The organism is Capnocytophaga sp. H2931 (assembly GCF_002302535.1).
GTDB lineage: Bacteria > Bacteroidota > Bacteroidia > Flavobacteriales > Flavobacteriaceae > Capnocytophaga > Capnocytophaga canis.
Genome location: NZ_CP022381.1, coordinates 697501 through 928186, shown reverse-complemented (window position 1 = coordinate 928186; position 230686 = coordinate 697501). Strand labels below are relative to the sequence as shown.

Genomic DNA, 230686 nt, shown 5'->3' with positions numbered 1-230686 from the left:
GTTACCTACACAAATCGATTTTGGGGTGGGCGTAGGCGAATTTCGAAGATGGTTCGTAGGGATTGATTACAGTTATTCCAATATGAAACGTTTCTCAAATCCGTTCTTAACAACAACCCAAGTTGGTTATGAAGATGCGTACAAACTATCAATAGGAGGTTTTTACCTACCTCAATTCAATTCTATATCAAGTTATTGGAAAAGAGTCACTTACCGAGCTGGGTTACGTTTTGAGAATACAGGAATTGTATTAAAAAACGAATCAATTAATGATTTTGGCATATCTTTTGGAGTTAGCCTCCCCGTAAGAGGATTTTCTAATATCACAACAGGATTTGAGTACGGCAGAAAAGGTACGCTAAACCAAAATTTGATCAAAGAAAATTACTTCAACTTAAAAATAGGATTCACCTTGAATGACAAGTGGTTCCAAAAAACGAAATATCAATAATAAAATAAAAACAGACGAAAAGATGAAAAAAAGAGTTTTATTAGCTACTGCATTTGTTGTAAGCGCTTTCTATGTAGCAGATGTTCAAGCACAAGACTGCAAACAAGACCGCGAAATTTTACAAAATCTTTCCATATTTAACGAGGATGTAAAAGCGAAGAGATATGACGATGCTTATCCTGTTTGGAAATCAGTTTATGAAGCATGCCCAAACATAAACGCTGCTGTTTACGTGCGTGGTGAAGCTATTCTAAAACATAAAATCCAAAAATCAACAGGAGCAGAAAAAGATGGTTTCGTGAAACAATTGGTTAAGTTGTACAATGATTACCTTACTCATTTTCCTAATCGCATCACAAAAGCAGATGTTTTAACGAGAGAAGCCTTACTACTTTTTGATGAAAAAATAGGTTCTAACCAACAGATTTACGAATTGCTTCACAAAGCGTTTACTGAAGATAAAGCTAATTTTAAAAATGAAAAAGCATTGTACCTCTATTTCTCATCTTTGGTAACCATGTACGAAAGCAACGAGAAATCATTACAAGATGTATTTAACACCTATGATGATGTGAGCGAAAAAATTCAAGATGAGAAAAACATTTTGTCAGAAACTATCAATAAATTCATAGCTCAAGAAGAGGCGGGAACTATTGACGGAAAAGATAAAAAGATTTTAGAGACTTCACGTCAGCGTATGGATAACTACGAAACCATTGGAGAAAGTGTGGATGCTAAGTTAGGTAAATTAGCGGATTGCGATAACCTAATCCCTCTTTACAACAAAAACTTTGAAGCAAACAAAGAAAACGAAGAGTGGTTACGTCGTGCTGCCGGAAAAATGTCTGATAAAGATTGTACAAGCGATCCTTTATTCGTGAAAATCGTAAGTTCTCTACATACTTTATCTCCTTCAGCAGCATCTGCTTATTACTTAGGAGTATTGAATGACAAGAATAAAAACTCTGCTAAAGCTATTGAATACTATAACGAATCAGTTCGTTTGGAAAGCGACAACCTTAAAAAGGCAAGAATATTAACTAAAATTGCTTTTAAATATTCAAAAGCAAATGCAGTAAGATATGCACAAGAAGCTTTGAAATACAATCCTTCAAATGCTGATGCCTATCGAATAATTGCAAACGCTTATGCGGAAAGTGCTAACGAGTGTGGAAATTCTTCATTTGAGAAAAGAGCTATCTATTGGTTAGCTGCCAATACAGCTCGCAAAGGAGGATTAGAAAGTTTAGCGACTCGCTATGAAGCCTTAGCTCCTTCAAAAGTAGATATTTTCGAGTCTGGAATGGCAGGTAAAACGATTACTTTCAAATGTTGGGTAGGTCAATCAGTGAAAGTGCCTTCTTTGTAAAAAATGATTAACAAACGATTACATAAAATTAAAAGTATTGCCGTACTTGGTTGTATGGCAATACTTTTTTCGTGTACTACCGATTTGCGAACCCTACAAGAACTGAATATTACCCATAAATTTCCTCAGGGTGAAATTTATGATTTCAAATTAATTTATACGGACTCAACTAAAGTGATAGCCGTTTTGAGTAGTCCCTTGAGTAACGATTTCTCTAACCAACAATTCCCTTTCACTGATTTTCCAAGCGGATTGCAGGTTGATTTTTTCGATAAGGATAACAACAAAAATACGGTAGAAGCTAAATACGGAATTATCTACATGAACTCCCAAATGGTTGAGCTTCGAGACAGCGTGGTTCTGACTACCTACGATGGAAAAAAATTAACCACCGAACAATTATTCTGGGATCAAAAAACGGATTGGATTTTCACCGACCAAGAGTTCTCTTTTACCGATCATAAAAAAGGGACGGTTACTAAGGGAGTTGGAATGGACTTTGACAAAGCCTTTTCTACCGTAAAAGCACATAAAACCACCGGAGTTTTAGCTGTGGAAGAAAAGGAATAAATATTTTCTTTGATAACTTCACCGATTTTAGTTGAACATCAAAAAAATCACCTCCTTTGAAGAAAAAACTCAAAATAGATTTGTAATTAATATATAATTAAACAGTTTGTATTAAAATCACTGAAAAACCTGATCAATAAACTCGAAAACTAGTATTTTAAGCTCTTGCTAAAATCAAAATAATCATTTAAAAAAACATGAATACACGAATATTTTTTGAATACGCTTATCTGATTATCAGCATTTACGCTGCTTTTCAAGCATATCGCCTTTGGGATAGTACCGATAGAAAAGACTTTTATATGTACCTCATTTTTGGAGTAGTTGCCTTTGGGATGTTTCTTCTGAGACGATTTACCCGTAAAAAAGGAAACAAATAGTCAAATATTTGTTAAGGATAGGTATATCTTTCGATTATTTTGTATCTTTGCATCTCTAAAAAATAGGCTTTATGGCTACTTATAAATTGTCGAATGATTGGTTCGATGACACATTTAAATTAATTGCCATACATACTACTTTGGAAGATTTTCGGTTAGTTTATTTCTTAAACAACCACCTAAAAATCAATCTTTCAAGAAACAAAAAAAAGAAAATTGTAAATGAACAAAATTCAGTGCCATTTCCATATTTTGAATGGTATGACGAACTGTCGGACGTGAACTGGCATTGCATCTCCAATAAAGTAAATGTAGAAAATAACATAAAAGATAGCGGACTCTTGTTTGATTCCTTGTACACGGCTTCCTACCTATTGAAAGATAAGAAAAAGGTAGATTTTTTTCTAAAAATAGATTGTGACAATCGTTTTAAAACTCAAAATGTTTTGGACAAGGTAAATGAAATCGCACAAGTAACTGCTTATGAGATAGATACATATACATTAAATACAAAAAACAAATTAATACTTCAAGGATGTTAAATATTAAAAAGACAAAAATAGTCGCTACTTTAGGGCCTGCAACGGATTCCTTAGAAACGATTAAAGCGATGGTGGAAGCGGGTGTGAATGTGTTTCGTATTAACTTCTCACACGCTGATTATGAAGAGGTAAAGAAGCGTATCGGACTTATCCGTACGGTAAATGAGGAATATGGGTACAACACAGCGATATTAGCAGATCTTCAAGGTCCTAAACTCCGAGTGGGAGTAATGGAAGAAGGAGTTTTTGTAGCTCCCGACGACAGAATTACTTTCGTTACAGGAGAGCCTTTCGTTGGCACAAAAGAGCGTGTGTATATGAATTACAAAGAGTTTCCGAATGATGTGAATCCAGGTGAGCGCATTTTACTTGACGACGGAAAACTTATCTTTGAAGTAGTTTCTACTAATAACGTCAATGAAGTGGAAGCAAAAGTAATCCAAGGGGGAATCTTAAAATCTAAAAAAGGTGTAAACCTTCCTAATACAAACGTTTCATTACCTGCATTGACCGAAAAAGATGTGAAAGATGCTTTGTTTGCCATTACCCAGGACGTGGATTGGTTCGCCTTATCATTTGTTCGTCACAGCCGAGACATTCAGGATTTGAAAGACTTGATAGCTGAAAATGCAGGATATAAAATTCCGATTATCGCAAAAATTGAGAAGCCAGAGGCTCTGGTAAATATTGATAAAATCATGGCGAACTGCGATGGTATTATGGTGGCTCGTGGTGATTTAGGAGTAGAAATCCCAGCCGAAGAAGTACCTCTAATTCAAAAAGAATTGGTTCGTAAAGCAAAAATCAATCACATTCCTGTGATCATCGCAACGCAGATGATGGAAAGTATGATTTCGAGCTTAACACCAACTCGTGCTGAGGTAAATGACGTAGGAAATTCCGTAATGGATGGAGCTGACGCTGTGATGTTATCGGGGGAAACCTCCGTAGGGGCATATCCCGTACAAGTGATTGAGCAAATGAGCCGTATCATTCACAGTGTAGAACATTCTGATTTAATTAAAGTACCAATGATTACTCCATTTGTACGTTCTAACCGTTATGTAACGAACTCTATCTGTTTCCACGCAGCAACAATGGCTAACGAAATGAACGCCAAAGTAATTTCGACATTAACAAATAGTGGCTACACTGCAGGATTGATTTCTTCATATAGACCCAAATCTCACATATTAGTATTCACATCAAACCGACGTATTTTAACCCGACTAAGCCTATATTGGGGAGTAACTACGTTCTACTACGACCGTTTCGTTTCAACGGATGAAACTATTGAAGATGTGAACCATATCGCTAACGAAAAAGGATATGTAAACATGGGTGACATTATGATAAGCCTTGCAGCAATGCCTATTCAAGGAAAAGGAATGGTAAATACTTTACGGGTATCTGAAATTGACTCATGTGCGATTAGAACGAAATAAAAACTTTTTCGTTAAATGAAAAAATAAGAAATGCTAAATGCTTTAAAAAGGACTTTATACCTTTTTAGTTAGCGTATCTGTAAATATACAATAGGGATTAGTTAAATTAGTTAGCTAATCCCTATTGTACTTGTATGAATTAACTTCCTGAATTATTAAAAAAGTGATTGGGTAAAATTAAAATTTTGTAACTATCTTTGTCGCTGATTTATACAAAAAACGATTATGGCAGCACAAAAACCAAGCATACCAAAGGGTACACGCGATTTCTCGCCTACGGAATTGGCTAAACGATATTTTATTATCGATAAAATAAGAAACGAATTTACCAAATTTGGATTTCAACCCATTGAGACACCAAGTTTTGAAAATTACGACACTCTTATGGGAAAATATGGAGAGGAAGGTGATCGTTTGATTTTCAAAATTTTAAACTCAGGGAATTTCGCCGAAAAAGTAGATCCTTCCGATTGGGAAACCAAAAATGTAACAAAACTCACTCCTCAAATTTCTGAGAAGGCTTTGCGTTATGATTTAACAGTACCTTTTGCTCGGTATGTAGTACAGCACCAAAACGACATCACGTTTCCGTTCAAAAGGTACCAAATTCAACCTGTTTGGCGTGCCGACCGACCTCAAAAGGGACGTTTTCGTGAGTTTTACCAATGCGACGCCGATGTGGTAGGAAGCAACAGTCTTTGGCAAGAAATTGAATTCGTACAGCTTTACGATAGCGTTTTTACACAACTGAATCTCAAAGGGGTTACCATTAAAATGAATAATCGCAAAATTTTGAGTGGATTTGCGGAAGTAATTGGAGAAAGTGAAAAACTCATTGATTTCACTGTTGCTTTAGACAAATTGGATAAGATAGGACAAGAAGGAGTCATCAATGAAATGCTCTCAAAAGGGATTTCGGCACAAGCTATTGAAAAAATAAAACCTATTTTTCATCTTAAAGGAGATTTCTCTCAGAAAATCACAACTCTAAAAACTATCTTACAAACTTCTGAAATAGGAAAAAAAGGCATTGAAGAACTCGAATTTATTGAAAAATCAATCTCGGTTTTGCCGCTACAAACGGCTTTTTTAGATTTGGATGTAACTTTGGCACGTGGGTTAAACTATTATACAGGAGCTATTTTTGAAGTTGCCGCACCGAAAAATGTAAACATAGGTTCCATTGGAGGTGGAGGTCGATATGACGATTTGACAAATATATTTGGACTGAAAGGCATCAGCGGTGTAGGAATTTCATTTGGTTTGGACAGAATTTGTTTAGTCATGGAAGAACTAAATTTATTTCCTTCGGAAATCAGTGAGACAGTGGATGTGCTGTGTGTCAATTTCGGAGAGCAAGAAGCTTTGCAAAGTCTGAAATTAATACAACAGCTTCGAACATTGGGGCTAAAAGCCGAATTATACCCAGACAGTGCGAAAATGAAAAAACAAATGGATTACGCTAATAAACGTAATATTCCTTACGTGGTAATCATAGGAGAATCAGAACTCGAAAAAAAATCATTTGTAGTGAAGAACATGCAAACGGGTGAACAGTTCGAACATGGATTCAACGAAGTTAGCATCTCTACTTTCAAATAAACTTAATTTTTCAGTAGATACCAACTCAAAAAGGCATTTTTGAAACAAATAAAATAGAGGCTGACCCGAAAAAGGTTAGCCTCTATTTATTGATTCAATCATTTGTCATTTAATCATTCTGTTCTCCTCGCTTTGCATTAAAATAAAGCTTATACTCTTTTCCTCCTTCTTCAAAAAGGACGTAAAGTGTATGTCTTCTCGTATAAACATCTCTGTATTCCCAAAAATTTAATTCCCCCGTCATAATAGAGTTAGAACCCTCATAAACAATGAAATTAGTAATCTTTGCATTTTGATATTCAGGGAATACAATAGCTTTAATATTAATTTTGGAAATGTCTCCATTAAATTTCACTCTTAATTGTTTTTTGAAATATTTACTATTTTCGTGATAGACTTCTGCTTCTTGTATTCGCATTGTTGGATGTGTAGGTTTCGGCAACTCTACTTTGATAGTGATTGGTGTCTCCAGGCTCCCAAACGAATCTACGTTACTATCTATAAAGAGTTTATATTCCGTCTCTGCCAAGAAATTAAATGGGACAGTAAGTACCAAATTTCCTTGCGCATCTATCTCTTTTCCAATCATCGAAATCAATTCTTTAGAAGGAGTGCGACTTCTTATAGCTGTATAATGATTGATTTTATCTCGACCTCCGTCCCGTAGATCACCATGTGGATAGAATAAGTTTGATCCTTTAATCACCAAAGTTTCACCTTGTGTAACAGAAGTTTTTGAAACTCCCGTAACCACAGGAGGTTTAGGGATATACACTTTAACTGGCTCATTTTTATTGTTTACTAAAGGATAAGTATATTCTTTTCCTTCGTAGCGGATAACAAACTCAAAATCCTTACCTGTCTCCAATGAAGTATTTGGAAGCTCTAACGGAGCTTCTAGTATAATTGTTGTAGAATTAGTATGAAATCTTGCATTTTCTAATGGGAGATATTCTCCATTTTTCTTAATAAAGAAACTATGCTTTGCAAAGTCTTTTCTGTTTATACTCGCAAAAATTCCAAATTGCTCTGCAAGATAAAGCAAGGAATTAGGTGTTTTTGGCCCTCCGCCATTACTCGTAATATAATGAAAAACGGGGTTCCCGCCATGAAGCACAAAAGTATAGCTCATCGCACTATTGTTCTCTGCAATACGAACATCTAACTTATATATTCCGTTCAGATACGTATCTGGAAGTTTTACGTGTATTTTTTTGTTAGTATCATCTACTTTTTGGATAGTGAGTGGCACACTTGATTTTCCATCTTCGGTAACCAACGAAACCCGAATATCTTCGTGCTTTGGCAAAACATTCACACCAAAAGCAATGGTTCCTCCTGGAGGGACGTTTCGGAATTCTTCTCCATTAATTGATAAACTCAGCTTTGGCAAATCGTCAAAGATTACTGTTACAGTATATTTTAGAACCGTTTTTCCGTCTTCGGATGTAACGGTATATTCCACAGGTTTGGTGTAGTCAAGCGTTTGTCCTGCCTTCGGATGAATCGTTGCTCCCTCTGAAATTTCAAATACAGAGGTCAATTTGGTTACGTCCGTAGTTAAGGGAACTACTATTCTGATATCAGCATTTTTATCATGTTGATTTAAACTAGGATGCGGGTTGTAGTGATCACGTGACTTACCAACTTCTTTAAAATGCAATCGGTAGATATTACTTTCTGAAAGAAGTCGTTTGGTAACGATGACTTTATATTCCGCCTTAGTTCCATCCTCTGCCGTTATGGTGTAGACCACTGGGGTAGTATAGTCTCTTTTTTGCGTTGGATCGGGACTGATGGTAGCCTTGTCAGGAATACGAACTGTGGCTACCAACGCCTTAATATCAAACGGAGTTTCGATAACTGCCGTCACCACATTATCTTTTATTTCTGTGTTACGCCATTTTCCAGTGGCTTCATCAAACAAAGTAAAGTCTCCAAGGATTTTTTGAGAACTCAATTTTTGTTCAGGTTCGTTAGGAATTTCTCCTGTTGGGTTGTCCTTCCCACAGCCAATGACAAGCAATGTCATCAGCACTAAGTACTGTAATTTTTTCATCTCTTTGTTAATGTTTTAAAATAGGAGCAAAAGTAAAAAATCCGTTCTTAAAAAACTGCCATCACTTTCATAAAAAACCTAAAATTACTAATGAACCCCTATTACAAAAACGCTCTTCATCCTCCACTTTCGTAGCCCTGATTTGAGCAACAGTACAAATTAGATTTTTAAAAACAACAATTTTATTGAATATACAATTTGAAAAAATTGAAAATTGGAGTTTAATGGTTGTAGCTTTACTTCACAGAATATTTTTGTAGCAAAAAAGATTGCTTATCAGTTTTGAATACCACAAAAAGAGGCTAAAATTTGAACAAGTCGTGGTTTTATTTTGTAGATTTGTATCCTGTTTGATGTGAAATGAACGCTAAAATAGATAACCACCTAATAAAAATAATGGTATGAAAAAAATATGTTCTATAATGATATTTATCCCATGTTTATTGTTTGGACAAAAAATCAACATTTCCTATATTGATTCTCTTTTTCAGAAAGAATTTAAAAACGGAAAGTTTAGCGGACATGTACTTGTTTCACAAAATGATACCATCGTTTACGATGTTTTTTTTGGAAAAGCCGACTACGAAAAAAATATACCATTTACCCGAAATACGATTTTTCAGTTGGCGTCAGTTTCAAAACAATTCACGGCAACAGCAGTCTTAATTTTGGAACAACAAGGGAAATTGAAATTAGAAGATTACGTTAAGAAATACTTGCCGACTTATCCTTATAAAGATGTTAAAATCATACATTTATTGAATCACACTTCGGGTATGCCCGATTTTTCAAAAACGATGGTTCCCGATTTGAATATGAAAAAAATCAATGGTAACAAAGAGCTGATGAAAATGTTATCATCGGGGAAATATCCACAACAATTGTCGGCGGGCGATAAGTGGGATTACTGTGACATAGCATATTGTACTGCAGCCGTTTTAATCGAAAAAGTTAGCGGAATGCCATTTAAGGAGTTTATGCACAAGTACATTTTCAAACCTGCTCAAATGAATGACACTTCTGCCGAATATTACACCGACAAAAGATTAGTTACAAAGAAAGAAATTTGTCAGGGCTATGAACTTGATGAGCTAACGAAAACCAGAAAAATAGCCTATGAACAGCCTCATAATTCGTATGTTCGTGGTTTGGGTGGTTTTTATGGTGACGGATCGGTTTATTCCACAGCCTATGATTTGCTGAAATGGGATAAAGCTCTACATTCCGATGTTATTTTAAATCAATCAAGTAAACAGAAATTGTTTTCGCCTACGCTTTTAAACGATGGTTCCTACGCAAAAGATTTGGATTACAACTACGGATTGGGTTGGTATATTGGTGAAAATCCTCAATGGGGAACTTTTTATTTTCATCCAGGTGGTCAGGCGGGATATTGCACCAAATTTATTCGTTTTCCTAAGCAAAAAGTTGCCATTGTGATACTTTCAAATCTCACGCATATTGATTTTTACAGTTTTACGAATATTTATCATTATATTTTTGGCATTAGTAAAATTTTCATGCAAAAATAAACAAAAATATCTCGGAATAATCATTTCGTATCTATCACTACCTGAAGTCCAAAAATCCGTTTGAAAGAAAAACTCAAAATTATAGAATGAAATTCTTATTTTTGCACCGCAAAAGTCATTAGTAAATAGTTTAGAGGTGTCTAATTATTTAAAGTGTTTTTGCTCAAAGCCAAATAGAAATATGTTTCAAGAAAAATATGACGTTATCGTAGTGGGTGGCGGACACGCAGGAGCCGAAGCTGCCGCTGCTGCTGCCAATATGGGAGCGAAAACCTTGCTCATCACAATGCAATTGCAAAATATAGCACAGATGTCGTGCAACCCAGCGGTGGGAGGCATCGCTAAGGGGCAAATCGTTCGTGAGATTGACGCTTTGGGTGGGTATACAGGCATCATCACTGACAAAACTGCCATTCAGTTCAAAATGCTCAACCAGTCGAAAGGTCCTGCAATGTGGAGTCCCCGAGCTCAAAGCGACCGAATGCGATTTGCCGAAGAATGGCGTTTGCAACTCGAAAGATTGCCTAATCTCGACTTCTACCAAGATATGGTTTCCGACTTAATTATCGAAAATCATCAGGTGAAAGGCGTAAAAACCTCTTTAGGAATTCCTATTTATTCCAAATCGGTGATTCTTACTAATGGAACTTTCTTAAATGGAGTTATTCATATCGGAATGAAGCAGTTAGGAGGCGGAAGAGCCGGTGAAAAGGCTTCCAAAGGGATTACCGAATGCTTGGTTTCTCACGGATTTGAGTCAGGAAGAATGAAAACAGGAACACCTCCGCGAGTGGATAGCCGTTCGCTTGATTATTCCAAAATGATTCCGCAACCCGGCGATGAAAATCCGGAGAAATTTTCCTTTTCGGAAGAAACACAACCGCTTCAAATTCAGAAAGATTGCCATATGACCTACACCAGCGAGGAAGTACACGACTTGCTCCGCACAGGATTTGATCGCTCACCGATGTTCAATGGGGCGATTCAAGGTGTGGGACCGCGTTATTGCCCATCAATTGAGGATAAAATCAACCGATTTGCCGACAAAGACCGCCATCAGATTTTCGTAGAACCCGAAGGTTGGAACACGGTGGAAGTGTACGTAAACGGATTTTCAACATCGCTTCCAGAAGAAGTTCAGTTTGAAGCAATGCGAAAAATAGAAGGCTTTGAAAATGTGAAGTTTTTCCGCCCAGGGTACGCCATTGAATACGATTATTTTCCGCCGACACAACTCAAACACACGTTAGAGACAAAACTTGTTGAAAATCTGTATTTTGCAGGTCAAATCAACGGAACAACAGGTTACGAAGAGGCTGCCGCACAAGGAATTATGGCAGGAATAAATGCCGTACAGAAAATTCGTGAGCAAGAGCCTTTCATTCTGAAACGAAATGAGGCTTACATCGGTGTTTTGATTGATGATTTGATTACCAAAGGAACGGAAGAACCTTATCGAATGTTCACTTCCCGAGCAGAATATCGTACTCTTTTGCGACAAGACAACGCCGATGCACGACTTACGCCACTTGGTTTTTCATTAGGATTGGCATCGCAAAAGCGAATGGACGTTTTGGAAAGAAAACAAGCAAAAACCAATGCTTTTGTTGAGTTTTTTAAGGAAACGAGTATCAAACCCGAAGAAGCGAACCCAATTTTGGAAAAATACGACTCGTCTCCAATGAAACAAGGCGACAAGATGTTCAAAGTACTTTCGCGTCCGAACATTACCATTGCTGATTTGCAACAATTGGAGAGCGTAAAATCATTCGTGGAAGCCAATGAAATTGATAAAGAAATCATTGAACAAACGGAAATTGAGGTAAAATACGCAGGGTACATTGAAAAAGAAAAAAACAATGCCGACAAACTCAACCGGTTGGAAGACATTCGCATACCTGAAAACTTCAATTACGATAAACTAACTTCCATTTCGTTTGAATCTCGCGAAAAACTGAAAAAAATCCGTCCGACCACGCTCTCACAAGCCTCACGTATCAGCGGCGTTTCCCCCGCAGATATCAGCATTTTGTTGGTGTATATGGGGAGGTAAGTGTGAGCCGTAGGGTAATGATTTTTTAGGAAAAATAGAATTATAAACTTTAAAACACAATGCAAAAATATTCCGTAAATCAATATCTTATAGAGGTTATATTAGCATCTGTAAAGGCAGGTGAAATTGCGATTCCTGAAATTCAGCGTCCTTTTGTTTGGGATAGCTCAAAGGTTCGTGATTTGATGGATAGTTTGTATCAAGGTTATCCTATCGGATATGTGATTGCTTGGAGAAATCCAAATGTAAAACTCAAAGACGGAAGTTTAAGTGAGGGAAAGAAAGTTTTAATTGATGGACAACAACGAATAACGGCTTTAACGGCGGCTCTATTAGGGCAATCCGTTGTTAATAAAAATTATCAACGAGTAAAAATCAAAATTGCCTTCAATCCTATTGAGGAAAAATTTGAAGTTCAAAACCCTGCTATTTTAAAGGATAAAACTTGGTTACCTGATATATCACAAGCTATTAACGGAGATCTTTTTGAGATTGTTGATAACTATTTTGAGCTCAATCCAGAAGTTGATAAAAAGCAAGTTCGTAACGCTTTCTCTAATCTGATAAATATTCCTAAAAAGCAAATAGGACTTATTGAACTTGCCCCTGAATTGGATATTGAAACCGTAACCGAAATTTTTATCCGAATTAATTCAAAAGGCGTGGTATTGAGCCAAGCCGATTTTGCAATGAGTAAAATCGCCTCTGATACTGAAAACGGAGGAAATGAATTGCGAAAAGTGATTGATTATTTCTGCCATTTGGCGGTAGCTCCTGAATTTTATCAGCATATTTTGGAGAATGATAAAGAATTTGCTCAAACGGAATTTTTCAGAAAAATGTCTTGGCTTAAAACCGAAAATGATGATTTGTACGACCCCACTTACAACGATTTAATTCGTGTGGCATTTACTTCGCAATTTGGCAGAGGACGACTTTCCGATTTAGTTAGCTTACTTTCGGGACGAAATTTTGAAACTCGAACTTTTGAAACTGAAATTGCTGAAAAATCGTTTCAAAAATTGAAAAGGGGAGTTGAAAACTTTATCAATGAAACTAATTTTAAAAGATTTTTGATGGTTGTAAAATCGGCAGGATTTATTTCGCCCAAACTCATTCGTTCGCAAAATGCTTTAAACTTCGCTTACATTCTTTATCTGAAATTAAAAGAACTTCAAGTGAATCCCGTTTCTATTGAAAGTTACGTTAAAAGATGGTTGGTTTATTCTATCTTAACGGGAAGATATTCGGGGTCGCCAGAGAGTATGTTTGATTTTGATATTAAGCAAATTTCTCAAAAACCTTTTGAACAATATCTTAGAGAAAAAGAGGAAGCTGAATTGTCCGATGCTTTTTGGAACGCCTCACTACCACAAAGCTTAAATACCTCAGTGGCAAGTAGCCCTTATTTTTTAACTTTTTTAGCTTCACAAGTTAAGGCTAGCGATAAAGGATTTTTATCGAAAGATATTTCTGTCCGAGAATTGATTGAACACAGAGGCGATATACATCACTTATTTCCAAAAGATTACTTGAAAAAGAATGGATTGGAGAAAGGGCAATACAATCAAATAGCCAATTACGTGTATATGCAATCGGAAATAAATATCAAAATTGGGAATAAATCACCAAAAGATTATTTTGAATTGATTAAACAACATTCCATAAGCGGAATTTCAAACGAGCAAGAATTTTTGGGAAATCTAAAAATGAATTGTATTCCTACCGAAATTATACATATGAATATTGAAGATTATCAAGATTTTTTATCTTTGAGAAGAAAGCTAATGGCTCAAAAAATCAAAGAATATTATTTTTCACTATAATTAAACTCCTATCTTATCGGTGGTGCTTTCCCTGCAAAGGTTAGGGTCAATTTTGGTAACGATGTCATTTTTTATGATGACCATTTTTTATTTGAACAATGGAAAAAAGCAGCAAAAGTAGAACTTGATAGAACGAATTATTCAGGATATAGAAGAGCTCATAATCCTCTATATTACAGATTAGTTATGGATTTAGAGTACAGAAAGAAAATATTGGATTTGTGTGATTGATAACTATTTAGTTTTTTGATTATATGAAAACAACAAGCCTTACGTATCAGTAGAGTTTCCTCTTGTATGTATTAATCTTCTACTGGCTGAAGGCATTGGTTTTGATAGGTAGAGCTAACCTATATTGCATAATCATAGGCAAAAAATATAGAAAAACTTATAGAAATATATAATATATGACAAAAAAAATACTACTTTTGTTTGTTGGAATATTTTTCATGAATATTTCAGTAGCTCAGGAACTTCGTTTAGGTATAAAAAGTGTTGTCCCTCCGTTGAACGGAAGTTTAGCAAAGGCAATGGAGGATGAAACAGGCAATACCACTTACAACGGATTCATGAGTCGTATCAATATGGGCGTGTTTATCAATAATGCGTTCAGTAAACATTGGTCTTTACAGATAGAGATGCTCTACCGTCGGCAAGGATTCGAATACAAGAGTAGTGATGCTATCATAGACATTGCTCGGTGGAACGGTTCTTATAGGTTTGATTATGTTGAAGTTCCAATGTTGGTACGTTACAAAAATGGTCGAGATTTCGAGTGGTTTGTACAAGGAGGATTTTCGTCAAAAATTATATTACAAATCTATAATTTCGGCTATGAATGGGATTCTGAAATACATAGATACACGGAGAAATACGTAGGAACATACGCTACCGAGCGAGTTGATGAACATTTTCATCCGTCTTCAATTACAGCATACGGTGGGGTAGGGGTTATCTATAATTTTTCGGATAGTTTTTTTGCTATTGCAGAAACCAATGTCAGTTATGACCTGACACCTTTATCAAATAGGACTAAAATTCTTAATAAAAAATGGTCTTTTGATAAGGCAAAATTGTTTAATATAGCTTATTTTTCAATAGGTTTTGGATTTAAATTATAACCATAAAAAAATAAAAAATGATTGTTGCGCATTTAAACCATAGTGAGCGTTACGAAAAATTGCATCCAGCTTTCACAAAAGTATTTGCTCATATCAAACAAACAAACTTTTTAAATTTGGAACTCGGAAAAATAGAGTTCGATGGTGAAGATGTTTTTTTTATAAACGCGGAGCCTGAATGTCTTAGTAAAGAAAATCAGGTGTTGGAATATCATCAAAAGTATTTGGATATTCACGTGCTTCTAACAGGAGAAGAAACAATTGGATGGAAGAGTTTGACAGACTGTAAACATGAGAAAAAAGCCTTTAACACCGAAGAGGATTATGGTTTATATGAAGATCAACCTACGACCTACGTAACACTACAACCTAAACATTTTGCTATTGTTTATCCAGAAGATGCACACGCTCCCATCATTGGTCAAGGGAAAATACGCAAAATTGTGGTCAAAATTAAGGTTCTGTAAGCCTATACCGCATTCATATTATAGAAAATTCATTCCAGACGAATTTTAAAATTCTAAATAGTGAAAGTAACCACACGAATAAAACAACCCATACGAGAGGAAATGGAACTTTTTGAACAAAAGTTTCAGGAATCGATGTCGTCAAAAGTGGCTCTTTTGAATCGGATTACGTATTATATTGTAAATCGGAAGGGTAAACAAATGCGTCCTATGTTTGTATTCTTAGTGGCAAAAATGGTGTCGGGGACTGTCAATGAACGTACTTACCGTGGAGCCTCCGTCATAGAATTGATTCATACAGCTACTTTAGTACATGATGATGTAGTAGATGATAGTAACAAACGACGAGGCTTCTTTTCACTCAATGCTCTTTGGAAAAATAAAATTGCGGTGTTGGTTGGCGACTATCTTCTTTCAAAAGGATTGTTGCTTTCTATTGATAATGATGATTTTGACCAATTGAAAATCATTTCCGTGGCTGTGCGTGAGATGAGTGAAGGAGAGTTGCTGCAGATTGAAAAAGCACGGCGGTTGGACATTGTTGAATCAGTTTACTACGAAATTATCAGACAAAAAACGGCTACTCTTATTGCGGCCTGTTGTGCAATGGGGGCTTGTTCTGTTAAACCTGATGATCGCGAAACCATCGAAAAAATGCGACAGTTTGGTGAATATATCGGTATGGCTTTCCAAATCAAAGATGATTTATTTGATTACACAGACGATGCCATAGGTAAGCCCACAGGAATCGATATCAAAGAACAAAAAATGACACTTCCCCTTATCTATACATTGAATAATTGCTCCGAAAAAGATAAAAAATGGATAATTAATTCTGTTAAAAATCATAATAAAGATAAAAAACGAGTGCGAGAAATTATTGATTTTGTAAAAAACAACAATGGGTTGTCATACGCAGAGACAAAAATGAAGGAGTTTCAACAAAAAGCATTGCAGATTTTGAATGATTTTCCTGATTCAGACTATAAAGACGCCTTGATAATGATGGTCAATTATGTTATTGATCGGAAAATATAGAATTAGACTGAATTCATATTGCAATAAAAATTTCTAATAAAATACAAGGAAAACGTTTTCTTCTATAAAAAGACTTTTTTTGAGTCATTTGTAATATATTTTTTGTACCTTTGCCGACGGGTTTACCTTTTTCGGAGGGTTTAGTGTTGATAGTAGTAGTTAAAACGTTAATCCTTTGGAAGTTAGTGTGGTAAGCGTTTTCACACTTGGTTCAAATATGACAAAATAAAATAAACGAGATGAAAATAGTAGTAATAGGGACAGGATATGTAGGTTTAGTATCAGGTACTTGTTTTGCCGAAATGGGCAATACGGTTACCTGTGTAGATGTAAATGCGGAAAAGATTGAAAAACTAAAAAAGGGAATAATCCCTATTTATGAGCCAGGACTTGAAACTATGGTTTTGGATAATATTGCTAATAAAAATTTGTTTTTTACTACAGATTTGTCCCAAGCCATTGCCGATGCAGAAATTGCTTTCATAGCGGTAGGAACTCCTATGGGTGATGATGGCTCGGCGGATTTGCAGTATGTTCTTTCGGTGGCAAAATCTATCGGGCAGACCATGCAAGGCGAATTAATCGTTGTAGATAAATCGACTGTGCCTGTGGGAACTGCTGATAAAGTAAAAGCAACCATCGAAACAGAATTGAATAAAAGAGGTGTAAATTTTGAATTTCACGTAGTTTCAAATCCTGAATTTTTGAAAGAAGGCAAAGCTATTCAAGACTTTATGAAACCTGATAGAGTCGTGATTGGCTCTGATAGTCAGTACGCTATGGATAAGATGAAAACGCTGTATACTCCATTTTTTATGCAACATGACAGGTTTATCGGGATGGATATTCGTTCGGCGGAAATGACCAAATATGCAGCCAATGCTATGTTAGCTACCAAAATTTCGTTTATGAATGAAATTGCTAATATTTGCGAACGCGTAGGAGCTGATGTTAACAAAGTGCGTATTGGTATTGGCTCGGACAATCGAATTGGGTATAGCTTCATTTACCCTGGTTGCGGATACGGAGGTTCTTGCTTCCCCAAAGATGTACTAGCTCTTAAAAAATTAGCCGAAGAAGTAGAATACAATGCGGAACTCATTCAGTCGGTTGACAATGTCAATAATCGTCAAAAAGTTGTTGTTGCTGAAAAAATAATAAAAAGATACGGCGAAAATCTCTCTGGCAAAACTTTCGCAATTTGGGGATTAGCATTTAAGCCTGAAACAGATGATATGCGCGAGGCTCCTGCTATTTATATCATCAAAGAATTGGTAAAACGCGGAGCTAAAATACAGGCTTATGACCCTAAAGCCATTCACGAAGCACAAGCCTTTTATCTAAAAGGGATTGATGTTCAATACCTTGAAAGCAAGTACAACGCACTAAAAGGTGCCGATGCTATGATTTTGCTTACTGAATGGAAAGAATTCAGAGTGCCTGATTTTGAAGAAATAGCAAAACTTCTCAAAGAAAAAGTAATTTTCGATGGACGCAATCAGTACAACTCATTCGACTTGCCAAGTAAAGGATTCGAATACATACAAATAGGTGTAAAATAATATTAGTTTAATGAAAATATTAGTTACTGGAGCCGCAGGTTTTATTGGATTTCATACTTGTAAAATTTTATTAGAGAGAGAGCATAAGGTTTTTGGTATTGATAATATTAATGATTATTATGATGTTTCTTTAAAATATGAACGGCTTCTTCAACTAGGGATTGAAAAAAGTCATTGTATTGAAAACAAACAAGTTGTGAGTAGTAAATTTACAAATTTTTGTTTTCAAAAGACGGATATTATCAATAAAAATATTTTAGAGAAAATATTTGAAGTTGAAAAATTTGATATTGTTTGCCACTTGGCAGCTCAGGCAGGGGTACGATATTCTATTGAAAATCCGGAATCTTATATCCAGTCTAATATTGTAGGTTTTCTAAATATTTTGGAATGTTGTCGTCATTTTGATATACCTCATTTGGTATATGCAAGTAGTTCGAGTGTTTATGGAATGAATAGTAAGATACCTTTCCATGAACAAGACCTTACGGATACTCCTGTAAGTTTGTATGCCGCTACTAAAAAAAGCAATGAATTAATGGCTTATACCTACACACACTTATATCATTTTGCCACGACAGGATTGCGTTTTTTTACGGTGTATGGTCCTTGGGGACGACCTGATATGTCTCCCATCTTATTTGCAGATGCGATAATGAATAATCGTCCCATTAAGGTTTTCAATAATGGTGAAATGGAGCGTGATTTTACCTATATTGATGATATTGTTGAGGGAATTGTGCGTGTAATTGAAAAGCCTTTTGGAGATTTTCGTAATAAAAGTAAAGTTTATAATATAGGTAATAATAAATCCGTTAAGCTAGAAAACTTTATTTCGGAGATTGAATGTAATATGGAAAAAGTAGCCGTTAAAGAAATGTATCCAATGCAAAAGGGAGATGTTAAACGTACTTGGGCTGATGTAAGTGAACTTATAAAGGACTATGATTACAAACCTCAAACAAATATCAAACAGGGCGTTAAAAAATTTATAGAGTGGTATAAGAAATATTTGTAAAGTATATTAGACTCGTGGTAACAAGGATCAAGAAAATAATTAAAGGCAATAAAAAGATATTCGAAAATTTTTCATATTTGGCATTGGTACAGGTATTTAATCTAATGATGCCTTTATTAGTTTATCCTTATCTGATTCGTGTATTGGGAGATACATTATATGGAAAAATTGTTTTTGCACAGACCGTTGCTACGTATTTCTCAATTTTTATAAATTTTGGTTTTAATGTTTCAGGAGCCAAAGATGTAGCCATTCATAGGGATAATGCTTATAAAATCAAGGAAATTGTTTCTTCAATATTGATTATTAAGATTGCTTTTTGGTTTTTATCTTTGTTTGTTTTGATATTAGGACTTCTTTTATTTAATGTGAAAGGAAATGACTTTTGGTTATACGTATTTTCTTTTTTCATATGTTTGAATGAAGTGTTGTTCCCTCAGTGGTTTTTCCAAGGAATAGAAAAGATGAAGTACATAACAATTATTAATTTTTGTTTAAAGGTTCTTTTTTTTGTTTTGATTTTCGTTTTTGTTACAGGTAATGAGGATTTTTTATTAGTACCTCTATTGAATAGTGTAGGAGTTTTTACAGGAGGAATGATTTCTTTATATGTGATTTTTCAAAAGGAAAAAGTGATGTTTGGATTTCCGTCCTTTAATATAATAAGAACACATCTAAAAGATAATATAAATCTCTTTATCTCAGATGTTGTCATTTCTGTAAAGGATAGATTTAATATTTTATTCGTTGGAATATTTTTAGGAATGGATATGGTCGCTATTTATGATTTAGGTATAAAAATATTACTTTTAGTGATGCTTCCTATTTCAATTTTAAATAATGCTTTATACCCTAAAATGGCAATAGAAAAAGATAAAAAATTACTCTCAAAAATCATGAAATATTCCTTTATATTTTATATACTCGTTACTACTGTTCTTGAGTTTTTAGTTCCTCAGATTGTATATTTTTTAGGCGGAGATAATCTAATGAATGCTGTTACACCTACAAGAATCTTTTTATTATCAGCAGTAGTATATTCATTAGGTTTTCCTTTGGCACATAATGGATTATTGGTTTTTAATAAATATAAATTACTACTAATCGGAATGGTATTAACAACACTATTTTACCTTTTTTGTATCTTAATAGGTTATACTTTTTCCCTACTCGAAAATGTATCTATTTTTGCTATTATCACAGTGCTAGTTTATACATTTGAATTCATATACAGGTACATCGTATGTAAGAGAGAAAATATTGTTGTAAACAGAACTTTTTAACAATAAAATATATATTTTATGAACAAATATTTAAAAAAAATACAACCTTATACACTAACTTCTCATAAAGTATGGGAAATATCACCAAAAGATGAGAAATTTGCAAATATTTTAAAATTGGATTGGAATGAAGCTACAATTGCTCCAACTCCTTTGGTAAAGGAGTATATTTCAAAATTCTTGAATAATTATCATTTGAATTGGTATCCCGATGTTAGGAGAGAGGAAATTCTTGACAAGTTAGCTAAATATGTTGAACTACCCAAAGATTTTATACAATACTTTTCTAGTTCAGACGCTATTCACGAATATATAGCAACCATGTTATTGTCAACAATGAGTAAAGTGTTGATATTAGGCCCCACATATGATAATTTTCGTTTAACTTGTCAATCTAGAGGAGCAGAAGTAGTATTCTTTCAGTTCGAAAAAGATTTTTCTTTTGATGCCCATTCTTTTAGAAAAAAAATTCAGGAGGAAAAACCTACATTAGTATATATCTGTAACCCAAATAATCCTACGGGATACTTACATAATGTAGAATATATTGAAGCTCTGTTGAAAGAATTCAAAGATTCTATTTTCTTAATCGATGAAGCGTATTTCGAATTTTCAGGGATTTCTTGTAAAGATTTGATACAAAAATATTCTAATATTATAATAACAAGAACTTTCTCTAAGGCTTTTGCTATTGCTAATTTCAGAATTGGCTATATGTTAGCCCCTATAGAAATTATCAAAACTATCAACCTAATAAGAAACCCTAAAAACATTAGTAGTTGTACACAACAAGCCGCCATAGCAGTATTAGATGATATTGGTTATATGCGGTCTTATGTTGAAGAAGTCAATAAGAGTAAATCATTCTTTATTGATCAGTTACAAAGAGTTTTCCAAAATATTGCACAGGTTTATTCAAGCTCAGGTAATTTTATTCTTATTGACTTCCATTCATTGGAAGAGAAAAATAGGTTTTTATTTTTTTTAGAAGAAAATTCTATTTTTGTGAGGAACCTTAGCTTTTCTTACAGACAAGGATACTACGTGAGAGTAACTGTTGGAACAAGAGAACAGATGGATTTTGTCTTAAAGGTAATCAAAAAATTATATGAATGATTAAGGTAGCTCTTTTTGATTTTTGTGAAACATTGGTTAGTTTCCAAACAGCTGATAGGTTTGTAGATTTTGTCAGAAAAAAAACAAAATCAACAAGAATGTTGTTTTGGGAGTATGTCCGTTTTTTATTAGTAAAATTTAGATTTTTCAGAATAATAAGCATTTTTTTTCCTAAAAATAATTGGCACAAAAAGCTAAAAATGTATCAGTTAAAAGGCTTTTCGCAAAAAAAACTGAGAGAATTATCACAAGAATATTATACTTTTGAAATCCGTCCAAACTTGATACTTCCTATACAGCAACAACTGGAAGAAAAACAAACACAAGATATGAATATTTGTGTTGTATCTGGTGGCTTTTCTATATATATAGAGCCCTTTTGTAGAGAATTTGGTGTTTCAAAAATGGTAGCTACCGATATTGGCTTTACTCAAAAAGGAAGATGTACAGGAAGAATGAAAGGTGTTGATTGTATGCACGAAAAGAAAATCACACGTTTAAAAGAGATTTTGGATTTTAGTCAGGTTGACTGGGGTAGTTCTATTGCTTATAGTGATAGCATTACTGATTTGCCTTTACTTACAATAGTCGGAGAAGGAGTTGTAGTTTCTAGAAAAAAATCACAACAATGGGCTAAACAGCATAATTTGAAAGAAATAATTTGGTAATATAATGAAAGCACTTTTAAAAAAAATTTACAAAAGAACTTGGTTAGGTAAAGTTGCCTTACAACCATTTCTTAAAATATATCGTTATTTAGAGTATAAACTAATATCTGATGAGAGTTTTCTCAAACGAAAATTTGAACAAACCCAAGGCTTCCCTCTTGATTTGAAAAACCCCAAAACCCTTAACGCAAAAATGCAGTGGCTAAAAATCAATGATCTAACTCCTTTACATACGCTTTGCGCCGACAAATATGGTGTACGTGAATTTGTACAAAAAGAAGTGGGGGCAGAGTATTTAGTTCCTGTGCTATTTCGGACAAATAATCCTAAGGAACTGACAAAAGAAAATCTGCCACACAACACTAACTTTATTATCAAAACAACGCACGATAGCTCTGGGGGAGTTATTGTTAGAGGAGATAAAGAGCTTGACAAAATTGATTTTCAATTATTACAGAAGAAATTTACACATCTTCTCAAATCCAAACATTATCGAGGAGGAAGAGAAAATCAGTACAGAGATATCAAACCTCAAATCATTGTTGAGCAGTTACTTGAAGATAAAAAGGGGAAAATACCAAATGATTATAAATTTCATTGCTTTAACGGAAAGGCTAAGGTGGTATATGTTTCTGTCGATAGGGAAGGTAAGAATAAACGTAATATCTACGATATTGATTGGAATCCTCTCTATTTTACTTGGTTGGCTCCTGAGAAAGATGCCTCGAACTTGCGAGGAGAAGAGATAGAAAAACCTCAAAATTACGAAAAAATGATTCAAATCGCAGAGAAATTAGCTTCTCATTTTTTGTATGTTCGAGTTGATTTGTACAATGTTGAGGGTAAAATATATGTAGGTGAATTGACGTTTCATCATGGTTCTGGTTTTGAACATATTCGTCCAATAGAATGGGATTATAAGATGGGAGAAATGTTGAAATTACCTTTTGAATAATATCATGCATAGAATATCTGTTATAATGGCTATTTACAATGAAAAGATAGAATGGATGAGACAATCCATTGATTCTATATTGAATCAAACCTTTTCAGATTTTGAATTTATCATTATCAATGATAATCCTCAAAGAAAAGATAATCAATTACTTACTTCTGAATATTCTAAAAGAGACAAACGTATTAAAGTAATGCATAATGAGCAAAATATCGGTTTAACCAAATCACTTAACAAAGGGCTTAAAATAGCCCAAGGTGATTATATAGCTCGCATGGATGCTGACGACATAGCTCTTCCAAAAAGATTTGAAAAACAGGTTCAATTCCTTGATAAAAATAAAGAATGTATCGTTTGTGGAACCAATATTTCATACATAGGTGATAGAAATTTCTTTGTATTTTCTGATTGGATAAAGTACGATGATGCAAGTATAAAAGCTCAATTAATGGTAAATTCCTGCTTCGCTCATCCTTCGGTTATGATTAGAAAAAAAATACTAGTTGAAAATGGTATCGCCTATGATGAAGATTATAAACAGGCACAAGATTATAGACTTTGGGAAATTTTAAGTCATTATGGAGCGTTTGGCAACATTAAAGAAAAATTATTACAATATAGAATTTCTCAAACACAAGTATCTAAAAAACATTCGGGTGGTCAGCAAAGTTTAGCTCAAAATATCAGAAAAAGAATTTTGAATACTTGGTTACAGTCCATAGGAATAAGTGAACAAGAGGATAATATTTACACATATTTATTGCTAAATAAGAGACGTATAATAAAAGAAAAGGTTCAAAAAAAAGGTGTTTCTATGAAGTATTTTGATGCTTTTTTGAAATATATATATTTTTCACCAAGAGAGTCAAAATTAAAATTATTTTTATCATTCTACTTAACAGGAGATTTTTTGAGAATGGACATAATAACAAACATGAGGTTTGTAGCGTTTTTAATTAGGAGTGAAAGGAAAGACAATAACATATTTTTGTTAATTTAAAATTGATGATAATGCATATAAAAAAATATAATATTGTATTTTTTATACTAACGCTATTTTCCTTTTTTTTATATCTATTTGCTCCTAACAAATACGATCATCAATGGTGTTATGTTTGTTTTGGCTTATTTTTAATTTCTTTTCTACTTTTATTGAAGGTAAAGAAAAAAGAAAATTATTTTGATTTTGAAAATATATTTTTGTTTTCCTGTTTATTTGTCTACTTTGTTTATCCTTGTTTTGTATATCCTTTAAATCCAAAGATGTTTTTTATGTTCGATTTTCCATTTAATCACGATGTAATAACAAAAGGTACTTCTTTGGCATTATTAGGTTTACAAAGTTTTATATTAGGTAGTGTATGGAAGGGAAGTTATAAAAAAACTAAAGATTCATTAAAGCAAGACACTCTGAAAATATTTGATACAAAAAAAATAACTTTTGCTCTTTCTTTGTTTTTTGTGCTTTTTTTTGCAGTATCGTACGATTTCTTTTTAAGAAAAGTTTATAGAGGAGGTTTGGAAGGAAATACCGTATATGTATATCTAATTTATCAATCCCTTCTTACCATCGCTTTAGTATTAGAGTTTAGAAATTTATACATAGCAAAAATTCAAGGTATTGATTATAAAATTAACAAATTAGTGTTATTTTTTACTATTTTTACCATTGTAGCTTATTTATATTCTGGTTATAGAAGTGCCGCTATTTATATAATTCTTATATTAGGAATTTGTTATTCTTCCTTTTATAAACCTATAAAACTAAAACTTTTTTTAATATCGGTTTTTGTAGGAGCTTTACTTATGACATTCATCGCTTTGTCACGCTCTTCCTCAATTGAAGAAAATAATGATTTTAGAGGAGATAGTATTATTTTGGGTGCTACGATGGATTTAATTATCAATGCTAGGACATTATATGTTTGTGTTGATTATGTTCAAAACAATGATATTCTATACGGAAAAACAATGATAGCAACGTTCTTTTCGTTTGTGCCATTTTCTCAAAGAATATTATTCGGTTTAAATATTTTAGATATTTCAGAAGCCTCATCAGGTACTTTTTTTACAACATTGGATTTTGGAAAACATTCTACTTTTGGAGTAGGTTCAAATATTATAGCTGATATATTTCTTTCTTTTGGTATGATAGGTGTTATCTTTTTTATGTTTGCATTAGGGAGAATACAAGTAGTTTTTTATAACTTTCGTTTTAAAAATAATATTAAATGGTTTTTTTGTTATGCTGTTATCATGGGTAATGTGCTATATATGTCAAGGGGAGAATACTTTTTTTCAATGAAGAATATTTTTTGGGTAAATTTTATATTTATCCTCATGTACAATATCCAAAATCAATATAAAAGAATAAAATGAAAGAAAAAATTAGGATATGTCTTGTAACCTCATTATTTACAGGAAAAGGTGGTACAGAAAGAGCTTTAATTAATTTGGCAAACAATTTAAGTCGGCATTATGGTGTAGTGGATGTTATAAGTTTATTTACAAATAGCGAAGCAATACCTCAATATCATATCTTTCCTGAAGTTAATGTAAAGCATTTGAATCTTAAAGAACGTAATCTATTGCATCGTACTTGGAAAATGTTTAAAACACTTAGAATACATATAAAAAATTACGACTTTGCAATAGGTCAAGTACCTTTTATAAACTTGTCATTAGGGTTTTATAAATTTTTAAATCTTAATAAAAAGACAAAGGTTCTAGCAATAGAACATACAAGTTATTTTGCTGTTGGCAAAACCTCCAGATATTTAAGTTTCTGGTTGTATAGGTATTTAGATAAAGTAATATGTCTTACAAAAAAAAATGAAAAAGAGTTCAATAAAAAAGGTATAATCAAGACCTGTGTTATTCCCAATGCTGTACCAATGGAATATGAAAAAAAAACACAAGGAGCTGTACGTGAAAATATAATTCTTTCGGTGGGTAGATTATCTCACGAAAAAAATTTTGTTTACCTAATCAATACTCTTCAAAATGTTTTAAAGAACAATCCCTCTTGGAAGCTAGTTATTGTAGGGGATAAAGGTAATGATTCTGACAATATATACCAAACAATACATAAATTGGAATTAAATGAGCAAGTACTAATTAGTCCTTTTACCACAGACATTATTAGTAAATATTTATCTGCTTCAATATATGTTCTTGTTTCCAAATATGAAGGTTTTCCAATGGTACTTGTAGAAGCTAAGTATTTTGGACTTCCTATTGTAGCTCACAATTGTAATACAGGGCCTAGCGAAATAATAAATAACGAAATAGATGGGCTATTAACCCCATATATGGATTCAGAAGCCTTTGCTTTGGCTGTGGAATATCTCATATTAAACCAAGATATAAGATATAAAATGAGCCAACAGACTCTTCAAAGTATTAAAGAGTTTAGCTCAAGAGAAATATTGTCTAAGTGGCAGAATATTTTTAACAATCTAAAATAACAAACAATGCTTTTAATTGATGCAATATACATAAACACAGGCGGAGGCAAAATTCTACTAGACTACCTTGTAGAAGAACTTGAAAAAACACAAATACCTGTTTTTTATCTTTTGGATACTCGCATTCAAGACAATCCATATAGTATCAAATCGACCAATAAGGTTCAATATATGGACTCATCTTTGTTCAAAAGGTACATGTTTTATAGAAAAAACAAAAATTGTTTTTCAAAAGTTTTAGCTTTTGGAAATGTACCGCCTCCAATTAGGTTAAAAGCAGAGGTCTTAACTTATTTTCACGGTGCCTCATATATTTACGTATCATCTACCGATTTTTCTTTAAAAGAAAATTTTATGTATCTTTTGAAAAGAAAATTTATATACTTATCAAAAAGAAATACAGACAAGTGGATTGTTCAATCTCCTTATGTGAAAAATAAAATGATGTCATTATATTCTGAAAAAGAAGAAAAAATAGATATAATTCCTTTCTTTAAAGTATTAAAAGAAAGTTCTTTGTTAGTAGATAATTTTGAAAAAGAAAATCATACATATCTTTTCGTTAGCAACGCATACAAAAATAAAAATCATTTGAGACTAATAAATGCTTTTTGTGAATTCTATAAAAAACACGGAAAAGGTAAGTTAATTTTAACAGTAAGTGATAAATTTCCTGAAATAACTCGTCTTATCAATCGTAGGATAAAACAAGGATTTCCGATACAGAATATTGGATACGTCCCACAAGATGTTTTAATAAAATATTATCAGAAAAGTGAATACATAATATTCCCTTCTACTTCTGAAACTTTTGGTCTAGGTCTTATTGAGGGGAAAGAATTTGACTGTAAGATAATAGCGGCTGATTTACCTTACACATATGAAGTTTGTAAGCCTTCAATCACTTTTAATCCTTTTTTGGAAAATTCCATTCAAAAAGCATTAGAAAAAACAATATCATTAGATATTGTTGAACATGCAGAAATTATAATAGAAAATGAAATACAGAAGATTATAAAAGTTTTACGATGAAAGAAAATTTAGTATCAATAATAACTCCGATGTATAATGGAGCCAAGTATGTAGGGCAGACAATAGAGTCTGTTTTGTTGCAGAGTTACCAAAATTGGGAGATGCTTATTGTTGATGATGGCTCGAAAGATAACTCAGTAGAGATTGTCAGAGAATATACAGAAAAAGACAAGAGAATTAAGCTCATCCAACAGAAAAATGGAGGTTCAGCTTCTGCACGTAACAACGCTTTACGAAATGCACAAGGTCGGTACATTTGCTTTTTAGATTCAGATGATTTACTAGAGTCTTCTTTTTTTGAAAAACAGCTTAGTTTTCTCAAAGAAAAAAATGCAGCTTTGGTGTTTGCTTCTTATAACCGAATAGATGAAAATGGAAATCAAAAATTAAAACCTTTTATTGTTCCCGAAAAAGTTACGTATAATTCTCTTTTAAAAACATGTCCTATATCTTGTTTAACAAGTGTTTACGATAAAAGTGTAACTGGAGAGCAATTTTTTAGAGAAGAATTAAAAAGTTTGAGAGACGATTTTGCTTTTTGGTTAGAAATATTAAAAAAAATAAAAGTTGCCTATGGTAATAAAGAAGTGTTAGCATCTTATAGAGTTTTTTCTTCAAGTACGACAGGAAATAAGAAAAAAGTAATAAAACCCCAATTTCTTGTTTATTATAAAGTTGAAAAGTTAGGGCTTTTCAAGAGTTTATATTATTTAGCACATTGGGCAATTAACGGATTTTTTAAATATAAAAGGTAAAATATGGATTTAATTGTAGGAGCAGGTATTTCTGGAATTGCATACGCAACTTTCACCGACAATGATTATTTGATGATAGATAAAGACCAAGAAATTGGAGGCTATTGTAAAACCATCAAAAGAAATGGGTATGTATGGGATTATTCTGGGCATTTCTTTCATTTTAGAGATGAAAAACTAAAAGAATTAGTTTGTAGGCACATAGCATCCGAAACACTTAAAACAGTAAAAAAAGTAACAAAAATATATTACAAAGGTAAATATATTGATTTTCCTTTTCAAAAAAATATTCATCAGCTTGAAAAACACGAGTTTATAGAGTGTTTATATGACCTGTTTAATACAGAAAGTATTCAGGTAAAAACATTTAAAGATATGGTTTATGCTAATTTGGGTAAAAGTATATCTGACAAGTTTTTAATCCCATATAATGAAAAACTCTATGCTTGTGATTTGAATAACTTAGATGCAGAGGCTATGGGACGTTTTTTTCCAAAAGCAAATAAAGAAGAGATTATTTTGAATTTCAAGAAAGAGAATAATAGTTCATACAATGATAATTTTGTTTATTCATCACAGGGAGCGATAGAATATGTTAATTCCCTATTTAGAAATGTAAAACAAGAAAATGTTTTTTTACAAGAAGAACTACAACGGATAGATATAGTAAATAAGGTTGCATATACAAACAAAAGAGAAATTTCTTATGATAGGCTTATTTCAACAATGCCTTTCCCTAAGTTGCTCAAATTGTGTGATATTGGTTATGATGAGTCCATCTTTACTTGGAACAAAGTAATGGTATTTAACTTAGGGTTTGATAAAAAAGGGAAGGACAAGGAAAGTAGTTGGGTGTATGTTCCCGATAAAGATATTTGTTTTTATCGTTTGGGGTACTATGACAATATCATAAAGTCGGATAGAATGTCTTTATACGTGGAGCTTGGTTTTACAAAGGATGCCGTCATAGGAGATACAGAAAAGGTTTTGGAACGTGTTCTTTCTGACTTAAAGAAAATAGGTGTTGTTACCGATGAACAATTGGTGGATAACCATAGTGTGGTGATGGATCCAGCCTATGTACACATTAATCAAAAGAGTGTACAAATAGTGGAACACTTCAAACAACAGTTGGCTAACCATGATATATATTCCATAGGGCGTTACGGTAGTTGGACTTATTGCTCGATAGAGGATAATATCATAGAGGCGAGAGAATTAGCCTTAGAAAATTCGTTGAAAATAGGGGAATAGTTAATGTTTTGGGATTTATTTCTAATTGAATAGGTTTTTCAGGAGAAATACATTTCGATACTTCAAAACCCGACGGAACAATGAAAAAGTTAACCAATCCTTCAAAGTTACACCAACTAGGTTGGAAACATTCCATAGAGTTAGAGCAAGGAATCGAACTGATGTATGCGTACTATTTGAGATAAAAATCTTAAATTCCTTAGTTTGGAATTTTTAGAAATTATTTATACTTTAGCTACCTTAAAACAGAGTTATACATAATGGACAGAGAATTGAGAATTTCGGTTATCGGCAGTGGAAGTTGGGGAACCGCTCTCACAAAGATATTAACATATAACGTCTCAAAAGTATGCTGGTATGTTCACAACGAAGTTGCTATTGAGCATATTAAAGACACTTCGCGTAATTTGAACTACTTGAGCGATGTGGAATTTGATACCGACAGATTGATTTTAACCAACGACATCAACGAGGCGGTTGCCTACGGAAATTGTTTAGTACTTGTTACACCATCTGCTTTTTTAAGTTCTGAATTAAGTAAACTTACTGTATCCTTGGAAGATAAAACCATCTTCTCGGCTATCAAAGGGATTGAACCCAACAGCGGACTTATCGTAGGGGAATATTTACATAAATTTTATAATGTCCCGTACAGCAATATAGGTGTAATCGCAGGGCCTTGCCACGCAGAGGAAGTGGCTTTAGAACGCTTATCTTACCTAACAATAGCTTGTATTGACAAACAAAAGGCTAAAATCTTTGCCGAAGCAATGACAACATATTTCGTAAAGACGAAAGTTTCTGATGATGTTATTGGTATAGAATACGCTGCAGTGCTGAAAAATATTTACGCTATCGCTGCTGGAATTGCACATGGACTGGGATATGGCGACAATTTTCAAAGTGTACTGATGAGTAATTCCATACGTGAGATGAGACGATACATTAAACGCATCCATAAAATCAAACGAAATATTAACAATTCAGCTTATTTGGGAGATTTGCTTGTAACGGGATATTCGCTTTTCAGTAGAAACCGAACTTTCGGAAGCATGATAGGCAAGGGATACACGGTGAAAAGTACTATGATGGAAATGAATATGGTTGCCGAAGGGTATTATGCCGTGAAAAGTGCATATAAGATTAATAATAGCCACAAAAAGAAAAGTTACACTCCAATTTTAGATGCTGTCTATCAGATTTTATATGAAAATAGACGAGCTAAAAAAGTTTTTGCTGAATTAGTGAATCATTTAGATTAATCTTTTAAACATATATACATATGAAAAAATATTTTTATACGTTCCCTTTGGCACTTGCTTTACTGTTTGGATGCAATCAGTCCCATGAGCCAAAGTCCACTTCAACGGAGGAAACTTCTGTATCAAAAAATAAGGAGTTTACCTTTTCTACATGGATAACCTATAAACCTGAACGTACCGATGAGAGTTACCACGAGGAATTTAAAAAATACAATACACATGGTATTTCCGAAGTACTGGTAAATACCGAAGCCGATGTAGAAGGATTAAAGCGTTTGGTTCCGATAGCCAAAGAAGAAGGAATCAAATTACACGCTTGGATAATGACTGTAAACCGCCCTGGAGACAAAGAAGCTTTGCAACACCCTGAGTGGTACATGGTCAGTCGTGAAGGAAAATCCTGTTTTGACCATCGCCCATACGTGGATTACTATCAATGGCTTTGCCCCACTCGGAAAGAATCACGTGAGCATATTCTGAAACTGGTGAGTAATTTGGCGGATGTTGAAGACATTGCAAGTGTACATTTGGACTATATCCGTTTTCCTGATATTTATCTACCTATCGGATTATTACCTAATTATAACTTAGTTCAAGAAGAAGAATTACCACAGTTCGATTTTTGCTATTGTGATGTTTGTGTGGCAGAGTTTGAGAAAACGCATCACAAAGATCCACGAAAACTTAAAAACCCTGCTCTTGATTTGGAATGGCGACAGTTTCGCTTGAACAAAATCCGCAATTTGGTAAACGATGCCGCTGAAATTGTACACAATAAAGGAAAAAAAATAACCGCAGCTGTGTTCCCTTACCCTGAAATGGCAGGTCAAATGGTACGTCAACGTTGGGATAAATGGAACGTTGATCGTGTTTATCCTATGATTTATCACAATTTCTATAACGAAGAGGTCGACTGGGTTGGTTTTGCTACACAACAAGGAGTTGAAGATATGAAAGGCAAAGAAACAGAACTTCACACAGGGATTTACGTACCTCCTATATCTGCTCAAGAACTAAAACAAGCTATCGAACATGCCAAGGCAAGCGGAGCTACAGGAGTTTCATTCTACGATGGTCCAGATATTTCGGAAGATCAATTAAAAGTAATTCAGGAACTTAGTAGATAAGCTATTCTGAATACAAAAATTATATTCAAAGTTTTACATCATAAACCTCTGAAAAAACAACACTTTCAGAGGTTTTAAATTTATTCTTAATAATTCGATACGAATTTAAGCCCCACGATGGAACCTATCAACGTAGTAATAAAAAACAATCTCCAAAAAGAAGCTGGTTCTTTAAAAATTAAAATACCTAATAAAGCTGTCCCTACAGCTCCAATTCCTGTCCAAACAGCATAGGCCGTACCTAACGGAAGAGTTTGTGTAGCTCTCGTAAGTAAGTACATACTAACAAAAGTACAAGTAGCAAACCCCGCATACCAAGCGTAAGAAACATTCCCTACAGTCATCTTGGCTTTTCCCAAACAAAAAGTGAAAGCCACTTCAAACAACCCCGCAATGACAAGTATTATCCAATTCATTATAAGTATTTTAGGTATTTATCTTTTTAAATTTGGCAAAAAGTACGCTATTAATCCAATCAACGGTAAAAAAGAGCATAAGCCATACACGAAGTAAATATCGGTAAGATCTATGACTTTTCCTAACACAGCCGATGCCAGTCCACCCATTCCGAAAGCAAAACCATAGAAAAACCCTGAAATCATACCGATTTTCTTGGGCAACAATTCTTGTACGTACACTAAAATAGCAGGAAAAGCAGATGAGATAATAATCCCGATAAGTACTATCAAAATAGCTGTCCAAGTTTCATTTGCATACGGAAGCAGAATAGCAAAAGGAGCAGCTCCTAAAATAGAAAACCAAATCACAAATTTACGCCCAACTTTATCACCAAAAATTCCTCCGAGTAAGGTACCCAAAGCGGCAGCACCCAAAAAGTAAAACAAATACATTTGAGCCTGTACTTCGGAGACTCCAAACTTCTGAATGACATAAAATTGGAAATAATTCGTAATCCCAGCGGTATAAAAATATTTTGAAAATATAAGTACCATCAAAATTACTACTGACATATTTATCTGAAAAGGAGTTAAATTAGGTAGAACTACTTCCTTTTTCTTAGTCTTCCGATGTATCTTTAGTACATTACTTCGCCATTTCCCAACAAAAGCTAAAATGATGATGGCAATAAAAGCGAAAACCAAAAACCAAAGGCTATAAATTCTTCCATTGGGAATAATAATCAAAGCTATGAGCAAAGGTGCAATAGCGGTTCCTGAATTCCCTCCTAATTGAAAGATGGACTGTGCTAAACTACGTTTTCCTCCCGAAGCTAAGAAGGCCACTCTCGATGATTCAGGGTGAAATATAGAAGATCCTGTTCCTACCAACAAAACTGCGACCAACACCCAAGCATAGCTAGATGAGTAAGCTAAAGTAATAATTCCCAAGGCAGTGATGAACATTCCGAAAACCTGTGCATAGGGCATAGGGCGTTTGTCAATGTAATTGCCTACTAAGGGTTGAAAAATGGAAGCCGAGATTTGATAACAAAATGTAATGATCCCTATTTGGGTCATTGTCAAACCGAATTCTTGTTTCAATTGCGGATAACTTGCGGTGATAACCGCCTGAAGTAAATCATTGAGCATATGAGCTATTGCAATTGCAAAAAGAATGGAGTAGACAGTTTTAGGTCTTGTTTGTTCCATAAATACATTAAAATAAAAAACCTTAACTTGTTGGTAAGTTAAGGTTTTAGGTTGTGCGGGTGAAGGGACTCGAACCCCCACGCCGTGAAGCACCAGATCCTAAGTCTGGCGTGTCTACCAATTTCACCACACCCGCAAGTGGTGTTTTGCGGTTGCAAATATACGTATTTTTTTTATAACACCAAATTTTATTTAAAAAAGATTTTTAATTTCTAAAAAATTACGCGTTTTACCATCCTCCAACCCCATTCTTAACCAGAATTTTGTTTAATATTTTCCCTTCAATTAGCTTCTCTATTTTTTATTTTTTTTATAAATTTGCGAGTTGATAATATAAAATATGGCTCCAATATACAACCAATTATTAATTCCTTACATAATTGCGATGGCGTTGGCTATTACGATGGGAGGAAGTGGAACAGCTCCTGCATTTTCTGCAAGTTACGGAGCCGATGTGATTCGTAAAAGCTTGATTCCAGGTATATTTGGTATAGCAGTATTTTTGGGAGCTTTCATCGCGGGAAAGAATACGGCAAGTACTATGGGAGGTGGTATTCTTGATGCAAACTATATGACCTTCGTAGTAGTTTCAATCGCTTTATTTTCAGTGGCTATCACATTGTTAGTCTCCAACATTTTAGGAATTCCTCAATCAACAAGTCAAGCTGCCGTTCTTTCAATCGCTGCACCTGCATTCTACTTCGGAAAGTTAGACACCGTTAAATTGTTTGCTGAAATTATTCCATCATGGTTTGTACTTCCCATCATAGCTTATTTCTTGTCGTACTTAGCAGGAAAATACATCTACAAACCTATGCGAAGACGTGGTTTGACCATGCTCAGAGCTCAAAATGAGAATTTAAGACCCGTTTGGAGTACTATTTTAATTTTAATGTCGGTATATGTGTCCTTCGCCATCGGATCAAACAACGTGGCTAATGCTGCAGGGCCTATTTCAACAATGACTATCAACGAATTAGGCCTAAAAACAGAAAGCGACTTTACTGTAATACTGATGTTGTCGGCGTTGATTATTGCACCTTGCTTTGGTATCGGAAGCTCCCTATTCGGTCATAAAATCGTTAAAAACACAGGCAAAGAAATCATCTTATTCGGAAAGTTTGAAGCTGTAATCATTGCATTTATTTCAGGAAGTCTACTCTTATTAGCCTCTTTAGTTAAAGGAATTCCAACTTCCTTAGTTCAAATGAATGTAGCAGCAATTTTAGGTATTGGCGTGGCAAAAATGGGAGCTAAAAATATCTTCCGTAAGTCTCAAGTGAAACGCTTTTTCACTATGTGGATGATTGCCCCCACAATCTGTTTCTTCCTTTCTTTACTTTTAATCTATTTAGCAGATATATATGGATTCATTCTGCTACATTGATAAACTTCATATTCCGAAAGGTTTCAAAGTATGAAAACTTTGATAGCGATTTTAGTAGTTGGTAATAGTTCTAATCACTATACTAGTTACTATCTGTTTAAATAAGATTCTTTTGCTTTTTTGATTTGTACCAAACGATAGTTTTCCGTGGATATTGGAAAGGTTGCCAATTGGTTTTCACCGATTATTTTTTGTAATTCAATGATAACACTGTCGGCTGAATCTCGGTTTTGAAGCCCGTGAATTACGAACCACGTTTCCTTGACGTTATATACATCTTGTGAAATGCTGATTTTATCTGAAATTACTTTCAGTTTTTCGACAAGTTGCGTCTTTATTACTTCTCTTCTACCTTGTGGAATATCCATCAAAACGACTTTCCACGAACTAGCCTTAGCATCATCAACAAACGATTCTTTCTCAACGTCAATTAGATTTTCTAAAAGCTCTTTAGCTTGATTACTTTCGTCCGTCTCAGGGTAGTTCATCTGTATTTTTAAAAGCTCCTCTCGATACGGTAAGATACCTTCCAAACGAGCAACAACATTTGCCCGAAGCATATCCAGCTTTGAAACCATAGCTGTTTCCCTAAATGTGGTACCTTCCTCGTTCAATCGCTGTAAAACCTCGACTATTTTACCGTTATTAAACTCTACGGTAAGCTCTTGTAAATACTGTTGAGCTTCTAAATCACGTTGTTTTCGTGAGGTGTCATTCCCTTGCAGAAGCTGTGCATAATCTGATTGTGGATAACGTCCCAACAAGTGATTTTTCACAGTTTCTGCCTTTGGACTATTCAAATATCGGTAATTCTTATAAAGTTCATAGAGCACTGCAGACTCAACAATTGGTTCTGGGTTAAATCCAAGTACTCGCTCCAATCGATCAATAGCCAACTCGCTATCATTAAATTTAGCTTTGTACAAAATCCCTAATTGAAGTAACGCCTGATTTCTATCTCTTTCCAAACGTTTTATTTCTTCCTCATTTTTAGGTAATTGTGATAAATAAAAATCGGGGGTTATATCTTTTTTAGGTACATTTTCCTCTCGCCCTGTGGTGGCTGGATTTGTTTCTATTTCTGTTTGTTGTTTTGCAGACCAACGCCAATTATCTTCCAATTTTCGATTTCCCCAATACTGCTGAAATTGTTGCTTTCCGTAGGCAACCGCCATAGGATTGTAAAAATAAAATTTTCCTCCTTTTGTCTCAGTCACGTTTTGCAAAGAAAAGCCCATCCCTTGATTAACTGTTGAGGAACTCTTCATTTTTTGTTCTGTTTTTTTCTTTAGAGAATCAATATGTTTTTGAAAAAATGCAACTCTATCGCTATCCGACATTTTAATGATTTTCAGAATACTATCATTTTGTTTTACAGTATATTCTAATTCGGTGATTTTTGCTAAGTTTTCTTTCTTCCGCTCCACATAAAGATGTTCAAACGTATGCTCAGGAATATAAGCTAAGGTACTATCCAAATGGTGATATGCTCCTGTATAATCCTTCTGCTCAAAAAAAATATCTGCTAAACGTTCATGAGTTTTAGCTTTCAACGGATTGTTTTCCTTATTATTTTTTAAAGACCTGCGGTAGTACTCAATAGCCATTCTCCTACTATTCTCTTCAATGAGAAAAGCGTGAGTGAAATAAAGTACGTCCAAATAATCTTTATGTTCGTACCGATTTTCTAATTTAGTCAAATACGTTAGAAATTCCGTTTTCTCCTCGGGAGTAAAATCTCTGTTACGAGCTTTTCCTGCCTGAGCCTCAACCCATAGTTTACGAGGAATTTTCCAATTTAGTTTCACAACCTTTTCAAAAGCTATCGTTGCAGAATCACGTTGCTTTTGGTGCTCATAGAGTTGAGCGGCAATAAAATAATATCTCCCACGGAGTGTTTTGCTGGATGTATATTTACCTGCTAAATAAAGTGATTCGGCTGCCTCGGGATACATTTTTTGATTGATATACGCCTGACCCAAAGTAGCATAGGCTTCAGCTCGATCTTTTTTGCGTAACTTTTCTTTAGGAAGTAGTTCATTCAACTTTTCAATAGCAATTTTATCTTTGCCTAAACGCATATTGGTCTTTTGTGCCCATATCGCAGACTCGTTAATGCGTTCACTCTTCCCATAATTAGTAAGTAGGTGATTAAACGCCTCCAAAGCTGGTAAAAACCGTTCGTTGTAGTAACGAGCCTTACCAAGCAAGATATAGGCATCGTCAATCTTGTAGTTACGTTGTTCGCCTTTAAATACCATCGAGTGAAGTTGAATAGTTTTGATGGCTTTTTCTTCAGCACGTTCAAAATTTGGGTTCTCAACCCCTTCCAACTGAACTTTACCCGTCATACGTATGGGTTCTACTGGCAACAACTGACTGAAATCATCCTGATATTGCTCATGCAACTGTTTCAACCCCGATTCAAAAGCCTCTTCTCCATTGAAAAGCACATTGTATTTGGTTACAATCGGCTGCATCTGTCGATTGTAATAGGTATTTGCTTTGGTTGTACAAGCGTTGATTATCAATAAAATAGATATAAAAAAGACAGTATATATAAGACGATACTTCATTTTGACATTTTTACCAAGTCACGAAGTTACTATTTTTTCGGAAATAAAAAAGCAAAATCAGTCATAATATGTTGTTAAATCGAATTTACATATTGGCTTACAAGCTTTTAAAAAAACAATCCAGATACGTACTTATAATAATTTATCTTTCGATTTTATGATGAAAAAAATAGTTAATCCTCTAATTCACAATATTTTAAAATATTTTTTTACTTTAAACTCAAAAAAATTCTGTACGCTTCTTACTCCGCAGGATTATGTCATGTTTGTACAAAAAAAAGGAGTGCCTGAGGCACTCCTTCCGTATCAAAAAATTTCTTATTATGAAACAAAATCTTATTTGCTTTCTTCTGTACTGTCAACCAACACCTGACCACGATAGTATAATTTTCCTTCGTGCCAATGTGCTCTATGATACAAGTGATTTTCTCCTGTTATAGGATCTTTTGCGATTTGAGGAACAACTGCTTTGTCATGAGTTCTTCTCTTATCTCTTCTCGTTCTCGACTGTCTTCTCTTAGGATGTGCCATTTCTTATTTTTCTTTATCAGTTATTATTATTTTTTTTAAACCTTCCCACCTCGGATCAACGATTTCCCTTTCGTCTACATCCCCTTTGGGACTTAATTCTTCCAATTTATCTAATATATCAAGATGTAACGTACCATTTTGAACATCCGGATGAACGCGTTTGGCAGGAATTGATAATACTACTAATTCATAAATGTATTGAGCTACATTCACTTGATGTTCTCCGTGTGGTAGAATCAACAACTCATCGTCTTCGTCATTAAATTCTTCTCCAAATTTCACAACTAAGAACAACTCACTTGCTACCTCCAAATCAAAAGGTTCATTGGATAAATCGCAATTCACATTGACTGTTCCCTCATTTCTAAAATGGAGTTCCAACAGATTTGACTTTTTGTCTAAATCAACCGTCACCTTTTGATGTACATCATTCACATCGTCGTACGCAAACAAATCCAAAAAACTTTTGTCTAATTCATAAACGAACTGATGTTTTCCCAATTTCAAGCCAGCAAAAGATATGTTGTATTTCTTTAACTTATTCATTTTCTGCAAGTTTGATGAGACAAATAGTTTTTTAGCGTGTGCAAATATACAACTTTATTCTGAATGGCAAATATTTTTAATAAAAAAAGTACACACAAATTTACCTTTTAAGGGTTGATTCTTAAAACACAAGAAATCTACAGACTCAGTGGAATCAGAAAAAACTATCTCCCTTTATACATCTGGTCGTAATATTTTTGGTAGTCGCCACTGGTGATAGTATCTAGCCATTCTTGATTTTGCAGATACCAAGCTACGGTACGCTGAATTCCCTCTTCGAACTGCAAGGAAGGCTCCCAACCAAGCTCTTCCTTAATTTTTGTAGCGTCAATAGCATAACGAAGGTCGTGTCCTGCTCGGTCAGTAACAAACGTAATAAGTTTTTCCGAGCTTCCTTCAGGGCGACCCAACTGCTTATCTACTTCTTTGATGATGACGCGTATCAAGTCGATGTTTTTCCATTCGTTAAAGCCCCCGATGTTGTACGTATCGCCAATTTTACCCTTGTGGAATATTACGTCAATTGCTCTGGCATGGTCTTCAACGTAGAGCCAATCTCGCACATTTTCGCCACGTCCGTAAACGGGTAATGGCTTATTACTGCGAATGTTGTTGATGAATAAAGGGATTAATTTTTCAGGAAACTGATAGCTTCCGTAGTTATTGGAGCAGTTAGAGATAACTGTCGGAAGTCCGTAGGTGTCTTGATAAGCTCGAACGAAGTGGTCGGACGAGGCTTTCGATGCCGAATAGGGCGAATGTGGGTCGTACTTTGTGTTTTCTGTGAAAAGCGTGTTGTCCATCTGCAAAGCACCATACACCTCATCGGTGGAGACGTGGTAGAACAGCTTTCCGTCCCAATTGCCGTTCCAAACCTCACGTGCTGCCTGTAGGAGTGATAGCGTACCCATAACATTGGTCTTCGCGAAGGTAAAAGGGTCTTTAATACTGCGGTCTACGTGGCTTTCTGCTGCCAAATGGATAATTCCGCTGATGTTTTTGCTCTCTATGAGTTGTTTCATAGCCTGAAAGTCGCAGATATCAGCCTTTACGAACTCGTAGTTAGGTGATTTCTCTATATCTTTGAGGTTTTCCAAGTTTCCGGCATACGTTAGTAAATCCAAATTGATGATTCTGTAGTCAGGATATTTGTTTACAAACAACCGAACCACGTGTGAGCCTATAAATCCAGCTCCGCCTGTTATTAAAATGTTTTTTTTCATTTAAAGTGCTTTTTAAGTAACCAAAAACCAATTAACAAGTACCAAGTTAGTTTGATGTGTATTGATTTCTATTTTTTTAATTTCATTTTGTTATAGATTGAAGCTAAAATATTCTTCAATTCGTTACTCTCCTGTTTTAAAGTTTCCCAATCTGTCTTTTCATTATGGTAAATTGCAATGATAATTCGTATCCAATAGTTTGTCTCTCTGATTTCTTTTAGGCATAATCCTATTTTATTAGTAAAATCAGCCTGTGACACTGCTCCTTGTGCTTCCTGATAATTTGCTCCTACTGAGGTTGCTGATTTTATCAGTTGGTACGCAATTACCTTGTATTCTTTTTCATTGGGCAGTTTGCGAACTCCGTTAATTACACGGATAGAAAAATTAAATAATCTGTCTTCTAATTCGTTTGCCATTTGTCGTTTGATTTTCTTTCGGAAAACTTGTTTCTTGTTTCTTGTAACTTACTTTTTCCCTTTTAAAGCCTCTTTCCAATGTGAAATCGTATAATTAAAATCATTTTTTAGTTTTGATTTGTCCAAAACCGAATAACTTGGACGTTTTACCTTACTTGGGAATTCGCTCGACAAGCAGGGTTTAACCAGACAATCATTCCCTGACATACGAACGATTTCGGTAGCGAAATCGAACCACGAGCATACGCCTTCATTTGAGAAATGATACACCTCGCGTTTTTTGTACAAATCTTTCTCAATGATATGGACGATAAATGCAGCTAAGTCACGAGCATTTGTGGGTGTCCCAACTTGGTCGAAAACTACTTTGAGTTCATTGCGTTCAGAACTCAATCGCTGAATGGTTTTGACGAAGTTATTCCCAAAGGAAAGCGAGTACAACCACGAGGTTCTGATGATAAGATAATCAATATCCGCATTCTGAATGGCTTTTTCGCCCTCTAATTTCGTTCGTCCGTAAATTCCCAGCGGTTCCGTAGGGTCTGTTTCTGAGTAAGGTGTGTTTTTAGTACCTCCAAAGACGTAATCCGTTGATATATGAATAAGAGAAGCGTTGTTTTCCCTGCAGACTTCTGCCAAGCAGCCTACTGCGATGTTATTTATCAGGTTGGCGGTCTGTATGTCGTCTTCTGCCTTGTCCACGTTGGTATATGCGGCACAATTAACCACAATCTGAATGTTATTTTTCTTTACGAAATCCGAAATTGCCTGTCGGTCGGTAATGTCTAAGTCCGAAGCATCTGTAAAGAAGTAATTTTTGGTTTTTCCTTGAATATTCTGAATTTCAGAGCCTAATTGTCCGTTAGCTCCTGTAACTAATATGTTTTTCATCGTCTCAAATCGCATTATTCGTATAGGTTTACATCAAAATCGAAATGAAAAGTATCTTTCAGCAAGGGGCTTTCTTTGTCTTTTTGCGAAAGAATAATATTTTGATGAGAGATTTTCCAATCAATTTGCAATGCAGGGTCGTTCCACAGAACGCTTCCTTCCTCTTTTGGATTGTAGTAATTGTCGCACTTATATTGAAAAATGACTTCCTCGCTCAGCACAGCAAATCCGTGAGCAAAACCTCTGGGGACGAACAATTGTCGTTTGTTTTCGGCAGAAAGCTCAACGGCTACGTGTTTGCCAAAAGTAGGCGAACCCTTACGGATATCGACTGCAACGTCCAAAACTTTTCCTACCACTACGCGTACTAATTTTGATTGTGAAAACGGAGGTTTCTGGAAATGCAATCCCCTTACCACACCGTAACGCGATTTTGATTCGTTATCCTGTACGAAAGTTGTTTTACAAACTTGTTCCACAAACTTTTCTTGTGAAAACGACTCAAAAAAGTATCCGCGCTCATCACCAAAAATTTTAGGTTCAATGATGATAACGTCTTTTATTTCTGTTTGGATTATGTTCATATGTTGATTATAATCAGTAATTTAACTTAAAATAATATTTTTTTAGCCATTCTCGATATAGCGGGTCTTGAAAGGTTAGAATCCCCGCCATATCATCTAGAATATCCTTATCTACTAAAGCTCTTTTTAGCTTAACCACATTGGCTGAGGAACCTAATTTATAAGTATCCATCACTTCTTTGGAACTCAAATTCTGCTCTCCGTTAAGTAATGCCTTTAAAAACCCTAATTGAGTATTAGTTAAGGTTTCCGTCAGTGTTATGAAGAGTAAGCTAAGTTGTTGTATCAGGCTTTGATGGGTATTTTCTATAAGCTTTTTATTGCTTTTTTGTGTCGTTCTAAGCCATACTTGTTGAGCTAATTGCTGTACGTAATATGAATGATTATCAACAAGTTCTACAATATTTTTAGCTTGACTATCTGTGATTTGCTTATTGGTTTCTTCAAAACGTTGCTTAATGAAGTTTACCCATTCTTTAGTGTTAATTTTTTCAAGAAAAATAATATTACCAAACTTATAAAAAGGCATTGATGTATCTGTAAAAACTTCTATCAGCATATGTCGTTTACTACCATAAAAGCAGTATGAAACGTTCTGATGTCGCTGAAAATGAGCTCTTAATTTCTTTTGAAATGACAGACTATCTGAAAAAGAGGCTATATTCTGAAATTCATCAAAACAAACCACAATTTTGATACCTTTCTTTTGTGCGATATTCTCTGCTAAGTTCAAAATATCATCCGGATTTTTCTGTAATTCTTTCCACGAGATACCAAACTGTAAGGAAGTTTCATCGTTTGAGGCTAATGAAACTTGTGGTAACAATTGTGAAAGAAATTGCTTTGCATTTGTTACAAAATCATCCCACCGTGAAGAAGTAGCTTTTAAAACTGCGTTAGTGAAAGAGATATAAAACTCCTCTTCTGTACGTATATTAAAAAGGTCTAACTTGCATATTTTTAATGTTTTATCATTCTGAAATGATTCGGAAACTTTTTCTACCAAAGAAGATTTTCCCCATCTACGAGGAGAAATCAGAATTACATTCGTCCCTGACAAAAAACATTGTCTTAATAATTTTATTTCTTTTTGTCGATTGACAAAATCTGTTTTCAGAATAATTGTTCCAAACGTAAATGGCACATTTGTAAATTCCTCGTGCATAACCGATATTTTTGCAAAGGTAATAAGAATTTTACGTCTTACCAAAAGGTAAGTTACCAAAAGGTAAGTTGCTAAAAGATGAAGAAAAATTATTTCAATAAATTAATGAGATATTGCCCGTATTGATTTTTTAGCATTGGTTGGGCTAACTCTCGGATTTTTTCGGCAGAAATCCAACCTCTTCGGTAGGCAATTTCTTCCAAACAAGATATTTTAAGCCCTTGTCTTTTCTCAATAGTTTCCACGAAGTTGGAAGCCTCTGAAAGTGAATCGTGTGTACCTGTGTCAAGCCACGCAAAACCTCGCCCTAATAGCTGTACTTTCAGCTCGTTATCTTTCAAAAACTGTTGGTTTACTGTGGTGATTTCCAATTCTCCTCTTGCCGAAGGTTTTATGTTTTTGGCTACATTTACAACTTTATTCGGATAGAAATACAGTCCCACTACGGCATAATGCGATTTTGGTTTTTCGGGTTTCTCTTCGATGGAAAGCACGTTTCCTTCTGCATCAAATTCGGCAACTCCGTAGCGTTCAGGGTCTTTGACGTAATAACCGAAAACAGTTGCTTTACGCTCTTTTTCAGCGGTTTCAACGGATTGCAGAAGCATTTTGGTGAAACTTTGTCCGTAGAAAATATTATCGCCCAATACGAGGCAAACATCATCATTTCCAATGAATTGCTCTCCGATGATGAAGGCTTGTGCCAGTCCGTCGGGAGAGGGTTGCTCGGCATAACTAATTGAAATTCCGTAGTCGCTACCATCACCTAAAAGTCGTTGAAAACCAGGCAAGTCTTGTGGGGTGGAAATCACCAAAACTTCACGAATACCCGCCAACATTAGCACCGAAAGTGGATAGTAAATCATCGGTTTGTCATATATAGGTAGTAACTGCTTTGAAATACCTTTTGTGATCGGGTAAAGCCTTGTTCCTGAGCCTCCTGCAAGAATAATTCCTTTCATAATACTATTCTATTCCGTGTGAAAAACCTGTTCCATTGTGTGCCACCATTCGCCTTCCTTAAGTTCTAAGGGTTGTTGACAAGGATCGGTTTCCGCCCACCAACGTTGTGTTTCGGGATCGGCAGCCATTTTTTGCATATCTTCTCGAAAATTATCTCCAATATATTCAAAATATGCAAAAAGAAGCTCATCATTCAATAAAAAAATGGAGTAATTTCGGATATTACATTCGTGAATTTTATCCAAAACAGATTGCCACGGATTGGCATGTAATTCTCGATAATAAGCTAATTTTTCAGGTTTTACCTTGATTACTTGTCCGAAGCGTTTCATAATTTTAATTTTTACTATTTTATATTTTTAGCAATTCCTTTGGTAAAAAAATAGAAATGTGATTTCAATCTTTTGTAAAGATATTCATCTTAATTTACATGAAATAAGGGTAGTATGTATTTTCTTAAAATTACAATTATATTTTTTATAAACAGAACATACTACTAAACTCTTGATTATTTGTAAGATGGTATTTTTAAACTTACTCCGTCATTCGAGTTTTTCGTTTTTGTTCGTTGCGTTCAATTTTGTGGGTCGGACGAGTCCATTTTGGATTCTCACCCAAGTCAACATACTGAGAATCTTTAGCTTCAACCGTAACGGGTTGTTTATGTTTTTCAAAAGGTTCTTGGGGTCTAATTCCTAATATTTCAAACATTTGCATATCTTCATTGATATTAGGGTTTGGAGTAGTGAGCAATTTATCCCCCGCAAAGATAGAGTTTGCTCCTGCAAAGAAACACATCGCTTGACCTTCACGACTCATTTGGGTTCTTCCTGCAGAAAGACGCACCTGAGTTGTAGGCATTACGATACGTGTTGTGGCTATCATCCGCACCATATCCCAAATTTCAACCAATTCTTGATCTTCCAAAGGAGTTCCTTCCACAGGAACTAAGGCGTTGATTGGCACCGATTCTGGTTGAGGGTTTAAGGTTGATAAGGCAACCAACATCCCCGCACGATCTTCCAAAGACTCTCCCATTCCGATAATACCTCCACTACAAACAGTGATATTTGTTTTACGCACGTTCTCAATGGTTTGTAACCGGTCGTCATAACTTCGTGTAGAGATAATTTCTTCGTAATATTCCTTAGAAGTATCCAAATTGTGGTTGTAGGCATATAGCCCTGCTTCTGCCAAACGTTTTGCTTGGTTTTCAGTAATCATTCCCAAAGTACAGCATACCTCCATGTTCATCTTATTAATCGTACGCACCATTTCCAACACTTGGTCAAACTCTGGACCATCCTTTACATTTCTCCATGCTGCCCCCATACAAACACGAGAGGCTCCTGATGATTTTGCTCGTAGCGCCTGTGCCTTTACGTGTGAAACGCTCATCAATTGTTCTTCCGTTTCCACATGAGTATGATAACGAGCAGCTTGCGGACAGTAACCACAATCCTCGGAACATCCACCCGTTTTTATTGATAATAAAGTAGATACCTGCACAGTATTAGGGTCGTGGTATTTACGATGAACGGTAGCTGCTTCATAAAGCAAATCCATTAAAGGTTTGTTGTAAATCGCTATGATTTCTTCTTTTGTCCAATTATGTCGAGTTTCGCTCATATACCTAATTATTTATGTTCCGAAAGGCAAAGATAATAATTTATTTTAGATAACTGAATGAATATAGTTGAAACACACGAAAATTTCTAGCCCTACACTATTGGATTTATTAAGTTATTTTTAAGAGTTTCAAAACAATAAACAACCTACAAATAGTAAAAATATTTATTTTTTTTAACTCTTAAACTCTATAACCTTAAAAAACATACGCTCAAAAGTCTCACAAAAAATATTTTATACGAAGAATACGCACCTCCAAAATTCAATCATCTCGGAAATTCTATAACCTGAACATTCTTTATTTCTTCTTTCTCAATCTCAAACCGAATCATAGTACGAACGGTTTGCCAACCGTGTTTACCTACTGCTCCTGGATTTAAATGTAATAGCTGGAATTTCTTGTCATACATCACTTTTAAAATATGCGAATGCCCTGATATAAAAATTTTAGGAGGATTCTTCATAATCTCTTTTCTAGCTAAAGAGGTGTATTTGTCAGGATAACCTCCAATATGAATCATTAAAACTTCTATCCCTTCACAGAAAAAACGGTTCACTTCCGGAAATTGGCTACGAATATCGGCACCATCAATATTACCGTAAACCCCTCGCAGAGGTTTCTGTTGAGCAAGTGCTTTAGCAACTTCTATCGAACCGAAATCACCACAATGCCAAACCTCATCCACTTGTGAGGCGTGTGATAAGATTTTATCATCCATGTAAGAGTGCGTATCGGAAAGTAATAAAATTTTCATAACATCATTTATATCTAAAAACAAATAGAACTCAACAATACAAATTGAGATTGTCGATTATGGTGGCTATGCTACCAAAAGTAGAATTTTAAACAATAGATATGAGCTAAATACGTCGAAAAGTTTTCTTATGTATAAGTTTAAATCAGAATAAAGGTAACAGCATTATCTTAAAACCAAAACCAATACGCCATCGAAGATATAAATATGACACTCAATATGTTAAGTACGAATCCTATTTTGATCATATCATTTTGATTTACCATCCCAGTTCCATAAGCAATGGCATTTGGGGGAGTTGCCACAGGTAACATAAAGGCACACGAAGCTCCCAATCCAATGATGAGAGAAAGCCCTAAAGGATTCATTTCCAATTCTTGAGCTATGGAAATAAAAATTGGAACAAGCAAAGCGGCACTTGCTGTGTTTGATGTGAATTCTGTAAGAAAAATAATAAACACCGCTACCAATAAGCCTATCAGATAGAAATGTTTTCCTTCTATCAAAAAAACAACTCCATCGACCAAAGCTTTACTCGCTCCTGAACTGGTCAATACGGCACTTAAAGTTAATCCTCCTCCAAAAAGCAATAGTACACCCCAATCCGTATTATCTTGAACCTCTTTCCAGCTTGCAACACCTGAAAAACAAACCAATACGGCTGCAATCATAGCAACAAGAGCGTCAAACTCTGCAATTTTTGCAATTCCTAAAATGGAAGATATTGTACTATTTAAAAAATCTCCAAAAATCCAACTAAGTGCTGTGACTATAAAAATAATGATTGTAATATATTGTTTTCGGGTTAATTTGTCGACCAAGTTTTCTGTAGTCACTTTAATTTTAAAATTTGGTTTAAGTACGATATACATAGCCAGTAACATCAGTGGCATCAACCCCATCATTACAGGTATTCCGTATTTAAGCCAATCGGAGAAAGTCAAATGCAACTGCGAAGCTACGATGGCATTCGGAGGAGACCCCACAAGCGATCCCATTCCTCCAACACTCGCACTGTAAGCTACTCCCAAAATGACAAAAACATATGTGTTTCTGTTCGTTTGATAGTCCACATTTTTTAGCATCCCAATGGCTAATGGAATAATCATAGCGGCAGTAGCTGTATTACTTATACCCATTGACAATAAGGATGTTACGGAAAAAAGTAATAGAATAGCGACAACAAAATTACCCCGAGCCAATGAAATTACGCGATTGGCAATATATCGATCCAACTTTTGAACACTCAAAGCGGTAGCGATAACAAATCCTCCAAAAAAAAGGAAAATCGTAGGATTGGCAAAAGCCTGTAAGGCTGGTTTGGTCTGTTCAAGACCCAAAAGTATCGCCAAAATAGGAATCAACAACGCCGTAACAGTAATGTGAACAATTTCGGTAAGCCATAAAATAGCTATGAATACCAACAGAGCTAATCCTTTATTGACTTTATCTTCATAGGGAAGTAAATAATTCAAAAGTAAAGCTATGAGAATTGACAAACCTATGATAAATGCCTTTCGAAGAGTTTTTTGCATGGTCGATTTTTTTACGAATACACCACAAAGTTAAGATAAAATTTAGAAAATAAAAAAAGAGACTATCTAAAATTTAGATAATCTCTTTTTTATTCCTTTACTAATATCCTTCGACTATGCTTCAAATGGAACTATTGAAACATACGATTTATTGTCTCTTTTTTTCTCGAACTTAACGATTCCATCCACTTGAGCGTGTAACGTATGGTCTTTACCGATGTATACGTTTTGCCCTGGATTGTGTTGAGTTCCTCTTTGTCTAACAATAATATTCCCTGCGATGGCAACTTGACCACCATAAATCTTCACTCCTAAACGTTTCGAGTGAGATTCTCTACCGTTTTTCGAACTACCGACACCTTTCTTGTGAGCCATTTTTTTCTTTTTTTAAGTGTTAAAAATTATTTTTGAACGCCACCATTCAGTTCGTCCTGCCATTTTTTCAACTCATCCCATTTTCCGTCAGCTGCCAATTGTGCTTGTGCTGCCCATGTTTGAGGATCTAAGTGTGATAAAGTTGAACTTGCTTCTGTTAATATGGCTTTGATTTCGTCTACTGATTTTTTAGCCAATTTTGCGAAAGTATCCACACCAGCTGCTACGAGAGCCTCAGATGCTTTTGGTCCAATACCTTCAATTTTTTTCAAATCATCAGCCTTTGCAGATTTTGCTTCTTTCTTTTCAGTTTTTTCAGCTTTTACCGTTCCAGACGCTACGATATTTTCGATAACAATCTCTGTCAAATATTGTCTGTGACCGTTTTTAACTTTGAAACCTTTACGTCTTTTCTTTTTGAAAACAACGACTTTGTCTCCTTTTAAATGTTTTAATACTTTTGCTTCTACAGAAGCTCCGCTTATAGCTGGGGCGCCTACAGTGATTGCACCTGCATTGTCTAAGAGAAGAACGTTATTGAACGTAACTTTCTGACCCTCTTCATTTTGCAAACGGTGTACAAACACTTTTTGGTCTTTGCTTACTTTAAATTGTTGCCCTGCTATCTCTACAATTGCATACATAGCTTAATACGTTTTAATTAAAATTGGGTGCAAAATTACTACTTTTATTCCAATCAACCAAATGTTTTGGAATTTATTTTTAGGTCTGCTTCTTTCTTTCATATACCACTTTTTTACTAGTAAGAAAGTTTTTGGATGCGTAAGTCAAAAAAAGTATTTGCGAAATATTACAGATTATTTTTAAAAAAGTACCTTAAAAATTTGTTTGTGTAAAAAATATTACTACATTTGCACCTGAAAAGCATTAAAAATTAAATATCAAAAAGATTAAAATAGGAAATATTTTCTTTTTATTACAAATGAATTAGAAAAGAATTCTAAAACAAACAAAAAATAATAACGAAACAGAAAATAATACTAAATCAATAACTATGAGTAATTTAAAACAAGCAACAAAGGCACTTCACGCAGGACACAACGTAAAAGAACATAACGGAACTCGTGCCATTCCGATTTATCAGACAACGTCTTATGTTTTTGAAAATTCAGACAATGCTGCTGGACGATTCAACCTTACGCAACCGGGCTATATCTATACCCGATTGAATAACCCTACCAACGATATTCTTGAGCAACGATTGGCGGCCTTAGAAGGTGGTATCGGAGCGGTAGTTACTTCTTCAGGAACAGCTGCTATTTCAACTGCTCTTTTGACATTGTTAAGAGCAGGGGAGCATATTGTAGCGTCGAATAGTCTCTATGGAGGAACGTATAATATGCTGAATGTTACGCTTCCACGTTTGGGAATTACTACAACATTTGTTGATCCAAAAGATCCTAAAAACTTTGATGTAGCAGTAAAAGAAAACACCCGTGCGATTTTTATCGAATCGTTAGGAAACCCTAAATTGGATGTGTTGGACATCGAAGCAATAGCTAAAGTAGCTCACGCTCATAACCTTCCTTTGATTGTAGATAATACCGTCGCTTCACCTGCTTTGCTACGTCCCATTGAATATGGAGCGGATATCGTTATCCATTCTCTTACGAAATATATCGGAGGAAACGGAACTTCTTTAGGAGGAGCTATTATCGATGCAGGAAACTTTGACTGGAGTAGTGGGAAGTTCCCCGAATTCACACAGCCTTCAGCTGGATACCATGGGTTAGTACTTCACGAAGTGCTTGGAAATGCGGCATTTATTGCTAAAATCCGAATCGAAGGATTGCGTGATTTGGGAGCTGCACTAAGTCCATTCAATGCCTTCCAAATTTTGCAAAGTTTGGAAACCTTGGAAGTTCGTATCAAAAAACACAGTGAAAACGCATTAGAATTAGCTAAATGGTTACAGACTCAACCTGAGGTGGCATGGGTAAATTACCCTGGTTTAGATGATAGTCCATATAAAGAATTGTCTAACAGGTATTTACCAAAAGGACAAAGCGGTATCGTTACCTTCGGGTTGAAAGGAGGCTATGATGCAGCCAAGAAAACCGTTGATAACGTAAAGATTTTCTCTCTTTTAGCAAATATTGGAGATACTAAATCATTACTTATCCATCCTGCAAGCACTACGCACCAACAGCTTACGGAAGCACAACAGAAAACAACGGGCGTTACTACCGACCTTATTCGTTTGTCTATTGGTTTGGAAGATATCGAAGATTTGAAAAATGATTTGAAACAGGCGTTTTCCAGCGCTCAATAATTTTACAATGTACTGAAAAGGCTTGTTTTAGGGATTAATTACATATACTCTCTAATTCTATAGAAATAGAATTGATCCTTTTCAGTACAGCTTTCATACCTAAAATTGGTTACTAGTTTATATAGAGTATCGGCAGGTGTGAGATATGGAATGTTCATACTACACTCAGCTACAAAATAATTTATTTTGTAATTTTGCGATTAACCTGATTGTCTAAGAAAAACGAACATTCACAGATGGATACAAATTTTGAAAAAGCCTGTTCAGGCTATCGGTATATTGACATTTTAAATTTTTCAACTCTTTCGGGTGAACATTATAAAGAAATACGGTTGCAGTATCAGGTTTTTGGGCAAGAACTTGGCACTGCACCGCTTGTTGTGGTCAATCACGCTCTGACGGGTAATTCACAAGTGATGGGGGAAAATGGTTGGTGGAACGAAGCTATAGGGTACGGAAAGCCTATTGATGCTCAACGATATAGCATTCTGTGCTTTGATGTTCCAGGTAATGGTTATGGAGCTTCCATGTTGATTCAAAATCCCTACAAATGGGTAGCTCGAGATGTGGCTCGTATCTTTCTACAAGGTTTAGAAATATTGAATATTTCAAAGGCTTTTGCATTGGTAGGAAATTCGGTAGGAGGAGGTATTGCGTGGGAAATGATTGCTTTGGCACCAAAACTTTTTTCACATTTCGTTGCTGTTGCAACCGATTGGAAATCATCGGATTGGATTATTGCTAATAGCTTAATTCAAGAACGAATCTTAGAAACTTCATCTCAACCAATGCACGATGCTCGGTTACATGCAATGCTCTGCTATCGTTCGCCACAATCGTTTAAAATTAAGTTCAATCGTACGTTACATCATGAAAATCAGTCTCTTCACAACGTAGAAACATGGCTTTTACACCATGGTGAAAAATTAGAAAAACGTTTTTCTCTTGCAGCGTATAAACTTATGAATCAATTAGTTAAAACAATTGATATTACCAAAGATAGGGGCAATTTTGAACAAGTTATGCAATCGGTTGAAACACAAATACATATCATAGGAACTAACTCTGATTTGTATTTTGTTCCCGAAGAAAATATAGAAACTCATCAATTATTACAAAAAATGGGAAAACAAAGTACCTATCAAGAAATAAAATCTATCCATGGGCATGATGCTTTTCTTATTGAATATCAACAGCTTGATGTATTCTTGAAAAAGATTTTTTGATATATACGTAACCACAGATACCTACAATTGGACGCTAATTTATGGAATAGCATATACAGACCCTATTGTGTATGTCTATTTAGAACGAAAAACAAAGACGTGTGCAGTACGTTTGTAAGTGAAATTATAAATAATTGTATATCAATAGAATAAAAATATACTCATGAAAATATTAAAATTTGGAGGAAAATCCTTAGCTAACGGAAATGGATTGGACACTGTACTTAACATTATCCGTCAGAAAGTACAAAATAAAGAACAAGTAGCGGTTGTAGTTTCAGCACGAGGAAACGCCACCGATGAACTAATCACATTATTGGAGAAAGCTCGTAACGGGGTAGATTATCAATCTGAGTTAAAGTCATTTAAGTCATATCAACTATATAATTTTAATGACAATTATCAACAAGAAATAGCAGAAAATTTTGAGTTACTTGAAAAATTGTTGGAAGGAGTTTCCTTACTTGGTGATTACAGCCTAAAAATCAAAGATTTAGTTATTGCTCAAGGGGAATTAATTGCTGCTAAATTGATCGCTGAATTGTTGCGTGAGCAAGGTGTCAAAAGTTCGTTTGTGGATAGTCGAGATATTTTTGTTACGGATAGTGAGTTTGGTAATGCTCATATTATCAGTGATGTATCTAAAAAGAAAACTCAAGACCTTTTCTTAAGATTTTCCAAGGATGAAGTTCCCGTGGTTACTGGATTTATTGCTTCCACCCAAAAGGGAGAAACCACAACATTAGGCAGAAATGGGAGTAACTATTCCGCAGCTCTATTAGCTAATTTCCTAAATGCAACTGAAATGCAAAACTACACTCATGTGGATGGTATTTTTACAGCCAATCCAGAGTTAGTTCCCGAAGCTAAAATCATTCGTCATCTGTCGTATGAAGAGGCAAATGAATTAGCGAATTTTGGGGCGTCAATTCTACATGCTAAAACTATTATTCCACTGATAGAGAGAAATATACCATTACGTATTAAAAATACATTTAAGAATGAGGATTCAGGAACGCTGATTCACAACGAGAGTTCAGAAGATGGTATTAAGTCAATTTCTGTGATTGAAAATAATGCTTTAATTGTTTTAGAAGGCCGTGGACTATTAGGAAAAGTAGGGGTTGATGCACGTATTTTTCGAGCATTGGCAAACAAAAACATCAGTGTAAGTATTATTTCACAAGGGTCTTCGGAGCGAGGTATTGGTTTTGTGGTACATTCAAATGATGCAAATGCCGCAAAATTGGCTTTGGAAGAAGAATTTTCACAAGATTTTTACACGAATGATGTAAGTAGCGTTTCCGTAATTGATAACGTAGCGGTAATTTCCATCGTAGGACAGAATTTGGCTACGTTTCACTATCCATATAATGCACTGATTCGCAATCAGATAGTTCCACTGCTTATCAATAATGCTATTACAGGTAAAAATGTGAGTTTGGTGCTAAAAACTAATAAATTACACAAGGCATTAAACGTTATCCACGGAGAGATTTTCGGGGTGTCGCGTCGTATTAATCTAGTAGTTTTCGGAAAGGGAACGGTTGGAGCAACGCTTATCGATCAGGTGATAGATGCTCATGATAATATACTGAAACGTAAGAATATAAGTCTACGAATTGTTGCAATTGCCAACTCTTCACGCATTTTAACTGACGCTTCTGGAATTTCAACAAATTGGAAAGAACAATTTGAGCAAGAAGCTGTAAATTATGATTTCTCAATCCTGCAACAATTCATTGAAAAAAATCATTTGGAGAACCTTATCGCAGTGGATGTAACGGCAAGTAAAACTTTTGTAGAAAATTATATTCAGCTCATTAAGAGTGGATTTGATTTGGTTTCAGCTAATAAAATTGCGAATACCATTTCCTTTGATTTCTACCAAGAACTGCGGGAGAACTTGGCAAAATATCAGAAAAGCTATCTTTACGAAACCAACGTGGGAGCAGGATTACCATTGATTGATACTATTCGATTGTTGCACCATTCAGGAGAAAATATCACGCGTATTAAAGGGATTTTCTCTGGAACTCTCAGCTACTTATTTAATACATTCTCAGAGGAAAACAAGCCTTTTAATGAGGTATTGCAATTCGCTATCGATAGTGGCTATACCGAGCCCGACCCACGGGAGGATCTTTGTGGAAATGATGTTGGACGTAAACTGTTGATTCTGGCTCGTGAATTGGATTTAGGTAACGAATTTACGGATGTTAAAATCCAAAATCTTATCCCTGAGCATTTACGTGAAGGGTCTGTATCCGATTTTCTTGAACGTTTGGAGGAGTTCAATGCTCATTACCAAGACATTAAAGACGGACAAGCGGATGACCATGTGTTGCGTTATGTAGGAGATTTGCATGGTGATTTATCAGATACAGCAACCGCTAAGTTAGAAGTTTCTTTGGTATCTGTGCCGAAAAACAGTGCATTGGGACAGGTAAAAGGAGCAGATTCTATCTTTGAAATATACACGGAGTCCTATGGGAATAACCCTATCGTAATCCAAGGAGCAGGGGCTGGAGCTGCAGTTACTGCCCGAGGAGTTTTTGGCGATATTCTAAGATTAGCAGAACGAAATAATTTTTAGAAAAATAAAAAGGTTCAGTGTGAAATTCCGATTACATGCTGAATTTTTAGTTAGTTACTGATAGTAAAAACCGTGATTGAAAAACAAGATTTGCACAATGTTGGTCGTACTGAAACTATGATGTTGTCATGAAAAGGAAGTGATGCAATATGTGAAGTTTAGAAATTTATCACGATATTGAAACTTCCCCAAATAGTAGTATATTTCGTAGACATTTGGATGTTTCATAGAGAAACTGACTGGATAAGATCGTATGATGTACAAAAATTAGCTTCCTTTTTAGATGTTTATCGCTTCTACCTCGGTAAATCTTAAGTAGAAATAATATTTAGACATGAAAAAAGCGTTGTAATGAAGGTAGTTTCATCACAACGCTTATAACTTTAATAACAACAAGTTACGATGTTCTTAAATGTTATTTTTATTACATTTAGTAAAATATAAATTATTTTACAAACTCAATGGCTTTTTCAAGAGCTTGGTCGAGTCCTGCTGGATTTTTACCACCTGCCGTCGCGAAGAAAGGCTGTCCACCTCCGCCTCCTTGTATATGTTTACCCAGTTCGCGAACAATTTTACCAGCGTCTAAACCTTTATCGGCTACCAAATCTTTCGAAATATAGCAAAGCAATAAGGCCTTACTTTCTTCCTGTGTAGCTCCGAAAAGGATAAATGCTTTTTCGACTTCATTTCCTAACTGAAATGCCAAATCTTTCAGCGAAGCAAGGTCTAAATCCAATCGTTTTATTAAAGAGTTGATTCCATTTACAGGTTTAAACTCGGATTTAAGTTCTGATTTGAGATTTTTCGCTTGTTGACGTTTTAACTCTTCAATTTCTTTGGTCAAACGCAGATTTTCATTCTGCAAATGTGATATGGCTTTCAAAGGGTCTTGAGCGTTTTTAAGCCCATGCCTTATTTCTTTGACCAATTTCTCTTGGTCTTTAAAATACTGTAACGCTCCATGCTTGGTAATTGCCTCAATACGACGTATGCCCGAGGCTACGGCTCCCTCTGAAACGATCTTGAAATACCATATATCCGCAGTGTTTTTGCTATGCGTACCTCCGCAGAGTTCCTTGCTATCACCAAACTGAATTACGCGTACGTTATCACCATATTTTTCACCAAACAAAGCCATCGCACCCATGTCCATTGCTTGTTGGATAGGTAAATTTCGGTATTCTTGCAAATTGATTTTCTGTCCGATGAGTTCATTTACGCGGAGTTCGATGCGTTCTAATTCTTCGTCAGTGACTTTCTGAAAATGCGAAAAGTCAAAACGCAATGAGTGCATATCCACACGTGAACCTTTCTGTTCCGTATGCGTACCTAACACCTCACGTAATGCTTGATGCAGTAAGTGAGTTGCTGAGTGATTGGCAGCCGTGAGCGAACGCCCTAACGGATGAACTTCTGCTTTGAAAGGGTCAGTTACGTTTTCGGGAAGCGTTTCGGATATGTGTATAATCAAGTTGTTTTCCTTCTTTGTATCAGTTATATAGGTAACTTCTCCGTTTGCGGATTGTAGCGTACCTTTGTCGCCTATTTGTCCACCTCCTTCAGGATAGAATGGTGTGGTATTGAATACTAACTGGTAGTATGTTCCTTCTTTAGAACTTTCTACCTTTCGATATTTTACTAAGCGTACGAAGGCCTCGAGAGTATCATAACCGATAAATTCTTCTTCATCGTCATCACGAAGTACCACCCAATCACCTGCTTTAACCTGTGCGGCAGCCCGTGAACGTTCCTTTTGCTTACGGAGATTTTCCTCAAAATCTTTTTCGTTTAGTGTGAATCCTTTCTCGCTTAATATCAATGCAGTAAGGTCAATAGGGAAGCCGTAAGTGTCATAAAGTTCAAATGCTTTAGCACCCGAAAGTTCCTTGTCCATGGAATTATTCATCATGGCATCAAGCATCAACAAACCTTGTTCGAGGGTTCTAAGAAAAGAAGCCTCCTCTTCACGGATGACGTTTTCCGCCAAAATTGCATTTTTTTCTATCTCAGGGAAGGTTTTTCCCATCTGTTGAGAAAGAGTCGTAACAAGCTGATGGATAAAAGGTTCTTTTTGATTTAGGAATGTGAATCCGTAGCGTATAGCTCTTCGCAAGATACGGCGGATAACGTAACCAGCTCCGTTGTTAGAAGGTAACTGTCCATCAGCGATGGCGAAAGCCACGGCACGAATGTGGTCAGCAATTACACGAATGGCTATGTTAATCTGCTCTTGTTCATGTGATACATTATTTCCTATCACATATTTACTTTGAGTGATTTCTTCAATCCGATTAATAAGCGGAGTGAAAACATCAGTGTCGTAGTTCGACTGTACTCCTTGCAATACCATACAAAGTCGCTCGAATCCCATACCCGTATCTACGTGTTGTGCAGGAAGTTTTTCAAGAGAGCCGTCAGCCTTACGGTTAAATTCCATAAACACGTTGTTCCATATTTCAATAACTTGTGGATGGTCGTTGTTTACTAATTTCTTACCATCGATTTTTTGTCGTTCATCATCGGAGCGTATGTCAACATGTATTTCGGTACAAGGCCCACAAGGCCCTTGGTCACCCATTTCCCAAAAGTTATCTTTTTTGTTTCCTAAAAGTATTCTATCGGTTTCGATCAGATTTTTCCAAATGTCGTAAGCCTCTTGGTCAAAAGGTACATTATCCTGCTGACTTCCTTCGAAAACGGTTACATAGAGTCGGTCTTTAGGGATTTTATACACTTGGGTAAGAAGCTCCCATGCCCATTCGATAGCTTCTTTTTTGAAGTAATCACCGAAAGACCAGTTGCCGAGCATCTCAAACATAGTGTGGTGATAGGTATCTTTACCTACTTCCTCTAAATCGTTGTGTTTCCCCGAAACACGTAAGCATTTTTGAGTGTCTGCAATACGTTTACTATTTGGTTTTCCATTGCCTAAAAAATATTCTTTGAATTGGTTCATTCCCGCATTTGTAAACAACAAAGTTGGGTCATTTTTGATAACCATAGGGGCAGAAGGCACAATCGTATGTCCTTTGCTTTGGAAAAAATCTAAAAATTTCTGTCTAATTTCTTGTGAAGTCATATGCTTTATAATCAATAAGTTAGGAGGTTTTTGTGAATGAATACACTCTAATTACAGTTATCACTATCATTTAAACATTCCTAAGGTGCAAATATAGAAAATTTTAAAACATAACCAAAGTAGATATGCTATACGCTAATCAGGTATAAGGGTTCAGTACCACTTCAAAATATATAAAAGGTAAATTTTATTTTGTTATAAATGTAACTTTTTGTATGAAATATTTTTTTTATTTCTATATTTGCCTATCAATCAATATGAAATGGAAAGAAAACCAATTTTTAAGATATCTCTTTTTGAGGCTTTTTTACCGATTATCATCCTGATAGTGATGTTAGGATACAATGTTTTTTACGTTTATGGAGACAATGCTTTGGGTGGCTCGAATCAGTTTATTCTACTGTTGGGAGCTGCTATTGCAGTTTTTATTGGTTTTATTAATGGAGTACCGATCCGTACAATGACACATGAAATATACAATAACATCAAGTCCACCAGTGGGGCGATTTTAATCTTACTTTTGGTAGGAGCCCTTTCTGGCACGTGGCTTTTGAGCGGTATTATCCCAACAATGATTTACTACGGCCTTCAAATTCTGACGCCTTCTATCTTTTTACCAGCTAGTGTGATTATTTGTTCTGCCGTTTCGGTAGCCATTGGTAGTAGCTGGACAACCTCTGCCACCATTGGTATAGCTCTGGTTGGTATAGGAACGTCTTTGGGTATTCCTTTAGGACTTATCGGAGGAGCAATCATCTCAGGAAGTTATTTCGGAGATAAGATGTCGCCTATGAGTGATACAACAAACTTGGCACCTGCATTAGCAGGGACGGATATTTTTACTCATATCAAGTATATGACCTACACCACAGTACCTTCTATTATCATTGCTTTGATTATTTTTACTGTAATTGGGTTTACGATTGACACTCATGGGATTTCTGATACACAGGCAATTCAAAATGCTATCTTGGAACGATTCAACGTAACTCCTTGGGTATTTGTAGTTCCTGCGATTATCTTAGTTATGATTTACAAAAAGGCAGAGCCTTTGGTAGCTTTGTTCTGTGGGGTAATACTTGGAGCATTGTTTGCGTTGGTTTTTCAGCACGATTTACTCCTGGAATTGACACAAACCATGAGTATGGAATTTGCCTCTACCTATCGCCTTATGATGGAAACGATTACTACATCCACACAGATCCCTACAGATAATGAAATTTTGAATGAATTATTTTCTTCGTCAGGAATGAGTGGTATGCTTCATACTATATGGTTGATAATCTGTGCTATGGCATTTGGAGGTGTAATGGAAGCTATTGGAGCATTGGAACGGATTACGGATTTTCTTCTCAATTTGTTTTCGTCCGTTTTTGGACTGTTCGCCAGTACAGTCATGAGTTGTATGGCATTAAATATAACGACTTCTGATCAATACCTCTCGTTGGTGGTTCCAGGAAAAATGTTCTCAAAAGCTTATGCTAAAAAAGGGTTAGCTCCTGAAAATCTGAGCCGTACGCTCGAAGACTCTGGAACCGTAACTTCAGTTCTCATCCCATGGAACACCTGTGCAGCATATAATAGCGGTGTGTTAGGAATTCCAACTTTGACCTATCTACCTTATGCATTTTTCAACATCATCAGCCCTTTTATGACATTGATTTTCGTTGCTTTCCGAATAAAAATTAGACGAATTACTAACAAAAATATTTAAAAAAATCCCTCGCATGGATGAATTTTCTGTTGGTGCGAACCATACGTAGACAAATGAACCAAGCGAGGACATTATAAAAAAAGGGAGGTGATGTAAAAAGTATGATGCCTTAAAAAAGAAAGTGTCTTTGTCAGGCTGAGCGTAGTCGAAGCCTTGTAATTATAGGGCTTCGACTACGCTCAGCCTGACAGAAATATCCACTTTATTAAAGATATCATACTTTTTACAACACCTCCAAAAGAGTTTTAAAAATTTAGACAAGGTAGATTTATCTATTTGTGAATTAGTAAGTTGAAAACTATAACGTTATTTTAACTTTTTTAAGGTATTTTAATTGTTTCTAAAACCGAATATTTATGCTATTTTTGTAGTCTGGGATAGTGCGTTACAAAATTGAGTAAAAATGTATCAAATGTCAATTTACAGGCATAAAAAATGTTTTTCTCTCCATATATATTAGGACGATAGATTGAGGTACATTCCCAAATGTTGTTAAGATTTTCATTATACCAATCATACCATAATATATATTTGTATATAAAAATGAAGACTTTCAAAATAATAATAGCTCGTCAGTTGAAGAAATTAGGACACACCCCTCGGTGGTTGGTTCTCGTTATTGATCTACTAATAAACACTATTTCGCTGTGGATTACTGTTTTTCTTTTTGAAAAAATTGGGATTAAGGCTCAGTCATCAGGTTACGAAAGGATGGTGTTAATACTCGCGATAAGCTTTTTATTCTTATGGCTTTTCAAATCACAACGAGGGCTTGTCAGACATTCAACTTTTCGTGATATTTGGAAAATTTTTTTTATAACAATTAGTATTTTATTTGCTTCAAAGGCAGTTAGTTGGCTTTGGCAGAGAGTATATGGCTACCCAATTTTTTTAGACATACATTTGGTTGTAAATTTTGTATTGTCATTTTTCCTATTATCTTTCTTTAGGATAACCGTGAAAGAGTTTTTTAGGAAAATTAATGAGTGGAACAACGGAAAGAAACAGCATTGGAAAATTATAGCCTTAGGGACTGATACTGAAATGGTTTCCGTAGCTAAAGTCATTAGAGACAATCCATATACTCCTTACGATTTGGTAGGTTTTTTGGTAGATGGTAACATAGGGAAAGCTACTTTACTAGGTAAAAAAATAATAAAAAAGCAGAGCTTTCTTGCAAAAAGTAAAGCTCAACTACAAATAGATGGAGTTTTGATTAACCAAAATGCACTTTCACGGTCGGAAATTGCCGAGTGGACAAATATCTTTCTAGACAAAGGGCTGAAAGTACTAAAAACACCAAGACTTCAAAAAGTAAGGTCAAACCAAGATGTAAAACTTAAATCTTTACAAATAGAGGATTTGTTGCATCGAAAACCTATAATTATTGAAAATGAAGAAGTTATACAAAAACATTTTCAAAAAAATATATTAGTAACGGGAGGAGCAGGTTCTATCGGAAGTGAACTTATTCGACAGATAGCTACCTTTGAAACGGCTCAGATAGTGGTTTTAGACCAAGCGGAAACACCTTTGCACGATATTGAATTGGAATTAAAGGAAAAATTCCCTACAGTTTCGTTTAAATTTGTTCTTGCTGATATATCAAATAGAGAACGATTAGAAAGGATTTTTCAAAAGTATCATTTTTCAATCGTTTATCATGCGGCGGCGTATAAACATGTACCATTGATTGAAGAAAATCCTTATGAGGCTATTCTGGTTAACATTCAAGGAACTCGCAATGTGGCTTTATTGTCGAGTAGGTACAAAGTAGAGCGATTTGTGATGATTTCCACAGACAAGGCAGTGAATCCAACCAATGTGATGGGTGCTTCCAAAAGGACAGCCGAACTTTTTGTACAAGCGTTGCAAAAGGAAACTACCAACACAACAAAATTTATCACTACGCGTTTCGGGAATGTTTTGGGGTCGAATGGTTCGGTAATTCCTCATTTCAAACGACAAATAGAAAAAGGAGGCCCTATAACCATCACGCATCCCGACATTGTCCGTTATTTTATGACCATTCCTGAGGCTTGTGAGTTAGTGCTTCAAGCAGGAACGATGGGTGTGGGAGGTGAAATTTTCGTTTTTGATATGGGAGAACCTATCAAAATCTTGAATTTAGCTATTCGTATGATAAAACTATCGGGCTACGAACCTGAAACAGATATCAAGATTGTTTATACAGGACTTCGTCCAGGTGAAAAACTCTATGAGGAACTATTGAGTGATAATACAAAAACGTTACCAACACACCATGAGAAGATTATGATTTCAAAAGATCCTTCGGTGCCCTTTGACCAAATTAATCAATTGTCGGAAAAAATCGTAGCTGTCGCACAGACAGGAGATAAACTTCAAATGGTACGTGTTTTAAAAGAAATCGTGAAAGAATTCAAAAGCAATAATTCCATTTATGAAGAGTTGGATAAGTAATAAAAAGGATACTTATGGGCATAGGAACAAAGATGAAACTTAAACTAAGTAAAATAAATAAATTACTGATAATCATTCTGTTACCGCTATTTTTGCAAATTTTTGCTTCAATGCGACATGCTAATCGGTCAGTGAAAGAAGTCAATGTCAATCATTTAAGTGATGAGCAGTTTGTTACAGATGAATCTATACGGCGGATTTTACTCAAAGATCCACAGGCGCTTACGCCATTGCAATTAGTAGATTTGAAAGACTTAGAAGAAACCTTGAATAATCACCAAATGATTGAAAAAGCTGAAGTATTTTACACCATTGATGGAGTGTTAGAGGCTACGGTAAAACAACGACAGCCCATAGCCCGGATTTACGAAAATGGTGCTTTTTCCTATATGGATAGTCAAGGGAAATTAATGCCTTTATCCAATATTTATTCAGCAAGAGTACCTTTGGTGTACGGAAACGCTCAGAAATTTTGGGAAACTACCTATCAGCTGGTACAATTTATAAAAAAAGATGATTTTCTAACCAAAAACATTACCGAAATCAAAGTCACAAACAAAGGGGATTATCATTTTCGATTAAGAATACCTAATTTCGTAGTTATTTTTGGGAAATATGAGAATATTGAACAAAAAAAGGCAAATCTGAAAGCTTTTTATCGACAGATGGAGAAAGATGATAGGTTAAATGATTATAAAATTGTTAATTTAAAATATGCAAATCAAGTGGTTTGCACAAAATAATTATTTATCTTTGCAAAAAATTATTTTCTTGCGTAAAAAAATATTCCTACATTTGGGGATTAGAAAATAATATGGAAAAGACTTTAAAATAGAGAAAAAGGCTAAAAGACTCATTATCAATATGAAAAATGCTTTGAACGATAAAAAATATTATGTAGGTTTAGATATTGGCACCACCAAGATTGTCGCTATGGTTGGGACAAGAAATGAATATGGAAAAATTCAAATTTTGGGCTATGGACAATCAAAAAGCGATGGAATAACGAAAGGGGTTGTTCAGAATATCATTAAAACCACACAATCCATTTTAGAGGCTATCGCTGATGCTAAAACCAAAACTGGTTTGGAAGATATTCAAGATGTGATGGTTGGTATTGCAGGGCAACATATTTTGAGTCGCTCTCACAGTGATTATATCATCCGTCCAGATGCCGATAAATTGATAGATATTGATGATTTGGAGCAATTAAAACAGCAAGTTTATCGGATTGGACTAACTCCAGGTCAACGTATCATTCATGTGTTACCCCAAGAATATCGGGTAGATGATCAGGAACCAACGTCCGATCCCATCGGAATGATTGGCTCTCGGCTGGACGCTTCCTTTCATTTGGTAATTGGACAGGTAAGCTCCTCTACGAACATAGAACGTTGTGTGACATCTTCAGGACTTAATGTTGTTGATCTTACGTTGGAACCGTTAGCTTCTGCTGAAGCTGTTTTGACGGAAGAAGAAAAAGATGTAGGAGTAGCATTGGTAGACATTGGAGGAGGTACCACAGATGTGGCAATCTTCAAGGACGGAATCATACGCCATACCGCTGTAATACCTCTGGGAGGAAATATCATAACAGAAGATATTAAGGAAGGATGTGCTATCCTTAGTAGACAAGCGGAAAAACTCAAAGTCGAATTTGGTTCTGCTTGGCCAGGGGAGAATAGAGATAATGAGATTGTCGCCATTTCTGGAATTATAGGAAGAGAACCTAAAGAAATATCTCTGAAAAACTTATCCAAAATTATTCATGCGCGTGTAAGCGAAATTATCGGGATGGTTTATAACGTGATTAAAAATTATGGTCACGAAGAAAATAAGAAAAAACTCATCGCAGGGATTGTACTCACAGGAGGAGGAAGCCAGTTAAAGCACATCGTTCAACTAACGGAATACATCACGGGTATGGACGTTCGTATCGGTTATCCAAATCAACATTTGACCAGTAAACCCGATGCTAAAATAAGTTCTCCGGTTTATGCTACATCTATAGGGTTGGTTATGAGTGCTATAGCTCATGAATCCGAAAAATTGATCATGCAACAACTCGAAGAGAAGAAAAAGCAAGAAGCTGAGGAAAAAGAACGAGAGCAAGAGGCCTTAAAAGAACAAGTGAAACAAGCACAATTGAGGGTTGCTCTGGATTCGGAGGAAGTTAGAAAGGAAGAGGAAGCTCCAAAAGAAAAATCTGGAGGATTTTGGGGACGTGTAAGAAATCTCAAAGATAAAATGGATAGTTTTTTTAGTGAAGACTATGACGACGACAAAGATTATAAGTAAAGTGGAAAACGAACAATTATGAATACAAACGATACGGATAAAGATTTAGGATTATTTGATTTACCCAAGGGAAAAAGCAATGTAATCAAAGTGATTGGTGTTGGCGGAGGTGGATGTAATGCCGTGAATCACATGTTCTTAGAAGGAATCAAAGGCGTGGATTATGTGGTTTGCAACACCGATGCTCAGGCTCTTGAAAATAGTCCTGTTACCAATAAAATTCAATTAGGAGTTACTTTAACAGAAGGATTGGGAGCAGGGGCTGACCCAACCATAGGAGAAAAAGCTGCTGAAGAAAGTTTAGAAGAAATAAGCAAGGTGTTGGAAAACAATACTAAAATGGTTTTTATTACCGCAGGAATGGGAGGAGGAACTGGAACAGGAGCGGCTCCCATCATTGCTCGAAAATCCAAAGAATTAGGAATACTCACCGTAGGGATTGTCACTTCTCCTTTCATTTATGAAGGGTTAAAGCGAAGCCGACAAGCCAAAGCAGGAATTGAAAAACTGCGTGAGAATGTTGACTCCTTGATTGTGATTAACAATAACAAACTCACTGAAATCTATGGTGATATGGGAATTACCGAAGGTTTAGCAAAGGCTGATGAGGTATTGATGAAAGGCGCAAAAGGAATGGCAGAGGTAATCAGTAAGCACTACACACTAAATATAGATTTGCGTGATGCTAACACAGTCCTCAAAAATGGAGGAACTGCCATCATGGGGTCTGCCATTGGTGAAGGAGAAAATAGAGCATTTCAAGCTATTGAAGGGGCTTTGAATTCTCCTCTCTTGAACGATAATAAAATCACGGGAGCAAAAAATGCTTTGGTTCTCATTGTTTCGGGGTCAAAAGAAGCTACCACACGTGAGGTTGAGGAAATTAACTATTATATTCAAGATCAGGCAGGTGATGATATGGCCGACATCATCATGGGAGTAGGAAAGGACGATAGTTTGGGAGAAGCTCTTTCTGTAACAGTTATCGCAACAGGGTTTGATGCTGACCAACAACGTGAAATAGTGAGTTCTGAAACCAAAAAAGTAATCCATGTGCTTGATGAAACAAAACCAGTAGTTCATGACTTAACGGAGAGAAAAACGGTTCCCGTAGTCGATACTACTTGGGCAAAACCAGCTACCCATGAAGCTCCAAAAGCTCCTCAAAATCAGAGTGCGATTACTTCTATGGTCGACCTTTTTAATATTTGGGTGAGTCAGGAACTTGTTCTTCCAGAAGAAAAATTTACAATCATAGAAAAACCACAGGTTGCGAATAGACCACAGCAACACATGCAATCAGGGCAATCATCACGTGCTGTAGAGTCAACTAAAAAACAAGATTCTTCAGAAAGAATTGTACATCAGTTGGGTGATACTGAAGAAAATCAGCCTCGTAATTTCACAACCAAGGCTCACATAACTACTTCAGGAGAGATTCGCCATTCTTTAAATGACTATATGGAGTTAGAAGAAACTCTTACTCAAGCGCATCCTTCGGAAGTTTCTGATAATGAAGTTATTCTGTATAAAAGAGTGGAGCCTTTAAGCGAAGCGGGACAGCAAATGGATATGTTTACTGAGAGTGAGAGCAACGATCCTTTCAATAATCCCATTCCTGCAAATATCATGAAAACTCGTTCAAATCGCCTACAAGATTATAACTATAAGTTTAACACATCCAATTATACGGATAGTAATTCTCATTCAAGAACTTCTATCAGTAGAGACAGTTCGGGGGAGATTCAATTCAGAAAAAATAATTCGTTTTTACACGATAATGTAGATTAGCGATAAGATTTCTATACATAAACTAAACGAGGCTACCGAATATATTTCAGGTAGCCTCGTTTATTTGGTAGGACGTTATGCCTAAATTAAGCTAAAATCGTGTTTCTAATTTAATGTATTCTAAAAATTCTTTTCGAATCTGTGGGTCTTTGAATTTTCCGCCAAATTCTGCTGTCACAGTGCTACTTTCAATATCTTTAATACCTCGCGAATTGACGCAGAGGTGTTTCGCGTCAATCACACAAGCTACGTCTTCCGTACCCAAAGCTTGTTGCATTTCTTGAACAATTTGCATAGTCAAACGTTCCTGAACTTGCGGACGCTTTGCGTAATATTCTACTATACGATTCATTTTTGATAGTCCGATAACTCGACCATTTGAGATATATCCCACATGGGCTCGACCAATAATCGGCAACAAATGGTGTTCACAGGTAGAGTAAACTACAATGTTTTTTTCTACTAACATTTCACCGTATTTGTAGCTGTTGTCAAAGGTTGAAGCCGATGGTTTTCGGTCAGGATGCAATCCGCCAAATATTTCTTTTACAAACATTTTTGCTACTCGTTTTGGGGTTCCTCGCAGACTGTCATCATCCAGATCCAATCCTAAGGTGTGCATGATTTCACGTACATTTTTTTCAATTGCATCAATTTTTTCAGAATCTGATTTGTCGAAAGCATCGTTTCGTAAAGGTGTTTTTGCCGATGTACATACGTGGTTATCACCTAAAATATCTTCTTCAGAATTGTGTTTGTCAATCATTTCTAAAATATTAAACTTATGTTTTAAAACCGCAAATATAATCTTTTTCTCCCGATATATCTTTATTTTTCTAAAATTGATATACAAAAGCGTTGATGTTCATTCCTGCTCCAACCGAGGCAAACAATACTACGTCCCCTTTATTAATCCGATGTTCATCCAGTTCTCCTTTCATAATCATTGCCAGTAGCGAAGGTATTGTAGCTACGCTGTTATTACCTAATTTGTGAATCACCATGGGCATGACATTCTCAGGGGCATGTAAATTGTAGAGTTGATAGAAACGATTCACGATGGCTTCGTCCATTTTTTCGTTTGCTTGATGGATGATTATTTTTTTTAACTGTTCAATACTAAAGCCACTTTTGTCGAAACACTCTTTCATTGCTTGTGGCACGTTCGATAGTGCAAATTCATAGATTTTTCGTCCGTTCATTTTAATATATCGTACTGAAGGACAGCTATCTGTGTTATATGATTTTCCGAAAAATAGATAGTCTTTTTCTTTAGCAGTGAACGAGGCTGAAAGATGTGATTTCAATCCTGCGTTGTCATCACTGAATTCAATAACGGCCGCTCCAGCTCCGTCGGCATAGATCATAGTGTCACGATCATGGATATCCACCACGCGTGAAAGAGTTTCTGCTCCGATGACCAAACAACGCTTCGCGATTCCAGCCTTGATAAATGCATTAGCATGAATCATACCTTCTACCCACCCTGGACAACCAAAAATGAGATCATATGCCACACATGAACTATTCTCAATTCCCAATTTATGTTTTACTCGTGCTGCTAAACTTGGCAACATATCCGATTGAATGGTTCCGAAAGCTACGTCTCCAAAATTATGAGCAAAGATGATATAATCCAGCGTATTCGGGTCTATTTTTGCGTTTTCAATAGCTTCTTTTGCTGCAAGAAACCCTAAGTCAGATGTGTTTTGCTCTTTCTCTGCATAGCGTCTTTCCTCAATCCCTGTGATTTCTTTAAGTTTGTTTGCTATTGTAGAGTTGTCTTGTTTCAAGATATTTCCGCGTTCATCTAAAAAAAGGTAGCTATCGAAAAATACGTTGGTGATAGTTTGGGTGGGAATATAGTTTCCTACGCCTATAATTTTTGTTGCCATTTCAATAAACACTCTCTTCCATAAATCCCCTTCGTTAGGGAATCTCGTAAAGTGAACCACAAAAGTACTCATTAAATAAAAGCAACGTTGTTTTTTTAACGAAATTTATGAACTTTAATCAGGTACTTCCACGAATGTTCATAGTTAGCCATGTCTGTGAATCATTTTGTATCAAAATAATACCGTGTATGAATCCCGTTGATACTTAAAATCAATTTTATATATTCCTGATAAAAAACGATTCAAAACATTGTTTTTCTGTATGTTATATATTTATCTTTGTCACTTAACATGTTGTATTTAAAAATATTAGACAAAACATATAATATTCTTAAAAAAAATTGTAGCTTTGCTATTTTAATTTTAACATATTAATTTTATGAAAATCATAAGAGGTTTAGCAGTAGCTTTATTGCTTCCTGCTTTGTTGCAAACCACTATGGCAACAACCAAATTGGAAGAGCAGCATATTTCGGTGAAAGATTCCGTTTCTTTCAAAAAGCCACTTCCTTTTGATAATGAAGTGAAGGTAGGGAAATTACCTAATGGATTCCAGTATTTTATCCGTAAGAATGTTGAGCCTAAGAATCGTGTTACGATGTATTTGGCTGTGAAAGTAGGCTCGATTTTAGAAACTGAATCCCAATTAGGATTAGCTCACTTTTTGGAACATATGAACTTCAATGGCTTGAAGCATTTCCCTAAGAATGAATTGGTAAACTATTTGCAAAAAGTAGGAGTACGTTTTGGAAGCGATTTGAACGCTTACACAGGTTTTGATCAAACGGTTTATCAATTGCCCATTCCTTCGGATGACCCCGAAATATTGAAGAATGGATTGCAAGTGATGCGTGATTGGGCTCAAGACGCACTACTTACTGCTGAGGAAATTGACAAAGAAAGAGGTGTAGTACTGGAGGAAATGCGTGGAGGTCGTGGAGCGATGCAACGTATGCGGGATAAGTTCTTACCATTGATGTTCAATAATTCTCGTTACGCCAACCGTTTGCCAATCGGAACTGAACCTATTATTACTAATTTCCCATATGAGGAGTTGCGCAAGTTTCATAGAGATTGGTATCGTCCTGATTTGCAGTCTATAATAATTGTGGGAGATATTGATGTAAACCAAATAGAGAATGAGGTAAAACGGCTGTTTTCGGACATGAAAGAGAATCCTAATGCACCTAAACGTGAGAAGTATGAAGTGCCTTTTCTAAATAAAAATCAGTTTTTAACAGTTACCGATCCTGAAATGACTGCCGTAGTTACTCAGATGTTTATCAAACATCCGAAGACTAATATCAAAACTGAGGGAGATTACCGTAAATCATTATTAAAAGCGGTTTATAGCCGAATGATTAATAATCGTTTGAGTGAACTTCGCCAAAGTGCCAATCCACCGTTTTTATCGGGAACAATTTCTATTAGTGACTTCTTGGCAAATATGCAAACCTTCGGAGCTTCGATGGTTAGTAAACCAAATGAATATGAAGTTGGGTTTAAAGCTATTCTTCGTGAGTTGGAGCGTGTGCAACGCTTTGGTTTTACGCAGACTGAGCTTGACCGTGCCATCGCTTCTATCAGTAAAGGTAACGAAACAGCGTATATTGAGCGAGATAAAAAGAAATCCGATGAGTACGTAAACCGTTATTTGAACTATTTCTTGGAGGACGCTCCTGCGTTAAGCAATGAGGATTCATATAACATTACCAAGAGATTGTTACCAACATTAACATTGAAAGAAGTTGTTGCTTTAACAAAAGAATATTATACGGATGTAAATCGCGACATTATTATTTTGGCTCCTGATAGCCAAAAAAATTCGCTCCCAACAGAAGCTCAAATTAATCAATGGATTGCTGAGGTTGAGGCAGAGAAAGTAACTGCATATGAGGATAAAGTTTCTGATTTACCATTATTAGCAAAACAACCTGTTAAAGGAAGTATCGTAGCAGAGAAGAACTTGACAAAAGTTGCTGCTAAGGAATTGACTTTGAGTAACGGAGTTAAAGTAGTATTGAAACCAACAACTTTCAAAAACGACCAGATTCTCATCAATGCGTTTAGTCCAGGGGGAACTAATATGTATGCTGATAAAGACTACCATTCAAGCAGTTACGCTAGTAGCTTAGTAGGACAAAGTGGTGTTGGTCAAATGAACGCTATTGAACTCAAAAAATATTTGACAGGTAAAAATGTGCATGTAGGAACTTACATTGGTGAGCGAGAGGAAGGCGTTTCAGCTTTCTCTGACAAAGAGGGATTGAAAACAACTTTTGAGCTTATTTATGGGTATTTCACTGAGCCTCGTATTGATGAAGACATTTTCCAAGGAACGTTAGCAAATGTCATTTCAGGGATGTCTAACAGAGAAAATGATCCTAATTTTGTTTTCAGACGTGACATCACTAATAAGCTCTACAAAGGAAATATTCGCCGTGTACCTAATACGGAGGAAGATATTAAATCAATCTCCAAAGACAGAGCCTTGAATATCTACAAAGACCGTTTTGCAGATGCTTCCGATTTTGTGTTTGTTATCGTAGGTTCGTTCGATGAGAAGGATATCCGTCCGTTGTTGGAAGAATATATTGCCTCATTACCAAGTTTAAAACGTAATGAAAAAACACCAGATTTAGGCATCTATGAGCCTAAAAAAGGATTTAACTTAGTTACTAATAAAGGTAAAGAAGAGAAAGCTTTAGCAAATTTGAGATACTACGGTGATTTCAAATACGATGTGCAAGAAGTGTTGAATATGCAAGCTCTTCAAAGTGTTTTGACCATAAAACTTATAGAACGACTACGCGAAGATGAAGGAGGAGTGTATGGAACAGGAGCTCGTATCAATACATCTAAATATCCAAAAGGACGTTATAACGTGTCAATCACCATTGGGACAGGTACTGAAAAATACCGTCACTTAATCAACTTAGCATTGGAAGAAGTTGAGAAAATCAAGAAAAATGGGCCTTCACAAGCTGATTTGGATAAATTCAAAATAGAAGTACAACGCCAAAATGAGCTTATGGTAAAAGAAAACGGTTTTTGGCAAGGGCTTTTGTCGGGAGCGTATCGCAACCAGCAACCCATAGAAACTCCAGAAGAAATATTGAAACGTTTGGATAAAGTCAATATAAAATCGGTTCAAAAAGTAGCTCAAAAATACTTGAAAAAAGACCAATTATTTGAGTTTATATTACTTCCAGATGCGAAATAATCGCTTTTGAGAAATAGGAAGAGGCTATCTGATAAGATTTTCAGGTAGCCTTTCTTGTTTCCTAAAAAATCATTTGCATACCTGTCAAAAAAATATTATCTTTGGCTTCATCTAAAATAATATTCAATGAAACCAAAAATACCACTTTTAGGAATTGTAATCACCGTATTGATTTTTATCTCGGTGATGATGTTTGGATTACCAGTTTACAACGTGTGGCAACAAGAAATGGCTGGTAAGGCTGAAATGGCAAAAGCCGAACAAAACCGAAAAATTCTTATTGAAGAAGCCAAAGCTCGATTGGAAGCCGAAAAACTTAACGCTCAGGCCGAAATTGAGAGAGCAAGAGGTATGGCAGAGGCAATGAAAATCGAAAACGGAACGCTCAATTCGGTCTATAATCAGTATTTGTTTATCCGAACGCTCGAAAAATTGGCAGACAAAGGCAATCTTCCGCAAATTATTTATATGCCTTCCGAAGGATTAGTTCCCGTGATGGATGTAACAAAACATGAAATTAAATAATACATTAAAAATTATCTCAACATAAATATTTTAATAAATAATCGATTAATTGACAATGAAATACGTAAAACTTTTATTACTACTTTGCTCGGTTTCGCTTTATGCACAACAGGGCGGAATGTGGATTCCTTCACTTTTGGAGGGAATGAATGAAGAAGAAATGAAATCGCTGGGAATGAGAATGTCTGTTTCTGATATTTATTCCGTGAATAAATCAAGTTTGAAAGATGCCGTGCCACATTTTAACAATGGATGTACCTCTGAAATGATTTCCGCACAAGGGCTACTATTGACGAACCATCACTGTGGATATGGACAAATACAATCACATTCAACTCTTAAAAACGATTATCTTGCAGATGGATTTTGGGCAATGAGCAAATCAGAAGAACTTCCCAACCCAGGAACAGTTGCTACGTTTATCATTCGTATTGAAGATGTTACTGAGAAAATATTGAAAGGAACTGAAAATGTTTCTTCTGAAAGTGATAAATCTAATGTTATTGAAAAAAAAATCGCTGAATTGGTAAAAACGTCACCCAAAGAGGCGTGGCAGGAAAATCGCGTACGGGCATTTTACAACGGAAATCAATATCTATTGTTCGTTGTTGAAGTGTTTAAGGACGTTCGTTTGGTGGGGGCTCCGCCGTCTTCTATCGGAAAGTTTGGTTCTGACACCGATAATTGGCTATATCCCCGACATACAGGCGATTTTGCCCTTTTCCGTATCTATGCCGATAAAAATAATCGTCCCGCGGAATATTCTAAAGACAATGTGCCGTACAGACCTAAACACTTCTTCCCAATTTCGTTGGACGGCATTTCTGAGGATGATTTTACCATGGTTTTCGGTTACCCAGGGCGTACGCAGGAATATTTACCGTCGGTTGCTGTGGAACAAATCATCAATGTGGTGAATCCTGCTCGTATTGGAATTCGTGATGTGGTGTTGAAAGTACAAGACGGCTATATGCGTAAAGACCAAGCTATTAAGATTAAATATGCTTCTAAATACGCACGAGTGGCAAACTATTGGAAAAAATGGATTGGCGAGAGCCAAGGTCTGAAAAAATCAAACGCCGTTGCTATAAAACAACAGCAAGAGGCTATTTTTGTAAAAAACATCGAAAAAGATAAAAAAACTGAAGAATATGGAGCTATTTTGCCTGAATTCTCTAAAAAATATAAAGCATTTGAACCTTATTCATTGTCAAATGAATTGTTTAATGAGTTGATGCTAAGAAATATAGATTTCTTAACCAATGGATATCGTATGTATCAACTACAGCTGATTTTAGAAAAAAGAGGGCAACAATCTTTTAATGATAGAAAGAAAAATCTGTTAGAAACATTCAAAAATGTATTCAAAGACTACGAAAAAGTGGTAGACAGAGATGTTTTTGAAAAAGCCATCGTTTTCTATGCTGAAAATATGCCAAAGCAGTTTTTGGTAGAGAACCTACGTTCCTTTGACTCTAAAAAACTAGCGGATGAGCTTTATGGAAATTCATTTTTGGCATCTTATGAGGAAATTGAGAAAGTACTTTCGCTTTCACCACAAGATTTTGCCCAAAAGCTCAAAGATGATAAAGGAATGCAGTTTGTAACGCTTATGGCGGAAAATTATGTGAATAATGTATTACCTACTTACCAAAAATTGGATGCAGAAATTCAAGCGTTGCAACGTACGTATATGAAAGCCATTTTGGAGTTTTCAAAGCCTGAGGATAGAATTTTCCCTGATGCAAATAGTACATTGCGTGTCACTTACGGAAAAGTAAAAGGATATGCCCCTGCCGATGCGGTATATTATAGCCCTGTGACCTATTTGGAAGGTGTGATGGAAAAATACGTTCCGAACGATTACGAATTTGATGTTCCGCAGAAATTACGTGACTTGTATGAGAAGAAAGATTTTGGAGCTTACGCCGACAAGAACGGAAAAATGCCTGTTTGCTTCATCGCTACCAATCACACCACAGGCGGAAATTCGGGAAGTCCTGCTATTGATGCACACGGAAATCTCATCGGACTTAATTTCGACCGCGTTTGGGAAGGTACAATGAGCGATATTCATTACGACCCTGAAATTTGTCGTAATATTATGGTGGATATTCGTTATGTTCTATTCATTATCGATAAATATGCAGGAGCAAAACACCTCATTGACGAGATGAAATTGGTACATCCGAAAAAGAAAAATTCTTCTAAAAAATCGAAACGAAAATAAATCATAGGGACAAATCAAGTTTTGTCCCTACTCAATCCATAAGATTTAATTATGATTAAAAGTAAATTAGTGTTATTTTTTCTATTTTTTGTAATTTTTGGTTGTAGTTCATTGAAAAATACACAGACAAAAATTAAAAATCAGATTTCTTTGACAGAAACAGAACGAATAGTGTCTGTTCTTGCTTCAGATTCGCTTCAAGGTCGTTATCCTTTTAGTGAAACTTACGAAAAATCGATGTCTTTTGTAGAAAACTTTATGAAAAGTAATAAAATAAAGCCTTTTTATAAAGAAACGTATCGTGATGTGCTTATCCAAGGGTCAAAATCAGCAAATATTGTAGGACTTATTGGGGATTACGACCGAAATAAAGAACATATTATCATCGGAGCTCATTTAGATCATTTGGGAGTTTCAGAAGATACCTCGCAAAGAGATACGATTTTCAACGGGGCAAATGATAATGCTACGGGAGTTACGGCTGTGTTACTTGTTGCTAAAGAGTTGGCAAAACATACCTTTGATAAAAATGTAATTGTTGCTATTTTTACAGAAGAAGAACTTGGTTTGGTTGGAGCGAATCATTTGGCAAATCGATTGAAGAAAGAAAAAGTAAATGTTTCGTATGTCCTTAATTATGAAATGATTGGTGTTCCGATGTTAATTGGAGAAGATAAAGTGTATGTGACGGGATATAAAAAATCGGTCGTGTTTTAAAAAGTATGATGGTATAAAAATTTGACAATCAGGGAATAAAGTTGTATTTTTGTTGAATGCTAATAACAATTACACTCCATTGCCCCAATTGTCAAAGCACAAAGATAGTCAAAAATGGGAATAAAAAGAACAAAAAACAAAACTATCTTTGCAAAACCTGTAAACGCCAATTTATCGGCGATCATAATCTGACCTACAAAGGTTGGGCTTCGCATATTGCTGCGAAAATTCTCTTGCTTTTGGCAAGAAATGTAGGTATTCGTGATATTGCTGAAATTGAAAAAGTTAGCATCAAAAAAGTACTTTCGGTTTTGGTAAATTTCAATCGAGAAATCAAACCCAAACAAAACAAATACAAATCGTTACAAGTTGATGAACTTTGGACTTTTGTAGGAAAAAAGAAAAACAAAAAGTGGTTGATTTATGCTTATTCTGCTGAAACAAAGGAAATTGTAGCGTGGGTATGGGGCAAACGAAACATAAAAACAGCCCAAAAACTTCGTGAGAAATTGAAGAAATTGGGTGTTAGTTTTGATGAGATTTGTACAGATAATTGGGAAGCTTTTGCGTCTGTTTTTCAAGAATATACACATAAAGTAGGTAAAAAATACACTACTGATATTGAAGGAAACAACACACTTTTGAGACATCGGATACGCCGAGCGGTGAGGAAAACTTGTTGTTTTTCAAAAAAGTTTGAAAACCATATAAAAGCTTTTGAAATTGTGTTTTTCTACATCAATTTTGGATGGATTTGAGTATCATACCTTGTGTAACTCTACCCAAAAATCAAATTTGGCACAAGAAATGAATAAGGTTGCTGGAAAAGAGTTTGTTGTGTATTTGCCAGAAGACAATATGTACGGATTATTTGAAGCAGCTGATAATTTTCCTTTCTACCGAGTGTTAAATATTCCAAGTCATACTATTTCGAGTTATGATATAAAAAACTACGATCATTATCACAAACTCTCAGATGAGATTAATAATCTGAATATAAAACATTTGAATAACATTATTCAGAATTCGGTGGATATTATTTATAGAATGCTGAAAAATAATGTAAAAATTCAACTTTCTGATTTATAGAAAGATAATTATTTTTTAATTACATTCAAAAATGAAAAATTAATAAACAATAATACAATGAAAATAAATAAATTTATTGACCACACACTTCTGAAAGCTAATACAACTATTTCAGAAATTGAAACACTTTGTAAAGAAGCTGTTACGTATGATTTTTTCTCTGTTTGCGTGAATAGTGCATTTGTGCCGTATGCTAAAGATTTTTTAAAAGATACAGATATTAACGTATGTAGTGTTGTTGGTTTTCCTTTGGGAGCTATGAGTTTGAAATCCAAAGTTTTTGAAACAGAACAAGCTCTTGCAGATGGGGCAAATGAAATAGATATGGTAATTAATGTAGGGCTTTTAAAATCGGGAGAGGTTGATAAAGTTCGCGAAGAAATTGCTCAAATTAAGAAAACTTGTGTAAATAATGTGCTGAAAGTGATTTTAGAAACTTGCTATCTTACCGATGAAGAAAAGAAATTAGCTTGTAAACTATCTGTAGAGGCAGGTGCTGATTTTGTGAAAACTTCTACAGGATTTGGAACAGGAGGAGCAACTCTTTCGGATGTTCAGCTTATGAAAGAAGCCGTAAACGGAAAGGCTAAGATTAAAGCTTCAGGAGGTGTTCGAGATTTTCAAACAGCAAAACAATACATTGATTTGGGAGTAGAACGCATCGGAACTTCCAACGGAATTGCCATTGTCACAGGAGGAAAAGGTGAGGGATATTAAGTTATGAATACGATTGATATCATCCTACTTGTTGTATTAGGGTTTGGTTTGGTACGAGGTCTATGGAGAGGACTCATTATTGAGTTAGCTTCGTTACTTGCAATTATATTAGGAATTTACGGGGCTATTCATTTTTCGTTTTATATTGCTGATATCTTGAGCCAATATGTTTCTTTTGAAAAATCGACAATGGAAGTGATTTCTTTTGTTTTCACCTTGATTTTGATAATGTTAGGCGTGATGCTTTTAGCAAAATTACTTACAAAAGTAGTCAAATTTGCCTCGTTAGGATTGTTAAATAGATTAGGAGGAGGTGTTTTCGGGTTACTCAAAACTGCCATTATTGCAGGGTCGCTGTTCATTGTTTTGGAGAAAACATGGCAAACTGATAAATGGTTACCACAAGAGACCTTGAAAAACTCAGTGCTTTATGAACCCATAAAAACCATCGGTGGGGTTGTTTACGGCAACGTTTTTTAAAAAACAAACCTTTTGTTATAATAATTGGAAGGTAAGTTTGGAATATAACAGACTTTCATAAAGATATGTAAAAACAAATTCTGGTTACGTTAAAAAGGAATTAATCTCTTCTTAATAGTTCGGGGTTTGTTTTTTTATTTGGTAATAAAATAATACTTTTGCACAGTTTTTGAGAAAAAAAACATAGATAGAATGAAAGAAACCGATATAATCATTATAGGGGCAGGTCCTACTGGGCTTTTTGCCGTTTTTGAAGCTGGGTTGTTGAAGATGAAATGTCATTTGATTGACACATTGCCACAACCAGGAGGGCAGTTGGCGGAGTTATATCCTAAGAAACCGATTTTTGATATACCAGGCTATCCAAGCGTTGGGGCAGGTGAATTGGTAGATAATCTTATGGAGCAAATTAAACAATTTCAACCTGAATTTACATTGTCGGAAACAGCAGAAACCATTGATAAAAATGAGGATGGAACTTTTGTTGTTACAACCAATAAAGGAACCAAAATTAAAGGTAAGGCGGTAGCCATTGCAGGAGGATTAGGAACTTTTGAGCCTCGTAAGCCCGAGTTAGCTAATCTAGTTGATTATGAAGAAAAAGGGGTGGAATATTTTGTTAGAAATCCCGAAAGTTTCGCAGGGAAGCGTGTAGTCATTGCGGGAGGGGGAGATTCGGCTTTGGATTGGAGTATCTACTTGGCGAATATAGCAAAATCAGTTACGTTGGTTCATCGTCGTAACGAATTTCGTGGAGCTTTGGATTCGGTAGAGAAAGTAAAAGCATTAAAAGATGCAGGGAAAATCAATCTGATTACCCCTTGTGAAGTGGTTGAAATAAAAGGAAAAGGTAAAGTAGAATCATTGGTGTTGGATGTTGAGGGAAATCGACAAGAGGTTGAAACGGATTATTTTATTCCGCTTTTTGGATTGACGCCTAAATTAGGCCCTATTGCTAATTGGGGTTTAGAAATTGAGAAAAATGCCATTAAAGTGAATAACGCTTTAGATTATCAAACCAATGTGGAGGGTATTTACGCCATAGGAGATATTAATATCTATCCGGGTAAATTGAAATTAATTCTCTGTGGATTTCATGAAGCAACATTAATGTGTCAAAGTGTTTACAATCGACTCAACCCAGGTAAAAAATATGTACTTAAATACACCACTGTGTCAGGTGTAGATGGTTTTGACGGAAGTCGAAAAGAAGCTGAGAAGGCCGTAGTTAAATCAATAGAATAGTAGGAATTAAAACGAAAATAGGAGAGATGAAACGATTGAGAAACTTGATCATGTTCGTCATTTTTATGACAAACACGGTGTCGCTTTGGGGACAAATAGACACGATAAGCACTAAGACCTTGCAGTTGAAGGGAAATATAAAGCAAGTACAAGATTATTCGTATTCTTTAGAACCTGACAAAGAAGGGAAAAAGACAGTTGATAGTAAAAAGTATGAACTTATTCCTTTAACAGAAGATTGGAATATTGAACGTGATAAAACCAAATATTCTAAAACCAATATTGCTTATACGTTTGATAGGACAGGTAAAAATATGAGTGTAACAACCTATTTCACTGATAGAGTTCCTTTTGGAGGTATGACTTTCAAGTACGATAAAAAGGGAAAAGTGATTGGAAGTAAAACAATTTTTACTGCCGATGATGGAGATTTGGTAGTTGACAAAGGATATTTTTATAATGAGAAAGGGCAGTTAGTCAAAATTGATGAAAACGAAGGAGGTGAATGGCTTTTGACAACAACATTCAAATATGATGACTTAGGAAATTGCATCGAAAAAAATAAAGTAGCCAGTCTTTCTGTGTTAGAAAAAGACATCCAAGAGTATGAAGAGAAAAATCTTATTTTGGAGAAGAAAATACGCCCGGAGTATGTAAAGGAAAAACATTATCGTTACAACAAAGCTAATAAAGTAACTCATTCCGAAGAACTTTATCCAGATATCGGTGTATTCTTAAGAGTTGAAAATGAGTATGATAAAGAGGGATATTTAGTAAAATCTAAATTTACCAATGAGGATGATCAAGTAACTATTTGCGTCTATAAGTACAAAAAAGGAAAGCTAGTTCAGTCCGTATGTACAGCCATTGATGATCCAGATTTTTATATGGAAACAAATTTGGCCTACGCATCTTCAGGAGGTGAAACCGAAGTTATTAAGACTAAAACGGAGACTGTCTCTAAGAAAGTTTTCGATAAAAATGGACTGTTGATTTTGCATAGAACTCCTGATTTCGATCATCAGTACAAATATTCATTTGACAAATTCGGAAATTGGAAAGAAGTTGTTCTATACGAAAATAAGGTGCCTTCCAAAATTAGAACACGCAAAATAGAATACTATTAAAATGAGTGATATTACCTTGAAAATAACCGATAGGGAAGGGGTTCTTTTTGAATTACAAGCTCCTACGGATATGAATATGAATCTCATGGAAGTCATGAGGGCTTACGAAATTGCACAGGATGGTGAAATAGGCGTTTGTGGAGGTATGGCAATGTGTGCTTCTTGTCAGTGTTATGTACAGAATGATGTAACTCTTCCTGAGATGTCTGCTGATGAGGAGGCGATGCTTTTTGAGGCATATCATGTCAAGGAAAACAGCCGTTTAGGATGCCAAATTCCTATCACAGAGCAACTTGATGGATTAGAGGTTATTCTGGCTCCCTATCCGTAATCAGGTTCAGAAATTAGATAAAAAGAAGACTTTGTCATGCACTTATATTCTTTTCAGTGAATACAAATGTACGACAGAGTTTTTTGCTTTATCAGTCGAAATGACAGAAAATTTATTGTTAATAATAAACGTTTTAAGAAAAATACGTCTGATATTTTGAAAAATGTACAGAAGTTTGACATAGTAATTATTGGTGGAGGAGCTGCAGGTTTTTTTACAGCTATTAACTGTGCTGAGCGAAATCCAAACTATAGAATTGCTATTCTTGAGAAAGGGAAAGAGGTATTGTCCAAGGTGCGTATTTCAGGCGGTGGTCGGTGCAATGTTACGCATGCCGAGTTTATTCCTCAAAATTTGGTAAAGAATTATCCACGTGGTGAACGAGAATTGCTTAGCCCTTTTAGTCGATTTATGTGTGGTGATGTTATTGAGTGGTTTGAGAGTCGGGGAGTAGCACTCAAAACAGAAGCAGACGGACGTGTTTTCCCAAAATCAAACACTTCACAGAGTATTATTGATTGTTTTTTAGAACAAGTGAAATGTCTTGGTATTGAGTTGTTTAACTCTCATAATGTGATTGATTTCTATAGAGAAGATGCATATTGGGAAGTAAAAACATCTGATAGTATTTTTCGTGCTGAAAAACTGATTATTACTACGGGAAGTAATCCTAAAATATGGAATTTATTGGCAAAATTAGGACATACGATAGTTCCCCCTGTGCCATCTCTGTTTACATTTAACACTTCCGATGACTTTATAAAAGACATGGCAGGGATATCGACTACTGCTGAGGTTTCTTTGTATGACATACATGATAAATCTTTAAAAATCAAAAATATAGCTCCATTGCTTATCACTCATTGGGGATTTAGTGGACCTGCCATATTAAAACTATCGGCTTGGGGTGCCAGAGTTTTAGCAGAGCGTGATTATCGCTGTGTGTTGAAAGTCAATTGGTTATGTAATTACTTGCAACAACCTAGTAAAGAGGAAGTTCTGCAATATTTGCAGGAAATTAAACAAACGCAACCTAAGAAAATGCTTCAAAACACATCATTTCCTAATCTTCCTAAGCGATTGTGGTTGAGGTTGTTAGATAGGGCGGGTGTTTCGCATAGCATACTTTGGGCAAATTTGAACAAAACTTCTTTGCATTCATTGTCCGAAGTGCTAACATCTTCAAGGTTTGTAATCAATGGAAAATCCGTGTTTAAAGAAGAGTTTGTCACAGCAGGGGGAGTGGCTCTTTCTGAAATAAATTTTAAAACGTTTGAAAGTAAGATGTTAAAAAATTTATACTTGGCTGGAGAGGTCATAGACGTAGATGCGATTACGGGAGGTTTCAACTTCCAAAATGCCTGGACAGGAGGTTATTTGATAGCCGAAGCTTTGCAAGGATGAAAAAAAGAGTTTATTTTATAGTTTTGTAAAATAAAATTGCATTTGCCAGTTGAATCCGTCCAGGAAAGAAAATAATTCAAAAATTTTTTAGTTTCCATATATTATATTACCTTTGCGAACTGAATTTTTTTAGACTTAAATATTTTAAAAAATGAATATTACAAAAGAGCAAATTGATGCTTTGAACGCTGTGATTACAGTTGCTATTGAAAAGGATGATTATGCTGATAAGGTAGAAAAAGTGCTTACAAATTACAGAAAAACAGCAAATGTACCTGGATTCAGAAAAGGACACGTTCCTATGGGAATGATTAGAAAACAATATGGAAAAGCAATTCTATTTGATGAGGTAAATAAATTATTGCAGGATTCATTGAACAAATATATTGTTGAGGAAAAATTAGATATTTTAGGAAATCCACTTCCAAAGGAACAGCAAGATTTTAATTGGGATGCAGAAAGCTTTACTTTTGAATTTGAAGTAGGCTTAGCTCCTAAGTTTGAACTTGATTTACAGCCTCAAAACGGTATTACTCGATATGAAATCTCAATTGAAGATGAACTTATTGATCGTCAAGTGGAGCGTATTCGTAAGCAATTTGGAAAATTGATTTCAAAAGGCGAGATTTTGGATCAAGACGATATTGAAATCACAGGATCGTTTTTTAACGAAGAGAAAAAGATTGATAATCAAGCAACTTTCAAGTTGGAAGCCTTGAGTGCTGATAACCGAAAAGTGTTTGTAGGTAAAAAGATAGGAGATCAGTTACAACTGCAAACCAAAGGATTGTTTAATGATGAGCACGATTTGATGCACTTTTTGAAAGTGTCACATGATGATGTGCATCACTTGGACGTTACGGTAACTTTCACAATCGAAGAGGTTAATGTTCGTGAGGAAGCTGATTTGAATCAAGAGCTTTTCGATAAGTTGTTTCCCGCAGGAACAGTAACATCAGAGACTGAGTTACGTGAAGAAATCAAGAAAAATTCTCAATTTCAATATACAGAACAAGCAGATCAGCATTTTCTAAACCAAGTTACAGACTATTTGGTAAACACTACTCAGTTTGATTTACCAGCAGAGTTCTTGAAAAAATGGTTACGTACGGCAGGTGAAAAAGAATTGACAAAGGAGGAAGCTGACGCTGAATACGAGAAATCAGAAAAAGGACTTCGTTATCAACTTATCGAAGGTAAAATATTAGGAGACAATAATTTGCATCCTACATTTGACGAGTTGAAGGACTATGCTAATAGCTATGTGAAAAATCAATTGACTCAATACGGAATGCCTGTTGATGATGATTCGTACATAGATGGAATTGTAAGTAAAATCTTACAAAACAAAGAGGAAATACAACGCATCAATCAGCAATTAGTATTGAACAAACTATTAGAGTTTTACAAAGCTAATGTAAAAACGAATACTAAAAAAGCTACTTTCGATCAGTTCATCAAAGAAGTTTACAAAACAGACGAGGCATAGAAATTATTAGTGTTTTGACATACAAAGGCGTTAAATTTGGTTTAACGCCTTTTCATCGTAATATATTATCTTTAATTTTATTACCGTCTTGCATACATTTCAACAAACAGGGAGATTATCTCGAAATTTGACTTTAGTTGTCATTTTGTTAGTTTTATAAGTTTGTTTTTCATCACGCATATGCGGTTATACTGTTGAGGTTAAGAGTTTTATATTACTACAGAAAACGTTATTCTACTAAATAAAAATAAAATACTTCATACGGCAGAGTTTTTGAAGAGCTTTCCGTACAAACATAATAAAAATCCATAAACCTATGAATTTCAATAAAGAATTTAAAAAATACGCTACTAAAAAACATGGTATAAATAGTCTTTACTATGATAAAATCATATCAAGTATGACGCCTTATATTATGGAAGAACGTCAAATGAATGTGGCTCAGATGGATGTTTTTTCTCGTCTTATGATGGATAGAATTATCTTTTTGGGAACGGGTATTGATGACCATATAGCCAATATTGTAACAGCTCAGTTGTTGTTTTTGGAGAGTGTTGATAGTTCCAAAGACATCCAGATTTATATAAATTCACCAGGAGGAAGTGTATACGCAGGTCTTGGAATTTATGATACGATGCAGTTTATCAAACCTGATGTAGCCACTATCTGTACTGGTATGGCAGCTTCTATGGGAGCGGTACTTTTGTGTGCAGGAGCTGATGGAAAACGTTCGGCATTGCCACACTCACGAGTGATGATTCACCAACCTTCGGGAGGAGCTCAAGGAGTAGCTACTGATATGGAAATCAACCTAAAAGAGATGTTAAAACTCAAAAATGAGTTGTATGAAATTATCGCTACTCACTCGAAGCAGCCATTTGAACGAGTGTATAAAGATTCTGAGCGCGATTATTGGATGAAAGCCGAAGAAGCTAAGGAGTACGGTATGATTGACGAGGTTTTGGTTAGAAAATAAATTTAAAAACTCTGGTTGGTGTTCGGCATACGCCTTCCATTCTATTTACCAACTTGAAAGAAAGATAATATGGCTAAAAAACAATCAGATAATTTTTGTTCATTTTGCGGTCGTCCTGAGTCGGAAACTGAATTGCTTGTCAATGGATTAGATGCGCGTATCTGTAATCATTGCATCGAACAAGCTCACGGCATATTTTTGGAGGAAATGAATTTTCAAAATGTCAAAACAGCAGACCAAAATGAATTGATTACACTAAAAAAACCTAAGGAAATTAAGGAATTTCTTGATCAGTACGTCATTGGACAGGATGCTACAAAAAAAATTCTTTCTGTGGCAGTATACAATCACTATAAACGTTTGCAACAGCCCGATACGGACGATAACGTAGAAATACAAAAGAGTAATGTCATCATAGTTGGACAAACTGGCACGGGAAAAACGTTGGTAGCGAAAACCATAGCTAAGTTGTTAAACGTTCCTTTGGCAATTGTTGATGCTACGGTACTTACCGAGGCAGGATATGTGGGTGAGGACGTAGAAAGCCTTTTAGTACGTTTGTTACAAGCGGCAGATTATGATGTGGCTAAAGCAGAAAGAGGTATTGTGTTCATTGATGAGATAGACAAAATTGCTCGTAAAGGTGATAATCCCTCTATTACGCGCGATGTGTCGGGTGAGGGGGTACAGCAAGGTTTGTTGAAACTCTTAGAAGGTTCAGTGGTAAATGTTCCACCTAAAGGAGGACGCAAACATCCCGATCAAAAGTACATTGAGGTCAATACGGAGAACATACTATTTATTGCAGGAGGTGCTTTCGATGGTATTGAGCGTATCATATCGAAGAGGATGAATATGCAAGCAGTAGGATATAACACCTCAAAAAACACTCAGATTGATAAAAAGAATTTGATGCAGTACATTATTCCTAAGGATTTGAAAGATTTTGGATTAATTCCAGAAATTATAGGGCGTTTGCCTGTGCTGACGTATATGAATCCCTTGGATAAAGAAACCTTGCGAATGATATTGACCGAACCTAAAAACGCTATTATAAAACAGTATCAAAAACTGTTTGAAATGGACGGTATCAAATTCAGTATTGATCCAGAAGCTTTAGATTTTATTGTCGAAAAGGCAATCGAATATAAGTTGGGAGCCAGAGGATTACGTTCCCTTTGTGAGAGTATCCTGACCGATGCGATGTTTGAGCTGCCAAGTTCCAACAAAAAGAAGTTGGTTGTCACCAAGGACTATGCCAAAGAAAAATTAGATAAATCAGGATTGCAAGTAACATCTTAAACAACAAAACTCAACGCAAAAAAATGTGTTGAGTTTTTTTATTATCTATAACATTTTTCATTACCTTTGTAGGAATATTTCGAATCAGGATGTTAGCATTCAAAAGAAACATAACAGGGTTGCTTAAAGTTTTGATGATTGTTGCATTTGTCTATTTCTTTTGGCTTATGCTGAAAATCACTTGGCTTTATATTCCGATTCGGTCGGATGTTGCTTTTTTGATGATAAAACAGACCGAAGTGAACGCAGATTCGATGTATTTGCCTATTTTTTATATGCATGTCTATACGAGTATTTTTATCCTTCTGTTTGGATTTTTAGCCATTCTACGTAAAAATTTTGGTATTGCTAAATTGCATCGTTGGACAGGAAGCGCATACGTTGTCCTACTTTTGCTATTTGCCGCTCCTTCAGGTATTTATATGGGAATATATGCTAATGGAAATGTTTATTCCGTAGTTTCTTTTCTTATCTTAGGAATACTTTGGTGGTGGACAACTTTTATGGCGTATAGAACCGCAAGAGGAGGGAAATTTATCAAGCATAAACATTGGATGTGGCGAAGTTTTGCTCTTACCTTATCAGCTATTACTCTGAGAATGTGGAAAGTAGTTATAGTTCACTTATTTCATCTACCTCCGATGGATACTTATCAAATAATAGCTTGGTTGGGATGGTTGCCTAACATTATTTTAGTAGAATACTTAATTTGGAAGAAAATAATTTAAAAAATACGATTATGAAAAAATGTTATTTAATCCTTTTCATGGCTTTTTTTGTGTTAATAGGATGTAATGAATCTCCTAAGAATAAAAAACAAGAAAATCCAGAAGAAAATGCAGGTGTTCAGATAGAAAGACTACTGCCTGAAGTTACAGAAAGAGAGGCTTTAGCAAAAGAACACTATCCTGAGTTGTACGGAATTTATTCGGGCGATTTTATGATTCCTGAAAATGATGAAGAAATTAATTATTCAAGAGTAGAATATGGTGACTATAACAAGAAAATATCGTTGAAATTCAATAGAATAATCAATGATACGGTTTATGGGCATAGCATCACGGGAGGAAATCAGCGACCCTTTGTTGGAACGTATGACAAAACATCTAACGTTTTTATCCTTAATGAACCAGGAGATGACAAAACCGATGGAAAGTTTGAATTACAACTCAAAAATGACAGTATAGTGGGAGTTTGGCGAGTTTATCAAAAGAAAAACGTACGTATTCCCAAAAAAGAATTGCGTTTGCAGAGAAAAGTTTTTGCATATGATCCTAATTTGATGTTGGATAGGGATACGGATTTGATAGATTGGTCAAGCCCTAAAGAATTTATAGATAGTTTTGTTGATTCGGACACAGAAGAGGGAGAGGAAGAGAATTACTCAGATGTCGGGTATCGTGTTGCTTCAGAACTTATTTTTGAAATAAATGCTTCAACGCAAAAGCTGACCGAAAAAGATCTGAAGAATCTTAAAAAATTAGATTTGGAAATCATTCGAAATTCAGTTTACGCACGTCATGGATATTCGTTCAAGAAAGCAACTTACCGTTACTTTTTTGAAATGACAGATTGGTATATTCCTGTTTCTGATAATGTTGATGATCAGCTTTCAGTGTTGGAAAAGGAGAATATTGTACTGCTGAATCGTATGATAAAATATGCCGAAGATCATTATGATACTTTTGGTAGGTAAGTAGAGAATAGTAGTTAGTGATTAGCTTATAGTAATTAATTTTCAACAATATCAATAAATAATATGTATCCAATAAAATTTAAACCCATTTTAAAAGAACGTCTTTGGGGAGGAACTAAGCTCAAAACATTGTTTAATAAACCGATAGAAACCGATATCACAGGCGAGAGTTGGGAGGTGTCAGCAGTCAAAGGAGATATTTCCGTGGTGGCGAATGGCGAATTCAAAGATAAGTCATTGCAGGAGTTGATTGATTTATATCCGAATGAGTTGTTAGGCAAACATGTCTATGAAAGATTTGGTACAGATTTTCCAATTTTGATAAAATTCATTGATGCTCGTGAGGATTTATCAATTCAGGTACATCCTAATGATGATTTGGCAAAAAAACGACATAATTCTTTTGGAAAAACTGAGATGTGGTACGTTATGCAAGCCGATCCAGGTGCAAAACTCATTGTAGGGTTTAATAAAGATGTAACCAAAGAAGAATATCAGAAACACCTCACAGAAGGTACACTTACTGATATTATGAATTACGAAGAGGTGAGCGAAGGCGATACTTTTTTCATCAATACGGGTAAAGTTCATGCCATTGGAGGAGGAATAATCATAGCTGAGATTCAGCAAACAAGTGATATTACCTATCGGGTGTACGACTTCAATCGCAAGGACAAGAACGGTAATTTGCGTGAGCTTCACACCGAATTAGCCTTGGAAGCTATTGATTATCAGAAGAAAGATGATTTTAAAGTAAGTTACTCAAAATCAGAGAATACGACCAATAAAATGGTCGATTGCCCTTATTTTATTACCCATTATTTAAGTCTTTCGGAAGATTTTGAAAAGAAAATTGGAGCGGAAGACTCATTTCACATCTACATGTGTGTAAAAGGCAGTGGAATAGTTTCTGATGGAAAAACAGAACTATCTATAAATCAAGGAGAAACAGTGCTTTTCCCCGCAGTTTGTGATACGTTACAAGTGAAAACATCAGGCATTGAACTTTTAGAAGTTTCTTTGTGATAGAAAGGGTACGAATCTCAAAGTGAATATTCGTAAGGGAAAAAATTAGGTTGCATACAGCAATTTGTGTAAGTTAAAGAGTTATTGAGAATTTATAGAACTTAAAAAACGAAAATTTAACTAATGCTTCGGTATAGCTAAATAACTCTTTAACTTACACTCTTTTTTGGATAATCAAAAAGCTATTTCACAGGTGTAAACCATAATAATCTGTCCAAAGGAACAGTAAATTTGTACGATTTACCACCTTTATATACCTTTCCTTTGTCATCCTTCCACTTTCCTTTAGGAAGTTTTACACTTCGGACATTACTTTTCTCCATTATTGGAGCTACCAGATAGGTGTCTCCCAGCATATACTGGTCTTTACAATCTTCAAACCCTTGATTCGGGAAAGCGTATTCCATATGTTGAACAATAGGTTCACCTGTTTTAGCAGATTTTTTAGCTTGTTGTAATATATAATCGCCTAATTGTTCGTGCCATTTTGCGTATTTCAAGCATATTTCAAGATTTTCTTTACTCAAAATTCGCCAAGGAGCTACCGAAAACTGCATCATTGGCATCATTGAATGAATCTGACAAGAACGAACAATCAAACTTTGGTCAAATTTTGTAGGGTCAATACCTTGAAAACTAGAAAATTCACCTCCTCCAATCATATCAGGACAAGTATAAGCATATCCAAGGAGTCCACAAGCAATCATATCAGGGACGAGTCGCGAAACGCCATCCCAAGAATACGTTTTATCTCCCAAGCGTTGTACTAAAGGTTGCCCTCCCATTTGCCAACAAGCACGATACTCGTTATAAGGGAATTCCAAACCGAGTTTTGCCCAGAGGAAAGTCTGTTCTACGTCAAATGATTGTTTGTCAAAAACATCAATCTCCTCTTCGAGGTAACGCTCTGGGTCACCTGCGTCAAATTTAAATCCGTCGATGCCGTAATCCTTTTGCATCTTTTTGAGTATCTGGGTAAAATGATCAAAAGCATTGGGGTTACTAAAATCGTAACAAGCACTGAATCCATTCCACCAACGTAATAAGGCTGCGTATTTGCTGTTTTTTTTCTTTACAAGGAAACCTTTACGCTGTAAGTCTCTAAATTCTTGTGAATCAGGTGATACGAAGGGACTAACCCACAGTAAAACTTTGAATCCCATTTTGTGGAGTTCATTTATCAATGCTTTAGGATTAGGAAATTTGTCTGGACGAAATTCAAAATTCCCGTAGTATTTCTGCCAGTTATCGTCAATCATCAAAATACCTGCGGGAAAACCGTTTTTCACGATATTTCGGGCATAATTTAGGATATCTTCTTGATTTTGGTTGTAAACTAGTTCAATCCACGTGTTGTATTGAGGTTTTGAAAAGAAGAGTTCAGGAGGGATTTTTCCTGATGATGGAAAGTATTTGTTACAGGCAGCCAGATAAGCCTCACGGAGGGTATTTCCACCAGTTCCTAGTTCAATTTTCCACGTGTGGTTTTTACTTTAATTTGATTTTCTGTGAATTGAAACTCCATTGGTGCTTCACTCCAAAGATAGCGCCCTTTGTTAGACACAAAAAGGGAGACAGTTTGATTGTTGAAATTACGAGTTCGCAAGTCGATGACTTTTGTTTCTGAAAAAGGCATTGAATTACCAAAGCTGGTAGCTCCACCCCACCATTTTTCACCTGTGAGCAGGTTGATTTCCTTCTGCTCTTGTGCTGAAACTACTAACGTTAAGCAAAAGAGACTAATAAAACTGGAAAAATTTTTTATCATCTTTATTCTTTTTTATTAGACCAAATAATAGGAAGTGATGGGTGGTTTTAGTCAATAGAGATTAACAATTAAGTGATTATACTTTTTGAATCTTAAACGTTATCTTTTATTCTAAATCGAATGTAAGTAATCGGTTTATTTTGAGATAGATAAAACTGCTCGTAGAACGTTTGAATTTCTGTCACATCTGCTGGAACCCCATCGCTGTTGTAGATATTATGATTTGCATAAACCACCTCATGTCCCAATCCATGAAGCAGTCCTAGGGTATATCCATGCATAAATTCGCTATCCGTCTTCAAATGGATATAACCTTCCGATGAAAGTATGTTTTTGTAGCGGTTTAAAAAATCCATATTTGTAAGCCTATGTTTGGTGCGTTTATATTTGATTTGTGGATCAGGAAACGTAATCCAGATTTCACTCACTTCCCCAGGAGCGAAACAATGTTCAATAAGTTCAATTTGTGTGCGTAAAAACGCTACATTAGGTATGTTTTCTTCAATAGCAGTTTTCGCACCACGCCAAAATCGAGCTCCTTTAATATCAATACCAATAAAATTTTTATTCGGATTTTTCTTTGCTAATCCGATAGAATATTCTCCTTTACCACACCCCAATTCTAATACGATTGGCAGATTATTCTTAAAATATTCTTGATGCCATTTGCCTTTAAAAGCGAAGGATTCGGCAAGTAGCTCATCCCGTTTAGGTTGCAGTACATTTGAAAAAGTTTCGTTCTCTTTGAAGCGTTTTAGTTTATTTTTACTTCCCACAGCTATATTTTTTAGATTGAATAAGGATGTCTGAAATGATTATTTCGTTTGAATTATAAAGGTTGTAACGGGTTTATTCTTCTGTATATTAATTTTTTAGATCGCTAAAATGTGATTTTTCAGCAGGTTAATAATCTTATAATTCAAGAGGCAAAAATACAGAAAAAAGAAGATTTGAGAAATTTTATATCTGTTTTTCGTGTAACTTTTCTATAATTTCATTTCTTTTTTCAAATATAATGCTCCTAATAGCCGTTAAAGGAAAATACCTCAAGAGAGTGGATTTATTTTGATTTTAGGTTAATATTTTTATTTAAATTCATTCTACATAAAAATATTTTTTTATATTTGCACCGATTTAGTCTAAATCATTAGTGTAAGTAATTGTAAATCATTAATTTGAGAATAAAATCAGTTAGATGAATAATATATACATTCGTTTTCTTTTTTTTCTATTGACGTACGCCAGTATAGGTGTTTTCCCTATCATCCATGCTCAACAACCTCCTAAAAATCGTGGAATGCTCATGGGGAGAGTTGTTTACGCTAATGGAGCGCCTGTGGACATGGCTACGGTTGTTATTCGTAGTTTGAACAGGCATACGTCCACTGACGAAAAGGGAATGTTCCGACTTGAAAACTTGGCATTAGGAAAAGAATATATAGTTGAAGTAATTCCTTTTGGAGGACAGTCAGTTCAATTGAAAGCCGATTTAAGAAGAAAATCAACCGAACTGTTCGTTCGTTTGAAATACGACGAGGCAATTACCCTCAGTCAAGTAGAAGTTTCGGGGAAAAGTAAGGGCAGACAATCCAAAGATCAAGGCTATGCTATGAATGTTATTAGCACTAAAGATGTGTTGATGCAAAATATTCAAACTACAGAGCTTTTGGGGCGTTCGGCGGGGATTAAAATCCGTCAGTCAGCAGGGATGGGTTCGGATATTTCTTTCAATCTGAATGGTTTATCAGGAAATTCAGTGCGTATTTTCATTGATGGCATTCCGATTCGCAATTATGGACGCTCGTTTTCGCTTAGCAGTATTCCTCCCTCGATGATTGAACGTATTGAGGTGTACAAAGGTGTGCTACCTGCGGAGCTTTCCGAAGATGCTTTGGGCGGAGGAATTAATGTCGTCTTGAAAAAAGATATGCGGAGTAACATCATGACTTCCTATTCCTACGGTTCGTTTAACACTCACCAGTGGGATTTGAACGCAAGTCACCGCGATAAAGAAATGGGATTTTTAGCAACTTTATCCTCTTTTTATAATGTTACGGATAATAGCTACAAGGTTTGGGGCGAAAATGTGTATGTGACTGATAACAAAACAGGAGAAAAGAAGTCAGTTGTGGCAAGACGTTTTCATGATAAATACTATTCGTCGGGGATAAAATTCAATACAGGATTTACAACACGTAAATGGGCTGATGAGTTGCTGTTGGGATTGATGTTTTCTGAGACCAAAAAAGATATTCAAACAGGAGCTTCTATGGAGGTAGTTTACGGCAATAGAAAAACCCAATATAACAGTGGTATGGCGAGTCTGCAATATAAGAAAAATAATTTGTTTACAAAAGGGTTGGATGTGAATACCTTTACTACTTATTCACATACTTTCAGGCAATTAATTGATACTACAGCCTATGTATATAATTGGGAAGGGAAAATAGCCAGAGGATATGATGGTAAATTACTGAAATGGAATACAGGAGCTGAGGCTAACTATCCCACTTTGGCAGATAACAGGGAGATTATTATTTCCAATAGATCAAATATGCATTATCATTTCAACAAACAACATTCTATGGGGATTAGCTATTTATTTAACACATTTACCAGAAAAGTAGATGATCCTCTTATGCATAATGAAGCCAGAGAAGCTATGGACAAACGTAAGTATCGAAAGCAGATACTTTCATTTAATTACGATGCTGATTTTTTTGATGGTAGGCTTAAGACTAGTTTACTATATAAGTTATATCAACAAAATGTAGAATTAACTGAAATTATCCGAAATAGACTGCCTGACGGCAATTATCACAACAAAGCTATAAAGCACGATCGAACTATACAAAAAGATGGATATGGACTCACCCTATCTTATGCCATAACCCCAAAGGTTGTAGTTTCTTTATCGGCAGAGAAAACTACGCGATTACCAGGAAGTACCGAACTATTGGGTAACTTTAGTGAGGGAATTTCACCAAGTACTTCATTAAAACCTGAGTATAGTAACAATGGTAATTTAGGTGTTTCATTAGGAGTATTCCAAATGAGGCAACATGAACTATCTTCCGAGGTTAATCTTTTTATTAGAGATATTAGAGATCTTATCATAAGAGGGATACCACGACCAAAAGACGATTTTTTCGGGTTTGAAAACTTAGGCAAGATTATTAGTAGAGGAATCGATGTAGAAATGCGATATGTTTGGGACAAAAAGTTGTTTCTTACTGCAGTGGCTTCGTATTTTGACGCTCGGTTTAATTTGAGATATGATGAATATGGAGTGGAATACGGACATTATAAGAGTCGATTACGGAATGCACCCTATTTTACAGCCAACATGAACGGTGAATATATATTGAATAGTGTTATCCAACCCAATTCGAAGTTAACCTTGGGATATAATTTTGGGTATACACATGAATTCTTTAAGGAATGGGAAGCATATGGTTCATCGAATAAAGCTATCATACCATCCCAGCCTTTACATGATTTATCTTTAAAATATGCCTTTCCCAACAGAAAATGGACATTATCATTCGATGCAAAAAACATTTTCGATACCCAAGTTTTTGATAATTATGCGTTGCAAAAACCGGGGAGAGCTTTATATGGTAAATTGACCTACACTTTGTTTTAATAGATCAAGAGCACAAGGGCGAAGTAATATATTATTGTATTCATAGAGTAAAAGTAATTTTAAACTAAATATTAATGTTAAATATAATCAAAATGAAGAGAGAATTTTTTAATTTTAGATGGTTACCAATTGCTATGATAGCAGGTGGCTTATTTTTGCAGAGTTGTCAAAAGAACGATGACGACACTCCTAATGGAGGAGAGGGTGTGTTTCATGTTGCTAAGGAGGTAAGTACTCCAAATAAAGCTACTTATGTATCTAAGTTGAGTAATTTGCGTGAGGGCAGTGTTTCGGCAAACAAAGGTTATTCCTTGGAAACGGTAGCTTCTAACAGATTGTACGCTTCCTCTGATGGTAAGATTTTGTACAACTTGAAGTATGCCGTAGGTACTATTGAAAAATATACATTTTCTGAAAAGCCTGACGACTACATAAAAGAGAAAGATTTAGATATTTCGGGTATTGTAGGAAATAAAAACCTTCGTTGGAAAGTAGTTAATGACCAAGTTGCTCTTGCTTATAATGTTAGCGTGGAGCATAAGAAAGATGATCAAGGTAATTATCAGAACACGTCTTCAACATTGCATATTGTCAATATTTCCCTGCCTGATTTCGTCTTAGGACAAAAGAAGGAAATAGTAATGCCTAAATTGCCAGAAATAGAAGGTCTACCGAATCCTCATATTTGGCGTGTTGACAACCCTGTTATTCACAATAATAAAGTATACATAGGCTTGGCAATGAGAGGATATGATGGTGCTAAAAACGTAAATGCTACCAATTACGGAGAAGGCAAAGTGTTGGTTGAGACCCCTGCTTCAACCTTAGTGCTTGATTATCCAACCTTTGAAAATCCACGTGTTATAAGCTCTGGATTGCCTAAAGGTATAGGAGATACTTATGGATATCGTACACCAGCATATTTTGTAGCAGAAAGTCAAGATGTTTATCACGTAAATATGCAAAATTCGCATATTTTCAAGATAAAAAATGGAGAGTATGACAATACCTACGATTTTGATTTAGCTAAAGCATTGGGTGTTACAGGAACAACCATAGGAGGTACAGGTATTTTCTACGCAGGAAACGGAATTGCTTTCGTCCCTTATTATGATCAATCCAAAGGAAAGAAAGAAGCTGCTTGGTCTATAGCACGTGTTGATATCAATAGAAAGACGGCTATCAAAATGAATTTCCCTGAAAACCTTGATTTATCAGTGTATCAAAATGCTAAGAAAGGAAAGGATGGGAAGGTATATTTTGCCTTGGTAGCCAGAGGAAGCCAAAGCGGAAAAGTATATATTGTTGACCCTACGAAGGAAAGCCCAAATGCTTTTGAAGAAGGTACTTCTCTTCAAGTGGCGGCAGGAGTTTCTTATGTAGGTATCTACTAAGGTGCGATTGTATTTTTTGATCTAATCTTTTAACATTTCTCCAATAGCTAAAAGACGAAATTGAAACAGGGGAGAGTTGTATTAATCCTACTTCATACTGAATTATAACTAGTGAAAGGCTATCCGAAAATAAATCGAATAGCCTTTCTTTATTTAAAAAGCAAATCATAAGCCGGATTCTGTAATCTTTTTGTAAAGACGCTTATCATTTATCTTGATTTACAATTACTTGTAAACTCAAACCGCCTACCCTCCAACATCGAACGAGCCGCTCTCAAGTGCTGGTTTACATAGCGTTGCACCGCATAGAGTTTACCTGATTTCACTACAACCGTATTGTACATCCTTTCTGTTGCACTGGTCCTCGCCTTACGACGGACGGGCGTTACCCGCTATGCTGCTCTATGGTGTCCGGACTTTCCTCTATAAATAGCGATAAGCCGATTTGCTCTCAGGGGCAAAAGTATAAAATATATGGAAAATACACAATAGAATCTGCATTGACATATATACAGAGAGACTAGGTATTATTGAGAACAAGTTAGTGTACAGTATTTCTTCAGAGGAAAAGACAGAGGAGATACTTTAGAAAAATTGCTACTCAAGTATCTGGTTCGGTGCTAATAGCTGAATACAAGGTATTGTTGTTCTATTCCAATAAATTTGAAGCGCAAATAATATCAAAATGAGATTTTTATGATAAAAGTTAAAAAGAAGATAGAAAGTGAGATTTTAAAGGTACAAATAGAGTTCGAATAATTGCAAGTTTAAAAGCTAATACCGTGCGGAGCAAAATGTACTAAAAGAAAAGTTAAAAAAAAATTATTTTAACGTTAAAAGATATGTTACTTCGATAAAATTATATCTTTATGTTACAAAAAATCGTAACTTTGCCCCGTTCTAGAAGGACAATAATATATAATAACTAAAGAATTATGCAAAAAAAGTGTTTACTTTTAGTAGTCTTGTTGTTTTCTTTTTTAGGAATACAACAAGTTACGGGACAGATTGATATCAAGAATCTAGTAAATGAATTTGCTGATGGATATCAGATTGTAGAGAAAAATTTCGAAGGGGGGAAAGCCACCATTGAGATTGACTTCACTAATGCGGGAACTGCTTCTATTGAAGTAGCTTTGCCTGCGGGGGTAACCATCAAGAATGGTCAAATAAACAACGAAGGAGTAGGGACTATCACTTCGCTGAATGCTACCACTTCGGTTGTGACGTTTCAAGTGACGGGCGTTACTGCCAATTCAAAGGTAAAGTTTTCCTATATACGTGTACTATCTCCTACGTCGCATCATAACCATATTAATGGAACGCAGATGAAGGATGTAATCAAGGTAACACAAGGGGGAGCAACTGCACAAAAGGATACACCTACCTACGGTTATCAGTATCCGCAACTTTCAGTACCCACAGGTACTGATTTGCAACCTAATTTAAATCCTTTAACAGGAGTTAATGCAACCACTTTTAAATTGCGTGCTGGTGGAAATGGTATTGCAAAAGACGTGTACTTCTCGGTAGAATACCCAGTAGGTACGAGCTACCATAAAATTTCGCATAACGGAACTCAATTGACACCTTTGACAGCTTCAACAGCTCAAAAGAAACTGTTTAAAATAACGGTACCTGCAGGTTTGAGTAATGGACAAGAACTCCTTATTAATGAAGAATACACCATAACCGAGCGTTGCATTATTGGCGATAAGGAAATTACTTATATGGTGAACTGGGGTACGGACACGGCTCAGTTTCAACCCAATGGTACAGGGAATACCTCAAAACGTACCATACAAAAAACTATAGGAACCGCTAATATTAACTTTGTAAACGATAATAACCTAACCTATTTCACAAGGGATAAGGGATATTGTGCTGCTATCGGAGAAAAGATAGGAACCATACGAGCAGCATATAGAAATGATGGTGTTGGTAGTGGGGCCGATGCGGATAAAATTGTGATACGTTTGGCAAAAATGGGGCGATATAATCAGAAAGCTACGTTCAAACCTGCCAATGTAAGAATCATCAACCCGGCAACACAAGTGGCAACTCCTTTACCAGCCGGTGCCTTGGTAGCGACTACGCATCCTAGTCCAACTTTAACAGGGGCTGACCGTGTGTTTGATGTTAATTTATCAGCATTGAACAGTGATCCTGATGGACCTGGAGGGTTAGAGGATCTGAATAGCGATGGTAAATATGATGATTTGGGAGCAGGGCAAACTCTGCATATTGAGTTTGACCTAATGAAAAATGCGGAATTCCCTAAGACAGATTGTGCTGGTGAAGATTTTTTTACTGCAAATTTTCACTTGGAATACAATTCTTTCGTGTATTATACAGAACGCTGTGGAGTGCGGTATGACCAAACAACTCCAAATGCAATTCAAACAGTAAAGAATTCTCGTAGATTTCAGATATTGTATAAGCGTTCTTATCTGACAGATACAGCTTATTTTCCACCAGTCTTGTATCTAGGAGATGACTATTCGGATGCTCAAATTTCTTTTGGGGAATATGTTAGTTTTATACAAACTCACAAAGCAGGGACACCGACCTACGGTGTACGTTATAAAATTGAAGCTATAATTCCAGATGGAATTGAGCTTGGAGATGTTAAATTTTACAATGCACAGGCTTATCCAGCAGGAGCAGCTATAGCTCCGCAGGAACTAACTATTTCACCTGATAGAAAAAAAATAACTGCCATACACCATACTTTAGGACATTTGCGTTTGAAGGTAAAAGCTAAATGTCCAGCTACTTCTTCACAACAAATTACGTATAGATTTTCTGTTATAGACGACTACAACACTCCTCAGCAATGTGAACTAAAATTACGTTGTTTTACCAAGACAGTCCAAATTGTTTGTGACGACGATTGTTCCAACAATGGACCTGTGTTGAGGGAAGTTACTGCACGAAGAACGGAAAATTCATTAGGGTGGACAGACGAGACGATGACCACACGGCTTACGTATGCAAATCCGTTGACCGAGGCTCAAGAGAAGTCTTCTCGAAGAGCTTTGTATTTGGATGAAATTGAGCTACGAGCCAAAGGAGAGCAAAAACGGGGTCAGGCCAATAATTTGTATTATAAATTAAAATTGACCCGAGGGGTTTTTGTGGCTCCTGTAAGTCTTCAGTTTACCTTTACCAGCGGTGTGCGTTCGGGGACGAGTGTTACCATTCCGGTATCCGATGTACAAACAAGTACAACATTAATTGGTACAGAAACACCGGATAACCCTGCAAAAAGGGAAATTCTTTGGAATTTCACGAATGCCTTAAATTTAAACACACAACCTTTGAATCAAGGGGATAAATTCGAGGTATATGCAATCTTCAAAGTGGATAAAAACTTGGTAAAACTACCATCACCACATACCTTAGAGTTTGCAAAAGACTTGCGGATGACAGAACAAACTTATTTCTTTATGTATGAAGGAGCAGAAGAGAAGTATTGTGGTACGACTCGTTCACCAGAGATGTTTGTTGCTAATACCTATGGCTGGGATCAAACCAATCCTTATAATGTAAATAGTTGTTCATCAACTAATATAGGATCCAATATGATGTTCCTTTCACGAAGATTTAATAGTAGAGGGAAATATTACATAGGAGAACATCGTCCGGGGCGTTTGATAAAAGAATTCACATTTACGCTTCCTAAAACGTATAAAGTTACCGCCGTAGATTATAGACGTTCTGTAGTTAATTCAGTAGGAACAGTTGAGGAAAAAACTATCACTATTCCAATTGCAGATGTGCAGACCAGTGTGGAAGGGGATAATATTCAGTACAGATACGAAAATCCTATTGAAGGTGGAAAATATAAATTATTACCGGGGATGATATCAGTACACAATGGATATGGTGACTATATAAGAGTTTGGGTTCAGGCAACTTGTGGTTCGGGGATTGTTGCAGAACAAGCAAACATAAAAGGTCAGTTTTATGATTATTACTATCACTATGGTTTAGCAAGTAACGGAGGGTCGCCAGGAGGAGCTCCTTTGGTGCCTATGAATAATAAAGACAATGAACCTGACCCTGAAGGACACACATACCCCATAGTATTCAATAATAGACCAGCAATAACACTCACACCTCTGACTAACGTAAGTGTTAAAATGACGGATCAGGTGCGTACTCTTGGGCTTACACTTAAAAGTACTGGAGGTAGTGCAGCACCGTACACTTGGATTTCGATCCCAGATGTTTCTGGAGTGGAGGTAGTTGGTTTACTTGATGGTACTACAACATTGACACATATAGCAACCATTTCAGGGCAGAAAATGTACCATTTAGAAGCTGCAGGTTTAGCCGTAGGTGCAAGTAAAACCTATAATTTAAAGGTACGCCTAATCAATTGTGCCAGTGCAACAATGACGGTTTATTCAGGTTGGAATTGTGCTGAATTTTCACAAGGCTATGAGCATGCAGGTACATGTAGCGGTTTGCCAAATACCTTTGTTACGTATAGCTTAGAAAACGAAAATAGTTTAGTACAGTTAAAACGTAAGGCTACACCTAATAGCACTGAAACAGGTGAGCAGGCTGTCGGAAAACTAAGAATGTGTGGAGACAACTGGTATGAGTATGAAATTAACAGTGGAGGTTTAGGAGCTGTAGTATCACCTCGTTTGGCAATCAGTACCCAAGATGGTATTGATATTGCAGAAGTGCAGTATTTCTACCCATATGACAGTACTATAACAAATACTGTTGTGGGAACTAACGAAGTAGTTGACGGTGAAAATGCGAGGGTATATAACTTGACACCATATCTTTATGGAACAGAAACTCATCCAGGTGAAAATGACAGACAAATACGTGTACGCATCAACGTACGACCTAATTGTGATTTCAATGTAGGATCTTCGTTCTGGGTGCATGTATTGGGGCAAAATCCGTGTGGAGGTGCTTTGCAAGGAAATAGAGACAACGCCATTACAGCAAGTATTGACGGGGTAGCTGCAATGACTTACCGTATGGATAACACCTTGATATACAAAAATGGTAACGCAAATAATTGTGTTACAGGGGCGAGTGCTATTTATGAAGGTAGGCACCAAGCAGTTACACAGTCAGGTTTGGGAAGTATTGGAACAGGAGGCTATGTGGTACTTCGTATTCCATCAGGGTACGAAATCGTTCCAGGGTCATACAACCAAGTGGAAGCAAATCCGTCTACGTTATCTACTTCATTAGCTGCAACTTCAACACCAACCGCATCGGGAGCTACAGAGTATCGAATTGCAATACCAAATATGGCTCACGGTAATTGGTTTAAATATCAAGTTGGTGTCAGACAAAAAGCAGGTACTCCAGCAACAGATTGTGGAATAGAACGGCAAATCGAATACTACACTGTTGACCAAGCAACTAATATAGCTTGTCCTGCAGATGGCACTACTTGTCCAGTGCTTACGACTTTGACATCAGCAACAAAACAAGTCAAAGTAGAATCACAGAGAGCCTCACTCCAAATTGAAAATGTGTCAGTAACCGCAGCTGCACAGGGAGGAAAAGAGCGTGTAACATTCAAATTTGATGTAAAAAATACAAGTGGAATAAGTTATACAGGAGACTTAGTAGTTTCATTCTATGAAGATACTGTTTTCGATTCAATGGTGGGTACGGGCGATAATAAGGTCGGAACAATAACTTTTACAGGAACCACTATCAACGCAGGAGCTTCTGTTAATTTAACAGGTTCGTTGGACATTCCACAACAAAACGTGTGTAGGCTTCGTGCTATCATTGAAGGTAGTAGTAATAGTTGTTTGTGTGATATGTCGGATATTCAATTGGCAGTGCCTAATCCCATAACAGGTTTGGTAACTGATTTGACCGTTTGCGAAACAGGTTCAGCAGTTTTTGCTTACAATGCAGCAGCTCCAATTTATACATCTTATAAATGGACTTCGTCCACTGCAGGTAATATGAACTATCTTTCAAATGCGGATATCCAAGTACCTACATTCAAGTATACAGGGACACCATTGACAGCAGTAACAACTTTCACCTATTCTTTGACGGTAACACGTTCTAACGGATGTACAGCGTCACAGGAGGTAGTTGTTACGGTGAATCCAGCACCTGCACCAACGTCAATTTCAGGGGCGTTCTGTGGTTCACCTACTGTATTGAATTTGAAAAACAGTGTGAATCCAACAAATCCGTCAGTGGTTAGAGTTTATTTAGCATCATCACCTCTTGCGGATACTGATAACTTGATAAATGGAAATACGTATGAAGTTTCAGTAATCCAAGGGACTTGTGAAAGTAGAAGAGCAAGTGTTTCTGTAGTAATTTCTGCTATTCCAACTCCAATGGTAACCGTAGTTAATGCGACTTGTTTAGTAGCAGGTTCAGCAACTATTGCTAACTATGAAGCTACATATACTTACACATTTAGTGATGCAGCGGTAACCCATACAGGGGCGACCATTACAGGTTTTGCTTTAGGAACAACCTATACCATGACCGTTTCTAACGGAACATGTTCGGCTACTACAACTTTCGTGGTAAACAACACTTGTACTATTGATGCTGTTGATGATCCTGTTACAGCAACTTCGACCACTACACCAGTGGTGGCAGGTAATGTGTTAGGTAATGACACCATGACCAGCGGAACAGTAAGTACAAGCAATGTAGATATTTTTATTGTTACACCGGCTACGGGAGCTGTAGTTCCAAGTGTTCAAACAGGGACAGGTAATATCATTGTACCTCCGAGTACGCCAGCAGGAACCTATACTATTGTTTATAAAATCTGTTCAAAAGTAGTTGCAGACACTTGCGATACAGCAACAGTAACGGTAGTGGTACCTCCGTTTATAGAAGCTAATGATGATGTTTATACTGTAACTTCTACAACGGGAGGATTGGTTAGCAATGTATTGAGTAATGATACCGCTAATGGTAGTCCAGCTACAGTGGGTACGGTTAGCATTACAAGTGTAACGCCATCTCCATTACCAAATGCACCGATATTAGATGCTGCGACGGGTAATGTTACAGTAAGTTCAACGACTCCATCAGGGACTTACACCATTACGTATGAAATTTGCCCATTGGGAGTAGCTTCAGCTGATGTAAGTTGTGATACAGCAACAGTAACAGTAGTAGTACCTCCGTTTATAGATGCTAATGATGATGTTTATACTGTAACTTCTACAACGGGAGGATTGGTTAGCAATGTATTGAGTAATGATACCGCTAATGGTAGTCCAGCCACAGTGGGTACGGTTAGCATTACAAGTGTAACGCCGTCTCCATTACCAAATGCACCGATATTAGATGCTGCTACGGGTAATGTTACAGTAAGCTCAACGACTCCATCAGGAACTTACACCATTACGTATGAAATTTGCCCATTGGGAGTAGCTTCAGCTGATGCAAGTTGTGATACAGCAACAGTAACCGTAGTAGTACCTCCGTTTATAGAAGCTAATGATGATGTTTATACTGTGACTTCTACAACGGGAGGATTGGTTAGCAATGTATTGAGTAATGATACCGCTAATGGTAGTCCAGCTACAGTGGGTACGGTTAGCATTACAAGTGTAACGCCGTCTCCATTACCAAATGCACCGATATTAGATGCTGCGACGGGTAATGTTACAGTAAGCTCAACGACTCCATCAGGAACTTACACCATTACGTATGAAATTTGCCCATTGGGAGTAGCTTCAGCTGATGCAAGTTGTGATACAGCAACAGTAATAGTAGTAGTACCTCCGTTTATAGATGCTAATGATGATGTTTATACTGTAACTTCTACAACGGGAGGATTGGTTAGCAATGTATTGAGTAATGATACCGCTAATGGTAGTCCAGCCACAGTGGGTACGGTTAGCATTACAAGTGTAACGCCATCTCCATTACCAAATGCACCGATATTAGATGCTGCTACGGGTAATGTTACAGTAAGTTCAACGACTCCATCAGGAACTTACACCATTACGTATGAAATTTGCCCATTGGGAGTAGCTTCAGCTGATGCAAGTTGTGATACAGCTACGGTAACTATAGTAGTTACAGCTGTAACAACCCCTACGGTAATCACCGCTACTGATGATGTAGTCACCGTAACGACCACAGAAAGTGGAACAGTAGTTAACGTATTGGATAATGATAAAATTGGTACTAATACACCAACAACATCTGATGTAACGATAACGGTAACGTCAACCCCAACGGGAACAATCGTACCGATATTAGACCCATCGACAGGAGATGTAACCGTACCATCAGGAACACCATCAGGAACGTATGAAATTGGTTATAAGATCTGTACAAAAGTAGGTATAGTAACTTGTAGTACAGCCACAGTAACGATTACAGTTACAGAGGTAGTAACACCAACAGTGTTAATCGCTAATGACGACCCAGTAACTGTAACGACCACTCAAAGTGGAACTGTAGTTAACGTGTTGGATAATGATAAAATTGGCACGAACACACCAACGACATCTGATGTAACAATAACGGTAACGAAAACTCCAACAGGAACAATCGTACCGATATTAGACCCATCGACAGGAAATGTTACGGTACCATCAGGAACACCATCAGGAACGTATGTTATAGGTTATAGCATCTGTACAAAAGTAGGAACGATTACCTGCGACACAGCTACGGTAACTGTAATAGTTACTGCGGTAACAACCCCTACGGTAATCACGGCTACTGACGACCCAGTAACTGTAACGACCACTCAGAGTGGAACAGTAGTTAACGTATTGGATAATGATAAAATTGGCACGAACACACCAACGACATCTGATGTAACAATAACGGTAACGAAAACTCCAACAGGAGCAATCGTGCCGATATTAGACCCATCGACAGGAGATGTAACCGTACCATCAGGAACACCATCAGGAACGTATGAAATTGGTTATAAGATCTGTACAAAAGTAGGTACAGTAACTTGTAGTACAGCCACAGTAACGATTACAGTTACAGAGGTAGTAACACCAACAGTGTTAATCGCTACTGACGACCCAGTAACTGTAACGACCACAGAAAGTGGAACAGTAGTGAACGTGTTGGATAATGATAAAATTGGCACGAACACACCAACAACATCTGATGTAACGATAACGGTAACGTCAACCCCAACAGGAGCAGTTGTACCGAACTTAGACCCTGTAACAGGAAATGTTACGGTACCATCAGGTACACCAACAGGAACGTATACGATAGGTTATAGAATCTGTACAAAATCAGGAACGATTACTTGTGCTACGGCTACTGTAGTAATAACAGTTACGGAGGTAGTAACACCAACAAATACGACTGTAGCGAAGGATGACTTTAGAACTACTTATGTAAATACTCAAGTTTCAGGAAGTGTAGCAGCGAACGATTTAGATCCTGAGGGAGATACGCAAGTATGGACAACACAAACAAATACATTAGGAGGACATAGCTTTGTGTTGAACGCAGACGGAACATATACGTTTACTCCTTCTACAGGTTTTGTAGGAACAGTATCTTATACATATGAAGTATGTGATAATGGAACACCTCAAGCATGTGCAACGGCGACGGTTTACATCTCAGTGAAGCAAGTAGCTACGCCTACCGCGACGTCAGATACGTTTACAGCAACGACCTCGACGAATACGCAGACAGTAGGTAACGTACTGAACAACGACCGAATCGGTACGAACACACCGACGACATCTGATGTAACGATAACGGTAACGAAAACTCCAACAGGAGCAATCGTGCCGATATTAGACCCATCGACAGGAGATGTAACCGTACCATCAGGAACACCATCAGGAACGTATGAAATTGGTTATAAGATCTGTACAAAAGTAGGTACAGTAACTTGTAGTACAGCCATAGTAACGATTACAGTTACAGAGGTAGTAACACCAACAGTGTTAATCGCTAATGACGACCCAGTAACTGTAACGACCACTCAGAGTGGAACAGTAGTTAACGTATTGGATAATGATAAAATTGGCACGAACACACCAACGACATCTGATGTAACGATAACGGTAACGAAAACTCCAACAGGAACAATCGTACCGATATTAGACCCATCGACAGGAAACGTAACCGTACCATTAGGAACGCCAACGGGAACATATACAATTGGTTATAAGATCTGTACAAAAGTAGGTACAGTAACTTGTAGTACAGCCACAGTAACGATTACAGTTACAGAGGTAGTAACACCAACAAATACGACCGTAGCGAAAGATGATATTAACAATACGTATGTTAATACACCGGTTTCAGGAAGTGTAGGAACGAACGATTTAGATCCTGAGGGAGATACGCAAGTATGGACAATACAAACAAATACAGTAGGAGGACATACCTTTGTGTTGAACGCAGACGGAAGATATACGTTTACTCCTTCGACAGACTTTGTAGGAACGGTATCTTATACGTATGAAGTATGTGATAACGGAACACCGCAGGCATGTGCAACAGCTACGATAAGTATCCAAGTATTACCGAAAGGAATCAATAGTTTGGTTGCGAATGATGACACAGCTGTTACTAAAGTAAATACAGGTGTTTTGATAAGCGTGTTGTCGAATGACTTTGATCCAGAAGGAGATACTTTCAGTGTAACGAAACATACGAATCCATCTCATGGAACAGTTGTTTTGAATGCTGACGGAACATTCACATATACACCAACAACAGACTTTGTAGGAGAAGATGAGTTCACTTACATCATTTGTGATGGTAATGTAACGTCTACTTGTGCAACAGCGAGAGTACATGTGTCTGTGGTATCTACAACAACTAATATTACAGTTGCTAATGACGATGCTTACAATACAGATGTTAATGTAGCAGTAGTAGGAAATGTGTTGAATAATGACACCGACCCAGAGGGCGATACAGTAACTACTACAGTGGTAACAACTCCTTCTAATGGAACGTTGAGTTTGAGTACAGATGGTACGTTTACGTATACACCGACTACGAACTTTGTAGGGACAGACTCCTTTACGTATAGAGTTTGTGATAGTGGAACTCCACAGGCATGTGATGAAGCTACGGTTTACATTACGGTTAAAGGAGTTGTAGCTACGCCTACAGCGAACTCGGATACGTTTACAGCCACGACTTCGACCAATACGCAAACAGTAGGAAACGTATTGGATAACGATAGGCTTGGTACTAACACACCAACAACATCTGATGTAACGATAACTGTAACGTCAACCCCAACGGGAGCAATCGTACCGAACTTAGACCCTGTAACAGGAAATGTTATGGTGCCGTCAGGTACGCCAACGGGAACGTATACGATAGGTTATAGCATCTGTACAAAATCAGGAACGATTACATGCGATACTGCTACAGTAACGATAGTAGTTACAGAGGTAACAACTCCAACGACACCTGTAGTAGCGAAAGATGATGTTGAACAGACGGTAGTTGATACACCTGTTACGGTTAAAGTAGTATCTAATGATGAGCATGTACCTACGCAAGGAACCTTGACTATTGTTACGCAACCTAAAAACGGAATGGTTGTTATCAATAACAATGGAACGACTAATGCTCCGTCGGATGATGAGGTTGTTTACACACCTAACCGAGGTTATGCAGGAGTAGACAGTTTCGAGTATGAGCTTTGCGATACGATGGGTAACTGTTCTATAGCTAAAGTAACGATAACGGTGTTGAATGATGTAATTCCTCACAATGGTATTTCTGTAAATGGAGATGGATTGAATGATTACTTCCATATTCAAGGTATAGAGAGATATCCTAATAATACGGTTCGTATTTACAATCGTTGGGGAGTTAAGGTATTTGAGACGAAGGGCTATGATAATGTTAGTAGAGTATTCCGAGCGATTTCAAACGGACGAGTAACGATTGAAGCTCCTGAGAAATTGCCACAAGGTACGTATTACTATATCATTGAATACACCGATAACAACAACAAGAAACATACGAAAGGAAGTTGGTTGTATATTAAGAAGTAATAATTATAATAAAGCAGTAGGTGATGGAAAATACTGTTGCCTACTGCTTCATCATTAACATAAATAAGTCGATATGAAAAAAAGAAATCTTTTTTCAGTGGTGATGTTGCTGTTTGCCACAATGGTTTTTGCTCAACAAGAATCACAGTACACACAATACATGTACAACACGATGATGTTTAATCCGGGATATACGGGGTCTCGTGGTGTTGATAGTTTTTTTGGGATATTCCGAGCACAGTGGATTGGTTTGGATGGAGCTCCTCGCAGTGGAGGGATTAGTTATCATGCTCCTCAGGAGCGTTTGCGAAACGTAGGTTTGGGGTACTCGTTGTTCTATGACGCAATAGGCCCACAAACCAATACGAGTTTTATGTTAGATTTCTCGTATACTTTGAATTTTGATAATTCGAAGTTAGCTTTTGGTTTAAAGGGTACAGCAGAGATTTTTAGTTTGGATTATAATAAACTTCGTTTGTACGATCCATCAGACACACATTTTTCGGAGAATAGTACTATATTTTCACCGAATGTAGGAGCGGGTGTTTTTTGGTATTCGGATAAGTATTACATAGGTTTTTCGGTTCCTAATTTGTTGGAGACAGAGATTTACGAGTCAAAGGATCGTAGGGTTTCTGTATTGAAAAACACCCAACATTTTTACTTGATAGGGGGATATGTTTTTGATTTGAGTGATAATATCAAGTTCAAACCTGCTGTATTGTCAAAGATGTCTTATGGAGCTCCTTTGCAGTTGGATGTATCTGCAAATTTCATGTTTAATGAGCGTTTTGTGTTTGGAGCTGCTTGGCGTTGGTCAGCTGCAGTGAGTTTGATGGCAGGTTTTCAGGTGAATGATCGTTGGTTTATAGGCTACGGTTATGATTTTGAGACGACAGAACTTTCTCGTTACAACTCAGGTTCTCATGAAATCTTTCTACGCTATGAATTAGTGAAGATGTACAAAAAGGTTGTGTCTCCGCGTTTCTTCTAAATTAAAGTTTAAATCTTGAAGGTAATCATACTATGAAAATATACCATAAATTATTGTTTTTTCTATTATTAGGAATAACGGCAAATATTTTTGCACAGGAAAAGGAATTACAGAAGGCGAATGATTTGTATCAGAATTATGCTTATGTAGATGCTATTAAGATATACGAAAGTATAGCTAAGAAGGGTTTTGTGAATCAGGAGTTGTTGGAGCGTTTGGGTAATTCGTATTATTTCAATGCTGATTATACGGCAGCATTGGTTTGGTATGAACAATTATTTGCCAATTCAGAATACAAAATCGAACCAGAATACTACTACCGTTATTCACTTTCGTTAAAATCGGCAGATCGTTATGATGAGGCTGATAGGATGATGGTTAAGTTTGTTGAGTTGACAGATGCGAATGATACGAGGGCGATATTATTCCAAGAGAATAGAAATTATCAAGAGATTATCAAAGATAATTCGAATCGTATGGAATTGTATCATACGGATATCAACACAGAGCATTCAGAGTATGGAGCTGCGTTCTATGGTGGAGATAAGGTTATTTTTGCAGCGAGTAATAGTAGTATGTTCAAGCAAACTTCACAATGGACAGGCGAGAGTTTTTACGATTTATACATAGCACAACAGGACAGTATTACTTTGTCAAACAAACATCTCTTTCCTTCGGATATTAATACAAAATTCAACGAATCTACGGCTGTCTTTACTAAGGATGGCAATACCGTTTATTTCACACGTAATAATTATGTGAATAAAAAAGTAAGAATGAATAGTGAAAATACTATTCTCTTAAAAATTTTACGAGCAACTAAAGACGCTAACGGTAAGTGGGGCAATGTGATTGAGATGCCTTTTAACAGCAATGCTTACAATGTGGCACATCCAGCGTTAAGCTCTGATGAGCAGTATTTATATTTTGCTTCGGATATGGAAGGAACTCTGGGAACTTCTGATATTTTCCGTGTAAAGATTTTAGAAAATGGTTATGGAAAACCTGAAAATTTAGGGAATGTGATTAATACCACGGGACGTGAGTCGTTTCCTTTCATTTCAAAAGATAACATACTGTATTATTCATCAGATGGATTTCCAGGTTTGGGAGGGTTGGATATTTTTGCGGTTAAGCTCTATGACAATGGAACAACGTCAAAGCCAATCAACATTGGTATGCCAGCTAACAGTGCCGATGATGATTTCTGTTTCGTAATTGATAGCGATAAAAAGATAGGATTTTTGACTTCAAACCGTCCAGGAGGAAAAGGAAAAGATGATATTTATTCGTTTTATGAGCGTTCTCCTTTACAGTTTTACTGTTCAAAAATCATGCGAGGAGTGGTTAAAAATTCAGAAACTAATGAGATTATTCCAAATGCAAAAGTTTTATTGTCAAGCAAAAATATGACATTATTGAAATCCGAAACGGCTACCGAACAAGGAGCTTTCTCTTTCGGAGGAGATTTAATCAGATGTGAAGAACCTCATTTCTACTTAAAAGGGGAGAAAGAAGGATTTGAAACAGCCGAAGTAAAAGTAACTACAACGGGTAATGATAGAGAAGTGTATTATGAAATCATGTTAAAACCACGAGTTGTTAAAATTGAGAAAGACGTTGATTTGGCAAAAGTACTGAATATTAAGGAAATTTATTTTGATTTAGATAAATCGAATATTCGTCCTGACGCTGAAGTGCAATTAGCTAAGGTTCTTCAAGTTATGAAAGAACATCCGAATATAAAAATTGATGTTCGTTCGCATACCGACAGCCGAGCGTCACATGCCTATAACTTGTCATTGTCCGACAGAAGAGCCAAATCTACAGTAAAATGGATTATTGATAACGGAATAGATAAGAGTCGTATTACAGGAAAAGGATATGGAGAAACTCAGTTAGTTAATGGTTGTTCGGATGGTGTTTCATGTTCTGAGGAAGAACATCAAGCAAATCGCCGAAGTGAATTTATCATTATTGAGATGAAATAGTTATTGTTTTTTTATTACACCAGAAGCCTCTGAAAGTATGTTCACTTTCAGAGGTTTTCATTTTCGACTATTTAATATTGAATGCTACATTCCCCTCAATAATAATCATTTGGAAAATTGTTACACATTTCTTGAAGATGGGTAAATTATCTCAGGTTGATAATCTAAGTGACTTTGAGCTTCTTCAATGGAGTTAAAAAATCCTGTTGCTTTAAAAACATACATCGATGATCCTAAAACAGTGGTTTCCTTCTGTTTGATTAGTCTTATCGGTAAATCACAAATATCGGCTCGTAGCTGATTCCATAGCTTGTTTTTTGTGCCTCCTCCAACGCAAGTAATGTATTCAGCTTTAAAATTTCCTGCCTTTTCAACAGCTTGTAGGGCTTTTTTTAATTTATGAGCCAAAGCTTCTAAGGTAGCTCGATAGATATGAGCTCTTGTAGTTTGCAGGGTGATGCCTATAATAGCTCCTTCTGAACCATTTTCTTTATCCAGAAAATCTGGATTCACGCGTACTCCCTCGCATCCCATCGGAATTTTTTCGGCCTCTGAAATCATCACCGAATATACATCTTCCTGAGGAATATCCATGTAAAACATTCGTCGAATCCATTCTAAAACTCCTGATCCTAAATAATTTACACCAATATTGTAGGTGTGTTCTTCGGCGTCTAATTCTGTGGTCAGCCCTAAGCCAAATTCTGCTTCAGAAACAGTATAGTGCTGGGTTCGAGACATCAAAATTTCCCACGTACCTGAACTGAGTACAGGTTGGTTCATTCCTACTCCTGAACCAATGATAGCAAACTGGGTGTCGTGTCCTGCTAAAAAAACAGGTGTATTTTCAGGAATTCCTGTTTCAATAGAGGCTCGGGAGGTTATACTCCCAACTTTTGTTCCCGCTGAGGCTGTATCTCCCATAAGGGATATTTGAAGTTCGAGTGCATTGAATATTTTTTGTGAGTAGTTCCGTTGTGATAAGTCAGTAAGCATTGATGTTCCTGACATTGTGCTGTCATTCAATTTGTTACCTGTTAAACGGAAATTTAGTAGCGACGGCATATAAAGAAATTGAACTTTTGGATGCTGTAGCAATTCAGGGTGATTTTCTTTAAACCATATTAATTTATTAATGGTATTGAAGCTGTACGGTAAAATTCCTGATGTTGTGTATAGTTCCTTTACAGGGATATAATTACCGATGTTTTCCATAATGGAGTCGGTGCGTTTGCATTGCCAAGAGATGACGGGATAGAGCAATTCACCTGATTCGGCTACGAGCGTTCCGTCCACGCCGAAGGTTGTGGTAGCAACCCCTACAATTCGAGAGGTGTCGATTTGTGAAGTTACGATTTTAGCAGCCTTGCACAGTTTCTCCCAGATAGCGTCAACATTCCAAATACGTCCGCCTTCGTAATGAGGATCGGCTTCGGTTTGGTTAGGATAGGATTGAGAAGCTTCAATATTTCCGTGTATGTCCATGGCTATTACACGTACATTAGTAGCTCCACAATCAAAAAGTAAGGCTAATGGATTTTTCATCTTTTTAAAATTTTATAAAGGAAAGTAAGTTTGAAGTTATTTTTTCATCTTTTCACGTGAAAAAGTTGCGATAAAATTCAATTACATCCTTTGGTTCAGTTCAAAGCAAAGATAAGAATAATAAATGGATTTACATTGGCATTCAGACATTAAATTTGTAGCTAAAATCTATAAAGAAATACAATCTCCTAAAACACACTAAAAATAAACTGCAATTTGGTTTTAACTACTTTTTTGTACATTTGCATAAAATAGCAGTTCAAGAAATGAAAACAATTTTAGAAATTCGGCAATTAACAAAAAAGTTTGGTAGTTTCGTAGCCGTAGATAACGTTTCGTTCCAAATTGAAAAAGGCAGTATATACGGGTTGTTAGGGCCTAACGGAAGCGGGAAATCCACAACTTTGGGAATGATTCTCAATGTGGTGAATAAAACTTCGGGTGAATATCAATGGTTTAATGGAAATATATCTAATCAACAGGCTCTAAAACGTATAGGAGCCATCATCGAACGACCGAATTTCTATCCGTATATGTCGGCTTATGAAAATCTGCGTTTGGTTTGCAAAATTAAGGGAGCTACAACCGATAAAATCCAAGAAAAATTGCAATTAGTAGGCTTGTGGGAAGTCAAAGATCGTAAATTTTCAGCTTTTTCATTGGGAATGAAGCAGCGGTTAGCAATTGCTTCTGCACTCCTTAATGACCCCGAAATCTTAATTTTAGATGAACCTACCAACGGTCTTGATCCGCAGGGAATACACCAAATTAGAGAGCTAATACGCTATATTGCATCTCAAGGAGTAACCGTGTTACTGGCATCGCATTTATTGGATGAGGTAGAAAAAGTGTGTACACACGTGGTAGTACTACAACAAGGAAAGATGCGTTACAACGGACGTGTCGACGCTATGTTCAACGATTACGGATTTTTTGAGTTAGCTACCCAGCACAATGAAAAATTGCAAGAAGCTTTACGAGATTTCACGCAATTTGATAAAATTACCATTGAAGGAAATTTAATTCGAGCTTATTTGAAAACCGACATTCCTTCTGAAGAATTGAATAAACGACTTTTTGAAAAAGGTTACGTACTTTCCCACTTAGTAAAACGAAAAGAAAGTCTTGAAAATCAATTCCTTAAATTAACTAATCATACAAATTAAAATTATTATGCTTCGATTATTACAAATAGAACTTATAAAAATATGGAACAGCAAAAGTAGTCGTATTTTAATAATAGCCTACTTTGGTTCACTCGCCTTTTTAGCCTTATTTGCAACCGTAAAAATTGACTTTGGAGCTTTCGTTTTTCATTTAGCAAAGCAAGGTATTTTTGATTTCCCATTTGTATGGCATTTCAACACCTACATGGCAGCTTTCTTTAAATTATTTTTTGCTATTGTAGTGGTTTCTATGGTTGCTAATGAATACAGTAACAAAACCTTAAAGCAAAACCTTATTGATGGTTTGAGCAAAAAAGAGTTTGTGTATTCGAAGTTTCTGACCATAGTATTATTTTCTGCCATATCTACACTTGTAGTCTTTTTAGTTTCCTTAGTATTAGGGTTAATTTATTCAAAATATGATGAAATACTTATCATTTTTTCTCAATTAGAATACTTATTAGCTTATTTCGTAAAATTAGTTGGCTTCTTTACAATGTGTTTGTTTTTTAGCGTACTGACCCGAAAATCAGCTTTTTCTTTAGGTTTTTTGGCGTTGTGGTATGTTATTGAGCAATTTTTAGCTATTTTTTCTCAAAGATACGAAAGTTTAGGAATCATCAAGCAGATTTTGCCACTGGAAGCCATGTCCAACCTTATCAAACAACCTTTTACCCGAATGAACGGTATCAAGGAGTTTGCTAATGAAACGGGAATAAATATTCCGTATGATTTTTCAGTGCAAATTTCTGATATTCTGATTGTTTGTTGTTGGACAATTCTTTTCGTATTAATGTCCTACAAAATCATAAAAAATAGAGATTTATAAAAAACGAAAGAATTATCCCAAAACTTGTTTTTTGTTAATTGATATATGCTTCTTTATGGCATTGAGTACAAATAAAATCACATTTAGAGGTTAATTTTCTAAAAAATATTTGGGTGAAATATTTTTAATTATTTTACGAATAATTTATACCTTTGCATTCTTGATTTGTAAAATACCGAAAACATATGGTAAGAGTTCGATTTGCACCCAGTCCAACGGGAGCTTTACACATAGGAGGCGTACGTACCGCATTGTTCAATTACTTATTTGCTAAAAAACATGAAGGAGATTTTCTTCTTCGTATTGAGGACACAGACCAAACTCGTTACGTAGAAGGAGCTGAGCAGTACATCATTGAGGCATTAAACTGGTGTGGCATTCCGTTTGACGAAGGCGTTGGTAAAGAAGGTAAACATGCTCCCTATCGCCAAAGTGAACGAAAAGAAATTTATAAAAAGTATGCTGATGAGCTTATTCAGAAAGGAAAAGCCTATTATGCGTTTGACTCGGCTGAAGATCTTGACAATCAGCGTAAAGAATACGAATCTGCAGGAAAAACGTTCATTTATAACTGGCAAACTCGTCTTCAACTAAAGAATTCATTATCCCTTACAGAAGAAGAAGTTAAACAACGCCTTGACCGTGGTGATGAATTTGTGATTCGTTTTAAAATGCCCGAAGAGACATTGAAAATGAACGATTTAATACGTGGAGAAGTAGTTATCGACACCAAAACCTTGGATGATAAGGTATTATTCAAAAGTGATGGAATGCCGACATATCATTTGGCAAATATTGTAGACGACCATTTGATGGAAATTTCACACGTTATCCGTGGGGAAGAGTGGTTGCCATCCTTGCCTTTACACATGCTATTATATCGTGCTTTTGGATGGGAGGCTCCGCAGTTTGCTCATTTGCCCCTAATCTTGAAGCCCGTAGGTAACGGAAAACTCAGCAAACGTGACGGAATCAAGTTGGGATTCCCCGTTTTTCCACTAGATTGGACAGAGGGAGATGCTCCACTCAAAGGGTTCAAGGGGGAAGGCTACTTTCCTGAGGCATTAGTAAATTTCTTAGCACTTTTAGGCTGGAATCCAGGTACGGATCAGGAAATATTTTCTTTGAATGAATTGATAGAACTATTTGATTTGGAGCGAGTTCATAAGGCAGGGGCTCGTTTTGACCCTGAAAAAATCAAATGGTTTAACCACCAATATCTACAGAAGAAGTCTGACAGAGAATTGGCAGACGATTTCTCGAAAATCCTTATAGAAAAAGGGATTTCTATTGCTACGGATAAGGTCGAAAAAATCGTTCATTTGATAAAAGAACGAGCTACGTTTGTGTCCGATTTTTGGGAATTAGGAAGTTATTTTTTCCAAAAACCATCCGTTTACGAGGATAAAGCGATGAAAAAGCAATGGAAAGAAAATACAGCTCAAATTTTGACTGAAGTAGCTCAAATTATCAAAGAAACTTCCAATTTTTCATCTGTTCCGTTAGAAGAAGCTGTAAAAAATCATATTACAGAAAAAGGATATAGTTTCGGACAAGTTATGCCTCCATTACGTTTGGCGTTAGTTGGTGAAATGAAAGGTGTTCACATTTTCGACATTATGGAAGTAATCGGAAAAGAGGAGACTCTACAACGAATAGAAGCTATTAAATCAATAAATGGATAAAAAAGATGACAGCGTTAAATTTTATATGGAACTCTGATGAGATTTTCTTTTCTATCGGAGGAATTGCCGTTCGTTATTACAGCCTGATGTTTTTAGTTGCATTCAGTCTCGGGTGGTACGTAATGAAAAAGATATATCTCAATGAGGGAAAAACATTACAGCAGTTAGATACCTTATTGATTTATACTGCTGTGGCTACCTTAGTAGGGGCTCGTCTCGGGGATTGTTTTTTCTATAATTGGGATTATTTTCAACATAATATTTTAGAAATTTTCCTGCCGATTCGTAAAAATCCGAACGAAAGTCTTTTTGGGATTATCAAAGGATGGGAGTTTACAGGATTTGCAGGTCTGGCAAGTCATGGAGCAGCCATAGGAATTATTGTTGCAATGGTTTTTTATATACGTAAGTATAAAGATATTACCCTTTCATGGGTGCTGGATCGTATCGTAATTCCGATTACCATAGGGGGAATGTTTGTTCGTTTGGGGAATTTCTTCAATTCGGAAATTAATGGAAAAGTCGTAGATTCAAGCTATCCATTAGGGGTAAAATTTGTACAAGGAGGCGAAATCTCATCCCGACAAGCCATGGAGCTTACAGGACAAAGCTCTCCTAAAGAAGCCTTTCATCTCATTGCTAACGATCCGCGTTTTTCTGAGGTGTTGGTAGCTATTCCATATCAACACCCCGCACAACTTTATGAAGCGGTAGGCTACTTCCTTTTGTTCTGGGTTTTGTGGTTCACCTACTGGAAAACGGACAAAAGAAAACAACCTTTCTTCATTTTCGGGTTATTTTTGGTGTTACTCTGGGGTATTCGTTTTGCAGTGGAATTTGTCAAAGAAAGTCAAGGCGGATTTGAAAGCACCTTAGGGCTTTTGTCAACAGGACAATGGTTGAGTTTGCCTTTTATTGTAGTAGGATTTTATTTATTATTTAGAAAAAAGGTGTAGAAATGGAATTTTTTAGAAAATATTTTGTTCCTTTAGCATTAGGAATACTTGTAATTGCAGCTTTAGCATATGTTTTACCCGCTTTTTTTTCAGGAAAGGAGCAAGAAGCAATGACTTTTTCTGAAATCAAAGAGGTTGAAATAGAATTTACTAAAGAAGCGGAAGTGTCGATTTTCAAACAAGGGGAATTGGTACGTAAAATAGATATAGAATTGGCTGATACACCTAATGAAAGGGCCTTAGGGTTGATGTATCGTAAAGGAATGGACGAAAACCAAGGAATGTTTTTTATTTTTAAAGAGGAGGAGCCTCGTTCCTTCTATATGAAAAATACAGAATTTTCGTTGGATATTATCTATTTAAATAAAGATTTGCAGATAGTTAGCATTGTAAAAAGAGCTAAACCCTATGATGAGTCGTCAATGCCTTCAGAAGCACCAGCAATGTATGTTCTGGAAATCAATGGCGGGTTGTCCGATAAATGGGGTATTGATGTAGGGGATAACATTACGTATCAACTTATAAAATAGGTAACGTTTTTTTCGAAAACTTCATTTTTTTGTAGAATTCTATTTTGTTTAAATTACTGAAAATCAAAAATAAAAAGCATATCTTAAACTTACATGAGTGTAAGAAACCAATCAGATAATTAGAGGATTAACCTAATATTTTGGGAAACGACTCTTTTACGTAAGAATAAAACATAACCCCATGAAAACTATGGAAGAGCGAGTGATATTAGTTGATGAAAACGATAATCCAATCGGGTTGATGGAAAAAATAGAGGCACATCAAAAAGCTTTGCTTCACAGGGCTTTCTCGGTGTTTGTGATGAACGCAAAAGGCGAGATGATGTTGCAGCAACGTGCATTACATAAGTATCATTCCCCAGGGTTGTGGACAAACACTTGTTGTAGTCATCAGCGTGAAAATGAGAGTAATATCGAAGCAGGTAAGCGACGACTACAAGAAGAAATGGGCTTTACCACCGAATTGGAAGATGTTATATCGTTTATATATAAGGCGCCTTTTGATAACGGACTTACAGAGCATGAATTTGACCACGTATTGCTTGGTTTTTACGACCACGCACCTCAAATCAATTCTCAAGAAGTTGCCGATTGGAAATGGGAAACCCCTGAAAAGGTGAAAATTGATATTGATGCAAATCCTCAAAAATACACCGAGTGGTTTAAAATCATCTTTGAAAGGTTTTATGATTACTTAATTGTTAATAAGTAATTTAAGGTTCTGCGGGTTCTAAGACATAAATATATAAATCTTAGATTCTTGCAATGTAGGTTTTAATTGAAAATACGAATCTTTATTTTTAAAATAGATTATAAAAATAAAATTGATATACTTATGAAAGCATATATTTTTCCAGGACAAGGAGCTCAATTTGTTGGTATGGGACTTGATTTATATGAGAAGTCAACCGTAGCCAAGGAACTTTTTAAACAAGCCGATGACATTTTAGGTTTTTCAATCACAGAAGTAATGTTTAACGGGACAGAGGAGGATTTGAAACAGACGAAAGTGACGCAACCTGCCATTTTTCTACATTCCGTAGTGTTGAGTAAGGTTTTAGGGGAATCATTCCGTCCTCAAATGGTTGCAGGGCATTCATTAGGAGAATTTTCGGCACTGGTAGCTAACAAAACTCTGTCATTTGAAGACGGACTGCAACTCGTTTCCAAACGAGCTTTGGCGATGCAAAAGGCATGTGAATTACAACCAGGAACAATGGCTGCCGTATTAGGTTTGGATGATGCCGTAGTAGAAAAGGTTTGTGAATCCATCGAAGGTATTGTAACTCCTGCAAATTACAACTGTCCTGGGCAATTGGTGATCTCAGGTGAATTGAGTGCTATAGAAAAAGCCTGTGAAGCCATGAAAACCGCAGGAGCTAAACGAGCATTAGTGCTACCTGTAGGAGGGGCTTTCCATTCAGTATTGATGAAACCCGCCGAGGAAGAATTAGCAAAGGCTATTGAGAATACGCACTTTAGTAAACCTATATGTCCTGTGTATCAAAATGTAACAACAACAGCCGTCAGTGATGAAAACCAGATCAAAAAGAATCTTATCCAGCAACTAACTGCCCCTGTGAAATGGACACAGAGCGTACAGCAAATGATTCAAGATGGGGCTTCTGAATTTATTGAAGTGGGGCCGGGCAAAGTGTTGCAAGGGTTGGTTAAAAAAATTAATAAAGACGCTGTAGTAAGTTCAGCTGAGTAGTTTTACAAAAATGTATTTATTACCGTAATAAAAACAAATGGGATTTAGCAGAAATTCATAAATCCCATTTTTTTGATAAAAACAATTGTTTAACGAATAGTAGAAATCTTAAAAATTAGATTTCAATTACTTATTTTCCTATTTTTCAATATAATTCCATATATTTGTTCCTTGTTTGATTTCATGTATTTTTGCATATCCAAATAGGAACGCATCTGTAAAAAAAATATACAAAAGTGTCGATTGCTTATATCTTTAAAACCGCTTGGGAAGTTTTCCGCACCTCTATCTTAGTAAACGCTTTAGGGATGTTGGTTTTGTTTCTGGTCATAACTGGATTATATATTGTTATTTTCCCGATGCTGTTAGGCATTCCTTTGGAAGAGATTTCTCGTTTTACTATACAAACACCTGAACAACTTCAAAGTATTCTTATTTCACCTGACTTTCAAATTAAATTCACAGTATTTATGTTGCTCATCAACTGCATAATAGCTCCTATGACTGCTGGGTTTTATAGCATTTTTGGGTCTGTGCAAAAAAATGAGCTTCCAACGATGAAACAATTATTTTCATTTTACAACTCTCCTTATACGGCTCGAATTTTAGGTTCTGTTTTGGTGATCACAGCCATAAAAACGATTATTTCCATACTTTTGAACTTTCTGGGTTTAGAAGTAGCAAACGTTTCTATTTCCATATTAATTTCATTGTTGGTAACACTAACAATCCCTATAATAATATTTGAAAATCTATCACTGGTTGATGCTATGAGACAAAGCTCAGCACGTATTGCACCGTTCATGTTCACGGTTTTGTTAGCATTAGCTTTTGGAATCATTATGGGTTTTTCCGGAATCTTAGTTTTTGTTGTTGGAATATGTTTTACTCTACCATTCTTCTATGCCATAAATTACGCTTTGTATGCAATAACTAAAAGATAGAAATCAGCTTTATGGTTTAGCAAAGTTTTTATAAAATAATAGAATAATATAAAATTGAATAGTATGAAAAAAATCGCTTTACCTCTGCTCTTTGTAGCATCGTTTACATTGAATAGTTGTGCTGAATTGCAGCAAGTTATCAATTCAACATCTTCAACCACAGGTTTTAATATTACTGATGGATTGAAACAGGCTTTAGAAATTGGTGTTTCTAACGGGGTAGACTTACTTAGTAAGGATGGAGGCTATTTCCAAGATCAAGCCGTAAAAATTTTACTTCCTGCCGAGTTGCAAAAAGTGGATGCTACACTCCGAAAAATCGGTTTAGGAGCCTTAGCTGATGAAGGACTAAAGGTATTAAATAAAGCTGCTGAAAATGCCGTAACTGAGGCTAAACCCATTTTTGTTTCCGCCATCAAAAATATGACCATTAACGATGCTATGGGTATTTTGAAAGGAGATAATAATGCAGCAACTACTTACTTGAAAAACAACACATTTAGCTCTTTAGAAGCTGCTTTTGCACCCAAAATACAGAATTCTTTAAGCCAAGTGGGAGCTGACAAAATTTGGAGTAACTTGATAAATCGTTACAATCAATTGCCTTTAACAACTCCTGTTGAAGCCGATTTAACAACTTATGTTACCAAACAAGCTATCAACGGACTTTTTACAAAAGTAGCCGACAAAGAGAAAGAAATCCGAACCAACGTGGCAGCACGTACCACTCCATTATTGAAATCAGTTTTTGCCTTGCAAGACTAATAAAACTATTATGTTCATGAAAAAAAAGATAATAACTTTATGCACTATCGCTTCATTCGGTAGTTTACAAGCTCAACAATCTATGAGAGAACCCATCTTTACAACATCGTACGAATCGGCACCTTTTAGTGCGTTTAAGGCAGAAGATTTTAAACCTGCTATCGAAAAAGCCATCGCCGAAAGTCTAAAACAAATTGATGCGATTGCCAATTCAAAAGAAAAACCAACATTCCAAAACACTATCGAAGCGTTGGCTTACAATGGTGAAGAATTGGACAGAATCACAGCTATTTTCTTCAATTTAAACAGTGCCGAAACTAACAAAGATTTACAAAAAGTTGCTCAGAGCATTTCTCCTTTGTTGAGCGACTATTCCAATGATATTCGATTAAATACAAATTTATTTCAGCGAGTTAAAAAGGTTTATGACGGACGTAAAAAATTAAAACTATCGTCCGAAGAAACCACTTTATTAGAAAAAACATACAAAGGCTTTACTCGCAATGGAGCCAATCTATCAGAAAAAGACAAAGAGCGTTTGCGTGAACTTGATAAAGAAATGTCGCGTTTACGTCTGCTCTTCGGGGAGAATGTATTAGCTGAAACACAGGCTTTTGAATTGCACATTACGGATAAAAATGACCTTAAAGGATTGCCTAATTTTGCTGTTGAAGCTGCAGCTCAAATTGCTACTGACCGCAAAAAACAAGGCTGGGTATTTACGTTAGATTTTCCAAGCTACAGTGCTTTTATAAAATATGCCGAAAACAGAGAGCTTCGCAAAAAAATGTTTATCGCTTTTGGAAGTCGTGGTTTCCAAAACAACAATAACGACAACCAAAAAATAGCTTTAGAAATTGCTAAACTACGTCATGAACGTGCCAATTTATTAGGTTACAAAACTCATGCTGACTTCGTTTTGGAAGAAACCATGGCTGAAAATCCAACTACAGTAAATAATTTTTTGAACAATTTGTTAGAAAAAGCGAAACCCACAGCTCAACGTGAATTGGAAGAACTTAAAACTTTTGCTTTGGAAAGAGATGGCATTCGAGATTTCCAAAAATGGGATTACACGTTTTATAGTGAAAAACTAAAACAGAAGCGTTTCAACGTTGACGATGAAAAGCTAAAACCTTACCTCAGCCTTGACAATGCTGTTAGTGGAATGTTCCAAGTAGCTAACAAACTTTACGGGCTGAATTTCGAGAAAATAAATACTATTGAGAAATATCACGAAGAGGTTGAAACCTACAAAGTTACCGATGAAAAAGGGAACTATGTAGCACTGTTCTACACGGACTTCTTCCCAAGACCAGGAAAAAGAGCCGGTGCTTGGATGTCCTCTTTCAAAAATCAGTATATTAAAGACGGAGTAAATTCTCGCCCTCACGTGATTATCGTTTGTAACTTTACACGTCCCACTCAAACCCAACCTTCATTGCTTAGTTTCTACGAATTGCGTACGCTTTTCCACGAATTTGGACATGCTTTGCACGGAATTCTTGCCAATACCAAATATCCTAATCTGAGTGGAACCAGCGTTTCGCGTGATTTCGTTGAGCTCCCAAGCCAAGTATTGGAGAACTGGTGTTCGGAGGAAGAAACCTTAGCATTGTTCGCAAGACACTATGAAACTAACGAGCTGATTCCCATGGAACTTGTCCATAAGATTAAAGAATCATCTGCTTTTATGGAAGGATTACAAACCATGCGTCAGTTAGGTTTTGGCGTTTTGGATATGGCGTGGCACAATTCAAATCCGAATACAATTAAAAACATTAAATCATTCGAGGATAAGGCTGTTGCACCAACGGAATTATACCCAAAAATTGATGACACTTGCATTTCGACCGCCTTTTCACATATTTTCCAAGGAGGATACGCCGCTGGATATTACAGCTACAAATGGTCAGAAGTATTGGATGCAGATGCTTTTCAAGTGTTCAAAGAAAAAGGAATTTTCAATCGAGAAGTAGGAAATAGTTTTAAAGAACATATCCTCAGCAAAGGAGGCAGTGAAAAATCAATGGAACTTTACAAACGCTTCCGCGGAAAAGAACCTTCTCCCGACGCTCTGATGAAACGTGCCGGACTTGTAAAATAAAACATAATACATTCATAATCAAAATCCAACTTTGTCGAAATCTAACAACTTCGACAAAGTTTTTTTAAATGATTTACACTCTAAAAATATATTATCGGTTAATTTATTAAAAAAATGAAACAAATTTTATCTTTAATCATATGTTTTTGTATATCAATAGTTTGCGGACAAAACAAAATCTTGAAAGGACAAATCGTAGGAGAAAAAGGAGAGTCGGTTGAATATGCGAATATTGGTGTTGTTGGAACATATAAAGGAGTAATTTCCGATGAAAAAGGATATTTTAGCATTGATATTTCAACTCAAAAACCGATAGATAGTGTCTATTTTTCCCATTTGAGTTATCATAGAAAAGCAATAGCAATTAAAGATATCCCTTCAGATTCCAAAATAATCTTGAAAGAAAATCACATCGAATTGACCCCCGTGGTGGTTTTTGATAAAGAGCCTAAATTGCGAACCATCAAAGGTAGAGGCACTCGTTTCCCTGGTGCAACAATAAGTTTTGGGAAATATTCGGAAAATGACAAAGAAAATAGCTCCTCCCACGAGAAAAGTAATACTACTTATAAAGCAACACAAATTAGTGTCGGTGATTTTGTAACCCTAAGCCAAGAGTATGTTGCACGAGAATTTCATATTACATGCTTGAAAAATATCTCTGGTAAAACGCTGTTTCGTTTGAACTTCTACAAGGTTGAAGCTGATGAATCACTCGTTCCTCTGACCGAAAAACCCATATATATTGATTTTCTACAAATCACAGAAAAGACTGATTTTTCAGAAAAGATCTATGTGAATTTACCCAAAGGAAAAATTTGGATAGAATTATCATTAGTTGATATTCAAGGGGATAATTACAATATTCTCTTCCCGATAGCATTCTCAGGAGGATGGGTTAGATATGACGGCAAGTTTCAAAAAATTCCTTTAGGACTCGGAATGTCTTTTGCAATCAAAGGTCATAAAACAAAGATTTAAGTAAAAAGCATGATTCATGGTAGATTTGGTTAAAAAAGTAATGACTACACTCAAAAGTCTACCCAGACTCGCAAAGCTATAAAAAACATTTTTAAAAGTCAATATTAATTTTAGAAATGTTTTTTATAACTTTGGAGAAAATCAAAAAACATTTTTTATTGAACAGAAAACGCAATTAAAAGGACTTATATTCTATTGAATTTCAATAAAATAATAACTAAGCTACGAGTTATATCCTTGTACGAAGCCAGTGCAAAAAAATAAAATTTTATAACTAAATTGATTGATTATGAACAAATTTCTTTTCGGTATAGGCGTTATATTAACTTCAATAATTTCCTATTTTGCTTTTCTTTGGTTTCATATTTTTAATCATTCCAATAGCAGAGAGGAAGCTATCGAATCTTTCGATAAAAATATTCCAGATCTTATAAACAACACTATCGGTATTACCGCTTTTTGTATCCTATTAGGATTTATTTCAATTTTTTGTTTTTACTTGTCTGCAACAAAAAGTAATGGTATTTTTAAGAAAATTAACTTTCTTCTCTTATCCTTAAGCCTTTTTATATCTCTTTGGTATATTTGGACCTTATTGTAGATTTAACTTTTTGTGATTGTTCGTTTTAGAATTATATACTATAAAAACCTCTCTAAAAATAACACACAGATAAAATACTGAAAATAAACCACATAGGCACATAGTTTTTCTATGCATCTATGTGGTTTTCCTTTAGCCCTTCCCTCAATTCCAAAATAGTAATTAACATATGTTCCTCTTTCGTCTAATCAAATTATAAAAAAGAGACCGCCCTTTTGGGGACAGCCTCTTTTAATTAATAATTGAAATATCTCGATTTTTTAGAAACTCCTATCTTAGGTTTGTGAAAATCACAAAAAACTTGCTCAAGCTCCTTAAAATGTAAAGAAAGCAGTGTGGTAGATAAAGCAATAACAGAGATTCGCGAGACATTTTTTTATATCCTTAGAAATCAATATAACTTCACAAAGGATTAGTCAACGAAAGCGTGTCTGTATTTTTTAACTTTGTTCCAAGCTCCACGCGTAAAATCAGGGATTTCAACTGGTGCACTTCCGTTCTCTAATGACAATTTAGAAAGAGGCACCAAGCAAGACCATTCTGCTAAATCATACACATCCATATCCAAAGGAAGTCCATTTCTTAGACAGTACACCAAACGATAGTCCATGATGAAATCCATACCTCCGTGTCCACCCACCTTTTTAGCTTGTTCTTCCAATTCAATATGGATTCTGTGTTTGTATTTTTGCATCAATGCTTTTTTCACATCTTCAGGTACAAATCCATGAGAATTCAAATTTTCGTGATTAGGTACATCATCTTTTGAAATATTCTCAGGTTCAATAGTGTATCCTTGTGTAGGATATTTGTTAGCAAATCCTTGTGTCCCAGTTAGTTGATACATACGTGAATACGGACGAGGAGTCATTACATTGTGCTGAATTTGCATTGTTTTTCCTTTTTCCGTTTTAATCATTGTCATAGTATGATCTCCGTTTTGGAAATTATCTCCATTTTTGCCTGTCAATTGCTCATATAACTTCTTCCCTTTGAAAGGTTTGGTGTCAAAAGAAACCAAATAATTCATTTTATCACCTCGGTGAATGTCAAGAGCTTGACAAGCAGGTCCCATTCCATGTGTAGGATATACATCGCCACGGTGTTTTGCATTGTAATCTAAACGCCAATTATTCCAATAAGCTTTCCAGAAATCATCCAAACTATGGATGTAAGACCCCTCGGCATGGATTACTTCACCGAATAGCCCTTGCTGAGCCATATTAAGTGAAGTCAATTCGAAATAGTCGTACACGCAATTTTCAAGCATCATGCAATGCAGACGTTTTTTTTCAGCCATATTAATCAAGGCCCAAATATCCTCCATAGTCATTGCTCCTGGCACTTCAATGGCTACATGTTTTCCTTGCTCCATAGCATATAAAGCCATAGGGACATGCGTTTCCCAGTCAGTTACAATGTAAACAAGATCTACATCCTCTCTTTCGCAAAGAGCCTTCCAAGCGTCCTGTGAACCGCTATAACCTGGAACCCTTGCTAAACCAGCTTTTTCTAAGATTTGCTGAGATTTTTCTACTCGTTCAGGACGTATGTCAGCAAGAGCTGCTATTTTTGCTCCAGGAATGTGTGTAAAACGTTGCACAGCACTAGGTCCTCGCATTCCCAATCCTATAAAACCTACGCGAACAGTTTCCAGCTTGGGAGTTACTAAATTTACCACGTCCGTTTGACCTGCAGGACGTTTTGGAGTTTCAACCTTGATAGGCTGATACACCATTTTGTCCATTGAAGTGGCTCCCACTTGTTTAGTTTTACAAGCCACAAGGCTTAGGCAGAGCATACCGCCTAAAAGCATTCGATTGATTTTTTTGAACATCTTATTATATCTAAAAGGTTAATAACAAATTTTAGCAAAGGTACTGATTTTAAAGAAAAATACAAAATTTTTAAAACACTTCATAACAACCTTTATTCAGGTAATTAACAAGTGTTCTTATTCTTCTGCTAAATATATTGAATGTCAAGATAAAAGGAAAACATATTATTTTGTTCAGATACAATTTATGCTTGTAACGGCACCAAATTTCTTAGTTACATGAATTTGTTGTTAAAAAAAACATGCTTCGTTAGGGAATTATATTCTTATGTTTTATGTGGAAAAAAAGCATAAATTTATCTTTCGTAATGCAGATAAATATATAAAGTATTTTTTGTCGTTATTAAAAAAAGGAAGTATCTTTGCGTTTATAAAATCGACGACCTATGTTAGACACAAACAAACTATCCATTGGAATTCTTTTGCCGATTGAGTCCTATGAGGGGGCTATCCCAAAAATGGAAAATCAAATCCGACTTATTCAACAAGCCGAGGCTTATGGTTTCGAGTCTATCTGGGTACGAGATATTCCGCTTAATAATCCTGAATTTAAAGAAGTTGGACAAATCTACGACCCTTGGATTTATCTATCACATGTGGCTACATTAACTCGATCAATCAAATTCGGAATCGCTAGTGTGATTTTACCTTTACGACATCCGTTGCATGTTGCTAAAGCTAGTGCAAGTTTAGATGTGTTATTTCCGAATCGCTTTCATATGGGAGTTGCTTCGGGTGATCGCCCCGTGGAATATCCTGCATTCAACAAGCCCTTTGAATTAAGGAGCGCTCAGGTTTCTGAACACATGCGGTTACTCAAGGAGCTATGGTCAAGGGATTTCCCTGTTTACAATAACGACTATGGAACACTGATGGAAAATGTAGGAGATGTTGTACCTAAGCCCATCAAAAAAAGTATTCCTATGTATGTCACTGGACATGTGGGAGGTGTGAATTTGGAATGGATTGCGAAGAACTCAGATGGATGGATTTACTATCCCCGAGAGTTTACTTTTACAGGAAAAATCGTAAAGGATTGGCAGGATACGTTGGATAAAGAAGGTCAACCCCGAAAACCTTATATCCAACCCGTATACATCGACCTGATGGAAGACCCCGATTTTGAACCTCAAAAAATGGACTTAGGATTCCGCTTGGGTCGAAATTATTTAGTGGATATGTTCCTTACGTTGCAGAAAATAGGTGTAAATCACGCTATGTTGGTGCTAAAATATAGTTCTCGCCCAGTAGATGTTATTTTGGACGAAATTGGACGAGAAATTTTGACGCAATTACGTTAATTTAAAGTGTATTTTGTAGTTTTTTATTTGAATACAAATATCTCCACACTAAGTATAAATAAATACGAAGAAGAAATTTATTAAAGTAAATCCTAAATCTATGACAATCACTCAATTTCAATATGTGTTAGCTGTTGCTAAACATCAGAATTTTTCGACTGCTGCTGAAAATAGTTTCGTTACACAACCTACATTGAGTATGCAAATTCAAAAGTTGGAAGAGGAATTGGGGGTTATCATTTTCGATAGAACAAAAAAACCTCTGCAACCCACAGATATAGGTAAACAAATTATCAAACAGGCTCAAATCATTGTGAATGAATCAGAACGAATGAGCGACATTGTTGCACAGCAAAAGGGAGTTATCGGCGGTGAATTCAATGTGGGAATCATACCAACTGTATCGCCTACTTTGTTACCTATGTTCTTAACAAATTTCATCAATAAGTATCCTAAAGTGTCTCTGAAAATTGAAGAACACAGTACCAAAACCTTGATAAACTACGTAGAAGATGGAACCTTAGACGCAGCCATATTGGCAACTCCTCTGCATCGACCTAACATTGTTGAAAAACCCTTGTTTTATGAACCTTTTATGGCATATATTCCTAACAATCATAAACTTCAGAACTCAAAAACTATTACCTCTGACGATTTAGATATCAACGACATATTAATGTTAGAGGATGGTCATTGCTTCAAAGATACTGTATTGAATATCTGCAATCAGGACATCGTCGATTCTAAAAAACGATTTGAACTCAAAAGTGGTAGCTTCGAAACTCTAATACGATTGGCAAATGAAGGCTTAGGAATGACTCTTTTACCATACTTACATACACTTGAGCTGAAAGAAGAAGAGAAAAAAAATATCCACCACTTTGCGACTCCATATCCTGCAAGAGAAATCAGTTTAGTACATCACAAGAATGAGTTGAAAGCCCAAAATATCAAAGCCTTGCATGAAGTGATATCGGGTGTGGTTCGAGGTGCTATCGCTTTTCACGATGTCAAAATAATTAGTCCTACACGAAAATCACTCGCTTAAAAAGAGATAAAACAAAAGATTTTACTATCAATAAAAACAACTCTAAAATACAAGATGTTAATTTTTTTATAATTAACACTTTTCATTCCCTTTGAAACATAAACATTGTTATTAACTATTTTTAACTAATATATCTCTGTACTAAGGTTAATCGGAACAAATTAATGGATAATTTCATTTTAAACATTAACAATTCAACTTTGTTAAAATTAAAACAATTCTTGAATAGAAGAGGCTTCATAGACTTTATATATTGTCTAAAATAAAAAAAAGAAATAAATTTGCACCTAGTAAAGAGATGATATATTATGCCGTTATTTGAAACTATTAATGTAAATGAGAAAACTCAGCTCTATATCTGGAAAGTTTCCGAAACATTAGAAGACCTAACTGAGGGAGTTGTTCTCAATGGAGAACATCAATCTAAGTTTGACTCATTGAAAGTTGAATCCGCAAAAAAGAATTTTATTGCCGTTCGCCGAATTCTAAAAGATTTAGGGTATTCTTCTGATGATTTGTTTTATAACCATGAAGGGAAACCATACCTAAGAGATGGGAAAACAATTTCCATAAGTCATTCGTTTGACATGGTGTGCTTGATTGTTGGAGAAAAGCCCGTGGGTGTGGACATCGAAAAAAAGCGACGAAAAATCATTGATATTTCCGAAAAATTCACACAATGGGATTATCGAAGTACTTCTTTCTCGCAGAAAAATGTTTTACAAAAACTCACGATGATTTGGTCTGCAAAAGAGGCAGGATATAAAGCCCACGGGAAGTCTGGAATTACAGCAGAACATATTTTGGTGAAAGATTTTTTCCCGAATGATTCTGAAACCAAAATCAAAATTGAAAAAACGTTCTATGATGTTTCTTTCATAAATGTTGAAGATTATGTTCTGGCATACTGCCTGTAAACAATCAATTAGAAATAAAAATCACGAATTGTAAATTGTTAACAATTCGTGATTTTTCTATTTATCAGGCAGAAATAATGTCTTTTTTCATAGCACTTTTAAATTCCCCAATCGGCTTTATATTTTTGATAATTTTCGGGATTTATTGAGCGTATACCATTGTCCAACAAACGCACTTTGTAACCCAATGAAAGTGCATCATTCACGCTATATGCCACACAAAAATCACCTGCCAACCCACAGAACGTTAGCTCCGTAATGTTTTTATCTTTCAAAAAACCGTGAAGCCCTGTATTATTACGTTTATTGTTATCAAAGAAAGCACTGTAACTATCCACCTCAGGATTCATTCCCTTACGGAAAATAGCGGCTATGCGATGTGTGTCCAAATCCTGATGTAAACTGGCTCCAAAAGTATCCTGTACGCAATGGTCTGTCCACAGTACTTGATCAATTCCATGTAAGTTAATCACTTCAAAAGGTTTTCTACCTTCATGATTGGAAGCAAAACTTTGATGGTTTTGCGGATGCCAATCTTGAGTGGCTACCACTAAATCATAGCCTTTATAAATTTCTTGATTTATGAACGGAACGATTTGATCTCCCTCTGCAACAGGCAACGTTCCTGAGGGCATAAAATCATTTTGTACATCAATGATAATAAGAGCTTTCATCTGTATAAAAAATTATCAATTAGAAAAACGAAAAATTTAATCAATGCTTATTTCGTCAACAAACAAAAATGCTAATTTACCTTTTGCTTGTTGGTGCCATTCAGGAATACTTCGTTCCGAAGTGATTTTTACTTTCACATAGCGTGTTTTTAAAGGTTCAAAACCTAAACTGTGCGTACGTATTTCTTGAATGTGTTTCGATTCTTGTGAATATTGTTCTGATGCAATTTCTTTAAAATTAACACCATCATCAGAGACTGCTACCGAACAGCTACGTGCATCATATATCCAATCGCCTGTAATGACATTCGTATTGAACGATACTTTGGAAATTTCCTTAGCTTCACCCAAATCAATTACTGCCTCTAAATCATCACCTGAAAAACCTATCCAGCGTCCTGTTCGGAAGTTATTTGTTCCTACGTTACCATCGACCAATACGGAAGCTCCTTTGTATTTGTAGGATGGATAGATGTTTGTCAACATTTTGATGGGACGTGCCGTTGCTTTATTGAATTTGAAATCCTCGGAGAAAACACGGGTTTTTCCATTTTTACGAATTCCTACCGCGCGTACTTTAGCATCTTGATTGATTTTAATAGGTTCAGTGTACTTTGTTGATTTCTCAGAAGGTTCAGAACCGTCCAAAGTATAGTAAACCGTCGCATTATCTAAAGTTGTAAAAGCTACTTGTATCGTTCCTTCACTTTCTAAAGTTGTTATATCTACCTTCAAATCAAAAATATGTGTCGCATAGTTATAGCCTTGTGCATCATAAATTTTGATAATAGAAGGTATGCGTTGTAGAAAATCGTCATAATTTTTCTTTTCAGGTTGTGTCCATTGTACTTCTGCAAGTGCTGCAAAACGTGGCAAGGTCATGTACTGAACGTGTTTAAACGTTTTTATATACTCTGTCCAGGTATTAGCCTGTACTCCAAGTATTCTCTTTTGTTGCTCAGGAGTAAGTCCCTCTGGAATTGGCTCAAAACTATATACTCTTTCCACTGGCACATAACCTCCTATAGCAAGTGGTTCTTGATCAATATCTTGTGATTGATAGTAATCAAAATACATAAACGACATTGGACTCATAATTGCATCATGTCCTGTTTTCGCTGCAAATGTACCACCTTCGATACCTCTCCATGACATTACCGTAGCGTTCGGAGCAATTCCTCCTTCCAAAATCTCATCCCAACCGATAATTTTTCTACCCTTACTGGCTAAAACTCTTTCAGCAAAGGAAATTACATGACTTTGCAGATATTCCTCAGCTGTATGCTTATCATCGCCTTTTATTCCTAATTCTTTGATTTTTAACTGACAATCTTTATTCGTTTTCCACTGTACTTTTGGACATTCATCACCACCAATGTGGATATACTCCGAAGGAAAAATCTCTGTAACTTCCTCTAAAATAGTTTGGATAAATTCATATGTTTCTGGCTTCCCTACATTCAAAACATCGTCTGAAACTCCCCATTGCCCCCATACACTGTAAGGGCCTTCGTGGCAACCCAATTCTGGATATGAAGCTATCGCAGCCAACATGTGTCCTGGTAAATCAATTTCAGGAATAATAGTAATATGACGATCTTGAGCATATGCTACCAATTCTTTCAATTCATCTTGAGTATAAAATCCTCCGTGTGGAATACCATCATATTTACCTGAATTTCTACCAATTACAGTTTGTGAACGTGTAGAACCTACAACCGTAAGATTTGGATATTTTTTTGATTCTACACGCCATCCTTGGTCATCGGTTAAATGCCAATGGAACGTATTGATATTGTGCAATGCAAGCATATCAATAAAAATTCGAATAGAATCGGTTGTAAAAAAATGACGTGCCGAATCCAAGTGAGCTCCACGATACGCAAATCGAGGTGCATCGCTGATTTCGACTGCATTAAAAACCACTTTTTGTGTTTTCTCTAATGGAATTGACTTACGAAGTGTTTGCACCCCGTAGAAAGTACCCGCCGAAGAAGCCCCTTGAATAGTAATTGATTTATGGTTTACAGTAAGCTGATACGCCTCTTTGTTATCAGAAGCTAACCCTCTCAACAGTTTGATGACATTGGTCATATCAGCAGTTTCTTCCATTACAGAAAGAGCCATACCTGTTTGCTCCTTAATGTATTCCGCTAAAAACTCTGCATTTCTCTTCAAAGCCTCGTCTCCCTTAGTGTAGGTAATTTTTGTTGAAGGATTGAGCAAAAAAGGTTGCTCATTGGTCGTTTGCTGAATCGAATTTGGCAGAGGAATTACATGATAATCTGCCGAAACACTTGATTCTTTGCCCATATCACAGGACACAAACATCGCTGTGATAGCTAAACTTGTAAGTACACTTTTTATTTTCATATTGGTTATAACTTTTTATATTGTTATTCCGTTAAAATATTTATTGGTTTCACAAAAATTTGAGTCAAGACAGCAACATAAATTCTTGATTCCAGGGAAACCTGTTTTTATAACACAAATCCAAAACTTTGTCAAAATCTTTTTGATTTTGACAAAGTTTGATATGTTGATCTATTTCACGCCGTGCATCCAACGGGTAATGAATGGACCCATTAGGAAGAGCACTATACCACAACCAATGGCAATAAAGCCTAACATGGTGAATACAGAAAGTCCTTTATTAAGTGACTCGCTTTTAATAACGTTAGTTACTGAAATACTCGCCGACTTTTCAAATAGTTTTTCATAATCAGCCAAAGTTGCTACCTCTGTATTTACTTCGCTTCCTTTGAAGGATAAAAACTCTTGTGAGGCAGATTTAATCATTTTCTGTCTTTTCATTCCACTGTAGTTTTCAGCATCTTGCAATACTTCTTTTACAACTACGATCGATTTTGCATATTGTTTCTGCGGATTAACCTCATTCATCCGTGCAATGAAATCATTTGAAACTAATAGTTTTTCAATAGGAATAGCGTGTGTTTTCTTTTCCTCATTGTCAGCTAATCTATCTTTGAATTCATTCTCAGACAAAACAGCCTTAATATCCTTATCAATATCAGAATTTTGGAAAGCACTACTTTCAACTATTGTTTTTTCGTTTACTGTAGTAAGTTTAGAGATGTGTTTTCCTCCTTGATGTGCAATGGATGAAGACAAAAACCAAATTCCCATCATAAAAGCCACCATATGTTTAGGTGAAAGTTTCGTTACTAATGACAAACCTACTGGTGAAAGTGTTAGTTCCCCAAGTGTATGTAATAAATATAAGAAAACCATAAATATAGCTGGTACCATTCCTAATTTAGCGTAGCTACCACCGAATTTAAGCACCAAGAAACCAAGCCCAAGCAATAGCAATCCTGTTCCAAATTTGTATGGAGCTGCTGGCTCTTTATTCAAATTAGATAGTTTTATCCATATCCAAGAGAAAACGGGAGCAAAAAGCATTATAAACAATGGATTGAATGATTGGAAGAAAGTTGTTTTAATTTCTATACCCAAAATTTCTTTATGTACGTTACGTGCTGTAAATAAGTTAAGTGCTGAACCCGCCAACTCGAAGAATGTCCAAAATATAGTTGTAAACAAAAGTAATAACACCACAACCCAAATACGTTGTTTGGCAACCACTTCCATTTTACTTGCTTGATATAACAAATACCCGATGATAATAGCAGCTAAACTCGCTAATAAAACATCTACAACATCGTTATATTGAATTAAAATCCACGAAATTATAATTAGAACTACAATAGTAGCATAAGGAAGCACACTATTGGGGACGAAACTTACAACATTTTTAGTTGGTTTTTCATCAGGAGCTAATCCTACTTGCTGGAAAACACTCGTTCTACTGGCGAAGAAGAATATAATGTATCCCAATAACATTCCGATACCGGCTGTTAAGAATCCATATTGCCAACCTTCATTCTCCCCAATAGCACCACAAGTTAAAGGAGCTAAGAATGCACCCATATTGATTCCCATATAAAATAAAGTGAAGGCTCCGTCACGTCTTTTATCTCCGTCAGCATAAAAACGACCAATCATTGAAGAGATATTCGGTTTGAAGAAACCATTTCCTACCACAAGTAAAGCTAACCCGATGAAGAAAGTAGTTTGATTATTCATAAACAAAGTAAATTGTCCCGCTGCCATTAACAAAGCTCCGATAACAATTGCTTTGCGAAAACCAATAAGTTTATCAGCGAAGTATCCACCAAGTATTGGCGTGAGGTAAACTAATGCCCCATAAGCTCCGTAAATTCCGAAAGCTTTTGCATCATCAAACTGGAACCCGCCATCAATTAAGTTCGCAGTCATATAAAGGATAAGGAGTGCCCGCATACCATAGTAGCTGAAGCGTTCCCATAGTTCCACCATAAAAAGGGTAAAAAGGGCTTTAGGGTGAATTTTCCGGTTGGAGAAAATAACAAACCCTACCCATAGCGCGACTCCAAGCCACGCTATTAACATCAATTGATAATCTGGATTTAACATAGTATATTTATTATTTATTATATTAATTTATTCTACCATCAAGTTCTTCTTTTGTTGCAATATTTTTTTTATTTCGGAGGTTTTGAGCACTACTATTTTGTCATCTCGCATTACTACAAGTTCTCCTTTATTTTTTATTTTCTCTTTTAACAAGCGTACATAAGAGCGTTTCAATCCCTCTTGAATTTTAATTTTCATATCCTGAAAATATGTTTCCTGTTTATTCATCGCTATACAGTTTTAAGTTGTTAAATTTAGGATAGTCTATTATTTTTAACTGTTTTTCATTACTCTCTGCAATAAGGTGAGGCTCATCATCTGAATTATCAAAAATTAATGCACTGTTTACTATAGGTAAGTAAATCTTAAAGAGATTTTGTATTCCTTTTGTGTATCTTCTTTCAATTACATGACTATCAATATAATGTCCTCCTTCCTTTACACGAGATAGTACCCTTTTCTTTGCCATAGTTACATCTTTTAACCAAAAGAAGAGCAAAGTCACGTGATAATTTTTCTTTTGAGCTGATAAAACGGTATTTCTATATGAACGAGTCGCTAATGTAGTCTCGAAAGCAAAGTTGATACCTTCATTTAGTAATTCCTTGATACGATTTAGCATTAATCTACCCGCTTGAACAGCTACTTTTTCGGGCTGAAAGGGAGAAAGACCTTTAGCTATTTCATCAGCATTTACAAACTCTTTACAATTTAGTATCTCGGGCAAAATAGTAAATGAAGCTGTTGTTTTCCCAGCTCCATTACATCCTGCTATGATATAAATTTGTTTAAGCATCAGTTATTTATCAACTTTTGTACAGTTCAAAACAAAAAAATCCATATTTTTCAATTATCAGATACTCTTGTAAAACACAGTCCTCTTTGCTTTTACAGCGTGACTGAACTTGATTCTACAAAGATTCCTTCTAATTAACTCCTTTTTCTTTTAAAGCTCGATTGAGAGACTTCAATATAGAAAGGCCTATCAGCGTGGCTATTAATAACAAACCGAAGTTTACCCAAAAGAATGTAGATTTGTGTTCGTATCCGTACCACATTCCGGCAAGTACACCCGAAAGTTTATTTCCAATGGCTGTCGACAAGAAAAATCCTCCCATCATAAGAGCAGTAATACGAGGCGGGGAAAGCTTTGATACTAATGAAAGCCCCATAGGTGAGAGGCAAAGTTCTCCCAAAGTAATAACACCATAGGCAACAACTAACCATAATGCTGAAGCTTTCACCATTCCGTTGTCAGAGGCATATACAGCTGCTACCATCACAAGGCAACTCAATGCAGAAATGAACATTCCTAATACAATTTTTGCAGGAGTAGTTGGTTCGCTTCCTCTTTTACGTAAAAACATAAATAAACCTACTACCAAAGGTGTGAAAACAATTACCCAAAATGGATTAATTGATTGAAACAACTCCGGATTATATAAAAACACTTTCTGATTAGGGTTCTCAGTTAGTTTAGCTTTTTGTTCCTCTGGAATATTTCGGAAATAGATGTCTTTTCCTATTTCTTTCTTAGGCTTATCGTTTTCATCTTTTACAATTCTATATTCCGAATCGTACATAGTTATTTCCTTGTCTTGAAAATCTTTCACTTCAACAAGATAAATACTTTCCATAGGCTTCTCTATAGAGGTTGGCACACTTCGGTCAGTATAATACTTCGCCCACGTGGTAAGTACAGTTCCGTTTTGTTTGAAAACCGCCCAAAACATTAAACTTACTGCAAAGATTGCTAATAAAGCACCAATAGGTTTTTTATCGCTCTGACTGGCACGTGCATATAATGAGAAATAAAAGAAAATTACTGGAATACAAGCAAAAATGAAAGCATCTGTACTATCGCTTCCCAATATGTTTCCTGGAATTACCCAACCAATCACACCCGTTATAATAGCTGGTAAAAATACCTTTACAAGAACTGAAGTAATGGTTGTATCGCCTTCCTGTACTGGTTTTAAAACGTTTGCGTGAATGATGTGTTTTCTTCCTAAGGTAAAGATAATCAATCCTAAGAACATTCCAACACCTGCAGTTATGAATGCTTCACTCCACCCAAATTTGTTACGCATAAAGGCAGCAATGATATTACAAATAAATGCACCAATATTAATTCCCATATAGAATATATTATATCCTGCATCTTTGTTTTCTCGGTATGGCTCTTCAGAATAAAGATTTCCTAAGAGTGTAGAAATACTTGGTTTGAAGAATCCATTACCTACGATGATTAATCCCATCGAGGTATAAAACATTGCAAGGTCTTGGAAGAGTCCTAAACCTATGTATCCCAATCCCATTAAACTTCCTCCAATGTAAATAGCTTTTACATATCCTAAAATTCTATCAGCTAAAAATCCTCCTAAAAAGGGAGTAAGATACGTAAGCGCAATGAATGTTCCAAAAATATCATAGGCATTTTTATCATCTATGGCAAGACCTCCTGTATTTTTAGGGTCAATCATATATAAAACAAAAATTCCGAGCATTAAATAATACCCAAAACGTTCCCACATTTCTGTGAAAAATAAATAAAATAGTCCCTTAGGGTGTTTTCTGTTATTCGTCATAATTCGATTTATATGTTATAATTTCTCTAAGATATAATCTGTCATTTTTTTGTAAAGTTGCAAACGGGTGTATCCGCCATAAATGCCGTGGTCTTTATCAGGATAGATCAACCAATCAAAATCTTTATTAAGATGAACTAATTGGTTAATCAGTACCATTGCATTCTGCACGTGTACGTTATCATCGGCTGTTCCATGGATGAGCAAATAGTTTCCTTTTAGTTTTTGAGCGTGTGTAATAGGGGAATTTTGGTCGTACCCTGAGGGATTTTCCTGTGGCGTTTGCATGAAACGTTCGGTATAAATGGTGTCGTAAAAACGCCATGAAGTTACAGGAGCTACTGCAATGGCTGTTTTAAAAACATCAGCTCCTTGAAAAAGGCAATTACTCGACATAAATCCCCCAAAACTCCACCCCCAAATCCCGATACGAGTTTTATCGATATAAGGTTGTTCAGCAAAAAAACGAGCTACAAAAATTTGATCTTCGACTTCGTATTTTCCAAGTTCTTTATACGTACATTTCTTAAAATCAGCACCTTTGTAACCAGTCCCACGACCATCTACGCAGACAATAATATAACCCTTTTGTGCTAATAAATAATGCCAGTAATCATTAGACGAATGCCAAACGTTATTTACCTGTTGGGAACCTGGCCCTGAATACTGATACATCAAAAGCGGATATTTTTTATTAGGGTCGAAATCAGCAGGTTTTATTATCCATGCATTAAGTTTATCGCCTTTTTCGTTCGTTATTTCAGTAAACTCTTTATCAGAGAAACCAAATTGCTTGATATTGTTTTTCAGAGATTTATTGTTTAGAATTTCTTTTACTTGCTTCCCTTTTTGGCTATCGTTTAGCGTGTAAATGGGTGGCTCAGTGGCACTGGAAAATTGATTGATATACAACGAAAAATCAGGGCTAAACGTAGCCTTATTCATACCTCTTTCGGCAGAAAGCGCTTTTTTGTTTTTTCCACCTAAATCAATGCTATACACGCCTCTGTTTATCGAACCGTTTTCCGTAGATTGGTAAAAAATACGTCTACTTCGTGGGTCATAACCATAGTATTCTGTAACTTCCCAATTGCCTTTGGTAATTTGTTTTTTAAGATTACCGTTTTTATCATAATGATAAATATGGTTGAAACCGTCTTTTTCCGAAGTCCAAACAAAACTATTATCATACAAAAATGTCAAATTATCAGTAATGTCGATATAAGCCTTATCTTTTTCCTCCAGAATAGTTTTTATCAATTGATTCGAAGCGTTTATAAATTGTAATTTCAGATGATTTTGATGTCTATTCATCGTCTGAACACTCAAAATATCATTCTCTTGCGTCCATTGAATGCGTGGGATGTAATAAGCGTCCAGCGGAATTTCGACTGTATTTTTTGTTTTTACGTGGTAGATGTGTAGAGAAACTTTTGAATTATTTTCTCCTGCTTTAGGATACTTAAATACCTGTTGCTGAGGATATAATTCATTTCCATAAACATCCATTGAAAATTCAGGTACTTCCCTTTCATCAAAACGAATATACGCCAAATAATCCCCATTTTTACTCACATCGAAAGCTCGTACAAAAGAAAACTCTTCCTCATAAACCCAATCGGTAATTCCATTGATGATTTTATTTTTTGCTCCATCCGAAGTTATAGCTGTTTCACTTTTGGACTGTAAATCAAAATGATATATGTTATTTTCAGCTACAAAGAACACCGATTTTCCATCTGGAGAAAAAACAGGTTCTTGGATTTTTTTATCACTTACTCTCTGAAGAGTTTGATTTTTAATATCATACACATAAAAGTCAGCTATGAACGAGTGTCGGTAAATGCTTTGAGTATTGGTTGCTATGAGTATTTTTGATTCACTCTTATCAAACGAATAATCGCTGATAGACTTTATCTCCAGCTGAAAATTTTTCGTATCGAAAATCGTTTTTACTTTTTCAAGAGTCGCAAAATCATACAAATCAATCTGTTGGGAGTTTGATTGACGGTCGTAATTAAGTACCGTGTATTGATTCGTATTCTTCATCGCCGAAAGGTGAGCCATTCGCTGTGGATAAAGTACACCTTTTGCCCAAATGTCCTCCAAAGTAATGGAAGTTTGAGCGAACAGCCCAGCAAAAGATATTCCTAAAATAAATGAGGTAAGAAGAGTTTTGAGTTTCATTTACTTACGTTTTACTAAATTTGAATGGTCAATAATACTACTTTTTTTTCGTCTATTATAATTTTTTTAGTGATATTTGTAACATATAATCATTTATATTGATACAAAACATTGATTTTAAAGAATATATCTTTGTTAATAAAAAGTAAATCTTTTTCACGTTTTTCGTCTATCATTAGTTTTGTTTGGAAAATATTCTCTGTTTTTCTCATAGGATTAACCTATTGAAGTAGATACTCCACATCGGAAAATAATTATAAAATGGGCATAGAGCTATCATATCATAGAGAACTATGCTTTCTATCAAACACCAAAGATCCAAGATTTTTACAACCTAACTTTGACCACCACAGGAAAATGATCAGATGGATACAACCCCTCCAAACGAGTTTCTAATATCTTAAAGTCAATGAGTTTCACCTTTTGTAAAAACACATAATCAATATTTTGCACTACAGGTGTTGATAAATTAAAATCATTGTAAGTCCCCAGCATAGGTGTCATATTTTTTTCAGAAGTTTGGGTATTGTATAGTTTTTGTGAGATTTTAGCAATGGCTGGATTGTCAGGGGTCATATTGAAATCTCCCATCAATATCACTTTATTTTTTTCTGCTATCTCGCTGATTTTATGCAGTATGAGTTTGGCACTTTCTTGCTGAGCAACTTTTCCTTCATGATCAAAATGAGTGTTGAATACAAAGAATATTTTATTTTTATACTGCAATTTTACCCATGTACAAATTCTATTACAACAAGTAGCATCCCAACCTTTTGAGGGTATCATAGGCGTTTGAGAGAGCCAAAAATGACCTGTATCCAAAAGCTTGTACAGATCTTTCCTAAAAAATATAGCTGCATACTCTCCCGCTCTGTCGCCATCATCACGCCCTACACCTACTCGATGATAATCCGTGAAATGCGATTCGATAAATTCCAATTGATGATGCAATACTTCTTGCAATCCAAAAACATCAGGTTGTTGTTCTTGAATCATTTTTAATACCTTTTCCTTCCTATTTCCGTCTGTCCATGAATTAATACCATCGTGGGAATTATCATAACGAATGTTGTAGGTCATGACTTTGATTTCTTGTGCTGATGCCAACAGGGTAAAACCATAAAGCAATACTAAAAATATCTTTTTCATTGCAAAAAAACTTAAAATTTTCCCAACAAAAGTACGAGTTTTTATTCTTATATGCAAAGAAGAAATGAAGTTTTCTTGATCGGCAAATTCAATCCCAAAGTGCAACTTTTTATGCCACGAATTTATAAAATATATGAGGAACACAATAATTTTTATTGAATTTCTTTAATCTTTTCTTTGCTAATTTTCTCAAAATAAGTATCTTAGGAATATATTGTCGTATAAGTTAGTTGGTGCTTTCACTCAATCCTCGCTCCCAATAACAATACAGATTGGCAAAATAAAAATCACAACTTAATTCCTTACTAATATACTGATTTTCAGAAAATTATCTACTGTTTTTTTTAAGTGTTCACGAATACTTCGTATTTCAAATTCATTATCACTCGTAATGGGTTTTACAAAATCTTTATAAGAAAGCAAAATGCCTATCATTACTTTTGCTAAACTTTTTGTATTCTTAGTACTTAACGTCTTCATTATTAGAAATTTTGTTTTTCTTTCTACAGTAGTTAAAATTGCTCATTTATGTTCTGCTCCCAAAATTAAATCTACCTCAAAATGTCCAAAGACCTAAAAAATAAGTAATTATTTTGTCAATTAAGAACTAATATTTATATTTGTAACCTATAACTAAAAAACAGAAATAATGGCAAAAGTAAAATACACCCGATTGCAAACAAGTCTACATCCCGAAGTGATTGAGATGCTCAACAAACAAGTGAGCATGGAGGCTGAAGCGAGTTCAATTTATTTGGCGATGGCATCTTGGTGTGAGGTAAACGGATTTCCTCGAAGTGCTGAGTTTTTCTATGGACATGCCGTGGAAGAAAGAGATCATATGATGAAAATTTTCCGTTTCTTGAACGAAAATGGAGCAAGAGCATATGCTCCCGAAGTTGGAAAAGTAAAGCAAGACTTCGCTTCATTGCAGGAAGTTTACGAGAAAACGTTGGAACATGAAATTGAAGTTACGAAAGCGATTTTTGCAATCTTCAAAAAAGCACGTCAAGAAAGTGACTATGCCAGTGAAAATTTCTTGCAATGGTTCGTAGAAGAACAATTGGAAGAAGAACGCTTGGTTCACAGTATTTTGGATTTGTTTGAGTTTACAAACGAAAAAGACAGTCCATTGGCTCTTAAACTAATTGACGAACGCATTCCTTTAGGAGAGTAATGATTTTAGTAACGGGAGGAACGGGGCTCATCGGTAGCCGATTGTTATTTCATTTAACTAAAAATGAAAAATATAAAGTACGTTCTATCTATCGTTCTGAGGATTCTCTTAAAAAAATTAAAAGGATTTTTAAAAACCTGTCCGATGAAGGGGAAAAGCAATTTTCTCGTATTGAATGGGTTAAAGCAGATATAAACAACATCCCTGAATTAGAAAAGGCTTTTCAGGGTGTTGTTTTCGTATTCCACGTTGCTGGATTTATTTCATTCAAGCCTACAGATTTCGACAAACTTATCAAAATCAATGTAGAAGGTACCGCTAATATAGTAAATCTATGTATTGATTTTAAAATTAAGAAACTATGCCATGTGAGTTCCATTGCAACGATTACTTCGGTGGATGGAAAAATACTTGATGAGAACAGCGAGTGGAATCCAGAGGCGAGTAATAATGATTATGCCATCAGCAAACATGGTGGCGAAATGGAAGTTTGGAGAGGTTCACAAGAAGGTCTTAAGGTGTTGATTGTCAACCCTTCCGTAGTATTGGGAGCTTATTTTTTGGATTCAGGTTCTGGAACGTTATTTAAGCGTTTAGCTAATCGTTTCCCTTTTTTCCCCACTGGGGGTACGGGTTTCGTAGATGTAGATGATGTTGTTCGAGCGATGATAGCACTTCAGTTTTCAGAAGTTGAAAATCAACGTTTTATATTAAACGGAAGTAACCAAACCTATCAGCATGTAATGAAAACGATTGCAACACACTTAGGAGTTCTCCCACCACATAAGAAAGTAAGTCACAACGTACTTCGATTACTTGCTAGAATTGACGGATTACTCAGTTTCCTACAACTTAAGAAAAGAACACTCACTCTTCGAAATGCCGATTCTGTGAGTTTAGTTTCTTCTTATGATGGAAGTAAAGTTTCGCAATTCATAGACTTTCATTACACTGATTTTGAAGAATCTATAAAAAACATTTGTAAACAATATCCATTAATTCATAGATAATTTCTTAAAACCCTCTGTTTCAAAGGTTTTTATCTCATTATTTTCGTTGTTATAAACCAATAAAACATGCAAATTTGTGTGTTTTTCTAAGAATTTTTTGCTTTCTTCCAAACCTAATACCATAAGCATTGTAGCATAACCATCGGCGTACATTGATGAGTCAGTTATCACTGTAGCACTCAACAAATTACTTTGTTTGGCAAGTCCTGTTTTCGGATTGATTGAATGCACAAATTTTTCCCCAGTAAGCGCATCTGTCCGAATTTTTCGATAGTTCCCTGAGGTTGCCAAACCTTGATTCGAAAATTGCACTGTAGCAATCAATTGATTTTCATCCACTAAGGTAGGATTCTCAATTCCTATCGTCCATTTTTTATTTTCTACGGTGTTTTGTCCACTTAAAAACAGTTCGCCGCCCACCTCAACTATGAAATTTTCAATTCCTTTTGATTTTAAAAAATCAGCAATGACATCTACCGTATAACCTTGTGCTATGGCATTAAAATCAAAAAAAATGGCAGAATGTTGCTTTTCGATGTATTTCCCGTCCGTCAAACGTATTTTTTCAAATCCTACGAATTGTTTTAGACTATCTATTTGATTTTCAGTAAGATTTCTCGAATGTTTTTCTTTACCAAACCCCCAAGCATTTACCAACACACCCACCGTTGGATCGAAAGCTCCTTCACTTTGTTGCCAAATGATTTGTGAAGCTAAGAATACTTTTTCAAAATGTGGGTCAATAGTAATTCTCTCTCCTCTATTTATTTTTGATATGAGAGATTCAGGTCGGTATGTAGACATCGACAGATCAATGACCTCTAAGATAGAATCAATAGCAGGTTTTAGTGCTTCATCGCTGTGCGAAACATATTTAATAGCGTACGTACTGCCTTGTGCCTCACCTCGCACCAAATGTATTTTATCCTTTGGAGTACAGGAAAATAAAAGAAATACACAAATAGAAATAATACTGATAAAAGGTTTCATTTTGAAATAATTTTGTAAAGTGGATTCATGTAAAGCTTTTGAATGAATTTTGCACAAGTTGGTACCGAGTCGTTACACAATTTCCAGCAACCCCTTGAAATTGACTTGATAAGGCTGATTTTTATAAATAGGAAGTGTTGTATTTTCAACATTGATTAGTCCCACTCCTGCAAAATAGGTTTTTGCGTTATGTTTTTCGGCATGTTGTCGGACAATTTCCATAAAAACAGCATCATAGGCATCAGGGTTTTCACCGTAAAGGACTGCACGTACAATGATAAAATAACGTTGCTTGTTTTTATCAATACAAACAAACTGAGGGTCTTTTTTCAACTTGCTATTAACCAGCAAAAATTCCCATTTTAATTCATCGCGTAGAGCTGCTCCCACGATATTCATCGCTAAATTATGTAATTCTTGCTCTGTTAGCGGAGTGAACTGCATACTTAAACGTTTTTGGCTATTTGGTTCAATCCGAAATGAATCAATTTTTCAACTGCTTTTTGAGTATCTTCAACAAATGTTTGTGTAGCTCGGTTAGCAATGATAACATTCAGTGAAACGGCTTGATGCCCTAACAACTTTGACAGTCCGTAGATGGCTGATGTTTCCATTTCTAAATTAGTCATTCGATGCCCGTTGTGGTTAAAACTGTGCAATTTATCATTCAATTGAGCATCTTGTACTTGCAATCGCAACACGCGTCCTTGTGGACCATAAAACCCAGGAGCCGTTCCTGTGATACCTTCAAAAATTTCGGAAGTTAATAATTTGTTTTTCAGCTCCTGACCACAACCTACGATATATGGACGACCTTTATTTTCACTCCATTGTGTATGCTTGATAAAAGCGTTTTCCATCTCACTTTCAGCCACTTTGTCTAAATCTCGATAGCTGTGCATCATATTATCCATTCCCAACCCGTAGGAGGATAGCACAATACTTTCCACTGGGATGTCAGCCTGTAAAGAGCCCGAAGTACCAAAACGAATGAAGTTTAATTGTGTATGCTTCTCCTTGATTTGGCGTGTCTGCAAATCAATATTGAAAAGAGCGTCCAATTCATTGATCACAATGTCGATGTTGTCAGGCCCTATTCCTGTGGAAATCACGGACAAACGTTTTCCTTTATAAGTTCCTGTATGTGTACAAAATTCTCTTTTCTGTACCTTATGTTCAATGGTATCGAAATGAGCCGAAATACGTGCCACTCGGTTTTGATCACCAACCAAAATAATGGTGGTAGCAACCTGTTCAGGGGTCAAATCAATGTGATAAATACTCCCCTTCGGACTTAAAATAAGTTCAGATTCTTTTATCATTTTTATTCCGTTTTTTTATAGGGTTTTACTTTATTGAAAGGTTTCCCAAAAAAATTAAAACTCTCCTTTTTGTTCATCAGACGAAGATACGATATTTTTTTTAGAGTATAAAATTAACTCTCAAAAAAAATTATGCGTATTGCCCAAGTTTAGGAGATGTAATAGCGAAAAAAATCTCACACCGATTTGATTTATATTCTTTAAAATCAGTGTGAGATAATTAAAAAATGTCCGAAAAACTAATATTGAGCAAAAACTTGATCTAAAATTTGTGTTATTTAGCAGATTAACAGCTATGTAACATCACTAAATATGGTTTTTCGGACAATTTTGTATGTTGTTAGAATGGTAAATCGTCGTCTATAGCCTCTTGTTGATTCACATTGGTTTGTGCAGGTGGCATTTGCTGAGGAGCTTGTGCGTATGGTTGCCCTCCATAAGGCTGTTGGTAAGGCTCTTGCTGGTAAGGTTGTCCTTGTGGCGGATACTGCTGTGCCATTTCCATATTTTCAATACGCCAACCTTGCAATGAATTGAAATATTTTGCTTCTCCTTGTGGATTTATCCACTCCCGTCCACGTACATTGAAACTGATTCGCACCAACTGTCCCGGTTGAAATGCATCTAATAAGCTACACTTGTCTTGGGTAAATTCAAAAACTACATGCTGAGGGTATTGTTCTTCGGTGGTGATAACGATCTCCCTCTTTTGGAATCCATTTGTTCCAAATTGTTGTATTGGTGATATTAATTTTATACGTCCTTGCAAATCCATAGTATGATATTTTTACGTTCTTAATTTTACAAAAGTAGGGAATTTATATTACAAAAATACAAAGATGCTGAGTGTTTTTTTCTAAATCTGTATGTTTTACAGATTTAAAGGTTCAGCATATAGGTCATAATCAGCTGAATCTATGATTTTTACATCGATAAATTCACCTAATTTCACATAGAATTTTTTAGCGTCAATCAGCACTTCGTTATCCACATCGGGGGAATCGTGTTCGGTACGACCTACAAAGTAATTCCCTTCCTTCCGGTCGATAAGACAACGGAATGTTTTTCCGATTTTTTCTTGATTAAGTTCCCACGAAATTTGTGATTGTAGCTCCATTATATCGTTGGCACGTTGTAATTTAACTTCCTCAGGAACATCATCTTCCAAACTATAAGCATGAGTATTTTCTTCGTGGCTATAGGTGAAACATCCTAAACGATCGAAACGCATTTCTTTTACAAATTCTTTAAGGGTTTCGAAATCCTCTTGCGTTTCTCCAGGGTATCCTACAATCAACGTTGTGCGGATAGCCATTTCTGGAAGTTTTTGTTTAAACTCTTTTAGTAACTTGGTCGTTTTTTCTTTGGTGGTGCCTCTTCGCATACTTTTGAGGATGTTATCTGAAATGTGTTGTAGCGGAATATCCAAATAATTACAAATCTTCGGTTCTTCTTTCATCACATCAATGACATCCATCGGGAAACCTGTCGGAAAGGCATAATGCAAACGAATCCACTCAATACCCTCTACTTTAACTAAGGCACGAAGTAAATCGGCTAATTTTCGTTGCTTGTAAAGGTCTAATCCGTAATAAGTTAGGTCTTGTGCAATCAGAATCAGCTCCTTCACACCTTTGGTTGCGAGTTTTTCGGCTTCCTGAACCAAATCTTCAATGGGAGTGCTACGATGGCTTCCTCGCATTAGCGGAATAGCACAAAAACTACATGGGCGGTCGCAGCCTTCGGCTATTTTAAGGTAGGCATAATTCTTTGGTGTTGTAGTAAGTCGCTCACCGATAAGCTCGTGTTTGTAGTCTGCCCCCAGTACTTTCAACAAAGCAGGTAAGTCGCTAGTACCAAAATACTGATCAACATCAGGGATTTCTTTTTCCAAATCAGGTTTGTAACGTTCGCTTAAACATCCCATCACATAAACCTTGTCCACTAAACCTTCCTCTTTACGTTGCACATAATCTAAAATAGTGTTTACGCTCTCTTCTTTGGCATTATTGATGAATCCGCATGTATTGATAACCACAATATTACCTTCTTTTTCGTGTACAACTTCCTTTCCACCCGCTTTGAGTTGTCCCATCAAAACCTCACTGTCATAAACGTTTTTGGAACATCCTAATGTAACTACGTTTATGACATTTTTCTTTATTGATTTGGTTCTCATTTTTTTGATTTCCCTGTTTTATTTCGGGTGCAAAGGTATTTATTTTTTGTATTTCAATGAAAGGTTTTAATTTAGAAGGAATATAAATTATAAAAAGAAAAGATAATATTATAACTCCTTTAGAAAAAATATTATCAATTGATAAACCAGATATGGAATGAGGAATTCATTTTTTTCTGTGAATCTTATTTTTTAAGACTTCCCACAACCAAATATTTTTTCTACTTTTGTAATTCACTAAATCACAATAAAGGTAAAAGATGAAGATCGGAATCATAGGAGCTATGGAGCTTGAAGTGAGCACATTACGAGCTAAATTAAACAATGTAAAAACAACTAAAATTGGGCGTTTTGAATTTTATGAAGGTGAACTTTACGGACTTTCGGTAGTTGTGTTGCTTTCGGGTATTGGTAAGGTAAGTGCTGCAGTGGGAACAACTTTACTCATAGAACACTTTGAACCTCAATTGATTATAAACACAGGAACAGCAGGAGGATTGGGCGACACTGTTGTTTATGACATTATCTTAGCTGCCGAAGTTCGCCATCACGATGTAGATGTAACGGCTTTTGGTTATGAAATAGGACAACAAGCACAAATGCCTCCAGCTTTTTTACCTGACAAAAAATGGTTTGATTTGGCGAAAAAAGTAGCCGAAAAACACAGTAATCAATTGCATGTGGGAATGGTCGTTAGTGGTGATTCATTCATTTCTGAACCTCAGCGACTAAAAATAATTGAAACGAATTTCCCGAAGGCAAAAGCTGTTGAAATGGAAGCTGCGGCTATTGCTCAAACCTGTTATATGATGAACATACCTTTCATTATGCTTAGAGCTATTTCGGACAAAGCGGGAGAAGGAAATGCGGTTTCCTACGAAACTTTTGTTCACGAGGCGGGAAAACTCTCGGCTGAAATCAATATTGACCTATTAAAATACTTTTCAGAGCTGCAAAATTAAATGGAAACCGTAAAAACATATACCGTTGAGGAAGCTAAGCGAAGAATGGAGCTTTTTTGTGCCTATCAGGAGCGTTATCAAGCAGAGGTAGTCGAGAAACTACGTCAGATGCGGATGATTCCATTGGCAATTGACGAAATTATGGTGTACTTGATTCAAAATAATTTTCTCAATGAAGAACGTTTTGCTAAAAGTTTTGTTCGTGGAAAATTACGTTATAAAAAATGGGGAAAGATTCGTATCAAGCGGGAATTGAAATTCAGAGGATTATCAACTTACATCATCAATTCAGCAATGGAAGAAATTGACGATGAGGAATATGAAGAAATTTTTGATTCTTTAGCCGAGAAAAAACAAGCCGAAATTAAAGAAAAAAGCGTGTACAAAGCCAAAAGAAAATTAGCTGATTATTTGCTTTATCGAGGATGGGAATCGGAATTGGTTTACAACAAGGTTCATGAACTTTACGAAGATTAAAAAGTACTTAAAAATAGGATAAACAATGGAAAGATTAGTATTTTATCGCAAAGAATCCGTGGCATTTTTTGAATCGTACGGGCTTGAAAATCATTGGGCTGTGTTTGTCCAATCCATCGTAATTTTGGTATTAATTTTCACCTTAGCTTATTTGGTTGATAGGGTTTTAACTTTTGTAATGCGTAGGGTTATTCCGAAAATTGTAGGATACACGGCCAATCAATGGGATGATATTTTTATGGAAAATCGCGTATTCTCCAATTTTGCTCATTTCTTCCCGGGTATTTTAATGCAAAATTTACAAGACTTAATATCTTCATCATCAGTTCGTTGGTTTGTATCAACTTTTATTGGTGTCTATTTCATTGTGGTTACTGTTTTGTTTTTAAATGCATTGCTCAATGCCATTCAACAGCTTTTCATTCATTTAAAAGGAGTGAGTGCAATTGTCAAAATATATATCCAATTAGGAAAAGTAGTGTTATATTCTTTAGCGGGGGTAGCCATCATATCCATTTTTGCGAATAAAAATTTTATGGATATTTTAGCAGGATTGGGAGCCATGATTACCATTCTTTTAATCGTTTATAAAGATATGATTATGGGCTTTGTTGCTGGTATTCAGCTTTCGGCAAACAAGATGGTGTACGTAGGTGATTGGGTAGAACTTCCTAAAGATGGTGCAGATGGTATCGTGATAGATATAGGCTTGACTACTGTTAAAGTACAAAATTGGGACAGAACTATCACTACCATACCAACATATAAACTAACGTCTGAATCCTTCACTAACTGGCGAGGAATGCAGGAATCGGATGGACGACGCATCAAACGTCATGTCAATATAGACATGGAATCTATCCATTTTCTGTCGGAAGAAGAGATAAATACTTTCCGAAAGATACGTCTTATATCTGAGTATATTGAGGATAAAATTAAAATCATCAATCAAGTAAACGCTAATGAACCAGAGCAATTTAACCAACGGCGATTGACAAATATCGGTACGTTCCGAAAGTACGTAGAGAATTATTTGCGTGAATCAGGGTATGTGAATTTAGACATGATGTTCTTAGTCAGACAGTTACAAGCTACAGAAAAGGGAGTCCCTATCGAGATTTATATGTTCTCAAAAATTAAAGAATTTATCATTTACGAAGGAATACAATCGGACATTTTTGATCATATTATAGCCATCGTGCCAACGTTTAATCTGCGATTATTTCAAGAACCAACAGGGCATAACTTCTCTGCAATAAGAGAGATTAAAAATCAAACAGCCGAATAAAATACTGCCAAATCAAAAAAAAACTTTATTTTTCTTGCATTGTGTTTAGAAAATTTTGTACCTTTATGGGGTATTTTTAACATAGGTTCTATGCTAAGTATAGAATCTGAACTTAATATAAAAAAATATTCAAAATGAGTTACAACACAAATAATATTCGGAATGCGGTTCTTTTAGGACACGCCGGAAGCGGAAAAACATCGTTGGTAGAAACAATGTTATTTGAATCGGGAGCTACCACCCGAATTGGAAATGTTGAGGAAGGAAATACGGTTTCGGATTTCCATGATATGGAAAAAGATAAAAAACACAGTATTTTCAGTTCACTGATGCATGTGCAATGGGGCGACGTAAAAATAAACTTGATTGACACCCCAGGGTTTGATGATTTTATTGGTGAAGCCATTTCAGGATTAAAAGTTGCTGACACTGCCGTAGTAGTCATCAATGCTAAAGAAGGAATTGAAGTACAAAACGAACTTCATAAAGACTATATTGATGAATTCGGAACGCCCACTCTATTTGTTATCAATCAATTAGATCATGAAAAGGCGAATTTCGACAAATCGCTCCAAGATATCAAAACTACTTTTGGTGATAAAGTCATTGAGATTCAGTTTCCTTACAATATAGATAAAGGCTTTCATAAAATAATCGATGCCCTACGAATGGTAATGTACACTTTCGATGCCAACGGAGGGAAACCTAAAAAAGAGTCCATCCCTGCTGACGTACTCGACCGAGCAAAAGAACTTCATAATAAATTGGTTGAAGTTGCTGCCGAAGAAGAAGAAGGTCTGATGGAAAAATATTTTGATCAAGGAACTCTCAGCGAAGAAGATCTTACCAAAGGATTACAATTAGCCATGGGTAAACAAAACTTCTTCCCCGTCTTTTGTGTTTCATCTAAAGAAAATAAGGGAACAGGACGCGTGATGGGGTTCATTCGAGATATTTGTCCGTCACCTCTGCAACGTCCAGCCAGAATACTACAAAATGGCGATACTCTTGCCCCAAAAGCTGATTTACCGACTTCTATTTTCATCTACAAAACACTGAACGAAGCCCAAATCGGAGAATTGAGCTACTTTAAAGTGTACAGTGGAACACTTAAAACAGGTGACACACTCACAAACCAAATGAATGGCGAAGATGAGCGTATCAATAAAATTTTCGTCGTAAATGGAAAAAACCGCGAAGCTGTCGAGGAATTGGTTGCGGGAGATTTGGGAGTTACCATAAAACTAAAAAATTCACATACTAATAATACACTCAATTCCCAAGGACATGAAGGAGTACAAATCCGAAAAATTAAATTCCCTCAGATGAAAATACGTATGGCTGTGGTACCGCCATCAAAATCAGATTTTGAAAAACTGACCAATGCGTTACATGTTATTCAGGAGGAAGACCCTACCTTTACATTGCAATATTCACCTGAATTGAAACAAACCATCATTCACGGACAAGGGCAAATGCATTTTGATGTGGTGAAACAACGTATAAAATCATTGTACAATATTGACATGGAGCTAATTAGACCAAAAATTCCATATCGTGAAACTATTTCAAAAACAGCAGAAGCTCAATATCGACACAAAAAACAATCAGGAGGAGCTGGACAATTCGCTGAAGTCCATTTACGTATAGAACCTTACGAAGCAGACCGACCGCTCCCTACCGATTTGAATATCAGAAAAGAAGAACTTATCGAATTGCCATGGGGCGGACACCTGCATTTTCTATGGTGCATCGTTGGAGGAAGTATAGACACTCGCTTCATTGGTGCCATCAAAAAAGGAATCATGGCAAAAATGGAAGAAGGGCCTCTCACAGGCTCATATTGCCAAAACATTCGGGTAAGCATTTTCGATGGAAAAATGCACCCAGTGGATTCCAATGACATCGCATTCCAATTGGCAGCATCAGCAGGATTTGCTGAAGCGTTCAAAAATGCTTCACCAAAAATTATGGAGCCTATTTACGAACTCGAAGTACTTTGTGACACCGTAGCTATGGGCGATGTGATGACCGATTTACAAAGTCGCAGAGCTGTAATCACAGGGATTGATAGCGTACGGCAGTATCAGCAAATCAAAGCCTTAGTACCCATTGCCGAAATGTATGGCTACTCCACTTCGTTGCGTTCCATCACTCAAGGAAAATCGAAATTCAACCGACATCTATGGGGGTATCAAGTGATGACCCATGAGGTTCAAGAGAAATTGCTGTTATCAGGAATTAAGGAATAATTATAAAGGATTGATAAAGTAAAGTGTTTTTCGCAGGAAATAAGAGAATTACATTTACTTTTTATCTAAACTTTGTCGTACATTTGTATTCATTGAAAAAGAATATGAACATACGACAAAGTTTTTAACTTTTATGTTTTACATTGTTATTCATTTTTTATAACAAAATATTTTGTAATAATCTGAATTGAATATGAAAAAAATAATTTTAGGAATGTTGTTATTTCCTCTATGGGGAATCGCACAAGAGGTTGTTTTCACCACCCAAATAGCCGAGAAGTTAGCAAGTTTGCCTCTACATTGCATTGAAGAAGAATATCCAAACAAAACCGGACATGGCATCAATGCGGAAAAAGACGCTCGACTAACTCCCCGCGAGTTACATCCTGTTTTTTACGGTTGCTACGATTGGCATAGCTCTGTCCATGGTCATTGGATGTTGGTTAGAATTTTAGAGACAATGCCCGAAATAGCTAATCGAGAAATCATCGAAACGGTATTGGATAAATCATTTAATAAGAAAAAAATGGAAGCCGAAGCTGCTTATTTCACTACATACAAAGGAGCTACTACATTTGAACGTACCTATGGCTGGGCATGGATTCTAAAATTGGACGAGGAGTTAGCCAAAGCAAAACACCCTAAGGCAAAACAATGGCATGATAATTTGAGTCCCTTAACTCAAAAAATAAAACAACTTTGGTTAGATTTTCTTCCCAAACAAACTTATCCTAATCGTACGGGTGTACATCCTAATTCAGCATTTGCGATGGGATTTGCCATTGATTGGGCAAGAACGGTTGGCGATAAAAATTTTGAAAATCAACTTATTGAAAAGTCGAAAGCTTTTTACTTAAAAGATAAAAATATCCCTGCCTATTTAGAACCTAATGGCAGTGATTTCTTTTCACCAAGTTTGGAAACTGCCAATTTGATGCGACGTATACTACCTAAAAAAGAGTTTACAAAATGGTTAAATCAGTTTTATGACAAGCGTAGCTTAAACAACATCAAAGAATTACCAATTATCAGTGATTTGAACGATTATCAAATTGTGCATTTGGTGGGATTGTCCTTTTCGAGAGCATGGTGTATGAAAGCTATTGCTAAAGAGCTACCTCGGAATCATCGCTTGAAAAAGGAATTTGATTTATCTTCTAAAAAACTATTAAACAATGCTTTACCATTAGTTTTCCAAGGTAATTACGGAGGAAGTCATTGGTTAGCGAGTTTTGCAGTGTACGCATTGAGCGAGTTCTAAGTATAAAAAAACAGTCCCAAAAAAATTAGTAAAAACTCTTGGGACTGCTAACTCCCTTGAAAAATTACTTTTTACCTAAAAAAAGGCGTTCCAATTCATCCAACTGCTGGTCGTTCATTCCTTGTGGTTCAAAACCTGCAGCCCACGCCATCAACAGCATTTTAGCTCCTTTATTTGCAACATCCAAGTAGTCAAAGGCTCGTACCACATCTTCACCGGTAGCTAACACACCGTGTTTTTCCCAGAGAATAACATCATGGGTTTTAAGTCCTTCGATAGTAATATCGGCTAAACTCTCTGTACCCGAAAGTGCATACGGACAGCAATGTACTCCATTTGGAACGAACACCCTAATTTCAGGGCATAATTTCCACAATGAATGATTTAACTTGGCTTCATTGTAAAATAAGTCATGGTGGCTCAGTACAATAAGTTCGATAGCATGGGTATGTAACACTGTTTTATGTGTAGGTTTGTACTTTTGATTGAAACAGTGAATTTTAACATGTGAAATCAGTTCACTCGTAGGTGCAAAAGCTTCACCTTTTCCTCCCCAAATTATTGCATACGAATCAGCAGTTTCGTTAATATGCAAAATACAAGCCGTTTTGTTAATATCGTGGATTAATGATCGTAAATAACGTCCTGTTCCCGTCACAAAAATGACTTTTCCCGCCGATTCTTTGGGAAGTTGCACACATGGCACATACTTTTTCGGCGTGGAATTAATCAACTCTTCGGTGAAGTGATCCGTCAAATCTATCGAAATGTTTCCAGCATTGCGCTCTGCCCACTCACGTTGCCATAGATAACTCGCTACTTCGCTTACTTTTTTAATTTCTTTTCTAACTGACTTTGGTAACTCCTTAGTTTTCATGTATTTTATGTGTTTTTTTAAAATTATTATACATAAGTTCAACCCCACAAAGTTACAAAATATCTTTTGAATTAAAAATGATCAAGATCATAATTTTAAGCGTTGATATTTTAGAGTAAGAAGCAGTGTTCACTAATTTGTAATATCTCAACCGTTTCACAAATTGGAAGGATACAATAAAACTATCTTTCTAAGATATTCATTTTTTACATTTAATTTCTAACTATATACATGATAAAAGGTTAGTTATGTGGTTACAAGGGAGCAGCCCTATCAAAGCATTAGCAAACCAAACATTTTATCCATATACAGATATGCTTTTGCACGATATGGGCGAAGATTTGGCAGATGGTCGTCCAGACTTTTTAGCCAACGGGAATGAATGGAAAACACGTCCGCTTTGGGGTATTGGATTACAATTTTTAGTAAATGGGCATACCGAATTTCTTCACGATGGACGTGCTAAAAACGTAACCGAAGCCATTTTATGGCACGGAGGAGAAGCTAAAGATACCAAAGAAAAATTCAAACAACTCTCAAAAAAAGACCGAGAAGATTTATTGGAGTTTATAAATTCAATATAAAAACTGTTTAAAGACACCTCCTACTTTATTCTCAAATACAGTATTACCTGTTAAGTTGTGTTTACTGTTTTTGGGAATGTTTATTATAAATTTTTCTCTATATATTCCTTAAATAGTGTTCACTAACTGATTTTTCGAGATGAGTATGAAATCACAAACAAGTGCAGAGTATTAAAACACTGCACTTGTTATTTTTTGTCTGAAGCTGATTGAGACCTTTGTAAGAACCATTTTCTGGGCCAATTTAATCAAAATTATTTCTGTTTTTTTTTGCTTTTTCAATTTTGAGGTTTTGTTCTAAATAGAATAAAGTTTTTTAAGATATATTTTGTGTGTAAAAAAGTCTTTTCGAGAGCATCTTTGTATGTACTAAAAAGACAAGAGCAGTAATAGGTAGGGTTGAGAATCGCGTTTCAGAACAAAATACAGAATAATTAATAATCAATCATTTATTATCTTTATTTCTTATTTTTTATCTTGTAAAGGGAGCTCATTTAGGTAATTTGTCCCCAATACTTAGTATTCCTTTTTGAATGAGTTGTAATTGTTCCTTCTGAACCAGTTTAATTGAATTGCACATAATCAAATGTTTTTATATTTTGTAAATTATATTTTGTTGTTTGATTTTTTAAATAAGTCAAGAAAGCATCTGTTCTTGATGTTTTAACATTACTTTTTTGAGTAAAACTAAGGTAGTTTAGAACAGATTTTCTTAATTCTTTTTGAATACTCTCTTTTTCATAATTCTTTTCATAAAGATGTAAAAGAAAATATATAGCCTTTTGCAGTATCTCTTCGGCTCTGTTCAAGTCCTTAACTTCTTGATAACAATTTGCCAAATTGTAACACGAAATAGTATACACTTGTACGAAAGGCACTTTCATACGAATACAGTCTTGCAAATTATTGCTGAGTACTTCGGCTCTGTACAAGGCATTGAGATAGCTATCCAAAGCCAGTTCGTACTTTTCTTGATTGAAAAAATTATTAGCCTCTTCGGTTAGTAACTTCCAATAATTTTCTATGTGATTTATACAAATATCGCTCATATTATTTCAGATTTTGGTTAGCAAAATTCCAGTTCACTAATTCCCAGAAACCTTCCACGAATTTAGGTCTTGCATTTCGGTAATCAATATAGTAAGCGTGTTCCCATACATCAATGGTGAGAATAGGCGTTTTGTTTTCCGTAAGCGGAGTATAGGCATCTTTCATTGGCAGAATTTCTAGTTTTCCTTCTTGATTTTGAGCCAGCCAAGCCCAACCTGCACCGAATAATTTTACAGCAATGGTAGAGAATTGTTCTTTAAAATTTTCAAAACTTCCGAAATCGCGGTGGATGAGTTCGGCTATTTTTCCCGTAGGATTTTTTCCGCCATCGGGCGACAGGCAATTCCAAAAAAAGGAGTGATTCCAATGTTGAGCTGCATTGTTAAAGATGGCTACATTGTTTTCGGCGTGGCTTTTTCGGATGATGTCCACGATGTCTTTTTCCTCCCATTCGGTATCTTTTACCAATCCTGCAAGGTTGTTTACATAGGCAGCGTGATGCTTCCCGTAGTGATAGTCAAAAGTTTCTTCGGTAATAATCGGGTTTAGAGCGTTTTTATCATACGGAAGCTCTGGAAGTGTGTGATTAATTTTCATTTTACTTACAATTAAATTAGTTAGTTTATTGGTTTTTAGTTTTTTAATATTATCAGTCTCTTATTTTTTTAGATTAGCAAAAATAATAATTTAGACTTATCTAAAAAATAAAAATAGTAATTTTTTTATTTATTTTCATAATATAGTTTTTAATAAATTGTAAACCAAATATATAGAATAATTTTTAGTGAATAAAACAGCTTTACTTATTAATTTGTATTAAGTTTTTTTGTTTTATTTTTAATGGCATTTCCATGCATTCGTTATTTTCTAAATCACATTCTCAATATTCCTTTTATGTTACAGCATACCCTTCATATGGTCAAAAAATATTCCTTTGAAAAACAAATATTTACTACGGAAATAACTACTTTGTGGAAAAAAAACAGAGGAATTAATCGTTTTTTTTGGGAAAAAATTAGTACTTTTACCGAAACTAATTGTTCATAAACAATATTATGTATAGTACTTATGGAAAAATATCTATTTGACCGTTTAACCTCTCCAATTTATAAATTCACAAAACAGGCGAAATCGGGAGGTATTGTTTTGGGAATCAACGTAATTCTCGCTTTATTTTTAGCAAACTCTCCATGGTCTGATTCCTATTTTCATTTTTTTGAGCATCATTTCGGATTTGTTTTTGATGGGGAACCCTATTTAAATTTTACGGTTCATCATTGGATAAACGACGGATTGATGTCTTTGTTTTTCTTTGTTGTTGGTTTGGAACTGAAACGAGAAATTGTAGCAGGTGAGTTGTCAAATCCTCGTGAAGCGATGCTACCGATTGCGGCAGCTCTGGGAGGAATGATTGTACCCGCTATCATTTATTTAGCTTTAAATCCTTCAGGAGAAGCCCATAGTGGATGGGGAATCCCTATGGCAACGGATATAGCTTTCTCATTAGCAGTGCTTTATCTTTTGGGAGATAAAATTCCATTATCATTGAAGGTGTTTTTGACAGCCTTGGCTATAGTTGATGATTTGGGAGCCGTATTGGTAATTGCATTTTTCTATACATCTGAAATATCATTCGCTAACTTAGGTTTAGGTTTTGCATTGTTATTCTTACTTTATTTAGGAAAACGCATAGGCATACGTCATGTGTTGTTCTACGCTTTGATCGGAATTGTCGTTTGGATTGCTTTCTTGCTTTCAGGTGTACACGCTACCATATCGGCTGTTTTAGTTGCTTTTATGATTCCAACCGATGTGCAGATGAAGGAAAGCGAATTTGTTCATAACATTCAAAGTTATTTAAAAAGATTCAAGCGTTTAGACCCTAATAACACGCGTCCAACATTGACAGAAAAGCAACTACATCTTTTAGAAAAAGTGAGTATTGACACCCGCAGATCAATACCTCCACTACAACGACTTGAACACGCTATGCACCCATTCGTAACCTTTGTCGTGATTCCGATTTTCGCTTTGGCAAATGCAGGAGTTTCTTTGGATATTGAGTTAAGCACACTTTTTGAAACTAATGTGGCTCTTGGTGTTGCTTTGGGCTTATTTTTCGGAAAAGTGATTGGTGTTGTAAGTTTTACCTTATTGATGGTAAAATTAGGGCTGGGAACTTTCCCTCGAGGAATGAATTTACGTAATTTGTTTGGTTTGGGACTTTTAGCTGCTATTGGGTTTACTATGTCGTTATTTGTTACCACTTTGGCATTTAAGAATCCTATGCTCATTGATCAAGCTAAAATCGGAATTTTTGCAGCATCACTGTTTGGTGGTATATGTGGATACTTAGTGTTAAATAAGAAAGAAAAAGATAAGATAGAAGTTGAAGAAGTGTAGAATAAGTCCATAATTTTTCGTTTTTATCATAAAGAAAAGGCCATCTTATAATTTAGATAGCCTTTCTTGTTTTTTACTAATTTAAAAAGGATAAACTCTCGTCTACATCTATATAGACGATAAAAAAAGTCAAATGTTACAAAAAAAATGATTTTTTTTTTGAATATTTTTTATGCTCTCATTCATTGATAAGGAGAGTAAAGAATTACGGAGTTCAAATTATGTAAACTTTTTACCAAAAAGTTTAAAACTCCACAAATGGAAATCGTTTTTTCAGTAGAGTTATTTTTTTATGTAGTTGTTCTTGAAAAGAGATGAAAGACTTACTGTTGGTGTTAAATGGACGGTGTTGTAATCTTTTTTGGATAGCGTCAACTTCTTTCAATATAGATAGACAATCTGGAGAGAAGTAGCTTTCAGTAAAACGTTTCCAAATGTAGTCAATAGCTACATCAGATGGGTGTAACATATCATCGGCATAAAAACGATAATCCCGAAGTTCATCCATCATAATTTCGTAGGCCGGGAAATAGGAAGTATGACTACTTTTTTTGATAACAGAATGTAGAGAGCTTATTAATAGAGATTTACTAATATTATTCTCAGTGAATCCGTCTTTTAAGTGTCGCACGGGCGAAATGGTACAGATACAATGAATTTTTGGATTTATAATATTAACTAATTGAAATATAGATTGTAAGCTATTCTCTATTTCTGAGAAAGAAAGCAATCGTTTTGAAAAATGTTGTTGTGGAACCTTGTGGCAATTAGCAACTACTTTTCCCGTTTCATGCGTGTAAACCCAAGCAGTTCCGAGCGTAATAAAAATAAAATCAGATGATTGTAAAGCCTTTTGTGAGATTATTAATTGCTGGTTGGCTCGTTCCACAGCAGAATCTAATGTTGGTTGGCTCAATTCGGAATGTAGGTCAAAGCAGAGCCATTTATCATCATGAAAAAAGAAATCTTTTTCTGTAAATAATTCATTTTTAACAGATTTACGAATAACCTTTTCAATGGCCAACGGATGAAATAAAATCCCAAACGGATTAGAAACTGTTCGCATTTTGTGATAGCCTAATTTCTTAGCCATATTTAATGAAAAGCAAGAACCAAAACTGACAATTTTAGATTCAAATTGGATTTGAGCTTTATTAGGGTGGATGGGAACGATGGTTCTGAACATTCTTTTTTTGGGCAAAGATACGTTTTTTTCAAAAATAGATGATAACGAGATAAATAAACAAAAAAAAGTACGTACTTTTGCCAACCGTTTTCAGAAAAAAAATATATAAGAGATGGATTTAATAGATCAATTGATGTCAGCCGTATTGATGCTGGTAACCTTTGCGATTGGTAGTTCCTTAAAATTCAAGGATTTTGAAAACATATTTACTCATGCAAAGGCTTTTACAGTAGGGTTGACTGCACAGATGGTTTTTCTACCTCTGTTAGCTTTTGCAATAGCCTACTTTTCGGATTTACCTCCAGCATTAAAAGTAGGATTAATCATTGTAGCCATATGCCCTGGTGGAACTACCTCTAATTTTGTTTCCTATTTAGTTAATGCTGATACAGCTTTGGCGGTAGCTTTAACTTCAATCAACAGTTTGTTGATGTTTTTCACCATACCAACTCTTACCAACCTTGGTATTTCGATTTTTATGCACAGTTCATCTGAGTTTTCTCTATCAATGACCGAAACCTTTTGGGAAGTAAGCAAAATCATCATCATACCCGCATTTTTAGGACTGTTGTTCAATCGCTATTATCCGAATTTAGCTCTAAAAATAAAAATCCCCTTAAAGATTATCAATACGATTTTATTAGGATTGGTATTTATTATTAAATTTTTCGCTGATCAGGAATCAGGAGGAACAGGTATTGTGTTTGAGGAAATTCTAAGCATATTGCCCTATGCCTTAGCAATACATTTGCTTTCCATGGTGCTCAGCTACATCATATCAAAAAAGACCTTTGGTATATCGAACGTACAAGCAACTACCATAGGTATTGAGGTAGGATTACAAAACACTGTACTTGCCATATATATCGCTGGATTGGTGCAAAGCGTAGAAATGGCAAAACCAGCGTTAGTTTATGCCATGTTCTCCTTTTTCACAACATTAGCCTTCGCTTTCATAGTGATGGGACGAAGATATAATCAATGATAAACAACCAGATGTGTAAGGTTGTATATTTTACGTTACTTTTTAAAGATTTATTTAACCACAGTCAATCAAAAGGAGAAAGAATAATCGTTTAAAGGTTATTTTCGTACCTCAAAGATTAACTGTAATAAACAAGAAGCAGAAAAACTGACTAAAAATTGAAAAAAGTTACAAAAACAACTTTTTTTATTTTTTTAACAAAACAACTTTTTTTAATATTCTGTTTATTAAGTTCTTATGCTTTTTTGTTTATAAACAAGTTCTGTTTTTTTATTACAGAAATAAGATGAAAGAGGGTAGGGGATTAGATGTTGTACATAAATTAAAGTATTGATTTCTTGGTGTTTTAAAAATAAAACAATACTTTTGCACCCTCAATTAACGGGAGAATTAATTAAATTATTTTATAAATTAAATTATGCCAACAATTTCACAGTTAGTACGAAAAGGAAGAACCAGAATTACCAAGAAGAGTAAATCGGTTGCTTTGGATTCGTGTCCTCAACGTAGAGGAGTGTGTACGCGTGTTTACACCACAACACCTAAAAAACCAAACTCAGCGATGCGTAAAGTTGCTCGTGTACGTTTGACAAATGGTAATGAGGTGAACGCTTACATTCCAGGAGAAGGACATAACCTCCAAGAGCACTCGATAGTATTGGTACGAGGCGGAAGGGTTAAAGATTTGCCTGGTGTTCGATACCACATCGTTCGTGGTGCGTTAGACACAGCGGGAGTAGCAGGAAGAACGCAACGTCGTTCTAAATATGGGGCTAAACGTCCAAAACCAGGACAAGCAGCAGCAGCTCCAGCAAAAGGTAAGAAAAAGTAATTAAAAATCTTTTAACTAAGAAAAAATGAGAAAAAGACAGGCTAAGAAAAGACCTCTTTTACCAGATCCGAAATTTAATGACCAATTAGTTACGCGTTTTGTAAACAATCTAATGTGGGATGGTAAAAAGTCAGTGGCTTTTAAAGTGTTCTATGATGCTCTTGATATCGTAGATCAGAAGAAAAACAACGAAGAAAAAACAGCTTTGGAAGTGTGGAAAGACGCTCTAACGAACGTAATGCCTCACGTTGAGGTACGTTCTCGCCGTGTAGGAGGGGCAACATTCCAAATTCCTATGCAAATCAGACCTGATAGAAAAGTGTCAATGGCTATGAAATGGTTGATTGGTTATGCTCGTAAAAGAAATGAGAAATCAATGGCTCAAAAATTAGCTGGAGAAATTTTGTCAGCAGCAAAAGAAGAAGGTGCGGCTGTTAAGAAAAGAATGGATACGCACAAAATGGCAGAAGCAAACAAAGCATTCTCACACTTTAGATTTTAGTATATAATATGGCAAGAGATTTACAATATACAAGAAACATTGGAATTGCGGCTCACATTGACGCAGGAAAAACTACGACAACGGAGCGTATCCTATTCTATACAGGAAAGACACATAAATTAGGAGAAGTTCACGATGGAGCTTCAACAATGGACTGGATGGAGCAAGAGGCTGAGCGTGGAATCACTATCCAATCAGCTGCAACCACTTGTACGTGGAACTTCCCAACAGAAAACGGAAAACCAACAGCAGATGCCAAAGAATATCACTTCAATATCATTGATACCCCAGGTCACGTGGATTTTACCGTTGAGGTAAACCGCTCATTGCGTGTATTGGATGGTTTGGTGTTTTTGTTTAGTGCTGTTGATGGTGTTGAACCTCAATCAGAAACTAACTGGCGTTTGGCAGATAACTACAAAGTGCCACGTATTGGTTTCGTAAACAAAATGGACAGACAAGGAGCTAACTTCTTGAACGTTTGTAACCAAGTGAAAGAAATGTTAAAATCAAACGCTGTGCCTATTGTATTGCCTATAGGAGATGAGGTTGATTTTAAAGGAGTAGTTGACTTGGTAAAAAATCGTGCTATTGTTTGGCATGAGGACACACAGGGAGCTACATTTGATGTAGTAGAAATCCCTGAGGAGATGAAAGACGAAGTGCATCAATATCGCTCTCAATTGATTGAAGAGGTTGCTGCTTATGATGAAGGTCTTCTAGAAAAATATATGGAAGATGAAAATTCTATCACAGAAGAAGAAGTACATAAAGCGTTAAGAGCTGCTGTGATGGATATGGCAATCATCCCGATGGTGTGTGGTTCTTCTTTCAAAAATAAAGGTGTTCAGTTTATGTTGGATACGGTATGTCGTTACTTACCTTCTCCTTTAGACAAAGAAGCTATTGAGGGAACGCACCCTGATACAGGAGTTGTAGCTTTAAGAAAACCATCAGTAGAAGCACCTTTTGCGGCATTAGCATTTAAGATTGCTACAGACCCTTATGTTGGTCGTTTGGCGTTCTTCCGTGCTTATTCTGGACATTTGGATGCAGGTACCTACGTATTGAACGCTCGTTCAGGAAATAAAGAACGTATTTCTCGTATCTACCAAATGCACGCTAACAAACAAAATCCAATTGAATTTATTGAAGCTGGAGATATCGGGGCAGCGGTAGGTTTTAAAGATATCAAAACAGGAGATACTCTTTGTGATGAAAAACACCCAATCGTATTAGAGTCTATGGTATTCCCAGATCCAGTGATTGGTATTGCTATTGAGCCTAAAACAAAAGCAGATGTTGATAAAATGGGTATGGCATTAGCTAAATTAGCTGAGGAGGATCCAACATTCCAAGTAAAAACTGATCAGGCTTCTGGGCAAACTATCATCTCAGGTATGGGAGAGCTTCACTTAGATATTATCGTTGACCGTTTGAAACGTGAGTTTAAAGTTGAAGTTAACCAAGGACAACCACAAGTAGAGTACAAAGAAGCTCTTACAGCGGTAGCTAACCATCGTGAGGTTTACAAAAAACAATCAGGTGGACGTGGTAAGTTTGCAGATATTGTCTTCCGCATGGAACCAGCAGATGAAGGTAAAGTAGGCTTAGAGTTTATCAACGAAATTAAAGGAGGAAATATTCCAAAAGAGTATATCCCATCTGTTGAGAAAGGATTCAAAGAGGCTATGAAAAATGGACCTTTGGCTGGATTTGAAATGGATGCAATGAAAATTACTTTGGTGGATGGTTCGTTCCACGCAGTCGATTCAGATTCATTGTCATTCGAGTTGGCAGCTAAATTAGGTTACAAAGAAGCTGCTCGAGCTGCAAAAGCGGTGTTGATGGAGCCTATTATGAAACTAGAAGTTATCACTCCAGAAGAAAATATGGGTGATATCGTAGGAGACTTGAACCGTCGTCGTGGACAAGTAAACAACATGGATGATAGAAATGGAGCAAAAGTTATCAAAGCAAGCGTTCCATTATCAGAAATGTTTGGTTACGTAACTTCATTGCGTACATTATCATCAGGTCGTGCAACATCAACAATGGAGTTTTCTCACTACGCTGAAACTCCGTCGAATATTGCAGAAGAAGTTATTAAAAAAGCAAAAGGTAACTAATTTTTAAGGAAATGAGCAGTCAAAAAATCAGAATAAAATTGAAATCTTACGATCATAGCTTAGTTGACAAATCAGCTGAGAAGATTGTAAAAACAGTAAAAGCAACAGGAGCGGTAGTAACAGGGCCAATTCCATTACCAACGCACAAAAAAATATTTACTGTATTGCGTTCTCCCCACGTGAATAAGAAATCACGTGAGCAGTTTCAGTTGAGCTCTCACAAACGTCTTTTAGACATCTATAGCTCTTCATCAAAAACTATTGACGCTTTGATGAAATTGGAATTGCCAAGTGGAGTAGAAGTTGAAATCAAAGTTTGATAACTTCTAACAAGAGCGTAATTCGAAGTTAAATAACTTCATAACTTGTCCCGAAACAGTTTGTTAGGGAAAAACGGAAAAAAATGATTCAGGGTTGAAAAGCCAAGGCATTTTTTGACCCTGAATTTTATGAATAATAGTAATTAATATTTTAAATTAAATTTATGTCTGGGTTAATTGGAAAAAAAGTAGGTATGACCAGTCTATTTGATGAGAACGGGAAAAATGTTCCTTGTACAATCATTGAGGCAGGGCCATGCGTAGTTACCCAAGTCAGAACCGTAGAGGTTGACGGGTATGAGGCTCTTCAACTTGGTTTCGATGACAAAGCAGAACATCGTGCTAACAAAGCAGAGTTAGGACATTTCAAAAAAGCAGGAGCTTCTGTTAAGAAGAAAGTTATCGAATTTCAAGGATTTGAAGGAGTGTACAAATTAGGTGACACTATCACTGTGGATCTTTTTGAAGAAGGAGAATTTGTTGACGTGACAGGTATTTCCAAAGGAAAAGGGTTCCAAGGGGTTGTTAGAAGACACGGTTTTGGAGGTGTTGGTCAATCAACACACGGTCAGCACAACCGTTTAAGAGCACCGGGTTCTATCGGAGCATCATCCTACCCGTCACGCGTTTTCAAAGGAATGCGTATGGCAGGAAGAATGGGGGCAGAAAAAGTAACAGTACAAAACTTGAAAGTGTTGAAAGTGGTTGCTGAGAAAAATCTTTTAGTTGTTAAGGGATGTATTCCAGGTCACAAAAATGCTTACGTAACTATTCACAAATAATGGAAGTAGCAGTATTAAATAGTCAAGGAAAAGAAACAGGCAGAAAAGCGGTGCTTTCTGATTCTGTATTCGGAATAGAGCCTAATAATCATGTGATTTACTTGGATGTTAAACGCTATTTGGCAAATCAACGTCAAGGTACTCATAAGGCAAAAGAAAGAAATGAAGTAGCAGGGAGTACTCGTAAAATTAAAAAACAAAAAGGTACAGGTACGGCTCGTGCAGGAAGTGTAAAATCTCCAGTGTTTGTAGGTGGAGGACGTATTTTTGGTCCAAGACCTAAAGATTACACACAAAAATTAACCAAAAATGTAAAGCGTTTGGCTCGTCGTTCAGCTCTAAGTGCAAAGGCACAAGCTCAAGCTGTTTTGGTTCTTGAAGATTTGAATTTTGATACTCCAAAAACGAAAGAATTTACTAATATTCTGAAATCTTTGGGGTTAGAGAATAAAAAATCACTTTTTGTGTTGCCAGATACAAATAATAACGTATATTTGTCATCTCGAAATTTAAAAACATCGAGCGTTGTAACAGCTTCTGAATTAAATACTTACGATGTGGTTAATGCTACAAACGTGGTGTTATTAGAAAGTTCTGTTGAAGTTTTAGAATCAATTTTAACAAAATAAGAAGAAATGAGCGTATTAATTAAGCCAGTAATTTCGGAAAAAGCAACAGCAAACAGCGAGTTAAAAAACTGTTACACTTTTGAAGTTTCCAAAGATGCGAATAAAATTCAAATTAAAGAAGCTATTGAGTCTGCTTATGGAGTTGAGGTTGCATCGGTTCGAACATTGAATTACGGTCCTAAGCGTAAAGTTCGCTACACAAAAACAGGTTTGCAAGTAGGAAAAACAAACACTGTTAAAAAAGCGGTAGTGCAAGTGGCAGAAGGAGGGACTATAGATTTTTATAGTAATATATAATAGTGTTTAATAAATAGACAAAAAATGTCAGTTAGAAAATTAAAACCGATTACCCCTGGGCAGCGTTTTAGAGTAGTAAACGAATTTGACACCATTACTACTGATAAGCCGGAGAAAAGCCTTTTGGTTCCGTTGAAAAAGTCCGGAGGTAGAAACAATCAAGGGAAAATGACCATGCGTTACATTGGTGGTGGTCACAAGAAAAAGTATCGTTTAGTCGATTTCAAACGTAACAAGTTTGATGTAGAAGCTAAAGTAGTTTCAATCGAATACGATCCAAACAGAACAGCGTTCATTGCTTTGGTTCAATACACCGATGGTGAAAAACGTTACATCATTGCACCAGCAGGTTTAAAAGTAGACCAAACCATTGTTGCAGGTATGAGTAATGTTGCTCCAGAAATTGGAAATGCAATGCCGTTATCTCAAATTCCGTTAGGAACTGTAATCTCTTGTATAGAGTTACGTCCAGGACAAGGAGCAAACATCGCACGTTCTGCGGGAACTTTTGCTCAGTTGATGGCAAAAGATGGAAGATATGCAACTGTTAAATTGCCTTCAGGTGAAACTCGTATGATTTTGTTGACTTGTTTAGCAACAATCGGAGCTGTTTCTAACTCAGATCACCAGTTGATTGTTTCTGGTAAGGCAGGTCGCTCACGTTGGTTAGGAAGAAGACCAAGAACGAGACCAGTTGTAATGAACCCAGTTGATCACCCAATGGGTGGTGGTGAAGGTAGAGCTACCGGAGGACACCCAAGATCAAGAAAAGGTATCCCAGCTAAAGGTTACAGAACTCGTTCTAAAACCAAAGCAAGTAATAAGTATATTGTAGAACGTAGAAAAAAATAAAACACTAAGAAATGGCACGTTCATTAAAGAAAGGACCTTATGTTCACTATAGTTTGGAGAAAAAAATCCAACAGAACATTGAGTCAGGAAAAAAGACTGTTATTAAAACTTGGTCAAGAGCGTCTATGATAACTCCTGATTTTGTTGGTCAAACAATAGCAGTTCACAATGGTCGTCAGTTTGTTCCAGTTTATGTAACTGAGAATATGGTAGGACATAAGTTAGGCGAATTTTCACCAACTCGTTCGTTTAGAGGACATGCTGGTGCAAAAAATAAAGGTAAAAAATAATAGAAGGCTATGGGAGTTCGTAAAAGAGAAAAAGCAATACAAATTAAAGAAGCTAAAAAGAGCTTGGCTTTTGCAAAGTTGAATAACTGCCCTACTTCGCCACGAAAAATGCGTTTAGTAGCGGATATTATTCGTGGTCAACAAGTAGATAAAGCCCTTGCTATTTTGAAATTTAACCAAAAAGAGGCTGCCTCTCGTTTAGAGAAATTGCTTTTGTCAGCGATAGCTAACTGGCAAGCTAAAAACGAGGATGCTGATTTGGAAGATGCAGGATTATTCGTTCAAGAAGTTCGTGTGGATGGTGGTACAATGCTCAAAAGATTGAGAACAGCTCCACAGGGAAGAGCAAACAGAATTAGAAAGCGCTCAAATCACGTGACTATCGTGTTAGGAGCTAAAAATTATAACACAGAAAGCTAAGATAAACTATGGGACAAAAGACAAATCCAATCGGAAATCGCCTTGGAATTATCAGAGGATGGGAGTCTAACTGGTACGGAGGTAATGACTACGGAGACAAACTTGCTGAAGATGACAAAATCAGAAAGTATGTACAGACTCGTTTATCGAAGGCTAGTGTTTCGCGTGTAATTATTGAGAGAACCTTGAAACTTGTAACCGTTACTATCACTACGGCTCGTCCAGGAATTATCATTGGAAAGGGCGGTCAAGAGGTAGACAAGTTGAAAGAAGAATTGAAAAAAATTACGGGTGGTAAAGACATTCAGATTAACATTTTTGAAATCAAAAGACCAGAATTAGACGCTAATTTGGTTGCTGCAGGTATCGCTCGTCAAATTGAAGGGCGTGTTTCATATCGTAGAGCTATTAAAATGGCGATTGCGGCTGCAATGCGTATGAATGCCGAAGGAATTAAAGTGATGATTTCAGGTCGTTTGAATGGTGCAGAGATGGCACGTTCTGAAAGTTATAAAGAAGGAAGAATTCCGTTATCGACCTTCAGAGCTGACATAGATTACGCTCTTGATGAGGCTCACACAACCTATGGACGTATGGGAATTAAAGTGTGGATCATGAAAGGCGAAGTTTATGGAAAAAGAGAGCTTTCTCCTTTAGTGGGAATGACTAAGAAAACTACAGGAGGAACTGGAAAATCTACGACAGAAAAGCCTTCAGGGGCTCCAAAAAAAGCTCGTCGTAAAAAGTAATTTTTTAAAGAAGTAAAGAAATGTTACAGCCAAAAAGAACGAAATATCGTAGAGTACAAAAAGGCAGAATGAAAGGAGTTTCACATCGTGGAACTTTACTTTCAAACGGTACGTTTGGGATTAAATCATTAGACTCAGCTTTCATCACTTCACGCCAAATTGAGTCAGCTCGTATTGCAGCAACTCGTTTTATGAAACGTGAAGGTCAGTTATGGATTAAAATTTTCCCAGATAAACCAATCACTAAGAAGCCTTTAGAGGTACGTATGGGTAAAGGTAAAGGTGCCGTAGAATATTGGGCAGCTGTTGTGAAACCGGGAAGAATTATGTTTGAAGTAGGTGGTGTGCCTTTGTCAGTAGCCAAGGAAGCCTTGCGTCTGGCTGCACAAAAATTGCCTGTAAGAACAAAATTTGTTGTAGCAAGAGATTATCAAGATTAATTAAAGAGCAATGAAACAGTCTGAAATTAAAAAATTGACAATAGCTGAGCTACAAGAGAAGCTTGGTGAATATAAAAAATCGTATGCAGATTTGAAAATGGCTCACGCCATTCAACCAATTGAGAAACCAATTCAATTACGTCAAGTAAGAAGAACCGTTGCTCGTTTAGCGTGTGAGCTTACAAAAAGAGAATTACAATAATTCTATGCTGCCTTATGGAGAAAAGAAATTTAAGAAAAGAAAGAATAGGGGTTGTTAGTAGCAACAAAATGGAGAAAACCATCGTAGTTTCCGAAGTGAAGCGAGTGAAGCACCCTATGTATGGTAAGTTCGTGTTGCGTACAAAAAAATATGTAGCACACGATGAGAAAAATGAGTGCAACATTGGTGATACAGTGAAGATCATGGAAACACGTCCACTAAGTAAAACTAAATGTTGGAGATTAGTAGAAATCATTGAAAGAGCGAAGTAATTATGGTACAGCAAGAATCGAGATTAAAAGTAGCCGACAATACAGGAGCGAAAGAAGTGTTGACTATCCGTGTTTTAGGAGGAACGAAACGTCGCTATGCTTCAGTAGGTGATAAGATTGTGGTTACCGTTAAAGAGGCAACTCCAAACGGAAACGTAAAAAAAGGGCAAGTTTCAACTGCAGTTGTGGTAAGAACTAAAAAGGAAGTACGTCGTGCTGATGGCTCTTACATACGTTTTGACGAAAATGCTTGTGTTCTTTTGAACGCAGCGGGTGAGATGAGAGGGACGCGTGTTTTCGGTCCTGTTGCGAGAGAGCTTCGTGATAAACAATTCATGAAAATTGTGTCATTAGCACCTGAAGTGCTTTAATTTTTAATAAAATAAGTGATGAAACTAAAAATTAAAACAGGAGACACAGTACGAGTAATGGCTGGTGACCATAAAGGGTCAGAAGGCAAAGTGCTACGTGTTGATCGCGAGAAAAATAAAGCGATTGTTGAGGGAGTAAATTTAGTGTCTAAACACACAAAACCGAATGCTCAAAATCCTCAAGGAGGAATCGTTAAAAAAGAGGCTTTTATTCACATTTCAAACTTGGCTCTAATTGATGCTAAAACGAAACAACCAACACGCGTTGGATTTGAGGTTAGAGACGGTAAAAAAGTGCGAATTTCTAAAAAATCTAATGAAGTAATATAGTTATGGCGTACGTACCTAGACTAAAACAAGAATATAAAGAGCGCATTATCGCGGCTCTTAAAGAAGAATTTGGCTATAAGAATGTAATGCAGGTTCCTAAACTTGAAAAAATAGTTGTGAGCCGTGGAGTTGGTTCAGCTGTTGCCGATAAAAAACAAATCGATTATGCAGTAGACGAATTGACAAAAATTACAGGTCAAAAGGCAGTTGCAACCTATTCTAAAAAGGACGTAGCTTCTTTCAAACTTCGTAAAGGAATGGCAATCGGTGCTAGAGTAACTTTAAGAGGTGAGAGAATGTATGAGTTTTTGGATAGATTAATCACAGCGGCTTTGCCACGAGTGAGAGATTTCCAAGGAATCAGTGCGACTGGATTTGATGGTAGAGGAAATTACAACTTGGGTGTTACTGAGCAAATTATTTTCCCTGAAATTGATATCGATAAGATTAATAAAATTGCAGGTATGGATATCACCTTCGTAACTTCTGCTAACACGGATAAGGAAGCAAAATCATTATTAAGCGAATTAGGATTACCTTTTAAAAAGAACTAGTATATGGCTAAAGAATCAATGAAAGCCCGTGAGGTTAAGAGACAAAAATTGGTAGCTAAATATGCAGCAAAACGTCAGGCTTTGAAAGAAGCAGGTGATTACGATGCGTTACAAAAGCTACCTAAAAACGCTTCTCCTGTACGTTTGCACAATCGTTGTAAATTAACAGGAAGACCGAAAGGTTATATGCGTACGTTTGGTATTTCGCGTGTATTGTTCCGTGAGATGGCTAATAAAGGATTAATTCCGGGCGTTAAAAAAGCAAGTTGGTAATAATTAAAAGGACAAAGAATATGTATACAGATCCTATTGCAGATTATTTAACAAGAATTAGAAATGCGAATAATGCAAGGCATAGAGTCGTTGAAATCCCTGCTTCTAATTTGAAAAAAGAGATTACCAAAATCTTATTTGATCAGGGGTATATTTTAAGTTATAAGTTTGAAGATGATACTGTTCAAGGTACTATCAAAATAGCTTTAAAATATGACAAAGTAACGAAAGAGCCTGTCATTAAGCACATTGAAAGAGCAAGTAGACCAGGATTGAGAAAATATGCTGGAGCTGATAATCTTCCTCGCGTGTTGAACGGTTTGGGAATTGCTGTTATCTCAACCTCACAAGGGGTGATGACAGGTAAAAAAGCCAAAGAACTGAACATCGGCGGAGAAGTAATTTGTTATGTTTACTAATAAATAAAAGACAAAAAAATGTCAAGAATAGGTAAAGCACCCATCAAAATTCCTGCGGGAGTTACAGTAACTATCAACGGAGCTGTTGTTACCGTAAAAGGAAAGTTAGGCGAATTGACCCAAGAGGTTAAAGACATTGCTGTTAAGCAAGAAGATGGACAATTAGTGTTAGAAAAAACAGCTGAAACTAAAGACCAAAATGCAAAACATGGTTTGTACAGAGCTTTGTTAAACAATATGGTTGTTGGTGTTTCAGAAGGGTTCACTAAAGAATTAGAATTAGTAGGGGTTGGATACCGTGCTTCAAACCAAGGTCAAAAATTGGATTTAGCATTAGGTTTTTCTCATAACATTATTTTAGAGTTACCGCAAGAGGTAAAACTTGAGACTGTGAATGAGAAAGGTAAAAATCCAATCATTAAATTAACTTCTCATGACAAACAATTGGTGGGACAAGTAGCGGCTAAAATCCGCAGTTTCCGTAAACCTGAACCTTACAAAGGAAAAGGTGTTAAGTTTGTTGGTGAAGTGTTGAGAAGAAAAGCAGGTAAATCAGCTTAATAGTTAGAACAATGGCATTATCAAAATTAGAAAGAAGACAACGTATTAAAAGCAGAATCAGAAAAGTTGTTAGTGGTACTGCAGAGCAACCTCGTTTGGCTGTTTTCAGAAGTAACAATGAAATTTATGCTCAAATAGTGGACGATACCAAAGGGACTACTTTAGTGGCTGCATCTTCAAGAGATAAAGAAATTAGTGCTGCAAAAGCAACTAAAACTGAAAAAGCAGCATTGGTTGGAAAGGCTATTGCGGAAAAAGCTTTGAAACAAGGTATTGAGAAAATCGCTTTCGACAGAGGAGGTTATCTTTACCACGGGCGAGTGAAATCATTAGCTGAAGGAGCAAGAGAAGGCGGACTTAAATTCTAAAAACTATGTATCAGAAATATAAAAATGTAGAATATGTAAAACCAAGTGGTCTTGAATTAAAAGACCATTTGGTAGGAGTTCAACGTGTTACTAAAGTAACAAAAGGAGGACGTGCATTCGGTTTCTCTGCTATCGTTGTAGTAGGTGATGAAAATGGAGTTGTTGGTCACGGATTAGGAAAATCAAAAGAAGTTGCTGAAGCAATTGCTAAAGCAGTTGAAGATGCAAAAAAGAATTTGGTTCGTATTCCTTTGAACGGAACAACATTGCCTCATGAGCAAAAAGGTAAGTACGGAGGAGCTCGTGTTTATTTGCAACCTGCAACTGAAGGTACTGGAGTAATTGCTGGGGGAGCTGTACGTGCCGTTTTGGAGGCAGTTGGAGTTCACAACGTACTTTCAAAATCACAAGGTTCATCGAACCCTCACAACGTGGTGAAGGCTACTTTTGACGCACTATTGCAGTTGCGTTCAGCAAAAACAATTGCTGCTCAACGTGGAATTTCTTTAGAAAAATTGTTTAAAGGTTAATATTGGAACAATGGCAAAAGTTATAGTAACACAAGTAAAAAGTAGTATCAAGCGTCCAAAAGACCAAAAATTAACTTTGGAGGCTCTTGGTTTAGGTAAGATAGGAAAAGCGGTTGAGCATGAAGCTACACCAAGTATCCTTGGTATGATTAATAAAGTAAAACACTTAATTTCTGTTGAAGAAGTTAAATAATATTTTTATACAAAGTTATGAACTTGAGTAATTTACAACCTGCAGAAGGTTCAATTCACAGAGAAGGGAAGCGCGTTGGTCGTGGGCAAGGTTCCGGTAAAGGAGGTACTGCTACACGTGGACACAAAGGAGCGAAATCTCGTTCAGGCTATTCTAAAAAGATTGGTTTCGAAGGAGGGCAAATGCCTTTGCAAAGACGCGTACCAAAATTCGGTTTCAAAAATATTAACCGTAAAGAGTATGTAGGAATTAACTTAGGACAATTGCAAGACTTGGTTGATTCAGGAAAAATTACTGATACAGTTAATATGGAAACCTTAGTTCAACTCCACATAGTTAAGAAATCGGATTTAGTTAAAATCTTGGGTGGAGGAGAATTAAAAGCAAAATTAAAAATATCTGTTCATAAGTTTACAGCAAGTGCCAAATCAGCAGTTGAGGCTGTTGGAGGTGAGGCTGTGACCTTGTAATGTATCGAATTATTATGAAGTTTATCGAGAACCTAACCAATATTTGGAAAATAGAAGAGTTAAAAAATCGAATTATCTTAACTCTTGGAATTTTGTTAGTTTATCGTTTCGGAGCACATATCGTTCTTCCGGGGGTTGATTCCGCTCAATTACATGAGTTGGCAACGCGTACCTCGGGAGGCGGCTTGCTTGATATCTTAAATGCGTTTACTGGGGGAGCTTTTGCTAACGCCTCAGTTTTTGCGTTAGGTATTATGCCATATATCTCGGCTTCGATTGTTGTTCAATTGATGGGGATCGCAATTCCATACCTTCAAAAACTGCAAAAGGAGGGGGAAAGTGGTAGAAGAAAGATAAACCAAATCACTCGATGGCTTACCATTGCAATATGTGTTGTTCAAGCTCCTGTTTATCTTTATGGTATTGGACAATTGGGCGTTCCTGACAGTGCTTTTATTCTAGGAAAAGGTCTTGATTTTATGATTCCAGCGGTGCTAATATTAGTAACAGGAACTGTTTTTGCGATGTGGTTAGGGGAGAAAATCACTGACAAGGGAATTGGCAACGGTATTTCGTTGCTCATCATGGTCGGGATTATTGCACGTCTTCCACAGGCATTTGCTGCTGAGTTTGATGCTCGTGTGGCCCAATCAAATGGAGGCTTGATGATGATTTTGATTGAAATCATTATTTGGTTTGTCATTATCTTGCTTTGTATTTATTTGATTAAAGCAACTCGTCAAATTCCAGTTCAATACGCAAGAAGAACTGCTGATGGAGGAACTGTAGCTGAGAAAAACATATTTGGTGCACGTCAGTATATTCCTTTGAAGTTGAATGCTTCAGGGGTAATGCCAATCATCTTTGCTCAAGCGTTGATGTTTATTCCAGCTGCTGTTGCAGGTTTGTCTAAATCAGAAACTGCATTAAGCGTTCAACAGGCATTCAGTAATATGTTTGGCTTCTGGTATAATTTGTTGTTTGCAACAATGATTATATTGTTCACCTATTTTTATACTGCCATTACGGTGCCAACCAATAAAATGGCTGATGATTTGAAACGTAGTGGAGGCTTTATTCCTGGTATTCGTCCCGGAAAAGAGACAGGAGATTATCTTGACAAAATCATGTCATTGATTACATTGCCTGGTTCCATTTTCTTAGCCTTAATAGCGATTTTCCCAGCTTTATTGAAGGTTATTGGAATGCAAGATTCTTGGGCGTTGTTTTACGGAGGTACATCGTTACTGATTTTGGTAGGGGTTGCCATTGATACGGTACAACAAGTAAATTCATATTTGTTGAATCGTCACTACGATGGTTTGATGAAAACAGGTAAAAATAGAAAGGCTTAATTTTGATATATGGCTAAACAGGCAGCAATTGAACAAGATGGAACTATTGTTGAGGCGTTGTCCAATGCAATGTTCCGAGTAGAATTAGACAACGGACACGTAGTGATTGCTCATATCTCGGGAAAGATGCGTATGCATTACATCAAATTGCTTCCAGGGGATAAGGTGAAACTTGAAATGAGTCCGTATGACCTAACAAAAGCTCGAATCACATATCGCTATTAAGAGGGATTATCTGGTAATAAATTCCATATTTTATAGAAAAATAAAAAACTTTGACAAAGTTTCAAGGCTTTGTCAAAGTTTTGTAAAGAAGTAAGGTGTTGAAAATCAAATATTAATTGGTTTTTAAGCTCTGTCTGTTTTGATTTTATAAAAATAAAAGTGGTATTTATATAAAAAAACACATATAAATTCAAAATATTTTGTAGTTTTGCAAACTCTATGATATAAACAAAAGGAAATGAAAGTTAGAGCATCAATTAAAAAAAGAAGTCCCGAGTGCATCATTGTGCGTCGTAAAGGGAGATTGTACGTAATTAACAAAAAGAATCCTAAATTTAAACAAAGACAAGGATAATTATGGCAAGAATTGCAGGTATTGATTTACCAAAAAACAAACGTGGGGTTATTGGACTAACCTATATTTTTGGTATCGGAAAAAGTAGAGCTAAAGAAATTTTAGAAAAGGCTCAAGTAAATGAAGACAAAAAAGTAAACGAATGGAATGATGATGAAATCAGTAACATTCGTGAGGTCGTAGCTTCTTATAAAATTGAAGGAGAGTTACGTTCAGAGATTCAGTTGAACATCAAACGTTTGATGGACATTGGATGCTATCGTGGAATCCGTCACAGAATAGGGTTGCCTTTGCGTGGTCAAAAAACGAAGAACAACTCTCGTACAAGAAAAGGTAAAAGAAAAACTGTTGCGAATAAGAAAAAAGCAACTAAATAATAAGTAGTTAGTATGGCAAAATCAAATGCAAAAAACGCAAAAGTTTCTAAGAAGAGAAAGGTTGTTGTAGAATCGGTTGGTGAAGCACACGTTTCCGCAACTTTCAACAATGTGATAATTTCTCTTACGAATAAAAAAGGAGACGTAATTGCTTGGTCATCAGCAGGTAAGATGGGCTTTAGAGGGTCTAAAAAGAATACGCCTTACGCAGCGCAAGTGGCAGCAGAGGATGCTTCGAAAGTGGCTTTTGATGCAGGTTTGAAGAAAGTAAAGGTATATGTAAAAGGACCAGGAAACGGTAGAGAATCCGCTATCAGAACTATCCACAATGCTGGAATTGAAGTAACTGAAATTATTGATGTTACTCCATTACCTCACAATGGTTGTCGTCCACCAAAGAGACGTAGAGTTTAATTAATTTATTATTAAATAACGAAGGGTTTTTTGATTATCGAAGGAATGCCTTAATTCATAATCCCCTTTTATTAGAAATAAGAAAAAATGGCAAGATATACAGGACCAAAAACAAAAATAGCTCGTAAATTTGGTGAAGCCATCTTTGGCGATGATAAATCTTTTGAGAAAAAGAACTATCCACCAGGGCAACACGGGATTGCTCGTCGTAGAGCAAAACGCTCTGAATATGCTATTCAGTTGCAAGAAAAACAAAAAGCTAAATATACTTACGGTATTTTAGAGAAACAATTTCGTAATTTGTATGAAAAAGCAAAAAGAAGTAAGCACGTCACAGGTGAGGTGCTGTTGCAGTTGTGTGAATCACGTTTGGATAACGTAGTTTATCGTATGGGAATTGCCCCTACACGCAGTGCTGCACGTCAGTTGGTTTCGCATCGTCATATCACGGTAAACGGAGATATTGTTAATATTCCGTCTTATTCTTTAAAACCAGGTGATGTGGTTGGTGTTCGTGAGAAATCAAAATCTTTGAGCGTTATTGAAAGCTCATTATCAGCAAGTAGTGCTGTTTATGAGTGGATAACTTGGAACACTGAAAAATTAGAGGGTACATTTGTTGCCGTGCCTCAACGTATTCAGATTCCTGAAAATATTAAAGAACAGTTAATCGTAGAGTTGTACTCTAAATAATAAATAAGACAGCAGTCAAATTATGGCATTATTCAACTTTCAAAAACCCGATAAAGTTATAATGATTGAATCATCTGATTTCGAAGGACGATTTGAATTTCGTCCTTTGGAACCAGGATATGGTTTAACAATAGGTAACGCATTGCGGAGAGTTATGTATTCTTCATTAGAAGGTTTCGCAATTACTTCTGTAAAATTTGATAAAGTAGGACATGAATTTTCTACGATTTCAGGTGTAGTGGAAGATGTAACCGAAATCATCTTAAATTTGAAACAGGTACGTTTCAAGAGACAAATTGAAGATATAGAAAACGAAACGGTAACTATTGCCGTTTCAGGTAAGAAACAGTTGACTGCGGGTGATTTTCAAAAATATCTTTCTGGATTTCAAGTACTAAACACGGATTTAGTAATTTGTAATATGGAGTCTTCTGTAACTTTCAATATGGAAATTACTATTGAAAAGGGTAGAGGATACGTTCCAGCTGAGGAGCATCTAAATCAGAACACAGCTGTTGGAGTTATCATGACCGATGCTATTTTTACTCCAATCAAAAATGTGAAATATTCGGTTGAAAACTATCGTGTAGAGCAAAAAACTGACTACGAAAAGTTGGTTTTCGAAATCAAAACAGATGGGTCGATTCATCCTAAACAAGCCTTGACGGAAGCTGCTAAAACGTTGATTCACCACTTCATGTTATTCTCTGATGAGAGAATTACTTTGGAGTCAGATGAAATAGCTCAAACAGAATCATACGATGAGGAGTCATTGCATATGCGTCAGTTATTGAAAACCAAATTGGTTGACATGGACTTGTCGGTGCGTGCGTTGAATTGTTTGAAAGCGGCAGAAGTTGAAACTTTGGGTGATTTGGTTTCATTCAACAAAGTTGATTTGATGAAATTTAGAAACTTTGGTAAAAAATCACTTACAGAACTTGATGAATTAGTTGCCAACAAGAATTTAACTTTCGGTATGGATTTGTCAAAATATAAATTAGATAAAGATTAACCCGCTTTTGCGTATTTAATTAAGGAAAAATGAGACACGGAAATAAAATTAATCATTTAGGAAGAAAAACTGCTCATAGAGAGGCTATGTTGGCAAATATGGCTTGTTCGTTGATTGAGCATAAGAGAATAAACACTACTTTGGCAAAGGCAAAAGCTTTGAAATTATTTGTTGAGCCATTAGTTACAAAATCAAAAGAAGATACAACGCATAATCGTCGTATTGCTTTTAGTAGATTGAGAAATAAATATGCTGTTACTGAGTTATTTAAAGAGGTTTCAGTAAAGGTGGGCGATAGACCAGGAGGATATACTCGTATTATCAAGTTGGGAAATCGTTTGGGAGATAATGCTGAAATGGCATTGATTGAGTTCGTTGATTATAACACTACCTACAACGTAGAAAAATCAGCAGCTAAAAAGAAATCTACGCGTCGTAGTAGAAAAAAAGCTGAGACAACTTCAGCTTCTGAGACGGAAACTACTGCAACTGAAGAGTAGTTAGAAGTGTAAAGAAAAAACAAGCCATCTAATTTTTTAGATGGCTTGTTTCGTATTTGAATGTTTTAAGCGTTTTGGATATGATAAGATACAGGGCTTAAATTCGTTCTTTTACTTTGTAGCGTTTTTCTTTGCGTTTGTTACGTAGGATAATTTCGCCTAAAAATCCTGCAACAAAGAATTGGGTTCCAATAATCATTGTTGTTAATGCCATGTAAAATTCAGGTCTGTTAGCAATGAGTCGGTTGCTAGGGTTTATGAACAGTTTGTCTACTCCTAGGTAGAAAGCAAATAAAAAACCAATAAAGAACATTAAAACTCCTAAAGCGCCAAAAAAGTGCATTGGTCTCTTACCAAAGTGGGAAATAAAACTGATAGTAATTAAATCCAGAAATCCGTTGATGAATCGGTTCATTCCGAATTTTGTTTGCCCGTATTTTCTTGCTTGATGGATAACAACTTTTTCAGTTATTTTTTTGAATCCAGCATTTTTTGCTAGTACAGGAATATAGCGGTGCATTTCGCCGTTTACATCAATATTCTTAACTACTTCATTTCGGTAGGCTTTCAGTCCGCAATTGAAATCGTGGAGCTTTAGCCCTGATGTTTTTCGTGCTGCCCAATTGAATAATTTAGAAGGTAGATTTTTAGTTAATTTTGAGTCATATCGTTTTTTCTTCCAACCTGAAACTAAATCAAATCCATCGACTTTAATCATTTGATATAATTCGGGAATTTCATCGGGGCTGTCTTGTAAGTCAGCGTCCATTGTTATGACTACATCGCCTTTTGCTTTTTTGAATCCGATGTTCAAAGCCTGTGATTTTCCGTAATTTTTGAGGAAACGAATACCAACAACACAAGGGTCTTGAGATTTTATTTCTTTGATGATCTGCCACGAGTGGTCGGTACTCCCATCATCTATAAAAAGAATTTCGTAAGAAAATTCGTAAGAAATCATTGTCCGACGAATCCATTGATGTAATTCAGGCAATGATTCTTGTTCATTTAAGAGGGGAATAACAATTGATATGTTTGGAGTTTGATTCATACAGACACAGATTACTTAAACACGAATTCCTACGGAAAGCATTCCTTGATATTCTTTGTTTTTTCTGAAAAAGGAAACCGCTTTTGAGCAAGTTGGAACTACTTTTAATCGGCGTTCGGCTATGTTTTCGAGTACTTTTTTCATGAAGTCATCAAAAAAAGTGGCTTCAGCATTTTCAGGAATATATATTCTTGTTAAAAAAATCTTGATGTCTTGCACCGAGTATTCAATGAAGGCGGTTTCATTGTTAACTTTTGTTTGAAACTGGCGAGAAAATTCGCTGTCAATAATTTCAATCATATTTATTTTAATTCGTATGATTAGTGATTAATGAAGTGTCAATGTTGTTTTTGATTTTGATAAAAAAAATAGTATTTTTACGTCCTGAAAAAAAAACAAAAAGCCAACTTCGGCACAAAGTTACAAAATAAAATTTAATTTAGAATGGAAAAAAACAAAAAGCATATTTATCTAATGCCAGGAATGGCAGCAAGTCCTAAAATTTTTGAATTTCTTGAATTTCCATCGAATTATGAAACTCATTTATTGGACTGGATTTTACCGATTGAGGAGGAATCTCTTTCGGAATATGCTTTTCGTTTGGCTCAGCAAATTACACATCCGAAACCTACTTTATTAGGGGTTTCGTTCGGAGGAATTATTGTACAGGAAATCGCTAAAATTATTGATTATGAAAAAATTATCGTAGTTTCAAGTGTAAAAACTAAATATGAACTGCCTAAAAAAATGCTATTGGCACGTTATACAAATTTGCATAAATTGTTGCCCGTTGGTTTAGTTAATTCATTGGAATATTGGAAGCAATTTTCTTTTATTGATTCCATCACAAAGCGTATAGAACTTTATGAAAAGTACATTGGGATGCGATCAATCTCTTATTTGGACTGGAGCATTGATAAAATTGTAAATTGGGAGCAAACAGAGCCTTTACCGAACACAATTCATATCCACGGAGATAAAGATGCAGTTTTTCCAATGAAATATATTTCTGATGCTATTGTAGTAAAAAAAGGCACACATATTATGGTTATTAATCGTTACAAATGGTTTAATGAGAATTTTTCGAATCTGTTGTAATAATTTCCGTATACCATTTCTACTTCAATTTTGCTGAGATAAAAGGAATAGTAAACGCTTTGTTTTAGGATGTTTATTATTATGGAAGAATGTTTTTTGTAGGGAAGTTTTGTATATTTTGTTTCATAGTATCAACGGTATTTTACAGTTGTTTTGTGTTTAGAAATATTCTATTATTCTGCTGTAGTTTTAAAAATCTGTGAAAATAACCCTTTTTTTCTTGCAAATCTTCAAAAAAAATAGTAAACTTGCACAATGTTTCGAGATTAGAAAAACTCGAATTTAATTCATTAATCAAAAAAACTTCTTATATTTTGAATGAACTTGTTTTAGAACTAACCGATATTCATCCACGGCAGTTCTTCGGCGAAGATGAGGTAAATATTAAAAAGATAAAATCTTGTTTTCCGAAATTGAAGATTGTAGCCAGAGGTAATAAAATTTTAGCTTTTGGAGAGGAAAACTTGTTAAAAGATTTTGCCAAAAAAATAGAATTATTGCAGGCGTATTTCAGTAAATACAACCGATTGGATGAACGTAGCATTGATAGTATTTGCAATGCTGATGATACTGAGCCTATAGAAACAATAAATCAGAAGGAAACCGATGTGATTGTCCATGGAGTGGGGGGGAAGGTTATTCGTCCGCAGACCAAAAATCAATTCAAGTTGGTAGAGTTGATGAAAAAGAATGATATGGTTTTCGCTGTGGGCCCCGCAGGAACAGGAAAGACCTATGTAGGTGTAGCACTTGCAGTTAAAGCACTGAAAGAAAAGCAAGTAAAACGAATTATTCTTACCCGACCTGCAGTGGAAGCAGGGGAAAATTTAGGGTTTCTTCCAGGGGATTTGAAAGAGAAGCTTGATCCGTATATGCAACCTCTTTATGATGCTTTGCGTGATATGATTCCTTATGAAAAACTTAGTGGTTTTATTGAATCAGGGGTAATAGAAATTGCTCCCTTGGCGTTTATGCGTGGGCGTACGCTTGATAACGCTTTTGTGATTTTGGATGAGGCTCAGAATACTACCCATGCTCAAATGAAAATGTTCCTCACACGTATGGGACGTAATGCTAAGTTTATGATTACGGGTGACCCGGGTCAAATTGACTTACCTCGAAAGGTATCTTCAGGGCTGAAAGAGGCTTTGTTGATTCTGAAAAATGTCAAGGGGATTGGTATGTTACATTTAGATGATAAAGACGTGGTTCGACATCCGTTAGTACGAAATATTATTGAGGCGTACAAAAGTATTGAAAATATAGAATAAACGTAAGTGCGATTCAGTAAATGACATCAGAACATTTAGATATTAAAATTCAGAATGTTATTTCACGACGTGTAACATAAATTTTTCTGCACCTTAAGAGCTAAATAATTGAAAAATAATATAAAACATAAATATATTACATAAAAATATGAATACAACATTAGTAATTTTAGCGGCAGGTTTGGGGAGTCGCTTTGGTTCCGACAAACAATTAGAGGAAATTCATAACGGAAATGCTTTGTTTGATTATGGGATTTATGATGCGATTGAAGCGGGGTTTTCGGACGTAGTTTTGATTATTAGAACCCAGATTGAAGAGCTTACTAAAAAACATTTAGAAAATCGTTTCAAAGGATTGCCTGTTTCCTTCGTATATCAAGATTTACAAAATCCAGAAGGCATTGTGCGTCAAAAACCTTGGGGTACAGGACATGCAATGCTCTGCGTAAAAGACGTGGTTAAGAATCCGTTTTTGATTATGAATGCTGATGATTATTACGGAAAAGATGCGTTTTCATACATGGTAAAAGCCTTAAAATCAGGTAAAGAAAAAACTTTTTATTCAGCAGGTTATTTATTGAAAAACACATTGAGCGAAAATGGGACAGTTTCAAGAGGAGTTTGTAATGTGAATGAAAATAATCATCTGCAATCGATAGTTGAGGCTACAAAACTCAGAAAAATTGACGAAAATATGGCTATTGATGAAGAAACAGGCGAAAAATATCCTTTAGGAACGTTCGTTTCAATGAATTTTTGGGGATTCACACCAGAAATTTTTCCAATGGCACAGAAATTATTTGCTGAATTTGTAGAAGCTAATAAAGAAAATCCAAAAGCAGAGTTTTTCATTCCGTTAGTGGTACAACATGCTATTGAAAAAGAAGGGTATACTTTGGAAGTGTTGCCTAATAACGATGCTTGGTTTGGAATGACCTACCGCGAAGATTTATTGAAAGTACGAGAAGAAATTAAAAATTTGACTGTAGCAGGAGGATATCCGGAGAATTTCTAATTAAGGAATCAAATTTCTTACTTGCTCAACTGTGAAGGTTTCACGAGATTTTGACTTATTGAGATAAGGAGTTTATTCCATTTTGCTAAAATTAGAGATTTTTTTTAACTCTCAACTAGTGTTACAATCTCTGAATGTCGAATTTACATAGATTTTTTTGTTATACGCAAAAATCTTCATATACATTTGATTTACCAATTAAAAATATAAAATAAAATGAAAAATACAGCTGAAAGAATTGCTCCTTTGTTTGATTTTAAAGGAGATATCGTTTCCGTTGAGCCTTTTGGAAATGGGCACATCAATTATACTTTTTTAGTGAAAACTACTGAACAAGAGTATGTGCTTCAGGGAATTAATACCAATGTGTTCAAAAAACCACATGCAATCATTAAAAATATTGAATTGCTTTGGGAAACTGTTGCTGATAACACTATTATTTTGAATATGTTACCAGTCAAAACGGGAGGTTTTTCGGTAGAAGCAGACAATGCTTTGTGGCGTGCGGTTCCGTTTGCGAAGAATTATGTGGCATACGAATTTGTTAAAGAAGCATGGCAGGCTGAGAAAGCTGCATCGGCTTATGCAACGTTTATCAAAACATTTGAAAAGATAGATACTTCAAGATTGGAGGATACTATTCCTGATTTTCATAACGGGATGAAGCGTTTTCAACAATTAGAAGATGCTTTTGCACAGGCGAAGTCCGAACGCATCGAAAAGGCACAACATCTCTATGATTTTGCAAAGTCGCACAAGGTAATATTTGATGAAGTACAGAAAGCTGTGGATGAAAAACGCATCCCTATTCGTGTTACTCATAACGATACAAAAATAAATAATGTATTGATTCACAAGGATAATCCGAACGATTTCAAAGTTATTGACTTGGATACAGTAATGCAAGGAATTTTATTGTATGACTTTGGAGATATGGTGCGTACCTCTGTGAGTCCTACTAATGAAAATGAACCTGATGATTCAAAAATTGTGTTCAATGAAACTTTCTTTGAAGCCATTTGTAAAGGATTTTCAGTGATGAAAGACGTAATGACAGAGACCGAAAAACGTATGGTTTTGGATGGTGCTAAATATATGATTTTTATTATCGGAGTACGTTTCCTTACGGATTATTTTAATAATGACATTTATTTCAAAACTTCATTCCCCGAAGAAAATTTTGTTAGAGCAAGAAACCAATTTGTTCTATTACAACGTTTAGAAGATAAAGAACCTGCATTGAGAGCAGTTGTTGATAAATGGTTTAAATAAAATAAACAATAAAAGGTAAAAACTGTCTGAAAAAAGTGTACATTTGCAACTTGGTTCAGACAGTTTTTTTTATGATAAGAAATATTTTTGTACTCCTATTAACCATTCTTCCCATTTATATTTATTCCCAAACTCAAGTTTCAGGTAAAGTTATTGATGATCAAGGAAAACCACTTCCTTTTGCGAATATCATTTTTGTGAATTCTACGAAAGGAGTAGTGTCGGATGCTTCAGGAAAATTCTCCTTATACTCAGAGAAAAACCATAATTATATTGAAGTTTCTTCCTTAGGGTTCACATCTAAAAAAATACGATTACAACATAAAATCACAAAAAATCTTATTGTAGAACTTACTGAAGGAGAAGAGCTTGAAGAGGTTGTTGTAGTAGGAAAACCAACCAAGTCACTTTCGAAAAAAGAAAACCCAGCCTACACAGTTCTACAAGGTATTTGGAAAAATAAGAGTAAAAAAGGACTTAAAAATTCACAAGCATATGAGTATAAGAAACATAGTGTCTCAGAGTTGGGTATCAATCAATTAGATACGATTTTCCTAAAAAAGGTTTTAGGAAATGATTATGCTGAGTTTGAACAAACTCTTATGGAACGAAAAAACAGGGGCTTTTTTTCAATGCCGATTTATATTAAAGAAAACGTACAAAAGGTCTACGGTAACAACCAAATCAATAAACAACGAGTTGATACAGAGGCAGAACGCTCACAAGGAGTAGCTCAAAATGGTTATGGTTTAGAGCGAATCACCAAGGCATTTGATGAATTTGACATCTACGAAAATTCATATTTGATTTTAAATCGCCCATTTGTAAGCCCTCTCTCGGAATATGGCTACGGGACGTATCACTATGTTTTAAAAGATACTTTAGTAGAAGAGAATCGAAATTTCTATCGCATTTATTTTTTTCCAAAAATAGATGCTGATTTGGCTTTGGAAGGAAATTTTATTGTGGATACTAAAACTTTTATTATCAAAAGTATAGAGATGAAAACTACTCCCAAAACCAATTTGAATATGGTGCGGGGATTGTTTTTCGAAAAGCATTTTACCATTGAAAATGATAGTATTTATTATCTTGAAAAAGAAATTCAAGAAGCTGATTTTACGATTCTTTCTAAGGACATAGAAGAGAAAGGCTTGTACATTCGTAATATCATAGGATACTCTGATGTGGTCCTGAATCAACCAAAAGCGACTCTTTTTTATGAACAAAAAATAGTTCAAAAATATAGGGATCAATTTGTTAAAGGGGATACATATTGGCAACAAGCAACCGTGAAGTCGGCAAATATTTCTAAAACAACTCGGTTGATTAAGGAAGTGGCTGATAATCCGAAAGTTAAATTAATTACTACACTTGCAGATATTATAGGTACAGGGTATGTATCGTTAAATTCAATCCCTTTGGGTAAAGGACTGCAATTCGGTACATATTGGCAGGTGTACGAATCAAACGATGTTGAAAAGCATCGATTTAGATTAGGTTTCAGAACATTTAATTCAATTGAAGATCGTTTTCGCTCTTATTTTTACGGAGCTTATGGCATTGGAGATAAACGGTTTAAGTATGGATTAAGTGCTAAATATTTACTTTCGGAGGAACCTCGAGTGACGTTTGGAGGTGCTTATCAGGATGATTATTTGCAATTAGGAAACTATTTGATTCACGATGATGGTAATTTCACATTCCGAAGAGGAAGTAACGCCATTATTAATCGAGGAGAAAACTATTTTTTGACCAGAAATCAAAAGACATCAGCGGCTATAACGTATGTGCCGTTAAAAAACATTGAAGTTAGTGTTTTTGGAGTATATCAGCACTCACAATCTGCCGATCCTGAACATTTTTTCATAGCCTTTCGAGATTTGAAGAATAATCAAACATATACCAATTATACCGATTTCAACACAGGGTTGAATATCAAATTTACCCCAGGAAGAAACGTCTTTGGCTATGGGGTGGAGCAACGTTATGGAGAGAAAATACATGATACTTACGTGTTAAAATATACTAAAGGAGCATCAGGAGCTTTAGGAAGCCAATTTGACTATGATAAAGTACAGGTTTTAATCAAAAAACCTATTACTGTTTGGAATTTAGGAATGCTGAACACAACTTTTGAGGCAGGGAAAATTTTTGGTACCGTACCGTTGACTATTTTGACACCAACGCCTGCCAATCAAGCCTATTCGATTATACCTCAGTCGTTTGCGTTGTTAGATTATTATGATTTTATAAATGATACCTATCTTAATGGTTATTTTGAGCATCATTTTAACGGGTTTATTTTGAATAAAATTCCACTTGTCGACAAAACAAAATTACGAAGTTTATTATTTGCTCGTTTTGCTTATGGTACTATAAGTCAGCAAAATAGAGATGCTCACCAAACGAATCTAATATACAATACGCCTGAAAAATTGTATTGGGAATACGGTTTTGGTATTGAAAATATAGGTTTTGGAAATATTCGCCCGTTTCGTTTAGATTTTATATGGCGTGGTGATTTTAATGATGTTAACGGTACTCGGAATCCCAAGTTTGGCATTCGTTTTAGTGTCATGCCTAATTTTTAATGTCAGCAGTACAAAAATTATTTTTCGACTAAAATACTCACAGCATTTCCTCCAAAACCAACAGCGTTAATGAGTATTTTTTCTATTTTTTCAGGTTTCTTTTGTTTTTCAACATAAGGAACGCTATAAACTTCCTGTTTTTGGAGCATACATATTGCCATTTCAAGACTCAAAGCACCACTTGCACCAAATGTATGTCCTATTTTCCATTTATTATTAGTCATAAAAGGAACAGATTCTTTGAAAACTTCTCGGATAGCTGTGATTTCTGCTAAATCTCCTTTAATAGTACCTGGAGTGTGGGTGATAATAACGTCTATATCACAAACGTCTGTATTTCGTAAAGCCATCAGCATAGATTTTTGTAAGCATTCGCCATTGGCCGAAAGAGATACATTGTGAGTTAATTTCTCAGAAGCAAATCCGAATCCTGTTATTCCTGCTAATCGATTGTCTTTCAATCCATTTTCTAAGCAAAAAACAGAAGCTCCCTCGCCTAAAACCATTGTATTTTGTTTTTTGTGTACGTCCATTGCTCGACAAGGGAAATGATCCGTGAGACTGCTATAAATTTTTAAAGCTTTGGCTTGAGCTATAGTAAAGGGAGTTAACGGAGCTTCGCTTCCACCGACTAAAAATCGCTGTTCCATACCACTTTGAAGCCATGCAATACCATTAACGACAGCGTGTAAAGATGTTGAACAGGTGATGGAATGAGACATTTCAAAACCTATACTCCCTAAATCTTGACCAACCCACGAAGCAATATTTCCTAACGTAGTAGTTGGAGAAGCTAAAGTTTCACATGCTTTATTTTCAATGAAATAGGAGTGATGTTTTTCAAAAAGAGTTGTCGCTCCGCGAGAAGAACCGATATTTACACCAAAATTACCATCACGCCAATTAGCCTGTTTGACTGCTTGTCGGGCTGATGTAATTGCAAATAAAACTGTATCGTCCAAGTTGGTATATGCCGGTGATGATAGTCGTAAGTTGTTTACAGCAGTCAGACCGCTTTCAGAGAGTTTTCCCATGGGAACCTCACCATAAGGCTTTAATAAAGATATTGGATTTTGATATGACAGGCAGACTTCTGTAAAAGAATTTCCTAAAGCAGAAATCGAACCCATTCCGACGATTGATATGTTCACAGTTTAAAAGTTTTATATGCAAAAGTAAGGAATTTTTATTATTTAGGATTTGAAAAGTGTTTTTTTAAAAAAAATATGTTTTTATCTTGCTGATAATCATTGGATTATTATTGTTGTTTATTTTTTATAAGATTTAAACAAAAGAATAATAGTATCTTAATTTTGTAGTCTTGTTTTCTTTTGTTATCTTTGTGCCATTAATCCTCATAAGTAGAGTAAAGTTGATACTATTTTCTTTTGTTTGTTGTAAATTTGCTTTCTTATTCATTTAATTGCTTAAATAAACAATTTGATTTTGTAAAAACACTCTACTACGAGGATTGGTAAAAAAAATAGACCTTTTGATGCCCCACATCAAAAGGTCTTATGAAACTAATTATTAATCATAAAATGTAGATTTATGAATGAGAAAAAACAATTAGTTTGTTTTCGTAAGTTTAAACACTGGCGAAGCAAAAAGATAGTTTATCTATCTAAGCCGTTCTGCTTTTTGTGTAAAAAGCACAAAAAGTAAATTCTGATAACCAAGATTACTTACCTTATAATTAGGTAACTAGTCTTGGTTTTTTCTTTAAAAAAGCCCCGCAGATAGGCGAGGCACTAGATGTTTTCACAACGGAATAATCCTTATTGTAAATTGCTTTCTGCTACAAAGATAGAAAAAAATAATTGAATATCAAAAATAATTAACTTTTTATTTGTATTTTTATACCCGTTAATTTTTAAACTATTAATTATGAAAGATATACTCGGTCTTGATTTAGGGACAAATTCAATTGGTTGGGCTTATGTAAAAGAAGCCGAAAACGATACTGAAACTTCGGAGATTGTTGATTTGGGAGTGAGAGTAAATCCGCTAACAACCGATGAAAAAACAAATTTCGAGAAAGGGAAGCCCATTTCTACCAATGCCGATAGAACCCTGAAACGAAGTGCTAGACGCAACCTGCAACGCTATAAGCTCCGTAGAAAAGAACTCATCGAACTTTTGAAAGAACATCAACTCATTTCTGAAAATACAATTTTAACAGAAAACGGTAAAGGAACCACCTTCCAAACATTAGAATTACGAGCAAAATCGGCTAAAGAAAAAATATCTTTGGGGGAATTGGCTCGTGTTTTTTTAACGATTAATAAAAAAAGAGGTTATAAAAGCAGTCGAAAAGCTAAAAATGAAGACGAAGGGCAACTGATAGACGGAATGGAAATTGCCAAAAGACTTTATGAAGAAAACCTTACTACAGGACAATTATCTCTACAACTTTTAAAAGAAGGTAAAAAATCATTACCTGACTATTATCGTTCTGATTTACAGTTTGAATTGGATAAAGTTTGGAACTTTCAAAAGCAGTTTCATTCGGATATTTTGACCGATGAATTTTACGCTCGACTTAAAGGTAAAGGACAAAGGGCAACCAGTGCTTTGTTTTTGGCAAAATACCAAATCTATACCGCTGAAAATAAAGGAAGTAGAGAAGATAAAAAATTACAAGCCTATCAATGGCGAGTAGATGCTCTCTCAAAGAAATTGACAAGGGAAGAATTGGCTTTTGTCATCACCGAAATCAATAATAATTTAAATAATTCTAGTGGTTATTTGGGAGCAATTTCAGACCGAAGCAAGGAACTTTACTTCAATAATGAAACCGTAGGCGAGTATCTTTGGAAACAAATTGCAGCAAATCCGCATACTTCGTTGAAAAATCAGGTGTTTTATCGCCAAGATTATTTAGATGAATTTGAACGAATTTGGAATACCCAAGCTCAATTTTATCCACAAATTTTGACCGAGTCCCTAAAAAAAGAACTTCGAGATGTGGTGATTTTCTACCAAAGAAAACTGAAATCGCAAAAATCATTGGTGAGTTTCTGTGAATTTGAAAATAAGGAAATAGAGATTAAAAAAGAAGATGGAACGAGTACCAAAAAAGTAATCGGTCTTAAAGTAGCTCCAAAATCATCGCCTCTGTTTCAAGAGTTTAAAATTTGGCAGAATTTAAACAATGTCTTGATTCGTAAAAAAGGAAGTAAAACGAAAAAAGTAGCTAAAAATCAACAAGCAGTTCTTTTTGAAGAAGAGAAAACAATTTTCGAATTGGATTTGGAGGCAAAACAAGCATTATTTAATGAGTTAAATCTCAAAGGAAATCTCAAAGCGGATTATTGCTTGGAAATTTTAGGGTATTCTCCCAAAGAATGGGAGATGAATTATTCTGTTTTGGAGGGCAATAGAACAAATAAAGCATTGTATGAGGCATATTTGAAAATTACTGATTTAGAGGGATATGATGCAAAAAATCACCTCAAAGTAAAATTGAATAAAGATGAGGTGGAGCTTGATGATTTGAAAGTTCCTGCATCGGAAATCAAGGATATGGTTCAAGCGATTTTTAAAGAGGCAGGTATCAACACGGATATTCTGCATTTCAATGCTGAATTAGACGGTAAAGATTTTGAAAATCAAGCAAGTTATCAGCTTTGGCATTTGCTGTATTCTTATGAAGGCGATGATTCTAAAAGTGGTAACGAATTGCTTTATAAATTATTAGAAACAAAATTCGGTTTTAAAAAAGAGTATGCTCAAATTTTAGCGAATGTTTCGTTGTCAGATGATTATGGTAGTCTATCGACCAAAGCGATGCGGAAAATTCATCCATATATTAAGGAAAATAAATTCAGTACTGCCTGTGAATTAGCAGGTTACCGCCATTCTAAACATTCATTGACCAAAGAAGAAAACGATAATCGTGTGCTGAAGGATAGTTTGGAAGTCTTGAAAAAGAATAGTTTGCGTCAACCGGTAGTAGAAAAGATTCTAAATCAGATGATTAACTTGGTCAATGCGCTTTTAAAGAAATACCGAACCGAAAACCCTAACTTTAAATTCGATGAAATTCGTATAGAATTGGCTCGTGAACTGAAAAAAAATGCGGAAGAAAGAGCCAATATGACGGCAAACATCAATAAAGCGAAAACCGAACACGAGAAAATCATTAAGATTTTGAAGAATGAGTTTGGTTTACCAAATCCAACAAGAAATGATATTATCCGTTATCGTCTGTACGAAGAATTAAAAGCGAACGGATATAAGGATTTATATACTAATATAAAAATTCCACAAGAAAAATTATTTACTAAAGAAATTGATATTGAGCATATTATACCAAAATCAAGAATATTTGATGATAGTTTTTCAAACAAAACACTTTCTTTCAGAAAAACCAATTTAGATAAAGGGGAACGGACGGCATTTGATTATATGGAAAGTAAATTTGGAGCGGATAAATTGGAAGAATATGTGGCTCGTGTGGAAGATTTATACAAAAACAACATTATTTCTAAAGCGAAGTACCAAAAATTATTGAAAAAAGAAAGTGAAATTGGAGATGGTTTTGTGGAAAGAGATTTGCGTGAAACACAATACATTGCTAAAAAAGCCAAAGAAATACTTTTGCAAATTACTCCAAATGTGCTTTCTACATCGGGAGGTATTACGGATAGATTGAGGGAAGATTGGGATTTAATCAATGTGATGAAAGAACTCAACTTGCCGAAATACAGAGCCTTGGGACTTACCAAAATGGAAGATCGTAAGTATGGTCAGCAAGTGGAAGTTATCATTGATTGGACAAAACGAAATGACCATCGCCATCACGCAATGGATGCTCTTACGGTGGCTTTTACCAAACACAATCATATTCAATATCTTAATTATCTGAATGCTCGTAAAAATGAAAAACATAAGGAGCATAGCAATATTATGGGTATTCAGCAATTGGAAACCATAAAAGTAACCGATAAAAATGGTAATGAAAAAAGAGTTTTTAAAGCACCAATGCCCAATTTCCGTCAGGTAACCAAAGCCTTTTTGGAAAATGTTTTAATTTCTCATAAGGCTAAAAATAAGGTAGTTACCAAAAACAAGAATAAAGTTGCGGGAAGTAACAAAGTTCAGGAAGTTTTAACTCCTCGTGGACAATTGCATAAAGAAACAGTTTATGGGAAATACCAGTATTATGTACAAAAAGAGGAAAAAATTGGAGGGAAATTTGATTTGGAAACCATCAAAAAAGTAGCCAATCCACTGTATCAATCCTTGTTGAAAAAAAGATTAGAAGAAAATGGCGGCGATCCGAAAAAGGCTTTTACAGGTAAAAATTCATTGGCCAAAAATCCTATTTATTTAGATGATGCCCAAACAGAACAACTGCCTGAAAAAGTGAAATTGGTATGGCTAGAAAATAGTTTTTCCATCCGAAAAGACATTACTCCTGAAAACTTTAAAGATGAAAAGCTAATCGACAAAATATTAGACGAAGGGGTAAAGAGAATTTTGAAAGAACGACTACAATCTTTTGGAAACGATGCTAAAAAAGCCTTTTCAGATTTAGAGAAAAATCCGATATGGCTCAATAAAGAGAAAGGAATTACGATAAAGCGTGTAACCATAAGCGGTGTAGCAAATGCCGAGCCTTTGCATACCAAAAAAGACCATTTAGGCAAAGAAATTTTGGATAAAGAAGGTAAGCCTATTCCTGTGGATTTTATCAGTACGGGCAGCAATCATCATGTAGCGGTTTACCGTGATGAGAAGGGAAATTTACAAGAAAAAGTAGTATCGGTTTTTGAAGCTGTGGTAAGAGCCAATCAAGGATTACCTATTATAGACAAAACATACAATCAGCATTTGGGTTGGGAATTTTTGTTCACAATGAAACAGAATGAAATGTTTGTTTTTCCGAATGAATCAACAGGATTTAATCCTAACGATATTGATTTATTAGACCCTAAAAACAAGAGAATAATAAGCCCGAATTTATTTAGGGTACAAAAGTTGGCTACTAAAAATTATATGTTTACACATCATTTAGAAACAAAATCAATTGATGGAGATATGTTGAAAAATAAAAAAGAATTGTCAGGAATTTTATATAATTTCATACAAACTCCTCAGAAACTATATGGTATCATAAAAGTTAGAATCAATCATTTAGGTGATATTGTTAGTGTAGGAGAATATTAATTAAAAACGATGAAATTATGCTCTACCGCTCCATTTACATTGGTAATCCAGCGTATCTGAAGTTGAAAGACCAACAGATGAAAATCGTTTGTCCCGAAACCAAAGCAGAGAAAGGGAGCGTTCCGGTAGAAGATTTGGGTTTGTTGATGCTCGATCACTTTCAGATTACCATTTCCCATCAGCTCATACAGTGGCTGATGGGAAACAATGTGGTGATTATCAGTTGCGATGCCCATCATCTCCCACACGGACAAATGCTACCTCTGCACGGAAACGCCATTTATTCCCAACGCATAAAAGACCAGATGGAAGCCAGCGAACCGCTCAAAAAACAGCTGTGGAAACAAACCGTAGAATGCAAAATAGCCAATCAAGCCGCTGTTTTGGAACGACTTGGAACTTACGCCAGTCCTATGTATGACTATCTCAGCCAAGTGAAATCGGGCGACACCAGCAATATGGAAGGCATCGCTGCACAGCACTATTGGAAATACCTCATTCACCCCGATTTTTTACGCGAACGCTACGGCGATTCGCCCAATCAGTTTTTCAATTTTGGTTATTCCGTATTGAGAAGTATCGTGGCAAGAGCCATTGTAGAAACAGGCTTACTGCCCGTTTTGGGGATTTTTCACAAAAACAAATACAATGCCTACTGTTTGGCAGATGACCTAATGGAACCTTACCGTCCTTTTGTGGATTTATTGGTCATCCGATGGTTGGAAAAGAATCCTGAAGCCGAAGAACTGACCAAAGAAGCGAAAGCTTATTTTTTGCAAATCGCTACCAAAGATGTGAAAATAGACGAACAGGTGCGTCCGCTATTGGTTGCGGTAAAATCTACCGTTTCCTCTCTGTACAAATGCTATACGGGCGAAAAAAGACAAATTTCTTATCCTAAAATGTTATGAATTCCGAACGATTTAACGCTTATAGAATTATGTGGGTAATGGTTTTATACGATTTGCCAACCGAGACCAAGGCAATGCAAAAAGCGGCGAATCTTTTCCGAAAACGTTTGGAAGATGATGGATTTTCTTTATTTCAATTTTCTATCTATTTGAGGCACTGTCCGAGTAGAGAAAATGCAGAAGTGCATAAAAAACGAGTAAAAATGATGCTTCCCAAATACGGGAAAGTAGCCGTAATGACGATTACAGATAAGCAGTTTGGTGATATGGAAATATTCCATTCTAAAGTACGCGAAGATCCGCCACCTACTTACCAGCAGCTCGAGTTATTTTAGAAATAGAATGAAAAAAATGGATTTACTTAGCCCGATTTATTCTTTTTTTGCTCAATTTTTTATTTCTAAAAACAAAAATAATCCTCTGTCTGTCAGAGGATTATTTTTTGAGGTTGTAACTAATCACAAAGTTACGGAAAATTGAAAGCAATTTACAACGCAATAGCGTTAGAAATGTTTTTTTTTGCTGTTGTAACTAATCACAAAGTTACGGAAAATTGAAAGCAATTTACAACAAGCGATTTGAAGAGTCGGGAAAAATTGTGGTTGTAACTAATCACAAAGTTACGGAAAATTGAAAGCAATTTACAACAAAAATGATTTAGTATGTAATCTCTATGTTGTTGTAACTAATCACAAAGTTACGGAAAATTGAAAGCAATTTACAACCAATTGCTCGTCGTCGGAAGCAGAAACCCCGTTGTAACTAATCACAAAGTTACGGAAAATTGAAAGCAATTTACAACCTTCCAGCAAAAGAAAAAATACACTGATTTGTTGTAACTAATCACAAAGTTACGGAAAATTGAAAGCAATTTACAACGATTGATTAGAATAAATTTTCTCAGTAAATGTTGTAACTAATCACAAAGTTACGGAAAATTGAAAGCAATTTACAACACTTTGCTTATACCTCTCTACCACTTGGATGTTGTAACTAATCACAAAGTTACGGAAAATTGAAAGCAATTTACAACCCAAAGGCTACATTTGGGACGGTGCAAGTGGTTGTAACTAATCACAAAGTTACGGAAAATTGAAAGCAATTTACAACTATAGTGTCAATGGTAAATATTTTAAACCTGTTGTAACTAATCACAAAGTTACGGAAAATTGAAAGCAATTTACAACATCATCATTAATATTAAAAACCGAATTTGGGTTGTAACTAATCACAAAGTTACGGAAAATTGAAAGCAATTTACAACAGTATTTGTAGGTGTATGAAAATTATTACCGTTGTAACTAATCACAAAGTTACGGAAAATTGAAAGCAATTTACAACGTAGAAGTGGTAACTTTGAAAGGTACACAAGTTGTAACTAATCACAAAGTTACGGAAAATTGAAAGCAATTTACAACAGCAGATATATGAAGAAGTGTATTACGAAAGTTGTAACTAATCACAAAGTTACGGAAAATTGAAAGCAATTTACAACAATAAAGTAAATTCATCGCCAACCTCAAATGTTGTAACTAATCACAAAGTTACGGAAAATTGAAAGCAATTTACAACAATTCTGCTGTATTAATCCAAAATCCTAAAGTTGTAACTAATCACAAAGTTACGGAAAATTGAAAGCAATTTACAACCACAATGTCCACCAGAGCTTTCATATTTTTGTTGTAACTAATCACAAAGTTACGGAAAATTGAAAGCAATTTACAACCCGTGACGTTCATAGGACTTGGAATATCAAGTTGTAACTAATCACAAAGTTACGGAAAATTGAAAGCAATTTACAACCCATACATCTGACGGAGGTAAAAACCGAGGGTTGTAACTAATCACAAAGTTACGGAAAATTGAAAGCAATTTACAACGTAAGTTCCGCAGTACCAGAAACCATACCCGTTGTAACTAATCACAAAGTTACGGAAAATTGAAAGCAATTTACAACGCAAGGGCGGTTCTTGGATTCGATGGTTGGGTTGTAACTAATCACAAAGTTACGGAAAATTGAAAGCAATTTACAACCCAATTTCAGTTGAACCACTTGGAGTATAAGTTGTAACTAATCACAAAGTTACGGAAAATTGAAAGCAATTTACAACTCATTTACTGTTGCAGGTGTTGGCGAGGGAGTTGTAACTAATCACAAAGTTACGGAAAATTGAAAGCAATTTACAACGCGTTTATGTTTTCGCATTTTGCGTATAGTGTTGTAACTAATCACAAAGTTACGGAAAATTGAAAGCAATTTACAACGGCAGGCAAGGCGGGGGAAACGCGAAAACCGTTGTAACTAATCACAAAGTTACGGAAAATTGAAAGCAATTTGCAACCCGATCCCTGAAAATAATTCTATGATTTTCGTTGTAACTAATCACAAAGTTACGGAAAATTGAAAGCAATTTGCAACTATTGTTCCACAAGAATTCAATGGTCTTATGTTGTAACTAATCACAAAGTTACGGAAAATTGAAAGCAATTTGCAACAAATTTTTATTATACAGCTGCACAGCCGTCCGAAAGTTTTTTGAAAACTCATAAAATTCCTTGTCAACCCTTTATTTATAAGGGCAGACTTGTTTGTTGTGCGGAATTATCTCTGTCAAAGAGTGTGTTTTCAGGTGGTTTTTTTGCTTTTTTTACAATCGGTTTCAGCTCATTGCATACATAATTCAAGGTTAAATAATGCATAAGGCACACCCTTATTTTCTCGCAAAAATTACTAAATGCCGTCTTTTTATCGCTATAAAATCGCTTTATCAACTCCAACAGAAGATAGCAAATCAAAGATACATAAATCTGTGATTTCACCGCATTTTCACTCGTTCCAAGAAAAGTTTTTATCTGTAAATTTTGCTTCATCGCCTTGAAAAACAACTCAATATCCCATCGTTTTTTGTACAAATCCGCAATGGTTCTCGCCGTCCAATCCATATTATTGGTGATGATTTCTATGGTTTTGTTGCCATCTTGCTTATAAACCTTTACCAAACGCAATTTCTCTTGATCAATACCACTTTCTACCGCCTTTTTTGAGGTCAAAACGATGATTTCATCTTTGAGGATGTCGTGGTCTTTTTCATCAGGCAGGTCTCGTTCTTCGAGACTTTGGTAGAGCGTGTTGGACTTAATTCGCGTAACAAAAGTATTTTGGCAATGGATTCTGCCCAGCATCAAACTAAAATCAAAATAGCCTCTATCCTCAACAATGATGGTGTTTTTCGGATAGATATTTTGTTGTAATCCTTTGCTATCGTGTGTTTTAGCTTCGGTGATATTGACCATTTCAGGCAATCCAAGTTGATCGTCCCAAACGGTGTGAATTTTGAGTCCGCCTTTAGCTGTCCGATATTTTGCCCAGTTGAAAAGGCTTAAACACAGGCTAATGGTAGTACTGTCAATGATTTTTATTTTGTGGTTTTGGATTTCATCGATGATATGACTTTGATGTTTGGCTTTTAAAGAGTGTTTGTAATACTTTAAAAGACTAGAATACAAATCTTTAAATACTCCATAATGTCTTACTTTGTTTCCATCACTCATTGTTGATTTTGCGGGACTTTGTTTGAGTTGGAGATCGCTTAGGAAAGTGCTACTAACTGATAATCCGCAACTTATGTCGGATAGCGTATAGCATTTATTCAGCTGTCCGAAAGTTAGTGCCACCAATTGGTCGCGAGTTTTATAGGTAGACTTTCCCTTATCGGACTGATGTTTAGCGATTTCCGCTCTTAAAATATGCGCAGGAATGAGATCTAAAATTTGTCTGATTACGGGTTTATTTGTATTTTTGCTTCGCCTGAAGAGTGCCATAATTGAAAAAAAAATGGGAATTTTTCAAATATACGACATTCTCAGGCAACTTTTATTTTAAAAGTTTCGGATAGTTGTGATACAGCTGCAAATATAAAGTTGTAACTAATCACAAAGTTACGGAAAATTGAAAGCAATTTGCAACCAGCAAAGTTTGGTCATTATAGAAAATTAGGTTGTAACTAATCACAAAGTTACGGAAAATTGAAAGCAATTTGCAACTAAAGTTCTGAAAAATAAAATCGACAATTTGTTGTAACTAATCACAAAGTTACGGAAAATTGAAAGCAATTTGCAACTATGGCGAAAATGCAGACGAAATAGATGCGGTTGTAACTAATCACAAAGTTACGGAAAATTGAAAGCAATTTGCAACCGCTGTATCTCAAACATTTTATCCATTATAGTTGTAACTAATCACAAAGTTACGGAAAATTGAAAGCAATTTGCAACTAAAGTTCTGAAAAATAAAATCGACAATTTGTTGTAACTAATCACAAAGTTACGGAAAATTGAAAGCAATTTGCAACTACGAATAAAACGCATAATTAATTTAAAAGGTTGTAACTAATCACAAAGTTACGGAAAATTGAAAGCAATTTGCAACACGACCGCTACAGGTCAGACTGCTCCTATTGTTGTAACTAATCACAAAGTTACGGAAAATTGAAAGCAATTTGCAACAGAGAAGATAAACAATGCTAAAAGTTTGCCGTTGTAACTAATCACAAAGTTACGGAAAATTGAAAGCAATTTGCAACAATCTAAGTGCGTCTAAATATTTCATATTAGTTGTAACTAATCACAAAGTTACGGAAAATTGAAAGCAATTTGCAACTTGTGGCAAGTTTTGTGGCAAAAACCACATGTTGTAACTAATCACAAAGTTACGGAAAATTGAAAGCAATTTGCAACATTTGATTGATGATCACGCGCGTCACGCTAGTTGTAACTAATCACAAAGTTACGGAAAATTGAAAGCAATTTGCAACGCGTTGAACTTGGCAAACACACGACATTTGGTTGTAACTAATCACAAAGTTACGGAAAATTGAAAGCAATTTGCAACTTTTGCTTCGCCTTTGAGCCAACCTCGTTGGTTGTAACTAATCACAAAGTTACGGAAAATTGAAAGCAATTTGCAACACGACCGCTACAGGTCAGACTGCTCCTATTGTTGTAACTAATCACAAAGTTACGGAAAATTGAAAGCAATTTGCAACAGAGAAGATAAACAATGCTAAAAGTTTGCCGTTGTAACTAATCACAAAGTTACGGAAAATTGAAAGCAATTTGCAACAATCTAAGTGCGTCTAAATATTTCATATTAGTTGTAACTAATCACAAAGTTACGGAAAATTGAAAGCAATTTGCAACTTGTGGCAAGTTTTGTGGCAAAAACCACATGTTGTAACTAATCACAAAGTTACGGAAAATTGAAAGCAATTTGCAACATTTGATTGATGATCACGCGCGTCACGCTAGTTGTAACTAATCACAAAGTTACGGAAAATTGAAAGCAATTTGCAACTTATTTTAAAATGAACAGAAATGAAGTACTGTTGTAACTAATCACAAAGTTACGGAAAATTGAAAGCAATTTGCAACGCGTTGAACTTGGCAAACACACGACATTTGGTTGTAACTAATCACAAAGTTACGGAAAATTGAAAGCAATTTGCAACTTTTGCTTCGCCTTTGAGCCAACCTCGTTGGTTGTAACTAATCACAAAGTTACGGAAAATTGAAAGCAATTTGCAACCTTTTACGGAGCTAACCCTAATGCTTTCGGGTTGTAACTAATCACAAAGTTACGGAAAATTGAAAACAATTTGCAACAGGGAAAAAAAACAAATGACACAAAATAGTGTTGTAACTAATCACAAAGTTACGGAAAATTGAAAGCAATTTGCAACAGGGAAAAAAAACAAATGACACAAAATAGTGTTGTAACTAATCACAAAGTTACGGAAAATTGAAAGCAATTTGCAACGGCTACATACTCCGTTGAAAAAAACTGATAGTTGTAACTAATCACAAAGTTACGGAAAATTGAAAGCAATTTGCAACACAGAATGTGATAATAATGGTAGAATATGTGTTGTAACTAATCACAAAGTTACGGAAAATTGAAAGCAATTTGCAACTTAGAACCCTACATTGAAGAATCCTTGCGAGTTGTAACTAATCACAAAGTTACGGAAAATTGAAAGCAAAGGAGTATCCCATAATCTGTGTAAGTTGAAAAGTTATTCTGAAATTTTTTGAGCCCTTAAAAGCTCAAAAAAAATTTCGGAAATAACTTTTTAACTATTTTTGACCCATAATTTAAACAGATATGATTAACAAGGAAGAATTGCTCAACAGCAAAGAATTTTACAAGTCATTTAAGACTGCTGAGGACTTGACAGGTTTCTTTAAAGAGCTCCACAAAAAAGCGGTGGAACATATGCTCAATGCCGAACTCGAGGTTCACTTGGACAACGAAAAACACGACAAAACTAAAGATGGAAATTATCGTAACGGACACACTTCCAAGAAGATAAAAACTTCCTTTGGCGAAGAACAAATCCAAGTTCCTAGGGATAGAGACGGTAGTTTTAACCCAATGTTAGTCCCTAAACGCAAGAACGTTATCGATGGTTTGGAAAACATCATCGTATCGTTCTATGCCAAAGGAATGAGCGTGAGCGACATCGAAGAACAAATCCAAGAAATGTACGGCTTTGAAGTATCAACTTCCACAATATCAAGGATTACCAATGCGGTTACCAATGAAATGGTCGCTTGGCAGAACCGCCCGTTGGACGAGCTGTATCTGATTGTTTGGATGGACGGCATCGTTTTTAAAGTTCGTGAGAACTCAAAAGTTGTCAACAAAACCATTTACCTTGCTGTGGGCTTGAATCGAGAGGGAAAAAAGGAAGTTTTAGGAATGTGGCTCGGAAAGAATGAAAGTTCCGCCTTTTGGATGAGCGTTCTCACTGATTTAAAGGCTCGTGGAGTGGAAGATATTCTCATTACTGCCACCGATAATTTAAACGGATTTACGCAAACCATTCGCACGGTTTTTCCCCAATCACAAACGCAAATATGTGTGGTACATCAGATTAGGAATGCTTGTAAGTATGTGGTTTACAAAGACAGAAAAGAATTTACAGCCGATATGAAACACATTTATACTGCCCCTAACAAGGAAGCTGCCAAGGTTGCTTTGGAGGATTTTGCCCAAAAATGGGAGTCAAAATACGGCTATGCTATCAAATCTTGGTATGACAATTGGGACGAATTGACCGTATTTTTCGATTTTCCGTTAGAGATAAGAAAAATTATTTACACAACCAATCTTATTGAGAATCTGAATGGTAAGATTCGGAAATACACCAAAAACAAGCTGTCTTTCCCAACAGACGAAGCTGTGCAAAAGTCCGTTTTCTTGGCTTTGAGAGAAGCTACCAAAAAGTGGAGTATGCCTATCCAAAATTGGGGGATTGTCTTAAACCAATTTATGCTTATATTTGCACAAAGACTCAAACTATAAAAACTTAACCCCAACTTTTTAACTTACACACTTAGAGGGATAGTGTCGAAAGCAATTTGCAACCAGTATGTTAACGCTCTTCAAAACCACATTGTTGTAACTAATCACAAAGTTACGGAAAATTGAAAGCAATTTGCAACTTAAAGCCTTTGTAGGTTCCATCCGTAATTGTTGTAACTAATCACAAAGTTACGGAAAATTGAAAGCAATTTGCAACAAAGTATCTCAAGCAACAGCCTATCGGGATGTTGTAACTAATCACAAAGTTACGGAAAATTGAAAGCAATTTGCAACTAAAAGTAGCAAGCTCAATAACATCTTTTTGTTGTAACTAATCACAAAGTTACGGAAAATTGAAAGCAATTTGCAACATCAACCATCGGCATATATACAACACTGCGGTTGTAACTAATCACAAAGTTACGGAAAATTGAAAGCAATTTGCAACTAAACCATCAACAGGTCTATTCTTTTCAACGTTGTAACTAATCACAAAGTTACGGAAAATTGAAAGCAATTTGCAACCCGTTGCTTGTGCCATCGGGCGATGTCTTTGTTGTAACTAATCACAAAGTTACGGAAAATTGAAAGCAATTTGCAACACACTGCAAATGTATGAAACATTTTTGTTTGTTGTAACTAATCACAAAGTTACGGAAAATTGAAAGCAATTTGCAACCCCCGAACTGTCAATCAATTGCGGATATTTGTTGTAACTAATCACAAAGTTACGGAAAATTGAAAGCAATTTGCAACTCACAAGCTCTTTTAGACAAATACGACACGGTTGTAACTAATCACAAAGTTACGGAAAATTGAAAGCAATTTGCAACGGATACGTTTTCTTCCAACCTTGGGGCATAGTTGTAACTAATCACAAAGTTACGGAAAATTGAAAGCAATTTGCAACAAAGCGTTTAGACAATGGAAAAACAGATATGTTGTAACTAATCACAAAGTTACGGAAAATTGAAAGCAATTTGCAACATCGAATTGGAGCGAAAGAAAGAAACGGTAGTTGTAACTAATCACAAAGTTACGGAAAATTGAAAGCAATTTGCAACCAATGTACAAATTGTAACTATCTTCATCGTGTTGTAACTAATCACAAAGTTACGGAAAATTGAAAGCAATTTGCAACTGAAGGAATTGACATTATCACCGCAGGTTTGTTGTAACTAATCACAAAGTTACGGAAAATTGAAAGCAATTTGCAACTAGAACCATCATCTCCTTTTACATAAAACTGTTGTAACTAATCACAAAGTTACGGAAAATTGAAAGCAATTTGCAACACACATCACCGACGGCAACATCAATCAAATGTTGTAACTAATCACAAAGTTACGGAAAATTGAAAGCAATTTGCAACTGAAGGAATTGACATTATCACCGCAGGTTTGTTGTAACTAATCACAAAGTTACGGAAAATTGAAAGCAATTTGCAACTGAAGGAATTGACATTATCACCGCAGGTTTGTTGTAACTAATCACAAAGTTACGGAAAATTGAAAGCAATTTGCAACTATTTCTTTTAATTGTACCGCTATTTCATAGTTGTAACTAATCACAAAGTTACGGAAAATTGAAAGCAATTTGCAACTTATGGTATACTTCTAAAAAGTATACCATAGTTGTAACTAATCACAAAGTTACGGAAAATTGAAAGCAATTTGCAACGTTGTACAAAACGGCGGTCGGCTTTGTTGAGTTGTAACTAATCACAAAGTTACGGAAAATTGAAAGCAATTTGCAACGGCTACATACTCCGTTGAAAAAAACTGATAGTTGTAACTAATCACAAAGTTACGGAAAATTGAAAGCAATTTGCAACTTCGAGCGTAGAAGTATTCACGTCTTCTGAGTTGTAACTAATCACAAAGTTACGGAAAATTGAAAGCAATTTGCAACTACGGTACGGGCTTAGCATCCGTTGGGGCAGTTGTAACTAATCACAAAGTTACGGAAAATTGAAAGCAATTTGCAACAAACCCTTTTGCGAATGATTTACACATTAAGTTGTAACTAATCACAAAGTTACGGAAAATTGAAAGCAATTTGCAACTTGTGAGCCCCTGTGTTGCCTCTTCCGAAAGTTGTAACTAATCACAAAGTTACGGAAAATTGAAAGTAATTTGCAACCGTTGCTTATGCCATCGGTCAATGTCTTGTGTTGTAACTAATCACAAAGTTACGGAAAATTGAAAGCAATTTGCAACATCGGGTTTGGAGCGGTCGTCTGCTTTGAGGTTGTAACTAATCACAAAGTTACGGAAAATTGAAAGCAATTTGCAACACCGCCCTTCAAATCGATACGAAATATTTAGTTGTAACTAATCACAAAGTTACGGAAAATTGAAAGCAATTTGCAACCGCTGTACAAAACGGCGGTCGGCTTTGTTGAGTTGTAACTAATCATAAAGTTACGGAAAATTGAAAGCAATTTGCAACCGCAAGTCCCACCATGATGATTTCTGCATTGTTGTAACTAATCACAAAGTTACGGAAAATTGAAAGCAATTTGCAACCGAATGCCTGTGCCGTATTTGGAAAAAAACGTTGTAACTAATCACAAAGTTACGGAAAATTGAAAGCAATTTGCAACCGTTTTCTTTTTTTAAGTCTTGTACATTTTGTTGTAACTAATCACAAAGTTACGGAAAATTGAAAGCAATTTGCAACCGCTGAGCCTTTAACAATTCTTTTTGGGCTGTTGTAACTAATCACAAAGTTACGGAAAATTGAAAGCAATTTGCAACATCTATGTTATACTGCTTAATTTTTTTCTGGTTGTAACTAATCACAAAGTTACGGAAAATTGAAAGCAATTTGCAACCGCTGTACAAAACGGCGGTCGGCTTTGTTGAGTTGTAACTAATCATAAAGTTACGGAAAATTGAAAGCAATTTGCAACCGCAAGTCCCACCATGATGATTTCTGCATTGTTGTAACTAATCACAAAGTTACGGAAAATTGAAAGCAATTTGCAACCGAATGCCTGTGCCGTATTTGGAAAAAAACGTTGTAACTAATCACAAAGTTACGGAAAATTGAAAGCAATTTGCAACACGCAGAAAATGCAACACGGCTACTGCTGTGTTGTAACTAATCACAAAGTTACGGAAAATTGAAAGCAATTTGCAACTAGGCAGTAAGCTATACGCCTAATGCCAATGTTGTAACTAATCACAAAGTTACGGAAAATTGAAAGCAATTTGCAACGAAAGAGAAAGTTTAATAGAGATGTGTGATGTTGTAACTAATCACAAAGTTACGGAAAATTGAAAGCAATTTACAACAAATACAAACAGAAAAAACGAAATAGAAGAGTTGTAACCAATCACAAAGTTACGGAAAATTGAAAGCAATTTACAACCACATCGCTATCTACGGCAATTTTCTCGCAGTTGTAACTAATCACAAAGTTACAGATTTTGAAAGGATTTTACAACACAGTCAAAAGCAATTTAGAAAGTTGTTTAGTTGTAACTAATCACAAAGTTACAGATTTTGAAAGGATTTTACAACCCAAAAAAGGCAGTACTTTAAAGTTTCCAAGTTGTAACTAATCACAAAGTTACAGATTTTGAAAGGATTTTACAACACGAAGTCTATAAAGTTCCGTTTCTATATCGTTGTAACTAATCACAAAGTTACGGAAAATTGAAAGCAATTTACAACTATGGCAAGGATAGTAATAAGCACTTCTTTGTTGTAACTAATCACAAAGTTACGGAAAATTGAAAGCAATTTGCAACGATTTCTCGCATGTTATCCATGTTGATATTGTTGTAACTAATCATAAAGTTACAGACGATTTAATATGCCCGCTCTTTGTACGACTTCAAATAATGAAGGTTTAAAGTATCCATTACAAAAGATTTCAAGCAGTAAATTATGTCCTCGTCCTTTTTCAGACGTAAGATGTCGAGAAAGATGATAAAAACCATCCTCTTGCTTTTCGTATTTGATTTTTTTTAGCCAAAATCCTGAACGTGTTATGTATAGCCAATCTTGAAATTGGAAAGGTGCATAGCGACAGTCCCAATCAGGAGGATAACCTTGAAGTAATGTTCTGTACTCTATGCTGGAAAGACGAAAGTCGATGCATTCTTCTGCTTCCCAATGCACACTATCGGGATTTGGGTATTGGACTCCGTAGATGATTATATTATCTTGCTTATTCATTTTATAAAGAATTAAGGTTTTTATTTTCAACGTGTTAACTTTCGTGTTTTGGAATTTAGAACTAAGGTTTTGTTCGTTTGCTATTGAACTTTAGAGAACTTGTTTGTGTAAATTTAGTTGAGCATCAAATGTTTTTATAGAAAGGAATTTACATAAACTTAGAGATTATTAATATAAGATATTAGTTCAATGGGTTTACGACTCACATTAAGTTTACAATTCCAAAAAAATCGCTGCGAATAACGGAAACTCCAGTATCTTTGACTAATTGGAATTGAATTTATTTTTGTTATCAAGGAAGGCTTATCAATCCATGCTACAAAAAAGGTTGTGTTTAAATATTGATCTGCCTGGAATTTATTATAGAGATATTCAGAATCATTATGCAGGTTGATGTCTTGGGTTTTTAGCCAGTTGTCGCGTTCTTTTGTTTTATGGGAAAAATAAATTTGCATATGAATATCACCTCGTAGTTGCTCTATGCTATCATTCCCTCTTTTAATAAGCTTTATGTCTCTTTTGGAAATGGTAGTAGCGAGGTTTTTGTCTGCGTCGGGGATAAGAGACGTTTTTAACTCTATATTTTTACCCTTTACCAAAAAATCAATATCTATGTTTTCCCCATCTTCCAAATAATTCGTGGAGCTTAAAGTGATATCATTATTTGCAAACCATTTTGCAATCGCTAATTCTCCAATATATCCACGCAATTTGCAATCAAACTGAACATTTTTATGTCTGTATCTGAGATTGTTAATAAACTCGTGCTTTTTTGTTTTTTCAATACACAATATAACATCCTCTTTTGATATTTCTAACTTGATTATGTCTTCTATTGTGACCATATTCATTTTATTGGTATAAAATTCATTATTTTTGTCTTCAATTTCATGTAAATTGCAAATCTAAATGTACAAGAAAAGAAAGTACATTTTTTTTGAAAGTTACGCTCCACGTTAGCAAAGATATGCAAAAAATAAAGAACATAATCAAAAAATCCTTTTTGTTTGGTGCTTTCATTTTAAGTAATGCTACTGAGATGTAAACCTAATTAACTCGTTAATAATTTTTTAGCTTTTCCGTATTTTAAATACACTTTTATTTCATACCTTTGCTCCGAAGTTAAATGTTTATATTTCATCGTCTTAAGTAATTATTCGATAAAGGAACTACAACCAAGAGACACATTTCAAAATTATGTTAGATTTAAAAATTCCTCCTATCGTTGTTCTTTCTATTTTTTCGGGAGTAATTATCTCCATTCCTTTTGTTTTTCCTTTTTATGAAGTGAAATCCATTTGGTTATCTACTATTTTTATTATTTCGGGAATAGTAGTTGCACTGATGGGAGTTTGGGAATTTAGAAGATTAAAAACAACGGTTAATCCTACAACGCCTGAAAAAAGTAGTCGAATGGTTAGTACAGGAATTTATAGATTTAGTCGAAATCCGATGTACTTAGGAATGGCATTTGGATTGGTAGGATTGGTTTTTTATTTTGGAAATTGTCTTTCATGGTTTGGAGTTGCAGGGTTTGTAGCATACATTACCTATTTTCAGATTATTCCTGAGGAAGTGGTTTTAAAAAGAATCTTTGGCAAATCATATGAGGATTATTGTCAAAAAACAAGGCGTTGGTTGTGAAAAGAATAGATGAAATACCATAAAAAATATAGATTATCAAGAAATGGAATTAGCAAAAGAACTTGAATTTATACTAACCTTAGATAAACTCAAAAACGTACAGCGTCGCAATTATAATTTAGACGATACACGTAGAGAAAACTCGGCAGAACATTCATGGCAAGTGATGGTTTTGGCTCAAATAATGTATCCGTATGCCAAGAATAAGGAGCAAATCGACTTGTTTCGTGTTATGAAAATGCTTTCTATTCACGACATAGTAGAAATTGATGCTGGAGACACCTTTGTCTACGATGAAAAGGCGATGGTTGGAAAGTACGAACGTGAATTGGCATCAGCAAAGCGTATTTTTGGGATATTGGGAGAGCCTTTGAGTGCCGAATTTTTAGCTTTGTGGGAAGAATTCGAGTCAGGAGAATCTGCTGATGCAATTTTTGCTTCGGCAGTGGATAGAATTATACCTTTTATACTGAATGCCCACACTTCAGGTAAAAGTTGGAGGGAGGCCAAAGTGAGTGCCGAAAAGGTACGAAATATTGTAGGGGCAGCGGTGGAAAAAGGTTCCGAAGAGCTAACCGAATTATTTGAAATTCTATTACAACGAAGTATTGATACAGGAAAAATCGTACATATAAATAACGATTAGACTTAGTGAGATTCAAGTAAAACATTCAAAAAAAGGTCGTGTTTTAAAAAGTATGATGGTATAAAAATTTGACAATCAGGGAATAAAGTTGTATTTTTGTTGAATGCTAATAACAATTACACTCCATTGCCCCAATTGTCAAAGCACAAAGATAGTCAAAAATGGGAATAAAAAGAACAAAAAACAAAACTATCTTTGCAAAACCTGTAAACGCCAATTTATCGGCGATCATAATCTGACCTACAAAGGTTGGGCTTCGCATATTGCTGCGAAAATTCTCTTGCTTTTGGCAAGAAATGTAGGTATTCGTGATATTGCTGAAATTGAAAAAGTTAGCATCAAAAAAGTACTTTCGGTTTTGGTAAATTTCAATCGAGAAATCAAACCCAAACAAAACAAATACAAATCGTTACAAGTTGATGAACTTTGGACTTTTGTAGGAAAAAAGAAAAACAAAAAGTGGTTGATTTATGCTTATTCTGCTGAAACAAAGGAAATTGTAGCGTGGGTATGGGGCAAACGAAACATAAAAACAGCCCAAAAACTTCGTGAGAAATTGAAGAAATTGGGTGTTAGTTTTGATGAGATTTGTACAGATAATTGGGAAGCTTTTGCGTCTGTTTTTCAAGAATATACACATAAAGTAGGTAAAAAATACACTACTGATATTGAAGGAAACAACACACTTTTGAGACATCGGATACGCCGAGCGGTGAGGAAAACTTGTTGTTTTTCAAAAAAGTTTGAAAACCATATAAAAGCTTTTGAAATTGTGTTTTTCTACATCAATTTTGGATGGATTTGAGTATCATACCTTGTGTAACTCTACCCAAAAAAAGATATATTATGAAAGTAACTTATTTAGGACATGCTTGTGTCAATATTGAGATTAACGGCAAGTTCTTCTTGGTTGACCCTTTTATTTCGGCCAATCCTTTAGCTAAACATATTGATATTTCCGATGTTAAAGCAGATTATATTCTACTTACACACGCACATCAGGATCATATTTTGGATGCCGAATTTATTGCTAAAAGAACGGGAGCAAAACTGATTACCAATCCAGAGATACTGGCTCACTACAGATCTTTAGGTTTGGACGGACACGAAATGAATATTGGAGGTTCATACCGATTTGAGAATGGAACTGTGAAAATAAAAATGACAAAAGCTGTACATTCGTCTTCGTTTTCTGACGGTAAGTATGGAGGAAATCCCGCAGGTTTTTTGATTAACTATGAAGGCTTAACAGTCTATATTTCAGGAGATACAGCACTACATTTGGATATGACCATTATTCCAAGCCAATATAAAGTAAATTTAGCGGTTCTTCCAATAGGGAATAATTATACAATGGGAGTCCGAGATGCTTTAACAGCGGCCAAATTCGTAGATGCTATCCATACCCTTGGAGTGCATTATGATACTTTTGATGTTATCAAAATCGATCGTCAAGCGTCAATAGATAAATTTGCAGCAGAAAATAGGAAATTACATTTGTTAAATATTGGGGAAAGCTTTGATGTAAAGGATTTTAGGTAATCTCTATGGATTAAAGTTTATGTACTTAAACACAAATTGTCTAACTATTGGAAGCAAAATATCTTTTGGTTCTGAAAATAACTTTTTTAGTTAAAAGTTTCATTTTTCAGACATAAACTTGTTTAGCTTCTGTAAAATATGTAAGAAACATTTTGAATACAAAAATTAGTAATTTAGCTTTAGTATTATCATTGATTATTAGTCAAATGGCTATATCGCAAGAGGTGAATCATCAACATCGTTTGGATACGATACTGCCTATTATTGAAAAGATTGAATACAACCGATATGGGAGTGCGTTATCGAAAATGTTTGAAATTGACGATAAAGACCAACAAGGTATTTTTAGACCATCGGAATATCGACCAATTTATTTGATACCTTTTCGTTGGACAGATAGAATGAATCGGCAACCACAAAATACCAATCCACTTAGGGGAAATCCGCCATATCGGGATTTTCAGAATGTAGAAACGAAATTTCAAGTAAGTTTGAAAACCAAAGTTTGGCAGGATTTTTTAGGTTCCAAAGGAGATATTTGGGTAGCTTTCACACAACAGGCATATTGGCAGGTTTATAATGGAGAATTGTCCCGTCCGTTTCGGGAATTAAATTACGAACCCGAGGTCATGTATTTAATTCCTTTGAACTTATCCGCGGGAGGCTTTAAATGGCGTTTGACGGGACTTTCTTTAAATCACCAGTCTAATGGAAAGGAACATCTCTATTCCCGAAGTTGGAATCGAATTATTTTAATGAATGCTTTCGAATGGGGAGATTTTATGTTTATAACCCGATTTTGGCGACGTATGAGTGAAAAGAAAAATGATAATGATAATCCCGATATAATTGATTATGTAGGAAGAGCTGAATTAAATGTGTTTTACATGGCTAAAAGACATCAAATTCTATTTTTAACACGTAACAATCTGAACTTCAAAAACAATAGAGGATTTGGCGAGTTGACTTATGTACATTCTGTTGGTAAAGGAGGATTACGACTTTTTGCTCAGGTATCCACAGGCTATGGAGATTCGCTCATCGAATATAACCACAAACAAAATACAATTGGGGTAGGTATCATGCTCTCCAGCTTTTAATAAAAAGTTAGGGTGAGATAAATTTATAATAAAAGAGGCAGTCTAATTTTAGACCGCCTCTTTCCATTTTTTCTATTTGGTTGGATTTTGAGTAAGTTTTCCTTTATATGAATTTATAGCCGTTTGTGGTATATAATACACTACTCTGTAATCATTAGCCGAAATATCTTCCATGGCACTATGAGGGCCTGGATAATGGCGAGTAAGAGATTTTCCATTTCTGAATACATCATAACTGCGTTCTGCTTGGAAAGCTAACTCCAGTTGTCGTTCTTTATCAATGCGTTCCGCTGCATTAGAAGCGTCCAAAGAAGCGTAACCACCTCCTATGATTGAACGTTCTCTGATGATATTCAAGTTCGTAAGAGCTTCTCCATAGCGTCCAAGTTTAGCTAGAGCCTCAGCTTTGTTCAAATAGATTTCTCCTAAACGAGAAATCACAGGAGAATGCAAGTGGCTGTCCTCTCCCTCACGAGAGCATTTTACAATGTAAAACATCGGATAAGCACGATTTAATCTCATTAGGTTGTCAATGACTCCTTCATAAACATCTCCTTCATAACTGATAGTGTATATGCCTTGAGCAATGTTTACACCAGTAAGGGGGTAAGTTGTGTCTACATCCCCTGCTTTTATCGTGCAGGTTGGAACTCCTGAAGTTAATTCCAACTGGTTGCTTTCATAGTTGTAAGCAACCGGAGCTTGAATGTATCTATAACCTGTTTGTTTGCCGTTTTTATCCTTAAGTTTTGCGATAAAGCGGAATACTTTTTGGTGGTAGTTAACACCGTTTACGGTAACAGAAGGTTTGGTGTATTGAGGTTCAATAAAACTGGCTCTTGCATCAACGATGATGTTGTTACTCCAGTCATTACGTCCCGTTTCATTCAGTAAATCAATGTATTTGGCACTGGCATACATTTCTCCCCAGCCCATACCACCGATGTTAGCATACATACCACCAACACCATAATAGTGGTCGTAACCTGAAAACTCTGAAGCTACCCTCTTAACTACGAATATGGATTCTTTATTACTTTCAGGGACAAAGGTGTTATACTTCATGAAGTTTTGTCTGTCAAGAAGTACATATTTATTAGAATTGATAACCTTGTCAGCATACTCAACAGCCAATTGAGCGTAATTGGTATTCGGTGCTTCATATGTACCGGACATATAAAGATATATTCTTGATAAAAGGGCTTGAGCAGCCTCTCTTGAAGCATATGCATTGCCTCTATTACGGCTAATCAATTGCTCTGCTTTTAGCAAGTCTTTGATAGCTTGGTCATATGTTTCCTTAACAGTAGATCGGTCAGGCAGTGTTGTGTTTACCAAATCTTCAGGTGTTCCATTAACGATAGGCACTCCCAAATTAGTTTCAGGTGATTGTGCATAGGGGCGTCCATATGCTCTACATAGATAGAAATACATCATCCCTCTAAGAAAGTAACATTCTCCTAATTTTGTTTTGGTTTCGTTAGAGGCTTTATCCTCAGGGAAAAGGCTGATGATATTGGATGTTTGAGCAATTACCTTGTATCCACTATCCCAAAATGATTGTAAGCGATAATTATTGGGAGTGCGGGAGTACGAGATGAATTCATAAAAAGCATCGGTTGAGCTTCCTCGAATCATCATATTATCACCTGCATATTCACCACATCGATGCATAACGTCCGCCCAACCTTTCATCTGAGCGTAACATCCGTTAAGTAATCCGTCCAGAGAACCATCGGGGTCTGATGTTATTTTTTCTGCCGCCATTTGTCCGTGCGGAAATCTTTCTATATCGCAAGAGGATAAAAGAACGATGGAAATTGTTAAAATGTATACGATATTTTTCATGATTTCAAAAATTAAAAATTAGCGGTTATTCCAAAAATAAATTTACGTGTTGAAGGATACACCGAAGGCCCTGATGAATTTATGATAGCTCCGTTTCTTGTAGGAATTTCAGGATCAACACCTGAATAGTTCGTTATGGTAAACAAGTTTTCTCCTGAAATAGACAATCTCAGTTTAGGGAGTTTATATTCAGATAAATCCAAATTGTATCCTATTGATAATGAGCGAAGTTTCAAGTAACTGCCATCTTCCAAGAATCGAGAAGACACTTTGTTTGAATTACTTTTGTTTTCGTAGGTAGCTTTTGGGTGCGTTGCATCATCACCAGGTTTTTGCCAACGTGACCACCCGCTCATTAATTTCATTTGATTTCGGTCGGTATAAGCCCCATCAGAGTCATATTCAGTTCGTGAATAATTATATATTTTTCCACCGTAAGCAAATCCGAAATTAGCTCTGAGGTCGAAATTTTTATACGTGAAAGCCGTTCCGAAACCTCCAAAGAAGTCAGGGGTTGCTTTTCCGACATCCACTTGGTTGGCTTCGGAATATTTTTTTGTTACTTCACGTGTTACGTTTCCATTGGCATCAGTTACGGACTTGTACCACAAAGGAGCTCCCGTTTCTTTGTCTACTCCCGCCCATTCTCGCATGTAGAAAGTATCGCTATCGTACCCTGGTTTTAATATTTTGTTTGCAGAACCTGCTATTCCTGCTCCATCCGACACAATGATTTCTTTTCGGTCGCCATATAAGTTTTTGATTTCATTGGTGTTTTTACCGAAGTTTAAATCGACTTCCCAATGAATGTCTTCATTTTTGATGATGGAAGCCCCTAAGGTGATTTCGATTCCTTTGTTGGACAGTTCACCTACGTTACGCCAAACGCTGGTAACTCCTGTAACACCCGAAACAGGTACAGGATACAATAAATTACTGATAGCTTTATCGTAGAAATCAACGGTAAGTGAAACCCTATCGAACAAAGTTGCATCGAAACCCAATCCTGTGGTGTAGGTAGTTTCCCAAGTCAAATCTTTATTTCCTTTTTGGGAGATTAAAGCTCCTGAAATTTGATTGTAGCTAGCTCCCGTAGAAACAGCGTATAAATCATACTGCCCATACAAAACGTTGGGTTGAATACCAACAGAACCATATGAAGCTCTAAGTTTCAGACTATTAACCCATTCAGGAGTAAACCATTCTTCGTTGTGAACGTTCCAACTTCCACTTACTGAGAAGAAATTTCCATATCGTGCGTTCGCTCCAAAGTTAGAAGCCCCATCACGGCGTAGAGAACCCTCCAATATGTATCGGCTGGCGTAATTGTAAACAAATTTAGAGATAAGCGATTGTGTAGCAGATTCAGTTAAGCTACCTTTCGTGCTTTCAGGTTTGGTAACAACGTCCAATACTTCAAATCCAGGGATGAATCCAACCCCTTGTGCGGAGATAACTTTTCCCCAATAATCTTTATATTCATACACCAAAGTTGCGTCAAATGAATGATTATCAAAAGATTTGTTGAAATTCAAAATCTGGCTGGTATATCGATTTATGACATTACTTTGATATTCATACAAACGACCTTTTACACTTTCTCCCGCAGAGGAGCGAGGGTCACTGTAAGAGTTTGAGTGATATGTGGACAGGCGGTAGTTGTTGATAGAAGAGAATGTAAGCCAATCATAGAATCGGATTGTGAAATCCAAGCCTCCCATTCCTTGGAAGGAACTTCCTTTGCTGTGATTCCATTGTAAATCGTACAAATAGTTCGTTGAGTTGCTGTTAAACCATCGAGGAGAACGATGCGGAACAAGGTTTCCTTCTTCATCATACGGACTATCCCAAGGCAAATTTGAATACATTGCTCCTACAGAATGCTGTTTGTCATCGGATTGTCTAAAACTACCAGTAACATTTGGTTTGATGGTCAACCATTTCACAGGAGTATAGTCCGTTTTCAATCGGAAGTCGTATTTGTCATATTCATAGCCTTTTACCGCTCCCTGTTCACTGTAAAAACCTACGGAAAAATAAGAACGAAGCATGTCCGAACCTCCACTAATTGATGCGGTGTAATCACGAACAAATCCCGCACGAGTTGCTTCTTCCCACCAGTCAAAATTGCTATTGCGAAGCTCTAGATTCCAGCGAGGTGCACTTATGGTTGAAGCATTGGAAAATGATTGAAAGTAATCATATAGCTCAGCTCCATTCATTACCTGTAAATTTCCGTTGTTTAGAGAAGTAAGTCCTTGTTTAATAGATATTTGTGTTTTTAATTCTCCTGTAACAGCCTTTTTGGTAGTAACGAGAATTACCCCATTAGCTCCTTGTGAACCATAAATGGCGGTGGAAGCAGCATCTTTTAAAATGGACATCGTTTCGATGTCCGCAGGGTTTACAATGTTCGCACCTGTTCCCATAATAACGCCATCAACAACCCAAAGAGGGGCGGTACTTCCGTTGATGGTTGATTTTCCACGAATGATAATAGCCCCCGTTTCCCCTGGACGACCTGAACCTGGAGCAACGAACACTCCCGAAACCTTTCCGCTAATCATGTTCTCAATCGTGGGAGAAGTTATGTCTGTCAGTTTTTCCTGCTTTAAGGTTTGCATAGCTCCTGTTAGACTTTCTTTACGCTGAGTTCCGTATCCTACAACAACCACATCTTCAAGTTGTTCGGCGTCTTCTCTAAGCAAAACATTGATAATCAGTGTTTTACCCCCCCCCATAACTTTTTTAGTCTGTGTTTGGAAACCCATAAAACTGAACTCAAGTTCATTACCTACCTGAGCTTCAATTTCGTAGTTTCCATTGAAATCCGTAGCGACTCCCTTAGCAGAACCTTTAATAATGACAGTCGCACCTGGCAGTGGACTATTATTTTCGTCGGTAACTTTTCCTGTCACTTTCACTTGTGCCATTAGTGGTAAAGCTAAAAATGTCAGCATAAGTGTGGTTAATAATTGTTTTAGCATATGGTGTTAATTTTTATGATTACATGCGTCAAATTTATGAAAAAAAAGAAGAATAAAACATGATTTCTGTCATATTTTTTTTACTTTTTTCTCCCACATTTATATTGATTTAAATAAAATTGTCTTAAGAGCATTAATAAATATAGGTGTATTATTTAGCTTTACTTTTTATTTCTTAACTTTTTTAGTGCTGATAGAGTTTAAGTAAAGAAATTTAATAGAAGAATTAGTCTCTAATTTTTATTTCGTATTGAGAATCTGTAAAATAGGGTAGTATCTTTTTTTAAAATCGTTATAAATTAGGTTTTGTAAAGTTTTTTAGTTGTAGATTAACTGTTAAATACGTAAATTTGTATTCAATTTTAAAAAACTATAAACAAATAATTAACAGTTAATAATGGCAGCACTATTTAAAACATCTATTGCTCGAAAGGTGGCGATGGCTCTGTCGGCACTTTTCCTGATTGTCTTTTTGGTGATACACTTGGCGGTGAACTTTACTTCGGTTTTTAGTGCCAGTTTGTTCAACGATTTATCACATTTTATGGGAACCAATCCCTTGGTTCAAGGCGTGATGCAACCCATTCTGATGTTGGGAGTTATTTTCCACTTCGTGATGGGTTTTGTTTTGGAAATCCAAAATCGCAAAGCCCGTGGAGCTAACGCTTATGCCCGTTACAACGGAGCGGCAAACTCCACTTGGATGTCACGTAATATGATTATCAGTGGTGCGTGTATCCTCCTATTTTTGTTATTTCACTTGAAAGATTTTTGGGTACACGAAATGACCGTGAAGTATGTAAACGGAGATATGTCAGGCTTGGCAGCCGACGGAGGTTTCCGCTACTATACTGACCTTATCGTAGCTATGAGTAATCCTATTCGCGTGGCGGTGTACGTGTTAAGTTTTGTTTTCTTGTACCTACACTTGATTCACGGATTCCAATCATCATTCCAATCAATGGGTTGGAAAGATGATAAACGCAAAAAAATCATCAGCAAATTAGGTAGCATCTATTCTTTGGTGATTTGTGGCGGATTTGTTTTCGTTGCTTTGTTCCATTATTTTAATCATTTATTAGGGAAATAACTATGAAGAAATTAGATTCAAAAATTCCAGAAGGTCCTATCGCGGAGAAGTGGACAAAACATAAAAATAAAATCAATTTGGTAAACCCTGCAAATAAACGTAATATTGATATTATTGTTGTAGGAACGGGGCTTGCAGGAGGTTCTGCTGCAGCTACATTGGCTGAATTAGGTTATAATGTTAAGGCGTTTGCTTATCAAGATTCGCCACGTCGTGCTCACTCTATCGCTGCACAAGGAGGTATCAACGCTGCGAAAAACTATATGGGTGACGGAGACTCTAACTACCGACTTTTTTATGATACGGTAAAAGGGGGTGACTTCCGTGCTCGCGAAGCTAACGTATACCGTTTGGCTGAGGTTTCAGGAAATATCATCGACCAATGTGTGGCTCAAGGAGTTCCGTTGGCTCGTGATTATGGAGGATTGTTGGACAACCGTTCGTTTGGAGGGACGCAAGTTTCCCGTACTTTCTATGCAAAGGGACAGACAGGACAACAGCTTTTGCTTGGAGCATATTCAGCAATGAACCGACAAATAGCTCGTGGAAAAATTGATATGTACAATCGCCATGAAATGTTGGATGTTGTGGTAGTTGACGGCAAGGCTCGTGGAATTATTGCTCGTGATTTGGTTACAGGTGAAGTAGAACGCCATTCAGCTCATGCTGTGGTAATTGCAACGGGAGGTTACGGAAACGTATATTTCCTTTCTACCAACGCCATGGGCTGTAACGGAACGGCAGCTTGGAAGACTCACAAAAGAGGAGCATTCTTCGCGAATCCTTGTTTTACGCAAATCCACCCAACTTGTATTCCACGTTCGGGAGATTATCAATCAAAATTGACATTGATGTCTGAATCGCTTCGTAACGACGGACGTATTTGGGTGCCTAAAAATATGGATGATGTGTATGCTATCCGTGAAGGACGTAAAAAACCAACTGAAATTGCAGAGCAAGACCGTGATTATTACTTGGAAAGACGTTATCCTGCTTTCGGAAACTTGGCTCCGCGTGATATCGCTTCACGTGCTGCTAAAGAGCGTTGCGATGCAGGTTACGGAGTGAATGCAACAGGCGAGGCTGTGTATTTGGACTTCTCTTCTGCTATTGAGCGTTACGGAAAGGAACAATGTAAAATCCACGGAATCGAAAATCCTTCCAAAGAAGAAATTATAAAACGGGGAGAAAAAATTATTGAAGCAAAATACGGAAACCTTTTCCAAATGTATGAAAAAATCGTTGATGAAAATCCGTATAAAACGCCAATGATGATTTACCCTGCAACACACTACACAATGGGTGGAATTTGGGTAGATTACAATTTAATGACTACAATTCCGGGTTGTTACTGTATTGGTGAAGCGAACTTCTCCGACCATGGGGCGAACCGATTGGGAGCTTCTGCTTTGATGCAAGGTTTGGCGGACGGATATTTTGTTCTTCCTTATACAATAGGCGATTATTTAGCAGCAGATATTCGTACAGGGAAAATCTCCACCGATTTGCCTGAATTTATTGAAGCAGAGCGTGTTGTAAAAGAGCGTTTGGCATTTTTCATCAATAATAAAGGAACGAATTCAGTAGATTATTACCACAAAAAACTTGGAAAAGTGATGTGGGATAAAGTGGGAATGGCACGTAACGCACAAGGGCTTAGAGAAGCTATTCAGGAAATTCGCGAAATTCGTGAAGACTTTTGGAAAAACGTAAAAGTTACTGGAGAACTTACAGGAATGAATACCGAGCTTGAAAAAGCAGGTCGTGTAGCTGATTTCTTGGAACTTGGAGAGCTTTTTGCCAAAGATGCTTTGGAGCGAAACGAATCGTGTGGAGGACATTTCCGTGAAGAGTATCAAACTCCTGACGGTGAAGCACTTCGCGATGACGAAAATTATGCTTATGTAGCGGCTTGGGAATACACAGGGAACCCTAATGAGGTGAAATGTACCTACAATCCAAGCGAGGAAATTATGCATAAAGAAGAATTAGAGTTTAAAGATATAAAATTAGCACAACGTAGTTATAAATAGGAGAAAGAAGGAATAGAAAAATAGAAAGATTAGAAGAATATAAAGATTATAAGGAGATAGGTTTGTAACAATGTTAAATAAAGTTACGTCATATAAAGAATTAGTCGTTTGGCAAAAATCAATGGATTTAGTCAAGAGAGTATATGAAGTAACTCGCTTATTTCCTGAGGAAGAAAAATTTGGGTTAACAAGCCAAATTCGCCGAAGTGCAGTGTCGATACCATCCAATATAGCAGAAGGTTGGGGACGAGCCTCTTTGAGAAGTTGCTTAAACTTTTTAAGAATAGCACAAGGCTCTCTTTTTGAATTGGAAACTCAAATATATATAGCAAAAGGATTGGGTTTTTCATCGGACAGTCATATAGAAGAACTCATTTCTGAAATAGGAAAAATGATAGGTTCGATGATTTTCAAAATGAAATCCAGAGATAATATCCAAAGCGACCCAAAAAACTGAAAATTCTATATATCTAATCATTCTTACTTCCTAATCTCCCTAAATCCTAAGCACAATGAATTTAACATTAAAAATTTGGAGACAGAAGAACGCCAACGAAAAAGGTCGTATGGTAGAATATAAAGTAACCGATATTTCCGAGCATATGTCGTTCTTGGAGATGATGGATATACTTAATGAAAGTTTGGTAGCCAAAGGTGAAGAGCCTGTTGCGTTTGACCACGATTGTCGTGAGGGAATCTGTGGTATGTGTTCGCTTTTCATCAATGGGGAAGCTCACGGGCCTGACCGCGGAATTACTACATGTCAGTTGCATATGCGTATGTTCAACGACGGTGACACTATCACTATTGAGCCTTGGAGAGCAACCGCTTTCCCTGTAATTAAAGACTTGATTGTGGACAGAACTGCTTTCGAGCGTATCCAACAAGCAGGAGGATATATTTCAGTAAATACTTCGGGAAATACGCAAGATGCTAATGCGATTCCAATTCCGAAATTCGATGCTGACCGCTCAATGGATGCCGCTTCTTGTATTGGTTGTGGAGCTTGTGTGGCAACGTGTAAAAACTCATCAGCGATGTTGTTTGTAGCGGCAAAAGTGTCACAATTTGCATTGCTTCCACAGGGACGTGTAGAGGCTGCTGATCGTGTGATGAACATGGTACACCAAATGGATTTGGAAGGTTTCGGGAACTGTACCAACACAGGAGCTTGTGAGGTAGAATGTCCGAAAGGTATTTCTTTAGAAAATATCGCGCGTATGAACCGTGAGTATTTGAAAGCAAGTTGCCGATAGATAACCATTAGAATAAATCGGATGGGTAGAGAGCATAAAATATTCCCTATTACATATCAGGGGGATGTTTTATGCTTTTTTTGGATTGCTGTCAGAAATACTTAACATTCACTTAATATATGATTTCGTGAAAAGATGCATTTTTGTCGCATCAAACTAACTTTAATATTTAACACAAACAAAATGAAAAATTGGTTTTTAAATTTAGCCTTAATTTTATGTGCTACAATGACTTATGCTCAGGGAATAGTTACCGGTAAGGTCATTGATGGCGAGTTTAACGCACCGCTCTTGGGAGCTAATGTACTCATTCAAGGAACTACCAAAGGAGTATTTACCGATGCTGATGGAAAATTTTCATTGCAAGTGGACAGTGACAGTGGAGTTTTGGAAATCTCTTATTTAGGATTTGTTACAAGACAAGTACCTTTCAAATTGACAAGCGGTAAGGCTAATATCAATGTAACCTTACAATCCGACGCTGAGAGTTTGGGAGAGGTTGTTGTTACTGGGAGTGTCTTATTGGATATAGCGAAGGAAAGACAAACGCCTGTAGCGGTTTCTACCATTCGTGCATCTGAAATTGTTGAAAAATTAGGAAATAAAGAATTTCCCGAGATTTTAAACAGAACCCCATCAGTTTATGCTACCAAAGCAGGAGGTGGTTTTGGAGATTCTAAAATTAACATTCGTGGTTTTGGTAATGAAAACATTGCTGTGATGGTCAACGGAATGCCCGTGAACGATATGGAAAATAGTAAGGTATATTGGAGCAACTGGGCAGGTATTTCGGAAGTCGCTTCGGCAATGCAAGTACAACGTGGTTTAGGAGCTTCTAAATTAGCCATAGCTTCGGTTGGGGGAACTATAAATATCATCACACGCACTTCGGATATGAAAGAAGGAGGAAGCGTTTTTGGAAGTTACGGAAACAATGATGGTAACCACGAAATGAAAATAACTGCCGCATATAATACTGGTAAAAGCGAAAAAGGGTGGTCATCTTCCATTTTATTAAGCCGAAATGCAGGAGAAAAATACGCAGACCGAACTGAATTTGAAGGATACAATTACTTTTTTGCATTGGGCTACACCCCTTCGGACAAACACAATTTTCAATTTATGATGACGGGAGCTCCGCAGTGGCACAACCAACGTTATTCGTCAGTGACGATTTCCGATGCTATCAAATTTGGTTCTGCTGATAAGCCAAATCGGAAATACAATTCTGATTGGGGATATTTGAATAGTGAACCTTATGCATATAGTCGCAACGCTTATCACAAGCCAGTGATGATGCTTAACTGGGATTGGAAAATGAACGATTATTCTGCTTTGAGTACCGTAGTTTATGCTTCATTCGGACGTGGATTTGGTTCAGGAGATTATGGAGGTATCAACAGAAAGCGCCTAAGAGATTTTAGAAATGCCAGCACAGGTCTGTACGACTTTGATAAAATTGTAGAAGCAAACCGAACTTCAACAGCAGGTAACCTAGTGCGTACCGCCAATGTAAACTCGCACGACTGGTATGGTTTCCTAACCAATTTCAACCATAAAATTGATAAAAATTTCACGTTCAATATGGGGCTTGACGGAAGGTATTACTACGGATACCACTATCGAGTGATTACTGACCTTTGGGGAGCACCTTCTTTCAAGGAGACTAAAAATGAAAATGTTGTAGGTGGGTATCAAGTTTCTACTACTTACAGTGACAAACCCAGTTTCAATCCGTTTGCAAGTGTTCATCCTTTGGAAAATCGTGTAGATTACAGCAACGATGGAGAAGTACGTTGGATGGGAATGTTTGCCCAATTAGAATATTCTGACGATGATTTTTCTGCTTTCTTACAAGGTTCTTCCTCTATACAGGGTTTTCAGCGTATAGATGAATTTATAAAATCAGGTAAATTGGCTGTTCGAAACAATCCTACTACGGCGATGGACAGAAAAACAGGATTTAAAGATATTTTAGGATATAACATCAAAGGAGGAGTAAATTACAATATCAATGAGCAACACAATGTTTTTGCTAATATTGGTTACTATTCAAAACAACCTTTTTTCAATGCTGTGTATCCGAACTATAAAAACTTTTTAAACCCTAACTTAACGAACGAAAAAGTCTTGGGTATGGAAGCTGGATATGGCTTTAAATCGAGTTTTGCTAATGTGAACTTGAATGCTTACAGAACTTCTTGGAAAGATCGTTTTGTAAGAAAATCAAAAGTCTTGCGAAACGTGCCAGATAGTTATGCAAACATATTGGGCATTACCGAAATTCATCAAGGAATTGAGTTAGAAGCAGATGTAAAGGTAACGGATTATCTTCGATTTAAAGGAGCTTTATCATTAGGAGATTGGTTCTATGAAGGTAATGCACAGGGTAGTCTATTTAATGAAAGTAACGAGTTGATTGACAAAAACGGCAACGTGCTTTCTGATGGTAGTACTGAATACATTACCCTGTTTTTGGATAAAGTGAAAGTGGGTGAATCAGCACAAAAAACAGCATCATTAGGAGCTACCGTTATCCCTTTTGATGGATTAAAATTCAATGCTGATTGGCGTTATGTAAGTAATCTTTACGGAACATTGAACGTAACCAGTTTTGATAGTCAAACTCAGGCGGATAAAGGAGCTTTATTGTTGCCAAGTTACAATTTGTTTGATTTAAGTATGTCATATAAATTAAAAATAACTGACAGCCAATCAATTACAATAACGGCTCATATAGATAACTTATTTGACACTTACTATATTGCGGAATCATATGATAACATTCACGCAAACGATGTACCTAAAACATACAACAATGCACCAAATTCCAAAACCTATGACGAATTAGGAGAAACATACAAAGGTATATCCACAGTCAACCGTGTTTATTTTGGATTCGGACGTACTTGGAGTTTCGGGTTGAGATATACATTTTAATAGCAAATAGGCAATAATATTTTGAAATAGGCTTCGACTACCCTTAGTTGACACACAGTGATTTGTCAGTTTGGTGTAGTCGAAGTCTTTATTAATAACAAATTGAATTTGGATATAAAAATCTTTGGAAATGTTGCGACAGGTCATTTCATTTAACGATTTCTATATTTTGGTGCATATACTCAAAGTATTTTAATTTAGAGATAGTCAACGACTATTGAATGACTTTGGATTAATAGTCGATTATGATATGACACATTTTCGATATTGATTTGAAAATTCATATAACTATTTACAAATTTAATTCACATGAAAAAAATATACTTTCAAAGATTTATTTTTTTATTAATTTCATTACTTTTCATTGGATGTAACCCATCTAAGACAGGTGTCAGTAAGGTCGAGGAGAACTATGTGCTGTTTGTATCTTTCGATGGTTTTCGACACGATTATGCAGAAAAGTATAATCTTCCTAACTTCAAGAAATTAGCAAAAGAAGGAGCTACAACTCCAATGCTATTATCTTCATTTCCAAGTAAAACTTTTCCAAACCATTATTCTCTTATCACAGGTATGTATCCTGGTAATCATGGTATAGTAGATAACAAATTTTATGATCGTGGTCGTGATGCAGTTTATGCCATCGGTGATAGAGCTAAGGTACAAGATGCTCATTACTATCAAGGATATCCACTTTGGCAATGGTTACAGTCCAAAGGAATGAAAACAGCATCTTATTTTTGGGTTGGTTCAGAGGCTCCTATTCGAGGAGAATATCCAACCTATTACTATGATTATGACGGAAAAGTATCCAATGAAGCTCGGATTGATGAAGTAGCTCGTTGGTTTCAATTACCTAAAAATGAACGTCCTCGATTCGTCACACTTTACTTTTCATTGGTAGATACGGAAGGTCATAATTCTGGGCCAAACTCTCCAAAAATGCGAGAAACCGTACAGGAAGCTGATCGATTGTTAGGACTTATTATGCAAAAAGTTAAAGACATCAATCTGCCTATTTACACCATTGTGGTGTCTGACCACGGGATGATTGAAATGGATTCCTCCCAAGATATTTTTATAAATTTGGAAGAAGTCATCAAAGCAACTAAAGACAAGGCGAATATCATTAGCAATGGGATGCACGCTCAGGTTTATGTCAACAACCCTGCCGATAAAGCTGAGGTTTACAACCTTTTGAAAGCTGAGTTACCTGCAAAGGTCAAGATATACTACAGAGAAGAAACTCCTGCTCACTGGCATTATTCAAAAAGTTCACAGATTGGAGATATTATTTTAGTGGTTGATGCTCCTAATTATATGATTCACAGAGCAAATCATCCGCTAACACGATTGAAAAATAAATGGGGAACACACGGTTATGACCCTTATGTAACGCCTGATATGGGCGGTATATTCTATGCTATAGGGCCTAAAATCAAGAAAGGTTACAAAGTTCATACCTTCGAAAATGTCAATGTATATCCATTAATAACCAGAATTTTAGGAGTAGATAATCCTGAAAATATTGATGGGAAACCAGAAGTTTTGGCTCCCATATTGAAGTAAGAATATTTTTTGTACCTTTGCCTTGCTCCTGACTTTGATGGGGTGAAACGAAGGTCGGAATTACATTTTTTTTGTAGCCTCGACTTATGTACTGTTTCTGTTGATTATTCTTCAACAGTTTACATAGGTCGAGGCTATTTATAATAATTACATAATAATCTTTTAAAAACAAAATCTATGAAAATAGTAAAAAAACTTTTGAAAATCACAGTTATTTTTGTTGTGCTACTTGTGTTGGCTATGGTAGCTATTCCATTTTTCTTCAAGGATAAGATAAAGGAAAAAGCCATTAGCTTGGTTAATGAAAATATCAATGCAACAGCCTCATTAGAGGATGTTTCTCTCAGTTTATTCCGTAGCTTTCCAAAGGCTGATGTTACCCTCACCAACTTTAGTATAGTCAACAAAGAACCGTTCGTAGGGGATACTTTATTTACAGCACAGAAACTAGCTGTTAAAGTAAGTGTGACCGATTTGTTGTCAGGTAATTACAACATATTAGGCTTCGATTTGAAAGATGCGTCAGTTTTCATTCATATGAATAAAGAAGGGCAGGGAAATTTTGATATAGCTTTGCCTTCAGAAACAACACAAAAGGAAAGTCAGTCCACCCCATTCAAGTTAGGGATACAGTCTTATAATATTGAAAACATGAAGTTTACATTCAAGAATGACGATGGTGATATGCATTTGCTTTTGGATGAACTGAACCATACTGGAAAAGGAAATTTTGAAAACGAAGTATTAGATTTGAATACGAAGACCGATCTGAAAATATCATTTTCGATGGACAAAAGCAATTTTATGAATAGAATTCCCGTTTCGTTGGATGCTATTTTAGGAATTGATTTGAATCAGCAAAAGTATACGTTTAAGGAAAACAAAGCAATTATTAATCGTTTGGAGCTCGTTTTCGATGGATTTGTAAAATTATTAGAAAACGGACAGCATTATGACCTAACTTTTAATGCTCCGTCAAACAGTTTTCAAAGTTTCTTAGCGTTAATTCCAGAGGCGTATTCCAAAGAAATTGAAAAAGTGAAAACTACTGGCGATTTTACACTAAAAGGAAATGTCAAAGGGGACATGGTAGGGGATAAAATACCAACATTTGCTATGGAAATGACCTCTCAAAAAGCTTCATTAAAGTATCCTGATCTACCCAAAAGTATACAAAATATCAACATTGATTTGAAAGTAAAAAATACAACGGGAATTATGAATGATACTCAAGTCAATTTGGATAAATTTACAATGACTATTGATCAAGATCATTTTACAGCTAAAGCCCATGTGTACAACGTAGTTGACAATCCGAAAGTAAATGCTGCATTGAAGGGAACGGTAAATTTAGCAAATCTTTCACAAGCCTATCCTATATCTTTAGACAAACAATTGAAAGGAATTTTTAAAGCCGATATAACCACCGAATTAGATATGAATTCGGTTGAAAAACAGAAGTTTGAAAATGTTAAAAATCAAGGAGTTGCATCTTTACAGCAGTTCGTTTATGAAGGTGAAGAATTCGTGAAACCTTTCCATATTGACGAAGCAAACTTAGATTTTTCAACGGCTCACATTCAATTGAGTAAATTTATTTCACATGTCGGAGATTCTGATTTAAAACTTAACGGGCGTCTGGATAATTTATTTGGATTTCTATTCAAAAATGATGTTTTGAAAGGGAATTTTGCTTTGAAATCTAATAAAATAGTAATAGCAGATTTTATGCAACCCGCAACCAATCCAACAGAAAATCCTACGAAAGGTCAGTCTAAAGAAGTAACAACAGCTTCATCAACAACATCAGTTTTGAAAATCCCTTCATTTTTGGATTGTACATTTACTGCAAATGTTGAAACGGTAATTTACGACAATTTAGAGTTGAAAAACACTTCTGGAAGATTGATTATCAAAGAAGAAAAAGTACGTTTGGAGAATTTAAAAACCGATATCTTCGGAGGAAATGTAGCCATCAGCGGAGATGCGTCAACTAAAGAGGCTGTGCCAACTTTTGCAATGGGCTTGGATATGTCGAAATTAAATATTGTAGATGCATTTACAAAGATGGAAATGCTGTCAAAAATAGCTCCAATTTCTAAGGTTTTGCAAGGGAAAATAAATACAGTAATTAACGTTACAGGGAATTTGAAAGATGATATGACCCCCGATTTGAATACCCTTTCAGGGGATATTTCCGCAGCTTTGGTCGATTCGAAAGTTAAGAGCGAAGAGTCTAAACTATTGACTTCCTTAGCTTCAAATTTTCAAAGTTTGGATTTCTCAAAATTGAGTTTGAAAGATTTGAAAGTAACAGGGAAATTCAAAGATGGTAAGGTAAATGTAGAACCGTTTAAAGTGAAATATAAAGATATGTCGATTGATGTAGCTGGAACGCATGGTTTTGACCAAGTGATGGACTACAATGTGGTGTTTAACCTGCCACCACAAATGTTGGGAAGTGAAGCAAGTGCAACATTAACCAAACTCACAGGAAATCAAGCTAAGGTAGATAACATTGCCATAACTGCCTTACTTGGAGGGACATTCGACAACCCTAAAATTTCAACCGATATGAAACAGTCAGTGGCCAATTTAGCTTCTCAAATAGCTAAAAATCAAATTAATAATCTTAAAGATAAAGGAACAGATGCCCTCAAAGGATTGATTTCATCTAAAACAGATTCAACTACTGCAGGAAAAGCTAATCAACTTATTGAGGGATTGACAACAAAAAGAGACAGTACTATAAACAAGGTCAAAGACGATGTCAAAGAGAAAGCTAAAGAGGAAGTTAAAAATCAAGCAAAAGGACTTTTAAAAGGTATTTTAGGAGGTAAAAAAGAAGAAAAATAGATTTAATATAGCTCTCATTCTGGGGGTGTTATAATATTAAGCAGATAAAGAATCATGTTTTTTCAGCGCTTGCAACTGTTTTTGCCTTTTATGTAGGAAAACGGGGGAATATGAGGAAGTATTGAAATGAACTAATGATTTCGTTTTCCCTCTCCAAAGGCTAAACTTCGGAGAGGGATTTTTGTATGAGATAGGTTTATAGTTTGCTTTTCTTTAGCCTTAAACTGTTTCCTACCACGCTTACAGAACTCATCGCCATTGCTGCACCGGCAAGCATCGGGTTGAGCAGAAAACCGTTGATGGGATAGAGAACCCCTGCCGCAATGGGAATACCGATGAGGTTGTAGATAAATGCCCAAAATAAATTTTGACGAACGGCTGCTACCGTGTGTTTTGATAAGCGAATAGCTTGTGGAATTTTGGTTAAATCTGATGAAATGAGCGTCATTTTGGCAACATCCATTGCGATATCAGAGCCTTTTCCCATTGCGATGCTCACATCTGCCGTGGCAAGTGCCGTACTATCGTTGATGCCATCGCCTACCATGGCTACTACTTTTCCTTGAGATTGCAGTTTTTTTACAAAGTCTGCTTTGTCTTGTGGCAAAACTTCTGCTTGATAATGTTCGATGCCCGTTTGTTGGGCAATAGCTTTTGCTGTAGCCTCGTTATCGCCCGTGAGCATATACAGTTCAATCCCCATTTGCTGCAATTCTTGGATAGCTTGGACGGAATTTTCCTTAATTTTATCCGAAATTGCCAAAACGCTCAATGCTTTTTCACTATCGGCAAACCAAATTACGGTTTGGGCTTGGTGTGTCCATTCGTTGGCTTTTTCAAGTAGCTTTGCATCAATATTGATATGATTTTCGAGCAGCAATTTTTGGTTGCCTACGAAATACATTTTATCATTAAATATTGCTTTTGCTCCTTTTCCTGTGATGCTTTCAAAATCAGATATTTCAACAGTGGTTACCGAGTGGAGTCTAAGTGCAACCGCCTCTGCTAATGGATGTTCGGATTGTTTTTCAATGCTTAGAAGAATACTTTCAGCAGAGCTATCGTTATTTAGCCAAAGGACATCAGTAACTTGCGGTTTTCCTTGCGTAATCGTACCCGTTTTATCAAGGATAACGGCATTAATTTTATTAGCAGTCTCCAAACTTTCGGCATCTTTAATCAAGATACCGTTTTCGGCTCCTTTGCCCACGCCTACCATAATGGCGGTGGGAGTAGCCAATCCCAAGGCACAAGGGCAAGCGATAATCAATACCGTAACGGCGGAAATTAAACCTTGTACCCATTGATTTTCAGTACCTAAAACTACCCAAAGTACAAATGTGAGTACCGCAATAGACAAAACCGTAGGAACAAAAACAGCAGCGATTTTGTCTGCTAATTTTTGTACAGGGGCTTTACTTCCTTGGGCGTCTTGTACCGTTTTGATGATGTGAGCAAGGAGCGTTTCTTTGCCCACTTTCACTGCCTGAAACTGAAAACTTCCTTTTTGATTGATGGTTCCTGCATAGACTTTTTCGCCTTCTTTTTTCTGTACCGGTACAGGTTCGCCACTCAGCATACTCTCATTTACAAATGAGTTTCCCTGCGTTACGATGCCGTCTACTGCAATTTTTTCACCGGGTTTCACGAGGATAATATCCCCTGTATTTACCGCTTCTATCGGTGTGATTTTTTCGGTATTTTCATGGAGTACTACCACGGTTTTGGGTTGCAATCCCATTAGTTTTTTGATAGCGGTAGAGGTATTTCCTTTGGCTTTTTCTTCCAAATATCTTCCTAATAAGATAAAGGCGATAATCACCGATGCTGCTTCAAAATACACATGAGGATGGATACCTATTTTGTGTAGATGCTCGGCAAAAATCATCATTACTACGCTAAAAAGATAAGCGATTCCTGTGCTGAGTGCCACGAGTGTATCCATATTGGCGGTGCGATGCTGGGCTTGTTTCCACGCATTCACAAAGAAATCTTTACCCAACCAAAATAGGACAGGGGTAGCAAACAACCACGAAATTTCGTTGCCATAGGGCATATCCATAAAAAACATCCCGATAATCACCACAGGAAAGGACAGAATAATCGCCCAAAACGATTTGAATTTCAGTGATTTGAGCTTGTATTCGTGAATGGCTTCGAGGGTTTGTTGTTGTTCTTTTTCCTCTTCGATGAGCAGGTCGTATCCACCTTTTTGCATTGCTTTTTGGATTTCGGCAATGTTTGTTACATTCGGAAGATATTCCACCGTGAGATTGCCCGTAGCAAAATTTACCGAAGCCGATACGATGCCTTCCGCCTGATTTACAATATTTTCCGCTCCGCTGGCACAAGCCGCACAGCTCATGCCAAGGACGGGGTATGTTGCTTGAGTAATGGGTACTTTATAGCCTAATTTTTTTATTTTTTGTACTGCCAAAGCTACTGATTCTAGGTTTTTGGTATCTAGTACCACCCGCTGATTGTTGATTTCTACTTTAGCACTTACAACGCCTTCTATTTGTAAAAGTTCCTTTTCGAGGAAAGAAGTTGGGTCGGCGAGGAGGTTTGGAATAGGGATTTGTATTGTCATTTTCTGCTTATTGTTAACTTATTATACGTCTACTCAGTTTTTTTCGTTAGAGTTTTTACGAATTAAATTCTGCTTCAAACTCTAATTTTTGAGCAAATATCGGAATAATATTTCAAAAATGACTATTTTAGATTTTCTAAGAATTATAAACTTACCAAGGTTTATATGACACATGTTAGGGAAATATAGGTAAATTTTGAGAGATTTGTAGATAAGTATATACTTATTCCTTTATATTATTACTCATATATAAGATAAGCTGTCATCATTAAATATACAATGATAGTTGTTTATCTTTTGAAAACTCAATAACTAAATAACACCCAATCCCGTATTGAAAAGTTTTTGACCCAAGAATAAGTTATTTTACGGTATTAATAAGTATTTTAAAGAGTAACATTCTAATTTTTCATTTACAAGTTTTTGATAATAAGTATGATAAGATAATATATGAGAAATATTTCAAAAAAACTTTACAAAACTTTTGGTGTTTTATAAAAAAGTATTACTTTTGCACCCGCTTTGGAAGGCAGTTAGCTATTAGCTTATGTCGTATAGCTTACAGCGCGAAGCAAAACGCTCAAAAAAATATTTTGAAAAAAAACTTTGCAAAACTTTTGGTAGTTTAGAAAAAAGTATTACTTTTGCACCCGCTTTGGAAAAGCAGTTAGCTATTAGCTTATAGCATATAGCTTACAGCACAAAGCAAAACGCTCAAAAAAAATTTTTGAAAAAAAAACTTTAAAAAGTTTTGGTAGTTTATAAAAAAGTATTACTTTTGCACCCGCTTTGGAAGGCAGTTAGCTATTAGCTTATGGCGTATAGCTTACAGCGGAAGCGAAAAGTTCAAGAAAATATTTTGAAAAAAAGTTTGCAAAAGTTTTGGTAGTTTAGAAAAAAGTATTACTTTTGCACCCGCTTTGGAAGGCAGTTAGCTATTAGCTTATGACGTATAGCTTACGGCGCGAAGCAAAACGCTCAAAAAAATATTTTGAAAAAAAGTTTGCAAAAGTTTTTGTAGTTTAGAAAAAAGTATTACTTTTGCACCCGCTTTCGAAAGGCAGTTGGTTATTAGCTTATGGCGTATAGCTTACAGCGGGAAGCGAAAAGTTCAAAAAAAATATTTTGAAAAAAGTTTGGAAGTAAAGATAAAAAGTTATTATCTTTGCACCCGCTTTGAGAGCTAATAGCTGTTAGCTAGTAGCTAAAAGCGAAGAGTAATAAAGTTCATTGAAAAAATTGTTGACAGCACAAGAATAAGATTTAAAGAATTATCCTAAGAGTCGATTACTTATTTGTTAAAGGTTACGATATTAAAGATTTTTAACGATGAAGAGTTTGATCCTGGCTCAGGATGAACGCTAGCGGCAGGCCTAACACATGCAAGTCGAGGGGTAAGGAGAGCTTGCTCTCCCTAGACCGGCGTACGGGTGCGTAACACGTGTACAATCTACCTTTTACTAAGGGATAGCCCGAAGAAATTTGGATTAATACCTTATAGTATTATTTTATGGCATCATTAAATAATTAAAGCTACGGTGGTAAAAGATGAGTACGCGTCCCATTAGCTAGTTGGAGTGGTAACGGCACACCAAGGCTACGATGGGTAGGGGTTCTGAGAGGGATGTCCCCCACACTGGTACTGAGACACGGACCAGACTCCTACGGGAGGCAGCAGTGAGGAATATTGGACAATGGTCGGAAGACTGATCCAGCCATGCCGCGTGCAGGATGACGGCCTTATGGGTTGTAAACTGCTTTTATACAGGAAGAATAAGGTCTACGAGTAGATTGATGACGGTACTGTATGAATAAGCATCGGCTAACTCCGTGCCAGCAGCCGCGGTAATACGGAGGATGCGAGCGTTATCCGGAATCATTGGGTTTAAAGGGTCCGTAGGCGGGCGTATAAGTCAGAGGTGAAAGCACTGAGCTCAACTGAGTAACTGCCTTTGAAACTGTATGTCTTGAATAGTTGTGAAGTAGCTGGAATGTGTAGTGTAGCGGTGAAATGCATAGATATTACACAGAACACCGATTGCGAAGGCATGTTACTAACGACCGATTGACGCTGATGGACGAAAGCGTGGGGAGCGAACAGGATTAGATACCCTGGTAGTCCACGCTGTAAACGATGGATACTAGCTGTTTGGTTTTCGGACTGAGTGGCTAAGCGAAAGTGATAAGTATCCCACCTGGGGAGTACGCACGCAAGTGTGAAACTCAAAGGAATTGACGGGGGCCCGCACAAGCGGTGGAGCATGTGGTTTAATTCGATGATACGCGAGGAACCTTACCAAGGTTTAAATGGGGAACGACGTACCTAGAGATAGGTATTTCTTCGGACGTTTTTCAAGGTGCTGCATGGTTGTCGTCAGCTCGTGCCGTGAGGTGTCAGGTTAAGTCCTATAACGAGCGCAACCCCTGCTGTTAGTTGCTAGCGAGTTAAGTCGAGCACTCTAACGGGACTGCCGGTGCAAACCGTGAGGAAGGTGGGGATGACGTCAAATCATCACGGCCCTTACATCTTGGGCTACACACGTGCTACAATGGCCGGTACAGCGAGCAGCCACTGCGTGAGCAGGAGCGAATCTATAAAGCCGGTCACAGTTCGGATCGGAGTCTGCAACTCGACTCCGTGAAGCTGGAATCGCTAGTAATCGGATATCAGCCATGATCCGGTGAATACGTTCCCGGGCCTTGTACACACCGCCCGTCAAGCCATGGAAGCTGGGGGTACCTGAAGTCGGTTGCCGCAAGGAGCTGCCTAGGGTAAAACTAGTGACTGGGGCTAAGTCGTAACAAGGTAGCCGTACCGGAAGGTGCGGCTGGAACACCTCCTTTCTAGAGAAATACCTTTATGAGAGTAATTGTAGGATATTCTTTAAATCTTGTGCAGTCGATATTTCTAGGCTAATTAGAGGTTAGTGATTAGTGTTTAGAAGTTATATAGACTAATTGCTATTTGCTGATAGCTAATAGCTAAAAAGATGCAGTCTCATAGCTCAGCTGGTTAGAGCGCTACACTGATAATGTAGAGGTCGGCAGTTCGAGTCTGCCTGGGACTACAG

At 35.9% G+C, this 230686-nt stretch carries 188 protein-coding genes, 2 tRNA genes, 1 rRNA gene, 1 other RNA gene, 1 pseudogene and 3 CRISPR repeat arrays (1 of these 196 cut by a window edge); of the genes and pseudogenes, 139 read left to right on the top strand and 54 right to left on the bottom strand.

What is annotated here, in order from left to right; translation table 11 throughout:
• The 7 genes from CGC52_RS03920 to hisS all read left to right on the top strand — a co-directional run.
• A protein-coding gene (locus CGC52_RS03920) for a membrane protein (protein ID WP_042347992.1) crosses the window boundary here: on the top strand, positions 1 to 451 show its 3' portion. 833 nt of this gene lie to the left of the window's left edge; only the last 451 of its 1284 coding nucleotides appear in the window; its start codon lies off the left edge, out of view; its stop codon occupies positions 449 to 451.
• A gap of 22 nt (positions 452 to 473) precedes the next feature.
• On the top strand, positions 474 to 1820 hold the full coding sequence (locus CGC52_RS03915; RefSeq protein ID WP_095894441.1) for a tetratricopeptide repeat protein: 1347 nt from the start codon (positions 474 to 476) through the stop codon (positions 1818 to 1820).
• Between the two features lie 3 nt (positions 1821 to 1823).
• Complete coding sequence (gene lptC / locus CGC52_RS03910; protein WP_042010558.1) at positions 1824 to 2390, top strand: LPS export ABC transporter periplasmic protein LptC; 567 nt, start codon at positions 1824 to 1826, stop codon at positions 2388 to 2390.
• A gap of 197 nt (positions 2391 to 2587) precedes the next feature.
• Positions 2588 to 2770: a hypothetical protein gene (locus CGC52_RS03905; protein ID WP_042010556.1), complete on the top strand. Its 183-nt coding sequence runs from the start codon at positions 2588 to 2590 to the stop codon at positions 2768 to 2770.
• A 71-nt stretch (positions 2771 to 2841) separates the two neighbouring features.
• Positions 2842 to 3312, top strand: a complete 471-nt coding sequence (locus CGC52_RS03900; RefSeq protein ID WP_095893486.1) for an IPExxxVDY family protein — start codon at positions 2842 to 2844, stop codon at positions 3310 to 3312.
• Positions 3306 to 4757 (top strand): pyruvate kinase, encoded by a 1452-nt coding sequence (gene pyk, locus CGC52_RS03895; RefSeq protein WP_042010550.1) that lies wholly within the window; start codon positions 3306 to 3308, stop codon positions 4755 to 4757. Before CGC52_RS03900 ends, pyk begins: the two co-directional genes overlap by 7 nt.
• 225 nt (positions 4758 to 4982) lie before the next feature.
• Positions 4983 to 6359, top strand: coding sequence for a histidine--tRNA ligase (hisS, locus tag CGC52_RS03890; protein WP_095893485.1), 1377 nt, complete (start codon positions 4983 to 4985; stop codon positions 6357 to 6359).
• Between the two features lie 109 nt (positions 6360 to 6468).
• On the opposite strand, the gene CGC52_RS03885 is transcribed toward hisS, so the two are convergent.
• Positions 6469 to 8418: a DUF5018 domain-containing protein gene (locus tag CGC52_RS03885; RefSeq protein WP_095893484.1), complete on the bottom strand. Its 1950-nt coding sequence runs from the start codon at positions 8416 to 8418 to the stop codon at positions 6469 to 6471.
• Positions 8419 to 8840: 422 nt separating this feature from the next.
• Here CGC52_RS03885 and CGC52_RS03880 point away from each other — a divergent pair, with 422 nt between their 5' ends.
• The 21 genes and pseudogenes from CGC52_RS03880 (at position 8841) to CGC52_RS03775 (ending at position 31954) form a co-directional block, all read left to right on the top strand.
• Entirely contained in the window at positions 8841 to 9950 is a 1110-nt protein-coding gene (locus CGC52_RS03880; RefSeq protein ID WP_157909101.1) for a serine hydrolase, read from the top strand.
• Positions 9951 to 10131: 181 nt separating this feature from the next.
• Positions 10132 to 12003 (top strand): tRNA uridine-5-carboxymethylaminomethyl(34) synthesis enzyme MnmG, encoded by a 1872-nt coding sequence (gene mnmG / locus CGC52_RS03875; protein WP_095893482.1) that lies wholly within the window; start codon positions 10132 to 10134, stop codon positions 12001 to 12003.
• 59 nt (positions 12004 to 12062) lie between these two features.
• Entirely contained in the window at positions 12063 to 13829 is a 1767-nt protein-coding gene (locus CGC52_RS03870) for a DUF262 domain-containing protein (RefSeq protein ID WP_095893481.1), read from the top strand.
• A gap of 407 nt (positions 13830 to 14236) precedes the next feature.
• Positions 14237 to 14950 carry an outer membrane beta-barrel protein gene (locus CGC52_RS03860; protein WP_095893480.1) on the top strand — a complete coding sequence of 238 codons (714 nt, stop codon included), beginning with the start codon at positions 14237 to 14239 and terminating at the stop codon, positions 14948 to 14950.
• 17 nt (positions 14951 to 14967) lie between these two features.
• The gene (locus CGC52_RS03855; protein WP_042343586.1) at positions 14968 to 15417 is read left to right on the top strand and encodes a YhcH/YjgK/YiaL family protein; all 450 of its coding nucleotides are present in this window, start codon (positions 14968 to 14970) and stop codon (positions 15415 to 15417) included.
• Positions 15418 to 15477: 60 nt separating this feature from the next.
• Positions 15478 to 16455 carry a polyprenyl synthetase family protein gene (locus CGC52_RS03850; RefSeq protein WP_095893479.1) on the top strand — a complete coding sequence of 326 codons (978 nt, stop codon included), beginning with the start codon at positions 15478 to 15480 and terminating at the stop codon, positions 16453 to 16455.
• A 239-nt stretch (positions 16456 to 16694) separates the two neighbouring features.
• On the top strand, positions 16695 to 18017 hold the full coding sequence (locus CGC52_RS03845) for a UDP-glucose/GDP-mannose dehydrogenase family protein (RefSeq protein ID WP_095893478.1): 1323 nt from the start codon (positions 16695 to 16697) through the stop codon (positions 18015 to 18017).
• 10 nt (positions 18018 to 18027) lie between these two features.
• On the top strand, positions 18028 to 19035 hold the full coding sequence (locus tag CGC52_RS03840) for an NAD-dependent epimerase/dehydratase family protein (protein ID WP_095893477.1): 1008 nt from the start codon (positions 18028 to 18030) through the stop codon (positions 19033 to 19035).
• Positions 19036 to 19049: 14 nt separating this feature from the next.
• Complete coding sequence (locus CGC52_RS03835; protein WP_095917308.1) at positions 19050 to 20318, top strand: oligosaccharide flippase family protein; 1269 nt, start codon at positions 19050 to 19052, stop codon at positions 20316 to 20318.
• Positions 20319 to 20336: 18 nt separating this feature from the next.
• Complete coding sequence (locus tag CGC52_RS03830; RefSeq protein ID WP_041913981.1) at positions 20337 to 21434, top strand: histidinol-phosphate transaminase; 1098 nt, start codon at positions 20337 to 20339, stop codon at positions 21432 to 21434.
• Entirely contained in the window at positions 21431 to 22102 is a 672-nt protein-coding gene (locus CGC52_RS03825; RefSeq protein WP_095893475.1) for an HAD family phosphatase, read from the top strand. Before CGC52_RS03830 ends, CGC52_RS03825 begins: the two co-directional genes overlap by 4 nt.
• 4 nt (positions 22103 to 22106) lie before the next feature.
• Positions 22107 to 23057, top strand: coding sequence for an ATP-grasp fold amidoligase family protein (locus CGC52_RS03820; RefSeq protein ID WP_013998417.1), 951 nt, complete (start codon positions 22107 to 22109; stop codon positions 23055 to 23057).
• 4 nt (positions 23058 to 23061) lie between these two features.
• Entirely contained in the window at positions 23062 to 24057 is a 996-nt protein-coding gene (locus CGC52_RS03815) for a glycosyltransferase (protein WP_095893474.1), read from the top strand.
• An 11-nt stretch (positions 24058 to 24068) separates the two neighbouring features.
• Positions 24069 to 25436: an O-antigen polymerase gene (locus CGC52_RS03810; protein WP_157909099.1), complete on the top strand. Its 1368-nt coding sequence runs from the start codon at positions 24069 to 24071 to the stop codon at positions 25434 to 25436.
• Entirely contained in the window at positions 25433 to 26524 is a 1092-nt protein-coding gene (locus CGC52_RS03805) for a glycosyltransferase family 4 protein (RefSeq protein WP_095893472.1), read from the top strand. The genes CGC52_RS03810 and CGC52_RS03805 overlap by 4 nt, the downstream gene beginning before the upstream one ends.
• A gap of 6 nt (positions 26525 to 26530) precedes the next feature.
• A complete protein-coding gene (locus tag CGC52_RS03800; RefSeq protein WP_095893471.1) occupies positions 26531 to 27556 on the top strand; it encodes a glycosyltransferase in 1026 nt (341 codons plus the stop codon).
• The gene (locus CGC52_RS03795) at positions 27553 to 28311 is read left to right on the top strand and encodes a glycosyltransferase family 2 protein (RefSeq protein WP_095893470.1); all 759 of its coding nucleotides are present in this window, start codon (positions 27553 to 27555) and stop codon (positions 28309 to 28311) included. Before CGC52_RS03800 ends, CGC52_RS03795 begins: the two co-directional genes overlap by 4 nt.
• A gap of 3 nt (positions 28312 to 28314) precedes the next feature.
• On the top strand, positions 28315 to 29565 hold the full coding sequence (locus CGC52_RS03790; RefSeq protein WP_095893469.1) for an NAD(P)/FAD-dependent oxidoreductase: 1251 nt from the start codon (positions 28315 to 28317) through the stop codon (positions 29563 to 29565).
• A 29-nt stretch (positions 29566 to 29594) separates the two neighbouring features.
• A pseudogene (locus CGC52_RS03785) lies at positions 29595 to 29750 on the top strand (GDP-L-fucose synthase); the annotation flags it as partial.
• 75 nt (positions 29751 to 29825) lie between these two features.
• A complete protein-coding gene (locus CGC52_RS03780; RefSeq protein WP_095893468.1) occupies positions 29826 to 30827 on the top strand; it encodes an NAD(P)H-dependent glycerol-3-phosphate dehydrogenase in 1002 nt (333 codons plus the stop codon).
• 20 nt (positions 30828 to 30847) lie between these two features.
• Complete coding sequence (locus CGC52_RS03775) at positions 30848 to 31954, top strand: putative glycoside hydrolase (protein ID WP_095893467.1); 1107 nt, start codon at positions 30848 to 30850, stop codon at positions 31952 to 31954.
• Positions 31955 to 32040: 86 nt separating this feature from the next.
• Here the strand turns inward: CGC52_RS03775 and CGC52_RS03770 are convergent, their stop codons facing one another.
• The 3 genes from CGC52_RS03770 to CGC52_RS03760 all read right to left on the bottom strand — a co-directional run bounded on the left by CGC52_RS03770 (position 32041) and on the right by CGC52_RS03760 (position 33700).
• A complete protein-coding gene (locus CGC52_RS03770) occupies positions 32041 to 32370 on the bottom strand; it encodes a multidrug efflux SMR transporter (RefSeq protein ID WP_042007598.1) in 330 nt (109 codons plus the stop codon).
• An 18-nt stretch (positions 32371 to 32388) separates the two neighbouring features.
• Positions 32389 to 33564, bottom strand: coding sequence for an MFS transporter (locus CGC52_RS03765; protein ID WP_042343711.1), 1176 nt, complete (start codon positions 33562 to 33564; stop codon positions 32389 to 32391).
• A 54-nt stretch (positions 33565 to 33618) separates the two neighbouring features.
• Positions 33619 to 33700 (bottom strand) — tRNA-Leu (locus CGC52_RS03760).
• Positions 33701 to 33904: 204 nt separating this feature from the next.
• On the opposite strand from CGC52_RS03760, the gene CGC52_RS03755 reads away from it, so the two are divergent.
• Positions 33905 to 34951, top strand: coding sequence for an inorganic phosphate transporter (locus CGC52_RS03755; RefSeq protein WP_042007593.1), 1047 nt, complete (start codon positions 33905 to 33907; stop codon positions 34949 to 34951).
• An 89-nt stretch (positions 34952 to 35040) separates the two neighbouring features.
• On the opposite strand, the gene CGC52_RS03750 is transcribed toward CGC52_RS03755, so the two are convergent.
• The 15 genes from CGC52_RS03750 to rplU all read right to left on the bottom strand — a co-directional run bounded on the left by CGC52_RS03750 (position 35041) and on the right by rplU (position 48787).
• On the bottom strand, positions 35041 to 37527 hold the full coding sequence (locus tag CGC52_RS03750; protein ID WP_095893466.1) for a hypothetical protein: 2487 nt from the start codon (positions 37525 to 37527) through the stop codon (positions 35041 to 35043).
• 336 nt (positions 37528 to 37863) lie between these two features.
• Complete coding sequence (rpmF, locus tag CGC52_RS03745; protein ID WP_042007588.1) at positions 37864 to 38058, bottom strand: 50S ribosomal protein L32; 195 nt, start codon at positions 38056 to 38058, stop codon at positions 37864 to 37866.
• A gap of 3 nt (positions 38059 to 38061) precedes the next feature.
• Complete coding sequence (locus CGC52_RS03740) at positions 38062 to 38604, bottom strand: DUF177 domain-containing protein (protein ID WP_042343650.1); 543 nt, start codon at positions 38602 to 38604, stop codon at positions 38062 to 38064.
• A gap of 164 nt (positions 38605 to 38768) precedes the next feature.
• A complete protein-coding gene (gene rfbB / locus CGC52_RS03735; RefSeq protein ID WP_095893465.1) occupies positions 38769 to 39827 on the bottom strand; it encodes a dTDP-glucose 4,6-dehydratase in 1059 nt (352 codons plus the stop codon).
• Between the two features lie 68 nt (positions 39828 to 39895).
• Positions 39896 to 40246 carry a four helix bundle protein gene (locus CGC52_RS03730; protein WP_018279395.1) on the bottom strand — a complete coding sequence of 117 codons (351 nt, stop codon included), beginning with the start codon at positions 40244 to 40246 and terminating at the stop codon, positions 39896 to 39898.
• A 48-nt stretch (positions 40247 to 40294) separates the two neighbouring features.
• Positions 40295 to 41137, bottom strand: a complete 843-nt coding sequence (gene rfbD / locus CGC52_RS03725; protein WP_095894440.1) for a dTDP-4-dehydrorhamnose reductase — start codon at positions 41135 to 41137, stop codon at positions 40295 to 40297.
• 14 nt (positions 41138 to 41151) lie between these two features.
• On the bottom strand, positions 41152 to 41721 hold the full coding sequence (gene rfbC / locus CGC52_RS03720) for a dTDP-4-dehydrorhamnose 3,5-epimerase (protein ID WP_095893464.1): 570 nt from the start codon (positions 41719 to 41721) through the stop codon (positions 41152 to 41154).
• A 13-nt stretch (positions 41722 to 41734) separates the two neighbouring features.
• Positions 41735 to 42886 carry an ATP-binding protein gene (locus CGC52_RS03715; RefSeq protein WP_232751836.1) on the bottom strand — a complete coding sequence of 384 codons (1152 nt, stop codon included), beginning with the start codon at positions 42884 to 42886 and terminating at the stop codon, positions 41735 to 41737.
• A gap of 89 nt (positions 42887 to 42975) precedes the next feature.
• A complete protein-coding gene (rfbA, locus tag CGC52_RS03710) occupies positions 42976 to 43848 on the bottom strand; it encodes a glucose-1-phosphate thymidylyltransferase RfbA (protein WP_095893462.1) in 873 nt (290 codons plus the stop codon).
• A 9-nt stretch (positions 43849 to 43857) separates the two neighbouring features.
• Positions 43858 to 44181, bottom strand: coding sequence for an L-rhamnose mutarotase (locus tag CGC52_RS03705; protein ID WP_095893461.1), 324 nt, complete (start codon positions 44179 to 44181; stop codon positions 43858 to 43860).
• A gap of 202 nt (positions 44182 to 44383) precedes the next feature.
• Positions 44384 to 45478 (bottom strand): biotin synthase BioB, encoded by a 1095-nt coding sequence (gene bioB, locus CGC52_RS03700; RefSeq protein WP_042343673.1) that lies wholly within the window; start codon positions 45476 to 45478, stop codon positions 44384 to 44386.
• A gap of 266 nt (positions 45479 to 45744) precedes the next feature.
• Positions 45745 to 46233 (bottom strand): metallophosphoesterase, encoded by a 489-nt coding sequence (locus tag CGC52_RS03695; protein ID WP_095893460.1) that lies wholly within the window; start codon positions 46231 to 46233, stop codon positions 45745 to 45747.
• Positions 46234 to 46403: 170 nt separating this feature from the next.
• On the bottom strand, positions 46404 to 47768 hold the full coding sequence (locus CGC52_RS03690) for a DASS family sodium-coupled anion symporter (protein ID WP_095893459.1): 1365 nt from the start codon (positions 47766 to 47768) through the stop codon (positions 46404 to 46406).
• 114 nt (positions 47769 to 47882) lie between these two features.
• Positions 47883 to 48143 (bottom strand): 50S ribosomal protein L27, encoded by a 261-nt coding sequence (gene rpmA / locus CGC52_RS03685; protein ID WP_042007564.1) that lies wholly within the window; start codon positions 48141 to 48143, stop codon positions 47883 to 47885.
• A 26-nt stretch (positions 48144 to 48169) separates the two neighbouring features.
• A complete protein-coding gene (gene rplU / locus CGC52_RS03680; RefSeq protein WP_042343678.1) occupies positions 48170 to 48787 on the bottom strand; it encodes a 50S ribosomal protein L21 in 618 nt (205 codons plus the stop codon).
• Between the two features lie 371 nt (positions 48788 to 49158).
• Between rplU and CGC52_RS03675 the strand changes: the two genes are divergently transcribed.
• The 3 genes from CGC52_RS03675 (at position 49159) to thrA (ending at position 54258) form a co-directional block, all read left to right on the top strand.
• Positions 49159 to 50436, top strand: coding sequence for an O-acetylhomoserine aminocarboxypropyltransferase/cysteine synthase family protein (locus CGC52_RS03675; protein WP_095893458.1), 1278 nt, complete (start codon positions 49159 to 49161; stop codon positions 50434 to 50436).
• Between the two features lie 236 nt (positions 50437 to 50672).
• Positions 50673 to 51662, top strand: a complete 990-nt coding sequence (locus CGC52_RS03670; protein ID WP_095894439.1) for an alpha/beta fold hydrolase — start codon at positions 50673 to 50675, stop codon at positions 51660 to 51662.
• Positions 51663 to 51825: 163 nt separating this feature from the next.
• Positions 51826 to 54258 (top strand): bifunctional aspartate kinase/homoserine dehydrogenase I, encoded by a 2433-nt coding sequence (gene thrA / locus CGC52_RS03665; protein WP_095893457.1) that lies wholly within the window; start codon positions 51826 to 51828, stop codon positions 54256 to 54258.
• A gap of 445 nt (positions 54259 to 54703) precedes the next feature.
• Here thrA and alaS read toward each other — a convergent pair whose 3' ends face one another.
• Positions 54704 to 57340: an alanine--tRNA ligase gene (gene alaS, locus CGC52_RS03660; RefSeq protein WP_095893456.1), complete on the bottom strand. Its 2637-nt coding sequence runs from the start codon at positions 57338 to 57340 to the stop codon at positions 54704 to 54706.
• Positions 57341 to 57602: 262 nt separating this feature from the next.
• Here alaS and nhaC point away from each other — a divergent pair, with 262 nt between their 5' ends.
• The 5 genes from nhaC (at position 57603) to ftsZ (ending at position 65585) form a co-directional block, all read left to right on the top strand.
• Positions 57603 to 59054 (top strand): Na+/H+ antiporter NhaC, encoded by a 1452-nt coding sequence (nhaC, locus tag CGC52_RS03655; RefSeq protein WP_095893455.1) that lies wholly within the window; start codon positions 57603 to 57605, stop codon positions 59052 to 59054.
• 543 nt (positions 59055 to 59597) lie between these two features.
• Positions 59598 to 61496: a nucleoside-diphosphate sugar epimerase/dehydratase gene (locus CGC52_RS03650; protein WP_095893454.1), complete on the top strand. Its 1899-nt coding sequence runs from the start codon at positions 59598 to 59600 to the stop codon at positions 61494 to 61496.
• A gap of 14 nt (positions 61497 to 61510) precedes the next feature.
• Positions 61511 to 62239 (top strand): cell division protein FtsQ/DivIB, encoded by a 729-nt coding sequence (locus CGC52_RS03645; protein WP_232751835.1) that lies wholly within the window; start codon positions 61511 to 61513, stop codon positions 62237 to 62239.
• Between the two features lie 133 nt (positions 62240 to 62372).
• A complete protein-coding gene (ftsA, locus tag CGC52_RS03640; RefSeq protein WP_095894437.1) occupies positions 62373 to 63794 on the top strand; it encodes a cell division protein FtsA in 1422 nt (473 codons plus the stop codon).
• Between the two features lie 18 nt (positions 63795 to 63812).
• Entirely contained in the window at positions 63813 to 65585 is a 1773-nt protein-coding gene (gene ftsZ / locus CGC52_RS03635) for a cell division protein FtsZ (protein WP_095893453.1), read from the top strand.
• Positions 65586 to 65676: 91 nt separating this feature from the next.
• On the opposite strand, the gene folE is transcribed toward ftsZ, so the two are convergent.
• Positions 65677 to 66351, bottom strand: a complete 675-nt coding sequence (gene folE, locus CGC52_RS03630; protein WP_042007550.1) for a GTP cyclohydrolase I FolE — start codon at positions 66349 to 66351, stop codon at positions 65677 to 65679.
• Positions 66352 to 66421: 70 nt separating this feature from the next.
• Positions 66422 to 67480, bottom strand: a complete 1059-nt coding sequence (locus CGC52_RS03625; protein ID WP_042007611.1) for a 3-oxoacyl-ACP synthase III family protein — start codon at positions 67478 to 67480, stop codon at positions 66422 to 66424.
• A gap of 379 nt (positions 67481 to 67859) precedes the next feature.
• Between CGC52_RS03625 and CGC52_RS03620 the strand changes: the two genes are divergently transcribed.
• The 18 genes from CGC52_RS03620 to CGC52_RS03535 all read left to right on the top strand — a co-directional run bounded on the left by CGC52_RS03620 (position 67860) and on the right by CGC52_RS03535 (position 87057).
• On the top strand, positions 67860 to 70703 hold the full coding sequence (locus CGC52_RS03620) for a pitrilysin family protein (protein WP_095893452.1): 2844 nt from the start codon (positions 67860 to 67862) through the stop codon (positions 70701 to 70703).
• A gap of 126 nt (positions 70704 to 70829) precedes the next feature.
• Positions 70830 to 71228, top strand: a complete 399-nt coding sequence (locus tag CGC52_RS03615) for a hypothetical protein (RefSeq protein ID WP_042009545.1) — start codon at positions 70830 to 70832, stop codon at positions 71226 to 71228.
• Positions 71229 to 71283: 55 nt separating this feature from the next.
• On the top strand, positions 71284 to 73458 hold the full coding sequence (locus tag CGC52_RS03610) for a S46 family peptidase (protein WP_095893451.1): 2175 nt from the start codon (positions 71284 to 71286) through the stop codon (positions 73456 to 73458).
• 150 nt (positions 73459 to 73608) lie between these two features.
• Entirely contained in the window at positions 73609 to 74175 is a 567-nt protein-coding gene (locus CGC52_RS03605; protein WP_157909098.1) for a M20/M25/M40 family metallo-hydrolase, read from the top strand.
• 56 nt (positions 74176 to 74231) lie between these two features.
• Positions 74232 to 74933 (top strand): IS1 family transposase, encoded by a 702-nt coding sequence (locus tag CGC52_RS03600; protein ID WP_095893401.1) that lies wholly within the window; start codon positions 74232 to 74234, stop codon positions 74931 to 74933.
• Positions 74934 to 74982: 49 nt separating this feature from the next.
• Complete coding sequence (locus CGC52_RS03595) at positions 74983 to 75264, top strand: hypothetical protein (RefSeq protein WP_157909097.1); 282 nt, start codon at positions 74983 to 74985, stop codon at positions 75262 to 75264.
• Positions 75265 to 75321: 57 nt separating this feature from the next.
• The gene (deoC, locus tag CGC52_RS03590) at positions 75322 to 75981 is read left to right on the top strand and encodes a deoxyribose-phosphate aldolase (RefSeq protein ID WP_095893448.1); all 660 of its coding nucleotides are present in this window, start codon (positions 75322 to 75324) and stop codon (positions 75979 to 75981) included.
• A 3-nt stretch (positions 75982 to 75984) separates the two neighbouring features.
• Positions 75985 to 76461 (top strand): CvpA family protein, encoded by a 477-nt coding sequence (locus tag CGC52_RS03585; RefSeq protein WP_042343700.1) that lies wholly within the window; start codon positions 75985 to 75987, stop codon positions 76459 to 76461.
• Between the two features lie 192 nt (positions 76462 to 76653).
• Positions 76654 to 77706, top strand: coding sequence for an NAD(P)/FAD-dependent oxidoreductase (locus tag CGC52_RS03580; RefSeq protein ID WP_042343702.1), 1053 nt, complete (start codon positions 76654 to 76656; stop codon positions 77704 to 77706).
• 26 nt (positions 77707 to 77732) lie between these two features.
• Complete coding sequence (locus tag CGC52_RS03575) at positions 77733 to 78833, top strand: hypothetical protein (protein WP_042009552.1); 1101 nt, start codon at positions 77733 to 77735, stop codon at positions 78831 to 78833.
• Between the two features lies 1 nt (position 78834).
• Entirely contained in the window at positions 78835 to 79164 is a 330-nt protein-coding gene (locus CGC52_RS03570) for a 2Fe-2S iron-sulfur cluster-binding protein (RefSeq protein ID WP_042009553.1), read from the top strand.
• 66 nt (positions 79165 to 79230) lie between these two features.
• Positions 79231 to 80568 (top strand): NAD(P)/FAD-dependent oxidoreductase, encoded by a 1338-nt coding sequence (locus tag CGC52_RS03565; RefSeq protein WP_095893447.1) that lies wholly within the window; start codon positions 79231 to 79233, stop codon positions 80566 to 80568.
• 151 nt (positions 80569 to 80719) lie between these two features.
• Entirely contained in the window at positions 80720 to 82057 is a 1338-nt protein-coding gene (tig, locus tag CGC52_RS03560) for a trigger factor (protein WP_095893446.1), read from the top strand.
• A 316-nt stretch (positions 82058 to 82373) separates the two neighbouring features.
• Positions 82374 to 83033 carry an ATP-dependent Clp endopeptidase proteolytic subunit ClpP gene (gene clpP, locus CGC52_RS03555; RefSeq protein ID WP_095893445.1) on the top strand — a complete coding sequence of 220 codons (660 nt, stop codon included), beginning with the start codon at positions 82374 to 82376 and terminating at the stop codon, positions 83031 to 83033.
• 69 nt (positions 83034 to 83102) lie between these two features.
• On the top strand, positions 83103 to 84335 hold the full coding sequence (gene clpX, locus CGC52_RS03550; RefSeq protein WP_042006651.1) for an ATP-dependent Clp protease ATP-binding subunit ClpX: 1233 nt from the start codon (positions 83103 to 83105) through the stop codon (positions 84333 to 84335).
• 89 nt (positions 84336 to 84424) lie between these two features.
• Complete coding sequence (locus CGC52_RS03545) at positions 84425 to 85063, top strand: DUF2306 domain-containing protein (RefSeq protein WP_095893444.1); 639 nt, start codon at positions 84425 to 84427, stop codon at positions 85061 to 85063.
• Positions 85064 to 85074: 11 nt separating this feature from the next.
• Positions 85075 to 86031: a YARHG domain-containing protein gene (locus tag CGC52_RS03540; protein WP_095894436.1), complete on the top strand. Its 957-nt coding sequence runs from the start codon at positions 85075 to 85077 to the stop codon at positions 86029 to 86031.
• 63 nt (positions 86032 to 86094) lie between these two features.
• Entirely contained in the window at positions 86095 to 87057 is a 963-nt protein-coding gene (locus CGC52_RS03535; protein ID WP_042344253.1) for a type I phosphomannose isomerase catalytic subunit, read from the top strand.
• 182 nt (positions 87058 to 87239) lie between these two features.
• On the opposite strand, the gene CGC52_RS03530 is transcribed toward CGC52_RS03535, so the two are convergent.
• The 3 genes from CGC52_RS03530 to trmB all read right to left on the bottom strand — a co-directional run bounded on the left by CGC52_RS03530 (position 87240) and on the right by trmB (position 89601).
• Positions 87240 to 88346, bottom strand: a complete 1107-nt coding sequence (locus CGC52_RS03530; RefSeq protein WP_369800743.1) for a glycoside hydrolase family 31 protein — start codon at positions 88344 to 88346, stop codon at positions 87240 to 87242.
• A 173-nt stretch (positions 88347 to 88519) separates the two neighbouring features.
• Positions 88520 to 88825, bottom strand: coding sequence for a hypothetical protein (locus tag CGC52_RS11315; protein ID WP_232751834.1), 306 nt, complete (start codon positions 88823 to 88825; stop codon positions 88520 to 88522).
• Positions 88826 to 88917: 92 nt separating this feature from the next.
• On the bottom strand, positions 88918 to 89601 hold the full coding sequence (gene trmB, locus CGC52_RS03525; protein WP_042344252.1) for a tRNA (guanosine(46)-N7)-methyltransferase TrmB: 684 nt from the start codon (positions 89599 to 89601) through the stop codon (positions 88918 to 88920).
• Positions 89602 to 90020: 419 nt separating this feature from the next.
• Here trmB and CGC52_RS03520 point away from each other — a divergent pair, with 419 nt between their 5' ends.
• Positions 90021 to 92471, top strand: a complete 2451-nt coding sequence (locus tag CGC52_RS03520) for a TonB-dependent receptor plug domain-containing protein (RefSeq protein ID WP_095893443.1) — start codon at positions 90021 to 90023, stop codon at positions 92469 to 92471.
• Between the two features lie 92 nt (positions 92472 to 92563).
• Positions 92564 to 93865, top strand: coding sequence for a hypothetical protein (locus CGC52_RS03515; RefSeq protein ID WP_157909096.1), 1302 nt, complete (start codon positions 92564 to 92566; stop codon positions 93863 to 93865).
• A gap of 153 nt (positions 93866 to 94018) precedes the next feature.
• On the opposite strand, the gene rnpB is transcribed toward CGC52_RS03515, so the two are convergent.
• Positions 94019 to 94317: RNase P RNA component class A (gene rnpB / locus CGC52_RS03510), an RNA gene on the bottom strand.
• Between the two features lie 483 nt (positions 94318 to 94800).
• Here rnpB and CGC52_RS03505 point away from each other — a divergent pair.
• The 3 genes from CGC52_RS03505 to CGC52_RS03495 all read left to right on the top strand — a co-directional run bounded on the left by CGC52_RS03505 (position 94801) and on the right by CGC52_RS03495 (position 108855).
• On the top strand, positions 94801 to 105870 hold the full coding sequence (locus CGC52_RS03505; protein WP_095893441.1) for an Ig-like domain-containing protein: 11070 nt from the start codon (positions 94801 to 94803) through the stop codon (positions 105868 to 105870).
• A gap of 73 nt (positions 105871 to 105943) precedes the next feature.
• The gene (locus CGC52_RS03500; protein WP_095893440.1) at positions 105944 to 106864 is read left to right on the top strand and encodes a type IX secretion system membrane protein PorP/SprF; all 921 of its coding nucleotides are present in this window, start codon (positions 105944 to 105946) and stop codon (positions 106862 to 106864) included.
• 32 nt (positions 106865 to 106896) lie between these two features.
• Positions 106897 to 108855 carry an OmpA family protein gene (locus CGC52_RS03495; protein ID WP_095893439.1) on the top strand — a complete coding sequence of 653 codons (1959 nt, stop codon included), beginning with the start codon at positions 106897 to 106899 and terminating at the stop codon, positions 108853 to 108855.
• A 120-nt stretch (positions 108856 to 108975) separates the two neighbouring features.
• On the opposite strand, the gene fucK is transcribed toward CGC52_RS03495, so the two are convergent.
• Positions 108976 to 110400 (bottom strand): L-fuculokinase, encoded by a 1425-nt coding sequence (fucK, locus tag CGC52_RS03490; protein ID WP_095893438.1) that lies wholly within the window; start codon positions 110398 to 110400, stop codon positions 108976 to 108978.
• Positions 110401 to 110666: 266 nt separating this feature from the next.
• Here fucK and CGC52_RS03485 point away from each other — a divergent pair, with 266 nt between their 5' ends.
• The 11 genes from CGC52_RS03485 (at position 110667) to CGC52_RS03435 (ending at position 122077) form a co-directional block, all read left to right on the top strand.
• Positions 110667 to 111566: an ABC transporter ATP-binding protein gene (locus CGC52_RS03485; protein WP_095893437.1), complete on the top strand. Its 900-nt coding sequence runs from the start codon at positions 110667 to 110669 to the stop codon at positions 111564 to 111566.
• A 7-nt stretch (positions 111567 to 111573) separates the two neighbouring features.
• The gene (locus CGC52_RS03480) at positions 111574 to 112395 is read left to right on the top strand and encodes an ABC transporter permease (RefSeq protein ID WP_095893436.1); all 822 of its coding nucleotides are present in this window, start codon (positions 111574 to 111576) and stop codon (positions 112393 to 112395) included.
• A 185-nt stretch (positions 112396 to 112580) separates the two neighbouring features.
• On the top strand, positions 112581 to 114080 hold the full coding sequence (gene gltX / locus CGC52_RS03475; RefSeq protein WP_095893435.1) for a glutamate--tRNA ligase: 1500 nt from the start codon (positions 112581 to 112583) through the stop codon (positions 114078 to 114080).
• A 5-nt stretch (positions 114081 to 114085) separates the two neighbouring features.
• Positions 114086 to 115036, top strand: coding sequence for a prolipoprotein diacylglyceryl transferase (lgt, locus tag CGC52_RS03470; protein ID WP_095893434.1), 951 nt, complete (start codon positions 114086 to 114088; stop codon positions 115034 to 115036).
• Positions 115037 to 115038: 2 nt separating this feature from the next.
• Positions 115039 to 115566: a DUF192 domain-containing protein gene (locus CGC52_RS03465; protein ID WP_095893433.1), complete on the top strand. Its 528-nt coding sequence runs from the start codon at positions 115039 to 115041 to the stop codon at positions 115564 to 115566.
• Between the two features lie 190 nt (positions 115567 to 115756).
• Positions 115757 to 116278 carry an isopentenyl-diphosphate Delta-isomerase gene (gene idi, locus CGC52_RS03460; RefSeq protein WP_095894435.1) on the top strand — a complete coding sequence of 174 codons (522 nt, stop codon included), beginning with the start codon at positions 115757 to 115759 and terminating at the stop codon, positions 116276 to 116278.
• Between the two features lie 123 nt (positions 116279 to 116401).
• Positions 116402 to 117280: an ACP S-malonyltransferase gene (fabD, locus tag CGC52_RS03455; RefSeq protein ID WP_095893432.1), complete on the top strand. Its 879-nt coding sequence runs from the start codon at positions 116402 to 116404 to the stop codon at positions 117278 to 117280.
• Between the two features lie 236 nt (positions 117281 to 117516).
• Positions 117517 to 118224, top strand: a complete 708-nt coding sequence (locus CGC52_RS03450) for a beta-carotene 15,15'-monooxygenase (RefSeq protein WP_157909095.1) — start codon at positions 117517 to 117519, stop codon at positions 118222 to 118224.
• A gap of 63 nt (positions 118225 to 118287) precedes the next feature.
• On the top strand, positions 118288 to 118989 hold the full coding sequence (locus CGC52_RS03445) for a DUF4197 domain-containing protein (RefSeq protein ID WP_042009060.1): 702 nt from the start codon (positions 118288 to 118290) through the stop codon (positions 118987 to 118989).
• Between the two features lie 82 nt (positions 118990 to 119071).
• Positions 119072 to 121096, top strand: coding sequence for a M3 family metallopeptidase (locus CGC52_RS03440; RefSeq protein WP_095894434.1), 2025 nt, complete (start codon positions 119072 to 119074; stop codon positions 121094 to 121096).
• A 114-nt stretch (positions 121097 to 121210) separates the two neighbouring features.
• On the top strand, positions 121211 to 122077 hold the full coding sequence (locus tag CGC52_RS03435; RefSeq protein WP_095893430.1) for a carboxypeptidase-like regulatory domain-containing protein: 867 nt from the start codon (positions 121211 to 121213) through the stop codon (positions 122075 to 122077).
• A 1013-nt stretch (positions 122078 to 123090) separates the two neighbouring features.
• Here CGC52_RS03435 and CGC52_RS03425 read toward each other — a convergent pair.
• A complete protein-coding gene (locus tag CGC52_RS03425) occupies positions 123091 to 124515 on the bottom strand; it encodes a Gfo/Idh/MocA family protein (RefSeq protein WP_095893428.1) in 1425 nt (474 codons plus the stop codon).
• Positions 124516 to 124901: 386 nt separating this feature from the next.
• On the opposite strand from CGC52_RS03425, the gene CGC52_RS03420 reads away from it, so the two are divergent.
• From CGC52_RS03420 to CGC52_RS03410, 3 genes are all read left to right on the top strand, one after another.
• A complete protein-coding gene (locus CGC52_RS03420; protein ID WP_095893427.1) occupies positions 124902 to 125816 on the top strand; it encodes a TIGR03571 family LLM class oxidoreductase in 915 nt (304 codons plus the stop codon).
• A gap of 100 nt (positions 125817 to 125916) precedes the next feature.
• Complete coding sequence (locus CGC52_RS03415) at positions 125917 to 126864, top strand: hydrogen peroxide-inducible genes activator (RefSeq protein WP_095893426.1); 948 nt, start codon at positions 125917 to 125919, stop codon at positions 126862 to 126864.
• Positions 126865 to 127172: 308 nt separating this feature from the next.
• Positions 127173 to 127781, top strand: a complete 609-nt coding sequence (locus CGC52_RS03410) for a 4'-phosphopantetheinyl transferase superfamily protein (RefSeq protein ID WP_042009387.1) — start codon at positions 127173 to 127175, stop codon at positions 127779 to 127781.
• Positions 127782 to 127879: 98 nt separating this feature from the next.
• Here CGC52_RS03410 and pncA read toward each other — a convergent pair whose 3' ends face one another.
• The 9 genes from pncA to CGC52_RS03365 form a co-directional block, all read right to left on the bottom strand.
• Positions 127880 to 128455: a bifunctional nicotinamidase/pyrazinamidase gene (gene pncA / locus CGC52_RS03405; protein ID WP_095893425.1), complete on the bottom strand. Its 576-nt coding sequence runs from the start codon at positions 128453 to 128455 to the stop codon at positions 127880 to 127882.
• A 36-nt stretch (positions 128456 to 128491) separates the two neighbouring features.
• The gene (locus tag CGC52_RS03400) at positions 128492 to 130828 is read right to left on the bottom strand and encodes a family 20 glycosylhydrolase (protein WP_095893424.1); all 2337 of its coding nucleotides are present in this window, start codon (positions 130826 to 130828) and stop codon (positions 128492 to 128494) included.
• 171 nt (positions 130829 to 130999) lie between these two features.
• Positions 131000 to 132931: a peptide MFS transporter gene (locus tag CGC52_RS03395; protein WP_095893423.1), complete on the bottom strand. Its 1932-nt coding sequence runs from the start codon at positions 132929 to 132931 to the stop codon at positions 131000 to 131002.
• Between the two features lie 27 nt (positions 132932 to 132958).
• Positions 132959 to 133159, bottom strand: a complete 201-nt coding sequence (locus CGC52_RS03390; RefSeq protein WP_042009383.1) for a hypothetical protein — start codon at positions 133157 to 133159, stop codon at positions 132959 to 132961.
• Positions 133152 to 133727, bottom strand: coding sequence for a zeta toxin family protein (locus CGC52_RS03385; protein WP_042009382.1), 576 nt, complete (start codon positions 133725 to 133727; stop codon positions 133152 to 133154). The genes CGC52_RS03390 and CGC52_RS03385 overlap by 8 nt, the downstream gene beginning before the upstream one ends.
• Positions 133728 to 133857: 130 nt before the next feature.
• Positions 133858 to 135519 (bottom strand): peptide MFS transporter, encoded by a 1662-nt coding sequence (locus tag CGC52_RS03380; protein ID WP_198540571.1) that lies wholly within the window; start codon positions 135517 to 135519, stop codon positions 133858 to 133860.
• Positions 135520 to 135534: 15 nt separating this feature from the next.
• On the bottom strand, positions 135535 to 137706 hold the full coding sequence (locus CGC52_RS03375; protein ID WP_095893420.1) for a S9 family peptidase: 2172 nt from the start codon (positions 137704 to 137706) through the stop codon (positions 135535 to 135537).
• A gap of 327 nt (positions 137707 to 138033) precedes the next feature.
• On the bottom strand, positions 138034 to 138855 hold the full coding sequence (locus CGC52_RS03370) for an endonuclease/exonuclease/phosphatase family protein (RefSeq protein WP_095894433.1): 822 nt from the start codon (positions 138853 to 138855) through the stop codon (positions 138034 to 138036).
• Between the two features lie 294 nt (positions 138856 to 139149).
• Positions 139150 to 139335, bottom strand: coding sequence for a hypothetical protein (locus CGC52_RS03365; RefSeq protein WP_095893419.1), 186 nt, complete (start codon positions 139333 to 139335; stop codon positions 139150 to 139152).
• Positions 139336 to 139504: 169 nt separating this feature from the next.
• On the opposite strand from CGC52_RS03365, the gene CGC52_RS03360 reads away from it, so the two are divergent.
• Both CGC52_RS03360 and CGC52_RS03355 read left to right on the top strand, forming a co-directional pair.
• Positions 139505 to 140032, top strand: a complete 528-nt coding sequence (locus CGC52_RS03360) for a ferritin (protein WP_042009378.1) — start codon at positions 139505 to 139507, stop codon at positions 140030 to 140032.
• A complete protein-coding gene (locus CGC52_RS03355; protein ID WP_095893418.1) occupies positions 140032 to 141042 on the top strand; it encodes an NAD-dependent epimerase/dehydratase family protein in 1011 nt (336 codons plus the stop codon). The genes CGC52_RS03360 and CGC52_RS03355 overlap by 1 nt, the downstream gene beginning before the upstream one ends.
• Here CGC52_RS03355 and CGC52_RS03350 read toward each other — a convergent pair.
• The 5 genes from CGC52_RS03350 to rimO all read right to left on the bottom strand — a co-directional run bounded on the left by CGC52_RS03350 (position 141028) and on the right by rimO (position 145533).
• Entirely contained in the window at positions 141028 to 142032 is a 1005-nt protein-coding gene (locus CGC52_RS03350; RefSeq protein ID WP_042344508.1) for an FAD:protein FMN transferase, read from the bottom strand. The genes CGC52_RS03355 and CGC52_RS03350 overlap by 15 nt on opposite strands.
• A gap of 72 nt (positions 142033 to 142104) precedes the next feature.
• Entirely contained in the window at positions 142105 to 142476 is a 372-nt protein-coding gene (locus CGC52_RS03345) for a hypothetical protein (RefSeq protein ID WP_042346699.1), read from the bottom strand.
• Positions 142477 to 142478: 2 nt separating this feature from the next.
• Positions 142479 to 143354 (bottom strand): nucleoside phosphorylase, encoded by an 876-nt coding sequence (locus CGC52_RS03340; protein ID WP_095893417.1) that lies wholly within the window; start codon positions 143352 to 143354, stop codon positions 142479 to 142481.
• A gap of 340 nt (positions 143355 to 143694) precedes the next feature.
• A complete protein-coding gene (locus tag CGC52_RS03335) occupies positions 143695 to 144129 on the bottom strand; it encodes a DUF3127 domain-containing protein (RefSeq protein WP_042344513.1) in 435 nt (144 codons plus the stop codon).
• Positions 144130 to 144225: 96 nt separating this feature from the next.
• Positions 144226 to 145533, bottom strand: a complete 1308-nt coding sequence (rimO, locus tag CGC52_RS03330) for a 30S ribosomal protein S12 methylthiotransferase RimO (RefSeq protein WP_095893416.1) — start codon at positions 145531 to 145533, stop codon at positions 144226 to 144228.
• Positions 145534 to 145793: 260 nt separating this feature from the next.
• Here rimO and CGC52_RS03325 point away from each other — a divergent pair, with 260 nt between their 5' ends.
• From CGC52_RS03325 to CGC52_RS03305, 5 genes are all read left to right on the top strand, one after another.
• The gene (locus tag CGC52_RS03325; protein ID WP_042009371.1) at positions 145794 to 146495 is read left to right on the top strand and encodes a 5'-methylthioadenosine/adenosylhomocysteine nucleosidase; all 702 of its coding nucleotides are present in this window, start codon (positions 145794 to 145796) and stop codon (positions 146493 to 146495) included.
• Positions 146496 to 146972 carry a regulatory protein RecX gene (locus CGC52_RS03320; RefSeq protein ID WP_095893415.1) on the top strand — a complete coding sequence of 159 codons (477 nt, stop codon included), beginning with the start codon at positions 146496 to 146498 and terminating at the stop codon, positions 146970 to 146972.
• Positions 146973 to 146997: 25 nt separating this feature from the next.
• Entirely contained in the window at positions 146998 to 148260 is a 1263-nt protein-coding gene (locus CGC52_RS03315; protein ID WP_042009369.1) for a mechanosensitive ion channel family protein, read from the top strand.
• Between the two features lie 134 nt (positions 148261 to 148394).
• On the top strand, positions 148395 to 150512 hold the full coding sequence (locus CGC52_RS03310; RefSeq protein ID WP_095893414.1) for a translation factor GTPase family protein: 2118 nt from the start codon (positions 148395 to 148397) through the stop codon (positions 150510 to 150512).
• Between the two features lie 193 nt (positions 150513 to 150705).
• Positions 150706 to 151773, top strand: a complete 1068-nt coding sequence (locus tag CGC52_RS03305; RefSeq protein ID WP_095893413.1) for a DUF2891 domain-containing protein — start codon at positions 150706 to 150708, stop codon at positions 151771 to 151773.
• A 64-nt stretch (positions 151774 to 151837) separates the two neighbouring features.
• Here CGC52_RS03305 and rhaD read toward each other — a convergent pair whose 3' ends face one another.
• Positions 151838 to 152650, bottom strand: coding sequence for a rhamnulose-1-phosphate aldolase (gene rhaD, locus CGC52_RS03300; protein ID WP_042346709.1), 813 nt, complete (start codon positions 152648 to 152650; stop codon positions 151838 to 151840).
• 197 nt (positions 152651 to 152847) lie between these two features.
• Between rhaD and CGC52_RS03295 the strand changes: the two genes are divergently transcribed.
• Positions 152848 to 153234, top strand: coding sequence for a di-heme oxidoredictase family protein (locus tag CGC52_RS03295; RefSeq protein WP_255395919.1), 387 nt, complete (start codon positions 152848 to 152850; stop codon positions 153232 to 153234).
• Positions 153235 to 153797: 563 nt separating this feature from the next.
• Here CGC52_RS03295 and CGC52_RS03285 read toward each other — a convergent pair.
• On the bottom strand, positions 153798 to 154283 hold the full coding sequence (locus CGC52_RS03285) for a tetratricopeptide repeat protein (RefSeq protein ID WP_042009362.1): 486 nt from the start codon (positions 154281 to 154283) through the stop codon (positions 153798 to 153800).
• A gap of 1 nt (position 154284) precedes the next feature.
• A complete protein-coding gene (locus CGC52_RS03280; protein ID WP_042009361.1) occupies positions 154285 to 154881 on the bottom strand; it encodes a superoxide dismutase in 597 nt (198 codons plus the stop codon).
• A 471-nt stretch (positions 154882 to 155352) separates the two neighbouring features.
• Between CGC52_RS03280 and nhaA the strand changes: the two genes are divergently transcribed.
• Positions 155353 to 156687, top strand: a complete 1335-nt coding sequence (gene nhaA / locus CGC52_RS03270; protein ID WP_042009358.1) for a Na+/H+ antiporter NhaA — start codon at positions 155353 to 155355, stop codon at positions 156685 to 156687.
• 244 nt (positions 156688 to 156931) lie between these two features.
• On the opposite strand, the gene CGC52_RS03265 is transcribed toward nhaA, so the two are convergent.
• Positions 156932 to 157873, bottom strand: a complete 942-nt coding sequence (locus CGC52_RS03265) for a GSCFA domain-containing protein (protein ID WP_095893412.1) — start codon at positions 157871 to 157873, stop codon at positions 156932 to 156934.
• Between the two features lie 112 nt (positions 157874 to 157985).
• On the opposite strand from CGC52_RS03265, the gene CGC52_RS03260 reads away from it, so the two are divergent.
• The 33 genes from CGC52_RS03260 (at position 157986) to rplQ (ending at position 176577) form a co-directional block, all read left to right on the top strand.
• Positions 157986 to 158858: a bile acid:sodium symporter family protein gene (locus tag CGC52_RS03260; RefSeq protein WP_042344525.1), complete on the top strand. Its 873-nt coding sequence runs from the start codon at positions 157986 to 157988 to the stop codon at positions 158856 to 158858.
• Positions 158859 to 159276: 418 nt separating this feature from the next.
• Entirely contained in the window at positions 159277 to 159690 is a 414-nt protein-coding gene (gene rpsL, locus CGC52_RS03255) for a 30S ribosomal protein S12 (protein WP_002679283.1), read from the top strand.
• 25 nt (positions 159691 to 159715) lie between these two features.
• The gene (gene rpsG, locus CGC52_RS03250) at positions 159716 to 160192 is read left to right on the top strand and encodes a 30S ribosomal protein S7 (protein WP_042009352.1); all 477 of its coding nucleotides are present in this window, start codon (positions 159716 to 159718) and stop codon (positions 160190 to 160192) included.
• Between the two features lie 8 nt (positions 160193 to 160200).
• On the top strand, positions 160201 to 162321 hold the full coding sequence (gene fusA / locus CGC52_RS03245) for an elongation factor G (protein ID WP_042009350.1): 2121 nt from the start codon (positions 160201 to 160203) through the stop codon (positions 162319 to 162321).
• Between the two features lie 11 nt (positions 162322 to 162332).
• Entirely contained in the window at positions 162333 to 162641 is a 309-nt protein-coding gene (rpsJ, locus tag CGC52_RS03240) for a 30S ribosomal protein S10 (RefSeq protein WP_042009348.1), read from the top strand.
• A gap of 164 nt (positions 162642 to 162805) precedes the next feature.
• Positions 162806 to 163423 carry a 50S ribosomal protein L3 gene (gene rplC, locus CGC52_RS03235; RefSeq protein ID WP_042009346.1) on the top strand — a complete coding sequence of 206 codons (618 nt, stop codon included), beginning with the start codon at positions 162806 to 162808 and terminating at the stop codon, positions 163421 to 163423.
• Positions 163423 to 164052, top strand: a complete 630-nt coding sequence (gene rplD, locus CGC52_RS03230; RefSeq protein ID WP_042009343.1) for a 50S ribosomal protein L4 — start codon at positions 163423 to 163425, stop codon at positions 164050 to 164052. The genes rplC and rplD overlap by 1 nt, the downstream gene beginning before the upstream one ends.
• Before the next feature lie 6 nt (positions 164053 to 164058).
• On the top strand, positions 164059 to 164349 hold the full coding sequence (gene rplW, locus CGC52_RS03225; RefSeq protein WP_042009341.1) for a 50S ribosomal protein L23: 291 nt from the start codon (positions 164059 to 164061) through the stop codon (positions 164347 to 164349).
• Between the two features lie 24 nt (positions 164350 to 164373).
• On the top strand, positions 164374 to 165201 hold the full coding sequence (gene rplB, locus CGC52_RS03220) for a 50S ribosomal protein L2 (protein ID WP_042009339.1): 828 nt from the start codon (positions 164374 to 164376) through the stop codon (positions 165199 to 165201).
• An 11-nt stretch (positions 165202 to 165212) separates the two neighbouring features.
• Positions 165213 to 165491, top strand: coding sequence for a 30S ribosomal protein S19 (gene rpsS, locus CGC52_RS03215; RefSeq protein WP_042009337.1), 279 nt, complete (start codon positions 165213 to 165215; stop codon positions 165489 to 165491).
• A 9-nt stretch (positions 165492 to 165500) separates the two neighbouring features.
• Positions 165501 to 165911 (top strand): 50S ribosomal protein L22, encoded by a 411-nt coding sequence (gene rplV / locus CGC52_RS03210; RefSeq protein WP_042009335.1) that lies wholly within the window; start codon positions 165501 to 165503, stop codon positions 165909 to 165911.
• Positions 165912 to 165919: 8 nt separating this feature from the next.
• Positions 165920 to 166660: a 30S ribosomal protein S3 gene (gene rpsC, locus CGC52_RS03205; RefSeq protein ID WP_042009332.1), complete on the top strand. Its 741-nt coding sequence runs from the start codon at positions 165920 to 165922 to the stop codon at positions 166658 to 166660.
• Between the two features lie 20 nt (positions 166661 to 166680).
• Positions 166681 to 167100, top strand: a complete 420-nt coding sequence (gene rplP / locus CGC52_RS03200; RefSeq protein WP_042009330.1) for a 50S ribosomal protein L16 — start codon at positions 166681 to 166683, stop codon at positions 167098 to 167100.
• Between the two features lie 10 nt (positions 167101 to 167110).
• Positions 167111 to 167302, top strand: a complete 192-nt coding sequence (rpmC, locus tag CGC52_RS03195) for a 50S ribosomal protein L29 (protein WP_042009328.1) — start codon at positions 167111 to 167113, stop codon at positions 167300 to 167302.
• 14 nt (positions 167303 to 167316) lie between these two features.
• On the top strand, positions 167317 to 167574 hold the full coding sequence (rpsQ, locus tag CGC52_RS03190; protein WP_042009326.1) for a 30S ribosomal protein S17: 258 nt from the start codon (positions 167317 to 167319) through the stop codon (positions 167572 to 167574).
• Between the two features lie 2 nt (positions 167575 to 167576).
• Complete coding sequence (rplN, locus tag CGC52_RS03185) at positions 167577 to 167945, top strand: 50S ribosomal protein L14 (RefSeq protein ID WP_002675043.1); 369 nt, start codon at positions 167577 to 167579, stop codon at positions 167943 to 167945.
• Positions 167946 to 167963: 18 nt separating this feature from the next.
• Positions 167964 to 168275 carry a 50S ribosomal protein L24 gene (rplX, locus tag CGC52_RS03180; protein WP_042009325.1) on the top strand — a complete coding sequence of 104 codons (312 nt, stop codon included), beginning with the start codon at positions 167964 to 167966 and terminating at the stop codon, positions 168273 to 168275.
• Positions 168276 to 168277: 2 nt separating this feature from the next.
• Entirely contained in the window at positions 168278 to 168829 is a 552-nt protein-coding gene (gene rplE / locus CGC52_RS03175) for a 50S ribosomal protein L5 (protein WP_042009323.1), read from the top strand.
• A 3-nt stretch (positions 168830 to 168832) separates the two neighbouring features.
• The gene (rpsN, locus tag CGC52_RS03170) at positions 168833 to 169102 is read left to right on the top strand and encodes a 30S ribosomal protein S14 (RefSeq protein WP_042009322.1); all 270 of its coding nucleotides are present in this window, start codon (positions 168833 to 168835) and stop codon (positions 169100 to 169102) included.
• A 20-nt stretch (positions 169103 to 169122) separates the two neighbouring features.
• Positions 169123 to 169521 carry a 30S ribosomal protein S8 gene (gene rpsH, locus CGC52_RS03165; protein WP_042009321.1) on the top strand — a complete coding sequence of 133 codons (399 nt, stop codon included), beginning with the start codon at positions 169123 to 169125 and terminating at the stop codon, positions 169519 to 169521.
• A gap of 18 nt (positions 169522 to 169539) precedes the next feature.
• Positions 169540 to 170082, top strand: coding sequence for a 50S ribosomal protein L6 (gene rplF / locus CGC52_RS03160; RefSeq protein ID WP_042009320.1), 543 nt, complete (start codon positions 169540 to 169542; stop codon positions 170080 to 170082).
• Between the two features lie 11 nt (positions 170083 to 170093).
• Positions 170094 to 170450, top strand: a complete 357-nt coding sequence (gene rplR, locus CGC52_RS03155) for a 50S ribosomal protein L18 (RefSeq protein ID WP_042009319.1) — start codon at positions 170094 to 170096, stop codon at positions 170448 to 170450.
• Between the two features lie 5 nt (positions 170451 to 170455).
• Positions 170456 to 170980 carry a 30S ribosomal protein S5 gene (gene rpsE, locus CGC52_RS03150; RefSeq protein WP_042344528.1) on the top strand — a complete coding sequence of 175 codons (525 nt, stop codon included), beginning with the start codon at positions 170456 to 170458 and terminating at the stop codon, positions 170978 to 170980.
• A gap of 10 nt (positions 170981 to 170990) precedes the next feature.
• Entirely contained in the window at positions 170991 to 171173 is a 183-nt protein-coding gene (rpmD, locus tag CGC52_RS03145) for a 50S ribosomal protein L30 (RefSeq protein WP_042009314.1), read from the top strand.
• A gap of 17 nt (positions 171174 to 171190) precedes the next feature.
• Positions 171191 to 171643, top strand: coding sequence for a 50S ribosomal protein L15 (rplO, locus tag CGC52_RS03140; protein WP_042009312.1), 453 nt, complete (start codon positions 171191 to 171193; stop codon positions 171641 to 171643).
• 11 nt (positions 171644 to 171654) lie between these two features.
• Positions 171655 to 172998, top strand: coding sequence for a preprotein translocase subunit SecY (gene secY / locus CGC52_RS03135; protein WP_082021483.1), 1344 nt, complete (start codon positions 171655 to 171657; stop codon positions 172996 to 172998).
• 9 nt (positions 172999 to 173007) lie between these two features.
• Positions 173008 to 173223, top strand: a complete 216-nt coding sequence (infA, locus tag CGC52_RS03130; RefSeq protein WP_041987579.1) for a translation initiation factor IF-1 — start codon at positions 173008 to 173010, stop codon at positions 173221 to 173223.
• 238 nt (positions 173224 to 173461) lie between these two features.
• Positions 173462 to 173578, top strand: a complete 117-nt coding sequence (gene ykgO, locus CGC52_RS03120) for a type B 50S ribosomal protein L36 (RefSeq protein ID WP_041913510.1) — start codon at positions 173462 to 173464, stop codon at positions 173576 to 173578.
• A 2-nt stretch (positions 173579 to 173580) separates the two neighbouring features.
• Positions 173581 to 173955 carry a 30S ribosomal protein S13 gene (rpsM, locus tag CGC52_RS03115; protein ID WP_042009307.1) on the top strand — a complete coding sequence of 125 codons (375 nt, stop codon included), beginning with the start codon at positions 173581 to 173583 and terminating at the stop codon, positions 173953 to 173955.
• Positions 173956 to 173967: 12 nt separating this feature from the next.
• Positions 173968 to 174369, top strand: a complete 402-nt coding sequence (rpsK, locus tag CGC52_RS03110) for a 30S ribosomal protein S11 (RefSeq protein ID WP_042009305.1) — start codon at positions 173968 to 173970, stop codon at positions 174367 to 174369.
• An 87-nt stretch (positions 174370 to 174456) separates the two neighbouring features.
• Positions 174457 to 175062, top strand: coding sequence for a 30S ribosomal protein S4 (gene rpsD, locus CGC52_RS03105; protein WP_095893410.1), 606 nt, complete (start codon positions 174457 to 174459; stop codon positions 175060 to 175062).
• 22 nt (positions 175063 to 175084) lie between these two features.
• Positions 175085 to 176077 carry a DNA-directed RNA polymerase subunit alpha gene (locus CGC52_RS03100; protein ID WP_042009301.1) on the top strand — a complete coding sequence of 331 codons (993 nt, stop codon included), beginning with the start codon at positions 175085 to 175087 and terminating at the stop codon, positions 176075 to 176077.
• A 29-nt stretch (positions 176078 to 176106) separates the two neighbouring features.
• Positions 176107 to 176577, top strand: a complete 471-nt coding sequence (gene rplQ / locus CGC52_RS03095; RefSeq protein ID WP_042009299.1) for a 50S ribosomal protein L17 — start codon at positions 176107 to 176109, stop codon at positions 176575 to 176577.
• Between the two features lie 97 nt (positions 176578 to 176674).
• Here the strand turns inward: rplQ and CGC52_RS03090 are convergent, their stop codons facing one another.
• Both CGC52_RS03090 and CGC52_RS03085 read right to left on the bottom strand, forming a co-directional pair.
• Positions 176675 to 177628, bottom strand: a complete 954-nt coding sequence (locus CGC52_RS03090; protein ID WP_042346723.1) for a glycosyltransferase family 2 protein — start codon at positions 177626 to 177628, stop codon at positions 176675 to 176677.
• A 15-nt stretch (positions 177629 to 177643) separates the two neighbouring features.
• Complete coding sequence (locus CGC52_RS03085) at positions 177644 to 177928, bottom strand: GNAT family N-acetyltransferase (RefSeq protein ID WP_052458372.1); 285 nt, start codon at positions 177926 to 177928, stop codon at positions 177644 to 177646.
• Positions 177929 to 178072: 144 nt separating this feature from the next.
• Here CGC52_RS03085 and CGC52_RS03080 point away from each other — a divergent pair, with 144 nt between their 5' ends.
• From CGC52_RS03080 to CGC52_RS03060, 5 genes are all read left to right on the top strand, one after another.
• On the top strand, positions 178073 to 178726 hold the full coding sequence (locus CGC52_RS03080; protein WP_095893409.1) for an alpha/beta hydrolase: 654 nt from the start codon (positions 178073 to 178075) through the stop codon (positions 178724 to 178726).
• Positions 178727 to 179040: 314 nt separating this feature from the next.
• The gene (locus CGC52_RS03075) at positions 179041 to 179997 is read left to right on the top strand and encodes a PhoH family protein (protein WP_095894432.1); all 957 of its coding nucleotides are present in this window, start codon (positions 179041 to 179043) and stop codon (positions 179995 to 179997) included.
• 148 nt (positions 179998 to 180145) lie between these two features.
• Positions 180146 to 181012 carry a sugar phosphate nucleotidyltransferase gene (locus tag CGC52_RS03070; RefSeq protein ID WP_042009295.1) on the top strand — a complete coding sequence of 289 codons (867 nt, stop codon included), beginning with the start codon at positions 180146 to 180148 and terminating at the stop codon, positions 181010 to 181012.
• Between the two features lie 216 nt (positions 181013 to 181228).
• Positions 181229 to 182284: an aminoglycoside phosphotransferase family protein gene (locus tag CGC52_RS03065; protein ID WP_042344534.1), complete on the top strand. Its 1056-nt coding sequence runs from the start codon at positions 181229 to 181231 to the stop codon at positions 182282 to 182284.
• A gap of 71 nt (positions 182285 to 182355) precedes the next feature.
• Complete coding sequence (locus CGC52_RS03060) at positions 182356 to 184878, top strand: DUF5686 family protein (protein ID WP_095893408.1); 2523 nt, start codon at positions 182356 to 182358, stop codon at positions 184876 to 184878.
• Between the two features lie 17 nt (positions 184879 to 184895).
• On the opposite strand, the gene CGC52_RS03055 is transcribed toward CGC52_RS03060, so the two are convergent.
• Positions 184896 to 186029, bottom strand: coding sequence for a beta-ketoacyl synthase N-terminal-like domain-containing protein (locus tag CGC52_RS03055; protein ID WP_232751833.1), 1134 nt, complete (start codon positions 186027 to 186029; stop codon positions 184896 to 184898).
• A gap of 736 nt (positions 186030 to 186765) precedes the next feature.
• Here CGC52_RS03055 and cas9 point away from each other — a divergent pair.
• The 3 genes from cas9 to cas2 are packed head-to-tail and all read left to right on the top strand — an operon-like array spanning position 186766 to position 192298.
• Positions 186766 to 191052, top strand: coding sequence for a type II CRISPR RNA-guided endonuclease Cas9 (cas9, locus tag CGC52_RS03050; RefSeq protein ID WP_095893406.1), 4287 nt, complete (start codon positions 186766 to 186768; stop codon positions 191050 to 191052).
• Between the two features lie 17 nt (positions 191053 to 191069).
• The gene (cas1, locus tag CGC52_RS03045; RefSeq protein ID WP_095893405.1) at positions 191070 to 191963 is read left to right on the top strand and encodes a type II CRISPR-associated endonuclease Cas1; all 894 of its coding nucleotides are present in this window, start codon (positions 191070 to 191072) and stop codon (positions 191961 to 191963) included.
• Positions 191960 to 192298: a CRISPR-associated endonuclease Cas2 gene (gene cas2 / locus CGC52_RS03040; RefSeq protein WP_002663340.1), complete on the top strand. Its 339-nt coding sequence runs from the start codon at positions 191960 to 191962 to the stop codon at positions 192296 to 192298. Before cas1 ends, cas2 begins: the two co-directional genes overlap by 4 nt.
• A gap of 112 nt (positions 192299 to 192410) precedes the next feature.
• Positions 192411 to 194459: a CRISPR direct-repeat array (repeat unit 47 nt; unit sequence GTTGTAACTAATCACAAAGTTACGGAAAATTGAAAGCAATTTACAAC).
• Between the two features lie 75 nt (positions 194460 to 194534).
• Here the strand turns inward: cas2 and CGC52_RS03035 are convergent.
• A complete protein-coding gene (locus CGC52_RS03035) occupies positions 194535 to 195785 on the bottom strand; it encodes an IS4 family transposase (protein WP_095893404.1) in 1251 nt (416 codons plus the stop codon).
• A gap of 98 nt (positions 195786 to 195883) precedes the next feature.
• A CRISPR array of direct repeats spans positions 195884 to 196700; the repeat unit is 47 nt; unit sequence GTTGTAACTAATCACAAAGTTACGGAAAATTGAAAGCAATTTGCAAC.
• Positions 196701 to 198123: 1423 nt separating this feature from the next.
• Here CGC52_RS03035 and CGC52_RS03030 point away from each other — a divergent pair.
• Positions 198124 to 199326, top strand: a complete 1203-nt coding sequence (locus CGC52_RS03030; protein ID WP_095893403.1) for an IS256 family transposase — start codon at positions 198124 to 198126, stop codon at positions 199324 to 199326.
• A gap of 93 nt (positions 199327 to 199419) precedes the next feature.
• Positions 199420 to 203140: a CRISPR direct-repeat array (repeat unit 32 nt; unit sequence AAAGTTACGGAAAATTGAAAGCAATTTGCAAC).
• A 532-nt stretch (positions 203141 to 203672) separates the two neighbouring features.
• Here the strand turns inward: CGC52_RS03030 and CGC52_RS03025 are convergent.
• Positions 203673 to 204365 (bottom strand): hypothetical protein, encoded by a 693-nt coding sequence (locus tag CGC52_RS03025; RefSeq protein WP_042009176.1) that lies wholly within the window; start codon positions 204363 to 204365, stop codon positions 203673 to 203675.
• A 346-nt stretch (positions 204366 to 204711) separates the two neighbouring features.
• Between CGC52_RS03025 and CGC52_RS03020 the strand changes: the two genes are divergently transcribed.
• From CGC52_RS03020 to CGC52_RS03000, 5 genes are all read left to right on the top strand, one after another.
• On the top strand, positions 204712 to 205158 hold the full coding sequence (locus CGC52_RS03020; protein ID WP_042346737.1) for an isoprenylcysteine carboxylmethyltransferase family protein: 447 nt from the start codon (positions 204712 to 204714) through the stop codon (positions 205156 to 205158).
• Positions 205159 to 205201: 43 nt separating this feature from the next.
• Positions 205202 to 205804: an HD family hydrolase gene (locus CGC52_RS03015; protein WP_042345088.1), complete on the top strand. Its 603-nt coding sequence runs from the start codon at positions 205202 to 205204 to the stop codon at positions 205802 to 205804.
• 103 nt (positions 205805 to 205907) lie between these two features.
• Complete coding sequence (locus tag CGC52_RS03010; protein ID WP_095893401.1) at positions 205908 to 206609, top strand: IS1 family transposase; 702 nt, start codon at positions 205908 to 205910, stop codon at positions 206607 to 206609.
• Positions 206610 to 206650: 41 nt separating this feature from the next.
• The gene (locus tag CGC52_RS03005; RefSeq protein ID WP_095894431.1) at positions 206651 to 207346 is read left to right on the top strand and encodes a metal-dependent hydrolase; all 696 of its coding nucleotides are present in this window, start codon (positions 206651 to 206653) and stop codon (positions 207344 to 207346) included.
• 206 nt (positions 207347 to 207552) lie between these two features.
• Positions 207553 to 208446: a phospholipase A gene (locus tag CGC52_RS03000; RefSeq protein ID WP_095893400.1), complete on the top strand. Its 894-nt coding sequence runs from the start codon at positions 207553 to 207555 to the stop codon at positions 208444 to 208446.
• A 72-nt stretch (positions 208447 to 208518) separates the two neighbouring features.
• On the opposite strand, the gene CGC52_RS02995 is transcribed toward CGC52_RS03000, so the two are convergent.
• Both CGC52_RS02995 and CGC52_RS02990 read right to left on the bottom strand, forming a co-directional pair.
• Entirely contained in the window at positions 208519 to 210294 is a 1776-nt protein-coding gene (locus CGC52_RS02995) for a RagB/SusD family nutrient uptake outer membrane protein (RefSeq protein WP_095893399.1), read from the bottom strand.
• Positions 210295 to 210305: 11 nt separating this feature from the next.
• Positions 210306 to 213281 (bottom strand): TonB-dependent receptor, encoded by a 2976-nt coding sequence (locus CGC52_RS02990; protein WP_095893398.1) that lies wholly within the window; start codon positions 213279 to 213281, stop codon positions 210306 to 210308.
• A 397-nt stretch (positions 213282 to 213678) separates the two neighbouring features.
• On the opposite strand from CGC52_RS02990, the gene CGC52_RS02985 reads away from it, so the two are divergent.
• From CGC52_RS02985 to CGC52_RS02955, 7 genes are all read left to right on the top strand, one after another.
• Positions 213679 to 214371 (top strand): succinate dehydrogenase cytochrome b subunit, encoded by a 693-nt coding sequence (locus CGC52_RS02985; protein WP_095893397.1) that lies wholly within the window; start codon positions 213679 to 213681, stop codon positions 214369 to 214371.
• A gap of 2 nt (positions 214372 to 214373) precedes the next feature.
• Positions 214374 to 216404, top strand: coding sequence for a fumarate reductase/succinate dehydrogenase flavoprotein subunit (locus tag CGC52_RS02980; protein WP_042009164.1), 2031 nt, complete (start codon positions 214374 to 214376; stop codon positions 216402 to 216404).
• A gap of 70 nt (positions 216405 to 216474) precedes the next feature.
• Positions 216475 to 216861: a four helix bundle protein gene (locus CGC52_RS02975; protein WP_018279739.1), complete on the top strand. Its 387-nt coding sequence runs from the start codon at positions 216475 to 216477 to the stop codon at positions 216859 to 216861.
• Between the two features lie 55 nt (positions 216862 to 216916).
• Positions 216917 to 217660 (top strand): succinate dehydrogenase/fumarate reductase iron-sulfur subunit, encoded by a 744-nt coding sequence (locus tag CGC52_RS02970; protein ID WP_042009162.1) that lies wholly within the window; start codon positions 216917 to 216919, stop codon positions 217658 to 217660.
• 183 nt (positions 217661 to 217843) lie between these two features.
• The gene (locus tag CGC52_RS02965) at positions 217844 to 220600 is read left to right on the top strand and encodes a TonB-dependent receptor domain-containing protein (RefSeq protein WP_095893396.1); all 2757 of its coding nucleotides are present in this window, start codon (positions 217844 to 217846) and stop codon (positions 220598 to 220600) included.
• 309 nt (positions 220601 to 220909) lie between these two features.
• Entirely contained in the window at positions 220910 to 222169 is a 1260-nt protein-coding gene (locus tag CGC52_RS02960; protein ID WP_042009158.1) for an ectonucleotide pyrophosphatase/phosphodiesterase, read from the top strand.
• Positions 222170 to 222346: 177 nt separating this feature from the next.
• Positions 222347 to 225025, top strand: coding sequence for an AsmA family protein (locus tag CGC52_RS02955; RefSeq protein WP_095893395.1), 2679 nt, complete (start codon positions 222347 to 222349; stop codon positions 225023 to 225025).
• A 196-nt stretch (positions 225026 to 225221) separates the two neighbouring features.
• On the opposite strand, the gene CGC52_RS02950 is transcribed toward CGC52_RS02955, so the two are convergent.
• Positions 225222 to 227615: a heavy metal translocating P-type ATPase gene (locus CGC52_RS02950; protein ID WP_095893394.1), complete on the bottom strand. Its 2394-nt coding sequence runs from the start codon at positions 227613 to 227615 to the stop codon at positions 225222 to 225224.
• Positions 227616 to 228941: 1326 nt separating this feature from the next.
• Here CGC52_RS02950 and CGC52_RS02945 point away from each other — a divergent pair.
• Together CGC52_RS02945 and CGC52_RS02940 are read left to right on the top strand one after the other, a co-directional pair.
• Positions 228942 to 230459 (top strand): 16S ribosomal RNA (locus CGC52_RS02945).
• Positions 230460 to 230609: 150 nt separating this feature from the next.
• Positions 230610 to 230683, top strand: a tRNA-Ile gene (locus tag CGC52_RS02940).
• The last annotated feature ends 3 nt before the right edge of the window (positions 230684 to 230686 follow it).

Excerpts from the sequence above, each read along its gene's own strand:
- CGC52_RS03915 (WP_095894441.1), top strand. The coding sequence starts at position 474 with ATGAAAAAAAGAGTTTTATTAGCTACTGCATTTGTTGTAAGCGCTTTC.
- lptC (WP_042010558.1), top strand. The coding sequence starts at position 1,824 with ATGATTAACAAACGATTACATAAAATTAAAAGTATTGCCGTACTTGGT.
- CGC52_RS03905 (WP_042010556.1), top strand. The coding sequence starts at position 2,588 with ATGAATACACGAATATTTTTTGAATACGCTTATCTGATTATCAGCATT.
- CGC52_RS03900 (WP_095893486.1), top strand. The coding sequence starts at position 2,842 with ATGGCTACTTATAAATTGTCGAATGATTGGTTCGATGACACATTTAAA.
- pyk (WP_042010550.1), top strand. The coding sequence starts at position 3,306 with ATGTTAAATATTAAAAAGACAAAAATAGTCGCTACTTTAGGGCCTGCA.
- hisS (WP_095893485.1), top strand. The coding sequence starts at position 4,983 with ATGGCAGCACAAAAACCAAGCATACCAAAGGGTACACGCGATTTCTCG.
- CGC52_RS03885 (WP_095893484.1), bottom strand. The coding sequence starts at position 8,418 with ATGAAAAAATTACAGTACTTAGTGCTGATGACATTGCTTGTCATTGGC.
- CGC52_RS03880 (WP_157909101.1), top strand. The coding sequence starts at position 8,841 with ATGATATTTATCCCATGTTTATTGTTTGGACAAAAAATCAACATTTCC.
- mnmG (WP_095893482.1), top strand. The coding sequence starts at position 10,132 with ATGTTTCAAGAAAAATATGACGTTATCGTAGTGGGTGGCGGACACGCA.
- CGC52_RS03870 (WP_095893481.1), top strand. The coding sequence starts at position 12,063 with ATGCAAAAATATTCCGTAAATCAATATCTTATAGAGGTTATATTAGCA.
- CGC52_RS03860 (WP_095893480.1), top strand. The coding sequence starts at position 14,237 with ATGACAAAAAAAATACTACTTTTGTTTGTTGGAATATTTTTCATGAAT.
- CGC52_RS03855 (WP_042343586.1), top strand. The coding sequence starts at position 14,968 with ATGATTGTTGCGCATTTAAACCATAGTGAGCGTTACGAAAAATTGCAT.
- CGC52_RS03845 (WP_095893478.1), top strand. The coding sequence starts at position 16,695 with ATGAAAATAGTAGTAATAGGGACAGGATATGTAGGTTTAGTATCAGGT.
- CGC52_RS03840 (WP_095893477.1), top strand. The coding sequence starts at position 18,028 with ATGAAAATATTAGTTACTGGAGCCGCAGGTTTTATTGGATTTCATACT.
- CGC52_RS03830 (WP_041913981.1), top strand. The coding sequence starts at position 20,337 with ATGAACAAATATTTAAAAAAAATACAACCTTATACACTAACTTCTCAT.
- CGC52_RS03825 (WP_095893475.1), top strand. The coding sequence starts at position 21,431 with ATGATTAAGGTAGCTCTTTTTGATTTTTGTGAAACATTGGTTAGTTTC.
- CGC52_RS03820 (WP_013998417.1), top strand. The coding sequence starts at position 22,107 with ATGAAAGCACTTTTAAAAAAAATTTACAAAAGAACTTGGTTAGGTAAA.
- CGC52_RS03815 (WP_095893474.1), top strand. The coding sequence starts at position 23,062 with ATGCATAGAATATCTGTTATAATGGCTATTTACAATGAAAAGATAGAA.
- CGC52_RS03810 (WP_157909099.1), top strand. The coding sequence starts at position 24,069 with ATGCATATAAAAAAATATAATATTGTATTTTTTATACTAACGCTATTT.
- CGC52_RS03805 (WP_095893472.1), top strand. The coding sequence starts at position 25,433 with ATGAAAGAAAAAATTAGGATATGTCTTGTAACCTCATTATTTACAGGA.
- CGC52_RS03800 (WP_095893471.1), top strand. The coding sequence starts at position 26,531 with ATGCTTTTAATTGATGCAATATACATAAACACAGGCGGAGGCAAAATT.
- CGC52_RS03795 (WP_095893470.1), top strand. The coding sequence starts at position 27,553 with ATGAAAGAAAATTTAGTATCAATAATAACTCCGATGTATAATGGAGCC.
- CGC52_RS03790 (WP_095893469.1), top strand. The coding sequence starts at position 28,315 with ATGGATTTAATTGTAGGAGCAGGTATTTCTGGAATTGCATACGCAACT.
- CGC52_RS03780 (WP_095893468.1), top strand. The coding sequence starts at position 29,826 with ATGGACAGAGAATTGAGAATTTCGGTTATCGGCAGTGGAAGTTGGGGA.
- CGC52_RS03775 (WP_095893467.1), top strand. The coding sequence starts at position 30,848 with ATGAAAAAATATTTTTATACGTTCCCTTTGGCACTTGCTTTACTGTTT.
- CGC52_RS03770 (WP_042007598.1), bottom strand. The coding sequence starts at position 32,370 with ATGAATTGGATAATACTTGTCATTGCGGGGTTGTTTGAAGTGGCTTTC.
- CGC52_RS03765 (WP_042343711.1), bottom strand. The coding sequence starts at position 33,564 with ATGGAACAAACAAGACCTAAAACTGTCTACTCCATTCTTTTTGCAATT.
- CGC52_RS03755 (WP_042007593.1), top strand. The coding sequence starts at position 33,905 with ATGGCTCCAATATACAACCAATTATTAATTCCTTACATAATTGCGATG.
- CGC52_RS03750 (WP_095893466.1), bottom strand. The coding sequence starts at position 37,527 with ATGAAGTATCGTCTTATATATACTGTCTTTTTTATATCTATTTTATTG.
- rpmF (WP_042007588.1), bottom strand. The coding sequence starts at position 38,058 with ATGGCACATCCTAAGAGAAGACAGTCGAGAACGAGAAGAGATAAGAGA.
- CGC52_RS03740 (WP_042343650.1), bottom strand. The coding sequence starts at position 38,604 with ATGAATAAGTTAAAGAAATACAACATATCTTTTGCTGGCTTGAAATTG.
- rfbB (WP_095893465.1), bottom strand. The coding sequence starts at position 39,827 with ATGAAAAAAAACATTTTAATAACAGGCGGAGCTGGATTTATAGGCTCA.
- CGC52_RS03730 (WP_018279395.1), bottom strand. The coding sequence starts at position 40,246 with ATGGCAAACGAATTAGAAGACAGATTATTTAATTTTTCTATCCGTGTA.
- rfbD (WP_095894440.1), bottom strand. The coding sequence starts at position 41,137 with ATGAAAAACATATTAGTTACAGGAGCTAACGGACAATTAGGCTCTGAA.
- rfbC (WP_095893464.1), bottom strand. The coding sequence starts at position 41,721 with ATGAACATAATCCAAACAGAAATAAAAGACGTTATCATCATTGAACCT.
- CGC52_RS03715 (WP_232751836.1), bottom strand. The coding sequence starts at position 42,886 with ATGCACGAGGAATTTACAAATGTGCCATTTACGTTTGGAACAATTATT.
- rfbA (WP_095893462.1), bottom strand. The coding sequence starts at position 43,848 with ATGAAAGGAATTATTCTTGCAGGAGGCTCAGGAACAAGGCTTTACCCG.
- CGC52_RS03705 (WP_095893461.1), bottom strand. The coding sequence starts at position 44,181 with ATGAAACGCTTCGGACAAGTAATCAAGGTAAAACCTGAAAAATTAGCT.
- bioB (WP_042343673.1), bottom strand. The coding sequence starts at position 45,478 with ATGAGCGAAACTCGACATAATTGGACAAAAGAAGAAATCATAGCGATT.
- CGC52_RS03695 (WP_095893460.1), bottom strand. The coding sequence starts at position 46,233 with ATGAAAATTTTATTACTTTCCGATACGCACTCTTACATGGATGATAAA.
- CGC52_RS03690 (WP_095893459.1), bottom strand. The coding sequence starts at position 47,768 with ATGCAAAAAACTCTTCGAAAGGCATTTATCATAGGTTTGTCAATTCTC.
- rpmA (WP_042007564.1), bottom strand. The coding sequence starts at position 48,143 with ATGGCTCACAAGAAAGGTGTCGGTAGTTCGAAAAACGGTAGAGAATCT.
- rplU (WP_042343678.1), bottom strand. The coding sequence starts at position 48,787 with ATGTATGCAATTGTAGAGATAGCAGGGCAACAATTTAAAGTAAGCAAA.
- CGC52_RS03675 (WP_095893458.1), top strand. The coding sequence starts at position 49,159 with ATGAGTAATTTAAAACAAGCAACAAAGGCACTTCACGCAGGACACAAC.
- CGC52_RS03670 (WP_095894439.1), top strand. The coding sequence starts at position 50,673 with ATGGATACAAATTTTGAAAAAGCCTGTTCAGGCTATCGGTATATTGAC.
- thrA (WP_095893457.1), top strand. The coding sequence starts at position 51,826 with ATGAAAATATTAAAATTTGGAGGAAAATCCTTAGCTAACGGAAATGGA.
- alaS (WP_095893456.1), bottom strand. The coding sequence starts at position 57,340 with ATGACTTCACAAGAAATTAGACAGAAATTTTTAGATTTTTTCCAAAGC.
- nhaC (WP_095893455.1), top strand. The coding sequence starts at position 57,603 with ATGGAAAGAAAACCAATTTTTAAGATATCTCTTTTTGAGGCTTTTTTA.
- CGC52_RS03650 (WP_095893454.1), top strand. The coding sequence starts at position 59,598 with ATGAAGACTTTCAAAATAATAATAGCTCGTCAGTTGAAGAAATTAGGA.
- CGC52_RS03645 (WP_232751835.1), top strand. The coding sequence starts at position 61,511 with ATGGGCATAGGAACAAAGATGAAACTTAAACTAAGTAAAATAAATAAA.
- ftsZ (WP_095893453.1), top strand. The coding sequence starts at position 63,813 with ATGAATACAAACGATACGGATAAAGATTTAGGATTATTTGATTTACCC.
- folE (WP_042007550.1), bottom strand. The coding sequence starts at position 66,351 with ATGATTGACAAACACAATTCTGAAGAAGATATTTTAGGTGATAACCAC.
- CGC52_RS03625 (WP_042007611.1), bottom strand. The coding sequence starts at position 67,480 with ATGGCAACAAAAATTATAGGCGTAGGAAACTATATTCCCACCCAAACT.
- CGC52_RS03620 (WP_095893452.1), top strand. The coding sequence starts at position 67,860 with ATGAAAATCATAAGAGGTTTAGCAGTAGCTTTATTGCTTCCTGCTTTG.
- CGC52_RS03615 (WP_042009545.1), top strand. The coding sequence starts at position 70,830 with ATGAAACCAAAAATACCACTTTTAGGAATTGTAATCACCGTATTGATT.
- CGC52_RS03610 (WP_095893451.1), top strand. The coding sequence starts at position 71,284 with ATGAAATACGTAAAACTTTTATTACTACTTTGCTCGGTTTCGCTTTAT.
- CGC52_RS03600 (WP_095893401.1), top strand. The coding sequence starts at position 74,232 with ATGCTAATAACAATTACACTCCATTGCCCCAATTGTCAAAGCACAAAG.
- CGC52_RS03595 (WP_157909097.1), top strand. The coding sequence starts at position 74,983 with ATGAATAAGGTTGCTGGAAAAGAGTTTGTTGTGTATTTGCCAGAAGAC.
- deoC (WP_095893448.1), top strand. The coding sequence starts at position 75,322 with ATGAAAATAAATAAATTTATTGACCACACACTTCTGAAAGCTAATACA.
- CGC52_RS03585 (WP_042343700.1), top strand. The coding sequence starts at position 75,985 with ATGAATACGATTGATATCATCCTACTTGTTGTATTAGGGTTTGGTTTG.
- CGC52_RS03580 (WP_042343702.1), top strand. The coding sequence starts at position 76,654 with ATGAAAGAAACCGATATAATCATTATAGGGGCAGGTCCTACTGGGCTT.
- CGC52_RS03575 (WP_042009552.1), top strand. The coding sequence starts at position 77,733 with ATGAAACGATTGAGAAACTTGATCATGTTCGTCATTTTTATGACAAAC.
- CGC52_RS03570 (WP_042009553.1), top strand. The coding sequence starts at position 78,835 with ATGAGTGATATTACCTTGAAAATAACCGATAGGGAAGGGGTTCTTTTT.
- CGC52_RS03565 (WP_095893447.1), top strand. The coding sequence starts at position 79,231 with ATGTACGACAGAGTTTTTTGCTTTATCAGTCGAAATGACAGAAAATTT.
- tig (WP_095893446.1), top strand. The coding sequence starts at position 80,720 with ATGAATATTACAAAAGAGCAAATTGATGCTTTGAACGCTGTGATTACA.
- clpP (WP_095893445.1), top strand. The coding sequence starts at position 82,374 with ATGAATTTCAATAAAGAATTTAAAAAATACGCTACTAAAAAACATGGT.
- clpX (WP_042006651.1), top strand. The coding sequence starts at position 83,103 with ATGGCTAAAAAACAATCAGATAATTTTTGTTCATTTTGCGGTCGTCCT.
- CGC52_RS03545 (WP_095893444.1), top strand. The coding sequence starts at position 84,425 with ATGTTAGCATTCAAAAGAAACATAACAGGGTTGCTTAAAGTTTTGATG.
- CGC52_RS03540 (WP_095894436.1), top strand. The coding sequence starts at position 85,075 with ATGAAAAAATGTTATTTAATCCTTTTCATGGCTTTTTTTGTGTTAATA.
- CGC52_RS03535 (WP_042344253.1), top strand. The coding sequence starts at position 86,095 with ATGTATCCAATAAAATTTAAACCCATTTTAAAAGAACGTCTTTGGGGA.
- CGC52_RS11315 (WP_232751834.1), bottom strand. The coding sequence starts at position 88,825 with ATGATAAAAAATTTTTCCAGTTTTATTAGTCTCTTTTGCTTAACGTTA.
- CGC52_RS03520 (WP_095893443.1), top strand. The coding sequence starts at position 90,021 with ATGAATAATATATACATTCGTTTTCTTTTTTTTCTATTGACGTACGCC.
- CGC52_RS03515 (WP_157909096.1), top strand. The coding sequence starts at position 92,564 with ATGAAGAGAGAATTTTTTAATTTTAGATGGTTACCAATTGCTATGATA.
- CGC52_RS03505 (WP_095893441.1), top strand. The coding sequence starts at position 94,801 with ATGCAAAAAAAGTGTTTACTTTTAGTAGTCTTGTTGTTTTCTTTTTTA.
- CGC52_RS03500 (WP_095893440.1), top strand. The coding sequence starts at position 105,944 with ATGAAAAAAAGAAATCTTTTTTCAGTGGTGATGTTGCTGTTTGCCACA.
- CGC52_RS03495 (WP_095893439.1), top strand. The coding sequence starts at position 106,897 with ATGAAAATATACCATAAATTATTGTTTTTTCTATTATTAGGAATAACG.
- fucK (WP_095893438.1), bottom strand. The coding sequence starts at position 110,400 with ATGAAAAATCCATTAGCCTTACTTTTTGATTGTGGAGCTACTAATGTA.
- CGC52_RS03485 (WP_095893437.1), top strand. The coding sequence starts at position 110,667 with ATGAAAACAATTTTAGAAATTCGGCAATTAACAAAAAAGTTTGGTAGT.
- CGC52_RS03480 (WP_095893436.1), top strand. The coding sequence starts at position 111,574 with ATGCTTCGATTATTACAAATAGAACTTATAAAAATATGGAACAGCAAA.
- gltX (WP_095893435.1), top strand. The coding sequence starts at position 112,581 with ATGGTAAGAGTTCGATTTGCACCCAGTCCAACGGGAGCTTTACACATA.
- lgt (WP_095893434.1), top strand. The coding sequence starts at position 114,086 with ATGACAGCGTTAAATTTTATATGGAACTCTGATGAGATTTTCTTTTCT.
- CGC52_RS03465 (WP_095893433.1), top strand. The coding sequence starts at position 115,039 with ATGGAATTTTTTAGAAAATATTTTGTTCCTTTAGCATTAGGAATACTT.
- idi (WP_095894435.1), top strand. The coding sequence starts at position 115,757 with ATGGAAGAGCGAGTGATATTAGTTGATGAAAACGATAATCCAATCGGG.
- fabD (WP_095893432.1), top strand. The coding sequence starts at position 116,402 with ATGAAAGCATATATTTTTCCAGGACAAGGAGCTCAATTTGTTGGTATG.
- CGC52_RS03445 (WP_042009060.1), top strand. The coding sequence starts at position 118,288 with ATGAAAAAAATCGCTTTACCTCTGCTCTTTGTAGCATCGTTTACATTG.
- CGC52_RS03440 (WP_095894434.1), top strand. The coding sequence starts at position 119,072 with ATGAGAGAACCCATCTTTACAACATCGTACGAATCGGCACCTTTTAGT.
- CGC52_RS03435 (WP_095893430.1), top strand. The coding sequence starts at position 121,211 with ATGAAACAAATTTTATCTTTAATCATATGTTTTTGTATATCAATAGTT.
- CGC52_RS03425 (WP_095893428.1), bottom strand. The coding sequence starts at position 124,515 with ATGTTCAAAAAAATCAATCGAATGCTTTTAGGCGGTATGCTCTGCCTA.
- CGC52_RS03420 (WP_095893427.1), top strand. The coding sequence starts at position 124,902 with ATGTTAGACACAAACAAACTATCCATTGGAATTCTTTTGCCGATTGAG.
- CGC52_RS03415 (WP_095893426.1), top strand. The coding sequence starts at position 125,917 with ATGACAATCACTCAATTTCAATATGTGTTAGCTGTTGCTAAACATCAG.
- CGC52_RS03410 (WP_042009387.1), top strand. The coding sequence starts at position 127,173 with ATGCCGTTATTTGAAACTATTAATGTAAATGAGAAAACTCAGCTCTAT.
- pncA (WP_095893425.1), bottom strand. The coding sequence starts at position 128,455 with ATGAAAGCTCTTATTATCATTGATGTACAAAATGATTTTATGCCCTCA.
- CGC52_RS03400 (WP_095893424.1), bottom strand. The coding sequence starts at position 130,828 with ATGAAAATAAAAAGTGTACTTACAAGTTTAGCTATCACAGCGATGTTT.
- CGC52_RS03395 (WP_095893423.1), bottom strand. The coding sequence starts at position 132,931 with ATGTTAAATCCAGATTATCAATTGATGTTAATAGCGTGGCTTGGAGTC.
- CGC52_RS03390 (WP_042009383.1), bottom strand. The coding sequence starts at position 133,159 with ATGAATAAACAGGAAACATATTTTCAGGATATGAAAATTAAAATTCAA.
- CGC52_RS03385 (WP_042009382.1), bottom strand. The coding sequence starts at position 133,727 with ATGCTTAAACAAATTTATATCATAGCAGGATGTAATGGAGCTGGGAAA.
- CGC52_RS03380 (WP_198540571.1), bottom strand. The coding sequence starts at position 135,519 with ATGACGAATAACAGAAAACACCCTAAGGGACTATTTTATTTATTTTTC.
- CGC52_RS03375 (WP_095893420.1), bottom strand. The coding sequence starts at position 137,706 with ATGAAACTCAAAACTCTTCTTACCTCATTTATTTTAGGAATATCTTTT.
- CGC52_RS03370 (WP_095894433.1), bottom strand. The coding sequence starts at position 138,855 with ATGAAAAAGATATTTTTAGTATTGCTTTATGGTTTTACCCTGTTGGCA.
- CGC52_RS03365 (WP_095893419.1), bottom strand. The coding sequence starts at position 139,335 with ATGAAGACGTTAAGTACTAAGAATACAAAAAGTTTAGCAAAAGTAATG.
- CGC52_RS03360 (WP_042009378.1), top strand. The coding sequence starts at position 139,505 with ATGGCAAAAGTAAAATACACCCGATTGCAAACAAGTCTACATCCCGAA.
- CGC52_RS03355 (WP_095893418.1), top strand. The coding sequence starts at position 140,032 with ATGATTTTAGTAACGGGAGGAACGGGGCTCATCGGTAGCCGATTGTTA.
- CGC52_RS03350 (WP_042344508.1), bottom strand. The coding sequence starts at position 142,032 with ATGAAACCTTTTATCAGTATTATTTCTATTTGTGTATTTCTTTTATTT.
- CGC52_RS03345 (WP_042346699.1), bottom strand. The coding sequence starts at position 142,476 with ATGCAGTTCACTCCGCTAACAGAGCAAGAATTACATAATTTAGCGATG.
- CGC52_RS03340 (WP_095893417.1), bottom strand. The coding sequence starts at position 143,354 with ATGATAAAAGAATCTGAACTTATTTTAAGTCCGAAGGGGAGTATTTAT.
- CGC52_RS03335 (WP_042344513.1), bottom strand. The coding sequence starts at position 144,129 with ATGGATTTGCAAGGACGTATAAAATTAATATCACCAATACAACAATTT.
- rimO (WP_095893416.1), bottom strand. The coding sequence starts at position 145,533 with ATGAGAACCAAATCAATAAAGAAAAATGTCATAAACGTAGTTACATTA.
- CGC52_RS03325 (WP_042009371.1), top strand. The coding sequence starts at position 145,794 with ATGAAGATCGGAATCATAGGAGCTATGGAGCTTGAAGTGAGCACATTA.
- CGC52_RS03320 (WP_095893415.1), top strand. The coding sequence starts at position 146,496 with ATGGAAACCGTAAAAACATATACCGTTGAGGAAGCTAAGCGAAGAATG.
- CGC52_RS03315 (WP_042009369.1), top strand. The coding sequence starts at position 146,998 with ATGGAAAGATTAGTATTTTATCGCAAAGAATCCGTGGCATTTTTTGAA.
- CGC52_RS03310 (WP_095893414.1), top strand. The coding sequence starts at position 148,395 with ATGAGTTACAACACAAATAATATTCGGAATGCGGTTCTTTTAGGACAC.
- CGC52_RS03305 (WP_095893413.1), top strand. The coding sequence starts at position 150,706 with ATGAAAAAAATAATTTTAGGAATGTTGTTATTTCCTCTATGGGGAATC.
- rhaD (WP_042346709.1), bottom strand. The coding sequence starts at position 152,650 with ATGAAAACTAAGGAGTTACCAAAGTCAGTTAGAAAAGAAATTAAAAAA.
- CGC52_RS03285 (WP_042009362.1), bottom strand. The coding sequence starts at position 154,283 with ATGAGCGATATTTGTATAAATCACATAGAAAATTATTGGAAGTTACTA.
- CGC52_RS03280 (WP_042009361.1), bottom strand. The coding sequence starts at position 154,881 with ATGAAAATTAATCACACACTTCCAGAGCTTCCGTATGATAAAAACGCT.
- nhaA (WP_042009358.1), top strand. The coding sequence starts at position 155,353 with ATGGAAAAATATCTATTTGACCGTTTAACCTCTCCAATTTATAAATTC.
- CGC52_RS03265 (WP_095893412.1), bottom strand. The coding sequence starts at position 157,873 with ATGTTCAGAACCATCGTTCCCATCCACCCTAATAAAGCTCAAATCCAA.
- CGC52_RS03260 (WP_042344525.1), top strand. The coding sequence starts at position 157,986 with ATGGATTTAATAGATCAATTGATGTCAGCCGTATTGATGCTGGTAACC.
- rpsL (WP_002679283.1), top strand. The coding sequence starts at position 159,277 with ATGCCAACAATTTCACAGTTAGTACGAAAAGGAAGAACCAGAATTACC.
- rpsG (WP_042009352.1), top strand. The coding sequence starts at position 159,716 with ATGAGAAAAAGACAGGCTAAGAAAAGACCTCTTTTACCAGATCCGAAA.
- fusA (WP_042009350.1), top strand. The coding sequence starts at position 160,201 with ATGGCAAGAGATTTACAATATACAAGAAACATTGGAATTGCGGCTCAC.
- rpsJ (WP_042009348.1), top strand. The coding sequence starts at position 162,333 with ATGAGCAGTCAAAAAATCAGAATAAAATTGAAATCTTACGATCATAGC.
- rplC (WP_042009346.1), top strand. The coding sequence starts at position 162,806 with ATGTCTGGGTTAATTGGAAAAAAAGTAGGTATGACCAGTCTATTTGAT.
- rplD (WP_042009343.1), top strand. The coding sequence starts at position 163,423 with ATGGAAGTAGCAGTATTAAATAGTCAAGGAAAAGAAACAGGCAGAAAA.
- rplW (WP_042009341.1), top strand. The coding sequence starts at position 164,059 with ATGAGCGTATTAATTAAGCCAGTAATTTCGGAAAAAGCAACAGCAAAC.
- rplB (WP_042009339.1), top strand. The coding sequence starts at position 164,374 with ATGTCAGTTAGAAAATTAAAACCGATTACCCCTGGGCAGCGTTTTAGA.
- rpsS (WP_042009337.1), top strand. The coding sequence starts at position 165,213 with ATGGCACGTTCATTAAAGAAAGGACCTTATGTTCACTATAGTTTGGAG.
- rplV (WP_042009335.1), top strand. The coding sequence starts at position 165,501 with ATGGGAGTTCGTAAAAGAGAAAAAGCAATACAAATTAAAGAAGCTAAA.
- rpsC (WP_042009332.1), top strand. The coding sequence starts at position 165,920 with ATGGGACAAAAGACAAATCCAATCGGAAATCGCCTTGGAATTATCAGA.
- rplP (WP_042009330.1), top strand. The coding sequence starts at position 166,681 with ATGTTACAGCCAAAAAGAACGAAATATCGTAGAGTACAAAAAGGCAGA.
- rpmC (WP_042009328.1), top strand. The coding sequence starts at position 167,111 with ATGAAACAGTCTGAAATTAAAAAATTGACAATAGCTGAGCTACAAGAG.
- rpsQ (WP_042009326.1), top strand. The coding sequence starts at position 167,317 with ATGGAGAAAAGAAATTTAAGAAAAGAAAGAATAGGGGTTGTTAGTAGC.
- rplN (WP_002675043.1), top strand. The coding sequence starts at position 167,577 with ATGGTACAGCAAGAATCGAGATTAAAAGTAGCCGACAATACAGGAGCG.
- rplX (WP_042009325.1), top strand. The coding sequence starts at position 167,964 with ATGAAACTAAAAATTAAAACAGGAGACACAGTACGAGTAATGGCTGGT.
- rplE (WP_042009323.1), top strand. The coding sequence starts at position 168,278 with ATGGCGTACGTACCTAGACTAAAACAAGAATATAAAGAGCGCATTATC.
- rpsN (WP_042009322.1), top strand. The coding sequence starts at position 168,833 with ATGGCTAAAGAATCAATGAAAGCCCGTGAGGTTAAGAGACAAAAATTG.
- rpsH (WP_042009321.1), top strand. The coding sequence starts at position 169,123 with ATGTATACAGATCCTATTGCAGATTATTTAACAAGAATTAGAAATGCG.
- rplF (WP_042009320.1), top strand. The coding sequence starts at position 169,540 with ATGTCAAGAATAGGTAAAGCACCCATCAAAATTCCTGCGGGAGTTACA.
- rplR (WP_042009319.1), top strand. The coding sequence starts at position 170,094 with ATGGCATTATCAAAATTAGAAAGAAGACAACGTATTAAAAGCAGAATC.
- rpsE (WP_042344528.1), top strand. The coding sequence starts at position 170,456 with ATGTATCAGAAATATAAAAATGTAGAATATGTAAAACCAAGTGGTCTT.
- rpmD (WP_042009314.1), top strand. The coding sequence starts at position 170,991 with ATGGCAAAAGTTATAGTAACACAAGTAAAAAGTAGTATCAAGCGTCCA.
- rplO (WP_042009312.1), top strand. The coding sequence starts at position 171,191 with ATGAACTTGAGTAATTTACAACCTGCAGAAGGTTCAATTCACAGAGAA.
- infA (WP_041987579.1), top strand. The coding sequence starts at position 173,008 with ATGGCTAAACAGGCAGCAATTGAACAAGATGGAACTATTGTTGAGGCG.
- ykgO (WP_041913510.1), top strand. The coding sequence starts at position 173,462 with ATGAAAGTTAGAGCATCAATTAAAAAAAGAAGTCCCGAGTGCATCATT.
- rpsM (WP_042009307.1), top strand. The coding sequence starts at position 173,581 with ATGGCAAGAATTGCAGGTATTGATTTACCAAAAAACAAACGTGGGGTT.
- rpsK (WP_042009305.1), top strand. The coding sequence starts at position 173,968 with ATGGCAAAATCAAATGCAAAAAACGCAAAAGTTTCTAAGAAGAGAAAG.
- rpsD (WP_095893410.1), top strand. The coding sequence starts at position 174,457 with ATGGCAAGATATACAGGACCAAAAACAAAAATAGCTCGTAAATTTGGT.
- CGC52_RS03100 (WP_042009301.1), top strand. The coding sequence starts at position 175,085 with ATGGCATTATTCAACTTTCAAAAACCCGATAAAGTTATAATGATTGAA.
- rplQ (WP_042009299.1), top strand. The coding sequence starts at position 176,107 with ATGAGACACGGAAATAAAATTAATCATTTAGGAAGAAAAACTGCTCAT.
- CGC52_RS03090 (WP_042346723.1), bottom strand. The coding sequence starts at position 177,628 with ATGAATCAAACTCCAAACATATCAATTGTTATTCCCCTCTTAAATGAA.
- CGC52_RS03085 (WP_052458372.1), bottom strand. The coding sequence starts at position 177,928 with ATGATTGAAATTATTGACAGCGAATTTTCTCGCCAGTTTCAAACAAAA.
- CGC52_RS03080 (WP_095893409.1), top strand. The coding sequence starts at position 178,073 with ATGGAAAAAAACAAAAAGCATATTTATCTAATGCCAGGAATGGCAGCA.
- CGC52_RS03070 (WP_042009295.1), top strand. The coding sequence starts at position 180,146 with ATGAATACAACATTAGTAATTTTAGCGGCAGGTTTGGGGAGTCGCTTT.
- CGC52_RS03065 (WP_042344534.1), top strand. The coding sequence starts at position 181,229 with ATGAAAAATACAGCTGAAAGAATTGCTCCTTTGTTTGATTTTAAAGGA.
- CGC52_RS03060 (WP_095893408.1), top strand. The coding sequence starts at position 182,356 with ATGATAAGAAATATTTTTGTACTCCTATTAACCATTCTTCCCATTTAT.
- cas9 (WP_095893406.1), top strand. The coding sequence starts at position 186,766 with ATGAAAGATATACTCGGTCTTGATTTAGGGACAAATTCAATTGGTTGG.
- cas1 (WP_095893405.1), top strand. The coding sequence starts at position 191,070 with ATGCTCTACCGCTCCATTTACATTGGTAATCCAGCGTATCTGAAGTTG.
- cas2 (WP_002663340.1), top strand. The coding sequence starts at position 191,960 with ATGAATTCCGAACGATTTAACGCTTATAGAATTATGTGGGTAATGGTT.
- CGC52_RS03035 (WP_095893404.1), bottom strand. The coding sequence starts at position 195,785 with ATGGCACTCTTCAGGCGAAGCAAAAATACAAATAAACCCGTAATCAGA.
- CGC52_RS03030 (WP_095893403.1), top strand. The coding sequence starts at position 198,124 with ATGATTAACAAGGAAGAATTGCTCAACAGCAAAGAATTTTACAAGTCA.
- CGC52_RS03025 (WP_042009176.1), bottom strand. The coding sequence starts at position 204,365 with ATGAATATGGTCACAATAGAAGACATAATCAAGTTAGAAATATCAAAA.
- CGC52_RS03020 (WP_042346737.1), top strand. The coding sequence starts at position 204,712 with ATGTTAGATTTAAAAATTCCTCCTATCGTTGTTCTTTCTATTTTTTCG.
- CGC52_RS03015 (WP_042345088.1), top strand. The coding sequence starts at position 205,202 with ATGGAATTAGCAAAAGAACTTGAATTTATACTAACCTTAGATAAACTC.
- CGC52_RS03010 (WP_095893401.1), top strand. The coding sequence starts at position 205,908 with ATGCTAATAACAATTACACTCCATTGCCCCAATTGTCAAAGCACAAAG.
- CGC52_RS03005 (WP_095894431.1), top strand. The coding sequence starts at position 206,651 with ATGAAAGTAACTTATTTAGGACATGCTTGTGTCAATATTGAGATTAAC.
- CGC52_RS03000 (WP_095893400.1), top strand. The coding sequence starts at position 207,553 with ATGGCTATATCGCAAGAGGTGAATCATCAACATCGTTTGGATACGATA.
- CGC52_RS02995 (WP_095893399.1), bottom strand. The coding sequence starts at position 210,294 with ATGAAAAATATCGTATACATTTTAACAATTTCCATCGTTCTTTTATCC.
- CGC52_RS02990 (WP_095893398.1), bottom strand. The coding sequence starts at position 213,281 with ATGCTAAAACAATTATTAACCACACTTATGCTGACATTTTTAGCTTTA.
- CGC52_RS02985 (WP_095893397.1), top strand. The coding sequence starts at position 213,679 with ATGGCAGCACTATTTAAAACATCTATTGCTCGAAAGGTGGCGATGGCT.
- CGC52_RS02980 (WP_042009164.1), top strand. The coding sequence starts at position 214,374 with ATGAAGAAATTAGATTCAAAAATTCCAGAAGGTCCTATCGCGGAGAAG.
- CGC52_RS02975 (WP_018279739.1), top strand. The coding sequence starts at position 216,475 with ATGTTAAATAAAGTTACGTCATATAAAGAATTAGTCGTTTGGCAAAAA.
- CGC52_RS02970 (WP_042009162.1), top strand. The coding sequence starts at position 216,917 with ATGAATTTAACATTAAAAATTTGGAGACAGAAGAACGCCAACGAAAAA.
- CGC52_RS02965 (WP_095893396.1), top strand. The coding sequence starts at position 217,844 with ATGAAAAATTGGTTTTTAAATTTAGCCTTAATTTTATGTGCTACAATG.
- CGC52_RS02960 (WP_042009158.1), top strand. The coding sequence starts at position 220,910 with ATGAAAAAAATATACTTTCAAAGATTTATTTTTTTATTAATTTCATTA.
- CGC52_RS02955 (WP_095893395.1), top strand. The coding sequence starts at position 222,347 with ATGAAAATAGTAAAAAAACTTTTGAAAATCACAGTTATTTTTGTTGTG.
- CGC52_RS02950 (WP_095893394.1), bottom strand. The coding sequence starts at position 227,615 with ATGACAATACAAATCCCTATTCCAAACCTCCTCGCCGACCCAACTTCT.